The sequence below is a fragment of the Actinokineospora globicatena genome (genome assembly GCF_024171945.1).
Taxonomy (GTDB): Bacteria; Actinomycetota; Actinomycetes; order Mycobacteriales; family Pseudonocardiaceae; genus Actinokineospora; species Actinokineospora globicatena.
Window position 1 is genome coordinate 2687630 of the sequence record NZ_JAMTCR010000002.1, and the last position, 230686, is coordinate 2918315.

General features: G+C 70.6%; 159 protein-coding genes and 1 pseudogene (2 of these 160 cut by a window edge). 90 read left to right on the forward strand and 70 right to left on the reverse strand.

The window, feature by feature from the left end; genetic code table 11:
- Positions 1-232, forward strand: the end of a protein-coding gene (locus LV79_RS12165) for an alpha/beta fold hydrolase (RefSeq protein WP_253835109.1). It extends 1304 nt beyond the left edge of the window; the window shows 232 of its 1536 coding nt (coding positions 1305-1536); its start codon lies off the left edge, out of view; it ends in the stop codon at positions 230-232.
- A 946-nt stretch (positions 233-1178) separates the two neighbouring features.
- On the opposite strand, the gene LV79_RS12170 is transcribed toward LV79_RS12165, so the two are convergent.
- Entirely contained in the window at positions 1179-2264 is a 1086-nt protein-coding gene (locus tag LV79_RS12170; RefSeq protein WP_253835111.1) for an ATP-dependent DNA ligase, read from the reverse strand.
- A gap of 16 nt (positions 2265-2280) precedes the next feature.
- Positions 2281-3087 carry a pyrimidine reductase family protein gene (locus tag LV79_RS12175; protein ID WP_301320439.1) on the reverse strand — a complete coding sequence of 269 codons (807 nt, stop codon included), beginning with the start codon at positions 3085-3087 and terminating at the stop codon, positions 2281-2283.
- Between LV79_RS12175 and zapE the strand changes: the two genes are divergently transcribed.
- Entirely contained in the window at positions 3086-4111 is a 1026-nt protein-coding gene (gene zapE, locus LV79_RS12180; protein WP_253835114.1) for a cell division protein ZapE, read from the forward strand. The genes LV79_RS12175 and zapE overlap by 2 nt on opposite strands.
- Positions 4112-4244: 133 nt before the next feature.
- On the opposite strand, the gene LV79_RS12185 is transcribed toward zapE, so the two are convergent.
- Together LV79_RS12185 and LV79_RS12190 are read right to left on the reverse strand one after the other, a co-directional pair.
- On the reverse strand, positions 4245-4433 hold the full coding sequence (locus LV79_RS12185; protein WP_253835115.1) for a hypothetical protein: 189 nt from the start codon (positions 4431-4433) through the stop codon (positions 4245-4247).
- A 36-nt stretch (positions 4434-4469) separates the two neighbouring features.
- A complete protein-coding gene (locus LV79_RS12190) occupies positions 4470-5138 on the reverse strand; it encodes a phosphatase PAP2 family protein (RefSeq protein ID WP_253835116.1) in 669 nt (222 codons plus the stop codon).
- 100 nt (positions 5139-5238) lie between these two features.
- On the opposite strand from LV79_RS12190, the gene LV79_RS12195 reads away from it, so the two are divergent.
- Positions 5239-6888: an ABC-F family ATP-binding cassette domain-containing protein gene (locus tag LV79_RS12195; RefSeq protein ID WP_253835117.1), complete on the forward strand. Its 1650-nt coding sequence runs from the start codon at positions 5239-5241 to the stop codon at positions 6886-6888.
- Positions 6889-7073: 185 nt separating this feature from the next.
- Here LV79_RS12195 and LV79_RS12200 read toward each other — a convergent pair whose 3' ends face one another.
- Positions 7074-8072: a S1 family peptidase gene (locus LV79_RS12200; RefSeq protein ID WP_308208934.1), complete on the reverse strand. Its 999-nt coding sequence runs from the start codon at positions 8070-8072 to the stop codon at positions 7074-7076.
- 127 nt (positions 8073-8199) lie between these two features.
- Between LV79_RS12200 and LV79_RS12205 the strand changes: the two genes are divergently transcribed.
- On the forward strand, positions 8200-9174 hold the full coding sequence (locus LV79_RS12205) for a LysR family transcriptional regulator (protein ID WP_253835118.1): 975 nt from the start codon (positions 8200-8202) through the stop codon (positions 9172-9174).
- 4 nt (positions 9175-9178) lie between these two features.
- Here LV79_RS12205 and LV79_RS12210 read toward each other — a convergent pair whose 3' ends face one another.
- The 6 genes from LV79_RS12210 to LV79_RS12235 all read right to left on the reverse strand — a co-directional run bounded on the left by LV79_RS12210 (position 9179) and on the right by LV79_RS12235 (position 16037).
- Complete coding sequence (locus LV79_RS12210) at positions 9179-10141, reverse strand: LysR family transcriptional regulator (RefSeq protein ID WP_253835119.1); 963 nt, start codon at positions 10139-10141, stop codon at positions 9179-9181.
- 26 nt (positions 10142-10167) lie between these two features.
- A complete protein-coding gene (locus LV79_RS12215) occupies positions 10168-10815 on the reverse strand; it encodes a class I SAM-dependent methyltransferase (RefSeq protein ID WP_253835121.1) in 648 nt (215 codons plus the stop codon).
- A 131-nt stretch (positions 10816-10946) separates the two neighbouring features.
- The gene (rocD, locus tag LV79_RS12220) at positions 10947-12164 is read right to left on the reverse strand and encodes an ornithine--oxo-acid transaminase (RefSeq protein WP_253835123.1); all 1218 of its coding nucleotides are present in this window, start codon (positions 12162-12164) and stop codon (positions 10947-10949) included.
- 125 nt (positions 12165-12289) lie between these two features.
- Entirely contained in the window at positions 12290-13279 is a 990-nt protein-coding gene (locus tag LV79_RS12225; RefSeq protein WP_253835125.1) for a TolB family protein, read from the reverse strand.
- Complete coding sequence (locus LV79_RS12230; RefSeq protein ID WP_285469191.1) at positions 13279-14523, reverse strand: MFS transporter; 1245 nt, start codon at positions 14521-14523, stop codon at positions 13279-13281. The genes LV79_RS12225 and LV79_RS12230 overlap by 1 nt, the downstream gene beginning before the upstream one ends.
- Positions 14524-14621: 98 nt before the next feature.
- Positions 14622-16037 (reverse strand): CBM96 family carbohydrate-binding protein, encoded by a 1416-nt coding sequence (locus LV79_RS12235; RefSeq protein ID WP_253835130.1) that lies wholly within the window; start codon positions 16035-16037, stop codon positions 14622-14624.
- 276 nt (positions 16038-16313) lie between these two features.
- On the opposite strand from LV79_RS12235, the gene trpB reads away from it, so the two are divergent.
- The 3 genes from trpB to LV79_RS12250 all read left to right on the forward strand — a co-directional run bounded on the left by trpB (position 16314) and on the right by LV79_RS12250 (position 19087).
- The gene (trpB, locus tag LV79_RS12240) at positions 16314-17504 is read left to right on the forward strand and encodes a tryptophan synthase subunit beta (protein WP_253835133.1); all 1191 of its coding nucleotides are present in this window, start codon (positions 16314-16316) and stop codon (positions 17502-17504) included.
- On the forward strand, positions 17501-18253 hold the full coding sequence (gene trpA, locus LV79_RS12245; RefSeq protein WP_253835135.1) for a tryptophan synthase subunit alpha: 753 nt from the start codon (positions 17501-17503) through the stop codon (positions 18251-18253). The genes trpB and trpA overlap by 4 nt, the downstream gene beginning before the upstream one ends.
- A gap of 90 nt (positions 18254-18343) precedes the next feature.
- A complete protein-coding gene (locus LV79_RS12250; protein ID WP_253835140.1) occupies positions 18344-19087 on the forward strand; it encodes a GntR family transcriptional regulator in 744 nt (247 codons plus the stop codon).
- Positions 19088-19188: 101 nt separating this feature from the next.
- Here the strand turns inward: LV79_RS12250 and LV79_RS12255 are convergent, their stop codons facing one another.
- Complete coding sequence (locus LV79_RS12255; protein WP_372495338.1) at positions 19189-20097, reverse strand: S1C family serine protease; 909 nt, start codon at positions 20095-20097, stop codon at positions 19189-19191.
- A 291-nt stretch (positions 20098-20388) separates the two neighbouring features.
- Here LV79_RS12255 and LV79_RS12260 point away from each other — a divergent pair, with 291 nt between their 5' ends.
- From LV79_RS12260 to LV79_RS12285, 6 genes are all read left to right on the forward strand, one after another.
- The gene (locus LV79_RS12260) at positions 20389-22461 is read left to right on the forward strand and encodes a S9 family peptidase (protein WP_253835144.1); all 2073 of its coding nucleotides are present in this window, start codon (positions 20389-20391) and stop codon (positions 22459-22461) included.
- A 568-nt stretch (positions 22462-23029) separates the two neighbouring features.
- The gene (locus LV79_RS12265; protein ID WP_253835146.1) at positions 23030-23986 is read left to right on the forward strand and encodes an LLM class F420-dependent oxidoreductase; all 957 of its coding nucleotides are present in this window, start codon (positions 23030-23032) and stop codon (positions 23984-23986) included.
- An 88-nt stretch (positions 23987-24074) separates the two neighbouring features.
- Entirely contained in the window at positions 24075-25529 is a 1455-nt protein-coding gene (locus LV79_RS12270; RefSeq protein WP_253835148.1) for a pyridoxal phosphate-dependent decarboxylase family protein, read from the forward strand.
- Positions 25520-26788: a lysine N(6)-hydroxylase/L-ornithine N(5)-oxygenase family protein gene (locus LV79_RS12275; protein WP_253835150.1), complete on the forward strand. Its 1269-nt coding sequence runs from the start codon at positions 25520-25522 to the stop codon at positions 26786-26788. Before LV79_RS12270 ends, LV79_RS12275 begins: the two co-directional genes overlap by 10 nt.
- A gap of 41 nt (positions 26789-26829) precedes the next feature.
- Positions 26830-28530, forward strand: a complete 1701-nt coding sequence (locus tag LV79_RS12280; RefSeq protein ID WP_253836033.1) for an IucA/IucC family protein — start codon at positions 26830-26832, stop codon at positions 28528-28530.
- On the forward strand, positions 28527-29879 hold the full coding sequence (locus tag LV79_RS12285; protein WP_253835152.1) for a type I glutamate--ammonia ligase: 1353 nt from the start codon (positions 28527-28529) through the stop codon (positions 29877-29879). The genes LV79_RS12280 and LV79_RS12285 overlap by 4 nt, the downstream gene beginning before the upstream one ends.
- On the opposite strand, the gene LV79_RS12290 is transcribed toward LV79_RS12285, so the two are convergent.
- The 3 genes from LV79_RS12290 to LV79_RS12300 all read right to left on the reverse strand — a co-directional run bounded on the left by LV79_RS12290 (position 29876) and on the right by LV79_RS12300 (position 32657).
- Positions 29876-30439: a GtrA family protein gene (locus LV79_RS12290; RefSeq protein ID WP_253835154.1), complete on the reverse strand. Its 564-nt coding sequence runs from the start codon at positions 30437-30439 to the stop codon at positions 29876-29878. The two genes, LV79_RS12285 and LV79_RS12290, sit on opposite strands and share 4 nt — an antisense overlap.
- 96 nt (positions 30440-30535) lie before the next feature.
- Entirely contained in the window at positions 30536-31810 is a 1275-nt protein-coding gene (locus tag LV79_RS12295; RefSeq protein ID WP_253835156.1) for a hypothetical protein, read from the reverse strand.
- On the reverse strand, positions 31803-32657 hold the full coding sequence (locus tag LV79_RS12300; protein WP_253835158.1) for an alpha/beta fold hydrolase: 855 nt from the start codon (positions 32655-32657) through the stop codon (positions 31803-31805). Before LV79_RS12300 ends, LV79_RS12295 begins: the two co-directional genes overlap by 8 nt.
- A 150-nt stretch (positions 32658-32807) precedes the next feature.
- On the opposite strand from LV79_RS12300, the gene LV79_RS12305 reads away from it, so the two are divergent.
- The 13 genes from LV79_RS12305 to LV79_RS12365 all read left to right on the forward strand — a co-directional run bounded on the left by LV79_RS12305 (position 32808) and on the right by LV79_RS12365 (position 50569).
- Complete coding sequence (locus LV79_RS12305) at positions 32808-33572, forward strand: TIGR03084 family metal-binding protein (protein ID WP_253835161.1); 765 nt, start codon at positions 32808-32810, stop codon at positions 33570-33572.
- Positions 33569-35209 carry an acyclic terpene utilization AtuA family protein gene (locus tag LV79_RS12310; protein ID WP_253835164.1) on the forward strand — a complete coding sequence of 547 codons (1641 nt, stop codon included), beginning with the start codon at positions 33569-33571 and terminating at the stop codon, positions 35207-35209. The genes LV79_RS12305 and LV79_RS12310 overlap by 4 nt, the downstream gene beginning before the upstream one ends.
- Positions 35164-36345, forward strand: coding sequence for an acyl-CoA dehydrogenase family protein (locus LV79_RS12315; RefSeq protein WP_372495313.1), 1182 nt, complete (start codon positions 35164-35166; stop codon positions 36343-36345). The genes LV79_RS12310 and LV79_RS12315 overlap by 46 nt, the downstream gene beginning before the upstream one ends.
- 657 nt (positions 36346-37002) lie before the next feature.
- A complete protein-coding gene (locus LV79_RS12320) occupies positions 37003-40890 on the forward strand; it encodes a phage tail protein (protein ID WP_253835166.1) in 3888 nt (1295 codons plus the stop codon).
- A gap of 35 nt (positions 40891-40925) precedes the next feature.
- Positions 40926-41546, forward strand: a complete 621-nt coding sequence (locus LV79_RS12325; protein ID WP_253835168.1) for a leucine-rich repeat domain-containing protein — start codon at positions 40926-40928, stop codon at positions 41544-41546.
- A 449-nt stretch (positions 41547-41995) separates the two neighbouring features.
- On the forward strand, positions 41996-42871 hold the full coding sequence (locus LV79_RS12330; protein WP_253835170.1) for a polyprenyl synthetase family protein: 876 nt from the start codon (positions 41996-41998) through the stop codon (positions 42869-42871).
- A gap of 31 nt (positions 42872-42902) precedes the next feature.
- Positions 42903-44501 carry an acyl-CoA carboxylase subunit beta gene (locus LV79_RS12335; RefSeq protein ID WP_253835172.1) on the forward strand — a complete coding sequence of 533 codons (1599 nt, stop codon included), beginning with the start codon at positions 42903-42905 and terminating at the stop codon, positions 44499-44501.
- A gap of 5 nt (positions 44502-44506) precedes the next feature.
- The gene (locus LV79_RS12340; protein ID WP_253835174.1) at positions 44507-46438 is read left to right on the forward strand and encodes an acetyl/propionyl/methylcrotonyl-CoA carboxylase subunit alpha; all 1932 of its coding nucleotides are present in this window, start codon (positions 44507-44509) and stop codon (positions 46436-46438) included.
- A complete protein-coding gene (locus tag LV79_RS12345; RefSeq protein WP_253835176.1) occupies positions 46435-47592 on the forward strand; it encodes an acyl-CoA dehydrogenase family protein in 1158 nt (385 codons plus the stop codon). Before LV79_RS12340 ends, LV79_RS12345 begins: the two co-directional genes overlap by 4 nt.
- 13 nt (positions 47593-47605) lie before the next feature.
- Positions 47606-48205 carry a TetR/AcrR family transcriptional regulator gene (locus LV79_RS12350; RefSeq protein WP_253835178.1) on the forward strand — a complete coding sequence of 200 codons (600 nt, stop codon included), beginning with the start codon at positions 47606-47608 and terminating at the stop codon, positions 48203-48205.
- Between the two features lie 337 nt (positions 48206-48542).
- Positions 48543-49058 (forward strand): ATP-binding protein, encoded by a 516-nt coding sequence (locus LV79_RS12355; protein WP_253835180.1) that lies wholly within the window; start codon positions 48543-48545, stop codon positions 49056-49058.
- A gap of 32 nt (positions 49059-49090) precedes the next feature.
- Positions 49091-50092, forward strand: coding sequence for a LacI family DNA-binding transcriptional regulator (locus LV79_RS12360; protein WP_253835182.1), 1002 nt, complete (start codon positions 49091-49093; stop codon positions 50090-50092).
- Positions 50093-50308: 216 nt separating this feature from the next.
- A complete protein-coding gene (locus LV79_RS12365; protein WP_253835184.1) occupies positions 50309-50569 on the forward strand; it encodes a hypothetical protein in 261 nt (86 codons plus the stop codon).
- 176 nt (positions 50570-50745) lie between these two features.
- Here LV79_RS12365 and LV79_RS12370 read toward each other — a convergent pair whose 3' ends face one another.
- Entirely contained in the window at positions 50746-52692 is a 1947-nt protein-coding gene (locus LV79_RS12370) for an EAL domain-containing protein (protein WP_253835186.1), read from the reverse strand.
- A gap of 419 nt (positions 52693-53111) precedes the next feature.
- Positions 53112-53609: a 2-oxo-4-hydroxy-4-carboxy-5-ureidoimidazoline decarboxylase gene (locus LV79_RS12375; RefSeq protein ID WP_285469163.1), complete on the reverse strand. Its 498-nt coding sequence runs from the start codon at positions 53607-53609 to the stop codon at positions 53112-53114.
- Between the two features lie 416 nt (positions 53610-54025).
- On the opposite strand from LV79_RS12375, the gene LV79_RS12380 reads away from it, so the two are divergent.
- A complete protein-coding gene (locus LV79_RS12380) occupies positions 54026-54583 on the forward strand; it encodes a lipoprotein (protein WP_253835189.1) in 558 nt (185 codons plus the stop codon).
- The gene (locus LV79_RS12385; protein WP_253835191.1) at positions 54583-57243 is read left to right on the forward strand and encodes a hypothetical protein; all 2661 of its coding nucleotides are present in this window, start codon (positions 54583-54585) and stop codon (positions 57241-57243) included. Before LV79_RS12380 ends, LV79_RS12385 begins: the two co-directional genes overlap by 1 nt.
- Here the strand turns inward: LV79_RS12385 and LV79_RS12390 are convergent.
- The gene (locus LV79_RS12390; RefSeq protein WP_372495339.1) at positions 57234-59384 is read right to left on the reverse strand and encodes a 3-hydroxyacyl-CoA dehydrogenase NAD-binding domain-containing protein; all 2151 of its coding nucleotides are present in this window, start codon (positions 59382-59384) and stop codon (positions 57234-57236) included. The two genes, LV79_RS12385 and LV79_RS12390, sit on opposite strands and share 10 nt — an antisense overlap.
- Before the next feature lie 12 nt (positions 59385-59396).
- Complete coding sequence (locus LV79_RS12395; RefSeq protein ID WP_253835194.1) at positions 59397-60611, reverse strand: acetyl-CoA C-acetyltransferase; 1215 nt, start codon at positions 60609-60611, stop codon at positions 59397-59399.
- Between the two features lie 128 nt (positions 60612-60739).
- On the opposite strand from LV79_RS12395, the gene LV79_RS12400 reads away from it, so the two are divergent.
- Entirely contained in the window at positions 60740-61936 is a 1197-nt protein-coding gene (locus LV79_RS12400; RefSeq protein WP_253835197.1) for a TetR/AcrR family transcriptional regulator, read from the forward strand.
- A gap of 45 nt (positions 61937-61981) precedes the next feature.
- Positions 61982-62755: a class I SAM-dependent methyltransferase gene (locus tag LV79_RS12405; protein ID WP_253835199.1), complete on the forward strand. Its 774-nt coding sequence runs from the start codon at positions 61982-61984 to the stop codon at positions 62753-62755.
- 45 nt (positions 62756-62800) lie between these two features.
- On the opposite strand, the gene LV79_RS12410 is transcribed toward LV79_RS12405, so the two are convergent.
- Positions 62801-63001, reverse strand: a complete 201-nt coding sequence (locus LV79_RS12410) for a hypothetical protein (RefSeq protein WP_253835201.1) — start codon at positions 62999-63001, stop codon at positions 62801-62803.
- A 105-nt stretch (positions 63002-63106) separates the two neighbouring features.
- Here LV79_RS12410 and LV79_RS12415 point away from each other — a divergent pair, with 105 nt between their 5' ends.
- Genes LV79_RS12415 through LV79_RS12430 form a run of 4 tightly spaced genes read left to right on the forward strand, consistent with a single transcriptional unit; the run spans position 63107 to position 64439 of the window.
- The gene (locus LV79_RS12415) at positions 63107-63952 is read left to right on the forward strand and encodes a helix-turn-helix domain-containing protein (protein ID WP_253835203.1); all 846 of its coding nucleotides are present in this window, start codon (positions 63107-63109) and stop codon (positions 63950-63952) included.
- 1 nt (position 63953) lies between these two features.
- Positions 63954-64121, forward strand: coding sequence for a DUF397 domain-containing protein (locus LV79_RS12420; protein WP_253835205.1), 168 nt, complete (start codon positions 63954-63956; stop codon positions 64119-64121).
- A 9-nt stretch (positions 64122-64130) separates the two neighbouring features.
- On the forward strand, positions 64131-64283 hold the full coding sequence (locus LV79_RS12425; RefSeq protein WP_253835207.1) for a DUF397 domain-containing protein: 153 nt from the start codon (positions 64131-64133) through the stop codon (positions 64281-64283).
- Between the two features lie 9 nt (positions 64284-64292).
- Complete coding sequence (locus LV79_RS12430) at positions 64293-64439, forward strand: DUF397 domain-containing protein (protein WP_253835210.1); 147 nt, start codon at positions 64293-64295, stop codon at positions 64437-64439.
- A gap of 49 nt (positions 64440-64488) precedes the next feature.
- Here LV79_RS12430 and LV79_RS12435 read toward each other — a convergent pair whose 3' ends face one another.
- The 3 genes from LV79_RS12435 to LV79_RS12445 all read right to left on the reverse strand — a co-directional run bounded on the left by LV79_RS12435 (position 64489) and on the right by LV79_RS12445 (position 67966).
- Positions 64489-66747 carry a glycosyl hydrolase family 18 protein gene (locus LV79_RS12435; RefSeq protein WP_253835212.1) on the reverse strand — a complete coding sequence of 753 codons (2259 nt, stop codon included), beginning with the start codon at positions 66745-66747 and terminating at the stop codon, positions 64489-64491.
- A 542-nt stretch (positions 66748-67289) separates the two neighbouring features.
- Complete coding sequence (locus tag LV79_RS12440) at positions 67290-67715, reverse strand: hypothetical protein (protein ID WP_253835214.1); 426 nt, start codon at positions 67713-67715, stop codon at positions 67290-67292.
- Positions 67712-67966 carry a hypothetical protein gene (locus LV79_RS12445; RefSeq protein ID WP_253835217.1) on the reverse strand — a complete coding sequence of 85 codons (255 nt, stop codon included), beginning with the start codon at positions 67964-67966 and terminating at the stop codon, positions 67712-67714. The genes LV79_RS12440 and LV79_RS12445 overlap by 4 nt, the downstream gene beginning before the upstream one ends.
- A gap of 186 nt (positions 67967-68152) precedes the next feature.
- Here LV79_RS12445 and LV79_RS12450 point away from each other — a divergent pair, with 186 nt between their 5' ends.
- The 4 genes from LV79_RS12450 (at position 68153) to LV79_RS34415 (ending at position 74867) form a co-directional block, all read left to right on the forward strand.
- Positions 68153-68902 carry a hypothetical protein gene (locus tag LV79_RS12450; protein ID WP_253835219.1) on the forward strand — a complete coding sequence of 250 codons (750 nt, stop codon included), beginning with the start codon at positions 68153-68155 and terminating at the stop codon, positions 68900-68902.
- 436 nt (positions 68903-69338) lie between these two features.
- A complete protein-coding gene (locus LV79_RS12455; RefSeq protein WP_253835221.1) occupies positions 69339-72680 on the forward strand; it encodes a galactose oxidase-like domain-containing protein in 3342 nt (1113 codons plus the stop codon).
- Positions 72680-73129 (forward strand): MTB12 C-terminal domain-containing protein, encoded by a 450-nt coding sequence (locus tag LV79_RS12460; protein ID WP_253835223.1) that lies wholly within the window; start codon positions 72680-72682, stop codon positions 73127-73129. The genes LV79_RS12455 and LV79_RS12460 overlap by 1 nt, the downstream gene beginning before the upstream one ends.
- A 28-nt stretch (positions 73130-73157) precedes the next feature.
- Positions 73158-74867: a bifunctional copper resistance protein CopD/cytochrome c oxidase assembly protein gene (locus tag LV79_RS34415; RefSeq protein WP_253835225.1), complete on the forward strand. Its 1710-nt coding sequence runs from the start codon at positions 73158-73160 to the stop codon at positions 74865-74867.
- Here LV79_RS34415 and LV79_RS12470 read toward each other — a convergent pair.
- Positions 74845-75711, reverse strand: coding sequence for a hypothetical protein (locus tag LV79_RS12470; protein ID WP_253835227.1), 867 nt, complete (start codon positions 75709-75711; stop codon positions 74845-74847). The genes LV79_RS34415 and LV79_RS12470 overlap by 23 nt on opposite strands.
- 129 nt (positions 75712-75840) lie before the next feature.
- On the opposite strand from LV79_RS12470, the gene LV79_RS12475 reads away from it, so the two are divergent.
- On the forward strand, positions 75841-79053 hold the full coding sequence (locus tag LV79_RS12475) for a S8 family peptidase (protein WP_253835229.1): 3213 nt from the start codon (positions 75841-75843) through the stop codon (positions 79051-79053).
- A gap of 159 nt (positions 79054-79212) precedes the next feature.
- Complete coding sequence (locus LV79_RS12480; RefSeq protein WP_253835231.1) at positions 79213-80463, forward strand: S8 family peptidase; 1251 nt, start codon at positions 79213-79215, stop codon at positions 80461-80463.
- Positions 80464-80518: 55 nt separating this feature from the next.
- On the opposite strand, the gene LV79_RS12485 is transcribed toward LV79_RS12480, so the two are convergent.
- The 8 genes from LV79_RS12485 to LV79_RS12520 form a co-directional block, all read right to left on the reverse strand.
- Entirely contained in the window at positions 80519-84781 is a 4263-nt protein-coding gene (locus LV79_RS12485; RefSeq protein WP_253835233.1) for an SAV_2336 N-terminal domain-related protein, read from the reverse strand.
- On the reverse strand, positions 84774-85694 hold the full coding sequence (locus LV79_RS12490; protein WP_253835235.1) for an AAA family ATPase: 921 nt from the start codon (positions 85692-85694) through the stop codon (positions 84774-84776). Before LV79_RS12490 ends, LV79_RS12485 begins: the two co-directional genes overlap by 8 nt.
- A 10-nt stretch (positions 85695-85704) precedes the next feature.
- The gene (locus LV79_RS12495; RefSeq protein ID WP_253835237.1) at positions 85705-87531 is read right to left on the reverse strand and encodes a vWA-MoxR associated conflict system protein; all 1827 of its coding nucleotides are present in this window, start codon (positions 87529-87531) and stop codon (positions 85705-85707) included.
- A 76-nt stretch (positions 87532-87607) separates the two neighbouring features.
- The gene (locus LV79_RS12500) at positions 87608-89173 is read right to left on the reverse strand and encodes an MFS transporter (protein WP_372495315.1); all 1566 of its coding nucleotides are present in this window, start codon (positions 89171-89173) and stop codon (positions 87608-87610) included.
- The gene (locus tag LV79_RS12505; protein ID WP_253835247.1) at positions 89163-89606 is read right to left on the reverse strand and encodes a MarR family winged helix-turn-helix transcriptional regulator; all 444 of its coding nucleotides are present in this window, start codon (positions 89604-89606) and stop codon (positions 89163-89165) included. The genes LV79_RS12500 and LV79_RS12505 overlap by 11 nt, the downstream gene beginning before the upstream one ends.
- A 76-nt stretch (positions 89607-89682) precedes the next feature.
- On the reverse strand, positions 89683-90684 hold the full coding sequence (locus tag LV79_RS12510) for a hypothetical protein (RefSeq protein WP_253835249.1): 1002 nt from the start codon (positions 90682-90684) through the stop codon (positions 89683-89685).
- Positions 90681-91196, reverse strand: a complete 516-nt coding sequence (locus LV79_RS12515; protein ID WP_253835251.1) for an RNA polymerase sigma factor — start codon at positions 91194-91196, stop codon at positions 90681-90683. Before LV79_RS12515 ends, LV79_RS12510 begins: the two co-directional genes overlap by 4 nt.
- Positions 91193-91390: a hypothetical protein gene (locus LV79_RS12520; protein ID WP_253835253.1), complete on the reverse strand. Its 198-nt coding sequence runs from the start codon at positions 91388-91390 to the stop codon at positions 91193-91195. The genes LV79_RS12515 and LV79_RS12520 overlap by 4 nt, the downstream gene beginning before the upstream one ends.
- A gap of 224 nt (positions 91391-91614) precedes the next feature.
- On the opposite strand from LV79_RS12520, the gene LV79_RS12525 reads away from it, so the two are divergent.
- Positions 91615-92319, forward strand: a complete 705-nt coding sequence (locus LV79_RS12525; protein ID WP_253835255.1) for a Crp/Fnr family transcriptional regulator — start codon at positions 91615-91617, stop codon at positions 92317-92319.
- A 13-nt stretch (positions 92320-92332) separates the two neighbouring features.
- Here LV79_RS12525 and LV79_RS12530 read toward each other — a convergent pair whose 3' ends face one another.
- Positions 92333-93514 (reverse strand): GTPase domain-containing protein, encoded by a 1182-nt coding sequence (locus LV79_RS12530; protein WP_253835257.1) that lies wholly within the window; start codon positions 93512-93514, stop codon positions 92333-92335.
- A gap of 395 nt (positions 93515-93909) precedes the next feature.
- On the opposite strand from LV79_RS12530, the gene LV79_RS12535 reads away from it, so the two are divergent.
- Positions 93910-95226 carry a hypothetical protein gene (locus LV79_RS12535; protein WP_253836067.1) on the forward strand — a complete coding sequence of 439 codons (1317 nt, stop codon included), beginning with the start codon at positions 93910-93912 and terminating at the stop codon, positions 95224-95226.
- A 753-nt stretch (positions 95227-95979) separates the two neighbouring features.
- On the opposite strand, the gene LV79_RS12540 is transcribed toward LV79_RS12535, so the two are convergent.
- Complete coding sequence (locus LV79_RS12540; RefSeq protein ID WP_253835259.1) at positions 95980-96288, reverse strand: ArsR/SmtB family transcription factor; 309 nt, start codon at positions 96286-96288, stop codon at positions 95980-95982.
- 87 nt (positions 96289-96375) lie between these two features.
- Here LV79_RS12540 and LV79_RS12545 point away from each other — a divergent pair, with 87 nt between their 5' ends.
- A complete protein-coding gene (locus tag LV79_RS12545; protein ID WP_253835261.1) occupies positions 96376-97551 on the forward strand; it encodes an MFS transporter in 1176 nt (391 codons plus the stop codon).
- Between the two features lie 70 nt (positions 97552-97621).
- On the opposite strand, the gene LV79_RS12550 is transcribed toward LV79_RS12545, so the two are convergent.
- Positions 97622-97903 carry an early set domain-containing protein gene (locus LV79_RS12550; protein WP_253835263.1) on the reverse strand — a complete coding sequence of 94 codons (282 nt, stop codon included), beginning with the start codon at positions 97901-97903 and terminating at the stop codon, positions 97622-97624.
- 858 nt (positions 97904-98761) lie between these two features.
- Between LV79_RS12550 and LV79_RS12555 the strand changes: the two genes are divergently transcribed.
- The 5 genes and pseudogenes from LV79_RS12555 to LV79_RS12575 all read left to right on the forward strand — a co-directional run bounded on the left by LV79_RS12555 (position 98762) and on the right by LV79_RS12575 (position 128676).
- A complete protein-coding gene (locus tag LV79_RS12555; protein ID WP_253835265.1) occupies positions 98762-100102 on the forward strand; it encodes a serine hydrolase domain-containing protein in 1341 nt (446 codons plus the stop codon).
- 100 nt (positions 100103-100202) lie between these two features.
- Positions 100203-107723 (forward strand): annotated as a pseudogene (locus tag LV79_RS12560) (amino acid adenylation domain-containing protein); the annotation flags it as partial.
- Between the two features lie 19 nt (positions 107724-107742).
- The gene (locus LV79_RS12565; RefSeq protein ID WP_372495316.1) at positions 107743-126711 is read left to right on the forward strand and encodes a non-ribosomal peptide synthase/polyketide synthase; all 18969 of its coding nucleotides are present in this window, start codon (positions 107743-107745) and stop codon (positions 126709-126711) included.
- Positions 126712-127237: 526 nt separating this feature from the next.
- The gene (locus LV79_RS12570) at positions 127238-128482 is read left to right on the forward strand and encodes an MFS transporter (RefSeq protein WP_253835269.1); all 1245 of its coding nucleotides are present in this window, start codon (positions 127238-127240) and stop codon (positions 128480-128482) included.
- Positions 128479-128676, forward strand: a complete 198-nt coding sequence (locus LV79_RS12575) for an MbtH family protein (protein ID WP_253835271.1) — start codon at positions 128479-128481, stop codon at positions 128674-128676. Before LV79_RS12570 ends, LV79_RS12575 begins: the two co-directional genes overlap by 4 nt.
- A 44-nt stretch (positions 128677-128720) precedes the next feature.
- On the opposite strand, the gene LV79_RS12580 is transcribed toward LV79_RS12575, so the two are convergent.
- The 4 genes from LV79_RS12580 to LV79_RS12595 are packed head-to-tail and all read right to left on the reverse strand — an operon-like array spanning position 128721 to position 132617.
- The gene (locus LV79_RS12580) at positions 128721-129656 is read right to left on the reverse strand and encodes a LacI family DNA-binding transcriptional regulator (protein ID WP_253835273.1); all 936 of its coding nucleotides are present in this window, start codon (positions 129654-129656) and stop codon (positions 128721-128723) included.
- Positions 129653-130444 (reverse strand): carbohydrate ABC transporter permease, encoded by a 792-nt coding sequence (locus tag LV79_RS12585; protein ID WP_253835275.1) that lies wholly within the window; start codon positions 130442-130444, stop codon positions 129653-129655. The genes LV79_RS12580 and LV79_RS12585 overlap by 4 nt, the downstream gene beginning before the upstream one ends.
- The gene (locus LV79_RS12590; RefSeq protein WP_253835277.1) at positions 130441-131328 is read right to left on the reverse strand and encodes a carbohydrate ABC transporter permease; all 888 of its coding nucleotides are present in this window, start codon (positions 131326-131328) and stop codon (positions 130441-130443) included. Before LV79_RS12590 ends, LV79_RS12585 begins: the two co-directional genes overlap by 4 nt.
- Complete coding sequence (locus tag LV79_RS12595) at positions 131325-132617, reverse strand: ABC transporter substrate-binding protein (protein WP_253835279.1); 1293 nt, start codon at positions 132615-132617, stop codon at positions 131325-131327. Before LV79_RS12595 ends, LV79_RS12590 begins: the two co-directional genes overlap by 4 nt.
- Positions 132618-132889: 272 nt before the next feature.
- Here LV79_RS12595 and LV79_RS12600 point away from each other — a divergent pair, with 272 nt between their 5' ends.
- From LV79_RS12600 to LV79_RS12615, 4 genes are all read left to right on the forward strand, one after another.
- On the forward strand, positions 132890-134377 hold the full coding sequence (locus LV79_RS12600) for a hypothetical protein (protein WP_253835280.1): 1488 nt from the start codon (positions 132890-132892) through the stop codon (positions 134375-134377).
- Between the two features lie 65 nt (positions 134378-134442).
- Entirely contained in the window at positions 134443-135534 is a 1092-nt protein-coding gene (locus LV79_RS12605; protein ID WP_285469125.1) for a carboxylate-amine ligase, read from the forward strand.
- Positions 135535-136391: 857 nt separating this feature from the next.
- A complete protein-coding gene (locus LV79_RS12610; protein ID WP_253835281.1) occupies positions 136392-136772 on the forward strand; it encodes a YchJ family protein in 381 nt (126 codons plus the stop codon).
- Positions 136773-136838: 66 nt separating this feature from the next.
- Entirely contained in the window at positions 136839-138797 is a 1959-nt protein-coding gene (locus LV79_RS12615) for a toll/interleukin-1 receptor domain-containing protein (protein ID WP_253835282.1), read from the forward strand.
- Between the two features lie 101 nt (positions 138798-138898).
- Here the strand turns inward: LV79_RS12615 and LV79_RS12620 are convergent, their stop codons facing one another.
- A complete protein-coding gene (locus LV79_RS12620) occupies positions 138899-139855 on the reverse strand; it encodes a hypothetical protein (protein ID WP_253835283.1) in 957 nt (318 codons plus the stop codon).
- A 366-nt stretch (positions 139856-140221) separates the two neighbouring features.
- On the opposite strand from LV79_RS12620, the gene LV79_RS12625 reads away from it, so the two are divergent.
- Positions 140222-142393, forward strand: coding sequence for a helix-turn-helix domain-containing protein (locus tag LV79_RS12625; protein ID WP_253835284.1), 2172 nt, complete (start codon positions 140222-140224; stop codon positions 142391-142393).
- Between the two features lie 176 nt (positions 142394-142569).
- On the opposite strand, the gene LV79_RS12630 is transcribed toward LV79_RS12625, so the two are convergent.
- The gene (locus tag LV79_RS12630; RefSeq protein ID WP_253835285.1) at positions 142570-143223 is read right to left on the reverse strand and encodes a toll/interleukin-1 receptor domain-containing protein; all 654 of its coding nucleotides are present in this window, start codon (positions 143221-143223) and stop codon (positions 142570-142572) included.
- A 26-nt stretch (positions 143224-143249) separates the two neighbouring features.
- Positions 143250-144122 carry a hypothetical protein gene (locus LV79_RS12635; RefSeq protein ID WP_253835286.1) on the reverse strand — a complete coding sequence of 291 codons (873 nt, stop codon included), beginning with the start codon at positions 144120-144122 and terminating at the stop codon, positions 143250-143252.
- A 419-nt stretch (positions 144123-144541) separates the two neighbouring features.
- Here LV79_RS12635 and LV79_RS12640 point away from each other — a divergent pair, with 419 nt between their 5' ends.
- Together LV79_RS12640 and LV79_RS12645 are read left to right on the forward strand one after the other, a co-directional pair.
- Complete coding sequence (locus LV79_RS12640; RefSeq protein WP_253835287.1) at positions 144542-145990, forward strand: GMC family oxidoreductase; 1449 nt, start codon at positions 144542-144544, stop codon at positions 145988-145990.
- Between the two features lie 43 nt (positions 145991-146033).
- Positions 146034-147590 (forward strand): ABC-F family ATP-binding cassette domain-containing protein, encoded by a 1557-nt coding sequence (locus LV79_RS12645; RefSeq protein ID WP_253835289.1) that lies wholly within the window; start codon positions 146034-146036, stop codon positions 147588-147590.
- On the opposite strand, the gene LV79_RS12650 is transcribed toward LV79_RS12645, so the two are convergent.
- Both LV79_RS12650 and LV79_RS12655 read right to left on the reverse strand, forming a co-directional pair.
- Positions 147587-147790 (reverse strand): hypothetical protein, encoded by a 204-nt coding sequence (locus LV79_RS12650; RefSeq protein ID WP_253835290.1) that lies wholly within the window; start codon positions 147788-147790, stop codon positions 147587-147589. The genes LV79_RS12645 and LV79_RS12650 overlap by 4 nt on opposite strands.
- A 156-nt stretch (positions 147791-147946) precedes the next feature.
- Positions 147947-148834, reverse strand: coding sequence for a LysR family transcriptional regulator (locus LV79_RS12655; RefSeq protein WP_253835291.1), 888 nt, complete (start codon positions 148832-148834; stop codon positions 147947-147949).
- Between the two features lie 127 nt (positions 148835-148961).
- On the opposite strand from LV79_RS12655, the gene LV79_RS12660 reads away from it, so the two are divergent.
- Both LV79_RS12660 and LV79_RS12665 read left to right on the forward strand, forming a co-directional pair.
- Complete coding sequence (locus LV79_RS12660) at positions 148962-150716, forward strand: FAD-dependent oxidoreductase (RefSeq protein ID WP_253835295.1); 1755 nt, start codon at positions 148962-148964, stop codon at positions 150714-150716.
- Positions 150717-150734: 18 nt separating this feature from the next.
- Positions 150735-152645: a maleylacetate reductase and hydroxyquinol 1,2-dioxygenase domain-containing protein gene (locus LV79_RS12665; RefSeq protein WP_253835296.1), complete on the forward strand. Its 1911-nt coding sequence runs from the start codon at positions 150735-150737 to the stop codon at positions 152643-152645.
- Positions 152646-152652: 7 nt separating this feature from the next.
- Here LV79_RS12665 and LV79_RS12670 read toward each other — a convergent pair whose 3' ends face one another.
- Positions 152653-153435, reverse strand: a complete 783-nt coding sequence (locus tag LV79_RS12670; protein WP_253835298.1) for a molybdenum cofactor biosynthesis F family protein — start codon at positions 153433-153435, stop codon at positions 152653-152655.
- Positions 153436-153578: 143 nt separating this feature from the next.
- On the opposite strand from LV79_RS12670, the gene LV79_RS12675 reads away from it, so the two are divergent.
- The 4 genes from LV79_RS12675 to LV79_RS12690 all read left to right on the forward strand — a co-directional run bounded on the left by LV79_RS12675 (position 153579) and on the right by LV79_RS12690 (position 157654).
- On the forward strand, positions 153579-154277 hold the full coding sequence (locus tag LV79_RS12675) for an SDR family NAD(P)-dependent oxidoreductase (protein ID WP_253835306.1): 699 nt from the start codon (positions 153579-153581) through the stop codon (positions 154275-154277).
- Between the two features lie 87 nt (positions 154278-154364).
- Positions 154365-154661 (forward strand): hypothetical protein, encoded by a 297-nt coding sequence (locus tag LV79_RS12680; RefSeq protein WP_253835308.1) that lies wholly within the window; start codon positions 154365-154367, stop codon positions 154659-154661.
- Entirely contained in the window at positions 154654-155283 is a 630-nt protein-coding gene (locus tag LV79_RS12685) for a DUF6879 family protein (protein WP_253835311.1), read from the forward strand. Before LV79_RS12680 ends, LV79_RS12685 begins: the two co-directional genes overlap by 8 nt.
- Positions 155276-157654: an ATP-binding protein gene (locus tag LV79_RS12690; protein WP_253835313.1), complete on the forward strand. Its 2379-nt coding sequence runs from the start codon at positions 155276-155278 to the stop codon at positions 157652-157654. Before LV79_RS12685 ends, LV79_RS12690 begins: the two co-directional genes overlap by 8 nt.
- 265 nt (positions 157655-157919) lie before the next feature.
- Here LV79_RS12690 and LV79_RS12695 read toward each other — a convergent pair whose 3' ends face one another.
- From LV79_RS12695 to LV79_RS12725, 7 genes are all read right to left on the reverse strand, one after another.
- Entirely contained in the window at positions 157920-158612 is a 693-nt protein-coding gene (locus LV79_RS12695; RefSeq protein ID WP_253835315.1) for an ABC transporter ATP-binding protein, read from the reverse strand.
- Positions 158609-160330, reverse strand: a complete 1722-nt coding sequence (locus LV79_RS12700; RefSeq protein ID WP_253835318.1) for a branched-chain amino acid ABC transporter ATP-binding protein/permease — start codon at positions 160328-160330, stop codon at positions 158609-158611. Before LV79_RS12700 ends, LV79_RS12695 begins: the two co-directional genes overlap by 4 nt.
- A complete protein-coding gene (locus tag LV79_RS12705) occupies positions 160317-161177 on the reverse strand; it encodes a branched-chain amino acid ABC transporter permease (RefSeq protein ID WP_253835320.1) in 861 nt (286 codons plus the stop codon). The genes LV79_RS12700 and LV79_RS12705 overlap by 14 nt, the downstream gene beginning before the upstream one ends.
- Positions 161178-161261: 84 nt before the next feature.
- Complete coding sequence (locus LV79_RS12710) at positions 161262-162437, reverse strand: ABC transporter substrate-binding protein (protein ID WP_253835322.1); 1176 nt, start codon at positions 162435-162437, stop codon at positions 161262-161264.
- Positions 162438-162803: 366 nt separating this feature from the next.
- Entirely contained in the window at positions 162804-163181 is a 378-nt protein-coding gene (locus LV79_RS12715) for a nuclear transport factor 2 family protein (protein WP_372495340.1), read from the reverse strand.
- Positions 163182-163221: 40 nt separating this feature from the next.
- Positions 163222-163986 carry a MoaF C-terminal domain-containing protein gene (locus LV79_RS12720; protein WP_253835327.1) on the reverse strand — a complete coding sequence of 255 codons (765 nt, stop codon included), beginning with the start codon at positions 163984-163986 and terminating at the stop codon, positions 163222-163224.
- 211 nt (positions 163987-164197) lie between these two features.
- Complete coding sequence (locus tag LV79_RS12725; protein WP_253835329.1) at positions 164198-166282, reverse strand: M4 family metallopeptidase; 2085 nt, start codon at positions 166280-166282, stop codon at positions 164198-164200.
- A 376-nt stretch (positions 166283-166658) separates the two neighbouring features.
- Here LV79_RS12725 and LV79_RS12730 point away from each other — a divergent pair, with 376 nt between their 5' ends.
- Positions 166659-168941 (forward strand): SpoIIE family protein phosphatase, encoded by a 2283-nt coding sequence (locus LV79_RS12730; RefSeq protein WP_253835331.1) that lies wholly within the window; start codon positions 166659-166661, stop codon positions 168939-168941.
- 65 nt (positions 168942-169006) lie between these two features.
- Here LV79_RS12730 and LV79_RS12735 read toward each other — a convergent pair whose 3' ends face one another.
- The gene (locus LV79_RS12735; RefSeq protein WP_253835333.1) at positions 169007-170098 is read right to left on the reverse strand and encodes an MFS transporter; all 1092 of its coding nucleotides are present in this window, start codon (positions 170096-170098) and stop codon (positions 169007-169009) included.
- Between the two features lie 73 nt (positions 170099-170171).
- Here LV79_RS12735 and LV79_RS12740 point away from each other — a divergent pair, with 73 nt between their 5' ends.
- On the forward strand, positions 170172-171287 hold the full coding sequence (locus LV79_RS12740) for an ROK family protein (RefSeq protein WP_253835335.1): 1116 nt from the start codon (positions 170172-170174) through the stop codon (positions 171285-171287).
- 117 nt (positions 171288-171404) lie between these two features.
- Positions 171405-171548 (forward strand): hypothetical protein, encoded by a 144-nt coding sequence (locus tag LV79_RS12745; RefSeq protein WP_253835337.1) that lies wholly within the window; start codon positions 171405-171407, stop codon positions 171546-171548.
- A 1223-nt stretch (positions 171549-172771) separates the two neighbouring features.
- Here LV79_RS12745 and LV79_RS12750 read toward each other — a convergent pair.
- Genes LV79_RS12750 through LV79_RS12760 form a run of 3 tightly spaced genes read right to left on the reverse strand, consistent with a single transcriptional unit; the run spans position 172772 to position 176092 of the window.
- Positions 172772-173527 carry a sulfite exporter TauE/SafE family protein gene (locus LV79_RS12750; protein WP_253835339.1) on the reverse strand — a complete coding sequence of 252 codons (756 nt, stop codon included), beginning with the start codon at positions 173525-173527 and terminating at the stop codon, positions 172772-172774.
- A gap of 58 nt (positions 173528-173585) precedes the next feature.
- The gene (locus tag LV79_RS12755; protein WP_253835341.1) at positions 173586-174944 is read right to left on the reverse strand and encodes an MBL fold metallo-hydrolase; all 1359 of its coding nucleotides are present in this window, start codon (positions 174942-174944) and stop codon (positions 173586-173588) included.
- The gene (locus tag LV79_RS12760; protein ID WP_253835342.1) at positions 174944-176092 is read right to left on the reverse strand and encodes an NAD(P)/FAD-dependent oxidoreductase; all 1149 of its coding nucleotides are present in this window, start codon (positions 176090-176092) and stop codon (positions 174944-174946) included. The genes LV79_RS12755 and LV79_RS12760 overlap by 1 nt, the downstream gene beginning before the upstream one ends.
- A gap of 79 nt (positions 176093-176171) precedes the next feature.
- Between LV79_RS12760 and LV79_RS12765 the strand changes: the two genes are divergently transcribed.
- From LV79_RS12765 to LV79_RS12790, 6 genes are all read left to right on the forward strand, one after another.
- A complete protein-coding gene (locus tag LV79_RS12765; protein WP_253835343.1) occupies positions 176172-176858 on the forward strand; it encodes a GntR family transcriptional regulator in 687 nt (228 codons plus the stop codon).
- Between the two features lie 57 nt (positions 176859-176915).
- A complete protein-coding gene (locus tag LV79_RS12770; protein ID WP_253835344.1) occupies positions 176916-177344 on the forward strand; it encodes a hypothetical protein in 429 nt (142 codons plus the stop codon).
- A 477-nt stretch (positions 177345-177821) separates the two neighbouring features.
- Positions 177822-179282: a benzaldehyde dehydrogenase gene (locus LV79_RS12775; RefSeq protein ID WP_253835345.1), complete on the forward strand. Its 1461-nt coding sequence runs from the start codon at positions 177822-177824 to the stop codon at positions 179280-179282.
- 142 nt (positions 179283-179424) lie between these two features.
- Positions 179425-181797: a glycoside hydrolase domain-containing protein gene (locus tag LV79_RS12780; RefSeq protein WP_253835346.1), complete on the forward strand. Its 2373-nt coding sequence runs from the start codon at positions 179425-179427 to the stop codon at positions 181795-181797.
- Positions 181797-182207 (forward strand): hypothetical protein, encoded by a 411-nt coding sequence (locus LV79_RS33815; protein ID WP_285469946.1) that lies wholly within the window; start codon positions 181797-181799, stop codon positions 182205-182207. Before LV79_RS12780 ends, LV79_RS33815 begins: the two co-directional genes overlap by 1 nt.
- A 74-nt stretch (positions 182208-182281) precedes the next feature.
- On the forward strand, positions 182282-182908 hold the full coding sequence (locus LV79_RS12790; RefSeq protein ID WP_253835347.1) for a hypothetical protein: 627 nt from the start codon (positions 182282-182284) through the stop codon (positions 182906-182908).
- 1083 nt (positions 182909-183991) lie between these two features.
- On the opposite strand, the gene LV79_RS12795 is transcribed toward LV79_RS12790, so the two are convergent.
- Positions 183992-185161, reverse strand: a complete 1170-nt coding sequence (locus LV79_RS12795) for a Fic family protein (protein WP_253835349.1) — start codon at positions 185159-185161, stop codon at positions 183992-183994.
- Between the two features lie 410 nt (positions 185162-185571).
- Between LV79_RS12795 and LV79_RS12800 the strand changes: the two genes are divergently transcribed.
- The gene (locus tag LV79_RS12800) at positions 185572-188316 is read left to right on the forward strand and encodes a tetratricopeptide repeat protein (protein WP_253835351.1); all 2745 of its coding nucleotides are present in this window, start codon (positions 185572-185574) and stop codon (positions 188314-188316) included.
- 40 nt (positions 188317-188356) lie between these two features.
- Here the strand turns inward: LV79_RS12800 and LV79_RS12805 are convergent, their stop codons facing one another.
- The gene (locus tag LV79_RS12805) at positions 188357-189556 is read right to left on the reverse strand and encodes a vanadium-dependent haloperoxidase (protein ID WP_253835353.1); all 1200 of its coding nucleotides are present in this window, start codon (positions 189554-189556) and stop codon (positions 188357-188359) included.
- Positions 189557-189754: 198 nt separating this feature from the next.
- Between LV79_RS12805 and LV79_RS12810 the strand changes: the two genes are divergently transcribed.
- On the forward strand, positions 189755-190681 hold the full coding sequence (locus LV79_RS12810) for an ATP-binding protein (protein WP_253835355.1): 927 nt from the start codon (positions 189755-189757) through the stop codon (positions 190679-190681).
- Positions 190678-192891, forward strand: a complete 2214-nt coding sequence (locus LV79_RS12815) for a hypothetical protein (protein ID WP_253835357.1) — start codon at positions 190678-190680, stop codon at positions 192889-192891. Before LV79_RS12810 ends, LV79_RS12815 begins: the two co-directional genes overlap by 4 nt.
- A 433-nt stretch (positions 192892-193324) precedes the next feature.
- Here the strand turns inward: LV79_RS12815 and LV79_RS12820 are convergent, their stop codons facing one another.
- From LV79_RS12820 to fxsA, 3 genes are all read right to left on the reverse strand, one after another.
- Positions 193325-194257, reverse strand: a complete 933-nt coding sequence (locus tag LV79_RS12820) for a hypothetical protein (RefSeq protein ID WP_253835359.1) — start codon at positions 194255-194257, stop codon at positions 193325-193327.
- A 71-nt stretch (positions 194258-194328) separates the two neighbouring features.
- Positions 194329-198051 (reverse strand): FxSxx-COOH system tetratricopeptide repeat protein, encoded by a 3723-nt coding sequence (fxsT, locus tag LV79_RS12825; RefSeq protein ID WP_253835361.1) that lies wholly within the window; start codon positions 198049-198051, stop codon positions 194329-194331.
- Complete coding sequence (gene fxsA / locus LV79_RS12830) at positions 198048-198218, reverse strand: FxSxx-COOH cyclophane-containing RiPP peptide (RefSeq protein WP_253835363.1); 171 nt, start codon at positions 198216-198218, stop codon at positions 198048-198050. Before fxsA ends, fxsT begins: the two co-directional genes overlap by 4 nt.
- Positions 198219-198516: 298 nt before the next feature.
- On the opposite strand from fxsA, the gene LV79_RS12835 reads away from it, so the two are divergent.
- Positions 198517-199626, forward strand: coding sequence for an FxsB family cyclophane-forming radical SAM/SPASM peptide maturase (locus LV79_RS12835; protein WP_253835365.1), 1110 nt, complete (start codon positions 198517-198519; stop codon positions 199624-199626).
- A complete protein-coding gene (locus tag LV79_RS34420; RefSeq protein ID WP_253835367.1) occupies positions 199623-200795 on the forward strand; it encodes an aKG-HExxH-type peptide beta-hydroxylase in 1173 nt (390 codons plus the stop codon). The genes LV79_RS12835 and LV79_RS34420 overlap by 4 nt, the downstream gene beginning before the upstream one ends.
- On the opposite strand, the gene LV79_RS12845 is transcribed toward LV79_RS34420, so the two are convergent.
- Positions 200784-201905: a hypothetical protein gene (locus LV79_RS12845; RefSeq protein ID WP_253835370.1), complete on the reverse strand. Its 1122-nt coding sequence runs from the start codon at positions 201903-201905 to the stop codon at positions 200784-200786. The two genes, LV79_RS34420 and LV79_RS12845, sit on opposite strands and share 12 nt — an antisense overlap.
- A gap of 207 nt (positions 201906-202112) precedes the next feature.
- On the opposite strand from LV79_RS12845, the gene LV79_RS12850 reads away from it, so the two are divergent.
- A complete protein-coding gene (locus LV79_RS12850) occupies positions 202113-203480 on the forward strand; it encodes an SdrD B-like domain-containing protein (protein WP_253835371.1) in 1368 nt (455 codons plus the stop codon).
- Positions 203481-203542: 62 nt separating this feature from the next.
- Here the strand turns inward: LV79_RS12850 and LV79_RS12855 are convergent, their stop codons facing one another.
- The 3 genes from LV79_RS12855 to LV79_RS12865 all read right to left on the reverse strand — a co-directional run bounded on the left by LV79_RS12855 (position 203543) and on the right by LV79_RS12865 (position 205649).
- Entirely contained in the window at positions 203543-204343 is an 801-nt protein-coding gene (locus LV79_RS12855) for an ATP-binding protein (protein ID WP_253835373.1), read from the reverse strand.
- 104 nt (positions 204344-204447) lie between these two features.
- Positions 204448-205164 carry a DsbA family oxidoreductase gene (locus LV79_RS12860; RefSeq protein WP_253835375.1) on the reverse strand — a complete coding sequence of 239 codons (717 nt, stop codon included), beginning with the start codon at positions 205162-205164 and terminating at the stop codon, positions 204448-204450.
- On the reverse strand, positions 205161-205649 hold the full coding sequence (locus LV79_RS12865; protein ID WP_253835376.1) for a MarR family winged helix-turn-helix transcriptional regulator: 489 nt from the start codon (positions 205647-205649) through the stop codon (positions 205161-205163). Before LV79_RS12865 ends, LV79_RS12860 begins: the two co-directional genes overlap by 4 nt.
- Positions 205650-205779: 130 nt before the next feature.
- Here LV79_RS12865 and LV79_RS12870 point away from each other — a divergent pair, with 130 nt between their 5' ends.
- The 9 genes from LV79_RS12870 to LV79_RS12910 all read left to right on the forward strand — a co-directional run bounded on the left by LV79_RS12870 (position 205780) and on the right by LV79_RS12910 (position 215914).
- Positions 205780-206109 (forward strand): rhodanese-like domain-containing protein, encoded by a 330-nt coding sequence (locus LV79_RS12870; protein ID WP_253835377.1) that lies wholly within the window; start codon positions 205780-205782, stop codon positions 206107-206109.
- Between the two features lie 34 nt (positions 206110-206143).
- Positions 206144-206734: a YceI family protein gene (locus tag LV79_RS12875; RefSeq protein WP_253835378.1), complete on the forward strand. Its 591-nt coding sequence runs from the start codon at positions 206144-206146 to the stop codon at positions 206732-206734.
- A gap of 810 nt (positions 206735-207544) precedes the next feature.
- Positions 207545-208732, forward strand: a complete 1188-nt coding sequence (locus LV79_RS12880) for an aminotransferase class I/II-fold pyridoxal phosphate-dependent enzyme (RefSeq protein ID WP_253835379.1) — start codon at positions 207545-207547, stop codon at positions 208730-208732.
- Positions 208732-209250: a DUF6190 family protein gene (locus LV79_RS12885; RefSeq protein ID WP_253835380.1), complete on the forward strand. Its 519-nt coding sequence runs from the start codon at positions 208732-208734 to the stop codon at positions 209248-209250. The genes LV79_RS12880 and LV79_RS12885 overlap by 1 nt, the downstream gene beginning before the upstream one ends.
- Positions 209247-210047 (forward strand): dihydrodipicolinate synthase family protein, encoded by an 801-nt coding sequence (locus LV79_RS12890; protein ID WP_253835381.1) that lies wholly within the window; start codon positions 209247-209249, stop codon positions 210045-210047. The genes LV79_RS12885 and LV79_RS12890 overlap by 4 nt, the downstream gene beginning before the upstream one ends.
- The gene (locus tag LV79_RS12895; protein WP_253835383.1) at positions 210047-210910 is read left to right on the forward strand and encodes an iron-containing redox enzyme family protein; all 864 of its coding nucleotides are present in this window, start codon (positions 210047-210049) and stop codon (positions 210908-210910) included. Before LV79_RS12890 ends, LV79_RS12895 begins: the two co-directional genes overlap by 1 nt.
- A 17-nt stretch (positions 210911-210927) precedes the next feature.
- The gene (locus LV79_RS12900) at positions 210928-211188 is read left to right on the forward strand and encodes a Rieske (2Fe-2S) protein (RefSeq protein ID WP_253835385.1); all 261 of its coding nucleotides are present in this window, start codon (positions 210928-210930) and stop codon (positions 211186-211188) included.
- Complete coding sequence (locus tag LV79_RS12905) at positions 211185-212207, forward strand: methyltransferase domain-containing protein (protein ID WP_253835387.1); 1023 nt, start codon at positions 211185-211187, stop codon at positions 212205-212207. Before LV79_RS12900 ends, LV79_RS12905 begins: the two co-directional genes overlap by 4 nt.
- Positions 212204-215914, forward strand: coding sequence for a multicopper oxidase domain-containing protein (locus LV79_RS12910; protein WP_253835388.1), 3711 nt, complete (start codon positions 212204-212206; stop codon positions 215912-215914). The genes LV79_RS12905 and LV79_RS12910 overlap by 4 nt, the downstream gene beginning before the upstream one ends.
- A 408-nt stretch (positions 215915-216322) precedes the next feature.
- Here the strand turns inward: LV79_RS12910 and LV79_RS12915 are convergent, their stop codons facing one another.
- Positions 216323-220108: a response regulator gene (locus LV79_RS12915; protein ID WP_253835390.1), complete on the reverse strand. Its 3786-nt coding sequence runs from the start codon at positions 220106-220108 to the stop codon at positions 216323-216325.
- 301 nt (positions 220109-220409) lie between these two features.
- Positions 220410-221240, reverse strand: coding sequence for a hypothetical protein (locus tag LV79_RS12920; protein WP_253835392.1), 831 nt, complete (start codon positions 221238-221240; stop codon positions 220410-220412).
- A 336-nt stretch (positions 221241-221576) separates the two neighbouring features.
- Between LV79_RS12920 and LV79_RS12925 the strand changes: the two genes are divergently transcribed.
- The 3 genes from LV79_RS12925 to LV79_RS12935 all read left to right on the forward strand — a co-directional run bounded on the left by LV79_RS12925 (position 221577) and on the right by LV79_RS12935 (position 226172).
- Complete coding sequence (locus LV79_RS12925) at positions 221577-223796, forward strand: hypothetical protein (protein ID WP_253835394.1); 2220 nt, start codon at positions 221577-221579, stop codon at positions 223794-223796.
- Between the two features lie 140 nt (positions 223797-223936).
- Positions 223937-224254: a YciI family protein gene (locus tag LV79_RS12930; RefSeq protein ID WP_253835397.1), complete on the forward strand. Its 318-nt coding sequence runs from the start codon at positions 223937-223939 to the stop codon at positions 224252-224254.
- 4 nt (positions 224255-224258) lie between these two features.
- A complete protein-coding gene (locus LV79_RS12935; protein WP_253835399.1) occupies positions 224259-226172 on the forward strand; it encodes an RNA polymerase sigma factor in 1914 nt (637 codons plus the stop codon).
- 84 nt (positions 226173-226256) lie between these two features.
- Here the strand turns inward: LV79_RS12935 and LV79_RS12940 are convergent, their stop codons facing one another.
- Positions 226257-227066: a class II aldolase/adducin family protein gene (locus LV79_RS12940; protein ID WP_253835401.1), complete on the reverse strand. Its 810-nt coding sequence runs from the start codon at positions 227064-227066 to the stop codon at positions 226257-226259.
- Positions 227067-227097: 31 nt separating this feature from the next.
- On the reverse strand, positions 227098-228642 hold the full coding sequence (locus LV79_RS12945) for an FAD/NAD(P)-binding protein (protein WP_253835403.1): 1545 nt from the start codon (positions 228640-228642) through the stop codon (positions 227098-227100).
- 345 nt (positions 228643-228987) lie between these two features.
- Between LV79_RS12945 and LV79_RS12950 the strand changes: the two genes are divergently transcribed.
- Positions 228988-230004: an AraC-like ligand-binding domain-containing protein gene (locus tag LV79_RS12950; RefSeq protein WP_253835405.1), complete on the forward strand. Its 1017-nt coding sequence runs from the start codon at positions 228988-228990 to the stop codon at positions 230002-230004.
- Here the strand turns inward: LV79_RS12950 and LV79_RS12955 are convergent.
- Complete coding sequence (locus LV79_RS12955; RefSeq protein ID WP_253835407.1) at positions 229967-230455, reverse strand: pyridoxamine 5'-phosphate oxidase family protein; 489 nt, start codon at positions 230453-230455, stop codon at positions 229967-229969. The two genes, LV79_RS12950 and LV79_RS12955, sit on opposite strands and share 38 nt — an antisense overlap.
- 204 nt (positions 230456-230659) lie before the next feature.
- On the opposite strand from LV79_RS12955, the gene LV79_RS12960 reads away from it, so the two are divergent.
- Positions 230660-230686 carry the 5' portion of a flavin reductase family protein gene (locus tag LV79_RS12960; protein ID WP_253835408.1) on the forward strand. 501 nt of this gene lie beyond the right edge of the window, so only the first 27 of its 528 coding nucleotides appear in the window; it begins with the start codon at positions 230660-230662; its stop codon lies beyond the right edge, outside the window.

The window sequence follows — 230686 nt, forward strand, 5'->3', positions numbered from 1 at the left end:
CCCGACCGCGCCGACGGCCCCCCCGATCGTCGTCCTGGGTACCGCCACCGACCCCCTGACCCCGCTGTCGGGCACGGAACGCACCGCCCAACAACTCGCCACCGCCACCCTTATCACCTGGCAAGGCACCGGCCACGGCGCCCTGGGCAGCTCCCCCTGCGCCACCGAAGCCGCCCAAGCCTTCCTCCTGGCAGGCACCACCCCCCGTAACGGCACCGTCTGCCCACCCTGACCCGGACTTGGTGGCACGCTGAAGGTCGCCTCAGCGCCTCCGCAGCCCCTTAGCGCTACCACTGCCGCCCCAGGCCTTGGCGGCTACCACTACCTTCGCGACGCAGCCGCTGCCCTTGGCGCAACGGTTTCCTCCCACCACCCCCGGCTGAGCCGCCGCCGCTTAACCCCACCAACGCCTCTTAGCGCTACCGCCCTCCGCCCCACACCGCCGCGCTCGCCCCTCGCCGCGCCTCCACGCCTTGCCCCCGCACTGCGCCCCCGAGCCAAGCCCTCACGCTTCGCGCCCGCGCGCGGTCCCACCCCAGCCCGGCCCCCACCCTCTCCGGGGGGCGGCCCTGGTCCAGTCTACCGGGGGGCACCGACAGTCGATCTTGAAAGCACCCCTGCGGAGATCCACATGTGGATAACTTCTGTCACCCATCGGCATGATTATCGGGGTCGGATGCGCGGCATTTCGCCTGGTCGCGGACGCGGGGATCGCTGAAGTGGGTGTGGCGGCGGGCAAGTCGGTGCCGGAGTGATCGACTAGCGGCCATTCGCACGGTTAACCGTCCACAGTAGACGTCACCGGACGCTCGTTCGGGCTGGGCGAATCTGGCAAGTTCAACCACGGCGCGAACCTCTTAGCACCATTTGCTCGGAGGCCTCGCTTGCTGCCCCGCACCCGAAAGCCCCGCTTCGCGCGCGCACGCGGTCCCACCCCTGCCCAGCCCCCACCCTCTCCGGGGGGCGGCCCTGGTCCAGTCTACCGGTACCCCCCGACGGGGGATCTTGAAACGGGCCCCGCGAAGATCCAGATGTGGATAACTTCTGTCACCCAGCAGCGTGATTTCCGAAGGCGCGCCAAGCGAAAATCCCCTGGTCAACGCAAAACGATCACCCAACGAGGCCCAGCAAGCAGCCATCCGAACAAAGTCCACCAGAGGCGGTCCACAATGGACCGCTCACCGAGCCTTGACCTCACCCCGAAGCACCGCAGCGAGGTCATAGTTGGCAGGCTCCTCCAACTGGTCGTACGTACACGACCCCGGTTCGCGGTCCGGACGCCAGCGCACGAATTGGGCTGTGTGGCGGAAGCGGCTCGGATACCCGCCTTCCGTGTGCTCGTACGCGACCTCCACCACCCGCTCCAGTCGCAGCGGAACCCAAGGTTGCTCAGTGGTCCGCCACCGCGAGATCGCCCCCGGCACCCGGGCCTGGTCGGTCTGTTCGCCGCTGACCCAGGGGTGGTTCGTGGGCCCGCCGACCATCAGGTCCGCGAGTTCGACGGCGAGGGCGCGGCGGTTGGCGGCGGTGAAGGAGCCGACGACGCCGACGTGGTTGAGGTTGCCGGTGCGGTCGTAGATGCCGAGCATGAGGGAGCCGATGGCCTCGCCGGGGGTGGTGCCCTTGTGCCAGCGGACGCCCGCGACCACGCAGTCGGCGGTGCGGGAGTGCTTGAACTTGAGCATCGTGCGCTTGTTCGGCGTGTACGGGCCCCCGGCGGGCTTGCCCATCACGCCGTCGAGGCCCGCGCCCTCGAAGATGGTGAACCACTGGCGGGCCAGGTCGGCGTCCATGGTCGCGGGGGTCAGGTGGACGCGGTCGGTGGGGGTGATCGCGTTCTCCAGCAGGCGCCTGCGGTCGTAGCCAGCGGAGTCCATGAACACGTCGTCGTCGAGGGCGAGCAGGTCGAAGGCGATGAAGCGCGACGGGGTCTTCTCGGCGAGCATGGTGACCCGGCTCGCGGCGGGGTGGATGCGTTCGGCGAGGGCGTCGAAGTCGAGCCTGCCGTTGATGTCGACCACCAGCTCGCCGTCGACGACCACCCGTTCCGGCAGCGCGGCGCGCAAGGCGGTCACCGCCTCAGGGAAGTACCGGTTGAGCGGTTTGCCCGACCGCGACTGCAGGGTGACCTCGTCGCCGTCGCGGAACACCAGGCAGCGGAACCCGTCCCACTTGGGCTCGAACACGAGGCCCGCGCCGTCGGGGATCGACTTCGACGGCTTGGCCAGCATCGGTTGGACCGGTGGGGTCAGCGGTAGCGCCACGATGCCATCCTGCCTGCTAGGAGCGATCTCGGCGATACCGAAGCATCAGAAAGCCCTCGTCAGTTAGCGCCGACGCCAGAGTTAGAGCTACCGGCACCCCGTCAGTCCCCACGGCGGCGCGACCGGAAGAGCCACCGGCCAGCACGGGCGACACAGTCAGACACATCTGGTCCACGAGGTCGGCCGCGATCAGCGACCCGAGCAGCCGGGGCCCACCTTCGCAGTTGACCCTACGCAGCCCGCGCGCAGACAACTCCGATAGCGCTACCTGCAGATCGACCTCTGTCTCACCCGCGACGATCACGTCGACACCGGCGTCGACCAACGCGGACCTTCTATCCGCAGGAGCCTGCAACGTGGTGATCACCAGCGGCGGCGCGACCGTGTCCCGTACCAAGTGCGAGTCCGGAGTGACCGACCCGCGCGCGGTGACCACGGCGATCGGCGGTACCTCGCTCAACCCGAGGCGGGCCCGCCTGGCCACACGCACCTCGGTGGGCTTCACGCCCCGGTAGTGCTCCGCGCGCGCGGTGCCCCACCCGACGAGGATCACGTCGGCCAGGTCGCGGCCAAGAGCGAGGATGCGCTTGTCACCTGGACTCGATAGACCTGCCGAGCGCCCGTCGACCGACACCGCGCCGTCGGTGCTGGTGACGAAGTTGCTCTGCACCCACGCGCGGTCCAGGTCCGGCGGGTAGTCGTAGATCCGTTCCAGTTCGGTGTCGTCCACCACATCGGGGGAAGCCTGACCTGGCGAAACGGGGGAGGGGGGCCACAGCCTGTGCACGGCACCATCAGAGCACGCCGTTACGCTCGCCCGCATGTCCGCTCACCTGGTCGACCGGGAGCCCGCGGTCGGCGCCGAGGAACTGGTCGCCGAGCTGGTCCCGCCGCCGCGCTTCGGCGCGGTCCGGTTCGACACGTACCTGCCCAACCCGCAGGAGCCGTCGCAGGCGGCCGCCGTGACGGCCTGCTCGGCCTTCGCCGAGCGGGTGGCGGGCGCGGCCAAGGGCCAGTCCCTGCTCCGGCGCGTGTTCGGCGGCGGCAAGCCCGAGGGCAAGCCGGGCCTCTACCTCGACGGCGGGTTCGGCGTCGGCAAGACCCACCTGCTGGCCTCGGTGTGGCACGCGGTGCCCGGTCCGAAGGCGTACGGCACCTTCGTCGAGCTGACGAACCTGGTGGGGGCGTTGGGTTTCCGGGAGGCGGTGGCCAGGCTCAGCGGGCACCGGCTGCTGGCCATCGACGAGTTCGAGCTCGACGACCCCGGTGACACGATGCTGCTGACCCGGCTGCTCGCCGAGCTGACCGACGCGGGCGTCTCGGTCGCGGCCACCTCCAACACGCTGCCGGACAAGCTCGGCGAAGGCCGCTTCGCCGCCGACGAGTTCCTGCGCGAGATCCAGGCGCTGTCCGCCCGGTTCACCGTGGTCCGGGTCGACGGCCCCGACTACCGCCACCGCGGCCTGCCGGACGCGCCGCCCCCGGTGTCGGACGCCGAGCTGGCGGCCAGCGCGAGCGCCCTCCCGGAGTCCACTGTGGACGACTTCGACGCGCTGTGCGGGCACCTGGCCCGGTTGCACCCCTCGCGCTACGGCAAGCTCGTCGACGGGGTCAGCGCGGTGCACCTGCGGGGCGTGCGCGCGTTGTCCGGTCAGGACGTGGCGCTGCGCGTGGTGGCGCTGGCCGACCGGCTCTACGACCGCGCGATCCCGGTGGTGGTCTCCGGCGCGCCGGTCTCGGAGCTGTTCACCCCGGAGATGCTGCGCGGGGGCTACCGCAAGAAGTATCTGCGCGCGGTCAGCAGGCTGGTCGCGCTCTCCCGCGACGCGGCGACTCTGGCGGGCTAGCGGGCCAGGGCTCGGCAGGCAGGGCGAGGCGGTAAGGGGCTAGCGCGCACGGTAGTTCTCACGCTCGAGACAGTTCTCACGCATAAGGCGGGCTGGAGAACAGGAACGGCGACAGCTCAAGGGCGGAGGCAGCTCAAGAGCGGCGACGGCCGCCGCCACCGGTGGGCTTCTCCGGCGGGCGGTGTTCGTCTATCAACGCCCACACCGAGACGCCGGTGCCGGACTCCGGCTGGCCGCGCTTGCCGCCTTGGGGTGCTTGCGGCTCCTCGGCCTTGTCGCGCAGCTCCTGGCGTATCTGGTCGTAGATGGGTGTGTCGGTCACCGCCATCCTTTCCGTTCGCACGAGGGCACTGCCAGGTTACGCACGGTACGCCTGTTCGTGCCGCAGGCGAAGCGCCGGGTGTCGGCCCGGGAGCAGGTCGAGCACCGCGGCGACGGTGATCACCGCGCCGACGGCCCAGCAGAAACCACCGACCGTGTCAGTGAGGTAGTGGTAACGCAGGCCAACAATCGCGCTCACCGCGGTACCGGCCAATACCAGGCTGATCGCCGCCGTGCCGGTCGTCGCCCGCAGTCGTCTACCCCTCGGTGCGTTCGACGCCGTGACCAGCGTGAACACCGTCAAGATCGACACAAGGGTGGTGGTGTGGCCGCTGGGGTAGGCCAGGTAGCCGTCGAGTTCGCGGCCGACAACCGGCTTGAGCACCCAGGCGTTGAAACTCACCGCGGCGGCTGGACCCAACACGGCCAGTAACGCGATCCTCGGTCGCCTCACCCGATAGGCCACAATCGCCATGAGCATGATCACACCGACCAGCGCGAGCGGGTGCGTGGCGTAAGAGAGCGGTTCCGCGACCCCCGGCACGGCGGTGAACACCCGGTCCGCGGCCGCGAACCCGAGGTTGTCGATCTCGGGGACCGGGCCGCTCACCTCGCGCCCCACCAGGCCCACGACGCCGAAGCACGCGGTGGCCACGCCGACGGCGGGCAGCACCATGAACCGGGGCATGAGTCGGTGCGCTTCCACGCCCTCCACTATGCCCAAAGGAACCACGCCCAAAAGAACCATGCCCAAATGACACCCGTGCCCGAAAAGTCACTCGCCGTCGCGCCTGCCGTGAGCGACCATGCACGGTGTGGGTCATCTTGAGGCGAACGGACTGTCTTACACCTTGCCGGACGGGCGGGTGCTCTTCCGCGACGCAGGCCTCAAGGTCAACGCCAACCAGGTCGTGGCGGTCGTCGGTGAGAACGGCGCCGGTAAGACCACGATGCTGCGCATCATCGCCGGTGAACTAAGCGCGCCGGAGGGGTCCGTCTCCGTCCGTGGCGGTATGGCCGTCATGCCCCAGTTCGTGGGCTCCGTCCGCGATGACCGTTCTGTCCGCGACCTGCTCCTGTCCGTTGCCCCGGCCCCACTGCGGGCGGCAGCGCAAGAGTTGGACGACGTCGAGCTCGCGCTCATGGAGACCGACGACGAGCCCACCCAACTCCGCTACGCCTCCGCTCTAGTCGACTACGACGAGGCCGGGGGATACACCGCCGAGGTCCTCTGGGACACGGTCACCACCGCCGCGATGGGCGTCCCTTACGAGAAGGCCCGGTTCCGCGAGGTTCGTACTCTTTCCGGCGGTGAGCAGAAACGCCTAGTGCTGGAGACGTTGCTAAGAGGCCGTGAGCAGGTCCTCCTGCTCGACGAACCGGACAACTACCTAGACGTGCCCGGCAAACGCTGGCTAGAGGAGCGGTTGGCCGAGACCGACAAGGCAGTCCTACTCATCAGCCACGACCGTGAACTACTCAATGCCGTCGCCACGCACGTGGTCACGGTGGAGGCGGGTACCGCGTGGACGCACGCGGGCGGGTTCGCGACCTGGGCCGACGCCCGGGAGGCCCGGTGGGACCGTATCGCCGAGCAGCAGCGGCGGTGGGACGAGGAGCACGAGAAGCTCAAGGAACTCGTCCGCTCCCTGCAGCGCGCGGCGACCATGAGCGACGGGATGGCCAGCCGCTACCGCGCGGCGCAGACCCGGCTGCGCAAGTTCGAAGAGGCCGGCCCGCCGCCGGTGCCACCACGTCCGCAGCGGGTCACCCCACGGCTCACGGGTGGTCGTACCGGAGTCAGGGTCATCACTTGCGAGCAGCTAGAGCTAACCGGCCTGATGAAGCCCTTCGACATAGAGGTCTTCTATGGCGACCGGCTCGCGGTGCTGGGGTCTAACGGTTCCGGTAAGAGCCACTTCTTGCGCCTGCTGTCCGAGGGGCTCCAGTCTGAAGTGGACTCGGTAGCGCACACGGGGGTGTTCAGGCTGGGCGCTCGGGTCAACCCGGGGCTCTTCGCCCAGACCCACCAGCACCCGGAGTGGCTCGGTCGCACCCTCGTCGACATCCTGTGGCACGGCGACGACACCCGACCCGGGCTCGACCGGGGTGCCGCCGCGTCCGCGTTGAGCCGCTACGGCCTGGCCGCCGCCGGGGAGCAGCGGTTCGAGACGCTCTCGGGCGGGCAGCAGGCCAGGCTGCAGATCCTGCTGCTCGAGCTGTCCGGCGCCACCCTGCTGCTGCTCGACGAACCGACCGACAACCTCGACCTGCACTCCGCCGAAGCGCTGCAGGACGCGCTGACCGCCTACTCCGGCACCGTCGTCGCGGTCACCCACGACCGCTGGTTCGCCCGCTCGTTCGACCGGTTCCTGGTCTTCCGCGCGGACGGCCAGGTGTCCGAAGTGGACCGGCCGGTGTGGGACGAGCGCCGGGTGGTCCGGGAACGCGGATGACCGGGTGGGGCGTCTCCTGCGCCCGCCCCACCCGGTTCCCTATCCCCTGACCAGCGCGGGCCGACGCGCTGCCAGACCTTTCCGAACTCGCCCTGGGGAACCCGCGGGCTCCGCGGGTGAGGGCTCCCAGGTCGGCCTGGGTGAGCGAGCAGTGGGGTGCCTCCAGCGCTCGCTCACCCGGTCGTTCAGCGGCGGGCGCAGGTCCCGACGCGCTGCCAGTTGTAGCTGTACCCGGGGGTCTCCCGGTAGCTCCACGTGCTGTTGCGCCACTCGTAGCCCTGGTAGGACACGCTCGACTGCGGCGGGTACTGGGTGTACGGGCTCCACGCCGCCGCCGAGCAGGTCGGCGGCTCCGGGTCGGGGCCGGGACCGCTGCCCCCGACGTACTGGTTGACCCACGAGCGGTACGCGGTCACGTCGGTGTAGATCGTCGCGTTGCCGGTACCGCAGGTGCTGCCGTTGGCGCCCGCGCGGCTGGTAGCGCCAACGAGCCGCCACGCGCTACCGACCTTGACCACCGCGGGGCCACCGGAGTCGCCGTAGCACGCGGTCTGGCTGGTGGTGCTGTAGACGCACAGCTCGGTGGAGGCGTTGAAGCCCGCCGAACACATGTTGTCCGGGTTGATGCGGGTGTCGAGCTGCTTGAGCGTGGTCGACGACCCACCGCAGCCCTGTTGCGGGCAGGTCTGGCCGAAGCCGATCAGCCGGGTCGACGCCTGCGCCGCGGGCGAGGAGTCGTTGATGCTGATCGGGGCCTGCGACACGGCGCTGGAGAGCTTGAACAGCGCGATGTCACCCGGACCGACCTGGCCGCTGTAGGACGGGTGCCGCACGACCTGCGACACCGAGGCGAGGGTGCCGCCGCTGCCGGTGTTGGTCGAGCCGATCCGGATGCGGAACTGCGAGGCGGGCATGACCTGGCCGCCCTGCCCGGTGACGCAGTGCGCCGCGGTGACCATCCACTGCGAGGCCACCAGCGAGGCCCCGCAGCCGTGGCGGCCGTTGACCTGCATGGAGCCCATGAACGAGTAGGTCTCGGTTGCCTGGCTGCCACCGACGATGGCGGGCGACATCGTGGGCGGCTCGGACGACGGCGGTGCCGCCAGCGCGCTGGGCATGGCCACGGCCGCGGCGGCGAGAACCGCCGGGATGAGGGCAGCCCGCAGCAAGGTGCGGATTTTCATGAGGAGGTGTCCTTCGACGCAGGGGTGATATCTGCTCCACGCCCGGAGCCGGGTGGCCGGGCGTTGGATCAACTATGTGCGTCGCGTGAACTTCCGAAACAATCCCAACCTTGCATAGGGTCCGCCTATGGACATGGAACTGCGCCACCTGCGTGCCGTTCTCGCCATCGCCGAGGCGGGATCGCTGACCGCCGCGGCGAGCAGGCTCGGCCTCGCCCAACCCTCCGTCAGCGAATCGCTGCGCCGCGCGGAACGGGTCGCGGGCGGCCCTTTGTTCCAACGCGGTCCTAGCGGCGCTGTGCCTACCGCGCTGGGTGACGTCGTGCTCGCGCACGCGGTTTCCGTGCTAGAGGCGATGGATCGATTTACCGCTGCCGCAGAGCGCCACCACCCGGCCACGATGCCCGCCGCGGTCCGCTTCGCCTGCTCGCCGGGGATGCTGGTGGCCAGCCTTTCGGTGCTGGACCCCAGCGTCCTCGGCGCGCCGGTCTTGGTGCGCACCATGGCCGAGATCGGCGCGCAGCTGGAACTGCTGGCCGACCACCGGGTCGAGGCGGCCCTGGTGGTCGAACACCCCGACCCGCTGGCGCACCTCACCACCCGGGTCCGCCGCCGGGTCGTCGCGGTGGAACCCATGTTCATCGCCGTGAGCGCCGACCACCCCCTCGCCGACCGGTCAGAGGTACCGATCACCGCCCTGACCCGCGAAACCTGGTGCGTCGGAGACTCCGCCGACGACGGCCTGGCCGACCACCTCGCCGCCGCCCTAGGACCAACCACAGTGGACATCCGCGTCGGCGTCGACCACACCACAGCCCTGCAACTGGCCGAACTCGGCCAAGCCGTCCTGGTCGCCATGCCCGGCTCCCGCCCCCGCGCGGGCCTCGTCCAACTCGCCCTAACCGACAACCCGCTCCGCTCCACCACCAGTCTCCTGTGGAACACCGGCGGCCCACTGGCCCAAGCCCACATCGACCGCCTGTGGGTGGAGCTGGTGCGCGCCCAGCACGAGGTCGTGGAACAGACCCCGGCCTACCGGGACTGGCTGGCACGCCACCCGCAGTGGGTGACCACGCCCGCCGACCTCGGTCCACAGGGGTGATCGGTCAGGAGCCGAGCCAGCCGGGGTTGGTGGACCACCAGGGTGGGATGCGGCCGTGGTCGGGGATCATCGAGCGGTAGGTGTCGATGAGTTTGTCGCGGACCTGGTCCACGTGGCCCGCGACGACGCCGGTGGTCGGCCAGAGCAGGACGTGGCGGACGCGGAGGGGGTTGTCGCGCAGGGGGCGGACGACGCCGGGGAGGGTGACGCCGCTGCTGAGGGCTTGGAGGGGGAAGGCGACGGGGTCGCCGCGGCGGATGAGTTGGGCGGCGACGAGGTGGTCGAACTCGCGCACGGTCACCGCGCCCGCACCGGCCCGGTCGCACTCGGCGATCAGGTGCCGGTTCATCTCGTCGTCCCCGCTGGCCCACAGCAGCCAGGTGACCCCGGCCAGCTCCCGGAGGTCCACTTCGGACCGCGCGGCGGCCGGGTGCGACTCGGGCAGCAGCACGAAGATCGGCTCGGTCCCGACCACCGTCACCCGGGTGCCCGGCGGCGGCACCGTCTCCCGGCCGGGGAAGTCCACGTGCAGCACCAGGTCCACCAGCCCGGAGGACAGCGCGCTCAGGCACGACGCCCGCCGGTCGAGCACGGTCAGGTCGATCAGCCGGTCGCCGAAGACCTCGCCGACCACCTCGCAGAACCGCGACGCCAGCACCGTCGACCGGGTGCCGAGGCGCAGCGTCGGGGTGCGCGGCCCGTCGGCGGCGCCGCGCACGGCCTTGGTCAGGTCGTCGAGCGCGGCCAGCACCTCGCGGGCGTGCGGTAAGAGCACCCGGCCCAGGGTGGTCGGCCGCGCCCCGTACCGGCCCCGGTCGAACACCGGGCTGCCCAGGACCTGCTCGATGCGGCGCAGCTGCGCGGTCAGCGACGGCTGGGACAGCCCGAGCGCCACCGCGGCCTGCGTGACGCTGCCCGCCGTGCCCACCGCGTCGATGTAGCGCAGGTGCCGGACCTCGAGCTCCATCCGGACACTATGCCTCGGCGGTCGAGCTACCGGAAGCGCCGCAGCAGGAATCCGTGTTCGACGAGCGAGGTCAGGCCGAACTTCTCGACCATCCGGTGCTCGGGCCGCGGCTCGGCGAGCAGGTGGTCGACCTCGAACTCGGCGCCGAAGTAATTCGCGATCCGCTCCGGCCCCACCGAGAACGGCGGCGACGGCAGCGCGGGCTCGTACTCCAGCGTGTTGACGAAGTACCAGGTCCCCGGCGAGGTCAGCGCCGTCACCGCGGCGACGTAGTGCGGGCGCATGTCCTCGGGGAAGGCGATCAGCGCGGCCCGGTCGTAGACGAGGTCCACCTGGCCGACGTCGTCGCGGGTCAGCTCGAACAGGTCGCGGTGCAGGATCGTCAGGTTGCCGACGGTGAGCACGCCCGGTCGCGGCCGCTCCGGGGTCAGGCCGTTGTCGGCGACGAACTCCTCGATCGCCTGGTCCACGAGTTCCACCCCGACCACACTGCGCGCGTTGGCGGCGAAGAACAGCAGATCGGCGCTCTTACCGCAGAGCGGGACCAGGACGTTCGCGTCGTCGAGCAGGCCCTGCTCGGCGAGCAGCCGCGCGTGCGGGTGGACCGAGGGCAGGTGGAAGCTCGTCTTCGAGCCGCCCTCCTGCCAGGAGTCGATCCAGAACTGGGTTTCCACCCGGGGGATTGTGGACACGGCCGACCCCGACGGGCAGCCCCAGCCGGTTGGACTATCGGGTGACGGTTGCTCACCCGCTGTGATGGGACCTCGTGGCGGCCGAGGCCCTCGTGCCCGGCCGCCACGGGGGATCAGTGGCCCGCGACGACCTCGGCGATGACCTCCACGCCCCGGTCGATCTCGGCCGCGGTGATGACCAGCGGCGGCGCGACCCGCAGCGTGGTCTCGTGGGTCTCCTTGCACAGCACGCCGCGCGCCATCATCGCCTCGGAAGCCGCCCGGCCGTCCGGGCCGCCGGGGGCGATCTCCACGCCCGCCCACAGGCCGCGCCCGCGCACCTCGGCGACACCGCGCCCGACCAGCTCGTTGAGCGAGCGGTGCAGGTGCTCGCCGAGCACCCGCGAGCGCTCCTGGAACTCGCCGGTGGCCAGCAGCCGGACCACCGCGCGGCCGACCGCGCAGGCCAGCGGGTTGCCGCCGAAGGTGGACCCGTGCTCGCCCGGCTTGAGCACGCCGAGCACGTCACCGCGTCCGACGACCGCCGACACCGGCAGGATGCCGCCGCCGAGCGCCTTGCCCAGGGTGTAGATGTCGGCGCGGACGCCCTCGTGGTCGAGCGCGAACAGGGTGCCGGTGCGGGCCAGGCCGGACTGGATCTCGTCGGCGACCAGCAGCACGTTGTTCTCGTCGCACAGCCGCCGCAGCTCGCGCAGGTACCCGGCGGGCGGCACGACGACCCCGGCCTCACCCTGCACCGGCTCGACCAGGATGGCGGCGGTGCGGTCGGTGATGGCGGCGGCGACGGCCTCGACGTCGCCGTACTTGACCGCGGTGAAGCCCGGGGTGAACGGGCCGAAGTCGGCGCGGGCCACCTCGTCGGTGGAGAACGACACGATCGTGGTGGTGCGGCCGTGGAAGTTGGACCCGGCCACGATGATCTGCGCGGTGTCCTGCGGCACGCCCTTGACCCGGTAGGCCCACTTGCGGGCGATCTTGACCGCGGACTCGACGGCCTCGGCGCCGGAGTTCATCGGCAGCACCAGGTCGGTGCCGGTCAGCTCGGCGAGCTCCCGGCAGAACAGGCCGAGCTGGTCGTGGTGGAACGCGCGGCTGGTCAGCGTGACCTTGCCCAGCTGCTCGACGGCGGCCGCGACCAGCGCGGGGTGCCGGTGCCCGAAGTTGAGCGCCGAGTAGCCCGCGAGGAAGTCCAGGTAGCGCTGTCCGCGCACGTCGGTCACCCAGGCGCCCTCGGCCTCGGCGATCACCACCGGCAGCGGGTGGTAGTTGTGCGTGCTCCACCGCTCGTCGAGCTCGATGAAGTCGGCCGTGGTGGGTGAGACAGCAGTCATGCCCCCAGGCTAGGTCCCCCCGGTGTCGATTTCATCCGCTGGCCATTGCTTCTAGCGCCCGTTCGTTGCGCCATCACGCACAGCGGTGGTGAAACGTTGCGTCACACCACGATCTGGTGAACGACCTAGTGCGTCAGGGATGGCGAGTTCGCGCCTTCCGCCACCAGTTTGGGCTGTCCGGAGCCGTTAGCGGGAACGGACCACACGTCGTTGACCCCATCGTCACGCTGTAGCGCGTACGCGACGGTGGCGTCGTCGAGCCAGATGGACTGGTCGTCCACACTGCGGGTCTCACCCAAGGGGGTGCTGCGCAGCGTCGACAGGTCCATGACCGACAGCCGCCACCCCTTCTTCGGGTCTCCGTCGACAGCGGACTTGTAGGCGATGCGCGTTCCGTCCGGTGAGAGAGACGGGCACTCCACGTTGGTCGTCAGCGTTCGCACTGTCCGTGCCGTTAGATCTCCCTCGACCAGGTAGCGCTTACCGCCAGTGCCTAAGGTCGCGTAGAAGCGATTGTCGTCAGAGGTGAAGGTGACACCCCAGTAATTGAAGTCGACAGCCTGGTGGGGCTTACCCTCCACGGTCGCGGAGAACTCCTCTAGTGAGTGCACGACCGCGTCGGTCTTAGTGTCGAGAATGCCGGTCTGAGTCGAGAACCCGGTGGTGGCGTAAGAGTGACCGTCAAGGAAGACAGTCCATGACACCATGCGGCCGCTAGTGGACACCTTCAGCCGGTTGGGGAAGCCGGTCAGCGGCACCGACTTGGTCTCGTTGCCCTCAGCGTCCAGCAGGCTCAGTTTCGTGCCTACGAGCGCGTCCACCGGTCGTAGGCACGCGACAGTGCGCGCCGAGGTGTAGGCGCGGTCGCACTTGACGGTGGTCAGCCCGCGTGGGGACTGCGGGTCGGTCGCGGACGCCCAGCCCAGCACCCCGTTCGTGAGCACCTGCAGCGTTCGCCGGTCGACGCCGTCGGGGGGCACCACGGCTGCCATCCGCGGTGGTTGCGCGGACGACTGCGCTGATGGCGCTGTCGTCCGCGACACGTAGAACACCGTGGCACCGGCTAGCAAGGCGGCCGCGGCGAGGGCGATGAGGATCCTGGTCCTGACGGTCATCACGACTGCACACTCCGGTTCACCCGCGCGAAGATCAGCGCGGTCACGACGATGGTGACGACGACCGCGCCACCTGCCGCGGCACACGCCGCGGTCGGTCCCCACAACTGCCACGATAGGCCGAACAGCACCGAAGAACCCAGGTACGCCAACGCCTGACCCGTTTGCACCAGGGCCATTCCGGTGGCCCGCAACTCCTTCGGCAAGACCCGGCCCGCTAGCGCCATCAGCACGCCGTCTGTCGCGGCGTAGAAGAAGCCATAGAGCAACAAGACGGCAACGGTCAGCGCGATGCCGTCTATGGGCCCGATCAGCGCGAGATAGACCAAGGCAAGCGCGAAGTAGCCGCTGAGCATGACCTTGGCCCGGCCGATCTTGTCCGCTAGAACGCCGAGCGGCGTAGCCAGCAGCAGGTAGACCAGACTCGTGCCGACAGCAAGTAGAGGGAACCAGCCCATGGACAGGTCCCCGCGCTTCTGCAGCAAGAGGTAGACGAACCCGTCGCCGACCACTACGAGACCCAGCAACGACGCGGCCAACAACAGCGCACCGACGCCCTTATGCCGCACCAGTCCTAGAGCGGCACGGATGTCGACAGCCTTGGGTGGGGCCTTCTCGCGGTGGTCGCGCACGAACAGCACGAGGACCACCACACCGAACGCCGCGACGACGAAGCTGGTGAAGAAGACCGCGTCGAACTCCTGGGAACCCGCCCACATCAACACGCCCACCGCGGCGAGCGGACCGATGAACGCACCCAGCGCGTCCATCGAGCGGTGCACCCCGAACGCGCGGCCCAGCTGGTCCTGCGGGGTCGACAGGGTGATCAGTGCGTCCCGTGGACCGGTGCGCAAACCCTTGCCTGCCCGGTCGGCGGTGATCGCGGCCCCGATCCCCGCGACGGAGTTCCCGGCGGCGATGAGGCCCAGCTTGGCCAACGACGCGACACCGTAACCGACGCCCGCGACGGTCTTGTGCCGTCTGGTCCGGTCGGCGACAAATCCCCCGACTAGCCGCAAGAGCGCGGTCGCGCCGGTGTAGAGGCCGTCGATGGCCCCGTAGAGGACAGGGGTCATGCCCAACCCGACTACGAGGTATAGCGGTAAGACAGCGGTCACCATCTCCGAGGAGATGTCGGTGATAAGGCTAACCGCGCCGAGGGCGACAACATTGCTGCTGACTCTCCTCTTGCGACGGTCTGACACCTCGGCGACCTCCGGTCGGCTCACCGTGGACAGGTACACGCGCAACCTCCGTGGTGGTGTGCCGCCGGGCCACCACGGGTGACCCATGGTGGCCCGGCAGCACGGTGGTCGTCTAGCACCTAGAAGGGCCTAATTGCCTAATGGCAGGCGGTTGTGCCCTTGTCGTTGTAGGTCTTGCCTGCCTGGGGGACGAACTCCCAGTCGTAGCTGCTGGCGTGCAGGGTGAACTTGAGGACGCCGAAGGTGTTGTTGTTGCGCGCCTCGCTGTTGGGCTGGATGGTGCCGAAGTTGTAGAAGCCAGCACCGCCCATGCCCGCGACGAAGTGCCGGATGCCGCGCGACGAGTCCGCCGAGCCGCTGGGGTTCATCGGCGCGAACCGCTCGTAGTGGTGGTTGTGGCCGGTGACGATGACCTCGGCGTTGTAGTCGTAGAGCGCCTGCACGAGGGGGCCGGTCGCGGTGCTCGGGGCGTGGTCGGCGCCGGAGGTGAACCGCGGCTTGTGCCAGTACGCGAGGGTGCACGACTTGCCGCTGGCGGCCAGGTCGGAGCGCAGCCACTGCTCCTGCGCCGAGCCCGCCGACATGCTGATTTCGCTGTTGAGCGAGACGACGTGCCAGTTGCCCAGGTCGTAGGAGTAGTAACCACGACCGGACGGGCCTGCCTGCGCGCCGAAGTAGTTGTAGTAGCCAGAGGCGCCCGAGGTGTTGTAGTCGTGGTTGCCCGGGGACGGCTTGGTGCGGGCCTTGTGCCTACCCCACGTCGGGTTGTAGTAAGAGTTGAACTCCGATGCCGTGCCGTCGTTGTAGACGTTGTCACCGGTCGTGTAGACGGTGCCCGGGATGTTGTCCAGCAGCGCCGCGGTAGCGGTGTCACCGGAGCCGGAGTTGGAGATGTCACCCGCGCCTACGAGCACGGGGTCACCCGAGGGCTGCGACGTCGTAGTGGGCGGGGTGGTCGTGGTGGGAGAGTCAGTGCTGACGACCAGCTGCGGTGCGGTAGCCGAGCCCGACTCGCGCGAGTCGTAGTCAGCGCCATCGCTGTTGGTCGAGCTGATGGCGATGCTGTAGGTGCCGTTGCCGGTGACGACGGCGCCGACGTTGACCTCGTACCACGCGTTGCGGCTGACCGCGCCTAGGGTGCCGAGCGTGGTCCCGTCGATCGAGGGCTGGTTGGCCCACGTGGTGCCGGTCTCCGACCAGCTGGTGCTGCTCAGGGCCCGGAAGGTGCCACCAGCGGGGCTGTTGGACCCGCTGACGTCGTCGGTGTGCACGCGCAGCTTCGCGCCGGTGACCGGGGCGGACACGCCGCTGACGGTGAACCGCAGGAAGATCCGCTTGACCGGGGAGCCGTCCACCCCGAGCTGGCCGGTGGTGCCGTAGTTGGTGCTGGTGGCGCCGTTGTCGACGTAGGTGTCGGCGACCGGGGTGAACGTGGTGGTGGCCGCCGCTGCGGTGGGCGCGGAGGCGACGACGACCACCGTGGCCGCGGCGACGGCGACGGCGCCGAGCACCGCCCCGGCGGTCCTGGCCGTCCTGGCTTTGCGACTGGACATGTCCAAGCCTTTCCCTGCTTCGGTTGTCCGTTCGGGCCTGCCAACCTTTCTGCCGGCCGCCGAACGATCACCACTGCGTTCCGGGCCGTCGGATGGCCAGCGGGTGAACAGTCCGGTCCTGACCAGGCGGGTGGCCTGCCGCCGGGCGCGTCAGGGGGTCGCGAGGGCATGACCGGGGACGGTGTGTGATCGCGATATAGCTCTAGAACTCATATCTATACAGTTCTAGAACTAATAGCTTGACCGGGACGGGTCGGATGGGTGAGCATCTCCGCCATGACCAACGTGACCATGGGGCCGCCCTCGGCGAAGGGCTACTTCGGGCGCTTCGGCGGCCGATTCGTCCCGGAACCGATCGTCCCCGCCTGCCTGGAACTGGAAGCCGCCTTCGCCGACGCCTGGGCCGATCCCGGATTCCGCGCCGAACTCGACGCCCACCTGCGCCACTACGCCGGGCGGCCGTCGCCGGTGACCGAGTGCCACAACCTCGGCGACCTGCTGGGCCTGCGGGTGCTGGTCAAGCGCGAGGACCTCAACCACACCGGCTCGCACAAGATCAACAACGTGCTGGGCCAGGCGTTGCTGGCGCGGCGGATGGGCAAGCGGCGGATCGTCGCCGAGACCGGCGCGGGCCAGCACGGGGTGGCCACCGCGACCGCGTGCGCGCTGTTCGGGCTCGAGTGCGTCGTCTACATGGGCGAGGTCGACGTGGCCAGGCAACGGCTCAACGTCTTCCGGATGGAGCTGCTCGGCGCCACCGTGGTGCCGGTGACCTCGGGGAGCCGGACCCTGAAGGACGCGGTCAACGAGGCGTTGCGGCACTGGGTCGCCACCGTCGACGACACGCACTACTGCATCGGCTCGGTCATGGGGCCGCACCCGTACCCGTGGCTGGTCCGGGAGTTCCAGCGCGTTATCGGGGACGAGTCCCGCGCGCAGTGCGCCGAGCTGCTCGATGGCGGTGTTCCCACACACGTGCTCGCTTGCGTCGGAGGTGGCTCTAACGCTGCCGGGATCTTCGCGGGTTTCGCGGACACGGACGCCGAGTTGATCGGTGTGGAAGCCGCAGGTGGTGCTGCCATCGGGAGCGACCTCGTTGGCGTTGTCCACGGCTCTAAGAGCATGTTGCTGCAAGACGACGCTGGGCAGGTTCTTGAGGCGTACTCGGTGTCCGCAGGGTTGGACTATCCGGGAATCGGGCCGGAACACGCGCACTTGGCCGACATCGGCCGGGCGAAGTACCCGTCAGTGACCGACGACGAGGTCATCGAAGCCGTTCGCGTTGTCAGCCGGACAGAGGGCCTCATCCCGGCTCTCGAGTCCGCGCACGCGTTCGCCTACCTGCTGCGTGAGGCAGGTAGATCTATCCCGCGCGGATCGACCGTCTTGGTCAACCTCTCCGGTCGCGGCGACAAGGACATGGAACAGATCAGCGACCTGCTCGCACAGCGCAAGGAGACCTCATGACCGCCCTTATCGACAGTCTGCGTGCGACCGGTCGCCCCGTTCTCGTGCCTTACGTCACCGGTGGGGTTGCCGAGAACTGGATGGACCACGTCCACGCGGCGGTCGACGCGGGCGCGGACGCCGTCGAGATCGGAATCCCGTTCAGTGACCCGGTGATCGACGGGCCAGTGATCCAGGCCGCGTCGGTGCGGGCACTAGAGCGCGGTACCACTCCGGACACGGTGTTGCGCGACCTCGCCTCTTACCGTGGATCTGTCCCTCTGGTCGTGATGACCTACTACAACCTCGTTCATCGCTACGGCCATAGTGCCTTCGCTTCTCGACTCGCGGAGGTAGGCGTAAGAGGCGTCGTACTGGCTGATCTGCCTATGGAGGAGTCGGCTGAGTGGGCTGAAGCGGCGGATGCGGCCGGTGTCGCTACCGTGCAGATCGCCGCGCCGAGCACCCCCGACGATCGACTGGAAGAGGTTTGCGCGCGCAGCAAGGGGTTCGTCTACGCCATGGGGGTCATGGGCGTGACCGGTGAACGCGCCGTGCTCGCCGACTCCGCGTGCGCCATCGCCCGCCGGGTCCGGGCGGTCACCGACAAGCCGGTGCTGGTCGGGGTCGGCGTGTCCACCCCGGAGAACGCCGCCGCGGTGACCGAGCACGCCGACGGGGTCGTGATCGGCGCGCCGGTCATGCGCCGGATCGCCGAGGGCGGGTCGGTCGGGGAGCTGGTCGGCCGGTTCCGCTCGGCGCTGGGCTGAGGATCACCCGGTCGTGACCGGGTCCAGAGTGGATCACCCCGGGGTACGGTGTGCCACGCAGGTGGGACCGGCGAGCGGGAGGGTGCGGCCGTGGCACCGAAGTACGTGTCGATCCAGGACGACCTGGTGCGCCGCATCGCCGCCGCCGAGTTCCGCGCGGGCAGGCCGCTGCCGCCGCAGCGCGAGCTGAGCGAGGAGTACGGGGTCAGCCTGATGACCCTGCGGCAGGCGCTGCGCGCCCTGGAGGACGAGGGGGTCGTCGAGCAGGTCGCGGGCAAGGGCACCTTCGTCCGCGCGCACCGCGTCCCCTACCTGGCCGCGGGCCTGGGCAGCATCGTCGACGACCTGGCCGCCCAGGGCATCGTGATGACCACCGTCCAACTCCGCGCCGAGGTCGTCACCCCCACCCCGGACATCGCCGAACGGCTGCGCGCCGACCGGGTCCTCGAGGTCGAACGCCTGCGCCTGGTCGGCGCCCAACCGGTCGTCCACCAGCTCTCCCGCATCCCCGCCGCCCTGGGCAGCGCCCTGCTCGACGCCGACTTCCGCACCACATCGCTCTACCACCTGCTCACCGAGCGCTGCGGCCGCGTCCCGGCCCGCGCCACCGAGACCCTCACCCCCGTCGCCGTCACCGCCGACCTCGCCCACCTCCTCGCCGTCCCCCGCGGCACCCTCTGCCTGCGCAGCACCCGCCTCACCCTGGAACGCGACGCCACCCCCCTGGTCGCCGACGAGGCCACCCTCGTCAGCGCCCGCATGGAAGTCCGCATCGAACGCCACACCACCACCCAACAACTCCGCTACCACGTCGGAGCCTCCACACAGGACTAGTCCGCGCCCGGGGCGTGTCACACCTGGTTCAGGGTGGTCCGGACGCGCGGAAGGGCCGTGCGGGTGGGGTCCCGCACGGCCCTGGTGTCCCCGGGTGTGTGTCAGCTGATCTTGGCGACCACCTCCTTGGCGGTGTCGATCGGGATGCTGAAGCCGATGCCGACGCTGCCCGCGGCACCGTCCACGCTGGACACCGGTGAGTAGATGGCGGAGTTGATGCCGATGACGCGGCCGAGGGTGTCGAAGAGGGGGCCGCCGGAGTTGCCCTGGTTGATCGAGGCGTCTGTCTGGATGGCCTTGTAGGAGACCGCGGTGCTGGTGCTGCCGCGCATGCCGCGGGAGCCGGTCTCCGAGGGGATGGAGACGTCGCGGTCGAGTGCGCTGACGATGCCGGTGGTGACGGTGCCCTGCAGGCCCGCGGGGGAGCCGATGGCGATGACCTCGTCGCCGACGCGGACCTGGGACGAGTCGCCGAGCACGGCGGCGGTGAGGCCGCTCACACCCGTGGCCTGGATTACCGCGAGGTCGGCGCTGGTGTCGGTCCCGACCACCTCGGCGCTGGCGGTCCTGCCGTCGGAGAAGCTGACGGTGATCTCCTTGGCGCCCGCGATGACGTGGTTGTTCGTCAGGATCCGGCCGTCGGCGCTCAGGACCACGCCCGACCCGATGCCCTCCGCGTTCGCCGTGCGGGTGGTGATCTCCACGACGGTCGGCATGACCTTCGCGACCACCGCGCTGACGTCGGTCGGCGTGGTCGCGGCCACGGTCTGCGCGCTGGTGGCGACCGATGCGACCGGGGCGGACGCGCCGTCCGAGCCGAAGAAGGCCCCCGCCGCGCCGCCGAGCACACCCGCGCCCAGCACCGCCGCCGCGACGAGCCCGACCGCACCCCGGCGGATCTTGCTGCGCGGTTCGGGGAGCCCTGGCGTGAGGTAGGGGTGCTGCCCGGCCGGGAACCGCTGCTGCGCGTACGGCGACGGCTGGCCGAACGGCGCCCCCGAGCCCGACATCCCCGGCGACGGCGCGTACTGCGCGGACGGCGGTGTCTGGAGGGGCTGCGGCGACTGGTGGGACTCGGGGGACCGCTGCGCCTGCGGGGACTGTGACATCTGCGGGGACTGCGACACCTGAGGGGACTGCGGCGCCTGCTCGGGGTATTCGTTCATGCCACCTACTCTCGGGTCGGCGCATGTGAGGAACCTGTGGAACACCAAGGGTTTTGCCAAGAACCCCGGCGGAGTTGTCCACAGGCCGAGAGCACGTAGTGCCACGCGGGCGCCGGGCCGGATAAGTTGTCCGGCGTGACCAGTGAGAACTCGTTCCTGCGCCTACAGGCCAGGACCCAACGCTTCACCCTCGGCTCCCCGAGGGAGTTCCGGATCGCCGCGGACGGCACCCACCTGCTGTTCCTGCGCTCCGGCTCCGGCGAGGACCGCACCCACGCGCTGTGGCAGCAGGACCTCGCCACCGGGCAGGAGACCCGACTGGGGGACCCGGGCGTGCTGCTCGGTGGCGCGGAGCAGCTCTCACCGGAGGAGTTGGCCCGCCGCGAGCGCACCCGTGAGCAGGGGGGCGGCGTTGTCGGCTACGCCACAGACAGCGCTGCCAGGCTCGCCGCGTTCGCGCTGTCGGGCAGGCTCTTCACGGCCGACGCGCTCACCGGTGACACGCGTGAACTGCCCGTGGCGACCCCCGTGGCCGACCCCCGGCCCAACCCCACCGGCACCCACGTCGCGTACGTGGCCGACAACGCGCTGCGGGTCGTGGCCGTCGACGGCTCCGACGACCGCGCGCTGGCCACCCCGGAGGGCGAGGACCGGGCCTGGGGCCTGGCCGAGTTCGTCGCCGCCGAGGAGATGAACCGCACCCGCGGCTACTGGTGGTCGCCGGACGGCACCCGGCTGCTGGTCGCGCACACCGACAAGCGCGAGGTCCAGCGCTGGTACATCGCCGACCCGGCGAACCCGGGCGCCGAACCCGCCGTCGTGGCCTACCCGGCCGCGGGCACCCCGAACGTCAAGGTCCGGCTGGCCGTCATCGGGCTGGACGGGACCACCGTCGACGTCGACTGGGACGGCGTCGACCAGCCCTACCTGGTCACCGCGCACTGGTCGGCCGGGGGCGCGCCGCTGATCGCGGTCCAGTCCCGCGACCAGCGCACCGTGCAGATCCGCGCCGTCGACCCCGACACCGGCGCCACCGAGGTCCTGCACACCGAGACCGACCCGCACTGGGTCGAGATCACCACCGGCGTCCCCGCGTGGACGCCCGCGGGCGAGCTGGTCCGGGTCACCGCCCGCGACGGCGCCAACCGCCTGGTCGTCGGCGACACCGAGATCAGCGGCGACCTGCAGGTCCGTGCCGTGCTCGACGTCGCCGACGACGTGCTGTTCACCGCCTCGGCCGAGGACCCGACCCAGGTGCACGTGTACGCGGGCGACCGCAGGCTGTCCACTGTGGACGGCGTGCACGCCGCGGCCCGCGCCGGTGGTGTGACGGTGCTGACGTCGTGGTCGCTGGAGTGGTCCGGCCCGCGCGTCCAGGTCCTGCGCGACGGCGCGGCGGTAGGTGAGGTCGCCAGCCTGACGGTGGACCCCGGCGTGGTGCCGAACGTGCGGCTGCTCACCGTCGGTGAGCGCGACCTGCGGGTGGCGCTGCTGTACCCGACCGGGCACGTCCCGGGCAGCCGCAAGCTCCCGGTCCTGATGGACCCGTACGGCGGCCCGCACGCCCAGCGCGTGCTCTCGACCCGCAACGCGTACCTGAACCCGCAGTGGCTCGCCGACCAGGGCTTCGCGGTCGTGGTCGCCGACGGCCGCGGCACCCCCGGCCGCGGCCCGGTCTGGGAGCGGGAACTGGCCTTCGAGCCCGCCGAGATCACCCTCACCGACCAGGTCGACGCCCTGCACGCGGTCGCCGCCACCGGTGCCGACCTCGACCTCACCAAGGTCGCCATCCGCGGCTGGTCCTACGGCGGCTACCTCTCGGCCCTGGCCGTCCTGCGCGCCCCCGACGTGTTCCACGCCGCCATCGCAGGCGCCCCAGTCACCGACTGGACCCTCTACGACACCCACTACACCGAGCGCTACCTCGGCCACCCCGCCGAAAACCCCGACGCCTACACCCGCAACTCCCTCATCGACGACGCCCCCAAACTCGACCGACCGCTACTCATCATCCACGGCCTAGCCGACGACAACGTCGTGGTCGCCCACGCCATCCGCCTCTCCAGCGCCCTGGTAGCAGCAGGCCGCCCCCACGCCCTCCTCCCCCTCCCCGGCGTCACCCACATGACCCCCCAAGAGGACGACGTAGCCGAGAACTTCCTCTTCCTCCAGGTCCGCTGGCTCAAGACCTCCCTAGGCATCGCCTAACCCCCCGGGTGCGGCTCTCCCCCCGAGAGCCGCACCCGACCTAACCTCACCCCCACGACTGGCAACGACCCCAACGACGTTGGCCTAAGACGCCCGTCGACGATGTTGGCCGCTCACCGCTCCACGAAGTCGCTGGTGCCAACTGCTTGATGGGGCGGACTTGTTGTGTGTGTGTGTGGGCACCCGTAGCGTCGTCAGGGGCAGGGGAGGGCCGCTCTTTGGCCCCCTGCTTTTAGCCCTTCCCCGGGTGTCGTAGGGGCCCCGCGCAAAACAAGTTCGCCCCATCGAGCTCTTCGCATTCTCGCGCCTGTTCGATGGCGCAGCCGAGGCGTCTCCCGCAGCGCAGGGAAGGCACGAGACCTGGACTTCCCCCAGCCCACCACCCAGCCGAACCGCCCCCGGTCCAACTAGCTACCAAATCAAGGCGAGACGCGAGCAGTAGGCACGACCCCGTCCCGGCGGTGGTTTGTCCAAGTTTCCCACGTCGTCCGTGTGTCGTCCCGCCTCCACCCCGGGTGCCCGCCGGTAGCCTGCGCGGTTAGGTTCGCGCTGGTTGGGGAGGGGTGGCATGTCGTCGAGGTGGGGGCTTTCACTGCCGTTGACCGGGATTCCGCTCCCCGCGCACCGCGACCTGGTCCGGGAGCTGCCGGACCTGGGCTACACCGACGCGTGGTCGGCGGAGACGGCCGGGTGTGACGCGTTCACCCCGCTGGTGCTCGCCGCCGAGTGGGCGCCCCGGTTGCGGCTCGGGACGGCGATCGCGCCGGTGTTCACCCGGGGGCCGGGGGTGTTGGCGATGAGCGCGGCGAGCGTCGCGGAGGTGGCGCCCGGGCAGTTCACGCTGGGGATCGGGTCGTCGTCCTCGGTGATCGTGGAGGGGTGGAACGGGGGTGTGTTCCACCGGCCCTACCAGCGGGTGCGCGACACCGTGACGTTCCTGCGGTCGGCGTTGGCGGGGGAGAAGGTCAGCGCGGACTACGACACGTTCTCCATCTCGCGGTTCCGGCTGGAGCGGCCGCCCGCCGTCCCGCCGGAGATCATGGTGGCGGCGCTAAGACCCGGGATGCTGCGGTTAGCGTCAAGGCTCGCCGATGGCGCTATCACCAACTGGTTGGCCCCTACGGACGTCCCCAAGGTCAAGGCCGAACTACGCCCCGACACGGAGCTGGTCGCGCGCATCTTGGTCTGTCCGACGGCGGACAAGGACGCGGCTCGCGCCTTGGGCAGGTTGCTCATCAGCTCTTATCTCACCGTGCCGGTCTATGCCGCGTTTCACGAGTGGCTCGGACGCGGCGAGGTGCTCCGGCCGATGCAAGAGGCCTGGGCGCGTGGTGACCGGGCGGCCGCGAACGCCGCGATCCCGGACCACGTGGTCGACGACCTGATCGTCCACGGCCACCCCGACGCGTGCCGGGAGCGGGTGGCCTCCTATGTGGACGCCGGGGTGACCGTGCCGATCATGTCCGTCTTGCCCACCGGGGACGACCCGGCCGGGCTGGTGCGGGCCCTAGCGCCCGCGCGGTGAGCCAAGCAAGATCCCAAGGAGGGCTCGAAGGCCGGAGGTGACCGCCGACTATCTTGGTAAGGGTAGGCAAACCTAAGAAAGGCGCGGGATGGTCCGGGTGCACGCGAACGGGCTCGACTGGGTGCCGGGTGGGGTGAGCGGCGGGGATCCCACCGGTGCCGCCGCGCTGGCCGGTGCGGAGACAGTGGGTGGACTGGTGTCGGTGGCCCTCGCGGCCCTCGGCGCCGGGGTGCGGCAACGCGGGGGTCCGCTCCCGGCGGGCGGTCCGGCGGCGGTGGCGCGGGCGATCGCGCCGCTCGACCCGCTGCCGGTGGCCGGGGTGGGGGCCGAGGTGGCCATCGCCGAGCTGTCCGCCCTGCTCGCGGCCGGGTCGGCGGATCCCGTCGACCCCTGGTGCGCCGCGCACCTGCACTGCCCGCCGCTGGCCGTGGCCGCCGCCGCGGACCTCGTCGCCAGCGTGCTCAACCCGTCGATGGACTCGTGGGACCAGGCGCCCGCCGCGAGCGCGCTGGAACGGGCGTTGACCGACCGCGTGGCCCGGTTGTGCTACCCGAGCGCCGAACGACCGGACGCGTTGGTCACCAGTGGCGGTACCGAGTCGAACATCACCGCGCTGTTGCTGGCCAGGGAGACCCTGGGGCCCGACATCGTGCCGGTCTGCGGCGCTAACGCGCACCACAGCGTCGCCCGCGCGGCCTGGCTCCTCGGCCTCCCGCGCCCGGTAGTCGTACGCGCGCACTTGGACCGAGTCGACCCGCGCGCACTTGCCGAGGCTCTTAGCGAGCTCGATCGTCCTGCCGTTGTCACTGCCACGGCAGGTACCACTAATTCCGGCGCTATCGACCCGATCACCGATATCGCCGATATCGCGCAGGCGGCCGGGGCTTGGCTACACGTCGACGCGGCCTACGGTGGCGCGCTGCTGTTCAGCGATCGTCGCCACATGCTCGCGGGCATCGATCGCGCCGACTCCATCGCGCTCGACCTGCACAAGCTGGGGTGGCAGCCCATCGCCGCCGGAGTCCTCGTCTGCCGCGACACAGCCCTCACGGCCAGGCTTTCCACCAACGCCGACTACCTCAACGCAGACGACGACACCGAGGCAGGACTACCGGACCTGCTGGGCCGTTCACTGCGCACCTCCCGTAGGCCTGACGCGTTCAAGATCGCCGTCACCACCCGCGCGCTCGGTACAGCGGGCCTCGGTGAACTGGTCGACCGCTGTTGTGACACCGCCACAGAGGTCGCGCGCGCCGTCGCCTCTCACAGCCGTCTGCGCCTGTGGGGGGAACCGACGTTGTCCACGATCCTGCTCCGCCCGCGCGTGGCTGACCTGTCCGACGACGGCGACGCCCTGGTCGCGGCTGTCCGAAGGGGACTGCTCGACGACGGTGCCGCTGTCCTGGGCCGTGCCACCATGCCCGACATCGACGGAACACCGCGGCTCTGGTTGAAGCTGACGCTGCTGCACCCGCACGCGACCCCCGAGCACTACCTGCCGCTGCTGGACCTGGTGGCGGACAAGGCGGAACGGTGCCGCTAGACCTCGTCGGAGTCGGCATCGGGCCGGCGAACCTCTCCCTGGCCGCACTCGCGTCCGGGGTCGGCGGCCTGAGCGCGCGATTCCTCGACCGGTCTCCCGAGTTCCGCTGGCATCCCGGTCTGCTCATCGACGGCACCACGTTGCAGGTGCCGTTCCTGGCAGACCTCGTCTCTCTCGTTGACCCAACGCACCCGTTGTCGTTCTTGGCCTACCTGCGCGACAAGGGCAGACTCTTCCCGTTCTACTTCGCCGAGCGCTTCCACATCCCGCGCGCGGAGTACGACGACTACTGCCGTTGGGCAGTCAAACGTTTGCCCTCCTGTTCCTTCGACCGCGACGTCACCAAAGTCCGCTGGTCGACAGCACAAGAGGCGTTCGAGGTCGTCACCAAGGACGAGACCCTCTTAGCTCGCAACGTCGTCCTCGGCGTCGGTACCGAACCGGTCATTCCCGGCGCGCTGTCTGGCTTAGCCCACCACTCGGCGGACTACTTAGCCGTCAGGGACAGCCTCTTAGCCCTAAACGACGTCACGGTCGTCGGCTCCGGCCAATCAGGCGCGGAGGTCTTCCTCGACCTCTTACGCAGACGCGGTGGCGGCCTCCGCTGGCTCACCCGCACACCTGCCTTCGCGCCCATGGAGTACTCGAAACTCGGGCTAGAGCAGTTCACACCCGACTACACCCGTTACTTCCACGGTCTCCCCGAACCCACCCGCGATGCCCTCGTCCCCGCGCAATGGCAGCTCTATAAGGCGATCAGCGCCGACACCATCGCCGAAATCCAGGACGAGTTGTACCGCAGCACTGTCGGCGGCGGTTGGCCCGACGTGACCCTTGCCCCCGGCGTTGAGGTAACCGCCGCCCGTGGCGAGGACACGGCCATAGAGCTGACCGTCCGCCATATCCACCAAGACGCCACCGCGACCGTGAAGACCAACGCCGTCGTCTGCGCTACCGGCTACGCCGAGCGCGACATCATCGGTCTCCTCGGTCCGCTGCTAGGTGCAAGGGACGCGGCAGGCAGGTTCACCGTGGACGCGGAGTTCCGGGTGGGTCTAGCGCCGGGCGTCACCGGGTCGGTGTTCGCGCAGAACGCCGAACGGCACACCCACGGGGTCGGCGCGCCCGACCTCGGCCTGACCGCCTGGCGGTCGGCCACGATCCTCAACGCCGTGTCCGGGCGAGCGGTCCACCCGCTGCCCCAGCGCACCGCGTTCACGACGTTCGGACTGGTGCGCGAGACAGGGAGGGCGATGTGACGGCCGCTTGGCGGGACGCGGGGGCGCTGGTGACGCACAAGATGCTGGGGGAACTCAGCTACGAGGGCCTGCTGCGGCCAGAACCGGACGGGCCGGGTGCCTGGCGGCTCGACCTCGGCAGCGACGTCGGATACCGGTTCCGGGCGCGCCGGGGCGCCTTCGAGTCTTGGGCGGTCGAACCGGGTAGCGCTACCCGCGACGGCCAGCCGGTCGACGACCCGCGGACCCTGGTCGTCGACGCCCGCGCCGAACTCGGTCTCACCGGCCTGCGGTTGGCCGACGTGCTCGCCGAGCTGACCGCGACGGTCACCAACGAAGCGGCCCGGCTCGGCCACGCGCCCACCGCCGCCGAGCTGTCCACGATGGACTACGACGAGGCCGACGGGCACCTCACCGGCCACCCCCGGCTGGTGCTCAACAAGGGCCGCGTCGGGTTCTCCGCACACGACCGCAACAAGTACGCCCCCGAGTCCGGCGCCGGGTTCGCCCTGCCCTGGCTCGCCGTGCACCGCGACCACGCCACCTTCGCGTGCGTGGCGACGCTGACCGAGGAGAAGCTGCTCACCGCCGAGCTGGGCGCCGACAAGCTCGCCGCGTTCCGCGCCAAGCTCGACAACCCCACCAACTACGTCCTGGTGCCGGTGCACCCCTGGCAGCTCGACGAGGTCGTCGGCACCCTCTACGCGAAGGAGCTGGCCACCGGCGTCATCGTCCACGTCGGCGAGAGCACTGACCGCTACCGCCCGCACCAGACAGTGCGGACGCTGGCCAACGCCTCGCACCCGACCAGGCTGGACGTCAAGACCGCCGTGTCGGTGCGCAACACCCTGGTCTACCGGGGTCTGGCGTCGGCGGCGACGCTGGCCGCGCCCGAGGTCACGACCTGGCTGCGCGGCGTGCACGACAGCGACGAGCTGCTCCGCGACCACTACCGGTTCGACCTGCTCGGCGAGATCGCCAGCGTCTCCGTGCGGCACCCGCTCTTCGGTGCGGTCGACGAACTGCCCTACCGCTTCCACGAGACCCTCGGCGCGCTGTGGCGGGAGCCGATCCGCACCCGCCTCGCCGACGGAGAGCGGGCCATCTCCTTCGCCGCCCTGCCCTACCGGGGTCCTGACGGCGTGTCGGTCATCGCGCACCTGGTCACCAGCTCCGGCCTGTCCACCGAGGACTGGACCCGCGGCCTGCTGGACATCTTGCTGACGCCGCTGCTGCACTGGCTGCTCGCGCACGGCGTCGGGTTCTGCCCGCACGGCCAGAACCTCATCCTCGTCACCAGCGCCATCGGCAAGCCCAAGCACGTGGCCATCAAGGACTTCGCCCAAGGCGTCGACCTGCTCGACGAGCCGCTGCCCGGCTACGACCAGCTCGGCGCCTCCGCGAGCGCCGACATGCTGCGCTGGCCCGCGCACCTGCTGGCCCAGTCGCTGTTCAGCTCGGTGTTCGCCGGGCAGCTGCGGTTCCTGGCCGAGGTGCTCGACGAGGAACTGGGTTTCGCCAGGCCGCGGCTGTGGGCGCTGGTCCGCGACATCGTGTCGGCCTACCGCGACACCCACCCGGAGACCGCCGCCCGGTTCGACGCGTGCAGGCTGTTCGCGCCGGACGTGGAGCGGGTGTGCCTCAACCGCGAGCACCTGGCCGGTCAGGGCTTCGACAAGGTCGACCGGGACGACGAGTTCGACGTCCGGTTCGGGCGGGCCCTCAACCCACTGGCCGGACCTGATCCGGAGGGCGCTTGGTGAGCATCGACCACATCAGACCGGTAGGCCCACGCACGCTCGCCGCGCGCGCCCAGGCAGCGTCAGCGCTGTCTGGTGCGTTGCGCGGCGCGGTGGCCGCGGGGGCGGTGCGCCGTGTGGTCTGTCTGGTGCCCGACCCGCACGCCCGGTTCGCGGCGGTCGAGCTGTCGGCCGAGTACTTCGTCGACACTGCCCTCACCAGTGGGTACGGCATGTGCGCGTACGTGTTCGGCTGGAACCCGGCGCGGCAGGCGGTCAACGCCTCGGCGGTCGACCAGTTCCTCGGTGGCTACGGCGACCTGCGCATCCGGCCCGACCTGGCCACGTTGACGCCAGACGGGCCCGACACGTGGCTGGTCGTGTGCGATGTGGAGTGGCCGGACGGCCGGTCGGTGCCAGAGGCGCCCCGGACCACGCTGCGCGAGCAGGTGGTGATGGCGGAGAAGCTCGGGCTCGTGCCGTCCGTCGGCATCGAGCACGAGGTGACCTTCACGTCCCCCGACGGCGTGCCGCTGACCGGTGGCGGGCTCGACTACGCCGTCGGCGGGCTGTCGCCGATGTCCGGGCTGCTCGGCGACGTGCGGACCGCGCTCGACGGGCTCAAGCTGGGCGTGGAGTCGGCGCGCGGGGAGTGCCACCCCGGTCAGTTCGAGATCGTCCAGCGGCACCGGGACGCGCTCGCGGCCTGCGACGACGCCATGCTGCACCAGCTCGTCATCCGTCGGGTCGCCGCGGAACACGGCGTGCGGGCCGGGTACCTCGCGGCGGAGTCCTCGGGGGCCGGTGGGTCCTGCCACGTGCACCTGTCACTGTCGGACCCGTCCGGGGTGTCGCTGGTGGCCGGTGCGCGGCCTGAGCAGATGTCGACGTTGTTCGGGCACTTTCTCGCCGGGGTGTTGCGGGCGGCTCCGGACCTAACCGCGTTCTGGGCGCCTACCTGGAACTCTTACGTCCGACTCCGCACGTCACCGTTCTCGCCGCGTTCGCTGCGGTGGGGGAACGACGACCGCACTGCGGCCGTTCGGCTTGCCGGGCGCGGACCGTCGTTGCGCATGGAGGCCAGGTTCGCGGGTGCGGACGCCCAGGTGCATACCGTCGTCGCCGCACTGATCGCGGCAGGCCTATCTGGCGTCGAGGAGCGGTTGGACCCACCTGCGGAGAACAAGCTCGTCGGCGATCTAGCGCGAACGCCGTGGGAGGCCTTGCAGAGGCTGAGCGGGTCGAAGCTGGCGGTAGCGCTGTTGGGTCAGGCCGTTGTGGACCACCGCGTGGCGATGATGGCCGAGGAGCTGGACGCGGGACTAGAGGCGACCAACTCGTGGCACCGCGAGCGAGGTGACCTGCGCGCTTAGCCCTTGTCGTGCGCGCCCGTGTCACGGAAGACGACCCAGCGCATGCAGACGTACATGTAGACGCCCTCGCACGCTCCCGCGATGAGCCGGGAGAGGTGGTAGTCGACGCCCAGGGCCGCCAGACCGCTGCCCACGCCCAGGATCCAGGCGAGGTAGTTGATCGTCACCACCACGACGTACTTGCCGACCTGCGGGCCCACGTCGGCGTGCGACCGGAAGTTGAACGCCCGGTTCAGCACGAAGCTCAACCCGAACGCGATGACGTAGCCGATGGTGATGCTGACCGGCAGCGGCCAGCCCAACCCGCTGCGCATCACCGTCAGCAGGCCCATGTCCACCGCGAAGGTGAACCCGTTGATCACCCCGAACCCCAGCAGGCTGGGCGGCACGATCCGCGCGAGCCCGAACGGCAACCGGCTGGTCACCGCCGCCATCGCCGCGGCGAACCGCTCACCGCGGTCCGCTCGCTTGGCTTCTCGCGCTTGCCTGGTCTCGTGCGCTCGCGTGGTTTCGGGCGCTCGTCCGGTTTCGGGCACTCGCCTGGATTCGGGCAACGGCATGCCGCCCATCCTGGCCACAGCGGGTGTCCGGTTGCCATCGCCTAGGCGAACGGCAGGCGTGTCCGCGTCACCTGATCGGTGGGCAGCGGTGACCGGCTACTGCAACCAGATCTGTGCCCCCGCCAACACGATCGGCAGGAAGACCAGGGTGAACTGGGTGAACTGGGTGAACAGCGAGATCGTGCCCATCCGCAGCGGCCGGATGTCGGCGGTCCGGCAGCGGTCGATCTCCGCCAGGTAGGGACCCATCCGCTCGATGTCCTCGGCGATCCGCACGCCGTTGGCCAGCGCCAGCGCCTTGATCTGGGCGACCCGCGTGTCGACCGCCCTCCGGCCCGCGTGCCGGAACAACACCCACGGCGCGACCGTGAAGACCGGCATCAGCAGCACATAGAGCGCGACCAGCACACCGATCCAAGCGACGTTGGTTACGCCTAACGACGCCAACACGGTCGTCAGGCTTGTCCCGAGGATCGCGTTGGCCCACATCACCGTGCGGTAGAACCGGGCAAGCGGCGCCCACCCGTACCGTCCGTCGCTGTTGAGCCAGTCCGCGCTCGGATCGACCAGGTAGTGCATCGCGATGGTCACATAGATGGCGCACACGCCGACCACTTGGAACGCGAGGATGACGAAGATGGCGTACCAAGCCAGCAGAAGGTAGAGCAACCGAGCGAAGTGGTGCTTACCGCCCGCCCACCAGTGTTGGTAAGCGGTCTCTAGCCACACCTGTCGCTCGTAGTCGCTCAACCCCGGCGGCGCGACCGTCTGGAAGAGGCTGTTTTCCATCCCTAGCCACAACAACACCGCTAGGACTAACGACAAGATCCCCATCGGCACCACTAAGTGAGCCCGGTGCTCCCGGAGGGTCTGGTTCACGCGGGCGATGAAGTGCCCGAAGGCCTCTTGCGGGTCCTTACCCGCCACGATCGCGTCGATGCGTAGCGCCCGCGAGACCCGCGTCGAGCGCACCGCGGGCTTGGCGATGATCGCCCCGTTCTCGGCGAGCTTCGACAGGCAGGTGGACAGGTAGGACCAGTGCCGGTGCAGCAGGACGGTGCCCGCGATGACGCTACCGCACAGCAGCCAGGTCGTGACGTCGCGGATCAACGGGAACGACGGCTGGCTCACCTCGGTCACCGGGAGCTGCAGGATCCGCTTGACGTCGTCGACCACCTGGAAGTCCTCGACCGTGCCGATCGCGCCAGCCGACGCGGCGCCGACAAGGACCGCGCCGATGTAGCCGACCCCGACCAGCAGCAGCCAGGCCGAGTGCCAGTCCTTGAACCACCGGTAGATGCCGGTGAACGCGAACGGGTCCAGGTCGCCGGTGCTGATCCGCCGGTCGGCCACCTGCCGCTGGTCAGTCATCGGCGCCCGACCCGCTGGCGATCAACAGGTCCGCGAGTTCGGCGGGTTGCTCGAGCCACGGCCAGTGCCCGCAGTCGTCGATGACCACGTCGCGCTCCACCCGCACCAGCGCGCGCACCAGTTGGCGGTCCTCGTCCGCGATCAGCCGGTCAGCGTCGCCGGTGATGAGGTCTACCGGCTGTTGGACCGAGCGCAGCATGGTGTCGTAAGCGATGGCCTTTGCGGTAAACAGGATGCGCAGCACGGCAGGACTACCTGTGCCGGTTAGCGTTTCCACCAACAGGGTCGCGTCGAGTGAGCGCGGGTCGGCGACGAAGGGGCGCAGTAGCGCGGACCGTAGTAGGGCGGACCGGGCCATCGCGGTCAGCAACTGTCGGGGTATCGGGAGTAGGCCCGCCAGGAACTGGGTGGCGACCGTAAGCCCGAGCAGTGGCTCGCGCAAGGCCCGGCCCGGGTGCTGGGTCAGCTCGGAGGCACGGACCAAGGCACCGCTGACGAACACCAGCCTGCGGAACCGCTCCGGTGCTAGAGCCGCGACCCGCGCTGCCATCACGCACCCGACCGAGTGCGACACGAGCACGCTGTCGTGCACCTGCTTGGCCGCGCAGAACCGGGCGATCGTGGCCGCCGCGGCCTCCACGTCGAAGGCGCCGGTCGCGGTGCGGCTGCGGCCGAAGCCGGGCACGTCGATGGCCAGCACCCGCGCCGAGTGCCCCAGCCGCCGCACGATCTCGCTCCACTGCTCGAGCGACCCGCCCAGACCGTGCACCAGGACGTACGTCCCACCGGTGACCGGACCGTGCTCGACGTAGCGGACACCGTCCTCCGTCTGCGACCAGCGATCCATGCCGGACTCCCACCGTTGCCTGGTCCAGACGTCGAGCGCGGGGCGGGCCGCGTTAGGGGCGTGCGGACGCCGGTCCGGAAACCGCCATCCCGGTGAAACAATCAAGCATGAATGCTTGAAAACTGGTTCGGGCCGTGCCACGGTGGGGTGGTGATCGAGCTGGCCGCACTGCTCGCCGACCTGCGGGACGAGGGTGCCGAGGTGGACGCGCTGGTCGCCGACCTGCCCGCGGGCGGGTGGCGGACGCCGACGCCCGCGCCGGGGTGGACGGTGGCCCACCAGGTGGCGCACCTGGCGTGGACCGATGAGCGCGCCCTGCTGGCCGCGACCGACCCGACCGCTTTCGCGGCTGAGCTGGCGGGGATCACTGAGCGGTTCGTGGACCACGGTGCCGAGGAGGGTGCCCGGCTGGAGCCCGCTGAGCTGCTGCGGAGGTGGCGGGCTTCTCGCGCCCGGCTCGCCGAGGTGTTGGCGGCGGCCGAGGGGAAGGTCCCTTGGTACGGGCCGCCGATGAGCCCGGCGTCGATGGCGACCGCGCGGATCATGGAGACGTGGGCGCACGGCGGGGACATCGCCGACGCGCTCGGGGTGCGCAGGGTACCGACGCGGCGGCTGCGGCACGTCGCCCACATCGGTGTTCGTACGAGGGATTTCGCGTATCTCGTGCGTGGGCTTCCGGTGCCGGTTGAGGCGTTCCGGGTCGAGCTGGCCGGGCCGGACGGCGAGGTGTGGACTTGGGGCCCGGCTGAGGCTGATCAACGGGTTGTCGGGTCCGCTGTGGACTTCTGCCGCGTGGTGACGCAGCGGGTGCACCGCTCGGGCGCGGATCTCGTGGCGGTGGGAGCGGAGGCCGAGCGCTGGTTGGGGATCGCGCAGGCGTTCGCTGGCCCACCGGGAGCGGGGCGGGCGCCGTGATCCGGATCGGGAACGCGTCCGGGTTCTACGGGGACCGGTTCGACGCGGTGCACGAGATGCTGACCGGGGGCGCGCTCGACGTGCTCACGGGCGACTACCTGGCCGAGTTGACCATGCTCATCCTGGGGCGGCAGCGGCTCAAGGACCCCGGCGGCGGGTATGCCAAGACCTTCCTCCGCCAGCTTGAGCGGTCGCTGGGCGTGGCCAAGGAGGGCGGCGTCAAGATCGTCACCAACGCCGGGGGGCTCAACCCGGCGGGGCTCGCGGCCGCGATCCGGGCATTGGCGCAAGACCAGGGGATCGATGTCAACGTTGCTCATGTCGAGGGTGACGATGTCCGCGCGTTGGGCTTCGACGGGGCGTTGACGGCCAACGCGTACCTGGGTGCGTGGGGGATCGCGGAATGCCTCGCGGCTGGGGCGGACATCGTTGTCACCGGGCGGGTCACGGACGCATCGCTTGTGGTCGGGCCCGCGGCGGCGCACTTCGGGTGGGGCCGGACGGACTACGACCGGCTCGCTGGCGCAACGGTGGCCGGGCACGTCCTGGAATGCGGCACGCAGGCGACCGGCGGCAACTACGCCTTCTTCACCGAGTTCGATGCGACTCGGCCGGGGTTCCCGATCGCGGAGGTTCACGCGGACGGCAGTTCGGTGATCACCAAGCATCCGGGTACTGGCGGTGCGGTCACCACGGAAACCATTACGGCGCAACTGCTCTACGAGATCCAGGGCGCTGACTACCTCGGGCCTGACGTCACTACACGGTTCGACACCATCGCTCTCGATGGTGATGGTCCTGATCGAGTGCGGATCAGTGGTGTGCGCGGGGGTCCGCCGCCGGAGACGGTCAAGGTTTGCGTCAACACGCTTGCCGGGTTCCGCAACAGTGCCACTTTTATCCTCTGTGGACTTGATGTCGACGCCAAGGCCGCGTTGGTGAAGCAGCAACTTCAATTCGAGGATGTCACCTGGACGCTGGCGCGTACCGATCATGTTGACGCTGACACCGAGGAGACGGCTAGCGCGCTCCTGCATGCGACTATCCGGACTCCGGATCCTGCTGTTGCCAAGGCGTTTTCGCGCGCTACGGTTGAACTGGCTCTCGCTAGCTATCCCGGGTTCACGCTCACCGCTCCGCCTGCTGATGGCACTCCGATGGGCGTTTATCGGCCTGAGTTCGTTGCGCCTACTTCGGTTGAGCATGTTGCCGTTCTGTCCGATGGAACTCGCCGTCATATTCCGTGGACTCCTGGTGCGCCGGGCCGCCCGCGTCCGGTTGCTGTTCCGGGTGCTGCGTTCGGGTCGACTCGGCGTGTGCCGTTGGGGACCATTCTGGGGGCGCGCTCGGGGGATAAGGGTGGAGACGCCAATCTGGGTGTTTGGGCGCGTCATCCGGCTGCTTATCCTTGGCTGGCAAAGGAAATGACTACTGATCGTCTCCGCTTGCTGTTGCCGGAAGCGGCTGACTTGGTGATCGATCGGCATCTGCTTCCTAATCTGAACGCGGTCAACTTCGTCCTCCACGGCTTGCTTGATTCGGGAGTGGCCACGGCGACCCGTTTTGACCCCCAAGTCAAGGCCTTGGGCGAATGGTTCCGTTCCCGGCACGCCGACATCCCCGAGGAACTGCTGTGACGCCGTTCGAGACGCCTGAGCGGCGGGAGTTGCGGGCCACCGTGCGTCGGTTCATGGCCGCGGAGGTGTTGCCGCACTTGGATTCCTGGGAGCGGGCGGGTGAACTTCCTCGTTCGCTGCACCGTGCGGCCGCCAAGGTGGGCCTGCTCGGCGTCGCCTTCCCAGAGGAGGCGGGTGGCGAGGGCGGCGACTTGATCGACGCGATGGTGGTCGTGGAGGAGATGCACTACGCGGGCGCGTCCGGCGGGCTGATCGCGGGGTTGCTGACCTGCGGTATCGCTTTGCCGCACCTGGTTGCCGCTGGGCAGGTCGACCGTTGGGTCCGCCCGACATTGGCCGGGGACATGATCGGCGCCCTGGCCATCACCGAACCCGACGGCGGCTCGGACGTCGCGGGCATCCGCACCACCGCGGTTCGTGACGGTGACGACTACATTGTCAACGGTGCCAAGACTTTCATCACCTCTGGCGTCCGCGCGGACTTCGTGACCACGGCGGTCCGGACCGGTGGTCCCGGCGCGCACGGGATCTCGCTGCTCGTCATCGAGAAGGGCACGCCGGGGTTCACTGTGGACCGCCAGCTGGAGAAGATGGGTTGGCACTGCTCGGACACGGCTTCATTATCCTTTGTGGACTGTCGAGTGCCTGCGTCGAACCTGGTCGGCGCCGAGAACACCGGCTTCATCCAGATCGCCCTCAACTTCGTCGCCGAACGCCTCACCCTCGCCGTCCAGGCCTACGCGACCGCCCAACGCGCCTACGACCTCACCGTCGAGTGGTGCCGCGCCCGCGAGACCTTCGGCCGCCCCCTGATCTCCCGCCAATCGGTGCAGATGACCCTCACCGACATGGCCCGCCGCATCGACGTCGCCCGCACCTACACCCGCGCCATCGCCACCCGCCACCTCGCAGGCGAGGACGTCATCGCCGAGGTCTGCTTCGCCAAGAACACCGCCACCAAAACCGGCGAATGGGTAGCCCGAGAAGCCGTCCAACTCCACGGCGGCACCGGCTACCTCCGCGACACCGAGGTAGAACGCCACTACCGAGACCTCCGCCTACTCTCCATCGGCGGCGGCACCACAGAAATCCTCACCCTCCTAGCCGCCAAACGCCTTGGCCTCACCTCTCAATAGTTCCGTCTTCCGGGTGACAGAAGTTATCCACATGTGGATCTCTGCGGGGGTCGGTTCAAGATCGACTGTCGGGGGGTCCTTGTAGACTGGACCTGGGCCGCCCCCCGGAGAGGGTGGGGGCTGGGCGGGGGAGGGACCTCGCGCGTGCGCGATCCGCGGCCGCTGTGGTTGGGTCCGCCGTCGGTGGGGAAGAGCGGTTGGGTCGTGGGCACGTGGCCGCACTTGTCGCAGCCGCGTGCGGGGCGCTCGGGTGGGCCAACTGGTGCCCGTCCGCCCTGTCCTGCAACGGATCGATCGCGTCATCTCATGGTCAGCGCGGAAGACGGACAACTCCAAGCCCGGGTCGCAGGAACATGGTCCACGTCGAGGGAAGCAGGCCCTCCCGACAGTACGGGGACGCTGCTCGCTGCCGACAACCTGGCTGGCACGCACAAGACCTGCGTCTGGTCGGTGATTCACCCATTGGGGCAGCGGTGGCTGCCCTTGATCATGGCTGTGCGCACCGTCCGGAGGGTGGGTGCGTGGTCCAAGACTGGGGTGGTGAAGGCACCTGGGGAGGACCGGACTGCTGGGCATGGGGGCGACCGGACGGCTGTGCCCCTCATCGAGCAGCCACGGGAGGTGGCGCGTCCTGGTCGGCCGTTGTCGGTGGTGGGTGTGCAGCGGTTGCAGCGGGTGGCGGGGAACCGTGCTGCGGCGCGGTTGTTGGCGCGTCCGCGAACGCCGGTGCAGCGGGTGCCCGCAGGTGGTGCACCACCTGCGGAGGCGAGTCGGGCCCCGGCGGAGGCGGACCCGAAGTTCGTGGCGGTCGAGTCGGAGGTGGCGGGCAAGGCGCGGGTGGTGAAGGCGCACCCGGCCGCGGTGGCGGAGGTGTCGGCTGCGCAGGGGGCGGCGAGGGCGCCGCAGGATGACAAGGAGGCGCAGGGCAAGGCTGCTAACGCGGAGAAGATGAACGCCGCGAAGCCGGGTGAGTTCGACAAGGCCGCGTTCGTGCGGGCGGTGAACGAGGCGATCGCCGCGCAGGCCCCGAAGAACCTCGACGAGGCCGACAAGTTCGGTGACTCGGGCAAGGCTGACGCGGTCAAGGGGCAGGTGCAGGGGCAGGTCTCGGCGGGCAAGGACGCGTCCGCGGGACCGGTGGAGACCACCACCAAGGCGCCACCGGATACGTCGCAGGCCAAGGAGAAACCGGTTACGCCGCTCACGCCGGATCAGGCGCCGCAGGCACCTGAGGCCCCGAACGCGGCCAACGCCGTGCCGGACAAGGCGCCCGCGGCGGCGACGGACTTCTCCGCCGGTCCGAAGCAGGTCGACCAGCAGATGGCAGCCGCGGAGGTGACCGAGGAGCAGTTGGCGAGGTCGAACGAGCCGGAGTTCACCGGTGCGCTCGCCGAGAAGAAGCAGGGTGAGCAGCACGCGGCGACCGCGCCCGGGCAGGTCCGGGCGGCCGAGGCGACGACGCTGGCGCAGACCAAGGGCGAGGCGGCCGCGGTCGGGGCGAGGGCGATGACCGGGTTGGCCGCCGACCGCAAGCAGGCCGGTGCGGTGGTGTCGGCGGGCAAGGAAGGCACGAAGGGCAAGGACGAGACGCACCGTGTCCAGGTCACCGCGAAGCTGCAGAAGGTGTTCGACGCCACCAAGTCCGATGTCGATGGCATTCTCGCCGGCTTGGACAAGAAGGTGGACGAGCGGTTCACCGCGGGCGAGAAGGCCGTGCGGGACGCGTTCACCGCCGAGCACAAGCGGCGGATGAACGCCTACAAGGACAAGCGCTACTCGGGGCCTGCCGGCGGGTTCCGGTGGATCAAGGACAAGTTCGCCGGGCTGCCCAAGGAAGCCGACCAGATCTTCGTCGTGGCCCGCCAGGGCTATGTGAGCGGGATGCAGCGCGTCATCTCCGACGTCGCGGACGTGGTGGGTGGTGAGCTGACCCGCGCCAAGGCGCGGATCGCCACCGGGCGCGCCGAGTTGAAGGCCGCGGTCGACTCGCTGTCCCCGGAACTGCGCGCGATCGGCCAGCAGGCGGCCGGTGAGTTCACCGAGAAGTTCGATGAGCTGACAGAGTCGGTGGACGCCAAGGGAAAGGAACTGGTCTCCACCCTGGCGTCGAAGTACAACGAGGCGCTCAAGAGCGTGGACGCCGAGATCGCCGCGGAGAAGGAGAAGAACAAGGGCCTCGTCGCCAAAGCGGTCGACGCCGTCAAGGGCGTCATCGACACCATCCTCAAGCTTAAGGACCTGCTCCTCGGAATCCTCGCCAAAGCCGCCGCCGCGGTCATGGCCATCATCAAGGACCCCATCGGCTTCCTCGGCACACTCGTCTCCGCCGTCGGGGCAGGCCTGCGCACCTTCATGGCCAACATCGGCGAACACCTCAAAAAGGGCCTCGTCGGCTGGCTCATGGGCGCCGCCGCGGGCGCCGGACTGCAACTCCCGGCCAAACTCGACCTTCGCGGCATCATCGTGATGATCGGCTCCCTGCTCGGCCTCACCTGGGCCGCCATCCGCGGCCGCATCATCCAACGCGGAGTTCCCGAACAAGCGGTGGGCGCCGTCGAATCCTCCGTGCCCGTCGTGCGCAAGCTGCAAGCCGAGGGCGTCGGCGGCATCTGGGAAACCGTCCGCGACAAGGTCGGCGACCTCAAGTCGAAGCTGTTCGGCAAGATCGTCGAGTACCTGGTTCCCACGGTGCTGATCGCCGGGATCACCTGGATCATCAGCCTGCTCAACCCCGCCTCGGCGTTCATCAAGGCCGTCAAGATGATCATCGACATCGTGACCTTCATCGTCACCCAAGGCGCCCAGATCATCGCCTTCGTCAACGCCGTCCTCGACGCCGTCATCGCGATCGCGGGTGGCGGAGCGGGCGGCGTACCCGCCCTCATCGAGAACGCCCTCGCCCTCTCCATCCCCGTCCTCATCGGTGCCCTCGCCGCCATCCTCGGCATCAGCGGTATCGCCAACAAGGTCAAGTCCTTCGTCCAGTCCCTGTCCAAGCCCGTCATGAAAGCCGTCGACTGGGTCGTCGACAAGATCGCCGTAATCGCCAAGAAGCTCTGGGCCAAGGCCAAGGCCAAGGCCAAGGCCAAGGCCAAGGGCCGGGGCGGTCGGTTGGCTGCCGGAGACGGCAGTGCCACGCGGGAGCGGGCCGCGCTTCGGGACGCGGAGAGGCTGCTCACGCCCAGCGCGACGCACGAGCAGGTGACCGGCCGGATCCCGGCGATCGAACGCAGGCACCGGATCCCGCTGCGACTGGTCGTCGAGTCGAGAACGACCGCCGGTGAGGTGGTGCACGTGCAGACGGCGCAGACCGGCAGTCGTCGGATCGCGGGCGACGGCGCGGCGCCGACCACGCGGGACGCCAGGTACCTCGCTTTGATCAAGCACGCGCTGCCGCAGCACGGAGAGAGGTTCGCCAGGGAGGCGCAAAGCGCGTGGAACAAGGTGCTCGACGAGACCGAAGTGGACGAGACGAGCGTGTGGGAGCACCCAGCGGTCGACCTCAACCCCTTGCCCGCCGTCACCACCCAGATGTTGACCAGCACGGACACGCACCGCTCGCTCTTGGACTACTTCACGAGCAAAGTGCGCCGGAGCAGCGTCAATGGCACGGCAGCGCAGACCGACGAGTTCTACGGGCACGTCCTGGGCCCCAAGGGCGTTCTGCGCAAGCCGCTGTTGGTGATGCTCGGCGAGGCGGCGTTGGCGGATCTCAAGAAGCCGCTCGCCCGGCGCTCCGCCAGTGCCGAGAAACAGGTCCAGTTGATGCAGTACAACCCCAACACGGGGACGTGGGGTGCGTTCAAGCCATTGCCCGGGTCTGGGTCCGAGGCGAATAAAGAACTGGAAGCCACTGTCGCGGCGAAGGGCGGGATCATCGGGTTCCTGCACTACGCCGCCACTGAGAGTTCCGAGTGGAACACCAGGGTGTTCGAGCTGTGGACGCGTCACAAACCGTCGAAAGAGTTCCTCATGGATCTCTTCCGGCGTGCCGACTCGGGTAAGCACGAGTGGATTCCCACGGACTTCATCCCGGACGTGCTGCTGCGTGCCGTGAGCAACCTGTCACGCGGGGACAAACTGGAGGCTGCCCGGTGGGTCGCGTTGCACCACGCCCTGCGCTCGAGGACCGAATACGTCCTTTGGCGAATCGAGGGCGCCACACCTTATGGCCATTCGGGTGCCTTGTGGGAGTCCTACAAAAAGAACGGGAAGATCAAGTTCAAGTTCACGCTGACGAACGGCCAAGAGGACTTCCACAATCGACTCCGCCGTCTCTTCTACGCCCACACCGGGAAGGCTGTCGACTACGTCTCCGCGTTGCGGGCGGAGATGCGCAGATCCGACGACCCGCTCGTCTGGAACGGCGAGCATGAGAGTTCTGACGAGGCGTTCTTGGGAACCACGGTCGCGGCTCTGGTGAAGACCGGTGCGGGCATCGGCCAGATGACGGTCCTCCAACTGATGGCGGAACAGGCCGTGCGCTTCGATATCATCCAGAACGACCTCGACGAGGCCGAGAAAGCCGTGAAGGGACTGAGCTGAACATGCCTGCGCTTGATCCCGAAGTCGAACGTGGCGTGACCCTGGCGCTCCAGCGGCCTGGACCGTTCACCCAGGCTGATATCGGCGAAGTGGAGTCCCTGGCGCTGATCTCCCCTCGTGACATCAGCGGCCTCGACCAGTTCACGCGGTTGCTCGCGCTGCGGCTCGACGGTTACCCAGGGCGTGACCTTGCGCCGCTGGCGGGACACCGGGCGCTCGCCGCGATCACCGTCAAGCACAGCGCGGTCGCCACCATCGACGCATTGGCGACCGTGCCGACCTTGAAACGGGTTCGGCTGCCCAACAACGTGGTAGGTGACGTTTCCGCGCTACGCGCGCTGCCCCTGCTGCGTGAGGTGGTCGTCACCGGTAACCCCCTCGGTGACGACAGCTACCACACCATCGTCCCGGAACTGAAGGAGCGGGTAGAGGCCGTCACGGTGTCCGATGAGCGGGCGTGGCGGATAACCCGCCGCCTGCACGCCGCTGGCATCCCGTTCGCCTACTTCCGAACGTCCACCGATTATCGACTGTGCCGTCCAGGTCTCGACTACACGCCGACACCCTACGCCAATCACCCCGTGATCGGGCCGGACGAGCTGGAAGCACTACTCGATCGGGATCCCGCGGAGGTCCACACCCTGTTCGCTGGGTAGCGCCCATGTGCGGTGCGTGGCGGCCACCTGCTTGACCAGAGGGTTGTGGTCCTGCCTGAACGAGACCTTGCCGCGATCGGGGGTCTGCGGGTCGGCCCACATCCGCCGCGCGATCGGCACCACGAGTTCGGCAGGCTGATCGGGCTCAGTCTCGGTGGTGATGCCTTCCGCCAGCGCACGTGCTGACGTGCGAGCACCTCGTCGGCGGAGTAGCAGCTCCGCGGTTCCGTTCCGCGGGCGATGGAGCAGAGGGTGACTGGGCGCAGCTTCCTCGATCCGATGTACACCCTCGATCGTGATGGCGAGCAGCTGCGCCAGCTAGGCGTGCCGGAGAGGTGGGGTGTTGGTGGCTGGGGCCGGGTGGGGCGGAGAGGGGGTGGGAAAGAGAGGGGCAGCCGATCGGGTGGTGGGGGTCGACGTGGGGGGTGGGGGGTTTGAGCATTTGGGGTATGGATTCTTGGGTTGGTGGCGATGGGGTGTTGGTCGAGAGGGTGCGGGAGGCGATCGCCGGGCGATGGGGTGGGGGTGATGTGGTTTCGGGGGTTGCCAGGTATGCGTTGGGGGCTGGTGGGGTGTTGTTGCGGCCCTTGTTACTGGTGCGGAGCGCGCTCGCGGTGGGTGGGCGGCTTGAGGATGTGTTGCCCGCGGCGGTGGGGGTGGAGTGTGCGCATGTGGGAGGGGCTATCCATGACGACCTCATCAGTCGGCGGGAAGGGCGCGAAGCGGTGCACAGCCGGTTTGGGGAAGGCGCGGCGATCATCGCTGGGGATGCGTTGTGCTTCACCTGGTTCGAGGCCCTCGCGGATGTTGAAGCGAGGGCTGAGGTCGTTGTCGAGGTGATGCGGGTTCAGGCGAGCGCGGGGCGGTTGGCCTGCAAGGGGGCCGCGCTGGAGTTGGCGTTGGGGGTGGACGCGCCGGTGTCGGCGTATCTGGAGATGGCGCACTACAAGACCGCCGCGATGACCTCCGCCGCCTGCCGGATCGGGGCCCTGCTCGCCGGGGCCGCGCCGGAGCACACCGTCGCCCTCGCCGGGTTCGGGGAGGCCCTCGGCATGGCCCTGCACCTCCGCGGCGACCTCACGCGCGACCTGGCCCAGGACCCCGGCGAGAACCGCCCCACCCTCACCGACCTGCTGGCCCGTCACGCCCACCCCAACCCCGGTCAGCAGGCCAACGACCTCGCCGAGCACTACACCGACCGCGCCCTCGCCCAGCTCGCCCAGGTCCCCGACGGCCCACACCGCCGCGCCCTGGAGGCCTGGACGCACCCCGGTGACCTGCCCAGCCCGCGCGCCGCCACGAAACAATCAAGCATGCATGCTTGAAAAGCGACCGCGCCCGTGCCACGGTGGTGCGGTGACCCCGCTGCGCTCCTCGGTCGACCCCGGCGCCGCCGACTTCCGGGCCAACCGGGACGGCATGCTGGCCAAGCTCGCCGAACTGGCGGCCGAGCACGCCAAGGCGGTGGCCGGGGGCGGCGAGAAGTACGTCGCCCGCCACCGCGACCGGGACAAGCTGCTGGCCAGGGAGCGCGTCGAACTGCTGCTCGACCCCGACTCCCCGTTCCTGGAGCTCTCCCCGCTGGCCGCCTGGGGCACCGACTTCCAGGTCGGCGGCAGCCTGGTCACCGGGATCGGCGTGGTGGCGGGCGTCGAGTGCCTGGTCAACGCCAGTGACCCGACGGTCAAGGGCGGCGCGATCAACCCGTGGGGCATGCGCAAGGGCTTCCGGGCGGCGGACATCGCGGCGCAGAACCGGTTGCCGACCGTCAACCTCGTCGAGTCCGGCGGCGCGGATCTGCCCACCCAGAAGGAGATCTTCATCCCCGGCGGCCGCACCTTCCGCGACCTGACACGCTCCTCCGCCGCCGGAGTCCCCACCATCGCCCTGGTCTTCGGCAACTCCACCGCGGGCGGCGCGTACCTGCCCGGCATGTCCGACCACGTCGTCATGGTCCGCGAGCGCGCCAAGGTGTTCCTCGGTGGCCCGCCGCTGGTCAAGATGGCGACCGGGGAGGACGCCGACGACGAATCCCTTGGCGGAGCGGAGATGCACGCCCGCGTCTCCGGCCTGGCCGACCACCTCGCCGAGGATGAACGCGACGCGATCCGCATCGGCCGCCGCATCGTCGCCCGCCTCAACTGGCGCAAGCAGGGCCCGGAACCGGCCACTGACTACACCGATCCCTTGTATGACCAGGAAGACCTGCTCGGCATCGTGCCCGCCGACCTCAAGGTCCCGTTCGACCCGCGCGAGGTCATCGCCCGCGTGGTCGACGGTTCCGACTTCGACGAGGTCAAACCCCTCTACGGCACCAGTCTCGTCACCGGCTGGGCCCAGCTGCACGGCTACCCCATCGGCATCCTCGCCAACGCCCAGGGCGTGCTGTTCAGCGAGGAGGCGCAGAAGGCCACCCAGTTCATCCAGCTGGCGAACCAGACCGCGACCCCGTTGTTGTTCCTGCACAACACGACCGGCTACATGGTCGGCAAGGAGTACGAGCAGGGCGGCATCATCAAGCACGGCGCGATGATGATCAACGCGGTGTCCAACTCCCGGGTCCCGCACCTGTCCGTCCTCATCGGAGCGTCCTACGGCGCGGGCCACTACGGCATGTGCGGCCGCGCCTACGACCCCAGGTTCCTGTTCGCCTGGCCCAGCGCGAAGTCCGCGGTGATGGGACCGGCCCAGCTCGCGGGCGTGCTCTCGATCGTCATGCGGCAAGGCGCTGAGCGCCGAGGGCAGCCCTACAACGAGGACCACGACGCGGCCATGCGGGCGATGGTCGAGGGTCAGGTCGAGGCGGAGTCGCTGCCGATGTTCCTGTCCGGCATGCTCTACGACGACGGCATCATCGACCCCCGCGACACCCGCACGGTGCTGGGTCTAGCCCTATCCGCAATCCATTCCGGACCGGTGGAGGGCGCCACCGGCTACGGCGTCTTCCGGATGTGAGTGCGATGACCATCCACAGTGTCCTGGTCGCCAACCGCGGTGAGATCGCCCGCCGGGTGTTCCGCACCGCTCGCGCGCTGGGTCTGTCCACAGTGGCCGTGTACTCCGACGCTGACGCGGACTCCCCGCACGTCACCGAGGCCGACACCGCCGTCCGCCTACCTGGCGCCGCTCCCGCCGACACCTACCTCCGAGCCGACCTCCTGGTCCAAGCCGCGCTCGACGCGGGTGCCGACGCCATCCACCCCGGCTATGGCTTCCTTTCCGAGAACGCCGACTTCGCCCGCGCCGTTCTGGCCGCTGGCCTCACCTGGATCGGCCCCGCTCCCGAGGTCATCGCCCAGATGGGCTCCAAGTTCGAGTCCAAGCGCCTCCTAGCTGCGGTAGGCGTTCCAGTTCTGTCCGAAGTGGATAACGTCACCGAGCAAGACCTCCCCGTGCTGATCAAGGCCTCGGCCGGTGGTGGTGGACGCGGCATGCGGGTGGTCCGCGACCTCGCCGACCTGGACGCCGAACTCCAAGCGGCCCGGTCGGAAGCGCTCTCCGCCTTCGGTGACGCCACGGTGTTCTGCGAGCCCTACCTGGAGACCGGTCACCACATCGAAGTCCAGATCATGGCCGACCAGCACGGCACGGTCTGGGCTGTCGGCGAGCGCGAGTGCTCCATCCAGCGACGCCACCAGAAGGTCGTGGAGGAAGCCCCGTCGCCGCTGGTCGAGCGCACGGATGGCATGCGCGACAAGCTGTTCGCCGCCGCCAAGGCCGCCGCCGAAGCGGTCGGGTACACCGGCGCGGGCACGGTCGAGTTCCTGGCCGACGAGTCCGGCCGGTTCTACTTCCTGGAGATGAACACCCGCCTCCAGGTCGAGCACCCCGTCACCGAGCTGACCACCGGGCTCGACCTGGTCGCCCTGCAAATCGCCGTAGCCGAGGGCGCCCGCCTCCCCGCCGAGCCGCCCCCGTCGCAAGGCCACGCCATCGAGGTCCGCCTCTATGCCGAGGACCCGGCCAACGACTGGCGACCGCAGATCGGCACCCTGCACCGCTTCGAGATCCCCACCGACGGCATCCGCGTCGACTCCGGCGTCGAGACCGGCTCGGTCGTCGGCGTCCACTACGACCCGATGCTCGCCAAGGTCATCGCCTGGGCACCGGACCGCGCCACCGCCGCCAGGGTCCTCGCGGGCGCCCTCACCCGCTCCCGCCTGCACGGCGTCAAGACCAACCGCGACCTGCTCGTCCAGGTCCTGCGCCACGAGGCCTTCCGCGACGGCGCCACCGACACCGCCTTCCTCACCCGCCACGACCTGACCGCCCCGCTGCTGGACAAGGACACCGAGGCCTTGGCCGCCCTCGCCGCCGCGCTGGCTGACGCCGAGGCCAACCGAGCCGCCGCGCGAGTGCTCGGCCGCCTGCCGAGCGGATGGCGCAACGTCGTCTCCCAGCCGCAGGTCAAGGTCATCGGCGACCACGAGGTCCGCTACCGGATCGGCCGCGACGGGCTCGCCACCGACGGTCTCACCACTGACGGCGTCGATCTGGTTGAAGCTACCCCGCACCTGGTCCGCCTGGCCGTGAACGGTGTGGTGCGCCGGTTCGACGTCGCCCGCGCCCCCGGTTGGTCCTTTGTGGATACACCAACCGGCTCGGTCGCCTTCGAGGTGCCCGACCGGTTCCCGGACCCGGCGGCGAGGACCCCGGCCGGGTCCCTGCTGGCCCAGATGCCCGGCACCGTCGTCCGGGTCGCCGCTGCTGCGGGGGACCGGGTGGCGGCCGGGCAGGTGCTGCTGTGGTTGGAAGCGATGAAGATGGAACACCGGGTGGTGGCGCCGGTGACCGGGGTGGTCGCGGAGCTGCCGGTCGGGGCCGGTGACCAGGTCGAGGTGGGCCGGGTGCTGGCCGTCGTGCGTGCGGACGAACCTGTGGAGGGGACATGAGCTTCGTCGAGTCCGAGGAACGCCAGGCTCTGCGCAAGGCGGTGGGGGAGCTGGGGCGCAAGTACGGCCACGAGTACGTCCTCAAGGCCGCCCGGTCCGGCGGCCACACCACCGAGCTGTGGGACGAGGCGGGCAGGCTGGGCTACCTGGGCGTCAACGTCCCCGAGGAGTACGGCGGCGGGGGCGGCGGCATCGGTGACCTCGCCGCGGTGTGCGAGGAGTTGGCCGCCGCCGGGGCGTCCCTGCTCCAGATGGTCGTCTCCCCGGCCATCTGCGCCACGATCATCGCCCGGTACGGCACCGAGGAGCAGAGGCGCCGGTGGTTACCGGGATTCGCCGACGGCACGGTCCGGATGGCGTTCGCGATCACCGAGCCGGACGCGGGCTCCAACTCGCACCGGATCACCACGACCGCCCGCCGCGACGGCGACGGGTGGCTGCTGACCGGCCGCAAGGTCTACATCTCGTGCGTCGACGAGTCGCAGGCCGTGCTGGTGGTCAGCCGCACCGAGGACGCCAGGACCGGCAAGCTCAAGCCGGTCCTGTTCATCGTCCCGACCGACGCGCCCGGTTTCACCTACCAGCGCATCGAGATGGACATCGTCTCCCCCGACTACCAGTTCTCGCTGTTCCTCGACGACGTCCGGCTCCCGCTCGACGCCCTGGTCGGGTCCGAGGACGCGGCGCTCATGCAGCTGTTCGCTGGCCTGAACCCCGAGCGGATCATGGCCTCGTCCTTCGCCATCGGCATGGGCCGGTTCGCGCTGGCCAAGGCCGTCGACTACGCCAAGACCCGGCAGGTGTGGAAGGAGCCGATCGGCGCGCACCAGGCCGTCGCGCACCCGCTCGCCCAGGCCAGGATCGAGCTGGACCTGGCCAAGCTGATGACCCAGAAGGCCGCCTGGCTCTACGACGCCGGCGACGACATGGCCGCGGGCGAGGCCGCCAACATGGCCAAGTACGCCGCCGGGGAGGCCGTGGTCCGCGCGGTCGACGCGGCCGTGCAAACCCACGGCGGCAACGGTCTGGCCAGCGAGTACGGTCTCGGTGCGCTCGTCGCGGCGTCCCGGCTGACCAGGATCGCCCCGGTGAGCCGCGAGATGGTCCTGAACTTCGTGGCGCAGTTCACCCTCGGGCTGCCCAAGTCCTACTGAGTGGGGGCACCGCATGGGTGAGGCAGTCCGCGAACCGCGCCAGGACCGCAGCCGGGCCACCCGGGGTCGGCTGCTGGCCGCGGCGGTGGACTGCCTCGCCGAGGTCGGCTGGAGCGGCAGCACGGTCTCGGTCGTCGCCGAGCGCGCGGGCGTGTCCAGGGGCGCCGCCCAGCACCACTTCCCGACCAGGGAGGACCTGTTCACCGCCGCCATCGGCTACGTGACCGACGAGCGGGTGCAGTTCCTGCGCTCGGCGCTGCCCAGCCTGCCGCCCGGCCCGGACCGGACCCGGTTCGTGGTCGAGGCGATCGGCGAGATGTACGCGGGCAAGTTGTTCGCCGCGGCGCTGCAGCTGTGGGTGGCCGCCGCCTCGGACGAGCAGCTGCGCGTGCAGGTGGTGCCGCTGGAGGCCAGGGTCGGCCGCGAGGCGCACCGGTTGACCGTGGACGCGCTCGGTGTGGACGAGGCGCGGCCCGGGGTGCGCGAGGCGGTGCAGGCCACCCTGGACCTCGCCCGCGGCCTCGGCCTGGCCAACCTGCTCACCGACGACACCCGGCGCAGGCAGCGGGTCCTGGCGGAGTGGACGACCGTCCTCGCCGCGAAGCTGGCGTGAGCGCCGCCGTCGAGTCCTCTGTGGACATACCGTGGAGATTCGCTGAAGTGCGCCCGTGCGCACCCGTTGTGCACGACCGCTCACCTTCGCCGCGCACGGCCGTTCGGGGTGTCGCGCCCGGACTCCGTGGAGTCCGGGCGATCAACTCGGTACGGTCGTCGGAAGAACGTGACGCGCGGCGCCCGGTTCCCACCGCCGCGGTGGGTGGTCGGCGGCGGTGGGTCACCACGTGGCCGGTTGTGTGCACTCTCCGTAAAGGAGACGACCTGGGGTGCCGCTACTAACGGGTGACGTGGCACCATCTGCGCACGCGCGGGGACCGGGAAGGACGCACGCGATGAACGACCGGACCGAACAGATGGACGACCTGCAACTGGTCGCCCTACCCACCGCTGTCGGGTGCACGGAGATGTTCGTGCGGTTCTCGGCGACCGAGTGGAACCTCCGCCCGATGCGCGACGCCGCAGCTCAAGCCGGTCGAGCACTGGCACAGGCGGTGGTCGGCGCGGCGAACCCGGCCAACCCGGGGATGCTCACCGCGCGGATCAGGGTCGCCGGACCCGATCTCGTCATCGAGATCGAGACGCCGAGGGTGGCGCGGACCCCGGCCATTCCGGACGGTCCCCGAGTGGGCGTCACTGATTTGGGTGACGGCCGTTATCTCCTGTGGGCGAGCCTCCCGCTGCCCGGCGGGATGAACGCGTCCGCGGTGCCGCTGCCCCGGCGGCAACGCAGGCCATCGCCCGCGGCGGCGATCGAGGCGGCACGCGAGCCGCTGCACGACGACGGAGACGACGTGATGCAGCGGATCCTGTTCGGCCTGTCCAACACCCAGGACCGGCACCGCCGCTGACCAGACGGCCGGGGCACGGGATCGGAGTGAGGATGCGAGGATCGCAGGCCCCCACCTTGGAGGCGGTCGCGCGAGTGGCCGGGGTCTCCAGGTCGACGGTGTCGCGGGTGATCAACAACCTGCCCGGGGTCAGCAAGCGGGCCAAGCTGGCGGTGGACACCGCCATCGCCGAGCTGCGCTACGTGCCCAACCAGGCCGCCCGCAACCTGGTCACCCGCCGGACCAACTCCATCGCGCTGGTCGTCTCCGAGCGCGGCGACCGCGTCTTCAGCGACCCGTTCTTCGCCAAGATCCTGCGCGGCGTCTACGCCGGGATGACCGGCAGCCGCAGGCAGTTGGTGCTGCTGATGGACCAGGAGGACCGCGAGGACGGTGCCCTCGAGTCCTACCTGTGCGGTGGGCACGTCGACGGTGCGGTCGTGGTGAGCCTGCACCGCGGCGACCCGCTGCCCGCGCGCCTGGTCGAGGCCGGGCTGCCGGTCGTGCTCGTGGGCAGGCCGCTGTCGGGGATCAAGGTCCCCTACGTCGACTCCGACAACTTCACCGGCGCCGCCGCGGCGGCCAGGCACCTCATCACGACCGGCCGCCGCGTCCTGGCGACCATCGCCGGACCGCAGGACATGGCCGCCGGGGTCGACCGGCTCGCGGGCTGGCAGGCCTGTGTGCCCGAGCCCGCCGAACGCGTCGCGTACTCCGACTTCAGCGTCGAGGGCGGCGCGCGGGCGATGGCGGAACTGCTCGCGAAATTCCCGGACATCGACGCGGTGTTCGCCGCCGCGGACATTATCGCGGTCGGCGCGTTAAGGACCCTCGCCGAACACGGTAAGCGCGTGCCCGATGACATCGCGCTAGTGGGCTTCGACGACTCGGTGCTCGCGACTACAACGGCGCCACAACTGACCACGGTCCGTCAGGACGTGGAAGAGTTGGGGCGCACCACCACATGGCACCTGCTCGCGCAGCTCGCGGGCGACGAGCCGCTGCCGCCCTCGGTGTTGTTGCCAACGGAGCTGGTGGAGCGCTCGTCAACCTGATCGCACCCGTGCCGCGTACCCAGTTACCACTCATTCACACACCGGAAATCGACGGTCACCGGTAAGAGTGGTATCTGTGCGCCACGCCGCTGCCTCTTATCTCACAATGAGGTCACGTTCATAACATCGGTGGGGGTCGAAACCGATGCAACCCCGTGCAGGGGTCAAGCATCCAAGGTGTTGACCGACACTCCACCCCGAGGGGGATGACCGACCATGAGTGAGCCAGCCGATCAGCTGAGCCACCGGGCCCGCGCCATGCTGCGCGCCGTCGCCGAGGGCAGGGCGCACCTGGCCAGCGGCACCGAGCCCGACCTCTACATCGACGGTGTGCCGTGCTGCGACCAGTTCACCGCGCACCTGCTCACCCACGACGGGCTGATCACCGCGACGCACGGCCGCTTCGGCGAGCTGGTGCCCGCGACCATCACCGAGGCAGGCGCCACCGCGTTGGGCGCCGCCGTCCTGGCTGCCTGACCTGCCACGAGCCTGAACCGCGGCAGGATTGGCCCACCACTGGGCTGAACCGCCGCGGGCCTGGCCCTCCACTGGGCTAGAACGAGCACTGGGCTTGAACCAACCGCGGGCCTCGGGTCGACGCGGCTCCAGGGGCCGGTGTGCGCGAGTCGGTGTCGTCCCCGGGCGGCGCGGACTCAGCCGAACAGCGGCCCGGACGCCAGGTCGGCGCCCGCCGCGGCCCACCACGCGGCCTGCGCCGGATCGGTCAGCCCGGTCACCAGCACCGAGATGCCGACCTCGCGCACCATCGGCACCAGCCCCAGCGTCGCGCGGGTGAACAGCGCCGCCTGGTCCGGCTTGGCCAACCGGCGCACCACGTGCTCGGACATCCGCACGGTCTGGATCGGCAGGTCCTCCAGGCAGGCCAGGTCGCCGCGGCTGCGGCCGAACCCGGTCAGCACCGAGCGCACGCCGATGTCGACCAGCACGGTCAGGTTCTCCTCGGCGGGCTGCTCCGGCGAGCACAGCGCCTGCACCGGCATGCCCAGCTCCAGCCGGTCGGCCTCCAGCCCGGTCTCGGCCAGCACCCGCCGCACCACCATGACCAGGTCCGGGTCCGCCGCCTGCTCCGGGGTCAGCTCCAGGTACAGCGCGGACCCGGCGGCCGCGGCGAGCTGGGCGGCGTGGCGCAGCACCCAGTGTCCCAAGGGGACACCCAGGCCGGTGTCGCGCAGGATCTGCTCGAGCCGCTCGCTGCCCAGCGTGCCGAAGCGCGGGTGCTCCCAGCGCAGCAGCGCCTGGGTCGCGACCACGGCGTGGTCGGCCAGGGTCACCAGCGGCCACAGGTCCAGGTCGAGCTCGCCGTTCTCCCAGGCGCCGGGGATGCCCGCGGCCAACCGGTAGTGCTCGCGGTAGCGCAGGTTCTGCTCCGGGTCGACCATGCACCACTGCCTGCGCCCCTGCAGCCGCAACCGGCGCCTGGCGATGTCGGTGGCCCGCAGCAGCTCACCGGGGTCGCTGGTCGGGGAGGGCAGGTTCATCACCGCGATGGTGGCCGACGCGGCGATCCCCTCACCGTCCACATAGGTCGCCTCGGCCAGCACCTCGTTGATCTCCGCCGCGATCGACCCGACGTCGAGCTCGCCGGGCTCGTGCACCAGCATGATCCCGAACTCGTCGCCGGTGAGCCTGGCGATCACGCCCGGGTGGTCGCCGACGACCTCGCGTAATCGCTGCGCCACCGCGCGCAGCAGGTGGTCGCCCGCCTCGCGGCTGATCCCGTCGTTGACCACCGCGAAGTCGTCGAGCCCGAGGTGGAACACCGACACGTCCGCGCCCGCGCCGAGCGCCTCCTCCAACCGGCCGAGGAACGCCTGCCGGTTGGGCAGCCCGGTGAGCGGGTCGTGCGTGCCCTGGTAGCTGAGCCGGTTCTCCAGCAGGTAGAGGTCGGAGATGTCCTCGACCATGGTCACGTGGTGCGCGGGCAGGTCGTCGCGGTCGCGCAGCAGGGACACGCCGATGCGCACCCAGGTCGTCTCGCCGTCGGAGCGGACGAACTGGGTCCGCTCGTGCAGCTGGTCGCACAGCCCGGCCGCGAGCTCGTCGTAGCGCTCCCGCAGGTACTCGCGCTCCTGCGGGTGGAACAGCTCGTCGACCGCGCCGACCACCAGGGTGCCCTCGCGGTAGCCGAGCATGGTCTCGAGCGCCTCGTTGGCCCGCACCGAGCCGCCGTCGAGGTCGGAGATCACCATGCCCAGCGCCGAGGTGGTGAACAGCTCGCGGAAGCGGGCCTCGCTGGCGCGCAGGTCGCGCTCGAAGTCGGCGACCACCAGCGCGTCCGACGGCCGGGAACTGGCCGCCTCGGCGAAACCCGCTGCCAGCGCCGCGAGCGCGGCCGCCGTCTCGTCCACTGTGGTCAGTCGGAGCAGCCCGGCGGCGAGCACCGACATGCTGACCCGCAGGCAGTCCGGGTCCCGGTACCCGGCCTCGACCAGGCGGGCACCGGCCCGCGCCGCGCGCGACGGGTCGGCGATCACCGAGGCGATCAGCTCGTCGAGCTCGCGCGCGGGCAACGGGTGGGCCGCGTCGACCATCCCGGTCAACGCGGTCGCCCACTCGGTGGCCAACTCAAGCCGGTCCACGCTGGAGAAGTCCTCGCCGCTTTCGTTTCCGACAGGGGAGTGGCGGCTCCGGATGTGCTGCCGGGCCATGCCGCCGGGTGCTGCCTGAGAGATGCCCTGAGATGTACCACTGTGCACCCGAACGTGGACTCAGCGCCACCCCATCGGTGCAAGTTGGCCGGGAGTCGCCTAGTCCGAACGGGTGGCATTCGCTGTACCGGTGGGGTTCAGCGCCCGAGTGTCGCCACGCACGGTGGCTCTGGGGGTCGTCCCGGCGCGCGCTGCCGTCGCCCATGCGGCGGTGCGGGATGGGCAATCGCGTCAAGGGCAACCCATCTGGCGGATTCGACCACGGAGCGCACCTCTGATTCGGCGTTGGTGCCGCTCAGATTACTGACAAACCCCCACGTCCGTTCGGGTCATCCTTGACTGAGTGTGATCTACCGAGAGTGATCATTATCTGCCACGTGGCAGATCGCCACCTGGCCCGGCGACGCCACTGTGGACACTCCACCCAGTACGAGACCGCGCACCCGCGCCGCCACGACCCTGGCCAACTCCGCGGTCGCCACCGCCCGCTCGGTCCACCGGTCGTGCCCGGACCGGTGCCGCAGCGCCGCCAGCGCCTCGGCCCGCCCCAACCCCGCCGGGCACAGCACGAACCGGTGGCCGAAGCGCTGCTCGTAGATCAGCTCCCCGCGCCCGAGGTCCGGCCACCGCTCCCGCACCCTGGCCACCCCGTCCAACAGCGGCACCACCTCCGCCCAGTCCAGAGTGGCCAACACCGCCGCCGACACCTCCTCCACATCCCCGATCCCCCCGAACGGCCGCTGCGCCACCACCTCCCGCGCCCACCGCCCCGACCCGCAACACCGCAGCAACGCCGCGACCGCGTCCACCTCTTCAGCACCGTTGAGCAGGTTCAGCAGCGAGGACATCCCCCCAGTAGACACCCGCCGCACACCCCCGTGCGACGCCCGAACGACGGGCACCCGATCGCCGATGCGCCCTGCCCGACTCCGCCAATTTCTGTCTTCTGGGGGACGGGAGTTATCCACATGTGGATCTCTGTCGAGGCCTTCTCAAGATCAACTGTCGGTGGGTCCCGGTAGACTGGCCCAGGGACGCCCCCCGGAGAGGGTGGGGGCTGGGCAGGGGTTGCCTGCGCGCGCGGGCGCGATCCAGGGGCGGTAGGGCTGGGACAGCGGTGGCCGGTGGGGATGGCAGCCGCGTGGGCGATTCCGCGGGTATCCGCGAGGCCCTCGGCGAGCTGCTGGTCGTCTTGCGGGGCCAGCAGGGGGACTGCCGCCGCGGTGATTGACAGGGGGCGGCGGGGGTGCGCGAGGATTGATCAATGCGGATGCGGGCGGCTGCGGTCGCGGGGGTCTTGGTGCTGGCGGGGTGCGGCAGTAGGGACTCCGATCCCTGGCGGGAGGTCGCGATTCCCGCCGCGGCGGGGGACACGACCGGGGCGTGCGGGTCGGTCGGGGTCATGGACGTGCCCGCGGGGTGGCGGGTCGAGCCGCCGAATCGGACCTACTTCTCGGGGAAGGAGTACCGGCTCACGATCGACTGCGTGATCACCACCGGGGACTCCGCCGACGGGACGCTGGAGGTGTACGAGCGCACCGAGCCCGACCCGGGAACCACCCCCACCCCGCGCCAGTTCCTGCAGGACACCGTCGACCCGGCGAACGACCCCACCGACGTCGACATCCGGGACGCCCTCGTCGGCGGTCTCGCCAGCGCCGAGGTCACCTGGCACACGCGCTACCAGAACCGGGCCTTCACCCACCGCGTCGAGTCGATCGACCTCACCATGGTCGTCATCGCCACCGGTGCCAAGGACGCCGAGTACGACGAGGTCCTGCTCCCCGCGTACCTGTTGGCCAAGAAGAGCATCCGGGACTGATGGGCCGGGAACGGGCGGTCGCGGTCCGGGGGCAGGCGGGGGAGCGGGGCTCGGGGTGCGTGGTCGCGCCCGGGTTGGTGCTGGCGTCGGCGCGGGTGTGCGGTGCGGTGGGGAGCGCGGTCAAGGTCGGTGGCATGGATGCGCTTGACGGGTCCGTGGTGTGGGCGGGCACCCCCGGCGGGCGCAACGATGCGGCGCTGGTCTCCGTCGATGGCTTCGTTGACATCGAACCGGTGAAGTGGGGTCGGTTTGCGACGCACCGGCCGGGACAGGCGTGCGAGGTCTGGGGTGGTTGTGGCTCTGGGGTTCGCCAGGCCACCGGTCAGGTGAGGCAAACCGAGGACCGGTACACGGTGCGCGGCCGCTCGCTCGCAACGTTGCAGGGGAGTACCGGTGCGGGCGTTTTCGTTGGCGATGTCCTGGTCGGTGTTGTCGCCGCGCACCCCCAAGGCCCCAAACTTGTCGCCGTACCAACGGATGTGCTGTGGGACGACGGCGCGTTCCTGGCCGCGCTGGGCGCCTCCGGCAGGCTGGTCGCGGCGGAGTTCGAGCCCTTGGCGGTCGGCACCGGTCGGATGGCCTGCCCGTCCGCGCTGGTGCTCGCCCGGCACGAGATCGCGCCGTGGCAACCCCGGCCTGAGATCATGGCGTCGCTGCACGCCTGGTTGGCCCGACCGGGCTACCCCGTGTGGCTGCTGCACGGACCGGCAGGCCAGGGCAAGACGCGCCTGGCGTTGCGACTGGGCCAGGAACTGCCCGCGTCGTGGCTGGTGTTCTGGCCCGATCCCGACGCTGATCCGGACGCACTGCGGGTCGTCGCCGATTCCCGGCACCCGACCCTGGTCGTGCTCGACCACGCCGAGACCCGACTGGAGCAACTGAGCGTCCTGGCGACCGCGAACGTGAAGGTCTTGCTGTTGGCCCGCACCCACGGCGAATGGTGGGAGCACGTCCCTGGGGTGGGCAATGCCTTGGTCGGCGCCACCATCCAGCGCTTAGACCCACTGACCCCGACTGCCGACCGCCGGAAGGTTCTCGCCTCTTACGCCAACGCGCTACCCCGAGTCGACGGCCGCACGGCCAAGCTTCCCGCTCGCGATAAGAATGACCATCCCCTCACGTGGCACCTCACTGCCCTGGCTGACCTCTTAGACGCTGCAGCGCCCCCACAGCACACTGCGGATCACACCGCCGAAGGCCGAGTCCTCTTCCACGAACGCCGCCACTGGGAAAAGACTGCCAAACAGATCCCCGCTCTAGCCACTCTTGACCGAGCAACCCTGCACAACGCCGTCGCCCTCCTAGCCCTCGCGGGCCTCTCCACACCCGCGGACGCTGAACCAGTTCTCCAGACCCTCCCCGGCCTTTCCGCCGGAACGGTCCACGCCCTCATTACCTGGTTCGGCACCCTCTACCCGCCCACCAGCCCGCGCCGCGCCTTCGACGCTCCCGAACCCCACCGCCTCGCCGAACACCACGTGGCCCGCCAAGTCCACGCCACCCCCGACCTGACGACCCGGCTGGTCGCTGTGGCCACCCCGCCGCAGGTGACCACCCTCCTCACGGTCCTCACCCGAGCCTTAGCGCACGGTCCCCACCACGACCACCTCGCGGCGCACATCACCGCACTTATCACCGCGAACCCAGACACCCTTGCAGTGCCCGCGCTTGTGCTCATGCTGACGACCGAGTTCCCCGACCCGCTGCTCGCGGCCCTACACACCGTCGTGGCCAGTTCCGACACCACCGCGACCACCCTCATCGCTCTCGGTGCCGCGCTTCCCCGCGACAGCAAGCGTTTGGCCTACCTAGCGGCGGACATCACCGGTGGCGTGGCTCGACACCGCCGCAGTGGCTCTACCGAACTCGCACAGGCACTGAGCGACCACGCCGGGCGGCTGTCGAAGGTAGGTCGACATGAGGACGCCGTGGTCGCGCTCGAGGAGGCCGCCGCGACCTGGCGTGAACTCGAGCTCCGCGACGAGGATGTCTCGCGTCTCGCGGAGTGCCTGACCAGCCTCAAGATCAGCCTCGCGCGGGTGGGTCGCGCCGGTGACGGCGTGGTCGCCGCCACGGAGGCCTTGCGCCTGTTCCGGGCCTTGGCCGCGAGCGATTCCGAAAGGGTTCCGCGCCTCGTGCGCGCGGTGGAGGGTCTGGCATCCGCGTTGCACGCGGACGACCGGTACGAGGACGCCTTGGCGGTGGTCGAGGAAGCCGTGGTGCTGGCACGCGCGTTGGCGCGCCGCGATCCCGACGTTCACCTGCACACGTTCTCCCTCGTTCTGAGCACGTTGTCCTTCCACCTGCTCATGCTCCACCGTGACCAACCGATGGCCCTGGTCGAGGAGGGGCTGGCGATCAGGCGCGAACTGGCGAACCGGAACCCCATTTACCTGGATGGGCTCGGCCTCGCCCTCAGCCACTACGCCCTGGACCTGGTGAAGGCCGGGCGGGCGCGAGAGGGGATGGTCGCGATCGACGAGGCGCTGGAGATCCAGCGTGCACTGGCGGCCAGTGATCCGCTTGCCAATTCGGAGGACCTGGCCCGATCGGTGGGGTACCGGCGCACGGTGGTCCAGGCGGTCGTGAAGGCGGAAAAGGCCTCTGCCCGCCACTGGTGGAGCCGAGTGGCGGGCAGAGGGAAGCGCGGTCAGGCGTAGGTCTCGCCGTTCTCGGCCTTGGTCACGAGGGAGGCGGGCGGGAGGAACCGGTCCCCGTATGCCGCTGCTAGCTCACGGGCGCGGGCGACGAAACCGGCGGGTCCGCCCGGGTAGCCGTTGATGTACTGGATGATGCCGCCGGTCCAGGCTGGGAAGCCGATGCCGAAGATGGAGCCGATGTTGGCGTCTGGCACGGTCCGCAGGACGCCCTCGTCGAAGCACTTCACGGTTTCCAGGGCTTCCGCGAACAGCATGCGTTCCTGCATGTCCGCGAAGGGGATCTCCGTGCTGCCGGAATCGAAGGCGGCGGTGAGACCGGACCACAGGCCGGTGCGCTTCCCGTCGGCGTAGTCGTAGAACCCGGCCCCCGAGGAGCGGCCCTTGCGGTCGAACTCCACGACCATCCGGTCCAGGACCTCGTTCGCGGGGTGCGCGGGCCAGGTGCCGCCCGCGGCCTCGATTGCCGCGCGGGCCTCGTCGCGGATCTTGCGCGGTAGCGTAAGAGTCAGCTCGTCCAGCAGTTGCAGTGGCGGCGCGGGGTACCCGGCCTGGGCGCCTGCCTGCTCGATCGACGGGATCGCGATGCCCTCGCCGACCATCGCCAGGGCCTCGTTCATGAAGGTCCCGATCACCCGGCTGGTGAAGAAGCCCCGGCTGTCGTTGACGACGATCGGCGTCTTCTTGATCTGCTGCGCGTAGTCGAAGGCCTTGGCCAGCGCGACGTCCGAGGTCTTCGCGCCGACCACGATCTCCAGCAGCGGCATCTTGTCCACCGGCGAGAAGAAGTGCAGGCCGATGAAGTCCTCCTGCCGCCTCACCCCGTCGGCCAGCCCGGTGATCGGCAGCGTCGAGGTGTTGGAGCCGAGCAGCGCGTCCGGTGCCACCAGGTCCTCGACCTCGGCGAACACCTTCTTCTTCAGGTCGGGGCTCTCGAACACGGCCTCCACGACCAGGTCCGCGCCCGCGACGTCGGCCGGGTCGGCCGTCGGCGTGATCCGCGCCAGCACCTCGTCGGCCTTCTCCTGGGTGATCTTGCCCCGGGACACGGCCTTGGCGAGGATGCCCGCCGAGTACGCCTTGCCCTTCTCCGCCGCCTCCAGGGTGACGTCCTTGAGCACGACGTCGATCCCGGCCCGCGCGCTGGAGTACGCGATCCCCGCGCCCATCATGCCCGCGCCGAGCACCGCGACCTTGCGGGCGGTGTAGCGCGGCTGGCCGTCCGGGCGGCTGTTGCCCTTGGTGATCGCCTGCAGGTCGAAGAAGAACGCCTGCGTCATGTTCTTCGCGACCTGGCCGACCGCCAGGTCCACGAAGTACTGGGTCTCGATCCGGGTCGCGGTGTCGATGTCGACCTGGGCGCCCTCGATGGCGGCGGACAGGATGTTGCGCGGCGCGGGCATCGGCGCGCCCTTGATCTGCTTGCGCAGGTTCGCCGGGAACGCGGGCAGGTTCGCCGCGAACTTCGGGTTCGACGGGGTGCCACCGGGGATCTTGTACCCCTCGACGTCCCACGGCTGCCGCGCCTCCGGGTTCGCCTTCACCCAGGCCTTCGCGGACGCCACGAGCTCCTCGGGCGTCGACACCAGCTCGTCGACCAGCCCGAGTTCCTTCGCCTTGCCCGGCTTGTGCCGCTGCCCCTGCAGGAGAACGTTCAGCAGCGCGTTCTGGATCCCGAGCAGCCGCACCGTTCGGGTGATCCCGCCGCCACCCGGCAGCAGGCCCAGCGACACCTCGGGCAGGCCGATCTCGCTGCCCCGCACGTCCAACGCGATCCGGTGGTGCGTGGCCAGCGCGATCTCGTACCCGCCGCCCAGCGCCGCGCCGTTGATCGCCGCGACCACCGGCTTGCCGAGCAGCTCCAGCCGCCGCATCGCGGACTTCATGTCGTTGACCCGCTTGGTGATCTCGGCGGCGTCCTCCGGGCGGGCCTGGATGAGCTGGTTGAGGTCACCGCCCGCGAAGAAAGTCTTCTTGCCCGAGGTGATGACGACGCCGGTGATGCTGTCGCGCTCGGCCTCGAGCCGGTCCACCACCTCGGCGAACGAGGTGCGGAACAGGTCGTTCATGGTGTTGGCGCCCTGGTTCGGGTCGTCCATCGTCAGCGTGACGATGCCGTCGCCGTCGACGTCCCAGCCGATCATGCTCATGGCTCCTCAGACTCGCTCGATGATGGTCGCGACGCCCATACCGCCGCCGATGCACAGGGTGACCAGGCCGCGCCGGGCGCCGCGCCGCTCCAGCTCGTCGACCACGGTGCCGGTGATCATCGCGCCGGTCGCGCCGAGCGGGTGGCCCATGGCGATCGCGCCGCCGTTGACGTTGATCTTGTCGTGCGGGATGTCCAGGTCGCGCATGAACTTCAGCACCACGGCGGCGAACGCCTCGTTGAGCTCCCAGACGTCGATGTCGTCCGGGGTCAGGCCCGCCAGGCGCAGCGCCTTCTGAGCGGCCGGGGTGGGGCCGGTGAGCATGATGGTCGGCTCGGCGCCGGTTACCGCTGCCGAGACGATCCGCGCGCGCGGGGTAAGACCGGCGGCGGAGCCCGCGGCCTCGTTGCCGATAAGAACCAGGGCGGAACCGTCGACGATGCCGGACGAGTTCGCGGCCGTGTGGACGTGGTTGATGCGCTCTACATGGTGGTAGCGCTGCAACGCGACGGCGTCGAAACCGCCGAAGTCACCGATACCGGCGAATGACGGCTTCAGCTTGCCGAGGCTCTCTACCGTCGACTCCGGGCGCATGTGCTCGTCGTGGTCGAGCAGCACGACGCCGTTGCGGTCGCGGACCGGTACGACTGACTTGGCGAAGTACCCGGCGGACCACGCGGCCGCTGCCCGGCGCTGCGACTCGACAGCGTAAGAGTCGATGTCGTCGCGGGTGAAGCCCTCGGTGGTCGCGATGAGGTCAGCGCTAACACCCTGCGGGACGAAGTAGGTGTCGTAGTTGGTCTCGGGGTCGTTGAACCAGGCGCCGCCGTCGGAGCCCATCGGCACCCGCGACATGGACTCGACGCCACCCGCGACGATCAGCTGGTTCCAGCCGGAGCGGACCTTCTCGGCGGCGATGTTGACCGCCTCCAGACCCGACGCGCAGAACCGGTCGATCTGCAGGCCCGCGACGCTGTCGGGCAGGCCCGCGGCCAGGGCGGCGCTGCGGGCGATGACCGAGCCCTGGTCGCCGACCGGGGAGACCACGCCGAGGATGACGTCGTCGATGGTGGCCGGGTCGAGCTCGGGGTGGCGGGCCGTGAGCTCGTGCAGGAGGCCGACGACCAGTGAGATGGGCTTGACCCCGTGCAAGGAGCCGTTCTGCTTGCCGCGACCACGCGGGGTGCGGATCGCCTCGTAGATGAAGGCTTCGGTACTCACTCGGCCGATCCTCTCTCGAGCTGACTGGCGCTAATGCCCATTAACATACTCGCGAGTATCAACTGGTTGTCAACGTGCTGGGTTCCGCATACGGTTGTAACTCCGCTCTCACCCCAGGAGGCTCCCGAGTGACTCGCGGTGCCCAGACCGGGCGAGCAGGCGACCGGCCGAGCGGGCGGCGCAACCGCAAGGCCGAGCTGGCCGTGGCCGCCGCCGAGCTGTTCGGCCGTCACGGCTACCACGCCGTCGGGGTCAACGACATCGCCGCGGCCGCCGGGGTGACCGGGCCCGCGCTGTACCGGCACTTCCAGAACAAGCAGGACGTGCTCGGGTTCGTGCTGCTCAACGGCATCGACGGACTGGCGGAGCGGCTCGCCGGACCGGTCGAGCTGGCCGAGGCCGACCCAGCGGCCGCCCTGCGCCCCCTGCTGGTGACCGCCGCCGAGGTCTCGATCGAGCAACGCGCACTCACCGCACTGTGGCGTTGGCAGGGCAGGCACCTGCACCAAGCCGACCAGAAGGAGATCCGTCGCCGGGTCGGCGCTCTGCTCGGCCAGTGGATGACCGGCCTCCGACGGTTGCGCCCCTCACTGGACCCGGGCGAGGCGGACCTGCTGTGCTTCGCCGCCCTGAGCGTGTTCGGCAGCGTCGGCGACCACCGGGTAGAGCTACCTGGCCCGGAGTTCGCTTCGTTGCTGGCCTCACTGGCCGAGGCAATCGTGCGCGCCCCCATCGCGGCAGGCCTACCTACCCCAGTGTGGCGCGGGAGCCCAGCCCCAACCCGACGTGAAGAGCTACTGACATCCGCGACCCGCCTCTTCCGCGAACGCGGCTTCCCGTCCGTCAGCATGGAAGACATCGGCGCCGCAACCGGCATCGCCGGCCCTAGCGTCTACCGCCACTTCGCCTCAAAGTCCGACATCTTGCTGGCTGCAAGCCGCCGCATGGCCGACCGGCTTCGGTGGGGACTAGAGGAGTCGCTGACATCAGCCACTGATCCGTCTGACGCCCTAAGAAGACTCGCCCGCTCCTACGTCGACACGGTTATGCGGTCGGATGATCTTATCGCCGTCTACACAACGGAACTGGCGAACCTGCCGGAGCGCGACGCCAAGGAACTCCGCGCCCTACAACGGGGTTACGTCGCCGAGTGGGTCCGACTACTACGGGAAGCGCGCCCTGACCTGTCAGAGGCGGCTGCACGGGTGACGGTCCACGCAGCCCTCACGGTCGTGAACGACCTACCTCGCACCGGCCGCATCGCCTCCCGCCCAGCTCTAGCGCCGGAGTTGGCAGGTCTCGCCGGAGCAGTACTAGGCGTCTAGCGAAAGGCAGTTGACCGCCTGCGGTGGTGCTATCCACCATGCGTTATGAACCCCGACGTTGTCCGGCTCTACGCCACCTACACCGAAGTCATTCGACTGGACAGGACGCCCCACGGCCGACTGGAGTTCTTACGCACGCAAGAACTCCTCCGCCGGTTCCTGACAATGCCGGCCACCGTGCTGGATGTGGGAGGCGGAACCGGGGTCCACGCCGAATGGCTCGCGCGCGACGGGCACACGGTGCATCTTCTCGACCTGGTGCCTGCACATGTCGAGGCCGCGTCGGTGCTGTCTGGCGTTACAGCGCAGATCGGCGATGCCCGCGACTTGCCCGTCCCGGACGCCAGCAGCGACGTCGTGCTGATGCTGGGGCCGCTCTACCACCTCACCGACCCCGATGACCGTGCGCGAGCCTTGACCGAAGCGCGGCGAGTGCTGCGGCCGGGGGGTTTGCTGGCCGCGGCGGGGATCAGCCGCTACCTCTCCGCCATGGAGACAGGCACCGACGGCAGGCTTGACGAAGACCTGCTTCCCTCGGTGGAGGCGGTCATCGCGACGGGCCGGTACGACGGTCATGTCGGCTTCACCACCACCCACTGGCACACCGCCGACGAACTGCGCGCCGAAATCCGCGCCGCTGGCTATGCCGACGTAGAGGTCTACGGCGTCGAAGGCCCGACCTGGCCCGCTCTAGACGTCGCAGGCTTGGCCGAGTTCCCCACGCGCGTACCTGCCGCCCTTCACTGCGCACGCCTTGTCGAACAAGACCCTCTACTCATCAACGCCAGCGCCCATCTCCTGGCAATTGCCAAGTCCTAGGCGGGACCCGGTAGCGCTAACCACCGGGCCCCCGCCGAAATCGGCTCAGGCGGCGTTCTGGAGGGAGTCGAGCGCGCCCTGCATGCTGTCGACAAAGCGTGACAGGGCGCCTGCTTCGATGATCAGGTGGAAGCCGTCGGCGTGGCCACCGAAGCGGAGTTGGACCTCGGACTTGGTGACGTCACAGGTGATCTCCGTGCCGGGGCGGATGGTGGCGTACACATCGATGTCCGGATTGCGCGTCATGGGCGGCACCCTTCACTATTTGCCACGAGCGCGGGTCGTTCCCGCACCGCTGAGGCGAAGCTAGGGCGTTGCCCACCTTGGCAGAAACACCGAAGGAGGACCGCCGTGCTGAGCGGCAACCGCAAACCCGCGTCCCCCAAAGACCGCGCGCTCGGCGCGGAACTCCGCAAGCTCCGCAACGCCGCAGGCATGAGCCTCGCCGCGGTGTGCGAGGTGCTCAACTGGAAGGAGTCCACCCTCAGCCGGGTGGAACGCGGCCAGCGCAGTTTTTCACCCGAAACGGTGATGGCGCTCGCGTTGATCTACAAGATCCCGCACGACCTCCGCGAGAAGTTGATCGCCTGGGCCAAGGAGACCCCCAGCCTCGGTTGGTGGGATCGCCAACCTGCGGGCATCCCCACCGAACTCGGCGCACTCGCTGCCTACGAGCAGGATGTGACCCGCGCGGTCGATTGGAGCCCCGGCATCGTTCCTGGGCTGTTGCAGACCCCGGCGTACGCCGAAGCGGTCATGCGGGAATGGGGTGTGCCGCAAGACGACATCGGTGCCCGCTTGCGAGCGCGCCGACGCAGGCAGGACTTGCTCGACCGCCCGAACGTCGAGTACGTCGCACTGCTCGGCACCTCCGCTCTCCGCAACCAGTTGTGCGACCGAGAGGAGTTCGTGCAGCAGCTCCAGCACATCCATCGCATGTCGCTCAGAGACAGCCTGACCATCCGGATCGTGGAGAAGCCGACCGCTTTGGCGATCGGAAGCTGGTACCTGATGTACTTCGACCAAGCGGGCCCTGCTGTCCTCATCGAACACCACGAGTCCTCGACGTTCCTCTTCGACGAGGAGACCAAGGCCTACGTCGATGCCCGCCGCCGACTGAGCAACGGCGCGCTCTCTGAACAGGAGACGCGGGATAGGCTCGAGGTCGAGATCGATCGAGTGCGCACCGGAGGATGAGATGCGTCAGACCAGTCCGAGGTTCAAGAAGTCCAGCAAGTCCGGGGGCAACTCGAACTGCGTCGAGGTAGGCAGCACCCTCGCCCACTTGAGGGACAGCAAGAACCCACAGGGTCCCTGTCTCGCGGCTGATGCCGCCGCGTTGATCAGGTTCGCCAAGGCTCGCTAGGAGGCCGCCATGCGGTTCAAGAAGTCCACCCGATCCGCAGCCAACTCGGACTGTGTCGAGGTCGCCCACACCCTGTCCCACCTGAGGGACAGCAAGAACCCGAACGGGCCATCGCTGGCGGCCGATGCCGCGGCGCTGATCAGGTTCGCCAAGATCTGCTAGGAGGCCGCCATGCGGTTCAAGAAGTCCAGCCAATCCGCAGCCAACTCGAACTGCGTCGAGGTAGGCAGCACCCTCGCCCACCTGCGGGACAGCAAGAACCCCCACGGTCCCGTCCTCAGCGCCGACGTCGCCGCGCTGATCCGTCACGTCAGGTGACAACAGATGGGGCTCCCCGCGTGCGAGGAGCCCCATCCGGTGGTGGTGCTTACTTGAGGCCGTTGTCGACCGCGGTCATGAGGGCGCCGGGGTCGCCGGACATCTCCCAGGCCATGACGCCCAGCAGCTTCTTCTGCTTGAGCCAGGTGATCTTCTGCTGGATGGACCAGGCGTCGTCGAAGGTCCACCACTGGCCGTTGGTGCCGCCGGTGTGGCAGGCGGTCGCGATGGAGGCCGTGTCGTGGTAGATGGTGCAGTTGGGGACGCTCGCGAGCAGGTTGCTGTACCCGCGGGTGCCCGCCTCTTCGGCGAACTGGCCGGGAGCGGCGCCTGTCGCTGACTGCCACTCGCCCTTCTTGCCGTTATCGGGGACGCCCTGCCAACCTCGGCCGTAGAACGCTAGACCCAGCGTCAGCTTGCGTGGGTTCGCGCCCTTGTCGGTGTAGGCCTTGATCGCGCCCTCTACGCTGAACTTGTTGTTGTACGGGTCCTCCGCGTCCGGGTAGAGGTTGCCCTGGTGGCCGGTGCGGTTGGGCTCCCACGAGTTGTCGCTGCCCGAGCCGTGGAAGTCGTAGCCCTGCACGTTCGCGACGTCCAGGTAGTCGAAGATCTTCGGGACGTCCCAACCGGCCTGGACCTTGGCCGGGTCGGCGGGGGTGAACGCCTGGAGCTCGTACCTCTTACCCGTGGTCTTGCTCTTGGCGTCGAGCTGCTCGCGGAACTCCTTGAGCAGGGCGGTCAGGTTGTCCTTGTCGTTGGGCGACCAGTGGTTGCCCGGGTGACCGTCAGCGCTAGCGGGCCACTCCCAGTCGATGTCGATGCCGTCGAAGATGCCCGCCGCGGTGCCGGGGCCGCCCGCGCCGCCGTAGGCCTTGATGTTGCCGTTGATGTAGGTGTCGATGCAGGAGGACACGAACTTCTTGCGCGACGCGTCCGTGGCGGCCACGTCGGAGAAGTACTTCGAGTAGGTCCACCCGCCCAGCGAGATCAGGATCTTGATGTTCGGGTACTTCACCTTGAGCTTCTTGAGCTGGTTGAAGTTGCCGCGCAGCGTCTCCCAGCCGGTGTCGCCGACGCCGTCGACGGACTGGCCCGCGGAGAACGGGCGCGAGTAGTCGGCCTCGGCGTCGCCCGCGCCGTCACCCTGGTTCGGGTCCTGCGGGTTGGCCGTGGTGCCCTTGGTGACCCCGGTGAGGCAGGTCAGGTTGACCGGGTCGATGTTGCCGAACGCGTAGAGCAGGTGCGTCAGCTTCGCCGCGGCCCCGTTGGTGACCAGGTTCTTGACGAAGAACTGCCTGCCGTAGATGCCCCACTGCACGAAGTAGCCGATGCGGGCGTACCCGTCGACGATGTCCTTCGTGGTAGCGGAAACGGCCGCGCTCTGGGCCGACGCGTTGTCGTAACCGTCGCGCGCCCGCACGGTGAAGCTGTAGGCGGTAGAGGGCGACAGGCCGGTCACCTTGGCCGTGGTGGTGGTGACGGTGGGGCCGGCGGCGCCGTTGACGTAGATGTCGTACGCCACAACGCCGGTGTTGTCCGTAGAGGCGTTCCAGGCGAGGGTGACGCTGCCGGAGTCGGTCGCGGTGGAGCGCAGACCGCCAGGCACGGTAGGAGCCTGGGTGTCGTCAGACGGGTTGTTGGTCGTCACGGTCAACGGCGCGCTCGCCGCCGACGAGAGACCGTTGGTGTCCTTGGCCTTCACGGTGAACGTGTAGGCCGTGGCGGGCGTGAGGTCCTTGACGCTCGCCGTCAGATCGGGCGTGGTCGCCACCAGGCTGGTGCCCTGGTAGAGCTCGTAGTTCGCGACCGGCAGCGAGCCGATCGTCGAGGCGTCCCAGGCAAGGGTGATGGTCTTGGTCGTCTTCACCGTCGCGCGCAGGTTGGCCGGGGGTGCGGGCGGTGTGTCAGGGGAACCATCGCAGTTGCCGTTGTCGACCCGGCACTTGCTCGGCGTGGCCGCCGCGCTGAGCCGGAACGACGGGCTGTACGGGTACGTGGTGCGACCCGGCTGGATCGTGTTGATGTAGTAGGCGGGCGTGAGCGTGACCCGGGTACCGGTCTGGCTCACGGTTGCGTTGGCGTTCGCGGTCGCGGTGACACCCGCGGGCAGCTCGAACTGGATGGACCAACCGGTGACGGCAGCACTACCGGAGTTGGTGACGGTGTACTCGCCACTGGTCCCGGTCAGCACTAGCGCAGCGCGCAGCGAGCCCGCCGCCGATGCCGGTTGGTTCACGACGATCAGTGCGGAGGCGGCCAGCAGGAGGCTCACCGCCGCGGTGGACAAACGACGAAGGGTGCGTCTCATGGGGATGGCTCCAGGGGATGACGGAGTAGGCCCTGTGTGGTCTAGACCACACTCGAATCTAGCGCCTGCACCGGTTTAGGTCTAGACCAATAACCCGGCGGAATTCACCAGTTGGCCCTGGTCGCGCTCCCTTTGCCGCCGCGCGCCCCGGAATTTCGCCCACCGGGGTCGGTATCGCCGCGCGGAAGGCGGCACGCCCCGAGTCGTCCACATCCCCGGAAGTTGTCCACAGGCGCTGGCAACCGGTTGTTCCCGCAGGTCAGGGCCCGATAGCGTCGTTGTGTGGCCGGCGACAGGGAGGTAGACATGGGAATGGACCAGCAAAATGGGAACGCGGCGTCTTGGTGCGAAAGTGACGTATCGGACCGCCCGCTCGCGGAATTCGGCCTGCGAGAACTTCGACGGCGCGGGGTAGTGGACCTCTTACCGGGGTAGTGGTCATCCCGGCTCTTGTGGTCCACCCGCGGCGCTCTGTCGAGTCGGGCTGCGGTGCTGAGGCCCGGCGGCGGCTCGTGGGGACGAGCCGCCGCCGGGGGAGTGGATCAGCTGTGTTGTGGTGCGCGGGTTCTGACCTGCGGGCAGACCGCGCACGCGGTGGGGCCTTCTTGCGACCACCAGCGGCAGGTGTCGCGGATGCCGCATTCGGGCAGCGAGGTGTTTGTCGGTGAGGTGTTTGTCAGTGACGTGGTGGCCGGAGGAGCTCCGGTCGGAGAGGAGGGGTAGTCGTCGTGGGCGGCGTCCAGGGCTCGGCAAGCGCCGTCCCAGAACGCGCAACCCTTGGTGGCGCACGGCGTGGCGAAGCGGTACCGGGTCTCCAGTGGGCCGTCGACCCGGGATTGGAGGTCGTCGCGCAGCGCTGGGGTGAGGGTGGGGCCGTGCGGGGTGAACACGACCCGGCCGCCGGGTCCCATGATGCCGAGCAGGGTGGCGCCCGCGGTGGCCTGCCCGCTCGGGCAGGTGTGCGTCACTGTTCCCGCTTGCCCAGGTAACCCTGGACCTGCTCGGCCAGTTCGAGCGCGCGCGGACCGGCGAGCAGGTAGCGGCCGATCAGCTCCCACTTGCGCAGCCGGGTACCGCCGAACTCGAAGTAGGGCACGTCGCGGCCGATGACCCGGTCGACCGCCGCCGTGCCCGCCTCGGCCACCGCCTGGGCGATGAGGGCTTGCTGGGACTCGGACAGCTCCAGGCCGTCCACCACGAACTTGAACTCGGTCGCCATCGCAGTGGCTCCTTCCCGAACGGGGTTTTCCCGGTTCCTCGCCGGGGTCGGAGCCGGTGTGATGGGGTCGGCGGCAGGCTTGCCCCTTCGGGCAAGGCGGGAAAGCGACCAGCTTCTGTCCACTGTGCCGGTCGCGGTGAGCAGTACGGTGGACGGGCATGCGCGACAACGACCGGGGAGGGTCTTGTGAGCGAGGAACTGCCGCCGTACCTGGGTGTGCTCGTGGTCGACGCCGAGCGGTACGGGTCCAACACCGATCCGGGGCAGCAGAAGCTCGCCGAGGCCATCCCCGAGGTGCTCGCGGTCGCCTTCGCCGAGAGCGGGCTCGAGCAGGTCTGGGAGCAGCGGCTGTTCCCCCAGGACACCGGCGACGGGCTCGGCCTCGGGTTCGACCCCCGGTACCTGCCCGTGGTCGCCGAGCAGGTCCTCGGCGCGCTCCAGGAGGCACTGGTCGCCAGGGACGTGTGGATGCGCAAGGTCCACCGCGGCCTGCGGCTGCGGCTGCGGGCGGCGCTGCACGTCGGCCCGATCCGGCACCCCGGCGGCGGCCAGGCCCTGGTCACCGCGCACCGCCTGGTCGACGCCGCCCCGCTGCGCGACGCCCTCAAGCGCTCCGACGCGGACCGCACCTTCCTCGCCGCCCTCATCTCCGACCGCGTCCACGACGACGTCATCGCCACCGGCTACGCCACCGTCCCCACGACCCCGGTCCCGGTCGAGATCAAGGAACACCGCTCCACCGCCCACCTCCACGTCCCCACCCCCACCGGCGACCTCCTCAACTCCGGCCTAGTCCCCGCCCCAACCGCGGACCCCGCCGACACCCCCCACCTCGACCCCCTCACCCCCGGCGCCGTCCACAACGTCATGACCGGCCACCACACCGGCACCGCCATCCAGGTAGGCCACCTCCACGGCGGCTTCACCAACCACTGACACCACCCGACCCGCGATCGCTGCCCACCGGGTTCGCGCTCCACCGGGGCCGGTCCTGCCGGGGCGCTCGTCGAGGCTCGCTTGGTCGTCAACCCAGCCTCACGCCACCGACCGCTGATCCCGGCCCGTCGCCATGAACCGCGATCACCGGGCATCTCCGATGCCGGGCTCCTGGGTCGCCGGGGCCGCGCCCGGGTATCGATCGCCGGAAGCCCGCCTGGAATGCGATTTGCGGATAATTGTCCGAATTTCGGTGACCTGGCGTGTGCGGGTGGTCGCGGCTCGAAAATCCCCACCACGCAACGGGTTTCGTCGCTAAACCCGCTGGTTGGAGTAATTTTCGTGACTTGGGCTCGTGGGCGAAACGTTGTTCGGGGGGTAGCGATGTAAGCGACGCCGGCGTGGTCGGCCTTGGAACTGCGGTCGAGGACGTGACATGGGATTCCTTCGCCCCCGTCGGGCGCGTGTGCTGGTTGCCGCGCTCTTGTCGCTGGTGTTGGTCGGGCTGGGGTTGCCCGGGTTCGCGGCCGCGGTGGCGCCCGCGTTCGTGCAGAAGGCCAGTGCCAGGGCGATCGCGGCGAGCAAGGCCGTGTCGTTGCCGGGCAACGTGACCACCGGTAACCGGATCGTCGTGCAGGTGGGCGTCTGGAGCAGCGGGAACGCGACCGCGAAGACCGTCAAGGACGCCGCGAACAACACCTACACGAAGCTCACCGCCGTCACCGCGTCCGACGGCACCGAGTTGAGCGTGTGGAGCGCGCCGGTCGTCAACGGCGGTGGCACCAAGCCCGCCATCACGGTGACCGCGACCGCGAAGGCCGATCTGGGGATCGCCGTCGCCGAGTACTCCGGGCTCTCGCAGGTGGCCGACGCGACCGTGGTCGACCAGAAGTCGCAGGCGACCGGGACCAGCACCGTGGCCGGTGTCGTCACCTCCGGCCCGACCCCCGTCACCACCGGTGACGGCCTGGCGCTCGGCTTCTACACCGACTCCGGGTTCGGCAAGACCCTCGCCGCGGGTGCCGGGTTCACCGAGCGGGTCAACGTGTCGCCAACCTCGGACATGGAGTTCGTGCTCGAAGACAGGCCTGTCGGCATCGGTGAGCAGCCGAGCGCGGGTGTGTCGACCGGTGCGGGAGTGCCGTGGTCGGTCGCGACGATCGTGTTCAAGGCAGCGCAAGGTGGCGGCAACGGCCCCACCGCGCCCGGTTCCCCTACCTCCGTCACCGCGCAGGCAGGCAACGCGAGCGCGACCGTGAACTGGACTGTCCCGCCCAACGGCGGTAGCCCCATCACGTCCCTCACCGTCACCCCTTACGCGAACGGCACCGCGCAGACCCCGATCGTCATCAGCGGTGCGGTCGCCACGCTCGCCGTGCCGAACCTGACCAACGGGACCTCTTACACGTTCACCGTCGCGGCCACGAACACCATCGGCACCAGCGCGCCTTCCGCGCAGTCCAACGCCGTTACGCCTACCGCGTCCCCCCAGGGCCAGTGGGCGCCCGCGATGAACTGGCCGTTCGTCGCCGTGCACATGGTCGCGCTCAACAACGGCAAGTACCTGCTGTGGGACGGCTGGCACCAGCCCGAGCCGACCTACCTGTGGGACCCTGCGACCAACAACTTCACCACGATCATGGCGCCGGACAGCATCTTCTGCGCCGCCAACGCCCACCTGCCCGACGGCCGCGTGCTCGTCGTGGGCGGCTACGGCGTCGTGTCCACCGGCGAGCTCGGCATCAAGGACACCACCATCTTCGACCCGACCTCCAACACCTGGAGCCGGGCCGCGGACATGCACTACCCGCGGTGGTACCCGAGCGTGACAGAGCTACCGGACGGCCGTTACGTCACCATCAGCGGTAACACCTCCGACGCCTACACCTGGGCCGAGCACCCCGAGGTCTACGACCCCGCGAACAACACCTGGACCGTCCTGTCCAATGTGAACACCTCGCAGATCCACGAGGTCGAGTACCCCTTCGCCTACCTGGCCCCCAACGGCAAGGTGTTCACGATGGGCCCCTCGGAGGACGTCTCCTACTGGCTCGACGTCAACAACCAGACCTGGACCCCGGTCGGCGCCAGCGGCGTCATCAACGGCTCGTCCACCATGTACCGGCCGGGCAAGATCCTCTACAGCGGCGGCTCGACCACCGTGTCCGACGGCGCGCCCGCGATGGCCAACACCTCGGTGATCGACCTGACCGCGCCCACCGCGGCCTGGCGGCAGACCGCGCCGATGAAGACCGCGCGCGACTTCCACACGCTGACCACCATGGCCGACGGCAAGGTCCTCGCCGTCGGCGGTGCCCCGAGCAGCGACCAGAGCAAGCTCAACACCAACATCCTGGCCACCGAGATCTGGGACCCGGCCACCGAGCAGTGGTCGACCGGGGCGTCGATGTCGGTGCCGCGCCAGTACCACCAGACCGCGCTGCTGATGGCCGACGGCCGGGTGCTCGTCGCCGGCGGCGGCCACCACATCAGCGCCACCGTGCCCGGCCAGTTCTCCGCCGAGATCTACTCCCCGCCGTACCTGTTCAACGGCGCCCGCCCGACGATCACCGCCGCGCCCGCGAGCACCGCGTACGCGCAGACCATCGCGGTGGCCACCCCGGACGCGGCCGACATCAGCGCGGTCAACCTGGTGTCGATGGGCGCCAACACCCACCAGAGCGACATGGACCAGCGGTTCGTGCCGCTGCAGTTCACCAAGGGTGTCGGCAAGCTCGATGTGCAGACCCCCGCCGGGGCGACCCTCGCGCCGCCCGGTGACTACATGCTGTTCGTGCTGAACTCCGCCGGTGTGCCGTCGGTCGCCAAGACCGTGCGGATCCTGCCGTCGATCTCCGCGCCGTCGGCCCCGTCCGCGGTCGCCGCCGTGGCGGGCAACGCCTCGGCCACGGTCACCTGGTCGGCCCCCGGCGACGGCGGCAACGCCATCACCGGCTACACCGTGACCCCGTACATCGGCGCCACCCCGCAGACCCCGGTGGCGGTGACCGGCACGACCGCGCAGGTCACCGGCCTGACCAACAGCACCGCCTACACCTTCCGGGTGACCGCGACCAACGCGATCGGCACCAGCGCCGCGTCGACCCCGTCGAACTCGGTCACCCCGTCGGCGACCCCGATCCCCGGCTACGTCCAGCAGGTCACCGGCCGCGGTCCCGGCGCCGAGCGGGCGGTGACGACGCCGTCGGCCGTGCAGGTCGGCGACCGGCTCGTGGTCCAGGTCGGCGTGTGGAACACCGTGGGCTCCCGGGCGACCGGCGTGCGCGACTCGGCCGGGAACGTCTACACCAAGGTGTCGAGCATCGTGGGCACGGACAACACCGAGCAGAGCGTCTGGACCGCGCCCATCACCTCCGGTGGTGGCCAGAAGCTGACGGTGACCGCGTCGGTGTCCTCGTCGGCCGACGTCGGTGTCGGGGTCGTCGAGTACTCCGGCCTGTCGTTGGCCACCGGGCTCGGCGCGGTGGACTCGGTGCTGTCGAACAAGGGCACCACGGCCGTCGCCTCCTCCGGGCAGACCACCGCCAGCACCGACAACAACCACCTGGCGGTCGGCTTCTATGTCGACTCCGGCTTCTCCCGCAACCTCACCCCGGGCGCTGGTTTCACCCAGCGGCTCAACTCCTCGCCCGCCGGGGACATGGAGATGCTGATTGAGGACCAGCTCGCGGTGCTCGGTGCCCGACCCAACGCGACGGTGAACACGGTGGCCAACACGCCGTGGATGGTCACCACCGTCGTGTTCAAGCACGCCTGATGACCGCCACCGCCACACCGGACACCCGGCCGCCGCTCACCCGGCGGCCGGGGGTCCTGCTCGGGGTGGGCGCGGCCGTCGCGGCCGTGGTCGGGGCCCAGTTCTGGCTCTTCGGCACCGCCGAGGACACCCCGGCGGCCGCGGTCTCCGGGTACTTCCGGGCCGCCATCGACGAGGACTGCCCGAGGGCCTTCGACCTGCTGACCGACCCGGTGCGCGGCAGCTACGGCACGGTCGAGCGGTTGTGCGAGCGGGCCAAGGCGGACACGATGGTCTCGTTCCAGGTGGGCGACACGGTCACCACGCCGGAGGGCGCCAAGGTCACCGTGACCCTGGTGCGGCCCAATCTCACCCTGGTCGACGCGGTGACGATGGTCCAGGTCGACGGCAAGTGGAAGATCGCGTCGTTCGAGGTGCTCTCCTCGGACCGGGGCCACGGCCAGCCCTGACCCGGGTTCGGTGGCCAGGAGGATCGTCGTGAACGAACGGACCAGGCTCGCGCCGCTGGTCGGCATCGGTGCTGTCACCGGCGCCGTGGTGGCCGCCGGGATCGCCGCGCTGGCCCCCGTGCCGGTGCTCGGCCTGCCCAACCCCGGTGCGGTCGTCCGGTACGGGCTGCCGTCGGTTCGTGTGCTCGCCGAGGTCGTGGCCGTGCTGGTGGTCGGCGCGCTGTTGGCCGCCGCTGTGCTCATCCCGCAGCGGGAGTCCGGTAGGGCTGTCCGGCTCGCGGGCACGTTTGCTGGTTGGTGGGCTCTATTGGCCGCCGCGATGGTCGTGTTGACGGTCGCGGACGCTCTAGGGCAGACGGTGACTGGTGTGTTCCCGCTGCTAGGGCCTGCGGTGGGGCGGCTGTCGGTCGCGCTGGCCTGGCTCGTAGTGGCTAACTTGGCCGCGTTGGTCTGGGTAGGCGTGCGGCTCCAGGTACCGCCGCTCGCACTGTTGGCTCTGTCGTTGGTCGGTGTGGCGCCGGTAGCGCTGACCGGGCACTCGTCGGCCGGTGGTGACCACGACATCGCCAGCGACAGCCTCATGCTGCACGTCGTCGCGATGTCGGTGTGGGTCGGTGGGCTCGTCGCGCTTCTAGTCCTGCTCAACCGCCCTTACGCTGCCGCCGCCGCCCGGATGTACTCGGCCGTGGCGTTGGGGTGCTGGTTCACGGTCGTCGTAACGGGCGTCGTGAACGCATCGCTTCGACTCTCCCTAGGCGACCTGGACACCCAGTACGGCGTGCTGGTGCTCGCCAAGACCGCCGCCGCGCTGCTGCTCGGGTTCTTCGGCTACCTGCATCGCACACGGACCCTGCGCCTAGTCGATGCTGGCCGTCCGCGTGCGCTCTTGCAGCTAGGCGCGGTCGAGATTCTTCTTATGCTGGCCACCATCGGCCTCGCGGTAGGGCTAAGTCGCACGCCTGGCCCTATCGGCGAGCGGCGGAAGTTGTCGGCCACGGAGGTCCTGATCGGGTTCCCTCTGCCGGAGCCGCTCAGCATCGTCAGGGTTATCACCGACTGGCGCTTCGACTTGGTCTTCGGCACGGCAGCCGTCATCGCCGCTATCTGGTACCTGGACCGCCTGCGCCGCCGGACCGATCCCTGGCCGGTAGAGCGCACGGTGGCTTGGCTGTCGGGCTGCGCGCTGCTGTTGGTGGCCACGAGTTCCGGTCTGGGCAAGTACGAACCGGTCCTGTTCTCCGCGCACGTCGGCGTCCAGGCGATCGTGGGACTGGTCGTCCCAGCGCTGTTGGCCCGGGGCAAGCCCATGGCACTGATCGGCCCGGTCGCGGTGTGGTTGCCCCGCCCGATCGTCGCCGCCCAACTCGCTGCCGCCGTCCCGCTGATCACCTACGCGCTCGGCCTCTATGACGCGGCGGCTGGCCAGCACTGGGCGCGTCTAGTCATCCTCGGCGCCTCTATCTCGACCGGGCTCGTCCTCTTCGCGCGTGTCAGCCGGGGGCCGGTGCTGCTCGTTGCCGCTACCTACGCCGTGACCGGAATCGTGTTGCTGTGGCGGGACACTGCCCTCGGCGCGAGCTTCTACAGTCGCCTCGCGTTGGACTGGCAAAACGACGTCTTGGCCAACCAGACCACCGCGGCGTGGGTTGTGCTCGCGGTCGCCGTCGCTCTTGCCGCCTACGCCTTCCTCAGCACGCGCGTAGTGCGCCCCAAGGTCACCGAACTCGCCGCCGTCTAACGCCTTCGAACAGAGCGAACGCGCCTACCGCCACTAGAACCACGGCAGCCACCACGGACGCGATCGCAGCAGCGATCGGTGGCGCCAACGGGGACACCCCGGTGATGGACTCCACTGCCACGAGCGCGATGAGAGTCGCGTAGGCCACGACAGTCGACCACACCAGCCGCAAGCCGACATCGGCCCGCACGGCTGACCGGTCCAGCAGCCACGCCACCACGGGCACGACCAAGATCGCGTGCATCGCCACCGCGTGCAGCGGCTTCAACGCCCCGGCCGTCGTGTAGGCGAGTTGGGGATCCCCACCGCGACTGGCGATGACACCGCGCGCGATCATGGCGGCACCCGCGCCCAAGGCCGTCAATAAAGCGAAGAGGCCGAATCGGATCGCGATCCGCATCGCCGGTGTGGACCGCCTGGTTCCCGCGATCGCGGCGACCGTGAACGCCACCGTCGTCAGGATCAACACCCCGCCACCGGCCGCGAGCGTCATCGACACAGCGGTGTCGAACCCGGTCTCGAAGTTGAAATGCGACGGAACACCCCGCCACGCCTGCATGCTGACCAGCACGAACTCCATCACGCTGGCACCCGCGAACAGGCCTAACAGCAACTTCCGCGCGCGGACCACGATGAACGAGGTAGCCCAAGCGACGGTGGCCAGCGTAAGACCGAAAGACAGCCCAAACGTCGCCGCCTTCCGTAAGGACAAAGGCCCCATCCACGTCCACCCGGTCACCAACAGGACCGCGACGTGCACCAAACCGCTCGCGAACAACGCGGTCCCCACCGCGTAGGACAACCGCTCCACCGGACGGGCATCACGCCAAATTCCCAGAAGCACGCCGGTAGTGTTACCCACCGCCCCTTAGAGCCCTGTCAGGCTTGGGCTGGGAATTCCGGACAGGGGTTGGGAATAGCTGCCTACGATCGGACCTAGACGCTCTCGTCGGCCGTCGAGTTGGTTTGACGGATGCGCCCAGCCCTGGTCCTCCTAGCCGTCACCGCCACAGCGGTGCTCGGTCTCGCCGTCCCCAGCGCGCACGCGAGCACGAACGCGCAGCGGCCCACCTACCTCGGTTCGCTCACCCTCATCACCGGGGACCACGTGACCCTGCACAGGGTGGGCCGGCGGCTGGTCCCCGCCGTCGACCCGGCACCCGGCCGCGACGGCATCCAGTTCGCCACCGCCGGAACCGGTGACAGCCTGTCGGTCGTCCCGGCCGACGCGTGGGCCCCGGTGCAGGCGGGCAGGCTGGACCGGCGGCTGTTCGACGTCGCCACCCTGCTGCGCGACGGCTACGGCGACGAGGACCGCAGCGATCTCCCGCTGATCGCGCCCGCCGCCGCGCCAGGCACCGGCATGGCACTGTCCAGTGTGGACGCCAAGGCGGTGCGGGTGCCCAAGGCGGACGCGGCGGCGTACTGGACCCAGCTGACCCAGAGCCGAGCTGCCGGACGCGTCTGGCTCGATGGGCTGCGCAAACCGAGCCTGGACGTCAGCGTGCCGTTGATCGGTGCTCCCGGCGCGTGGTCGGCAGGGTGGACCGGCAAGGGCGTACCGGTCGCCGTGCTCGACACCGGCGTCGACGCCACCCACGCCGACGTGCGCAAGAGCATCCAGGCGAGCCGCGACTTCACCGGCGAGGGTGGCGAGCTGGCGGACGCGGACGGCCACGGCACGCACGTCGCCTCCACCCTCGCGGGCACCGGATCGGTGTCGGCGGGCAAGTACGTCGGTGTCGCTCCCGAGGCGAAACTGTTGATCGGCAAGGTATGTGGCGGCTGGGGCTGCGCGGAGTCGTCGATCCTCGCGGGCATGCAGTGGGCCGTCGACTCCGGCGCCAAGGTCGTGAACCTGAGCTTGGGCGGCACCGACACGGCAGATGTGGACCCGCTGGAGGCCGCCATCAACCGGCTCAGCGACAAGGCGTTGTTCGTGGTGGCAGCGGGCAACGACGGCGGCTACGGCGCGGAGACCGTCGCGTCCCCAGCCAGTGCGGACGCCGCTCTCGCCGTCGCCGCGACGGACAAGTCCGACCAGTTCGCCGGGTACTCCTCCCGTGGGCCACGCGTCGGCGACTCGGCGCTGAAGCCGGAGATCTCCGCCCCGGGTACCAACATCGTTGCCGCGCGGTCGAAGTACTCCAACCTCGGCACGAAGAAGGACCGCTACACCTCGCTCAGCGGCACCTCCATGGCCACCCCGCACGTCGCCGGGTCGGCCGCGATCATGGTCCAGCGGCACCCGGACTGGACGCCGCGCCAGATCAAGGCCGCGCTCATGGGATCGGCGAAGCGGCTCGACAACGCCACCGCGTTCGACCAAGGCGCTGGCCGCGTCGACGTTGCCAGGGCGGTCAACCAGGTCGGCGTCACGGACCCGCCCGCTGTGTCGATCGGGCGGCAGGCCTGGCCGCACAACGACGACCAGCCGGTGACCAAGAAGGTGTCCTATGTGAACACAGCCGCTGTCCCGCTCGTGCTGCGCCTGTCGCTGACCGGTGGCGCACCCGCGGGCATGTTCCGGCTGTCGGCCAACGAGGTGACCGTGCCCGCTCGGGGACGCGCCGATGTCGAGATCACCGTCGACACCAAGGTCGAGGCGTCGGACACCGTTCACAGCGCCTGGATCGTCGCCGAGGGCGGGGTCGAGCGGATCACGACGCCGGTCGCCGTCGACCGTGAACCGGAGAGCTACGACCTCACCGTGCACACCGTCAACGCCAGCGGCGACCGCTCCGACAGCAACTTCACCCTGCTGTTCGGCGTGAGCGCGAACCGGTACCGTCCGATCTGGACAGTCGGCGGCGAGGGCAAGGTCCGCGTCCGCAAGGGCACCTACCACGTCGACACGGTGATCTCCCAGCCCACCGGCGACGGGCGGGTGACTTCGCGGAAGGTCGTGCGGCCGACCGTGCAGGTGGCGGCGGACACGACCATCGACCTCAACGCCGCCGACGCGAAACCGATCGTGATCGACTTCGACCGGCCCGACGTCCGGTCCAAGGCCGTCGGCACCGGCTACGGCCGCCGCCTGCCCTGGGGCACCCTGTACGCGGGCATCCTCGGCGACACCTTCGAACGGATCTTCACCACCCAGCTCGGCGGCCCGATCCCCGACGTCGTGGCCGATGTCGGCGGAGCCTTCTACGTCCCGGACGCCGAGGGCAGGGTCGAGGGTGCCCCGGTGACCTACAACCTGGCGTGGTTCCAGGGCGGCGAACTGCCCACCGGGTTCACCAGGCACGTCGCCGACGGCTCGCTGGCCCGCGTGGAGACCACCTTCCGGCAGGTCCAGACCAAGCGCAGTGGCACCAAGCTGTGGCTGGTCTCCGAGCCCGAGTTCCAGACCGGGTCCGGCTACGGGCTGCCGATCACGCTCCCGTTGACCCGAACGGAGTTCCACGGCGCGAACGGCGAGGACTGGTCGGCGGAGTTCCAGCAGTGGCGCGTGGTCAAGGGGCAGGTCGTCACCGAGTCCGTGTCCTCGGGTGACGTCGTCAAGCACGCGCCGGGCCAGACCTACCGCGAGGAGTGGAACACCGCCGCGTTCGGCCCAGCGCTGCCCAAGGACGGCTTGGCCGTTCGGGTGAACGACACCATCTCCATCGGGGTGCCGATGCTGGTCGACTCGGCCGATCGGATGGGTGCGTCCCTTGTGGACTCGGCGGAGACGTCCCTGTACCGCGAGGGCGAACTCGTCGGCACGTCCACCGAACCGGGCCAGGGCACCTGGGAAGTGCCGGAAGCGGCCGCCAAGTACCGCATCGACGCGAAGGTCGAGCGCACCGCGACGCTGTCGCCGCGCGTGCTGACGTCGTGGACGTTCTCCTCGGTGCGACCGCCGCCCCCGCAGACGCGCAAGGGTGGCGCGCTGCTCCCGTTGATGGCGGTCCGGTTGTCGCCGATCGGGCTGGATCCGCGCAACCACGCCCCAACGCGCACCACCAAGGTCGCCGTAACGGTAGGACGACAGCCTCAATTGCCGCAGGTGCCGCTGTCCCAGCTGACTCTCTCGGCCTCGTTCAACGACGGCGTCACCTGGGTGGACGTACCGGTTGTCGATGGTATGGCCACGGTTGTGCAACCGGCGGGTACTGCGTTCGTGTCGTTGCGGGCCAAGGCGATCGACCGAGAGGGCACCGGCGTTGAGCAGACAGTGATCCGCGCCTACGGCGGATGACGCGAAGTGTGACGGGACACCGGTAAGTGGGTGAGCCGCGCCGGGGTTGGCGGTGGTTGCGCCGAATGTCGGCTACGCACCAGTCGCAACCGAACCACAACCCCGGTGCGGTGTGCTCGGCCTCCCTGTAAGTCCCTGTTCCAGTGGAGGCCTCACGCAATGAACGCCAGGTTCAAGAAGGTGTCCCGACGCGCGGCGTTGTTGACCGGCACCGTGTTGCTGGTCGCCGGGTTCGGCGGCGCGGTGCCGGTGGCGGCCGCCCCCGCCCCGGCGACCAAGCCCGCCCAGATCCTGTTCGCCGACACCCCCAAGGCGGTGCCCGACACCTACATCGCGGTGCTCGCCGACCAGCAGGCGTCGCCGGACGTGGTCAAGCGGCGCGCGACCGAGGCGAGTCAGAAGTACGGCGTCACCGTGCAGTCGTCGTACTACACGGCGCTGCGCGGGTTCCAGGTCAAGGCGAGCGTCGAGCAGGCGCGGCAGCTGTCCACCGACCTCGCCTACGAGTACATCGCGCAGGACCAGGAGTTCAGCACCCAGGCGCTGGGCGTGCAGACCGCGCCGCCGTCGTGGGGTCTGAACCGGATCGACCAGCGCTCCCTGCCGCTGGACACCAAGTACCACTACCCGCAGACCGCGCCGAACGTCTACGCCTACATCATCGACACCGGGATCCGGTACACGCACCAGGAGTTCGGCGGCCGGGCGATCTACGGCATCGACACCGTCGGCGGCACCTTCCCGCCCGGCAACGACTGCCACGGCCACGGCACCCACGTCGCGGGCACGGTCGGCGGCAAGACTGTCGGCGTCGCCAAGCAGGTGCAGTTGGTCTCCGTGCGTGTGCTCAACTGCGCGGGCTCGGGCACCGGCGGCGGCGTCATCGCGGGCGTCGACTGGGTCACCAACGACGCCATCCTGACCGGCCGCAAGGGTGTCGCGAACATGAGCCTCGGCGGCCTGAACTTCCCGCCGCTCAACACCGCCGTCACCAACTCGATCTCCGCGGGCAACGTCCACTACTCGGTGGCCGCGGGCAACTCCAACGCCAACGCCTGCGGGTACTCCCCCGCCAGCGCCCCGGCCGCCACCACCGTCGGCTCCACCGACCCCAACGACACCCGCTCGTCCTTCTCCAACTTCGGCCCCTGCGTCGACCTGTTCGCCCCCGGCCGCAACATCTACTCCGCCCACCACACCGCCGACAACGCCTACACCACGATGAGCGGCACCTCCATGGCCGCCCCGCACGTCACCGGCACCGCCGCCATGTGGCGCCAACGCTTCCCCGGCGACTCCGCCTGGCAGACCGCGACCTCGCTCACCGCCAACGCCACCCCCGGCGTGGTCCTGAGCCCGGGAGTCGGCTCGCCGAACCTGCTCCTGTTCGCCAACCACATCCCCGTCTAGTCCGATGAGGACGGTCAGGCCCCGGTGAACCGCCACCGGGGCCTGGCTGCCGTGCTCAGCCGTCTCCGTGGACGTGGTCGCGGATGCGCTGGGTCCGCTGGAGGGCCTTCTCGTGGCCGGGATCGTTGTGGGCGAGGTCTTGGAAGATCGCCAGGGCCTCGTCCGCTGTGGCACGGGCGTCGGGGGAGGGGTGCTGGGCCAGCGCGAGATTGGCCAGACACGTGGCCAGCTCGACCCGATAGGCACCAGTGTTAACGGCGACAAGGCTGCGGAAGATCTGGACAGCCTCGGCATGGGCATTGATGGCGCCTTGTGCGTCGCCCATGAGGTCGCGGGTGATACCCAGGTTGTTGACGCAGATGGCAAGGTCCAGCCGCAACTCCGGCCTGCTGGGCACCAGGTCCCGGTAGATGGCGATCGCCGTCCGATGACAGTCATCGGCACTGTGGAGCCTGCCCATCTCCCGCTGCACAGCCGCCCGCGCCTCAAACGCATCGGCGATGGTGGTGGCCCGTTTCTGACGGGTAGCGAGTGCCACCGCTTCCTCGGCTGAATTAAGTGCGGAATCTAGGTCGCCAGTGGCGCACTGTGCCATGGCGAGGATTGACAAGGCGCGGGCCAGAGTCGCTGGTGGTCGTCTAGAATTGCGAAAAGTCGCCACAGCTCGCAATGCCAACTCAGTGGCGGATGAGTCGGGAATGGACAGACGAGCGTACGTGATCTGAACATCGGCTAGATGTGTTGCATGTCCGTCTGGATTCACTGCCGCCTGTTGGGTGGCGCCGTCCAGCGCCGCTCGCGCATTGCTCTGAACTGCCTTTCGACTGCTAGTCGCATGCTCAATAATCGCAGCATTGATAAGTGTGGTCGAGAGGTTTCGCTCGTCGTGTCGTTCGCCGTCGATCGCGAGGCTTTCTTTGATGACTTGGAGCGCGCGATCAGGGTTGCCCAAAGCAGCTAACGCAACGGCCTGATTGCTCAGTGTAATCGAATAATTGTGCCAAGACAGGACGCTTTGTTCGCGATATGCGAAGTAGCCAGTGGCGGCAAGCTCTGCTTGGTGGAAAGATTGCCTGTAATTCTCCAGTGCGTAGTTGGCGACAGCAATTTCGTTTGTCATGTCGATGCTATCATGGCGGATCGAGCCGATTTCGAGCACTTCTGAAGATCGATTTGCTCGATTCAGCCAGGTTGCCAATCTAGGTCTCTGACTTGGGATCCACCGTGTGATGGCGACTGCGAACTCTGCTAGTGAGTCGCTGTGGTCGGGTAGTAGCGAAGCAATGCGTTGTCGGGTAGCAAGGGCGGATGTTTGTGCTAGCGCGTCCAGTACGACGCCTTGGTTGGTCAGGGTTGGCGCCAAATTGACGAGAATCTCCATGGCCCTGGGATGGGCGGCAGCTGCTAAGGCGAGGCTCTCGAGTCTCCGCCCCGACTGGGCCTTGTCCAGTCGGTCTAGAAATAGAACCTTCTCGTAGTCGGCCATCTCATGCATAGCCAGGTCGAGAGTCCGAGGATTGAGCAACTCAAAGCACCCGTGCTGGACAGATTTTGGCGCGGAGATGTAGCGACTCTTTGAGGGGTAGATTCTTGCCAATTTTTCGGCAACTCCCCGATGTTCATCTCCGGCTATTTCGGTCGCCCTTTTTTGATCGGCAGGGCTAAGTAGAACGAGCATCGAGACCGCGTGAAGTGAAGAGGGATCGAAGAGATGAAGCCAAGCCGCCACTTCGTGATGGAAGGTCGATTGTGCTTCAGTCGGGGATGCTCGATGGTCTACTTCAAGATCGTAGGCCAGTCCATCGGTCGCTCGTAGTTGAAGTCCGGCGATAATTCGCTTGCTCCGACGCAGAGGAATCTCGGCTGGATTTCTGATTCCGGTCGGAGTGGTCACTATCTTGCCGTTGATCGGGAGCGGCATGTCCGATAGTAGCAAGATGTAGACTTTCCCGATTAGATGTTTAGGCAGGCCGAACGCGTCGGCGGGTGGGTCGTGACAGATCACGAGGACAGGTCCTCGGCGCACCCAGACGTCGCTGAGGTGCGTGCTCAAAACCCGCCAGTTGAGCCAGACGACCGACCAGTCCGATGGAAGACCGATCGCCACCCGTGAGGTGAGCGAGGCAGAGGCTGGGAGTTGGCTGCTTGCGAAGTTCAAGACTGGTGTCGCGCTGAGTAGATCATAGGTGTCGAGCCAAGGTTGTTCGGTGGGGGTGGGGAAGGCGCCGAGGGTGGGGTTGAGTAGCGGGGCTGGGGTGCGGATGTGGCCGAAGGTGGGGAGGGTGGGGGGTGGGGAGGAGAACTCGGCTAGTTCCAGGGGTTCGGGGAAGCAGGCGCCTGCGTGGGCGGCTACTACTTCGCGGAAGTTGTTGCGGGAGAGGAGGTTCTGGGTGGTGATGACGGGGTGGTTGTCATGGCTGCGGGGGGTGAGGGTGGGGACGACGCCCGCGACCAAGCCGTGGTGGAAGACGACCGCGCCGCCGGAGAAGGTGTAGCCGTTGGCGTCGCGGATGTGGCGGGGATATTCGACGGTGACGTTGTCGCTGAGGGGGAGGGTGGTGGTCAGGATCAGCCTGGTGGAGGCGAGGGAGGCGCCGATGACCGTGTGCTCCGCGGTGTCGCCGACCGTGATCGGGGTGCCCCAGCGGACCGGGGGGAGATCGGGTACCACGTCCTCGGTGGTGGTGATCAACGCGAGACCCTCGTGGCGCCAGATGACCGTGCCCGCGACGGGTTTCGGGTTCTTGAGGACGCTCAGCTCCACCTGGTCCGGCAGTTCGTTGCGCGGGCAGAGGGCCAAGGCCAGGCGCGAGGTGATGAGCAGTGCCGTGCGGTCGCGGGACGAGAGCACCTTGACGATCCGGGTGTGGAACTCGGGAACCTCGCGGACAACCGCTGGCGCGGGGGTGGCGACGGGGTCGGCGGCGTCGAGGGTGTCTAGGAGGTCTGCGGCGGCGTTGGCGAATTCTTGGGTCTCGGCGGGGAGGGTGGCGCGGGCGGCCGGGTCCAGGATGAGGGCGGAGACGCCGTCGGGGCCGTGGTGGGTGGCGATGTGGGCGGTGAGGGCTTCGACGAGGTCCCAGGCGTCCTGGTGGGTCAGGTGGTCCTGGATGAGCGGGGCGGCGTCGGGGCGGTACGCGAGGACGGGGTAGCGGGGGTCCGGGGTGACGACGGTGAGCAGGCCGCTGGCCAGGAACTCGGCGACGTCGGTGAGGCCGGCCTCGGGGACCATGGTCTGGCGCACCAGGTGCAGCAGCGGCAGGCCGAAGCGGGCGAAGTGCGAGCACAGGACACCGAGGCGCACGGCGGCCGGGGTCGCGGTGTGCAGGAATGACTCGGTGGCCTCCGCGGTGGTGGACCGGCCACCCGGGCGGGGCGTGCCCACGACGGCGTCGCACCCGGCCGTGCCGCCGCGCATCAAGGCGTGCGACCAGCGGGCGACCGACGACGGCGTGAGCGACACCGCCGGAAGAGCACCAGAGGCGAGTCGACCGGGTGCGTGGGCGTGGACCCGGACCCGGCGCTGGTTGAGTGCGGAGTGGCGCCACAACCGTTGCGGCAGCGGGTCGATGATGACCGTGGGTGTCGTGGCGGCCGCTTCGTGCACGAGATTCCACAGTGGACCCGAACGCCATCCGGCTGCCGTGAAGTCGGACAAGAACATCACCAGGCGGCGAGAGCCGGGGGTGCGCAGCCGTCGGGGCAGCGCGGTGATCGGGCCGTTCTCGTCGAGCACCGTTGCGCTGTCCGGCGCGATTTGCCACACCCGGACCTGCCGGAACGCACCCATGCGCCGCAACAGGGTCACGAAGGCAGCGACGTCGTCGTGCCACAGCGACATCGTCGTGCTCCGGTCGACGACCACCACCACGTCGAACCAGCGTTCCGGCTCCGGCGCGGTGATCGGCACCAGCACCCCGTCCGCCGCGTAGCGCTCGACCGTCGCGTCCACGTCCAGCCTGCTCCGCACACCGTTGCGCCACGGCAGCAGCAGTGGTCGCAACGCGCGTCCCATCGCCAGCACGTCGACCGAGGCGCGGGTCACCGGGACCGTCGTCGGCTTACCGGGCCTGCGCTGCGGGCTCGACGGCGTCCGCTCCACCACTGGCCGGGGCGTCAAGGGCAACGTCTCCGCAACAGGCGCAACGGGCACGGTCGGCGGCTCGACAGCGGGCAACGTTGCCGGCACGGCGACCGGCTCGACCGGTGGCAGCGGGACATGGCCAGCCAGCCACACCGCGTCCGCCACGGCCCAGATGTCCAGGTCGGGCGCGGCCGCCACCAGCGCGGCGACCACCCGGGGCAGGGCATCAGCCATGGCTCAACGACCGCAGCAACAGCTGTCTCAAGCCCTCCGTGTCCGCACCGTCGGCCACCAGGTGGATGACGTTGAGCAACTGGTCGACCGCGAGGACATCGTTGTCCGCCAGCCGCTGCGCGAACGCCTCGACCAGCTCGCCGACCGGCCCCGCTGTCGGGTCGACGTCCAGGTGCGCCGCCACGATCTCGCGCAGCTCCGCCACTCCCGGTCTCGGCATCGTGAACCGCACGCACCGGCGCAGGAACGCGGGCGGGAAGTCGCGTTCGTCGTTGCTCGTCAGCACGATGAACGGGAACTCCGTGCAGGTGACGCGCCCGGACGACACCACGGCGGTCTCCTGGCTGTCCCAGTGCCGCACGGCGACGTCCGCCACCGCGTGCCTGGCCAGCTCCGGGATCTCGAACTCGCCGCGCTCCAACACGTCCAGCAGGTCGCTCGGCAGGTCCAGGTCGCTCTTGTCGATCTCGTCGATCAACAGCGCGCGTGGCCGTTCCGAGGGCAGCAAAGCAGTCCCAAGTGGACCCAACCGCAGGAAGTCGGCGATGTCGTCCTGGTCGTGGCCGATGCCCTCCCGCCGCAGGTTCTGCGCGTGCACCCGGCCCAGCGCGTCGTAGCGGTAGAGCGCCTCGCGCAACGTGCTGCGGGAGGTGATGTGCCAGCGCAACACCTGCCCCAGGTCGAGCTCGTGTGCGACCTGCTCGATGATCGTCGACTTGCCCGACCCCGCCGCCCCGGCCACCAGCAGCGGCCTGCGCAGCAGCACCGCCGCGTTCACCGCGTCCACCAGCCCCGGCGGCGGCTGGAACCGCGCGTGCAGCGACCGGCGCGGGAAGGTGCGCCACGGCGGCGGGTCCGGCAGCACCTCGCGCCGCCGCTCCCCGTCGCCCCGGTAGTACCGCGCCCAGGTCATGTTCTCCCTCTCAGTTCGGCGAGTTCATCTCGCGCCTGGCCAGCCGTCGACCGAACACCAGCCAGTCCTCGTCGTGCCACACCGACCGCAGGCACTGCAGCGGGGACCCCTCGCGGTAGGCCGACGCCAGCCCCTCCGGCAGCGACCCCCACCGCTCCCGCAGCGCGGCCAACCACCCGTCGCTCTCCTCCCTCGGCCACAGCAGGATCGGGCAGTACGGCAGCAGCAACTCCAGCACCGCGGTCAGGTCAGCGGGCCGGTGGTCGAGCGCGATGGCCTGGACGAACTCGCCGTTGGCCAGCCGTTCGTCGAGCACCGCCAGGTCGCCGAGCGCGTGCGCGTCCAACGGGTCGAGCGGCACCCCAGCCGCGACCCCCACCCGGCGCACGACTTCGGCGGCGTTGGCGTGCAGGTCCGCGCTGTAGGTCGCCGGATCGAGCCAACCGGTCCACTGCGTCAGCACCTGGTGGCGCGCACCGAGGAAGAACCGCCCCGGCTTGCCGCGCTCCGGGTACCAGGTCGCCAGCAGGTGCGCGGGTGCGGCCAGATCGAGGTAGCGCAGCCGTTCCCCGGGCGCGAGCCGGTCGGTCGCCCACTCCACCGCCTCCCCGATCGCGGCCTCCGCGCCCACCTGCGTCCGGTCGGAGTCGAACACCGTCTGCGGCGTCGGACTTTGCCCCGGCCGCACCAGATACGCCTCTACGACGTCCGGCCACCACGGCGCGTCGGCGGCCAGGCTCACCACCAGCCGTAGCTCCTTGCGCCCCGACGGCCGGTCGAGCACCTCGGCCGACGCGTCCCGCACCTCGGGTTCCGCGTCCACCTCAGCCGCCCACGCCCGGACCGCCGGGTGCTCGCCGTCCGCACCGACCGCCCTGGCCAGCGCCACCAACAACCGGGCGACGGCGGCCTTCGGCTTCCCCCGCGCTGATCCGTTGAGCGCCGCGTCCTCCAGCACCCGCACCAGCAGGTCCGTCCCAGTCGCGTCGCCCGCCAACCCGACCGATGTCGCCGCCGCCCGGATCGCCTCGGTCGACAGCCGCTTGCCCAAGTGGTGTTTCCGCACGCATTCCGCCGCGTGGACGGCGTAGAACAGCGCGGAGTGGGTGTGCAGGAGCCGCCGGGTGGTGAGTGTGTCCTGCGCCGACTCGACCACGCCGCGCAGGTCGTCGAACCGCGCCCGCGTCCAGGTCGGCGGTACCGGGAACCCGCCCCAGGCCTCGAGCAACCGGTCCAACGTCGCCCGCCCCAACGGCCCGACCACGTCGCCGACCACCTGCGGGGCCCAGACCCGGTTCGGCACCAAGGCGATCGACTCGCCGGTGACGGTGGCGCCGACGGTCGTGGCCAACGCGGTGTCCAGCGCGATGTGCTCGTCACCCGCCGGGTCGCCCGCGCGGATCACAGCGCTGAGTGCGAGGGAAGCCTGGAATCGGCCAACAACCGAGGTCAGGACCGTGACGCCCGCGACGGTGATCGGGTGCGTGGCGCCGTGGACGTCCAGCAGCACGATCGACGGGGTCAGCTCGGCGATCAGCTCCGGCAGGTCGACCTCGGCGCCATTCGCGGCGAGATACCCGTTGGCCCCAGCGGAACCCAGCACCGCCAGCACCAACTCCGCACCCGCCCCGCGCGCCGCCGAAGCCGCGTTCAGCAGGTGCGTCCGAGCGTCATCCGGGTCCGCGGCCGACACCACGGACCCGGACATCGCGCCCAGCTCCGTGTCGGTCAGCGCCGCGTGCAGGGCGACGGCGGCGCGCTCCAGGTCGTCCGGCTGCGCCGCCCCCGCGCACCGGGTGGCGAGGACGAGCAGGTGCCGGGGCCGCGTCCTGGTCATCCGCTCGCTCGCCGCTCCTCGTCACCGGGTAGTGATCACAAGGCTAGATCGGTGCCGGGAGCGGCGGCGTTTCGGTTCACACCGCGGCGGGCGCGGCCTCCTGCTCGGCGGCCTGGCGCTGCGCCCCGGACTGGGTGCGCAACGGGACCTCCTTGATCGCAACGATGCAGGCCACCGTCACGACCGACAGCACGGCCGCCACCAGCAGGATCGTCGCCGTCGCGTCCCCGTAGGCGGCCCGCACGATGTCGCCGACGAACGGCGGCAACTGATCCAGCGACCCGATCCCCGCGCCCCCGGATCCCGTGACGCCCGCGTCCGCCAGGCCCTGCGTGGTCAGGGTGGTCACCCGGCTGGCCAGGATCGCGCCGAGCACCGACACCCCGACCGTGCCGCCGAGGGAGCGGAAGAACGCGACGGTCGAACTGGCCGCGCCCAGGTCCGACGGGGCCACCGTGTTCTGCACCGCCAGCACCAGGTTCTGCATGGTCATCCCCATGCCGACACCCAGGACGAACAGGAACCCGCCTAGCAGCACCATGTTCGTGGTGTGGTCGATCGTGCCCAGCAGTCCGAAGCCCGCCACCATCAGCGCCGAACCGGCCACCAGGAACACCTTCCACCGGCCGAGGCGGGTGATCAGGATCCCGGACAGGGTCGCCGAGAGCGCGGAGCCGATGATCATCGGCAGGGTCAGCAGACCGGCGGCCGTCGGCGAGTAGCCCCTGGCGATCTGGAAGTACTGGCCGAGGAACACCGCGCCGCCGAACAGCGCCGTGCCGACCGCGATGCTGGCGACGGTGGCCAACGCGGTGGTCCGGTCGGCGAACAGCCGCAGCGGGATGATCGGCTCGGCCGCGCGCGACTCCACCCAGACCGCCAGCGTCAGCAGCACGACGCCACCACCAGCGAGCGCGAGCGACGTGCCCGAACCCCACGCGAACTCGCCGCCCGCCAACGTCACCCAGATCAGCAGGACGCTCACACCGGCGGTGATCAGGGTCGCGCCCAGGTAGTCGATCCGGACCTTGCGCCGCACCACCGGCAGGTTCAGGGTCCGCTGCACGACCAGCAGCGACACGATCGCCAGTGGCACGCAGACGAAGAAGCACCAGCGCCAGCCCAACCAGCTCGTGTCCACGATGACCCCGCCGAGCAGCGGACCGGCCACCGTCGCGACGGACATGACGGCGGCGATCGGCCCGGAGTACCGGCCGCGCTCGCGGGGGCTGATCATCGCCGCGATCACGATGACCACCAGGGACTGCAGGCCGCCGAGGCCGAGGCCCTGCACGACCCGCCAGGCGATCAGGACGTCCATCGAGTGCGCGAAGCCCGCCAGGACCGACCCCAGGGTGAACACACCGATGGCCAGCTGCACCAGCAGCTTCTTGCTCACCAGGTCGGAGAGCTTGCCCCAGATCGGGGTGCTCGCGGTCGACGCCAGCAGCGCGGCGGTGATGACCCAGGTGTACTGCCGCTGCGAGCCGTGCAGGTCCCGGATGATCGTCGGCAGCGCGTTGGAGACGATCGTGGACGACAGGAACGCGGTCAGCATCGCCAGCAGCAGACCGGTCAGGGCCTCGATCACCCGGCGGTGGTCCATCCGGCCGCTCTCTTCGGCGGACAGCTTAGGGGACACGGGGGGACTCCTTGGTGGTGAGGTGGCGCACGTCGTCTTCCAACCTGCGCAGGAGGGTCAGGAGGTGGGTGGCGTCTTCCTCCGACCACCCGGCGAGCGCGGCGACCAGCCGTTCGGCCTGCTTGCGCCGGTGGACGGCCAGCCAGTGGGCGCCCTGCTCGGTGACGGTGAGCAGCCCGGCCCGACCGTCCTCGGGGTCCGGCCTGCGGGAGACGAGCCCGGCCCTGGTCAACGCCGCGACCTGCCTGCTCACCACCGACGGGTCGACCGCCAGCCCGCAGGCCAGCTGCCCGAGCCGCTGCTCCCCGGCGCCCTCGAGGAACCCGAGCAGGGCCGCCGCCGACTGCCGGTCCTCCTGCTTGAGCGCCCGCCCCACCCGCATGACCGACCGGAACGCCTCGATCACCCCGGTCGCGGTCTCCCCGGCGATCATGGCCGCCTCCTGTGTTGGTTGGGTTAGCCAACTATAAGGAGGTTGGTTGTCGAACGCAACTACCAGGTGGCTGGGGTCACCACACCGGGAGCCGGGTGGCGACACCCCCACTTCGGACGCGGAACAGATCGGGGCCGATGCGCTCGGAGTTGGCGGCCACGTAGTCGGTCAGGTGCGCGGGCCACCTCGTGCGAGAGGACCAGAGGACGCCGTCGAGCCGGACTCCACGCAGGTCGGCGTCGGTGAGGTCGGCTGCGGTCGCATCCACCAGGGCGCGCTCGATGATGGCCAGCGCCTCGGCTTCGACGGCCAAGGCGGCGACGGACATCGCCGCGGTGAACACACGGCCGGCCGGGTCGGCCATGGACGCTGTCGCCGCTTCAGCAGCGAGGAGCAGTGTCACGGTCAGGGCGGATTCGAGCATGTCGCCGACCACGCCGGTGGGGATCGCCTCCGGGGAGTGCGGTAGCCCGCGCGCCACCTCCACCACCCGGTCCAACACCCGCTTCGCCCGCCCGAGTTCGGCGCCGAGCCGGGAGGAGTCCGACGTGTCCCAGTAGGCGAGTTGGGCTTGGTGCAGATCGCGCTCGAGATCCCGGCGGAGAATGATCGCGTCCGCCCGCGTCCCCCAGCGGAGCTCGTTGTCCCGGCGCTTCGCGGTCTCGAACGCTCGCCCGAGGTGGTCGCACAGCTCGACCGCGAGGTCGATGGTGGCGCCGCTGCTGCCCGGCGGGACGCTAGCCCCGATCTCCGAGTCGGGGGTGGTTGTGTTGCGCTGGACCAAGACGCGGCGGACTGTCATCACGATGGCCAGCTCCCGGAGTGGGAACCAGGCGCGCGCGGCCAAGCGGTCCGCGGCGGGGCGCTCGGCGAACTGGGCGGCGTATTCCAGCGCCGTCATCGGGCCACCGTCGGATTCGATCTTGGTGGACAAGATGGCGGCGAGGCCTGCGTCCACGTCGAGCACCCGGTCCAGGGCCGGGGTGACGGTGTCGCGCAACCGGATGTCGGCGAGGCCCGCTTCGACGTCCAGCACGTCATCCAGCGCTGCGGTGAAGGAGTCCAGCCACTCGGTCATGGCCGTCCCTCCAGCCGGGTGCTGATCGTCCGCCGGGCCAGGTAGACCTGCTGGCGGACGGCGCCGTCGGTGAGGCCCAGTTCCTGGGCGATCTCGGCGGGGGTGTGGCCGGTGAGCATCCAGGCCATGACCTGGCGTTGCCGAGGGGTGAGCGTGGCGAGGGCCCGGACCAGGTCCTGTGTGAGCTCCCAGCCCTCGATGTCGCCGGTCCGCAGCAAGGGGGAGTGCGGGAGCGGGTCGGTCGGGGTCTCTGGCTGGTTCACCCGCTGCCGGATGAACTCCCGGGAGGCGACCCGGCGGGTCCACGCGTGCGGGTGGTCCAGGGTCTCCCACCGTTGGTACGCCTTGGTCATCGTCTCCTGGGCGACGTCCGCGGCCTCGGCGAGGGTGGCGCCCTGCAGGATCAGGAAGGCCACCAGGGGCTTGACCGACGCGCGGTAGAACTCGGTGAACTCCGCGTCGGTGGCGCTGGTGGCCTTGGCGGTCCGCGTGTGCGGATCGGGGGTGGTCACCGCGGCGTCACGCGGACGTGCAGGCGGCTGCCGTCGTCGCGGATGTCGTGGATCTCGACAGTCGCCGCGTGGGGGAGGCGTTCGGCCAACGCGCGCAACGTTGTTTGCCTGCGGTGGTCGCGTCTGGCCTGCCACCACAGCCGCAGTCCGGTCGCGGCAAGACCGCCCGCCGCTAGCGCTAACACCTGGGTCATCATCCTCACTCCGTTCAGCCGACACGGGTAAGAGGCGGGGATCGGCGGCGGCGTCACGATGATCCACTCGAATGGCCTAGCGCGAGGTCCAATTCCGCACCGGTGCTGGATCGCGCTTGTGGACCGTGCGCCGTTCAGGGGACTCGGCCCCGTTTGGCGCCGGGCGGCCGGACCCGGTGGGACAGTGGGTCCGCACTGGTGTCCGACCAGGGAACGGTGGGCTGATGACCACTGCGAGCCGGTGGCCCCCGGCGAGTCTGCTCGGCGGCCTCGACGACCGGGTCCGGCGCGAGCTGCTCGGCCTGGGGCAGTCCATCCGGGTGCGCGACGGCGACCGGTTGCTGCGCGCGGGCGACCCGGCGACCCACGTGTACCTGCTGCTGCTGGGCTGGTTCAAGGTCCACGCCAACCGGCCAAGCGGCGACGAGGCCTTGATCGCGGTCCGCTCCGGTGGGGACCTCGTCGGCGAGCTGGCGGCGTTCGAGGGCCATCCCCGCACCGTGTCCGTCCGCGCGTGCGGTCCCGGGGTGGTCCGGCGCATCGACCGTGAGGACTTCCTTGCCTTCCTGACCCAGCACGGTCCCGCTCTCCGTGCCGTTTTGCGTGCTATCTCGGCGAAGCACCGCTGGGTCACCCGAAGACTCACCGAGTTCGCCGGGTACGCCGTGCGCCGTCGTGTCGCGTGCGTCCTCGCCGAACTCCTCGAGAAGGATCTCCGCCAGCACTCCGGCTCCGCCATCCCGGTCCAGCTGAGCCAAGCCGAACTCGCTGCCCTCGCAGGCACCTCCGTCCCCTCGGTGCAACGCGTGCTCCGCCAATTCCGGACCGAGGGTCTTGTCGAAACCCGCTACCGGCGCGTGGTCGTCACCGATGTCCCTGGTGTCACCCGCTTGGCGGGTACCGAACCGACCACCGAATGTGTTTGGTAGCAGGGATTCTGGGTCAGAACGGGGCGCGCAGTGCGGCGTTGATGGTCCCGGCGAGGGCGGTCGCGGACTTGGCGAGGGTGTGCCAGTCGGTGGTCGGCTGGTCCGGGGTGGCGGCTTGTTCGGCCTCCCAGCGGGATTGGCGTTCGGCCAGGTGGGTGAAGAGGGGTTCGTAGGCCGAGGCCAGCAGACGCCAGATCTGGTTGACGAGGATGGCTGTGGTGCCCTCCACCGCCCTCGGCAGGCCCCGGGCTGGGTCGGGGAGGGGGACCGTGATCTCCTCGGTCGGGGTGGTGACCGTGGCCAGGGTGCCGGGGGTCGGCGGCGGGTCGACCCGCAGCAGCAAGGCGTTCGACGGGCGCCAGGGGGTGCGGTCGGCCAGCTGGCCCGCCAGCCAGTCCGCGTCGGTGGCGATGCCGGTGAGGATGTGGTGCTCGGCGCGCATCGCCTGGTCCATCAGCTCCGCGCGCAACCGGTTCGGCAGGTGCGTGTGCCACCACGCCCGGTCCTCGCCCACCCGCGACAGGTCGGCGGTGAGGCGCTTGAGGACGGCGGCGCGGTCGGTGCGCAGGTGCTCGCCGATCCGGCCGATCAGGGCCAGTTGCCGGTCGGAAAGCTGAACCCGCAGCAGTTCCCACGCCCGCGCCCGGGTGGACCGCTGGTCGATCGACTGTCCACTGTGCACACGACGGGCGTCGGCGATGGTCTCGCCCGCGCTGGTCGCCATCGCTGTGCACTGGTCGGCCAACCGGGCGGCGATGCGGCGGGCGCGCAACTCGGCCCGACCCGGCGGCGGCGCGGAGTCGACCAGGAAGGCGCGCACCGCGGCCGTCGCGGGGTCCTCGGGGCCCGCACCGGGACCGGAGAGCACGGTGATGCGGCCGACCCGCGCGGAGATGTAGGTCAGCACCCGGCCGCGTTCGGCCGCGCCCAACCGGTCCAACATGGTGACCACGACGCCGATGGACGTCACGTGCGCGGCGACCGCGTCCTCCAGCAACCGCGAGTGGCCCGCGCCCCAGACCCCGGTGGCGGGCACGGCCAGCAGCACCCCGTCGGTGTCGGTGACCGCGGCCAGCGGCGCCCCACCGGGCTGCCACGGCGCCTCCGCCAGCTCCACCCCGGACAGCGCGTTCTGCCCGAGCACCCGGCTGACCAGCGTCGACTTGCCCACCCCCGGCTCGCCGACGACGGTCACCCGCCACGACGGCCGGTCCCGGCCCGCCGCGAGCCGCTCGATCGCGGCCGAGGTCCTCGCCCTGCCGTGCTCCGCGGCCAGGCGCGCGACCTCGCGCAGCCACCGCGGCGTCGACGTGATGATCTCGCGGCTCTCGATGGTGCCTGCTCCCTCGCGATCGCGGCCACTGCGCGGTCATCATGGGCCGCGCCGCGCGCGCAGATGCCATCAGCGGAGGGGATTGCCCGAACTGCTCGACATCTGGGCGCCCACGCGGGTCCACATCGGACGTGGGCGCGGCGATCGGCGGGAATCGGTCACGGTGCGGGCCCGCGGCGGCCGTCCGGCGGCGGTGTGGCATTGTTGAAGATCGCGAACCGGTGAACAGGGCTGCTGGTAAGGGGTTCGGCACTGCTATGATCATGGGTCGACCGCACGCCCCGTCCGTCTTGGTCGCCGTCGGGGGTCTCGCCGAGTTCGGCAGGCTCCGCGATGTCGTGTTCGCCGTTGGGGCTGACGCGGATGTCACTGTCCGGTGGAGCGCTGTCGGCGGGGCGCCCGCTGTGGAGCAGGCGTTGCGCGCGGCTGGGGTCGCCACTGTGCCTTGGTCGCGGGCCGATGGGTTCGACTTGGTGCTTGCCTGCCACACCACCGGGGAGGTGCCGGGGTTGGTGGTGACCATCACGGACGCTGATGACATCCCGGTCGCGGTGGGGGTGTCGACCGAGGACGACCGGGCGGCCGCTGAGGCGTCCATTCCGGGGGCGGCCGGTCGCACGTTTGTGATGGGTGATCCGACGTGGGCTCGGGTGCTCGCCGTTGCTGATCGGCGCGCGGAGTTCCGGCAGGTGTTGGGGGTGCCGGACAATGTTGCGCTGGTGGCGCTGGGGTGTGCCCGCCCGGATGCCGTTGCGCTTGTGTTGTCCCGGTTGCCTTATGACGAGTACCGGGTGGCAACGTTGGTGCCTGGTGGGGACGTCGGGGTGGGCGGGTTGATCGCCGTCTCGCCGGAGTCGGACTGGATCGCGGCCCTGGTCGCGGCGGATGTGGTCATCGGGGATCCCGGGCCGGTTCTCCGGTATGCCAGGGGACTGGGGCGGGCTGTGCTTCCGTCCACTGTGGTCGATGGGGATGTTCGTGCCGCGGTGCTCGCTGCTGAGTCCACTGTAGAATCTGCGCCTGCCGTGTCGCCGGGTTCAGCACGCGATCGCATCCGAGGCCTCCTGGACTTGCCCGTTGCGACGTCGCCCGTCGCGTTGCGCCCCTTCGGTCCGCTGCTCTCGGTAGCCCGACCCGCGACCGCATTTTTGCTGTCCACTGTGGAATCTTCCGGCGTCATCTCGGTCACCCGGGTACCCCACGCCCCCGGCCGCCGCACCCACGACGACATCCTGGTCGTCGACCAGTCCGACCCCGACCCGGCCCTGCTGGCCAACGCCGAGATCGTCACCCATCCCCGCACCGACTCCCCAGCCGCGTGGGTCGAGTCCACCATCACCCAATCCCACAGCGCCCTAGCCGCCGCCCGCTCCCCCGAAGGCCACGCCCACTACACCTGGTACACCGGCGAAACCTGGACCACCGACCCCCACCCCTTCCCCCTGGTCCCCATCGCCGCCGCCCTCTACCACCACCTCGTAGAACACGACACAACTCCCCACCCCATCACCCTCCCCCTCCGCCTGGGCCCCCGCGTCGAGCAGTTGACCTTCACCCCTGTCGCTCCACAGTAGACACTCTGCCCGGCCTTGGTGCTGAAGTGGATCTCTGCAACCCCCACCTGCTCTCGCTCCCTTGCCTTCGCCGCCCCGCCTGTGGCCGGACCAGGCAATCCTTTGCTCGGACTCCCCGAATTTTCCGTCTTCCGGGTGACAGAAGTTATTCACATGTGGATCTCCGCGGGGGCCGTTTCAAGATCCACTGTCGGTGGGTGCCGGTGGACTGGTCCAGGGACGCCCCCCGGAGAGGGTGGGGGCCGGGCCAGGCTTGGGGTGGGCCCCCGGGGGCGTCAAGGGGGATCGCCCGAAGGTGTGGTGGCTGGTGGCTGGCCGGGGCACGGTTGCGGGTGGGTGGTGCTGGGGGTTGGCCAGCGGGGCTGTGAGGGCTGCGCGGGGGCTTTGGGTGGACGGGGTTGGAACTCGGGGGCGCGTGGGTGGGTTGGGCGGCGTTGGTGGAGTGCAGGGGGCGCTGGCCGTGTGGGAGTGGGCGGTGGCGTCGAGGTGCGCGTGGGCAGGGCGGGGCGCGCGGGTGGGTTGGGACCGCTGGTGGATGGGAATGCGGTTGTGGGACGAGGGCGGGGCAGGCGCTTGGGTGGGGTTGGGGAAGTGCGGAGTGAAGCCTGTGGGGGGATTGGGTAGGTGCTGTGGGAGCGCGGAGGGGTGTGCTGGTCGTGTGGGAGTCCGCGGGTAGGTGCGGCGTTGGGGGAGGGCCGAGGGTGCGCTGGCTGTGCGGAGGGAGTGGGTCAAGCCTGCGGGGGGTTGGGAGGGCTAGTGGGGGGCGTTGAGGATGCCGTCCAGGAGGCCGGGGTAGAGGGTGTTGAGGTCGGCTCTGCGGAGGGTTGTTATGCGGGAGGTGCCGCTGGGGCGGACGGTGACCACGCCTGCTTCGCGGAGGGTTCGGAGGTGGTGGGTGCGGGTGGACTTGCTGATGGGCAGGTCGATGGCGCCGCAGGCCACGCCTTCGGGGAGGGTGGCCAGTTGGCGGACCATGGTCAGGCGGACGGGGTCGGCCAGGGCGTGGAGGACTCGGTCGATGCGGATGTCGGCGAGGGCGGGGTGGGGGAGGTCTTCCGGCACCGGTCCATAGTACGAGAGGTTTCGTAGTTCGACATAGGTCGTACTACGATGGCTGTCGTACCTGTGGATCGAAGGGGGAACAAGCGCATGTCGCCTCGTACGTACCTGCTTGCCGCGGGCGCGTTCACGGTGGGAACCAGCGGTTACGTCATCTCCGGGCTCTTACCCGAGGTGAGCCGCGAGCTGCACGTCTCGGCCTCCGCCGCGGGGCAGTTGGTCACCGCGTTCGCCATCGCCTACGCCGTCGCGTCGCCTCTGTTGGCCGCGGTGACCGGACGCTGGGAGCGTAAGAAGCTGGTCATCGCCGCTCTTATCACTAGTGCCGTGGGCAACGCCCTGTCTGCGGTAGCGCCAACGTTCGAACTGCTGCTCGTGTCCAGGGTCGTCGCGGCGCTCGGGGCGGCTGTGTTCACGCCGGTGGCCACCGGGATGGCGACGAGCATCAACCCGCCGGAGCGGCGGGGGCGGGCGGTCGCGGTCGTCTTCGGCGGCTTGACCACGGCGCTGGTCGTCGGGGTTCCGGCGGGCAGCCTGCTCGGCGGCCCGATCGGCTACCACGGTGTCTTCGCGCTCGTGGCCGCCGCCTCCGCGCTGGCCGCCGTGATCAGCGCGGTCTGGCTGCCCACCGTCGACGCGCCGCCCGCCGTCGGGGTGCGGGAGCGGTTCGCGGTGCTCGCCGACAGCCGGGTGCGGATGGTGCTCGGCATGACCGTGCTCGGCTGCCTGTCCGCGTTCGCCGTGTTCACCTTCGTCGCACCGTTGCTCGCGACCACCGCCGGGTTGCACGGCGGGGCCATCAGCGTGCTGCTGCTCTGCTACGGCGTCGGCGGTGCGATCGGCAACACCGTCGGCGGCAGGCTCGCGGACCGCTACGGCAGCAGGCGCCCACTGCTGTGGTCGTTCACGCCGTTCGTGCTCATCCTGGCCACGTTGCCGCTGACCGCCGTCACCGCGGTCTCGGCCGGGATCGTGTTCTTCCTCTGGGGCCTGTGCACCTGGTCGGTGAACCCGCCGATCCAGAACTGGTTGATCGAACTCGCGCCGCGCGCCAGCGGCCTGCTGCTGTCGATCAACGCCTCGGCGATCTACCTCGGCGTCGGCCTGTCCGGGGTCGTCGGCGGGTTCGTGATCGACTCCTGGGGCGTGGTCGCGCTCCCACCGGTGGCCGCCGCCGTCGCCTCGCTGTCCTTTGTGCTCCTCGTGCTGGCCGGTCGCCGCGACGCCGCCGTCGCCGAGCGGGAGCCGGAGCTCGCCGCCGTGTGACCCCGAGCGAGGACGAACACAGGCCCGCGCCGGTACTCGGCGCGGGCCTGTTCGTCGTAAAACGGTGGAATCACACGCTGATGCGCGGGTTGCCCTGCTTGTCGCGGGTCGGCACGGCCGGGTCGTCGGACCACACGCCGCCCTCGGTGAGGTAGCGGAAGGACAGTTCCGTCCCCGCGGGCACCACCACGGAGGTGGACCGCTTGCCGTTGGAGCGGCCGCGCAGCACGTTGCGGCCCGGGGTCCAGCCGTTGAAGCAGCCGACCACGCTCGTCGGGCCGGGCGGGGTGTCGCGGTCGAGGGTGAAGGTCACCCTGACCTTGGCGAAGGGCAGCGTCTTGGTGTTGATCATCGGAGAACGGGTTCCTCGGTGCTCGGGTGCGCTGGTCGAGCACGCAGCCTGCCCGGCCTGCCGCGCCGATGCCAGGACCCTCACCCGGACGTGGCGCGTCCGGCGTTCGGCGGTAATTGTGCCGCCCGTTGCCGCGTTGTCCGGTTCGGCGAAACGAGGGAACTCGGCATCGGTTGTTGAGACCTCGGCCACATTCGGCTTCCGGTCATTCCCAGATGATGGTCCGATCGGCGGGACTTGTGGCGCGAATCTCTCCGCGTGCCGAACTGGGTGTTACTCCGAGTCCGGTGTTCCCATTATTGCCTTCACAGTGTTACTCGACGATCAAACCGGCTTGATGCTATTTCAAATGCACGTGCAAGTTACTCACGGGTATCGGCAAGAAGAAACGCGAGAGACGTTCACACTGGCGGTGTGAGGTGCGAAATCGTTCGTACCAAAGGGAATCACATCCGGCCACTGTGGACAACGCAATCGCTCCCGAATTGCTGTGATCGGGGTCACAGAAACGGCCGTGGGATTGCGTCGTTGGGTTGCGAAACCGTTTTACGAATGCGTCGTCTGATCGTTCAAACAAGTTTGTCGGGATTTCGCCGAGCGCCTGATCGCAATGCGGTGACCTCAATGGATAGGGGTCCGATTGCTCCGTTCGGCGGTAGCTGGTCTTGGCCGCGGCTAGCCAACATTGATTGCGTTCGAGGATTGAATCCGGTGTACGCGGGGAACTCAGAACCCAGGTGTCGCCGGAGTCGGCGGACTTGTTTTCCCGGTCGCAGACACCGCACCCACCACGCCCGGTCCCACCCGATTTCCGTGCGTGGTCCCCCCGTGCCCACCGGCACCTACCAGTGAGGACCCATGGACGCATCCGCAGGCACCCACGTCGCGGCCAGACTCGGCGAGTTGGCCGCGGTCCACGCCGTCCCCGGCGCTCAGTTGGCCGTGCACCACGACGACCGCACCTGGACCTGGTGCACCGGCGAGGTCCGGCACGGCTCCGGCGAGCCGATGACCGAGGCGCACGCCGTCCCAGTTGGATCGATCACCAAGGTGGTGACCGCGGCCACCGTGCTCGCGCTCGCCGTCGACGGCGACATCGACCTCGACGAACCGCTCGCCGAGCAGGTGCCCGGTCTGGCTGTGCTGCCCGGTTTCGCCGACACCACCCCGCGCCACCTGCTCAGCCACACCTCCGGTCTCCCTTCGGACACCAGGGAAAGCGCGCTGGTCTCCGCTACCACACTGCGCAGGCTCCTGCACGACTCGGCGCCGGGGCTGACCCCGATCGCCGCGCCGGGCACCGCGTTCTCCTACTCCAATGTGGGCTACCTGCTGCTCGGCCACGCCATCGAGTCGGTGACCGGCATGGACTGGGCGGAGGCCGTCCAGGCGATCGTGCTCGGTCCGCTCGGCGTGGACACCAGGTTCGTGGTGGGCCGCCAGGCGGCGACGGACGAGTTCGTGACCGGGCACACGGTCAACCGCTCGCGCGGCGTGGTCCGCCCGGTGGCCCAGTCGCTCACCGCGCTGGAGGCCCCGGCGGGCGCGCTGGCCGCGAGCGCGGCGCAGCTGGTCCGGTTGGGACGCGCGCTGGCGGGCGCGGAGGGCAACGACCTGCTCGACCCCGGTTCGCTCAAGGAGATGCGCGGCGCGGTGCCCGCGGCCGAACCGTTCGGCATGGCCGACGGCTGGGGGCTGGGGCTGGCGGTCTACGGCGGTGCCGAGCGCGCCGTGGTCGGCCACGACGGCACCGGCGACGGCACCTCCGCGCACCTGCGGATGCACCCCTCCAGCGGCACCGTGGTGGCGTTCACCGCCAACTCCGGCTCGGGCTTCGCGATGTGGCGCGAGCTGGCGGACGAGCTCGCCGACCTCGGCATCCCGGTCGCGGGCTTCGACCCCGTGCCGCGCGTTGTGGAGCCGGTTCCGGTGCCCGCGGGCATCGCGGGCGACTACGCCAACGGCGACACCGTGTACTCCGTGATCCCCGGCGTCGACCTGCCGCGGCTGACCGTCGACGGCGAGCCCTTCGCCGACCTGACCCCGCTCTCGGGCCTGCGCTTCGCGATGCGCGACTGCGACACCGGCGAGACCGACCAGGTCGGCCGCTTCCTCGCCGACGACTCCGGCGCCCCCGCCTGGCTGCAGGTCGGCGGCAGGCTCGCCCGCAAGACCTCCGCCGCGTTCGCGGCCGCCTGAGCGCAACCCCCGTCCTCCCAGGCGCGTGGCCGTCTCCACGCGCCTACCCGTCGTGCTCATGAAAGGTCAGACCAGGATGTCCGCCCGGTTAGCGAATCCGACGCTGTTGGACCTCTTCGCCGCCCAGGTCGCCCGCGATCCCGAAGCGCCCGCGTCGCGCTCGGGGGCCCGGGTGGTCGGCTACCGGGAGCTGGACGAGTGGTCCGACCGGGTGGCCAGGTCGCTGGTCGCGCGCGGGGCCGGGCCGGAGCGGCTGGTGGCGCTGCGGATGCCCCGGTCGGTGGACATCGTGGTGGCGCAGTTGGCGGTGCTCAAGGCGGGCGCGGCGTACCTGCCGATCGACCCGGCGTACCCGGCGGAGCGCATCGCCGACATGATCGCCGACGCCAAGCCGCTGCTGGTGCTGACCGACCTGTCCGAACTGGACACCGCGGGCGATGCGGGCGGCGAGCTGCCGGGTCGGCCGCACGAGGACCAGCCCGCCTACGTCATCTACACCTCCGGGTCGACCGGGCGCCCCAAGGGCGTCGTGGTCACCCACCGCGGCCTGGCCACCTTCGCGTTGGCCGAGGTCGAGCGGTTCGACGTGCGCCCGGGTGACCGGGTGCTGCAGTTCTCCTCGCCGAGCTTCGACGCCTCGGTGCTGGAGCTGTGCATGGCCTACGCCGGTGGCGCGGCGATGGTCGTCCCACCGCCCGGTCCGCTGCTGGGCGAGCAGCTGGCGGAGGTGCTGCGCGCGGAGCGGGTGACGCACGCGCTGATCCCGCCGGTCGCGCTCTCCACCGTGCCCGAGGGCACCGAGCTGCCCGACTTCCGGACCCTCATCGTCGGGGGCGACGCCTCCTCGGCCGACCTGGTGCGCCGCTGGGCGCCGGGCCGGAACATGATCAACGCCTACGGGCCGACCGAGTCCACCGTGGTCACCACCTGGAGCGACCCGCTGGTCCCCGGGCCGGACTCGCCGACCATCGGCCGCCCGATCACCGGCACCCGGGTCCACGTCCTCGGCGACGACCTGCGCCCGGTCCCCGAGGGCACCCCCGGCGAGCTGTACGTCACCGGCGTCGGCGTCGCCCGCGGCTACCTCGACCGCCCCGGCCTGACCGCCCAGCGCTTCCTCGCCGCCCCCGACGGCGAGCGCATGTACCGCACCGGTGACGTCGTGCGCGTCGGCGCGGGCGGGAACCTGGAGTTCGTCGGCCGCGCCGACCACCAGGTGAAGATCCGCGGTTTCCGCATCGAGCCCGGCGAGATCGAGGCCGAGCTGGCGAAGGACCCGACCGTGGGCCGCGCGGTCGTCGTGCCCCGCACCGAGACCGGCATCAAGCGGCTGGTCGCCTACGTCGTGCCGGGCGAGGGCCACCCCGAGCCGCACGCCCTGCGCGCCCTGCTCGTCGACCGGCTGCCCGCCCACATGGTGCCAGCCGCGATCGTCGTGCTCGACGCGTTCCCGTTGACCCCCAACGGAAAGCTCGACCGCGACGCGCTCCCCGCCCCCACCGTGGGGGTCGCGGAGGAGGACCACGTGGCGCCGCGCGACGAGCGCGAGAAGCTGGTCGCCGACATCTGGGCGCAGGTCCTGGGCGTCGACTCGGTCGGCGCGTCCGACGACTTCTTCGCCCTCGGCGGCGACTCGATCCTGGCCGTGCGCGCCCAGACCCGGATCGCCTCCGCGTTCGGCGCCACCCTGTCTGGTCGCGCGATCTTCGACGCCCGGACCGTCTCCGCGCTCGCCGCGCTGCTGCCCGAGCACGCCGCGACCGCCGCCGTCATCCCGCCGGTGTCGCGCACCGAGCCGCTGCCGCTCTCGCCCGCGCAGCGCCGGTTGTGGCTGGAGGAGCAGACCTCGGTCGGACCGGTGAACAACACCGGCTTCGCCCTGCGCGTCACCGGTGAGGTCGACCGCCCCGCCCTGCGCCGCGCGCTGGACCGCCTCGCCGCCAGGCACGACGCCCTGCGGACCACTGTGGACGGTGAGTACCAGGTCGTCGCCGAGCAGGCCACCCTGCCGCTCGCCGAGAGCGCCAGCACCGACGTCGACGCGACCCTCACCGAGTTGGTCGCCGCGCCGTACGACCTCGCCACCGGCCCGCTCACCCGCGTCACCCTGGTGGCCGACGGCGCCGAGCACGTCCTCGTCGTGGCCCAGCACCACATCGTCACCGACGGCTGGTCCGCCGCCCTGCTGGTCACCGAGCTGACCGCGCTCTACGCCGAGGAGACCGGCGGTCCCGCCGCGGACCTCCCCGAGCGGACCACGCAGTACCCCGACTACGCCGCTTGGCAGTTGCAGCGCCCGGAGCCCGACCTCGCGCACTGGCGCAACCGGCTCGACGGCCTCCTGCCGCTGGACCTGCCCACCGACCGCCCCCGCCCGCCGGTCCGCGTCGGGTCCGGTGGCGTGCACCGCCAGGACCTGCCCGCGGACCTCGCCGCCGCGCTCGCGACCCTCGGCACCGCCCACGAGGCGACGCTGTTCATGACCCTCACCGCCGCCGTGCAGGTGCTGCTCGCCGAGCACGGCCGCACCCGCGACGTCGCCGTCGGCGCTGTCCGCGCGGGTAGGCCGGTCGCCGAACTCGACGCCGTGGCCGGGTTCTTCGTCAACACCCTGGTGCTGCGGTCCCGGATCGACCCGACCCAGCCGTTCAGCGACTTCCTGACCGCCGTGCGCGAGACCGTGCTCGACGCGTTCGACCACGACGAGGTCCCCTTCGACCGGCTCGCCGACCAGCTCGGCACCGTCCGCGACCCCAGCCGCACGCCGCTGGTGCAGGCGGTGGTGGCGCTGCAGCAGCCGCTGGTCACCCGCCACGACGTCGCGGGCCTGCGCTGGACCGACGAGCCGTTGCCGCGCCCGGCCGCCCGCTTCGACCTGGTCGTCGAGTTCTGGCCGTCGACCGACGGGCTGCGGATGGTGCTGGAGTACGACACCGCCCTGTTCGACGCCGGTCGGATCGCCGCGCTGGCCAAGGAACTCACCGCGCTGCTGCGCATCGTCACCGCCCGCCCGGACACCCCGCTCGGCACCCTGGCCGACCTGCCGGAGGGCCCCGTCGCCACCGTGCCCGCGCCCCGGCCCGCCGAGCCGAACCGCTACCTGGCGCCGCGCACCCCCGTCGAGGCGACCCTGGCCACGGTGTTCGCCCAGGTCCTTGGCGCGCCCAGGGTGGGCGTGCGGGACAACTTCTTCGCCCTCGGCGGCGACTCGATCCTCAGCATCCAGGTCGTCACCGCCGCGCGGGCCGCCGGTCTGCTGCTGACCGCGCGGGACGTGTTCGTCCACCAAACCGTCGCAGACCTCGCGCCGCACGTCACCGAGGTCGGTGCCGACACCCGGCCCGAGACGGGCCCGGAGTCGGGTGCGGTGCCGCTGACCCCGATCCAGCGCTGGTTCTTCGACCACTACACCGCCCACCCGCACCTGTTCGACCAGACCTGCGTCGTCGACCTCGGCGCACCGGTGCACCCGGATGCCTTGGCAACGGCCATGTTCGCCGTGCTCGAGCACCACGACGCGCTGCGCATGCGGTTCACCCGCGCTGCTGACTGGCACCAGGACAATGCGCCGGTAGGGGAGTCGGGCGCTGTCGGTGACCACGGGCCGATCTTCCTGGTCGAACTGCACGGCGACACCACCGTCAAGCTGCGCGCCCACCACCTCGTGGTCGACGGCGTGTCGTGGCGGGTGATCGCGGAAGACCTGCGGACCGCGCACCGGCAGGCGGTCGCGGGGGAGCCCATCGTGTTCCCGCGCCGCACCACGTCGTTCCGGGAGTGGGCGACGACGCTCGCCGAGCACGCCGTCGCGGGTGGGTTCGCCGACGAACTCCAGCACTGGACCGACCTGAGCGCCGAGACCCGGGTCCCGCGCGACCACACCGGCGCCAACACCGCCGCGTCCGAGCGGTCGGTCACCGTCACGCTGTCCCAGGACGAGACGGCCGCGCTGCTGCGCGAGGTCCCCGAGGCGTACCGCACCCAGGTCAACGACGTGCTGCTGACCGCGTTCGGCGCCGCGCTCGCCCAGTGGACCGGGCGGCCGGAGACCTTGGTGCACCTGGAGGGCCACGGCCGGGAAGACCTGTTCCACGACGTCGACCTGTCCCGCACCGTCGGCTGGTTCACCACGATGTTCCCGGTCGTCCTCGGCAGCGCTGAGGACTGGGGCACCGCACTGAAGTCGGTCAAGGAGACGCTGCGCGCGACCCCCCGGCGCGGCATCGGCTACGGCGCCCTGCGGTACCTGGTCGGGGCCGACCTGCGGGGCGACGCCGAGGTGGCGTTCAACTACCTGGGCCGGTTCGACGGCACCGCGGATCTCGCGCTCGACGCGCACCCCGACTCCCGGCGCCCGCACGTGCTCGACGTGGTGGGCCAGGTCGAGCGGGACCGGCTCGCGATCACCGTGTACTACAGCGAGAACCTGCACCGCGAGACCACCGCGACCTCGTTCGCCGAGTCGATCGCCGACGCGCTGCGGCTGATCGTGCGGCACTGCGCGGAAGGGGGCCGGGGCCGCACGCCGTCGGACTTCCCGCTGGTGCGCATCGACCAGTCCACTGTGGATCGCCTGGTCACCCCCGAGGTGGCGGACGTCCTGCCGCTGACGCCGATGCAGGCGGGCATGATCTTCCACGGCCTGTCGCAGGGCCGGACCGGGAGCGGGCAGGGGGCCTACTTCCAGCAGACCGCGTTCGTGCTCGAGGACATCGACGACCTGGACCGCCTCGCCGCCGCGTGGCGCGAGGTCGTCGACCGCGCGGCCATCCTGCGGTCCTCCGTGGTCTGGGAGGGCGTCGCCGAGCCGGTGTCGCTGGTCCACCAGCACGTCGACCTGCCCATCGCCCAGCTGGACTGGACCGGCCGGGACCGCGCGACCCTGCTCGACGCGCTGCTGGAGCAGGACCAGCGGACCGGGTTCGACCTGGCCACCCCGCCGCTGATGCGCCTGACGTTGGCCGCGCTCGGTGGTGGCCGGGTGCAGGTGCTGTGGACGTTCCACCACGTGCTGCTCGACGGCTGGAGCATCTTCGGCGTCCTGTCCGACGTCGCGCAGGCCTACGCCGGTCGCGCCCTGCCGGACCGCCCGGACTTCGCCGAGTACCACCGGTGGCTGGCCCGCCAGGACGCCTCCGCCGCCGAGTTGCACTGGCGCTCCGTGCTCGGTGACCTGGAGGCCCCGACCCCGCTGCCGTTCGACCGACCGCGCGCGTCGGTGCCGCAGCCGACCACCTCCGCCCGGCTCGACGTCACCCTCACCGACGCCGAGACCGAGCGGCTCACCCGGTTCGCCAAGGACCACCGGCTCACCCTCGGCACCGTCGTGCAGGGCGCGTGGGCGTTGCTGCTGGCCCAGTACAGCGGGCACCGGACCGGCGGCCAGGTGTGCTTCGGCGCCACGGTCTCCGGCCGCCCCGCCGACCTGCCCCGGGTCGAGTCGATCACCGGCATGTTCGTCAACACGCTGCCGGTCGTGACCACTGTGGACGGGAAGGTCGCCCAGTGGCTGGCCGGGGTGCAGCGCGCCCAGGTCGAGTCCCGCGCCTACGAGCACACCCCGCTGACCAGGCTGCACGGGTTCAGCGCGGTGCCGGGCGGGGTCGACCTGTTCGACAGCGCGATCATCTTCGAGAACTACCCCGCCGACGGCCCCCGGCTCAGCGAGCTGACGGCCGTCGAGAGCACCACGTTCCCGCTCAGCGTCACCGTCTACCCGGGGGAGCGGCTGCGGCTGCTGTTCGGCTACGAGCCCGGTCTGTTCGACGCCGAGACCATCGACACCCTGGCCGCCCACCTGGGCAGGCTCCTGGCTGAACTGGTCGCCGACCCCAACCGCGCCGTCACCGACATCCCCGCGCTGACCGGTGCCGACCGCGCGCGGGTCCTCGTCGAGTGGAACGACACCGCCGTCGACGTCCCCAACACCACGCTCACCGCGCTGCTGATCGAGCAGGCTGCCAGGACCCCCGACGCGCAAGCGCTGGCGTACGAGGGTCGCGAGTGGACCTACGCCGAGTTCGACGCCGAGGTCAACCGGTTGGCGCACTGGCTCATCGGCCAGGGTGCCGGGCCGGAGCGGATCGTCGCCGTCTCGCTGCCGCGCTCGGCGGACCTGGTGATCGCCCTGCACGCCGTGCTGCGGTCGGGCGCCGCCTACCTGCCGGTCGACCCGGAACTCCCGCGTGACCGGGCCGCGTTCCTGGTGTCCGACACCGACGCCGTGGTGTTGCTCGATGCCGTTCCGGACACCCACGGCCAGCCCGACACCGCGCCCGAGGTGACGATCAAGCCCGGCACCAGCGCGTACGTCATCTACACCTCCGGGTCCACCGGGCGCCCCAAGGGCGTCGTGGTCTCGCACGCGGCGATCGTCAACCGTCTGCTGTGGACGCAGGCCCAGTTCGACCTCGGCGCGGACGACCGGGTGCTGCAGAAGACCCCGGCGAGCTTCGACGTGTCGGTCTGGGAGTTCTTCTGGCCGCTGGTCGTCGGCTCGACCCTGGTCGTGGCCCGGCCCGACGGCCACCGCGACCCGGCCTACCTGGCCGAGCTGATCCGCGCCGAGCGGATCACGACCGTCCACTTCGTCCCGTCGATGCTGCGCGCGTTCCTCACTCACGCCGACGTGACCGGTCTCGACAGCCTGTGCCGGGTCTTGTGCAGCGGCGAGGCGCTGCCGGTCGACCTGGCCGAGCGGTTCCACGAGTCGCTCGGTGCCCAGCTGCACAACCTCTACGGTCCCACCGAGGCGGCCGTCGACGTGACCCACTGGGCGTGCCTGCCCGGCGAGTCGGCGGTGCCCATCGGGCGAGCGGTGTGGAACACCCGGCTGTACGTCCTCGACGCCGACCTGAACCCTGTGCCGGTCGGTGCGCCCGGGGAGCTGTACCTGGCCGGGGTCCAGCTCGCTCGGGGCTACCTCGACCGCCCCGGTCTGACCGCGGACCGGTTCGTCGCCGACCCGCACGGCCCGCGCGGCAGCCGGATGTACCGCACCGGTGACCTCGTGCGCTGGAACCGGGCCGGGGCGGTGGAGTACCTGGGCCGCACCGACCAGCAGGTGAAGATCCGCGGCATGCGGATCGAGCCGGGCGAGGTCGAGGCCGCGCTCACGGCCCTGCCCGAGGTGTCGGACGCCGCCGTGATCGCCAAGGACGGCAAGCTGGTCGGCTACGTGACACCGTCCGATCTGGACACCAAGGCGCTGCGCGCCAAGCTCGGCGCCGACCTGCCCGAGCACATGGTGCCCGCCGCGCTCGTCGCCATGGCCGCGCTGCCGCTGACCCCGTCCGGCAAGCTCGACCGCCGCTCGCTGCCCGACCCGGACTTCGGCCCGGCGACCGGGTTCGTGGCCCCCGAGACCGGTACCGAAGAGGCCCTGGCCGAGATCTGGGCCGAGGTCCTCGGCGTGACCCAGGTCGGCGTCGAGGACAGCTTCTTCGACCTCGGCGGCGACTCCATCCTCAGCCTCCACGTGACCGCCCGCGCCAACGCGGCGTTCGCGGTGGAGCTCACCCCGCGCGACGTGCTGACCGCCCGCACCGTGCGCGCCCTCGCGGACGTGGTCGAGGACCACATCCTGCGCGAACTCGAAGCCCTCGCGGGCGAGTCACTCTAAGCCCCGGGAGGCACTCAAAATGACCACATCGGATTCCCGCAGAAGCCGCCTCGACGCCCTCCCGGCCCACCTCCGCGCGCAGATGGAAAAGCGCCTCGCGGGCAAAGCCGGTGGCGCCCCCAAGCCTTCGACCATCCCGATCACGCCCCGCGACGGCGCGCTGCCGCTCTCGTCCGCCCAGCAGCGCCTGTGGTTCCTCAGCGAGTTCAACCCCGGCGGCAACGACTACAACTCCGGCGCCGCACTGCGGTTCACCGGCGACCTGGACGTCCCCGCGCTCACCGCCGCCATCGGTGCGCTCGCGAACCGGCATGAGTCGCTGCGCACGACGTTCCGCGAGGACGACGGCAGGCCCGTGCAGGTCGTGCACGAGTCGGTCGACATCGCCGTGCGCCAGGCCGACTGCACGGAGCAAGCGCTTGCGGACACGTTGCAGGAGGAGTTCTCCGGCGCGTTCGACCTGCGCGAGGGCCCGCTGCTGCGGGCGCTGCTGCTGCGGTTGAGTCAGCAGGAGCACGTGCTCCTGCTGACCGTGCACCACATTGCGGTCGACGGCTGGTCACTCTCGGTGCTCACCGAGGAACTGGCCGAGCTGTACGCCGGGCGCGACCTGCCCGCGCCGCGGCTGCACTACGCGGACTTCGCCGCCTGGCAGCAGGAACGGTTGACTGGTCCGTCGATGGACAAGCACCTCGCGTACTGGCGGGAAGCGCTGTCCGGGGTCGAGCCGCTGGCCCTGCCCACCGACCGCCCGCGCCCGCCCGTGCGCACCCCGGCGGGCGCCGCGCACCAGTTCACCGTGCCCGCCGCCATCACCGCCCGGCTGACGAACCTGGCGCGCGCCAACGACACCACGCTGTTCACCACCCTCATGGCGGCCTGCAAGCTGCTCGTCGCCCGCTACGGCGGCGTCGACGACGTCGCGCTGGGCACGGTCACCGCCGGGCGCGGCCTCGCCGAGCTGAACAAGGTCGTCGGGTTCTTCGTCAACACCGTCGTGCTGCGCTCCACTGTGGACCAGAAGACCAGCTTCGTCGACTTCCTGCGCGCTGTCAACGGCACCGCCCTCGACGCGTTCAGCCACGACGAGGTGCCGTTCGACCGGCTGGTGGAGGCCGTCGGCGCGCCGCGCGACCCCAGCCGCAACCCGCTGTTCGACGTCCTCGTGCTGCTGCAGAACGCCTCGCGCGGTCTGCCGAAGTTCCCCGGTCTCACCGTGCGAGAGGTGGACCTGCGCCGGTGGGCGGCCAACTTCGACCTCAGCGTCGAGTTCAGCGAGCGCGCCGACCAGCTCGACTGCGTCCTGGAGTACAGCACCGACCTGTTCGACCCGGCCACCGTCGAGCGCTTCGCCGGGCACCTGCTGACCCTGCTCGCCGGGATCGCCGCCGCCCCGGACCGGCCGATGACCGAGCTGCCCTGGCTGACCGGCACCGAACTGCGCACCGTCACCGAGGGCTGGAACGACACCGCCCTCCCCGTCGCGGCGACCACCTTCCCCGCCGTGTTCGAGGCGCAGACCCGGAGCACGCCGGACGCGACCGCGTTGGTCTACGCGGGTGAGCGCCTGACCTACGCCGAACTCAACGCCCGCGCGAACCGCGTCGCGCACCACCTCGTTGGACAGGGTGTGCGCCGTGAACAGGTAGTGGCTGTGTCGCTGCCGCGTTCGATCGATGCCGTGGTCGCCCAACTCGGTGTGTTCAAGGCGGGTGCGGTGTACCTGCCGGTCGACCCGTCGCTGCCCGCCGAGCGCCGCGCACACCTCGTCACCGACTCCGGTGCGGTCCTGGTTATCGACACAGCGCTGGACACCGCGGCGTTCGTCGACGGGCCCGACACCGACCCCGAGGTCGGGCTGCGGCCGGACAACACCGCGTACGTCATCTACACCTCCGGGTCGACCGGCAAGCCCAAGGGCGTCGCGGTCGAGCACCGGGCGCTGGTGAACCTGCTGCACAGCCACCTCGCCGACTTCGCCGGTGGCGACCGGTTGCGGGTCGCGCTGTCGGCCGTGTTCTCCTTCGACACCTCGCTCGAAGGTCCCGTCCTGATGGCGGGCGGCCACGAGCTGCACCTGCTCGGCGACGACGTGCGCCTGGACCCCGACGCGCTGGTCGCCTACGTGGTCGGCGAGCGCGTCGACTTCCTGGACCTCACCCCGTCGTACCTGCGCAAGCTGCTGCCCGCCGGGCTCCTCGCGCACCCCGACCACCAGCCCGCCGTGCTGATGCTCGGCGGTGAGGCCCTGGGTGACGACCTGTGGCGTGAGCTTGGTTCGTTGCCGGGCACCGCCGTGCACAACTTCTACGGCCCCACCGAGACCACCGTCGACGCACTGTCCACTGTGGTGTCCGGGGACCGGCCGACGATCGGCCGCCCGCTGCGCAACCTGCGGGCGTACGTGCTCGACGAGGACTTCCGCCCCGTGCCCGCCGGTGTCCCCGGTGAGCTGCACATCGCGGGCGCCCAGCTCGCGCGCGGTTACCTCGACCGCGCGGGCTTGACCGCCGACCGGTTCGTCGCGGACCCGTTCGGCGCGCCCGGTTCCCGCATGTACCGCACCGGTGACCTGGCCCGCTGGACCGCCGAGGGCACCGTGGAGTACCTGGGTCGCACCGACGACCAGGTCAAGATCCGCGGCTTCCGCATCGAGCCGGGGGAGATCGAGGCCGCGCTGCTGGCCCGCCCCGGCATCCGCGAGGCCGCCGTCGTCGCCAGGGAGGACGGTGGGCACCGCAGGCTGGTCGCCTACATCGTCGCCGGTCAGGTCGACACCACCGAACTCCGCGCTGCGTTGAAGGCGACGTTGCCGGACTACATGGTGCCCGCCGCGTTCGTCGAGCTCGACAAGCTCCCGATGACGCGCAACGGCAAGCTCGACAAGGCATCGCTGCCCGCGCCGGAGTTCAGCGCCGCCGCCGAGGCCGAGTACGTGGCCCCGCGCGACGAGACCGAGGACCTGCTGGCCCGGCTGTGGGCCGACGCGCTGGGCACCGAGCGGGTCGGGGTCACCGACAACTTCTTCGCCCTGGGCGGGGACTCGATCCTCAGCATCCAGATCGTGTCCCGGGCCCGCCAGGCCGGACTGCGGCTGACCTCCCGCGACGTGTTCGTCAACCAGACGATCGCGGAGTTGGCGCTGGTCGTCACCCGCGACACCGCGCCGGTCGAGCGGGCCGTGCCGGAGGGTCCCGCGCCGCTGACGCCGATCCAGCGCTGGTTCTTCCAGACCCACGGCCCCCGCGCGCACTTCACCATGTCCGTGCTGTTCGACCTCGCCGAGGACACCGACCTCACCGCGCTCGAGGCCGCGCTGCGGGCCGTCGTGCGCCACCACGCCGCGCTGCGCACCCGGTTCCGCCAGGTCGACGGCCAGTGGCGGCAGGAACCGGCCGACGTCCAGGTCGACCTGGCCAGGGGCGGCGGCATCGAGGCGGCCCGCGCGGAGATCGACCTCGCCGACGGCCCACTGCTGCGCGCGCTGCTGCTCGACGACGGCAGGCTGTTCCTCACCGTGCACCACCTCGTCATGGACGGCGTCTCGTGGCGCGTCCTGCTCGACGACCTGGTCACCGCCTACACCCAGCTGCGCGACCAGAAGCCGGTCGACCTGCCCGCCGTCGGCACGACCTTCGCCGAGTGGTCCCACCGGCTCGGTGACCTCGTGGCCGGTGGTGGTCTCGACTCCGCGCTGGAGCACTGGACCTCGGTTCCCGACCCGAACCCGCTGCCGGTCGACATGACCTCGGCGGGGGAGAACACCTCGGGGACCACGGCGACCGTCACCGTGCGGCTGGAGTCGGCCGTGACCGACGCCGTGCTCCGCACCGTGCCCGAGCGCTACCGCACCCGCGTCAACGACGTCCTGCTCAGCGCGCTCGGCCGGGTCCTGACCCGGTGGACCGGCGAGAACACCGCCGCGATCACCCTGGAGGGCCACGGTCGCGAGGAGGTCGTGGACGGCGCCGACCTGACCCGCACCGTCGGCTGGTTCACCACCCAGTTCCCGGTTGTGCTCGACCTGCCCGGCGGCGACTGGGACGCCGTGCTCAAGTCGGTCAAGGAGCAGCTGCGGGCGGTCCCGCACAACGGCCTGAGCTACGAGGCGCTGCGGTACCTGACCCCCGACAGCCCACTGGCCGGGCGGCCGCTGCCGCGCATCAGCTTCAACTACCACGGCCGGTTCGAGACCGACGACGAGAACGGCCCGTTCGGCGCCCGCTACGACGCGGGCCCCGAGGTCGACCCGAACGCCGAGCGCGACTTCGAGCTCGAGGTCATCGGCCTGGTCGAGTCCGACGAACTGGTGCTGAGCTGGGAGTACTCGACCGCGCTGCACCACCCGGCGACCGTGCGCAGGCTGGCGGAGGCGATGCTGGCCGAGCTGCGCGGGATCGCCGCGCACTGCGCCGCCCCCGGCTCCGGTGGCCGCACCCCGTCGGACTTCCCGCTGGCGCGCCTCACCCAGTCCCAAGTGGACACCATCGCGGGCGACGGCTCCGACATCGAGGACATCTACCCGCTGACCCCGCTGCAGGCGGGCATGGTCTTCCACAGCCTGGTCGACCCGGACAACGGCGCCTACGTCGACCAAGTCCGCCTGGTGCTCGACGGCGTCACCGAGCCCACCGCGCTGGTCGCCGCGTTCCAGACCGTCGTCGACCGCACCCCGGTGCTGCGCACGGCCGTGGTCTGGGCCGACGTCGCCGAGCCGGTGCAGGTGGTGCGCCGCGCGGTGCGGCTCGACGCCGACGTCCGCGACTGGCGCGACCTCTCCGCGCGCGACCAGGACAAGGCCCTGTCCCACCTGCTCGCCGAGGACCGCGCCCGAGAGTTCACTTTGGACACCGCGCCGCTAATGCGCATCTCCGTGCTTCGGCTGACCGAGGACCGGGTGCTGCTGGTCTGGGCGTCGCACCACGTGCTGCTCGACGGGTGGAGCACCGCGCAGGTCTTCGGTGAGGTCGTCGAGCGCTACACCGCGCTGGTCGAGGGAACCACGCCCGCCGCGCCGGTGCGCAGGCCGTTCCGCGACCACGTGCGCTGGCTGTCCGAACAGGACAACGCGGCCGCTGACGCGCACTGGGCCGGGGTGCTGGCCGGGTTCGCCGAGCCCGTGGCAGTGCCGTGGGACCACGCTCCCGCGCAGGCACACCGCACCGAGTCGAGCGCGTCGGTCAAGACCGTGATCGACCCGGCCGAGTCCGAGCGGCTGCGCGCCGCCGCGCAGCGGGCCGGACTGACCGTCAACACCGTCGTCCAGGGCGCGTGGGCGCTGCTGCTGGCGCGGTGGGCGGGCACGACCGACGTCGTGTTCGGCACCACAGTGTCCGGCCGCCCCGCCGAGCTGTCCGGCGTCGAGTCCATGGTCGGCATGTTCATCAACACCGTCCCGACCCGGGTTCTCGCCGACCCCTCTCGTCCGGCCGGGGCGTGGCTGCGCGACATCCAGGCCGCGCAGAGCGAGTCCCGCCGGTTCGACTACCTCGCGCTGTCCCGCATCCAGTCCCACAGCGCGGTCGAGCCGGGCGCGGCGCTGTTCGACAGCGTCGTCGTGTTCGAGAACTACCCGTTCGAGGACGCCTCTCGTGAAGGCGGTGTGCGGGTCGCCGAGGTCACGGCGGTCGACACGACGAACCTCCCGCTCACGCTGTCCGCGCACGTCGACGACCGGGTGCACCTCGACCTGGGCTACGACCCCGCGCTGCTCGACCCCGCGACCGCCGAGCGGGTCGCGAGCTGGCTGCGCACGCTGGTGACCGCGTTGGTGCAGGACCAGGACCGGGCCATCGGCGCGCTGCCCTGGGTGTCCACTGAGGACCACGAGCGGGTGCTCCGCGCGTTCAACGACACCGACCACCCGCTGCCGTACGAGCCGCTGACCGAGGTGTTCGAGCGGCAGGCCGCCCGCACCCCGGACGCGACCGCGCTGGTGTTCGGCAACCGCGCGCTGAGCTTCGCCGAGGTCGAGTCCGCCGCGAACCGGTTGGCGCACAAGCTGATCGCCGATGGTGCCGGTCCGGAGACCGTCGTCGCGCTGACCATGCCCCGGTCGGCCGACACGGTCATCGCGATCCTCGCCGTCGGCAAGGCGGGCGCGGCGTTCCTGCCCGTCGACCCGACCCTGCCCGCCGAGCGGGTCGCGTACCTGCTCGACGACGCCAAGCCGGTGCTGGTGCTCGACGGCACGACCGACACCAGCGGTTTCCCCGAGACCAGCCCCGGTCGGGAGATCCGGCCGGAGCAGGCCGCGTACGTCATCTACACCTCGGGCTCCACCGGCCGCCCCAAGGGCGTCGTGATCAGCCAGGGCAACCTGTCCGCGCTGCACCAGGACCACCGGGTCGACATCACCAGCGTCGACCGCACCCGGTTCGCGCTGACCGCGACCTTCTCCTTCGACACCTCGCTGGAAGGCCTGCTGTTCCTCGTCGACGGGCACGAGGTGCACGTCATCGACTCGGACCTGCGGATCGACCCGGCCGCGTTCGTCGACTACATCAGCACCCGCGGCATCGAGTACGTCGACCTCACCCCCACCCACGCCACGCACCTGGCCGCCGCCGGGCTGCTGGACAGCGGGCTCAAGGTGCTCATGCTCGGCGGCGAGGCGCTGTCGGAGAAGCTGTGGCGCGACGCCCAGGCCAAGGGGCTGCGGGTCGTGAACTACTACGGCCCCACCGAGACCACGGTGGACGCCACCGTCCTGTTCTCCGGTGAGGCCGAGCGGCCGCTGATCGGTCGACCGCTGCGCAACACCCAGGCGTACGTGCTCGACGAGAACCTGGACCCGCTGCCGCCGGGTGTCCCCGGCGAGCTCTACCTCGCGGGCGTCCAGGTCGCGCGCGGCTACCTGGACCGCGCCGGGCTGACGGCGGACCGGTTCATCGCCGACCCGTTCGGCGCGTCCGGCACCCGCATGTACCGCACCGGCGACCGCGTGCGGTGGACCGAGAACGGCCTGCTGGACTACCTGGGCCGCGCCGACGACCAGGTCAAGATCCGCGGCTTCCGCATCGAGCCCGGCGAGATCGCGGCGGTGCTGCGGGAGCAGGCCGGGATCAGCGACGCTGCCGTGGTCCCGTTCAGCGACGCCACCGGCACCCGCCTGGTCGCCTACGTCGTCGGGACGGCCGAGGGTGACCTGCGCGCCGAGTTGGCCAAGCAGCTGCCGGACTACATGGTGCCCGCCGCCGTCGTGGCGCTGCCCGCGTTGCCGGTCAACGCCAGCGGCAAGCTCGACCGCCGCGCCCTGCCCGCGCCCGAGTTCGCCGCGACGGCCACGCACGTCGAGCCCCGCACCGAGGCTGAGCGCGTTGTCGCCGCCGCGTGGGCCGAGGTTCTCCGCGTGTCCGAGGTCGGCGCCGAGGACAACTTCTTCGCCCTCGGTGGCGACTCGATCCTCAGCATCCAGGTCGTGTCCCGGCTGCGCACCGCGTTCGGCACTCAGATCTCCCCGCGCGCGGTGTTCGACCACCCGACCGTCGCGGCGCTCGCCAGGGCCGTCCCGGTGGAGCGAACCGACGCGATCCCCGTGGTCGACCACAGTGGACCGGTCCCGCAATCGTTTGCGCAGCGCAGGCTCTGGTTCTTGGACCAGTTCGAGCCGGGTGACACCGAGTACGTCAGCCCGACCGCGCTGCGCCTGACCGGCCCGCTCGACGTGACCGCCCTGACCGCCGCGCTGACCGGCCTCATCGCCCGGCACGAGTCGCTGCGCACCACGTTCGACGAGGTCGGCGGCGAGGCCGTGCAGATCGTGCGCGAGCCGTACCTGGCCGACCTGGTCGTGGTGGACGGCGACCCCGAGAAGGCCTTGACGCGGGAAGCGGCCCAGCCGTTCGACCTGCGTCAAGGGCCGTTGCTGCGCACCACGTTGGTGCGGGTCGCGCCGCAGGAGCACGTGCTCGTGCTGACGCTGCACCACATCATCACCGACGGCTGGTCGACCGCCGTCCTCACCGACGACCTCGCCGCGCTCTACCGCGCCGAACTGTCCGGTGTGGAGGCCGAACTCCCCGCCATCCCCGTCCGCTACACCGACTTCACCGTGTGGCAGCGCGACCAGGGCAGCGACGTCGACTTCTGGCAGGCCGCGCTGGCCGGGATCGAGCCGCTGGAGCTGCCGACCGACCGACCGCGCCCCGCCGTGCGCACCACCTCGGGCGCCAAGCACGAGTTCACCCTGCCCGCAGCCACCAGCGACGCGCTGCGCCAGGTCGGCCGCCGGGTCGACGGCACCCTGTTCACCACCCTGCTCGCCGCCTGCCAGGTCCTGTTCGCCCGCTACAGCGGCCAGTCCGACATCACCCTGGGCACCGTCGCCTCCGGCCGGGACCGCGCCGAGCTGGAGCGGGTCGTCGGGTTCTTCGTCAACACCGTCGTGCTCCGCTCCACTGTGGACTTGCGGGCGCCGTTCGCCCAGATCCTCGCCGGGGCCCGGGCCACCGCCCTGGAGGCCTTCGCCCACCAGGACGTGCCGTTCGAGCGCGTCGTGGACGCGGTCGCCCCGGTGCGCGACACCAGCCGCAGCCCGCTGTTCGACGTGATGGTGCTGCTGCAGAACACCCCCGACGAGGTGCCCGCCATCGCCGGGCTCACCGTCGCCGAGGTCGACCTCCCGGTCACCACCTCCACCCACGACCTGACCGTCGAGTTCCAGGAGTCGGCCGACGGGCTGCGCGGCGCGGTCGAGTTCAACCCGGACCTGTTCGACCCCGCGACCGTCGAGCGCCTCACCGGGCACCTCACGGCGCTGCTCACCGCGATCGCGGCCGACCCGGACCAGGTCGCCGGTGACATCGACCTGCTCGACGCCGCCGAGCGGCAGCGCGTCGAGGCCTGGCAGGGCACCCGCGAGGGCGAGTTCCCGCCGCTGACCAGGCTGTTCGCCGAGCAGGCCGCCCGCGTCCCGGACGCCGACGCCGTCGTGTTCGGCACCGACCGGCGCACCTTCGCGCAGGTGGAGTCCGCCGCGAACCAGCTCGCCCGCTACCTCGTCGCCCGCGGCGCCGGACCGGAGCGCCTCGTCGCGCTCGCCCTGCCCCGCTCGGCCGACGTGGTCGTCGCGATCCTGGCCACGCTCAAGTCCGGCGCCGCCTACCTGCCGATCGACACGACCCTCCCGACGGAGCGGGTCGAGTTCCTGCTCGCCGACGCCGCGCCCACCGTCGTGCTCGACACCATCCCGGACCTGACCGGCTGGGACGACACGGACCTCGGTGTCGACCCGCACCCGCGCGGCGCCGCCTACGTGATCCACACCTCCGGCTCCACCGGCACCCCCAAGGGCGTCGTGGTCGACCACGGCAACCTGGCCGCGCTCGCCGCCCACCAGCGCGCCGACCTGATCGACCCGCTCGGCCCAGGCCTGCGCTACGGCCAGACCTCGGTGTTCTCCTTCGACACCGCCGTGGAGGGCCTGCTGTTCCTGGCGGCCGGGCACACCCTGCACGTCATCGACGACGACACCCGGCTCGACCCGCACGCCCTGGTCGGCTACGCGACCGAGCACCTCGACGTGCTGGACGTGACCCCCGCGCACGCCCGCCGACTCGTCGAGGCCGGGCTGCTCGACGCCGGTCTCCGCGTGCTGACCCTCGGTGGCGAGGCCATCGACCCGGCGCTGTGGCGCGACCTGGCGGCCGCCGACCTCACCGCGGTCAACCTCTACGGGCCGACCGAGGTCACCGTGGACGCCACCCGGGCCAAGATCACCGGTGAGCGCGCCACGATCGGCAGTCCGCTGTCCACCACCCGCGCCTACGTGCTCGACCAGGACGGCCACCAGCAGCCGATCGGCGTGCCCGGCGAGCTGTTCCTGGCGGGTCCGCAGGTCACGCGCGGCTACCTCGGGCGACCGGGCCTCACCGCGGACCGGTTCGCCGCCGACCCGTTCGGCGCCCCCGGCACCCGCATGTACCGCACCGGCGACCGGGCGCGGTGGCTGGCGGACGGGACCCTGGAGTTCCTCGGCCGCGCCGACGACCAGGTCAAGATCCGCGGCCACCGGGTCGAGCCGGGCGAGGTCACCGCCGCGCTGCTGCGGCACGAGGACGTCCGCGACGCCGCTGTCGTCGCCCGACCGCACGGCGGCCACCTGCGGCTCGTCGGCTACGTCGTGGGGTCGGACGCCGACTTCGGCGCGTTCCTGCGGCTGGCGCTGCCGGACTACATGGTGCCGTCGGCGTTCGTGCTGCTCGACCGGCTCCCGGTCACCCACAACGGCAAGCTCGACCACCGCGCCCTCCCGGAGCCGGTGGCGGTGGCCACCACGCACGTGCCGCCGCGACCGGGCACGGAGACCACGCTCGCCGACATCTGGGCCGAGGTCCTCGGCGTGCCCCAGGTCGGCGCGGCGGACAACTTCTTCGCCCTCGGCGGCGACTCGATCCTGAGCATGCAGGTCGTGTCCCAGGCCAGGGCGGCGGGGCTGGCCATCACCTCCAAGGACGTGTTCGTCCGGCAGACCGTCGCCGAACTCGCCACCGTCGCCACCGCGACCACCACCGCCGTCGCGCGGCCGGTCATCACCGGTCCCGCGCCGCTGACCCCGATCCAGCACTGGTTCTTCGCCACCCACGCCCCGGACCAGCGCGACCACTTCACCATGGCGATGACCTTCGCCCTGGCCCCCGACGTCGACCACGCCCGGCTGCTCGCCGCCGTCGGCCGCGTCGTCGACCACCACCCGGCCCTGCGCACCCGGTTCTTTCAGACCGACGCCGGGTGGGTGCAGGAGCCGACCGACTCGGGTGTCACCGACCGGATCGACATCGCCTCGGGCCGGGTGGTGCGGGCGGCCGTCGAGCACGACCAGTTGCGGCTGGAGGTCCACCACCTGGTGATCGACGCCGTGTCGTGGCGCGTCGTGCTCGCCGACCTGGAACGCGCGTACCGGGGCGAGTTCCTGGCCCCGGCTGTCCCGTTCGGACAGTGGGCGCACCAGTTGGCCGACCTGACCGTCGGCGGCGGGTTCGACGCCGACCTGGCGCACTGGCAGACGATCCCGGAGACGCCTGCCCTCCCGGTGGACGGCACCGGTGACAAGGACGTGGCCGCCGGGTTCAGCGTGTCGCTGCCCGCGCCGGTCACCGACGCGCTGCTGCACCAGGTCCCGGACGTGTACCGCACCCAGGTCAACGACGTGCTGCTCGCCGCGCTCGCCAAGGCCGTCACCGACTGGACCGGTCAGCCGCACGCGCTGATCACCCTGGAGGGCCACGGCCGCGAGGAGGTCGTCGACGGCCTCGACATCGGCGGCACGGTCGGCTGGTTCACCAGCCAGTTCCCGGTGGCGCTGCCCGTCGCCGAGCAGTGGGCCGACACCCTCAAGACCGTCAAGGAGTCGCTGCGCGCGATCCCGAACCGGGGTCTGGGCTACGAGGCGCTGCGCTACCTCAAGGGCACCCTGGACCACACGCCCGAGCCGGAGATCGCGTTCAACTACCTCGGCCGCTGGGACGCCGGTGACGCCTCCGGTGACCTGCTGCGCGAGCAGGTCGCCGACCCCGAGCGCCAAGGCCCGGTCATGCCGCGCAGCCACCTGCTCGACGTCACGGCCGCTGTCACCGATGGTGTGCTGACCCTGGACTGGGAGTACGCGCCCGCCATCCACGACGAGACCACGGTCCGCGCCGTGGCCGACCGGGTGCTGGCCGCGCTGCGGGAGATCGTCGCGCACTGCGCCGAGCCGGGCGCCGGTGGTCGCACCCCGTCGGACTTCCCGCTGGCCCGCCTCAGCCAGTCCGAAGTGGACTCGCTGGTCGGCGACGGCTCGGACGTCGTCGACATCTACCCGCTCACCCCGCTGCAGGCCGGGATGCTTTTCCACGGGCTGCTCGACGCCGAGTCCTACGTCAACCGCACCCATGTGCGGCTGCGCGGGGTCACCGACGTGCGGCGCCTCGGCCAGGCCTGGCACGACGTCGCCGACCGGAACCCGGTGCTGCGCAGCCGCGTCGTGTGGCAGGGCGTGGCGGAGCCGGTGCAGGTCGTGCACGCGGGCTCCCAGGTCTCGGTGGAGCACGGGCCGATCGGCGAGGTCGGCATCGACCTGGTCACCGGGCCGCTCACCCGGGTCGTGCTGCACGAGGTCGAGCCCGGTGTGGTCGACCTGCTGTGGGTCTCGCACCACCTGCTGCTCGACGGCTGGAGCACCGCCCAGGTGTTCTCCGACGTCCTCGCCGCCTACGCCGGGGCGACCCTGCCCGCGCGCAGGCCGTTCCGCGACTACCTGGCCTGGCTCGCCGAGCAGGACTCGAGGGCGGCCGAGCGGCACTGGCGGGCCGTGCTCGACGGCGTGGAGGGACCGACGGCGCTGCCGTACGACCGCCCGCCGGTCGACGCGCACCGGTCCCAGTCCAGCGCCCACGTCCGCGCCGCGTTCCCGGTCGGCGACGTCGGATCGCACGGCCTGACGCTGAACACGGTCGTGCAGGCCGCGTGGGCGTTGCTGCTGTCGCGCTACAGCGGCGACCGCGAGGTCGTCTTCGGCACCACGGTGTCCGGTCGGCCCGCCGACCTGCCCGGGGTCGAGGACATGGTCGGCATGTTCATCAACACCGTCGCCAGCCGCGTGCTGGTCGAGACCCGGGGCAGCGCCCTGCCCTGGCTGCGCGGGGTGCAGGCCGCCCAGGCCGAGTCCCGCCGGTTCGACCACGTCTCGCTGGCGCAGGTCCAGGCGTGGAGCGGCGTCGGGTCCCTGTTCGACAGCGTCGTCGCGTTCGAGAACTTCCCCGACGGCGCCGAGACCGACGGCGCGCCGGACGTGGAGACCGTCGACGGCGCGGAGGCGACCACCCTCGCGCTGAGCCTGTCCGCGCACCTGGACGGCGACCGGCTGCGGGTGGAACTCGGCTACGACCCGGCGCTGTTCGCCGACACCACGGCGCGGACCCTCGTCGACCGGTTGGTCGCCCTGGTGTCCGCGCTGACCGACGACCCCACGCGTGAGCTGGGCCAGTTGCCGTGGCTCACCGACACCGAGCACGCGCTCGTCGTCGACGTGTGGAACGAGACCGCCGCCGACGTCGAGCCGGTGACCTTCCCGCGGCTCGTCCGCGGTGAGGCGGGAGTGGTCGCGGTCGAGCAAGGGGACCGGGCGCTCACCTACGCCGAGCTGGACGCCGCCGCGAACCGCGTCGCGCACCTGCTGCACTCGTTGGGCGCACGACCCGAGCAGGTCGTCGCGCTGCTGATGCCCCGGTCGATCGACCTCGTGGTCGCGCAGCTGGCCGTGCTCAAAGCGGGCGCCGCGTACCTGCCGATCGACCCGAACTACCCGGCCGAGCGGATCGCGTTCATGCTCGACGACGCCCAGCCGGTGATCACGCTGGACGCGCTGCCGGACGCCGGGAGCTTCCCGGACACCGCGCCCGAGGTGGCCACCGCGGTCGACTCGCCCGCGTACGTCATCTACACCTCCGGGTCGACCGGGCGGCCCAAGGGCGTCGTGGTCACCCACCGGGGGCTGGCGAACTTCGCCGCCGCCGAGGCCGCGCGGTTCGACGTGCGGGCCGGGGACCGGGTGCTGGCGTTCTCCTCGCCGAGCTTCGACGCCTCGGTGCTGGAGCTGTGCATGGCGCTGCCCGCCGGGGCGACGCTGGTCGTCCCGCCCGCCGGGCCGCTGGTGGGGGAACCGCTGGGGGCCGCGCTGCGGGACCTGCGGATCACCCACACGCTGATCCCGCCGGTCGCGCTGGCGACCGTGCCGGACGTCGAGCTGCCGGACCTGCGGACCCTGGTCGTCGGTGGTGACGCGTCGTCGGCGGACCTGGTCCGCCGCTGGGCGCCGCGCACCGGGCTGATCAACGCCTACGGCCCGACCGAGGTGACCGTGGTCGCCACGTGGACCGCGCCGCTGTCGGCTTCCGCCGGGGCGCCGCCGATCGGGCGACCGCTGCCGAACACCCGCGCGTACGTGCTCGACGACGACCTCCGGCCGGTGCCGCCTGGTGTCCCGGGAGAGCTGTACGTCGCAGGCGTCGGCTTGGCCCGTGGGTATCTGGGTCGCCCCGGGATGACGGCGTCGCGATTCCTGGCGAACCCGTTCGACGGTGGACGGATGTACCGGACCGGCGACGTCGTGCGCTGGACGGCCGATGGCGAGCTGGTGTTCGTCGGTCGAGCCGATGACCAGGTCAAGGTGCGCGGGTTCCGGATCGAACTCGGCGAGATCGAGTCCGTGATCGGCGCCCAGGCCGGGGTGTCGGCGGTGGCCGTGGTCGTCCGGGAGGACGAGCCGGGGGTCAAGCGGCTGGTCGCGTACGTGGTCGGGTCCTCGGCCGGGCTGCGCGAGGCGCTGTCGACCTCGCTGCCCGAGCACATGGTCCCGGCGGCGTTCGTCGAACTGGGCGCGCTTCCGTTGACCACCAACGGCAAGCTCGACCGGCGTGCGCTACCCGTTCCGGAGTGGACGGACAACGGCGACTTCGTGGCGCCGCGCACCGAGGCCGAGCGGGTCGTGGCCGGTGCGTGGGCCGAGGTGCTCGGGGTCGCCCAGGTTGGCGCGACGGACAACTTCTTCGCCCTCGGTGGCGACTCGATCCTGAGCATCCGCGTCGTGGCTCGACTGCGCGACGCGCTCGGCACCGATGTCTCGCCCCGGCTCCTGTTCGACAACCCGACGGTCGCCGGACTGGCCACCGCACTCGGGGGCGCGCCCGCCGCCGAGATCATTCCGGCGCTGCCCGACGCGGCCTCCTCGCCGCTGTCGTTCGCGCAGCAGCGGTTGTGGTTCCTGCAGGAGTTCGAGCCGAACAGCACCGAGTACGTGACGCCACTCGCGGTGCGCCTGCGCGGGCCGCTGGACCTGGGCGCGCTCGAAGCGGCCATGACGGCGCTCTCAGCGCGGCACGAGTCGCTGCGGACCACGTTCCACGGCGAGGACGGGCAGGGCACGCAGGTCGTGCACCCGGCCACCACCGTGGCCGTGCCGGTCGTGGACATCACCGAGTCCGGGCTGGCCGCCGCGCTGGACCGGGTGGCCGCGGAGCCGTTCGACCTGGTCACCGGGCCGCTGGTGCGCCCGGTCGTGTTCCGGGTCGACCCGCGCGACCACGTGCTGGCGCTGACCATGCACCACATCGTCACCGACGGGTGGTCCGCGGGCGTGCTGATGGCCGACCTGGCCGAGCTGTACCGGGCCGAGGTCGAGGGCGGCGAGCCCGACCTGCCCGTGCTTCCCGTGCGGTACCGGGACTTCGCGGCCTGGCAGCGCGGGCGCACCGACGTGCTGGCCACGCAGCTCGACCACTGGAAGTCGCAGTTGGCCGGGGTTCCCGCGCTGGAACTGCCGACAGACCGACCGCGCCCGGCCGTGCACACGACCTCTGGCGCGCAGGTGCCGTTCACGGTGCCCGCCGAGGTCGCGGACCGGCTGCGGGCGGTGGCGCGGGAGCAGGACGCCACGCTGTTCATGGTGCTGGTCGCGGCGACGCAGACCTTGCTGCACCGCTTCACCGGCCAGGACGACATCGCCGTCGGCACGGTCGCGGCGGGTCGGGACCACCCCGATCTGCACAACCTGATCGGCTTCTTCGTCAACACCCTCGTGCTGCGCTCCACTGTGGACTCCTCGGAGCCGTTCGCCGGGTTCGTCGGGCGGGTGCGGTCGACGGTGCTCGACGCGTTCGCCAACCAGGACGTGCCGTTCGAGCGGGTCGTGGACGCGGTGGCGCCGGAGCGCGACACCAGCAGGACGCCGCTGTTCCAGGCGATGGTCGTGCTGCAGAACGCCGTGGGGCGCGCGTCGGGGCTCACCGGGCTTGAGGCATCCGACGTGTCGTTCCCTGTGGTCACGGCGGCCTACGACGTGACCGTCGAGTTCCACGAGGTCGAGGACGGCGGGCTGCACGCGACGCTGGACTACAACACCGACCTGTTCGACTCGGCGACCGCTGACCGACTTGTCGCCGGGCTGGACGTGTTGCTGGCGGCCGCTTCGGCGGAGCCGACGACTCGCCTCGGGTCGTTGCCGGTGCTGACCGAGCAGGACCGCGAGCGCGTGCTGGTCAGCTGGAACGACACGGCTGTCGCGACCGAGCCGAAGACCGTGCCCGAGTTGGTGCGCGGCCAGGCCACCGCGCGACCGGATGCCCCGGCGATCATCAGTGGTGACACGGTGATCACGTGGGGCGAGCTGGACGCGCGCACCGACCGGGTCGCGCGGGCACTCGTCGCCGCTGGTGCTGGGCCGGAGGAGGTCGTCGCTGTCCGATTGGGACGGTCGCCGGAGCTGATCATCGCGGAACTCGCGGTGACCAAGGCCGGGGCGGCGTTCCTGCCGATCGACCCGAACTACCCGGACGACCGCATCGCGTACATGCTCGACGACGCGCGACCGGTGCTGGTGCTCGATTCCACGCTGCCGGAGTCGGACGAGGGCGACCTGCCGGTGCCCGCGCTCACCAACCCGGCGTACGTGATCTACACCTCCGGGTCGACCGGGCGGCCGAAGGGCGTCGTCGTCACCCACGCCGGTCTGGCGAGCTTCGCCGCCGCGGAGGTCTCGCGGTTCGACGTGCGGCCGGATGACCGGGTGCTGGCGTTCTCGTCGCCGAGCTTCGACGCGTCGGTGCTGGAGCTGTGCATGGCGCTGGGGGCAGGGGCCGCTGTGGTGGTCCCGCCGCCGGGGCCGCTGCTGGGTGAGCAGCTCGGGTCCGTCCTGGTCGAGCAGCGCATCTCGCACACGCTGATCCCACCGGTCGCGCTGGCCACGGTTCCCGAGGTCGATCTGCCCGCGCTGCGGACGCTCGTCGTCGGCGGTGACGCGTGCTCGGCCGAGCTGGTGACCAGGTGGGCGCCGGGCCGCCGGATGATCAACGCGTACGGGCCGACCGAGTCCACTGTGGTCGCGACGTGGAGTTCGCCGCTGTCGCCCGGCGGCGTGCCGCCGATCGGTCGACCGATCGACAACACGCGCGCCTACGTGCTGGACGCGGACCTCTCACCGGTGCCGGTTGGCGTGCCGGGTGAGCTGTACGTCGCCGGTGTGGGCTTGGCTCGTGGGTATCTGGGTCGCCCCGGGTTGACGGCGTCGCGGTTCTTGGCGAACCCGTTCGACGGTGGGCGGATGTACCGCACGGGCGACGTGGTGCGCTGGACGGTCGACGGGGAGTTGGTGTTCGTCGGTCGGGCTGATGACCAGGTGAAGGTGCGCGGGTTCCGGATCGAGCTCGGCGAGGTCGAGTCGGCGCTTCGGGCACACCCCGACGTCGTCGACGCTGCTGCCGCCGTGCACACCGACCCGGCCGGGCACAAGCGCCTCGTCGGCTACGTCGCCGGACCGTCGCTCCCGGACAGTGCCGCGTTGCGCGAGTTCCTGACCGCGACGCAACCGGACCACCTGGTGCCGACGGCGTTCGTCCCGCTCGCGACGTTGCCGGTGTCGCCGAACGGCAAGGTCGACCGCAAGGCGTTGCCCGCGCCGGACCTGACCGTCAGCACCGTCGCCTACGTCGCACCGTCGACGCCGGTGGAGGAGGCGCTGGCCAAGGTCTGGGCCGATGTCCTCGGCGTGGGCCGGGTCGGGCTGGCGGACAACTTCTTCGCCCTCGGCGGTGACTCGATCCTGAGCATCCAGGTGGCGGCCCGGGCTCGTCAGGCGGGCCTGAAGGTCGCCACGAAGGACCTGTTCCTGCACCAGACGATCGCCGACCTGGCGCCGGTGGTGACCTTTGTGGACGTCAACGCCGACCGCGAGGTGGTCACCGGGCCGGTTCCGCTGACCCCGATCCAGCGCTGGTTCTTCGAGTCGCCGCGGGCCGCGCACCACCACTTCAACCAGGCCCACTACGTCGAGTTGGCAGTGGAGCCCGACATCGCCGCGCTGCGCGACGCCCTGTCGGCGCTGACCACCCACCACGACGGGCTGCGCCTGCGCTACGCCAGGGACGAGGACGGCTGGCGGCAGTGGAACGCCGACGTCGCCGACGAATCCTTTGTGGATCTGGTGTCGGTTGCCTCCGAGGCGGAGGCCGAGCAGGTCGCCGACGCGGTGCACGCCGGGTTCGACCTGGAGACCGGGCCGCTGCTGCGCGCCGTGCTGTTCCGCTTCCCGGACCGGTTCCGGCTCCTGCTCGTCGCCCACCACCTGGTCGTCGACGGCGTGTCCTGGCGGATCCTGCTCGACGACCTGGACACCGCCTACCACCAGATCCGCCGCGGCGAGCCGATCGACCTGGGCGCCAAGACGACCTCGTTCCAGGAGTGGTCGCGCAAGCTCACCGAGCACGTCACCACCGGCGGCCTCGACGACGAACTCCCGTACTGGCGCTCGGTGTCGGCCATCGCGCCGCTGCCCGTCGACAGCCCGGCAGGCGTCCCCTCGGTGGACGCGGTGTCGGTGTCGCTGAGCACCGAGGCGACCGACGCCCTGTTGCGCGGCGCGCCGACCGCGTACCGCACCCGGGTGAACGACGTCCTGCTCGCCGCCCTGGCCTGGTCCCTCGGCCGCTGGACCGGCGAGTCCCGGGTCGCCGTCCACCTGGAGGGCCACGGCCGCGAGGACGTCCTCCCCGACACCGACCTCTCCCGCACCGTCGGCTGGTTCACCACGATGTTCCCGGTCGGCCTCGACGTCCCCCAGGGCCCGTGGCGCACCGTGGTCAAGGACATCCGCAAGCAACTGCGCAAACTGCCCGGCAACGGCTTCGGCTACAGCGCCCTGCGCTACCTGGGCACCCTCGAAGACGCCCCCGAACCCGAGGTCTCCTTCAACTACCTCGGCCAATTCGACTCCCGCTCCGCCGAGGAATCCACCACCCTCTTCGCCGAAACCCTCGGCGCCCTCGGCGCCGACCACCACCCCACCGACCGCACCGGCCACCTCATCGACATCGTCGGCGAATCCACCAACGGCCGCCTCGAGTTCGCCTGGTACTACGCCGCCGACCGTTATTCCCGGTCGACGATCGAAGCGGTGGCAGCGGAGTTCGAGGCAGCGCTGCTGGCCATCGCGGAAGACTGCGCGGGTGGGCGATGAGTTGTCCACAAGGGGTGGAGTTGTCCACGGACTCGACTCTCAGCCTCACTGTGCTTGCGTGCCGCTCGGTAGGAACTTGTTTTGCGCGGGGCCTCTACGACACCCGTGGCAGGACCGCAAAGCAGGGGCCGAAAAGCATGGCCCTGTCCGCTACCGACGCTACGGGTACCGTCCCCCCACACAAAACAAGTCCGCCCCATCGAGCAGTTGGCACCAGCGACTTGGGTGGAGCGCGTGTGGGCCGACGTCGTCGGCGGGCGGTCTTGGGCCAACGTTGTCAGCGGGCGGTGGTGGGCCAACGTCGTCGGCGCTTGCTTGAGGGCCAACGTCGTCTAGGGGCGTCTGGGGGCAGTGCGGTCGGGGGCTTGGCCAGTCGTCGGTGGTGGGCCGGGTTTGGTCGTGGGGGGTTGGTGGAGCGCGGAGGGACTGAGGTAGCTCGGGTTACCACTCGGCGTGGGGCCGCTTGCGGGCGGCGGGGGGTTGAGCTGGGTGCGTTGGGGGAACAGTGCGGGCTGAGGGGTGGGCTATGACGGCTGAGGTGGAGCGGGTGGCGGTTCCGCTGTCGCGGAATCGGAACTACACGTTGCTGTGGGTGGGGCAGGCTTGCGCTGAGGTTGGGTTCAGCGCGTCGATGATCGCGTTTCCGCTGCTGGTGTTGGCGCTCACCGGGTCGGCGGCGGCGTCTGGGCTTGTGCTCGCGGCGGATGCGGTGGCGCAGTTGGTGGTCGGGTTGCCTGCCGGGGCGCTGGTCGACCGGTGGGATCGCAGGCGGGTGATGCTTGCTTGCGAAGCGGCGAATGTTGTTGCGCTCGGGTCGTTGGTGGCGGCCATCATTGCGGGGGCGGCGACGATCCCGCACATGGTGGCGGTGGCCGTTGTGCTCGGGGTCTGCCGGGCGCTGTTCGAGCCCGCCGAGGACGCAAGTTTGCCGTCGCTCGTGCCCGATGAGCAGTTGGCCACGGCGATCTCGCTCAACGCCGCCCGGTCGTCCATCGGGCAGATGGCGGGCAACGCGCTCGGGGGTGTGCTGTTCGCGGTCGGGCGGTGGGTGCCGTTCCTGCTCGACTTGGTCACGCACTTCATCTCGCTGCTCGCCCTGGTGTTCCTGCGGATGCCGCGCCGCGCGCCGAAGGTCGAGGAGAGCCACCTCGGGCGGGAGATCGTCGAGGGCATGCGGTGGGTGCTCGCCCACCGCGAGGTGCGGGTGACGGCCGTGTGTGCGCTGGCGCTGAACTTCTTCTTCAGCGCGTACTACCTGGTCGTCATCGTGCTCGCCGAGCGCGGTGGGGTGTCGTCGGCCGAGATCGGGGTCATGGCGGCGATGTTGGGTGTCGGCGGCATCATCGGCTCGCTCCTCGCGCCGTACCTGCACCGGGTGCTGACCCCGTACCTGTCCATCGCGGGGGTGTTCTGGGTGCTCACCGCCCTCGCGCCGCTCGCGGTCCTCACCGACCGGGGCCTGGTGCTCGGCGCGCTGTTCGCCGGGATGGCCCTGCTCGCCCCGACCGCCAACACGACCATCTCCACCCACCAGCTCCTGCTCACCCCCGACGCACTGCGCGGACGGCTCAGCGGCGTGATGAGCGTCGTCGTCGGCGGCGCGGCGGCGCTGGGACCCGCGTTGGGCGGTGTGCTGGTCGAGGCCGTCTCGCCGGACACCGCCGTGCTGGTGGCCGCCGCGGGCATGGCGGTGGTCACGCTGCTGGTGACGATCAACCCGACCCTGCGTCGGTACCCCGGAAAGTCCGAGAGAGAGGAAGCAACACCGTGAGGGACGACATCGCTTTCCAGGTCCTGGTCAACGACGAGGACCAGTACTCGCTGTGGCCCGCCGACCGGGAGATCCCCGCGGGCTGGCGCGCGGACGGCTTCACCGGGACCAAGGACGAGTGCTCCGCCCACGTCGACGAGGTGTGGACCGACATGCGCCCCCGCTCCCTGCGCGAGGCCATGGACACCGTCTGACCGGGCGCGGGCGGCGGCCACCCCAGGCCGCCGCCCGGAAGCGCTCAGCTGGACCCGCGCACCACCAGCTCCGTCGGCAGCACGATCGACTGCGGCAGGTCCGGCTCCCCGGCCAGCTCCGCCACCAGCCGCCACGCCGCCGTGTTGCCCAGGTCGTCGGGGGACTGCCGCACCGTCGTCAACGCGGGTGTGCACACCGTTGCGACCAACGAGTCGTCGAACCCCACCACCGACACCTCCTCCGGCACCCGTGCGCCCACTGAGGCCAGGTACCGCAACGCCCCGATCGCGATCGCATCGGTTGCGCAGAACACCCCGTCGACATCCGGCACCGACGCCAGCAGGCTCGCCATCGCCGCCGCTCCGGAGTCCGGGGTCAGCGCGCACGTGATCACCCCGGCGGGCGGTGAACTCGACAACGCCCGCCGCAACCCGGCCACCCGGTCCACGCACGCGGCGACATCCGATGGCCCCGCTAACACGCCGATACGACGCCGCTCGCGCGCGATCAGGTGCCGCCCAGCGAGAACGCCGCCGCCCAGGTTGTCGGAGTCCACATAGGCCAGACCGCAGCTGAGCGGTCTGCCGACCAGCACCACTGGCACCCGCAGCTCCCGCGGCAGCGGGTCGTGCCCGCTCATGCTCACCACCAACGCGCCGTCCACATCGGACACCTCGCGCGGGTTCACCGCCACGACCGCCCGCCTGCCCGCCAACCCGGACGTCGCCCCGCGCAACACGCCGGTCAGGAACGCGTCGTCGAACACGCGGTCCCGCTCCTCCGACACGACGATCGCCACCGTGTCCGTTCGCGTCCCGGCCAGTGATCTTGCGGCCTGGTTCGGCAAGTACCGCAACGATGCGACAGCGGCCTCCACCGCCGCGCGGGTGGCCGGGCTCACCCCGGTGGAGCCGTTGAGCACGCGCGAGACCGTCGACCGGGACACCCCGGCGCGCCGGGCGACCTCTTCCAGGTTCACCCCAGTGCGACCCCGTCGACCGACCGGCGACCGAACACCGCGAACACCGCCAGCACCGGCACGGTCGCCAGGGTGGTGCCCGCGAGCACGAGGGGGTAGTCCACGTAGTGTCCGGACTGCAACCGTTCCAGTGCAAGTTGCACGGTGGGGTGGTCGGCGTCCAACGCGACCAGCGGCCACAGGAAGTCGTTCCAGCTAGCCATGAACGTGAACATACCCAGTGCCGCCATCGCGGGCCGAACGGACGGCAGGCAGACGTGCCAGTAGGTGCGCGCCAGCGAGCAGCCGTCCACCCGCGCCGCGTCCACCAGCTCCGGCGGCACGGCCGAGACGGTGTACTGGCGCATCCAGAACACCCCGAGCGCGGTCACCAGGTTCGGCACGATCACGGCCTGCAGCCCTCCAGCCCAGCCCAGTTCCGCCATCGCCAGGTACAGCGGGATGATCCCCAACTGCGTCGGCACCGCCATCGTCGCCACCACGAACCGGAACAGCCCGTCGCGGCCGGGGAAGCGCGTCCGCGCGAAGGCGAACCCGGCCAGGCTGGCGAACACCACCGTCGAGGCGGTGACGGTGCCCGCGACCACCACGCTATTGCCCAGTGCCCGCCAGAAGGGCACCGTGTCGAAAACCCGCTCGGCGTTGGCCAGGAAGTGCCCGCCGGGCACCAGCGTCGCGCCGGTCAGCGACACCGCGTCCTGGCTGCCGACCAGGAACGCCCAGTAGTAGGGGAACAGCGACCCGGCCACGAACGCCAGCAGCAGCAGCCCCCCGCTGCGCCTCCTCACCCGTCGACGCCCGCCATCCGCTTGGTCAGCCGGTAGTTGACCCAGGCCAGCACCGCGACCAGCAGCACCAGCACCCAGGCCACCGCCGAGGCGTAGCCGAGCCGCCTGGTCTCGAACGCCGACTGGTACACGTAGAGCGCGACCGTCTGGAACTGCCCGGACGCGCCGCCGTTGGCCGAACCCGGCTGCGCGTCGAGCAACTTCGGCTCGGTGAACACCTGCAGCCCGCCGATGGTGGAGGTGACCACCACGAACAGCAGCGTCGGGCGCAGCAGCGGCAGCGTGACGTGCCGGAACCGGCGCCACCGGCCCGCACCATCCACAGTGGCCGCCTCGTGCAGCGACGGCGGGATGGCCCGCATCGCCGCCAGCACGACCAGCGCGTTGTAGCCGGTCCACCGCCAGTTGACCATGACCGCGATGGCGACGTGGCTGGCCAGCCGGTCGGCCTGCCAGTCGACCGCGCCGATCCCGAGCGCCTCGAGCCCGGCGTTCACCAACCCGTACTTGGGGCCGAACAGGTTGGCGAACACGATGCCGACGGCCACCACGCTCATCGCCGTCGGCGCGAGCACCGCCACCCGCCAGCCGGTCGTGGGGCGCGGCGCCGCGTCGAGCAGCGCCGCGATCCCCACGGCCACCAGCAACTGCGGGCCGGTGGCGAGCAGGAAGATGCTGGCGGTGTTCACCAGCGCCGTGCCGAACCGGTCGTCGCCGAGCAGCTCGGCGTAGTTGGCAAGCCCCACGAAGGTGGGGGCGTCACCGACCAGGTCCCAGGAGAACAGCGAGACGTAGCCGGTGTAGAGCAACGGGAACAGGCCGGTGACGGTGAACAGGACGAAGAACGGCGCGACGCACAGGTAGGGCGTGAGCCTGGCTCTCACCGGGCGATCTTCTCGGCGCCCTCGACCAGTTGCCGCCACCCCACCTCCGGCGGGGTCCCCTGTTCGACCGCGCGCAACGCGGGCGTCGCGACGGCCTCCTGGATCCGGCCGTCACCCGGCCCCTTGTACTGCGGCGCCGACACCTTCCTGGCCTGCGCGGCGAACAGCGCGCCGGTGTGCGCGCCGCCGAAGTACTCGTCGACGGTGCCCAGCAGCCGCGGCGAGGTGAGCGCCTCCACCTGGCTCGGGAAGTTCCCGGTCCTGGCGAACGCGCGGATCTGCTGCTCCGGTGCGGTCAACCAGGCGGCCAGCGCCGCGGCCTCCTTGGGGTGCGCGCTCTGCTTGGGCACGGCCAGGTACGAGCCGCCCCAGTTGCCGCCGCCACCGGGGAAGGCGTCGGTCACCGCCCAGCGGCCCGCGTTCGCCGGACCGGCCTGCGCCTTGATGACGCCCAACATCCAGGACGGGCAGGTCTTGGTGGCGAACGCGCCCGCGCGGAACCCGGCTTCCCACTCGGCGGAGAACGCGGTCAGCCCGGCGGACTGGCCCCGGCGGGCGGCGGTGGTCACCGCGTCCCAGTTCTGCTTGACGGCCGGGTTCGACGCCACCACCAGGGTGTCGTCGGTGTCGAAGTACCCGGTGGCCAACTGGTTGTGCATGGCGTTGAAGATCTGCCCGGCCGAGTCGAACCACGGCCTGCCGGTGCGGGCGACGTAGTCGTCACCCGCGGCGAAGTACGTGTCCCACGAGGTGAACAGCGGCTTGACCAGCTCGGGGTCGGTCGGCAACCCGGCGGCGGCGAACAGGTCGACCCGGTAGCACATGGCGAGCGGGCCGATGTCGGTCCCGTAGCCGATGAGCGAGCCGTCCTTGGCCTTGGCCGCGGCGTACTTCCAGTCCAGCCAGCGGTTCCCGGTGACCTCGCGCGGCCCGATCACCGCCAGGTCGTGGAACAGCCGCGAGGCGGCGAGGGCGTCGGACAGGTGCCCCTCCTCGACCGCGACCACGTCGGTGAGCCCGGAGCCAGCCCCCAGGCGGGTGAACAGCTGTTGGTGGTAGGTGCCGCCCTGGCCGGTCCGCTGGTGCCGGACCTTGATCCCGGGGTGGTTCTCCTGGTACTCGATGAGCAGGTCCTCGTAACCGAACTCGGTGAACGTGGCGATGCTCAGCTCGATCGGGGCACCGGGTTCGCGCGCGGCGACCCCGGTCCCGCAGGCGGACGGTGTGGCGATGAGGGCGGTTGCGGTGGTGATGGCGAGGGCGCGGACCCTCCACGGTTGACGGCGCACGGGACCCCTCAGCAATCGAGTCGGGGGTTGGGAGCGCTCCCACGGCGGAGCTGATGATCAGTGTGGCCTGGATTACACAGTGGTGTCAAGATCCCGCAGAAATGGGGTCTCACAAGGGAAATCGGCTGGGAACGCTCCCGACTACGCGGGGTGGGTGCTCTAGACCACCCGGTTGCAGTTCGCCCGCCGGAGGTTGCTCGCTGTCGCGGCGGCACCCACCATGGGACCCCTCTCGCCCATGCGCGGCGTCGCCGCGGTCGAAGGGGGACCCGGTGGACGACACCGCCGAACGCGCCGCTTTCCACCGGACCCAGCGGCGGGTGGCGGACCTGTTCGCCCCGACCGGCGGTCCGCGCACCGTGATCGTGGTGCCCAGCCTGAGCATGGACAGCACCAGCCTGGGCAAGATCCCCGGTATCGGCCACTACGAGGAACGGCTGCTGTTCTTGCTGCAACTGCTGCGAGATCCGCACACGCGCGTGGTGTACGTGACCAGTTCCGCGATAGCGCCGGAGGTGCTCGACTACGCGCTGGACCTGGTGCCGTCGATGCCCCGTTCGCACGCCAGGGCCCGGCTCACCATGCTCGACTGCGGAAACACCGACCCGATCCCGCTCACCGCGAAGATCCTGCAGCGCCCGGGTTTGCTGGCCCGGCTGCGCGGGTTCGCCGGCCAGGACGGGGTGTTGGTGCCCTTCACCAGCTCCGCTCTCGAACGAACCCTGGCTGTGCGGCTGGGAGTGCCGCTGTACGCGCCGGACCCGGACCTGGCGGAACTGGGGTCGAAAACCGGGTCCCGGAGCCTGTTCCGCGCCGCGGGCGTCCCGATCGCCGAAGGCGTTGAAGGTCTGCGCGACTTCGGCGACCTCGTCGGTGCGCTAGCCCATCTGCGCGAGCGCGACCCGACGACCGCGCGAGCGATCATCAAGCTCAACTACAGCTTCGGCGCGGGCGGCAACGTCCTGTTCTCGTTCGCGGGCGCGCCCCTCACGGGCCTGGAGTCGTGGCTGCGCAAGGAACTACCGCGCCGCGCGGTGTTCGCGACACCGCCGGACGAGTGGGACCGGTACGTCGGCCAGGTGGAGGCGATGGGCGCGGTCGTCGAGCGGCTGATGGAGGGCGACGAGGTCACCTCGCCGTCAGCGCAGATGCTGATGAGCACGACGGGCGAGGTCCGGGTGCTGACGACCCACGACCAGGTGCTGGACGGCCAGATCTTCGCGGGGTGCGCGTTCCCGGCGCGGACGGAGTACCGGCTGGAGATCCAGGAGTTGGCGTTGCGGGCCGCTCACGCCTTGGCCGCGCGTTCGGTGGTCGGGATCTCCAGCATCGACTTCGTGTCAGTGCGCACGGGCGCTACTTGGCGGCACTACGCGCTGGAACTGAACCTGCGGATGGGCGGTGGTACGGCGCCCTACTTCCTGTTGCACGGGTTGGTGGAAGGCGCGTACGACCCTGAGACTGGCCGGTACCTCACGCAGGACGGCTCGCCTCGTGCTTACTTCGCGACGGATCGGCTCTATCGCACTGAGTACAGTGCACTGTCGCCTTCGGACGTTCTGGATACCCTTGTGCGGGAACGGTTCCATTACCACTCGGGGTCGCGTACCGGAACTGTGGGGTACATGTTGGGTGCCTTGGAGATCGGCCGGTTCGGCGTGGTGAGCATTGATCGGGATGTGGCGGCGGCTGAACGGCGGCACGACGACCTGGTCCGGGCGTTCGACGCCCGGGTCAGCAGGATCGCGCAGACTGGGTGACCCTGGGTTGGGGTACGGGGCTGGTGGGTACCCGCTGTCCACACTCGCACCTCGGGGAGATCGACATGGGTCTGACGCTGGGCGTTGAGGAGGAGTTCCTCCTGGTCGACCCCCGATCGGGGGTCCCGTGCCCGGCGGCGCCTAGGGTGTTGGCGGATCTTCCGGCGGCCGACTGGGTGGGGCAGGCTGAGCTGTTCCCCACTCAGCTGGAGACGGCGACTGGTGTGTGCACGGATCTCGCTGACCTCGCGGCGCAGATCCAGGATGCCAGGCAGGCCGTTCGGGCGGCCGCGGCGGGACACGGTGTGGTGCCGATGGCCTCTGGGGTGCCGGTTTTCGCCGGTCCGCTGCTGGAACGGCCTGCGGGGGAACGGTTCGCGGCGATCCACGACCGGTTCAGCGCGGTGGTGGAGGACTACCAGGCTTGCGGGTGCCACGTGCACGTCGGCGTCGCCGATCCGGACCTGGCCGTGGCGGTGATCAACCACATCAACCCGTGGGTGCCCACCCTGGCGGCGCTGGCGGTGAACTCGCCGGTGCGGGACGGGCGGGATCGGGGGCACGCCAGTCTGCGGCAGCTCGACCAGGCTCGATTCCCCGGTTGCGGTCTGCCGCCGTGGTTCGCGTCTGCCGCTGACCACGCGGAGCAGATCGCGCGGCTGGTCGACTGCGGGGTGATCTTGGACGACCGGATGACGTTCTGGCTGGTCCGCCGCTCGCCACACCTGCCGACGATCGAGGTCCGGGCGGCGGACACGGTGCTGGAGCCTTGGGAAGCCGTGCTGCAGGCGGCGCTGGTAAGGGGGCTGGTGCGGACGGCGCTGGGGGAGCTTGAGCTTGGGCGGGAGGGGGTTCGGCTCGATCCGCAGTTGGCCGCCGCGAGTGTGTGGGCCGCGGCGCGGTATGGGGTTGGACCCGCGATCGACCCGGTGGCTGGGGTCGCGACCACGGCGGAGGCTCGGGTGAAGGCGCTGCTGGACTGGACCCGGCCCGCGCTGGAGTCGGCTGGGGATTGGGAGTTCGTGGATGCTGCTGTGGGGAGGCTTCTTGCTTGTGGCCCGGGGGCTTCTCGCCAGCGTGCTGCGCTTGGCCGGGGGGATCTTGTGGCCGCTGTGACGGGGGTTGGGCTGCCTGTCTCGGATCCCCTGATCGGCTGATCCTGCCCTGGTCGGGGTGGCGTGGTGGCTTCTCGACCTGCGGGGAGTTTGTCCACAAGGGGGCGAGTTATCCACAGGTTTTCGCCGTCACCCCTTCGGGGGAGGGGGTCCCTGTAGACTGGGCCTGGGGACGCCCCCCGGGACAGGGTGGGGGCTGGGGTTCGCGGGGAGGGCCTCCGCTGGTGGCGGAGTGGCCGTTGGGTCGGCGGAGCCGGGGGCGCGGCCGGGGTGCGCTGCCGGGGTCCTGGTCCTGGTCCTGGTCCTGGTCTGAAGCGGGAGCGGGGGCGGGGCTAGGAGAAGAGTGGGGTGTCAGCCTGGCAGGTGCCCGAGGGCAGGATGCCCTGAGTAGGTACGCCTGATAGGCCTTGTCCACGCAGGAGATGCCTACCGTGCCGTGGCCGTAGTTGACTACGGGCAAGCGGGTCGCCGTCCGGTGTGGGCAGTGCTTGGCGCGTTCGACGATGGTGGTCCACTTCCGCAGAGCGGAACCCGCCCCTGGGGTAGTCGTCGTGCGCCAGCTGTGCCCGTGCTTCCTTTGCGGGTAAGGGAATGGCTCCTCAGGTTTGACGACCTCGGCTGGTCCGCCTGGGGTGCGGGTGAGTGGTTCGCTGCCGCAGCCGCTGGTCACGCAGTTGTGGGTCCCGCCGATCCCGCGCGGGTCCACGCCCACGATGTCGTAGCGGGTCCTGATCCGCTCGCCCAGGATGTCGCCCGCGGCCAGGGTGAAGCGCCGCGGGGCGCCGGGTAACGCCACTTCCCCTCTGTTGGGCCTGCCCCACTTCTACGGAAGGCCCGGGTAGCCCGGACTCACGCCGTGGGCTTGTCCCGCTGTCATCCCGTGGATGGATACTTGGGCCATGTCCGAACGCTGCCCCTGCGGAACTGGCCTGCCCTACGACGAGTGCTGCGGCCGCGCGCACAGCGGTACCCCGGCCCCCACCGCCGAGGCCCTCATGCGCTCCCGCTACACCGCCTTCACCCTCGGCGACGTCGACTACCTCACCCGGACCTGGCACCCCGACACGCGCCCGGTCGACCTCACCCTCGACCCCGACCAGCGCTGGACCCGCCTCGACATCCTGTCCACAGAGGCCGGTACCCCCTTCCACACCGCTGGCACCGTCGAGTTCCGCGCCCACTACACCCGCGGCGGCCACCGCGACTCGCTCCACGAACGAAGCCGATTCACCCGCGAGAACGGAAAATGGCTCTACCTGGACGGCGATATCCGGGATTGACACTGTCGTCTTTTTGTCAGGTCTTCACCAATCCCTTTCCCGCGGCCGTCCGGCATCGTTGTCCGGGTGACCACTGCCCGGGTATTCCTCAGCCACGCCCTTGACGACGAACCCCAGGCCGATGTCGTCGAGGCGGCATTGCGCGCCCGCGGCATCCCCGTGGCGCGCGGCCGCGACCTGACGCTGTTCGACGGCATCACCGACAAACTCCGCCAGGCGGTCGACGAGACGACCGTGTTCGTGGCGGTGTGCTCGCCGCGGTACCTGGTGCGCCACGCGTGCCAGTGGGAGTTCACCCGCGCGCTGCTCGCGGCCCAGCGGCTCGGTGACCCGGCGGACCGGATCGTCGCCGTCGGGGGCCAGGACCCCACCGGGTTGGCCGACCACGTGCCCGTCGACGAGGTGGCCGACGCCGTGGCCGCGAAGATCGCCAAGGCTGGCCGCGTCCCGCTGTGCGGCGACCGCGAGCCGCGGCCGGAGCGGTTGGCCCGGCCCCGGCACTTCGTCGGCCGGTACTCGACGCTGTGGGACCTGCACCGCGCGACCGATCCCGTTGTGCTCACCGGGAAGGCGGCCAGCGGCAAGACGACCCTCGCCGAGCAGTACGGCGCCCTGTTCCGCACCGCGCACACCGGCGGTGTCGAGTGGACCGAGATCGATCAGTGCGACCCGCTCGCCTGGTACGCCGCCGACCTGCGCCGGATCGCCGCGGAGCGCTTCAGCGTCGACCTGGGCGGCCTCGGGTTCGACGCGGCCCGCGACACCCTCGCGGAGCTGCTGACTGTCGCGGGGACCGACGTGTGCTGGTTCATCGACGGGTTGCCACCGGAGTGCGACGCCCGCCGGTTCGTGCTCCCGTCGCCCCGGGTCCGGACGGTGCTGACCGCCCGCGCCGCTGACCCGGCGTGGGGTTTCACCGAGATCGTGGTGCCACCGTTCACCCCGGACGAGGCAGGCCAGCCGAACCGGTGCACCGGCGGTGAGCACGCTCGGGCCGTGCTGGCGTTCGCCTCGGTGCTCGACTCCGTGCCCTTCTCCGGCGACATGCTCGTCGACGGGGTCGCGCCGGTGTTCGGCACCGCAGCCCCGATGGTCGTCGCGCGCGTGCTCGACGAACTGGATGGCGTCCTGCAGCCGGTAGACCTACCGGACTGCGCTGGCCGACAGACCTGGCGGTTGCATCCTCTAGTTGCCGCGGAAGTGCGTCGCACGATGGCTGACGACGACGTCGTGGCACGTGCTGCCGTCGTACTCGGTAGGGCGCTCGCGGACTCTAGGACCGGGCTGCACACCCTCCGCCACGCCGTTCGGGTAGCGCAAGAGGAGGCGTTGCCGCCCGAGACGCGACAGTCGCTGCTGCGGTCGGTGGCTTCGAAGCTAGAGGCACGAGGAGACAGCGCCGCAGCTTACACCGTGCGGGTAGCTGTGGGCGATTACCTTGCCGCCGCGTGGCTCGCGGTCGAGGCGGGCGACGCGGACGCCATCCTCCGCAACGCGGCGCGACTCACGGGCGGCCCCAACACCGAGTACCGACGCCGCTTCCTCACCGCCACCGCCCACGACCTCCGCGGCGACCACGCCCGCGCTGACGCTGCCTGCGAGGGCTTGGCAACCGAACCCGTACCCGTGTGGGCCTCCGAACCAGAACGCGGGCGGATGGCGCTCATCCGAGTACGGGCGCTGCGAGTGCGGGGCCACCACCTCGCCGCGCGGGCCCTGCTCGCGGACCTCCAGCCTCGACTCGAACGCGCCACACCGTCCGACCGGGCTGTCGCCTCCATCGAACTCGCGCACTTGCTGGCATCGGAGGGGAACGCCGAGGCAGCCCGGGAGAAGGCGGAAGAGGTGACCACCGCGCTCACCGCGGCGGGCCAATCCCGCCACCGCCTGGCCCGCGAAGCCACCGCCATCATCGACGCCACGGTGGAGGAGGCTCCCGCCCCACACACCAACGTCGACCGGCGACCAACCGACAAACCCACGCGATCGTGGTTGTCCCGACTCCTGCGCTCCATATTCCACTGACCGCCCGGCCGCCGTGCTTCGAGCGGCTTGGGCCTCGTGGTGGGGCGAGCGCTGTGACCGGCTGTACCCCGGGGCCGACTCGGCCCCGGGGTCAGCTGGGGTTAGAGCGCCCAGCCGATGCCGTAGGAGCGGGCGGGGCGCAGGTTGGTGAAGTCAGTGCGGACCTCGCCGGTGTCGTCGACCTGGAGGGTTGCTCGGGTAGGGGTGGGGTCGGCGGCTTCCTTGGAGAACTCGCCGTTGATGCGCCAGACGCGGGTGGGGCGGCGGTGGGGCTCGAAGCGGATGTTGAGGGAGAAGCGCTCGCAGTCGAACTCAGGGGTGCAGCAGTAGAACGGGGCGATGTCGGTGGCCCGGATGCGGAAGAAGAAGTCGTGTTCGTCGCCGGGGCCGAGCGGGGCCGGGGGACGCAGGGTGAACGCCACCCGGTCGGCGGACACCATTCTGGGTGAGCGGACCTCGCCACCGGAGATCTCGTCGATGCCCAGTGCCGCCAGGTCCACCGGGCCCCTGGCCTGCCCCGACTGGCCGACCGAGATCGAGTGCGCCACGTCGACCAGGTCCGGTTCGTGGCTCACGACGCGCCGGGTCTCGAACACCTCGACGTCGTCGCCGCGCAGCACCAGCCGGACGTCCAACCGCTTCGTGTGCCAGGGGACGGTGTCGACGCTCGCGGCCGCGGCGGGGGTGTACACACAGGCCAGTTCCGCGAGCAGGTACACGACCTCGTTGGCCCGCCGCTGCATGGTCCGCAGGTCCCGGTCGGCTGTGCGCCCCTGCTCCACGAGCCGCTCCATGTACCCGGTGTTGCCCGGGTTGTCCAGGCCGAACACCGCCCGCGCGAGCTCCTGCCTGCCCTCGGGCAACCGGGTGATCAGGCCGCGCACGGTGGCGACCAGCTTGTCGCGGACGGTGCCGGGCGGATCCGTGGCGGTGGCGCCCGCGATGTCGAGCAGCACCGGTCCGGCCACCGCGGGCAGCGTGGTCTGGTACAGGCCGAGTCCCTTGCGCACGGCTCTGAGTTCCTCGCCGAGGACCGCGATCCGAGCGTCAGCGTCCACCCCAAACCCCTCTCACCGGCGGGCACCCGAGTCTACCCAGCACCGCGCCCACAACGAATTCCGCACCCCATTCATGTTCGCGCCACGCGAATGCTTTCGGTGGTGTTTCCCGGGACGAGGAAAGACCAGGAAACAGGAAACCCCTGTTGGACCCGCGCCGCCTCCGGTGACCATTGGTGGGTCGGATTCACCCGGCACGAGGAGCGAAGGATTCACCGAACGAAGGGGGACACCGGTGCACACCCACTACGTCATCACCATTGTGCTGTTGGCCGCGAGTCTGCTCGGATGACGCGTGATCACCCGGGGGCGGCCCAAGCCCCGTCCCCGGGTGGCCCCGCCCGCCCACGTCGAGAACCAGGAGCCATGACCGACTTCGGGAACGAGTTGCGCAGCCGGAGGGAGACCGTCGGCATGTCGCAGGCCGCATTGGCCGACAAGGCCTACATCAGCCCCGGCTACCTGAGCAAGATCGAGACAGGCAAGGCGACTGGCAGCCGCGAGATCATCGCCGCCTGCGACACAGCGCTGGGGGCCAACGGCGACCTGATCGCGGCGTTCGCCAAGTCGGAGGCCCGCCGGGCTGGGGGTGGGCTGCGGGGGCTGCCCGAGGTCACCAGCCACCTCGTCGGTCGGGACGCGGAGCTCGACGTGCTGGCGTCGGTGCTGCGCGGTGACTCGCGGCGCCAGTGCGTCGTGTTCGGCCTCGCCGGGGTCGGCAAGACAGCCGTCGCGATCGCCGCGGGCCGGGCTGCCGAGGACGCCTTCCCGGACGGGTCGTACTTCCTGGACCTGCGCGGCCACACACCCGGCGCCACCCCGGTCGAGCCGTTCGAGGCGCTGCGCAGCGTGCTGGGCGGGCTCGGGGTGGCGCCGGAGCACGTCCCACCCGATGTCAGCGGGCGGGAGAACATGCTGCGGACCCTGACGCGCGACCGGCGGATGCTGCTGGTCTACGACAACGCCGAGTCGGCCGCCCAGGTCCGGCCGCTGTTACCGACGGGAACGGGCAACCGGGTGCTGATCACCAGCCGGAGCCGGTTGCCCGCGCTCGACGAGGCGTGGTCGTTGTCGCTGGACATGCTCGACCGCCACGACGCCGTCGCGCTGCTGCGCTCGGTCGCCGGTGATCGGGCGCCCGCTGACCCGGAGGCGGGGGAGATCGTCTCGTTGTGCGGCGACCTGCCGTTGGCCATCCGCATCGCGGCCGCTCGGCTGGTCGCCGGTTCGGCTACCCGGTTGCGCGACCGGCTCGCCGACGAGCGCACCCGGTTGATGGTGCTCGACGACGGTGAGCGCGGTGTCGCCGCCGCGTTCGCCGTGTCCCACGAGGCCCTCAGCGACGCCGAGCGCGCGCTGTTCGGCCTGCTCGCCGTGCACCCCGGGCCGGTGTTGGAGATCCCCGCGGTGGAGGCGATGTCGGCGCTGCCGTTCGGTGAGGCGGAGGTCCTGCTCGACCGCCTGCACGACGCGAGCTTGATCACCCTGGACGCCGTCGGGCACATCGGGGTGCACGACCTGGTGCGCGCGTACGCCTTGCGCCACGCGCAGCCCGCCCCCGACGTCCGCGCGTCCGCCGTGCACCGGCTCGTCGACTACGCGTTGGCCAGGGCGACCGCCGCTGATGAGGTCGTCGAACCCGCGCGCTACCGGCCCGCGCTCGACCAGCCGCACCAGCATCCGTTCGCCGACTCCGACAGCGCCTTGGAGTGGCTGCGGGCGCAGTGGCCGACGCTGGAGCGGGTGGTGGACCTGGCGGCCGACCACGGATTGCACCGGCCCTGCTGGCAACTCGCGTACGTCCTGCGCGCGTTCTTCTTCCGCGACAAGCTCTACGAGCCCTGGCTCGCGACCCACACCCGAGCGCTGACGGCCACCGCCGCCCTCGGTGACCAGTCGGCGACCGGCATGATCCTCAACAACCTGGGCATGGCCTACATCGACGCCGGCCGCATCAGCGACGCCGTCGACGCCCACCAGCGCGCCCTGGAAGCCTTCACCGCCGCGAACGACGAACGCGGCCGCACCGACGCCCTCTCCAGCCTCGCCTGGGCCCGCCTCTACCACGGCGAAGCCGAGACCACCGCCCGCGACCTGACCACCGCCCTAGCGGCCTACGAGGCGGCGGGCCGGTTCCGCAACGTCGCCATCGCCCACCGCGGCATCGCCCTGGCACTGACCGCCCTGGGCCACCACGCCGAGGCCGTCGAACACGCCGACCTCGCCCGCAAGCAAGCCGAGGCGCAACTCCAACCGGTCGACACCCTGATGGCCATCAACTGCCTCGCCTGGATCCACTTCAACGCGGGCAACCACGACACCGCCGTCCAGCTCTACACCGAGGCAGGCACCCTCGCCGAACTGGCGGGCAGCGCCTATGAACGCGCCCGCGCCCTCACCGGCCTGGGCAACATCGCCGCCCTCCGCAACGACCGCCCCGCTGCCCGCCGCCACTGGTCCGAGGCGGACGACCAACAAACCCGCCTCCTCCCCGCAGTCCTGGGCGAAGCCCGCGTCCGCGCCGAACTAGGCCCATAAGAGCGCCGGGGCCAGCCCCTCTCCGGCGGGGCAGCGGATGGTCCACGCACGCGCCGATCCGCGACGGTGACCTGGACCTTCCCCTGGCAAAGCCCTGCGGGGCACAAGTGTGCCCGGGTGATTCTCTGGCGCGGGTGCATCCGAGCAGCACTGATGTGGCCACGTGCGTGCTGGGTCTAGTTCTGGGTGACGTTGCCGCCTGCCTGGATGATGTTGCCGTGGACCTCGCCGCCGGTGATGGTGTTGATGACGGTGGGGTGGGGGGTGGGCGGTACGACCGGGTGGGGGGTGGGCAGTTCGACAGCGTGGGGGGTGGGCAGTGTGACGGTGCGGGGTGGGAGGGGTGGGGGTGTGCCGGGCATGGGGCGCTCGTAGGCGGGTTTGCCGTGGATGACGCGGAGGAGGTCTTCCATGCCGTCGGTGGTGTAGTCGGCGATGGGGTAGTGGTTCCCGGAGTTGGGCTGGAAGACGAGCGGGATCTCGCCGATGCCGCGGCCGGGGAGGAGGACGGGCAGGATCTTGCGGGTCCAGAGTGGACGTTCGCCCTGCAGCTTCTCGCGCAGGATGGCGGCTTCGCACTGGAGGCCGAGGTTCTCCGTCGGGGTGCCGTACCCGTCGGTGACCGTGCGGTAGCGCGCGCTGGCGACGACGACCACGAAGTCGGCCGACTCGATCTCGCGGACCGCCCACGTGTACCAGTCCTGGCGTTCGAGGTGCCAGCGGTCCAGGCAGACGGAGACGCCGTTGGCGGACAGGGCGTGGGCGAGGTGCAGGACGGCGTCCTTGTGCTCCTCGGAGTCGTGCGTGTAGGAGACGAACACCCGGGGCATCGCTCCTCCTTCCTGGGTCGGGCGTCTCACCAGCGGATGCCGTAGGACAGGTGTGGGGTCAGGTTCGTGAAGGTCGTCGTCAGGTGGCCGGCGGCGTCGATGGACAGGGGGAGGTGGGGTGCGATGTCGTCCTCCACTTCCGAGGGTGGGACGCCGTCGAGCAGCAGGGCGTGTGGCGGGGTGGCGGTCGGGGGGAAGATGACCCGCAGGGTGAAGGTGGCGCACGGGGTGTGCGGGGTGCAGACGTAGAGCGGGTGCATGGGGTTGGGGCGCAGCCGGACCGCGATCGAGTGGGGTTGGCCCGCGCGCAGGGTGGTGGGGAGGCGGAGCGTCGCGGCCACCCGGTTGCGGGATTTGCGGGCCAGGTCGACGAGGGTTCCGCCGTGCACCACGGTGATCGCGAGGTCCTCCACGCCGGAGGTCGACCAGCCGAGGGTGATCTCGGTGAGGTCGGTGTCGGCGACGACGCGGCGCGACTCCAGGACCTCCGGGGCTCCGGCCAGCGACACCACCGCGTGCAGCTGCTCGGTGTGCCAGGACTGCCGCGCCCGGGCCAGCTGGATGACGGTCGTGATGCTCTCGTCGACCCGGCGGCGGATGGTGCGGCTCTCGCGGCGCAGTTCCGTGCCCGCCCAGACGAGGCGGTCGCTGTAGAACGGCTGGCGGGTCCGCTCGGTCAGCGCGAACGCGGCGGTGAAGCACAGCCGCAGGTCGTCGGGGAGCTGGTCGGCCAGTTCGGTGAGCCGGGCGATGACCTTGGTGCGCGCGGAGACGTCGTCGTCGGCGTCGGTGACCGCGCACAGCGCGCGCAGCGCGGGGCCCAGGCGGGGCGGTAGCGGCGTCGTGTGCACGGCCCGGCCCCGGCGCAGCGCCCTGAGGTCGGTGGTGAGCGGGTGCATGGGTGCACAGTGAAGCGGCCCGGCGGCGTCGTGTGCCCGGTTGACCCGGGGTTGTCCGGAGTTTGTCCGGTCTTTGTCAGGTACCGCGGGGGTTTCCCGTGCCTGCACGGTGCGGGCGGCGGGAAACCCCTCGGCACGGGCGTCAGGCGCCCCCACGATGGAGGAGGAGTCACCGTGGCGGAGGAGGACGAGATGGCGATGGTGTTGGCACCGGGGCACGCGGTCAAGCTCGGGCTGTGGTTGTTGGTCATCGGGTTCACCGTGGGGTGGGTGGTCGGTGTCCGCTCGTGAGCGGAGGGTGAGCGCGGGGTTGTCCGGCGCGGCACTGTCGTTGTCGCGCAGCGAAGCGATCCGGGTCGGGGGCAGCGCGACGGGGGCCGCCGGCGTCAAGCTGTGGCCAGGAGCACAGGGAGGCGCAGATGGACGTCATCGTGGTCGGGGCCGGGTCGGCGGGGTCGGTCGTGGCGCGCAGGCTGGTGGACGCGGGCGCCTCGGTGCTGCTGCTGGAGGCGGGGGGCCGCGACACCAACCCCGCGATCCACGACCCGGCGCGGGCGGGGGAGCTGTGGCACGGTCCCGAGGACTGGGGCCACCACACCGTTGCGCAACCGCACGCGGCCGGACGACGGCTGCACCTGCCGCGCGGCAAGGTGCTCGGCGGGTCGCACGCGCTCAACGCGATGATCTGGGTGCGCGGCGCGGCGTCCGACTACGACGGCTGGGGCCAACCCGGCTGGGCGTGGTCGGACGTGCGGCCGATCTTCGAGCGCGTCGAGCGCGACCTGCTGCCCATCACGGTCAACGAGCCGCTGCACCCGGTCCAGCGGTCCATTGTGGACGCTGCGGTGCAGATCGGGATCGAGTTCAACCCCGACTACAACGGCGACCAGCTCGACGGTGTGTCCATCGAGCGGATCACCGCGCGCGACGGCCGCCGGGTCAACACCTGGACCGCCTACGGTGAGCCGATCCTCGGCAAGCCCGGCTTCACCGTCCACACCGGAGCGCTCGTGCACCGGGTCCTGTTCGACGGCACCCGCGCGGTCGGTGTCCTCGCCGACATCGACGGTGTGGCAACGGAATTACGCGCCGACCGCGTCGTGCTCGCGGCGGGCGCCCTCGCGTCCCCGGCGCTCCTGTTGCGCAGCGGCGTCGGCCCGGCGGACGAGTTGCGCGCACTGGGCATCGACGTCGTCGCGGACCTGCCCGGCGTCGGCAAGAACCTGCACGACCACCTGCTCGCCCCGGTGATCTTCGCGACCGACCGGCGCGAGGTCGAGCCGCCGGTCAGCGGCCGGTCGGTGACCCAGACGCACCTGTTCTGGCGCAGCAAGCCGGGCCTGCCGGTGCCCGACACCCAGCCGATCCACTTCAGCGTCCCGATGTACGAGCCGTGGATGACCGGCCCGCCGACCGGGTTCTCGCTGATGGCGGGCATGGTCACGCCGCGCTCCCGGGGCTCGCTGCGGCTGTCGGGCCCGTCGGTCGACGACGAGCCGCTCATCGACCTCGCCGCGCTGGAGCACCCGGACGACCTCGCCAGCCTGGTCGCCTCCGTCGAGCAGTGCCGCCGCCTGGGGGCTGCCCCCGCGCTGGCCGGGGAGTGGGGCGCGCGCGAGCTCTACCCCGGACCCGTCGACGACGTCGTCGAGTACGTGCGGCGGACCGCGATCACCTACCACCACCAGGTCGGCACCTGCAAGATGGGCACCGACGAGCTCTCGGTCGTCGGCCCCGACCTGGCCGCGCACGCGCTGACCGGCCTCACCGTCGCCGACGCGTCGATCATGCCCACCGTGCCGACCGGGAACACCAACGCCCCGGCGGTCATGATCGGCGAACAGGCGGCCGCGTTCCTGCGCCGATAACCGGTTGGTGGAGGCCGCCGCCGGTGCTTACGGTGGTGGCCTGATGCCAATCTCGTGCACCGATCTCGCGTTCTCGTGGCCGGACGACACCCCCGTGTTCGACGGGCTGTCCTTCACCGTCGGCGCGGGCATAACCGGGCTCGTCGGGGTCAACGGCTCCGGCAAGAGCACCCTGCTGAAGCTGCTCGCGGGCGTGTACCGGCCGAGCGCGGGCAGCGTCGTCGTCGACGGGGTGGTCGGGTACCTGCCGCAGACCCTCCCGCTGGGCGACGACCTCAGCGTCGCCGAGGTCCTGGGCGTCGACCGGGTCCTCGCCGCCCTGCTCGCGGTCGAGTCCGGCGACGTCCGCGACGAGCACTTCACCACGATCGGCGTCGACTGGGACGTCGAGGAGCGGACCAGGGCGCAGCTGGCCCGGCTCGGCCTGGCCGAGGTCGAGTTCGACCGCCGGATCGGCACGCTCAGCGGTGGCCAGGTGGTGTCGCTGGGGTTGGCGGCGCAGCTGCTCAAGGAGCCGGACGTGCTGCTGCTCGACGAGCCGACCAACAACCTCGACGCCGACGCGCGGGCGCGGCTGTACTCGGTGCTGGCGGACTGGTCCGGCTGCCTGCTGGTGGTCAGCCACGACCGCGAGCTGCTCGACCGGGTGGACCGCGTCGCCGAGGTCGACCACGGCGAGGTCCGGGTCTTCGGCGGCAACTACACCGAATGGGAGGCCGCGTCCCGGGCCGCGCGGGAAGCGGCCGAGCGGACCGTGCGCGACGCCGAACAGGAGGTCAAGCGGGAGAAACGGGAGATGCAGCAGGCCAGGGAACGCGCGGCCCGGCGGGCCAGCAACGCGGCTCGCACCCTGGACAGCGCTGGTCTGCCCCGGATCTTCGCGGGCAACATGAAGCGCCGCGCCCAGGAGTCAGCGGGCCGGGCCGATGGGACGCACTCCGCGCGGGTCACCGGCGCCCAAGCCCGGCTCGACGAGGCCAGCCGCGCGGTCCGCGACGACGACAAGATCGTCCTGGAACTCCCCGAGACGACGGTCCCGGCCGGTCGGACCCTCTTCCACGGCGAACGCCTGCAAGCCCGCGGCCTGTTCGCCGACCCCGGCCTGACCCTGGACATCCGCGGCCCGGAGCGCATCGCCCTCGTCGGCCCGAACGGCGCGGGCAAGTCGACGCTGCTCCGCCTGATCAAGGACACCGTGCCCGCCGCGTACCTGTCGCAACGGCTCGACGTGCTCGACCCCGCGCTGTCCGTCGCCGACAGCCTCGCTGCCGCGGCCCCGAGCATGCCGCGCGCGGACCGGATGAACCTCTTGGCCCGCTTCCTCTTCCGCGGCGACCGCGCCCACCTGCCGGTGTCTGTGCTGTCCGGCGGCGAACTGCTCCGCGCCACCCTGGCGTGCGTCCTGTTCGCCGAGCCCGCCCCGCACCTGCTGCTCCTGGACGAACCCACCAACAACTTGGACCTGTCCAGCGTCTCGCAACTGGAGTCCGCGCTCACCGCCTACCGCGGCGCCTTCGTCGTCGTCAGCCACGACGAACGCTTCCTGGCCGCCCTGGGCATCACCCGCCGCCTCACCCTGGCGGACGGCACCCTGCGCTAGCCCTTGTCGCCCGCGTCGTCCTTGACCTTCTTGTCCAGCCACCCGCTCGACTGCGCGAACGAGAAGATGATGACCATGGATGTGACCGGCAGGCTCTTGGCCCAGAACGACCCGAACTCCAGGGAGATCGCCAGGGCCGCCACGCCGCCCGCGATGACGAGGGCCACCAACATGCACAGGGCGACACGCGACTTCGACACGTTGGCTCGCGCCACTGGGTACCCCAACCTTCTCAACGCCGGGTTCGCCGGCACGCCGCTGACCCCGCGAAGTTATCGACCGACTCCCACCCTGTCCGTCGATTCGCGGAGCCCACGGGCTCGAGCCGGGAAACGTGCCTGAGTGGAGTAACCGGGTCAGCTGTCCTCGGGGGCTGGGTGGCGGGCGAAGGGGTGGCCGAGGGCGTCGGGTTCGGGGGTGGACAGCGCGGCCCTGAGGAAGCGGCGCATGACCGGGGAGTGCTCGTCGGGGCGCCAGCAGACGGCGGACTCCGTTGTGGTGGTGTGCTGGCGGAGGGGGCGGGCGACCAGTCCGGGCCAGACCTGGGGGACGTGGTCGGTGGTGAGCAGGGCGACTCCCGCGCCGGATTCGACCAGGGCCAAGGCGTGCGGCACGGAGTCCGCGCGGTGCCGGGGTGCGACCGAGGACGGGGCGAAGTCGGTGTCGGACAAGGCCACGCGGTCGTCTGTGAGCTGAGTGAGGTCGACGCGTTCGGCGCTCGCGGCGGGGTGCGACTCGGGCAAGACGACCACCAGCGGCGCCCGGCTGATCACCGCGACCTCCAACCCGTTGGCCCGACGGGACGAGGTCCGGTGCAGCAGGCCCGCGTGCGCCTCCCGGTGGTGCACCCGGTCGAGCACCTCGGCGTCCGACACCTCGACCAGCGCCAAGTCCACATCGGACCCCAGCGACCGCAGCAGCCGGGCGAGAAGGCGCGGGGCGATGGAGTGCCCGACCGCCAGTGCCAGCTTCCCGTGCGTGCCCAGGCCGACAGCGCGAACGGTCTCGGTGGTCGCGGACAGGTCGGCCAACAACCGGCGCGCGTGCTCGGCCAGCAGCCGCCCCGCGGCGGTGACCGTCACCCCGCGCCCGTGGCGCACCAGCAACTCGACGCCCAGTTCCCGTTCCAGGGTCCGCAGCCGGACGGTCAGCGGCGGCTGGGTCATGTGCAGCCGTTCGGCGGCGCGGCTGATGGTGCCCTCCTCGGCCACCGCGAGGAAGCACTCCAGGTCCCGCACGTCCATACGCGCAGGCTATAGGAGAGGTGCGCAACACGTATTGGACGTATGGCCCCCTGCTTCGCACACTCATCGGACGTACGCCGGGCCAGCCCGGGCGAGTGCGACGGTCCCCACCGGAGAGCGAGGCGTTGTGAGCACCCTGACCACCGATGTGCTGGTGATCGGCAGCGGACCGGCCGGGGCGTCGGCCGCGCTGTTCCTGGCCACCCACGGCGTCGACCACATCGTCATCACCAAGTACCGCTGGACCGCGAACACCCCCCGCGCGCACATCACCAACCAGCGCACCGTGGAGATCCTGCGGGACCTGGGGATCGAGGACGACGTGCTCGCCCAGGGCACCCCGCAGGACCTGATGGGCGACACCGTCTTCTGCACCAGCCTCACCGGCGACGAGATCGGCCGGGTGCGCACCTGGGGCACGCACCCCGCGCGCCGCGCCGACTACACGCTGGCCAGCCCGTCGAGCAACTGCGACCTCCCGCAGACCCTGCTCGAGCCGATCCTGATCGGCCACGCCGCCGAGCGCGGCAGCCGGGTCCGGTTCGACACCGAGTACCTGGGCCTGGAGCAGGACGACGACGGCGTCACGGTCACCGTGCGGGACCGCCTCTCGGGGCACACCTACCCGATCCGGGCCAAGTACGTCATCGGCGCCGACGGCGGCCGCAGCCAGGTCGCCAAGGACGTCGGGCTCCCGTTCGAGGGCCAGATGGACCTCGCGGGCAGCATGAACATCGTCTTCCACGCCGACCTGTCGCGGCTGGTCGAGCACCGGCCCAGCGTCCTGTACTGGGTGCTGCAGCCCGGTTCCGACATCGGCGGCATCGGCATGGGCCTGGTGCGGATGGTGCGGCCGTGGGACGAGTGGCTGATCGTGTGGGGCTACGACATCTCCGGCCCGCCGCCCGCGGTGGACGACGCGATGGCCACCAAGATCGTGCACGACCTCGTCGGCGACGACACGATCCCGGTCACCATCCGGTCCACCTCGCTGTGGGGCAACAACAAGATGTACGCCACCCGCTACCGCGCCGGTCGGGTCTTCTGCGCGGGCGACGCCGTGCACCGGCACCCGCCGTCAAACGGGCTCGGCTCCAACACCTCGATCCAGGACTCGTACAACCTGGCCTGGAAGCTGGCCATGGTGCTCAAGGGCCAGGCCGGACCGGGGCTGCTCGACAGCTACGACGCCGAGCGCGCGCCGATCGGCAAGCAGATCGTGCTGCGCGCCAACAAGTCCATCGAGGAGTTCGGCCCGATCTTCGAGGCGCTCGGCTTCACCGAGTCCGACGACGCCGCCGAGAAGGTCGCCAACATGCGGGCCAGGGCGGAGAACACGCCGAAGGCCGCCGAACAGCGGATCGCGTTGCGCAAGGCGTTGGAGCTCAAGGATTACGAGTTCAACGCGCACGGCGTCGAACTCGGCCAGCGCTACGACTCCGGCGCTGTCGTCACCGACGGCACCCCCGAGCCCGAGTACACCCGCGACCCCGAGCTGTTCTACCACCCGACAACCTGGCCGGGCGCTCGGCTGCCGCACTGCTGGCTCGGCGCGGGCGACGCCAAGGTCAGCACCCACGACCTCGCGGGCAAGGGCCGGTTCGCGCTGCTGACCGGGATCTCCGGCGAGGACTGGGTCGCCGCCGCCGAGACCGCGGCCGCGAAGCTGGGCGTCGAGATCGCCACCTACGTCATCGGCGCTGGCCGCGACCACATCGACCTCTACGACGACTGGTCGCGGTTGCGCGAGGTCGACGAGTCGGGTTGTGTGCTGGTCCGACCGGACGCGCACGTGGGCTGGCGGGCTTGGTCGCTGCCCGCCGACCCCGCCGGTGACCTGACCTCGGCCCTCGCCCAGCTGCTCGACCGCACCGGGAACTGATCCGCCAGGAGGCACCTCGTGTCCGATTTCCGCTACTCCACCGGGCCGACGCGGGTCGTGTTCGGATCGCACACGCTGGCCGACGTGCGACCCGAGGTGGAGCGGCTCGGGCGCACGCGGGTCCTCGTGCTGGCCGACCCCGGTCTCGGCACGGTCGGCGACCGGGTGCGGGAGGCGCTCGGCGCGCTGGCGGTGGGCCGGTTCGACGGCGCCGTCATGCACACGCCGGTCGCGGTGACCGAGCAGGCACTGGCGCTGTTGCGCGAGGTTGGCGCTGACTGCGTCGTCGCGGTGGGCGGTGGCTCCACGACCGGACTGGCCAAGGCGCTGGCGGTCCGGACCGGCGTCGACCAGGTGATCCTGCCGACGACGTACGCCGGTTCCGAGGTCACGCCGGTGCTGGGGGAGACCGACGGCGGCACCAAGACGACCCGCTCGTCACCGGACATCCTCCCCGAGACGGTCATCTACGACGTCGAGCTGTCCAGGGGGCTGCCGCTGGGCATCACCGTGACCAGCGCGGTCAACGCCATGGCGCACGCCGTCGAGGCGCTCTACGCCCCGGACACCAACCCGGTGACCGACCGGCTCGCGCTGGAGGCGATCGAGCGGATCGCCCGCGCGCTGCGCCGGGTCAAGGCCGACCCGGCGGACGCCGACATCCGCGCCGACCTGCTGACCGGGGCGTGGCTGGCCGGGACCTGCCTCGGGTCCGTGGGCATGGGCCTGCACCACAAGCTCTGCCACACCCTCGGCGGCACCTACGGCCTCCCGCACTCGCCGACGCACGCCGTCGTCCTGCCGCACGCGCTCGCCTACAACGCGCCCTACGCCAAGGAAGCCGTGCGGCGCATCGGTGAGGCCCTCGGCAACCCGGACGCGCCCGCCGCGATCCACGACCTGCTCGTCGAGACCGGAGCGCCGACATCGTTGCGTGAACTCGGTCTGGCTGAAGGGGATCTGGCCCAGGCGGCCGAACTCGCCACCGCGAAGCCGTACCCGAACCCGGCGCCGCTGACCCAGGAAGGCCTGGCTGGGCTCCTGCGGGCGGCATGGGCGGGGGAGCGGCCGAGCCTCGGCGGTCCGCCCCGGCTCGACTGGCTCACCGACCAGGTTGTGTCCACGATCGCTGGACCACCGCGGCTGCGGCACCTGCTGGGCGACTTGGTCCGGCGGCTGCACGGGTTCGCCATCGACAACGACCTGACGCAGGCCGAGTGGCAAGCGGGTGTCGAGTTCCTGACCCGCACCGGGCAGCTGTGCGACGACAAGCGGCAGGAGTTCGTGCTGCTGTCGGACTCGCTCGGGGTGTCCAGTGTGGTCGACGCGCTGACCAACTCGCGCACGCCTGAGACGACGCCGTCCGCGGTGCTTGGACCGTTCTATGTGGAGGGTCCGCCGGAGCTTGAGCACGGTACGGACGTCGCTGATGGGTTGCCCGGTGTCCCGCTGTACGTCGAGGTCACCATCACCTCGACCGACGGGAGTCCGCTACCCGGGGCCGTTGTCGACATCTGGCAGTCCAATGAGGACGGCTTCTACGACGTGCAGCTCCCGGACCTCGAAGGGCCGGTGCTGCGCGGCCGGTTCCGCGCGGACGACGGCGGCCGGGTGCGGTTCTGGTCCATCCTGCCCTCGGAGTACCCGATCCCGGCCGACGGCACGGTGGGCGACATGCTCGCCGCCACCGGCCGCCACCCGTACCGCGCCCCGCACCTGCACTTCATGCTCGCCGCCGAGGGCCACCAGCGGCTGATCACCCAGCTGTTCGTGGCGGGCGGCAAGTACCTGGACTCCGACGCGGTCTTCGGCGTCAAGCAGGACCTCGTGGTCGACTTCCCGGCGGGGACGGGCACACCCCCGCCGGGGCGGCGGGTCACCGGCGAGTGGCGCGACCTGCGCTTCACCTTCCGGATCGCCCCGGCCTGATGAGGGGTCAGGCCAGGGCGGGGTCGTACTCCTCGGGGTGCACGGTGTTGCTGAGCAGCCTGCCGTGCGCGCCGAAGGTGAAGTGGGTCGGCCGCTCGCCGGTCTCGTCGAGTCCGAACAGGACGCCGTGGGACCGCAACCGGTGGGTGTCGCGGTGGTCGGCCACCGTCACCGAGGCGCACGGGATGACCTTCTCCCGCCAGGTGAACACGTAGATGCCGGGCCGCAGCTGGTACACCGAGTTCTGGTCGGTGTCGGCGAGGCCCTTCTCGGGGCCCGACAGGCACTGCCACGTGTACCAGTGCTCGCTGAGGTACACGTGCTCGTAGGCGTGCTGCTCGCTGTAGACCCACATGGTGCGCCTGCCGATGAGCGCGCGGGTCGGCGCGGGCGCCTCACCGGTGACGTCGGCGCCCTGGATGGTGGCCGGGGTGAACACCTGGGTGACCCGGGGGACGCCGCCGCCGTTGATGGTCGTGGTGACCACCAGCGCGCGCCCGGCCCGCAGGTCCAGGAACAGCGAGACCGCCTCGGTGGGGCGGCCCTGCGGGTGGAACTGGGTGTAGTAGAGGTCCTCGTCGACCAGGAAGGTCTCGCACTGGTCGACCCCGTGGTCCCACTCGACCCGGGACCCGGTGAAGCTCGCCACCAGCACCGGCCCGTCGGCGCCCTCCAGGACCACCGACCGCCCGTGCAGGTCGCCCACCGTCGGCGCCTTGTTCTCGTCGAACCCGGGCGCCAGCCCGTCGAGCGGCAGCCAGGTCGAGGTGTCGGACAACGTCTCGGTCATCGGTGTTCCTTTCCCGCGGGTTACGGCAGTCTTGGCCCTGCGCGAGCCGGGCGGAACCGCCCCCGACCGGCCCGTGCGGCACCGGACAAGGACGGTGCGCCGCAGACCAACCGCCCCCGCCCCGACGACCGCAGGATGTGGCCATGGACCTCGGCCTTGACGGCAGAAAAGCACTGGTCACCGGCGGTGCCTCCGGCATCGGCCAGGCCTGCGCGCGCGCACTGGAGGCCGAGGGCGCCACGGTCGCCGTGCTCGACCGCGCCCCGGGCGCCCGCTTCCGCGCCGACGTGACCGACTCGGACTCCCTCGCCGCCGCCGTCGCCTCGGCCGTCGACTGGCTCGGCGGCCTGGACATCGTCGTCGGCTGCGCGGGCATCTCCGGCCCGGTCGGCAACCTGCTGGTGGACACCTCGGCGGCCGACATCGCGGGCGTGCTGGCGGTGAACGTCCTGGGCCAACTCCTGCTCGCCAAGCACGTCTACCCGCACATGGGCTACGACGGCTCCATCGTCCTCATCGGCAGCGACTCCGCCTTCGTCTCCGTCCCCGGCATGGTCCCCTACAGCGCGTCGAAGGGGGCGGTGGTTTCCATGACGCGGGCGTTGGCGGTGGAATTCTCGCCGGTGCGGGTGAATTGCGTGTGTCCATCTATTGTGGACACGCCGATGGCTCGGGGGGATCTTGGAGATAGGGCCATCGATGAGGCCGAGTTCCCGGTGCAGGCGGCGGGAGATGTGGCCAACCAGGTGCTGTACCTGGCCTCGGAGCGGTCTCGAACGGTGAATGGGCAGGCGATCCTGACTGATTTCGGCTACTCCGCGCGGTCGGGATTCCCCGCCTGAACCCACTATTGGGGGACCTAAGGCCCCATTAGGTATCCTAGCGTACATGCTACGCTAGTCCTCTTGCCGCGCGCGAGAGGAGTCACAATGTCGGCACGGGTGTGGACGCCGGATCCGACCGCGATCTTCCACCGGCGACTCGGGATCGCACCCACCGCTCCCGGCAGCGGCCGGGACCCGGACACCACGGGAACCGGCGGTGAGAGTGGATGCCCTGATATCTGGGAACTCGACAACGGTGATGTGGCGGTGATCGGTCGTGACCTCACCGCGCATTACTCGGACCAACTCCCCGCAGGCGTTTCCGTCGGTCCGGGCGAAAGTCTCGTCATCATTCCCAAGGGAATGGCGCGCGCGGCGAAGAAAGACATCCCTGATGCGTGACTCGTCGGTCATCTCCCGTCTAGCGACCGCCGAAGGTACCCGGTTGCTCGGCGACGCCTACCTCGATGACTTCAATGAACGCTTCTGGCGCATAGGGCGATCGGGGTTCTGGAAGCTGGAGCGGCTCCAGGACTTCCGAGAACCCACCGACGACAGCTGGGTGGCGTTCGACCAGGGCCGGTGGCAGGACGCGGTAGCGGCTCTGCGCGAGCGCAGGGGAGCGCTGACCGAGCACTACCGCAAGATCTCCGAACACGGATTCGAGACGTGGCGGGTCAGGGTTGTCGAGTGGCCGCTCACCGACTACCTGCGTTGGGAGTCGGAGTTGCTGGCCCTGCGCGACGAACTGGGTGGGCACACCAGGTTCCTGGACGCGAGCAGGGTCGAGCACCTGGAGTCAGCGGGCGTGCTGCCTGAATTGATCACCCTCGGCGACGAGGCTCTGTACCACCTGCTCTATGACGAAACCGGGCTGCAGCAGGGTGGCGTCCGGTACGACGACGAGGGCCTCGTGGTCGCCGTGCGCGAGTTCATCCAGGGCCTGTACAGCGTGGGTGCGACTGCTGAGGGGTTCATGGAGCGCGCGGCCGCTGAACAGCGGTCAACCCTCCCCCATGGGTGAACGCGATCGGCGTGAGGACCCGGTGACCAGCAGCTCCTCCGAGGTGTCCGGCTCCGCGCACGATGTCGTGCAGGCCAATGCGGTCCACGGCGACATCCACTTCCACGGTGGGCACACCCGGCACCCCGTGCCCAGCCAGTTGCCGGGCGATGTCAGCGGGTTCGTCAACCGGGGGCACGAACGCCGGGTGCTCGACGCCGTGCTCGATGGTGGAGCGGCCGCAGGCGGGCTGTACGTGATCACTGGGACCGCTGGTGTCGGGAAGACCTCGTTGGCCCTGCATTGGGCGCACAGTGTGCGGCGGCATTTCCCGGACGGCCAGCTCTATGTCAACCTCCGTGGTTACGACCCCGGCGTGCCAGTCAGCGCGGCACAAGCTCTCGACAGGTTCCTTCGCGCGTTGGGATTGCCGCGAGAGCGGATTCCGAACGCGACGGACGACCGGTCAGCGCTGTTCCGGTCATTGCTGGCGGATCGACGGGTGTTGCTGGTACTCGACAACGCCGCCACGGTGAGCCAGGTGCGGCCGCTGCTCCCGGCAACGGAGCGCTGCCTCGTGCTCATCACCAGCCGCAGCAGACTCTCCGGACTGGTGGCCAGGGACGGTGCTCATCGTCTCTTGTTGGACATGCTCTCCGAGCGCGATGCGGTAGACCTGTTGCGTGCCGTGACCTCCGGCTACCGCAGCCCGGACAAGGACGAAGACCTCGTCGAGCTGGCGCGGTTGTGCGCCCGACTTCCCCTCGCACTGCGCATCGCGGCCGAGCGGGCCTCGAGCAGGCCGTTGATGCCCTTGCGCGAACTGATCGAGGACCTCAGGGACGAGTCGGCGCTGTGGGACGCGTTGACCGTGGCGGACGACGATGAGTCCGACGCGGTGCGGACCGTGTTCGCTTGGTCCTACCGCGCGCTTCCCGAGCAGCCCGCCCGGCTGTTCCGCCTGCTGGGACTGCACCCAGGCCCGGAGTTCGGGACCGGCGTGGCCGCCGCCCTCGCTGGGACGAGCGCGGCCAAGGTCCGGCGCCTGCTCGACTCCCTCGTCGGTGCTCACGTGCTCGAGCAGCACGCACAGGGACGCTTCCAGTTCCACGACCTGCTCCGGGTGTACGCGGCGCAGCAGGCGGTGCAGCAGGAAACCGAGCAGGACCGTGCGGCGGCTCTCGGCAGGGCGTTGGACCACTACCTGCACACGCTGGCAGGTGCCATCGCGCTCATCGCCCCGTTGGATCGACCTGTTCCGCTGGACTCCGCCCCACCGGACGCCGTTCCCGAGCAGTTCGGTGATCGGGACAGTGCTTTCGCCTGGTACGAGCGGGAGCAGACCAACCTCGTCTCCGCCGTGCGGTCCGCCGCAGCCGGGGGGAGGCACGATGTCGCCTGGCGGACAGCCGCGTTGTTGCGGAGCGTGTACGTCTCCCAGAACCCGTTCGACGAGTGGTTCGAGACCGCTCGAATCGGGCTTTCCTCCGCTCAGGCGCTCGGTGACCAGCGGGGAGTGGCTGAATTGTTGGACAGCCTGGGTAAGGCTTGCTTGCAGTCTCAGCGACTCGACGAGGCGGCCGCCACGCACACCGAGGCGCTGCGCGTGCGACGTGAGATCGGGGACCGCTACGGCGAAGGCGTCGCCACCAACGCGCTCGGGTTGATCGCATGGCGCCGTCGTGCGCTCGTCGAGGCGCGACGGCGGTTCGCCGAGAGCCTGGTCGTGTTCGACGAGCTCGCCGACACCCGTTGGCAAGCGCTCGTCCGCACGAACATCGGCATGGCCGACTACGACCGGCTCGACCTCGACGCGGCGGCGGAGGCGCTGCGCGAGGCCGTGCGGCTCTGCGAGCAGCGGGGCGATCGGGCGTACACCGGGAACGCGCTGTTCTACCTCGCGATGCCCCTGCGGGAACTGGGTGAGCTCGATGCCGCGCGGGCGGCGATCGATCGCGCGCTGGTGATCGCCGAGGAAGACGCGCTGGTGGCGTGGGGTGCGTTCTGGCTGCTGGAACTCGCCAGGATCAGACGCGCTCAGGGCGATCCGGGAGAGGCCTTGGCCGCGTGCCAACGGTCAGCGGTGGCGCAGCGGCAGATCGGGGACCGCAACCGTGAGGCGGCCGCCTTGGACGGTGCGGGTGAGGCCTACCGAGACCTGGGGCGGTTCGAGGACGCGGCGAAGTTCCACCGTCGAGCCATCGCGATCTACCGGGACACCGGGGATCGTTGGCTGCTTGCCAACGCACTGGCCAACTTGATCGAGGCGATGCGTGGTGCGGACGCACCGGACGCCACCGCGGCGCTTGTCGAGGAGGCATCCGTCGCCTTGCGGGATTTCGACGACCCGAGGGTCGCCAGGCTCCGGCTCCGCCTGGTCGGGGACAGCTAGTGGTCGACGACGCCCAGCGAGATGTGGCCGACCTGATACACGCTCACGTCCAGCGGATAGCGCGGATCGACCCAGCTGTGGCTGTCTCCCCGACGCCGCTATCGAGAGCTCCACGCAGTCCGTCCACATCGCCACGGTCGGCACCGATGTCGTGGGCTTCATCGGCCGGTTCTGACGACGTGGATCCGGCGCGTACCTCTGCCTGGTCCTGGGCCTGGCTGGTGACGCCCCCAGGACGTCACCAGCCAGGTGGGGGGCTGGGCCGCTATTCGCCCAGGTAGGCGGAGTGGAGGGTGTTGGGGGCGGCTAGGAGGGCTTCGGCGGTGCCTTGGTAGGTGACGCGGCCGGAGGAGACGACTATGGCGTCTTGGGAGACGCCCAGGGCGAGGTGGGTGAATTGCTCCACCAGGAGGATGGCGGCGCCCTCGGAGGCGAAGCGGGTGACCATGGGGAGCAGGCGGGTGAAGACGACGGGGGCCAGGCCGAGGGACATCTCGTCGATGAGGAGAAACTTGGGGCGGGCGGCGAAGGCCCGGGCCAGGACGACCATCTGCTGCTCGCCGCCGCTGAGCAGCGCGGTGGGGGAGTTGCGGCGCTTGTCGAGTTCGGGGAACAGGGCCAGGACCTCGTCCACCCGGGGCCACGTGCGGGCGGTCAGCTTCAGGTTCTCCAGGACCGTCAAGCCGGGGAACACCGCGCGGCCCTGTTCGATGTGGGCCAGGCCGAGCTTCGCGCGGGCGACCCGGGAGTGCTTGGTCACCTCGACGTCTCCGATGTGGACGGAGCCGCGGGCGGCGGGCAGGACGCCGGAGATGGCTTCCAGCAAGGACGTCTTGCCGGCGCCGTTGGGGCCGACCAGCGCGGTGATGCGGCCCGGTTCCAGGGTGAAGCCGACCTCGCGGATGACCGGGCCCGCGCCGCGGGTGACGGTGATGTCTCGCACCTGCAACGCGTTCACAGCAGCTCCGTTTCGCCCATGTAGGCCTTGAGGACGTCGGGGTTGGCCAGCACCTCGGCCTGCGGGCCGCTGGCCAGCACCTGCCCGAAGTCCAGCACGGTGATCGTGTCGCACACCGAGCGGACCAGGTCCAGGTCGTGCTCGATGAGCAGCACCGACACGCCGAAGCGGGCCGGGACCTGGCGCAGCCGCAGCCCGAGGGCGACGTGCTCCTCGTGCGGCAGACCGGCGGCCGGCTCGTCGAGCAGCAGGACCTTCGGCCTGGCCAGCAGGTGGCCGACGACCTCCACCAACCGGCGGGCACCGACGTCGACGCGGCGCAGCGGGGTCTTGGCCGGGGGGCAGCCGAAGAACTCCAGCGCCTCGTCGATCTCCGACGACGACAACCGCCGCCGGGCAACGAAACGGACGTAGGCACCCACGGTCAGCCCAGCGGGCACACGGTCCTGTTGGAACGTTCGGCGCAAGCCGGCCCGAGCGCGGCGCGTGGGCGACAGCCCATTGAGCGGTCGGCCGTCCAACTCCACCGACCCGGTCGCCTGTGGCAGGAACCCGCTGATGATGTCGACCAAAGTGGACTTACCAGCACCGTTGGGCCCGATCACGCCGAGCACCCCGTTCGACGGCACCGACAGGTTCACCCCCGCCAACGCCTTCACCTCGCCGAAGCTCACGCTCAGGTCCCGCACCACCAGCACGGGCTCACCCGGCGGCGGCATGTCCACCTCGGCGGGCGGCGCGCTCAACTCCACGCCTGCCGCGCCCTTGGACCGCCGTCGCCACAGCTCGCGGACCGCGGTGCCCAGGTTGCCACCGGTGGTCAGCGCGTGCGTGCCCAGCAGGCCGAACACCACGAAACCCCAGTCCTGCGGCACACCCCAGCGCTTGAGCAGCTCGGGGACCGCGACCCACAGGACCGCGCCGAACACCGCCATGTCGATCAGGTGCGCGCCGGACATGATCGCCAGCACGTAGAGCGCCAGCGACTGCATCGCGGTGAAGCTCGCCGGGAACGCCAACCCGACCTGCCCGGTCAGCAGTCCACCCGCGACACCGCCGAGCGCCGCGCTCACCGCGAACGCGCTCAGCTTGGACGTCCGCACGCTCGCGCCCGCCGCCGCCGTGCCGCGCTCGGAGAACGCCACCGCCTGCCAGCCGCTGCCCCACCGGGTCTTGCGCAGGAAGTGCACCAGCAGGCAGCACGCAGTCAGCACGATCGTGCCGAGCCAGAAGTAGTTCCGGTCGTCGGAGAAGGCCTCCGGGCGGTCGACCGACACACCGTCCACAGTGCCCGGGAACTGGATCTGCACCAGCGTCAGGTCAGCCGCCGCGGCGAGTCCGAGCGTCACCACGGCCAGGTTGATGCCGCGCAACCGCAACGCGGGCAGGCCGACCAGCACGCCGACCAACCCAGCCGCGACACCACCGCACACCAGCCACACCAGGAAGCCGCCGGGGGCGCCGATCCGGTTGAGCCCGGACACCACCCACGCGCCGACGGCGGCGAAAGTCAACTGGCACAACGAGACCATGCCCGCGCTGCCGGTGACCACCCCCAGCCCCAGCAGCGCGATGCCCGCCACTATCGCGCTCATGCCCAGGTACACGAAGTACCCGTCGAGCCCGACGCTGAACAGGTAGCCCACGACGATCGCCGCACCGGCGACCACCAACGGGACCCCCAGCCGGGTCAGCGGCCCGGTTTCAGCGCGCGACATCCCACACCTCCTTGCGCTGCGACCACAGCAAGAGCCCGACGATGACGAGGAACGGCAGGAAGTAGCGGACCACCGAGAGGCTGTCGACCTGCGCGACGGCGCCCTGGGCCATGCCGAGCACGAGCCCGCCGACCACCGCGAGGTCGAGCCTGCGGAACCCGCCGAGCAGCGCGGCCGCCGCGGCGGGCACCACCAGCATCGACAGCGACGTGGCGTCGTTGGACTGCGACGGCGCGACGATGGAGATGACCAGGGTGCTGAGCAACCCGGTCACCGCCCACACCGCGACCGCGAGCGGCTTGGCCGGGATGCCCATCAGCTCCGCGGTCGTCGGCCGCTCGGACAGCGCCCGCAGCTCCAGGCCGAACGAGGTCTTGCTCAGCAGCGCCCGGCACCCCACCGCGATGACCACCGAGAGCAGCACGGTCACCACCGTCACCTGGCTGACCACCACGCCGTTGACCGAGAACGCCGGGCCGTCGAGGATCGGGTGGAACGGCTGCGGCTTGTTGCCGAACAGGATGAACGACAACGAGATCAGCAGCAGCAGCACCGCCACGGTGACCGCGGAGCGGGTGCCGATGTCGGCCTCGGCCAGCCAGGTGGAGATGATCCAGCCCAGCAGCGCGCTGAGCGCGCCGCCGATCAGGATCCCGACCACCGTGCCCGCCCAGGTCGGGAGTCCGACCTGGATGGACAGGTGCACCGCGACGTAGCAGCCGAACATCCCGGTCGCGGACTGGGCGAAGTTGACCACCCGCACCAGTCGGGACATGAGCGTCAGGCACACCGCGAGCACGGCGTAGAGCCCACCCGCGGCGAGACCCGCCAGCGCCCCTTGCAGCATCGAGAACTCCCTTGCCGGTGGAACCCGCCGTGGCGATCCGGACTGGTACCGCCTCAGACCAACGTGGACAGTGCTAACTCTGGGCTAGTTCTTCGGGATGCGCAGCCAGTCGTCGGCCGCCAGCTCCCACTTGCCGGTGCCGCTGGTCAGCTTGATCGGCCAGCCCGCGGTGTTGTCGTGGTGGGTCTTGCCCTTGCCGAACACGTACGGGGTGCCCACCATCGGGTCGCTGATCGGCTGCATCTCCTGCAGCGCCTTGGTGACCGACTCCCGGGTGATGTCGCCCTGGATGCCCTTGACCACCTGCAGGAAGTACTTCGCCGCGAGGTAGCCGCCCTGGCTGAACGAGGTCAGCGGGATGTTGTTCTTCGTCATCAGCTCGCGCCACTCCTTGTTCTGCGAGCTGGCGGCGTCGGTGAACGGGTAGAACTCGGCCGGGACGTAGACACCCGCGCCCGCGTTGGTGACGGCCTTGGCGTAGTTCTCGCTGTAGACGCTGGTCAGCAGCAGCCAGGTGACGTCGTTCCAGCCCTGCGCCGCGGCGGCCTTGAGCTGGCCGATGGAGTCCGGCTCGACCGGGTTGACGGTGATCGCCTTGCAGCCCGCCGAACGCGCCTTGACGATGTAGGAGGTGTAGTCGGAGCCGCCGTAGGGCACGGTGGCGTCCATGTAGGTCAGCTTCTTGCCGGTGATCTTCGACCACTCGTCGATCGCCGCCTGGTAGGAGGGCAGCGTGTTGCCCGCGATCTCGAGCAGCGCGCAGATGTTGTCGAGCTTGAGCACCTCGGAGCCGTAGAGCAGGGTCAGCGTCATGTCGTGGTAGGGACCGACGTTGGCCGGGGAGATGTTGGGGCTGTTGAAGCAGGCCGGGTCCACGCCGATGCCGGAGATGGACAGGATCTTCTGCTGCTCGTAGTACTTGTTGTTGATCTCGCACTCGATCAGGCTCGACGAGCCGACCAGCGCGACGGCGTTGTCCGCGCCGACGACCTCGCGGGCGGCGGCCGCGGCGGCTGCCGGGTCGCCCTTGTCGTCGAGCGCCTTGTACTGGATCTGGCGCCCGTTCACCCCGCCGGAGGCGTTGGCGGCGTCGAAGACCGCCTTGGCGGCCGCGGAGGCCTCGGGGAAGGTCGCCGCACCGCTGAGCGCGTTGACCGAGCCGACGACGATCGGGCCGCTGCCCCCGCCGCTTCCGCTGTCCCCGCTGGCACACCCGGCGGCGACGAGCGCGACCGCGGCGGCGACGGCCACACTGCGCATGATCTTTCTCATAGCGGTCCCTGTCTGTGTTCTCGGCTGCGTTCGCTTGCGCTCGCAGGGGGCACGGGATCTCGGGTCTGGAGGTGGAACGGACCTTACGAGTGGCCCGGCCCACGTTCCTTGACTTTGCGGGCACGCGTGTTGTCGTGCGCGGCACGGGGTGCGACCCAGGTCACGAACCGCTCTCCTCGCGGAGACTTTCCCCAGCTCACACCCCGTGCCGCGCGCGGGCAGCACAACGACAGGAAGCCGCCTTCCGGGCACGAGTGTGCTCGGAAGGCGGCTTCCCGCCGTGCCGAGTCACCTCATCGAGTGATGAGGTGACCGGAATCCGCTGATCGGCGCGGCTGCCGATCAGGGGGCGCCTCAATCGATGGCCGCCGCCACGGGGACCGAGTCGACGATCTGCTCGAAGCTGGCCACGGTGTCGCCGTCGAACTTCCAGACGTGCGCCACGCGCGCGGTGAAGGACCGGCCGGATGCCTTGTTGGTGGCCTGGTAGTGCCCGAGGCCGATGACGGTCTGCCCGCCGTCGACCAGCTCGGCCAGGGTGAAGGTGTAGCCGTCCCAGTCCTTGCCGATGGCGAAGAACACGTTCTCCCGCACCTCGTCCGGCCCGGTGTAGGTGCCCGCGTACGGGAACCCGGCCGCCTCGGTCCAGGTGGTGTTCGCGGTGATCGGGGCGAGCATGCCGTCGAGGTCACCGCGGTCGCTTGCCGCGTAGTGCGCGGCGACGACATCCACAGTAGACAATGGAGTCTCCTTGGGGTTGAACGGGTTCGGACTAGACCGGTTGGATATCGGGGTAGACCACGGCGCCGAGCGGGTAGATGTGGCCGCCGCCGGTGGAGTGCTCGGAGCGGCCCTCGCCGTTGAGCCCGAGGAAGACACCGGTGGTGCGCAGCGCGATGCTCAGGTCGTGCAGCCACACGCTGGCCACGGCGATGCGGAACTCGCGGAAGCAGAACAGGTACAGGCCGTCGGCGAACTTCCAGACCGTGGACAGGTCGGTGTCGCCGTGCCCGCGCTGGATGCCCTCCAGGCACTGCCACGTGTAGCGCTGCGAGGACACGTAGACGTGCTCGTAGAGGTGGTTCGGGCTGTACCGGTAGAGGTTGCGCTTGCCGATGAGGTCGCGCGACGGGCCGGGGGCCTCGCCGGTCGGCTCGCCGCCGTTGGTGGTGCCGGTCCAGAAGGTCTGCTGGACCCGCGGCTGCCCCTCCACGTCCTCGGCGCCGATCACCGACAGCACGCCGAGCGCGCGGTGGCTGCTGGTGGAGAACACCAGGGTCAGCGACTCGCCCTCGACGCTGGTCAGCGGCAGGTTGACGAAGTAGACGTCGTCGCGCACCGCCACCGCGTCGTAGGGGTCGCGCACCCCGTTGCAGGTCACGTGCTCGGCGTCCTCGAACCTGAGGTCGAGCACCGGGCCGTCCTCCAGGGCGATGACGATCTCGCGCCCGGTCAGGTCGGCGTTGGGCAGGCGGTAGGTGGCGATACCGTCGGCGAACTCGTCGTAGGTGCGCCACTCGTCATCGGGAGTCGACATGGGCCCATCGTGCGAGCGGTCGCGGGGATCGGCCAGCGCGCGCGCCCCGGTCGAGCGCTGGCGGGCAAGATCTGGTCGCTCCCGGTCAACTCGCCCCGGTGGCCCACCCGGCCCCTTCGCGTGGCTGTAGCCCCGCGGACAGCCACCGGTTCTGCGGACAGCGGAAGGGGCGGGCACCTGCTACCGGTGCCCGCCCCTTCCTGACCGGGGATCAGCCCAGGGTGAGGGCCAGGTCGTCGAGCACGAAGGACGTCTGCAGCGAGGCGTCCTCGGTGCCGGTGAACTTCAGCGTGAAGGTCTGGCCCGCGAAGCTCGACAGGTCGACCGTGCGCTGGGTGTAGCCAGCGGCCTTGTTCACGTTGGAGTACGAGGCCACAGTGGACGAACCGGCCTGCACGGTCAGCTTGTCGTAGACCGTGGAACCGGTCTCCGCCGTGTCGATGTGCAGGTAGTACGTCAGCGTCGCCTTGCACCCGGCCGGGATGGTGACCGACTGGGCCACCGAGTCGGTGTGCGCCGCGCCGTAGCCGTTCAGCCACGCCGAGTAGGTGCCGCCGTGCGCGGGCTCGTTCTGGCTCGCGAACTGGCCGATGACGCCGGAGGTCTGGGTCCAGCCGGTGGCGCCGGACTCGAAGCCCGCGTTGGTCAGCTTCTGGCCGGAGCAGCCGCCGGTGGGCGGCGTGGTCGTGGTCGGCGGGGTGGTGGTGGTCGGGCTGGTGGGCGGCGTGGTGGTGCCGCCGGTGCAGGTCGGGTCAGCGGACTGCGCCGGGACGCTCACCGCGTCCCACGCGGCCTTGACGGTGTTGAACTCGGTGCAGCTGCCCGGGTACAGGTTCTTGGCCGCCTGCAGCGTCCAGGTCCGGTACTTGAGGTAGGAGCTGGACGAGGTCTTCATCAGCATCGCGTTGTACATGATCTTGATGGCGGCCTGGATGCCCAGCCCGGAGATCGAGCTGTTGTTGCAGGTCGGGCTGGTCGGCTTGCCGCCGCCGGGGTTGTTGCCCTCGGCGAGCAGGTAGAACCAGTGGTTGCCGGGACCGGCCGCGGCGTGCACCTCGCCACCGGGGACGCTGCTGGAGTAGCAGTTGGCGTTGTTGTTGACCAGCGACGGGTTGTACATGTTGCGGATCGGGCCGCTGCCGACCAGGTTGATCTCCTCGCCGACCAGGTAGTCCGGCGGGTCGTACTGGCTGGCCTCGTTGGCGAAGGCCTCGGTGGCCGCGCCGAAGGTGTCGGCGACGAACTCCTGGGTACCCGCCTGCGAGATGCCACCGGGGGTGTGGTCGTCGACGCCGTGGCCCATCTCGTGGCCGACCACGTCGAGCGAGCTGATCCAGCCGTTGGACTGGTTGTGCCCGATCTGGACCTGGCTGCCGTCGTAGAAGGCGTTGAGGTCGTCGAGGCCGACCTTGATCGGCCACGCGCCGCCGCTGCCGTCCATGCCGTTGCGGCCCAGCCACTGGGTGAGCATCTTGCGCTCGGTCTCGGCGGCGAACAGCGCGTCCACGCAGCCGGTCTCCCGGTTGGTGGCCTGGCCGTTGCCCCAGGAGTCCGAGGTCTTGCTGAACGGGCTGGAGGCGCTGATGTCCTGGCAGGACAGGTTGGTGGTGTTCGGGTCGCGCATGACGTAGTTGCTGCCCGAGTGCGTGGTGTCGATGGTGACCGGGCCGCTGTAGGCGGAGCTGCCGCTGCCGTTGGCGACGTGCTCCTGGGTGCGCAGGACCTTGCCGTCGGTGGCGTCGACGTAGACGCTCAACCGGCTCGGCTCGCCCTTGGCGGTGGTGCCGGTGACGGTCGACTCCCAGGCCAGCCTCGCGGTGCCGAGCGACACCACGACCAGCCTGCTCGCCTCGGTGCCGGTCACGGTCTTGAGCTGGGCGCGCGCGGTGGTCTCCGCCTGCTCCCTGGTGAGCTTCGCGGTGGTACCGAGGCCCTGGATGGTCTGCTCCTGGGCCACCGAGGTGTACTTCACCGACCCGGCGTTGTCGGTCACGACCACGAAGTCGCCGCCGACGACCGGCAGGCCCTTGTAGGTGCGGTCGTAGGAGACGTACTGGTTGCTGCCCGCGGAGTACACCTTGCGCTGGACGAACGTGTCGTCGGCCGAGGCGTGCAGTGCGGCAGGCCGGGACTCGACGAGCGAGGCGGCCGCGTGGGCGGCGGTGTCCTGGGCGACCTGCGCCGACTGGGCGGTGCTGGCCTGGGTGTTCGACGTCGCCGCTACGGCGCTGCCGATCACCACCAGACCGGACACCAGCGCCCCGCCGACGGCGAGCAGGCGATGACTGGGCTTCATGGGGGTGTGGCTCCTTTCCCGGCCGCTACCACGCGCACCGGAAAATGCAGGGAATGCGCTTGGCGAGCGCACCTGAATCCGGTCGGCACCTCGGTCGAGTGTGGCCCCTCGCCGCTCTCCCGCCGCCTTTCCGGACGAACTGACGTTAACTCCGGTTCACTTCACGCGGAACGCCAAGATATTCACACAGGGCAAGTGTTAACGCGTCAATCCGGACGCCGGTGCGCAGAAAGGGCGGAGCGCGTGCCCGATTTCTCCGAAAGACGCGGGAAATGGTGTTCATCGGAAATGGCGGGGAAAGGCGCTCTGCGGTGAAGGTGCCGCGCGGGGCGGTTCCGGTTGTGCGGGCGGCGCCGACCGGGAAGGCTCTGGCGCCATGGGCACCGGTGCAGCCAGCGGGTCGGACGCGGCGGAGCTGCTCGGCGCCCTCGAACCTGTGCTGCAGCCGCTCGACGCCGCCGAGGACGTGGTGGCCGCGGCGGTGCGGATGCTCGGCGAGTACCTCGGTGTCGACCGGTGCGCCTACGCCAGGGCGGAGGCCGACGAGGACCACTTCGTGATGAGCGGCGACCACTCGACGGGCCTGCCGCCGTTACCCGGGCGGTTCGCCATGTCGGCCTTCGGCGCGGGCGCGCTGACCGCCATGCGGGGCGGGGAGCCGTGGGTGGTGGTCGACAGCGCGACCGACGAGCGGTTGGTGCCCGCCGACCTCGACGCGTACCGGGTCACCGGAATCCGCGCGGTCATATGCTTCCCGTTGCACAAAGCGGGTCGATTCGTCGCGGCGATGGCGGTGCACCAGGCCGTTCCGAGGGTGTGGACGCGCGAAGAGATCGAGACCGTTGGCGTCGTGGTCGCGCGGTGTTGGGAATCGCTGCAACGCGTCCACGCGGGTCAAGCGTTAAGAGAAGGCGAACAGCGCTATCGGATGCTGTTCGAGCGGGCTACCGATGGCGTGTGGATCGTCGACCACCAGTTGCGGTACGTGGAGGTCAACCCCGCCGGGTGCGCGTTGTTCGGGGCTACGCGGGAGCAGATCCTCGGCCGGACGGTGCGCGATTTCCTCGCCGAGTACGAGTTGGACCGGCTGGCCGCGCTGCAGCACCGGCTCGCGCAGGGCGAGGTGACCACCGAGGTGTGGGACGTGCGCCGCGGCGACGGCGAGATGATCGCGCTGGAACTGGCCGCGCAGGTGACGCCGACCGGGATGCAGGCCATCGGCCGCGACGTCACGGCGCGCAGGCGGGCCGAGGCGGAACGCGAGCTGCTGCTGCGCCGCGAGCACGAGATCGCCGAGGCGCTGCAGCGCAGCCTGCTCCCGCGCGAACTCCCGCGCCTGGCCCGGCTGGCCACGGCCGCCCGCTACCTACCCGCCGCCAGGTACGCCCAGGCAGGCGGCGACTGGTACGAGGTGCTGCCGCTGACCGACACCGTGGTCGCCCTCTCCGTCGGTGACGTCGTCGGCAAGGGACCGACCGCCGCCGCCGTGATGGGCCAGCTGCGCAGCGCCCTCGCCGGGTACCTGCTCGACGGGCACACCCCCGCGGCGGCGCTGGAACGGCTCGACGCCTTCGTCGCCCGCACACCCGGCGCGATGGGGTCCACCTGCGCATGCCTGACGTTCGACTACGCGACGGGGCGGCTGTGCTGGTCGCTGGCCGGTCACCCGCCGCCGCTGGTCGTCGACGGGGAGCCGCGGTACCTGACTGGGGCCGCGGGGGCGGTGCTGGGGGTCGCGGGGCGGACGCCGTACCGGGAGGCGGAGGCGGTCCTCGCGCCGGGGACATCGGTGCTGCTCTACACCGACGGCCTGGTGGAACGACCGGGCGTGGTGATCGACGAGGGGCTCTCGCGGCTCGCGGACGTCGCTGGCGCGGCCGCTGACCTGGCACCGGACGACCTGGCCAGCCGGATCACGACAACGATGCTCGACGGCTGGCACGGCGACGACGTCGCCTTGGTCGTGGCCCGGTTCATCCCACCACCCCTGCGGGAGCGCGACGTGCCCGCGACGATCGCCCGCCTCGGGTGGCTGCGGGGCGCGGTGGACCGGTGGGCCCAGACGGCAGGGCTGTCGCTGGTGCTGCGCAACGACTTGCACCTAGCCCTGGGGGAGGCGGCGGCCAACGCGGTGGAACACGCGTACCCGTCAGGGGAGGGGACCTTCGACTTCGCCGTCACCCGCACCCCGGACGGCGCGGTGGAGGTGGAGGTCCGCGACCGAGGCCGCTGGCGTCCCGAGCCCGACAACAACGACCACCGAGGCCGCAGCGTCGACATGATCTACGAACTCGCCGAGGCCGTGTCCTACACACAGGGTCCTACTGGGACTACCGTCGGTTTCCGCATCACCGGCACGGCACCGTCCCCGGAACTACCGGTCGGCGTGCCGACTCTGTCCGCCATCCGCCTCACAGGCGCGATCGACCTGGCAGGCGCGGCATCCCTGCGTGAGTCGCTTCTCGCCGAGGCCGCCCACGGCCCCCTGACCCTCGACCTGTCCGCTGTGGACTACCTGAGCAGCTCCGGCGTGGCCCTGCTCCTGGAGATCGCCTCGGTGAGCCCGGTAACGGTGTTCGTCGCCCCAGCCAGCGCCCCCGCCCGCATCCTGGCCTTGTCCGGCCTGTCGACGGCCCTGACCATCCGAGCCATTCGCTAGCGGCGGGTTGGTTGGCGTTCCGGCCGTTCGTCGGAGGGCTCTAGTCGCGTAGCTGTCGGTCCCGGTCAGTGTGCGAGGGCGCGGTGGCGGGCGGTCCAGAGGGCGGTGATCAGGCCCAGGGCGGCGTAGGTGGCGATGGCGAGGGGGATGGTCGCCGGGTGGTCGCGGGTGGTGAGGGTGCCGACGAGGACCGGGTGGATGACGTTGCCGAGCATGCTGCTGGTGAGGAGGGCGGATCCGGCCAGGTGGGCGTGCGGGGTGAGGCGGGCGAGCCAGACCAGGGCCGTGGGGATGATCGGGGCCAGGCCGAGTCCCGCCAGGGCGTAGCCGACGGCGGCGAGCGCGGGGTTGGTCGCCACGAGCAGGCCCGCGGTGGCGACGGCGAACGACACGGGCACGATCACCTCGGGTCGGCGCGCGACCAGCGGCACCAGGACCCGCCCGACCGCCAAGCCCGCCCAGAACAGGGCCGTCATCCTGGCTGCGGTGTCCGGCGCGGTCCCGGTCCACGTCAGGTGCGTGCTCACCCACGCCCCCGCCGAGGTCTCGACGCCCGCGTACAGGAACCCGATCACCGCGAACGGCGCGATCAGCACCACCGTCGCCCGGTCCACCGGCGGCGTCGGCGCGTGCACGCCGAGTGGCCCCGCGACCACGGGCAGTGCCACCAGGGCCGTCCCGGCGATCGACAGCAGCACCACCGGCAGGTCGGTCGCCGCCACCAGCAACGGAGCCGCGATCGCGCCGACCCCGAACATGGCGTTGGCCAGGTTGACCAGGACCACACCGCGCGGACCGGAGGCGTACGCGGTGTTGAGCAGCAGCACCGCGCCACCGAAGCCCACCCCGGCCACCACCGCGCTGACCAGCAAAGATCCCCACGTCGGAGCCAGCGCTGCCGCGACCAAACCCCCGCACAGCGCGATCAACGACCCCGCCAGCACCGGGCGTGGTCGCAGCCGCCGCGACAGCAGCCCGCAGCCCAGGATCGCCACCAGCGCGCCCAGGTTGTAGGCGCTGATGACCTCCTCGCCGCCGATGGGCCCCAGGCCGTACTCGACGCGCAACCACGGCAGGGCCGCTCCCCACGCCGCGGCCGAGGCGCCGAGAGCGAGGAAGGCCGCGAACCCGGACGGCAGGGTCCACAGTGGTCGCACCGGGCTCACTTCCCTTTTTGTCTCAGCACTGGATAAAATCGGACACGCCCTACCGTAGGCGAAGGAGACGCCGGTGCCCAGACCCGATCGACCGGCCAGGCCCACCGCGGTGGTCCGGCTGGTGCGGCTGCTGCACGACGCCGGACCGATGAACCGCGCCGAGGCCACCACCCGGCTCGGCCTCACCCGCACCGCCGTCGGCGACGCCGCCGCCTGGCTCACCGAGATAGGCGTCATCGCGGCCACCGCCGCCGCGCCGTCCGGTCGCGGCCGCCCGTCACCGCTGCTCGGGTTCGACGACCGGGGCCCGGTGGTCGCCGCGGTGCACCTGCGACCCCGGCGCGCGGACATCGCCGTCGTCGGTCTCGGCGCGACGGTGGTCAGCCGCTCCAGCGTCGCGCTGCCCGGGACGACCCCGCAGGCGGTGCTCAAGGCCCTGGCGGCGCGGGTCAGCACGGCGGTCAAGAGGTGCGAGCGCCCGCTGGTCGGGGTGGGCGTCGGCATCGCGGGCATGGTCCGCCCGGGCGGGCTGGTGCGCAACGCGGTGCACTTCGGGTGGGACGACGTGCCCGCGCGGGAGCTGCTCGAGCAGTCACTGCCCGACGAGGTGGACGTGCGGGTCGAGACCGACTCCGGGCTCACCGCGCTGGCCGAACACCGGCGCGGCGCGGGTCGCGGCCCTGGTCCCGTCCTGGTGCTGGTGTCGGAGGGCACGGGCATCGGGGGAGCGCTGGTCGGCGACGAGGTGCGGGTGCTGGAGCCGGGGCACTTGTCCATCGACCGCAAGGGTTTGCGCTGTCCGTGCGGGCAGCGCGGGTGCCTGGAGCTCTACGCCGACGGCCGGGCGATCGCGCGCAACGCCGGGGTCCCGCTCGACCACCTGCCGCACCTGCTCGCGCGCGCCGAGGCCGGAGCCGCGCGGGAGAGCCGCGCCGTGCTGACCGCCGCCGACCACCTCGGCACCGGCCTGGCGAACCTGGTCAACGTGCTGGTCCCGACCGGGGTCGTCCTCACCGGCCTCCTCGCCGACCTGCACCGCGTCGGCGGCGCCCGGATCCACGCGCAACTGGGCCACTCGGTGGTCGCCAGAGCGGACGAGGTCGCGGTGGCGGTCGGCCAAGTGCCCCAACCGGTCCTGGTCGGCGCGGCGGAACTGGCCTTCGAGGGCTACCTGGACCGGCCGTTCTGACCCCGCGTCCACAGTGGACTTCTGCCGCGCTCGTGGCGGATTTCCCCGATTGAGTCCCCGCGGCTCGTGGTACGTCCCTGATACCTCTCACCACCCGCCAACTCCCCGGAGTTCGCCATGCCCACCCTCCGCACGGCCCCCACCGCCACCCCGACCCGCCCCGCCCGCCCCATCGACGAAGCCGAGTACAACGACCTCTGCGCCTGCCGCTGCCACCGCCTCCCCGGCACCCACACCGCAGGCCAATGCACCCCACGCTGACCCTTCCGCCCTACCCTCTCTAGCGCCTCCTCGCCCAAACCTTTTCTCCTGCCCCTCAACCCTGACTCCTCCGCCCCGACGCCCTACCCCCTCCCGCCCGTGCGCCTTTGCGTGCCCTCGTGCCCACGCCTCCCCTCCCCGCGTGCCCTGCTGATCACGCCCCTACGCCGCAGCCTGCTGCCATAGGTGCTCACGTCTCCCTGAGCCGCCGCTGCCACCGTTCCGAGTGCCCTGCGCGCTCACGCCCCACGCGCTCTCTCACACGTGTCCAACGTGCCCCGCGCTCGTGCATCGCTCCTCCGTGCTCATAGCCACCCTGCGTCACCGCTAACCGCGCAACTGCCTTCGAGCGCCCCGCGCTCACGCCCAGTTGTCCTGCGCGCTCAGGTCTCCCTGCGCCATCGCCCCACACGCTGCCGCCTTCGCGTGCCTGCGCACTCATGCTTTCAGGCGTGCTCCCACGCATACGCCCCTTCGCACGCCTCGTGCCCACGCTCGCCACCCCGTACGCTCGTGTCCCCGTATGCCACCGCAACCGCGCGCTCACCCCTCGCGCGCCTCGCGCGCATGTGTGCGCGCCTAGTGCTCGCGCCCCCACGCCCCGCCGCTGCTAAGCGCTCACGTCCCCCTGCGCCGCTGCCACGCGTTACCGCCTTCGAAGTGCCCCCGCGCGCTGCTTCCTTCGCGTGCCCTGTGCGCTCACGCTTTTTCGCGCGCACCGCGCGCCCTACGCCCCTTTGTCGATCACACCCGAAAGCCCTTGCCGATCACCCGTGCACCTTCCCCACCCCTTGTCGATCACCCCGGAACCCGATCCGTGCCACCCACCACCTCCGCGAACCCTGCCACCTCCGCGACCAGCAGTTTCGTCGCCTGACCCCGCCCATAATCCATTCGGACGGGTGACAGAAGTTATCCACATGTGGATCACCGCGCCTCTGCTTTCAAGATCGACTGTCGGTGTGCCCCGGTAGACTGGCCCAGGGACGCCCCCCGGAGAGGGTGGGGGCTGGGCGGGGGAGGGACCGCGCGCGGGCGCGAAGCGGGGCGGTGGCGTAAGAGACGAAGCCGGTCAGGTGAGTGAGACCGGTTGTGGGGCTGCGTGGCGGTGGGGTTGGCAGGTGACGTGAGCGAGCTGGGCTGGGCCAGCGGGGCCTCGTGGCGCAAGGAGCCAGTAGTCGCGATGTGGCCGGTTATGTCTGTCGGGCGGGAGCGTGAGGGGGCTAGCGGAGGGCGTGGAGGGTTAGGTCGGCGAGCATGGCGGTGGCTACTAGGGCTAGGGCGATGCCGAAGGCGCGGCGGAGGGTGGTGGGGGAGAGGGCTGCGGAGAGGCGGCGGCCGTCCCAGGCGGCCAAGATTGCGGCGGCGGCGAAGGGGGCTATGACGGGCCAGTTCATGGGGGTTGGGGCGGTGGCGAGGCGGGTGCCGAGGGCTACCAGGGAGTTCACCGCGATCACCAGGAGGCTGGTGCCGATCGCCACTCGCATGCGGAGGCTCAAGGCGGTCACCAGGGTTGGTACCGCGAGGAATCCGCCGCCGACGCCGAGTAGGCCGGTGACCGCGCCGAGGCCCGCGCCCGCCCCAACAGCTCGCGCCGCGCGCACCGGAGCATCCACTGTGGACTCCGTGGGCTCGGTCCCCAGCAGGACGACCGAGGCCACACCGGCCAACAACGCGAACGCGGCGGTCAGCAGCCACGCGGGTACGTGTCCGGACAACACGGCCGCACCAGCCGACACCGGGACGCCCGCCCCCGCGAACAACAAACCGGTGCGCCAGCAGATGTCGCCCCCGCGCGCGTGTCTGCTCAGCGCGACCACGGACGTCACGCTCACGATCAACAGGCTCGCGGTAGCCGCCACCGACGGGGTCATGCCCAGCAGGTAGATCAGCGCGGGCACCGCCAACACGCCCCCACCGCCGCCCAGCGCGCCCATCGCGAGCCCGACGACACCCCCGGCCACCAACGCCATCACCATCATGCGCACCCCAACCCGAAAGCCCCACGAACCCGCGGAAGCGCCGTGACAGAGCGGTTCACGTGTGACTCGCCTGGCGGACCGGAAGACCCGCCTCAACCCACGCCGTGAACCCGCCGATCAGGTCCGCGACATCACTGAAACCGTGTGCTCGCAATGTAGAAGCCGCCACGGACGAGCGGTAGCCGCCCGCGCAGAACACAACCGTGGGGCGGTCGGCAGACAGTTCGCACAAGCGGGACAGCAGCTCCGGCAGCGGGATCAGCAACGCGCCCTCGATCGTCCCAGCCGCTTCCACCTCGCCCGGACCGCGCACGTCAATCAGCTGACGTTCAGCGGCCACCAGAGATAGCTCCTCGGGCGTAAGCCGAGTGGCGGCAACCACCGAAACCGGGCGGGTGAAGCCGGTAACCCGGTCAAAACCGATGCGGGCCAACCTGTTCCGGGACTCCACGGCCTGTTCCGGTTCGCACACCAGCACGATGTCGTCGTCCGCGCTGAGGACGGTCCCGGCGATCTCGGCGTAGCGGCCTGCCAGGCTCACGTTGATCGAGTTCGGTAAGTGACCCCTGGCGAACGCCGAAGGGTCGCGGGTGTCCAGCAGCACCAATCCGTGCGCAATGGACACTTCGGGCACCGGGTCGTGCTCGTCGAAGATAGGTCGTGCGGCGCGGTTTCGGTTTGCGGCGTAAGCGAAGTAGTTCGGCGCCGTCGGCTGTCCAGCGCACACCGCACGCACGAACTCACGTTCGGTCATCGGTGCCAGCGCGTAGTTGGTCCGCCGCTGCTCGCCGAGCGTCCCGGTGGTGGCTGTCGACAAGTTCTTGCCGCAAGCCGATCCCGCGCCATGACCGGGGAACACGCGGGTCTCATCCGGCAACGAGAGCAACCGCCGCGTCGACCGGTACAGCGAGATCGCCAGTTCGCGCGCCGTCCACCCGTTGGCGGACAACAGATCCGGCCTGCCGACATCACCCAGGAACAACGTGTCGCCAGTCAGCACACCGTAGGGCACCTCGTCGTCGGCGTGCTCGCGCACGACGAGGCAGATCGACTCCGGGGTGTGCCCCGGCGTGTGCAGCACCTCCAGGTCGACATCACCCAGCGAGATCCGCCTGCGGTCGACGAGGCGGTGCACCGGGAAGTCGACCTCCGCGGCGCTGCCGTACCCGATCACCGCGCCGGTCGCCTCGGCCAGTTCCAGGTGCCCGGACAGGAAGTCGGCGTGGACGTGCGTCTCCAGCACCCACTCGATCCGCAGCCCGTGCGCCTCGGCGTCGGCCAGGTAGGTGCCGATGTCGCGGCGGGGGTCGATCACGGCGGCCACCCCGCTCGACCGGTCACCGACCAAATAGGACGCCTGCGACAGGCAGGCGGTGTAGTACTGGGCGAACACCAGGTTGCGTGCCCCGGCCATCACGCCCGCCCCCGCAGCATCAGGTTCCAGTACAGGAAGGGCAATCCGTGGCGTTTGAGGTACCACATGTCGGCGCGCTCGCGGATCGTGTTGATCACCGGGATCGACGGGGTCGGCCGCATGGTGTAGTCGAACTCGGCGAGCAGCATCCGGCGGCGAGCGGTGGTCAACGGGCAGGACGCATACCCGCCGTAGCGCGCGGTCGGCTCCTGTCCATTTCGGACCGATAAGAGGTTCGCGACAACAACCGGCGCCTGCTTACGGATCGCCGCCCCGGTCTTGGAGTTCGGTGTGGACCCAGCATCCCCGAGTGCGAAGACCTCGGGGTGCCGGACGTGCCGCATGGTGTGCTTGTCGACTTCCACATACCCGTTCTCGCCCGCTAGCGGTCCCCCCTTGATCCAGTCCGGCGCGCTCTGCGGCGGCACGAGGTGGGCCATCGTGTAAGGCACCGTGGTGGTGCCGTTGATGACCACCTCGTCACCGCGCACCTCGGTGACCTCGCTGGAGAAGTGCACCGTGATCCCGTACCGGCGGACCACCCCGGCCAGCACCTCGGCGAACTCCGGCACCCCGAACAGCGTCGGCGTCGGCAGTACCAAGTGGACGTCGATGTCGCGCAACACGCCCTGCTCGCGCCAGTAGTCCGCCGCGAGGTAGGCGATCTTCTGCGGTGCCCCCGCGCACTTGATCGGACCGGACGGCATCGCGAACACAGCCGAGCCGCGCCGGGTGTCGCGGATCAACTCCCAGGTCCTGGGTGCGAGGTCCGCGCTGTAGTTGCTCGACGCCGTGCCCGCGAAGGACTCGGTCATGCCGGGGACCGCGTCCCAGTTCAGCTGGATGCCCGGGCAGACGACGAGCTGGTCGTAGTGCAGGTCGGTGCCGTCGTCGAGGCGAACGCGACGGGCATCCGGGTCGACCGCGACGGCCGACCGGCGCACCCAGGTCACGCCCTTGGGCATGACGGACGCCTGCGGCCGCGCGCTCTCCCGCAGCGGCGCCCGGCCCCCGCCCACCAGTGTCCACAGTGGCTGGTAGTGGTGTGTGTCGGCGGGGTCGACCACGGTCACGTCGCGCACTCCGGCCCGTAACAACCGCGCCGCCACGGTGATCCCGGCGGTCCCACCGCCCACGATCACGACCATCGTGCCTCCTCGTTGTCCGGACAGCCACGTTAAGGCGGTAGGCCTGCCGGACGAGAACAAAAGTAGGTACATTTGCGTGGTGGACCTCAGGTGGCAGCGCGTGCAGGACGACCTCGTGCGTCGGATGCGCGCGGGCGAGTTCGCCGAGTCCTTCCCCAGTGAGGCCGAGCTTGTCGCGGAATACCAGGTCAGCCGCACCACGGTCCGGCGCGCGCTGCAGCGGCTGCGTGCGGAGGGGCTGGTGACCGCCGAGCGGGGGCGGCGGCCCCGGGTGCGCGCGGAGCACGGCGTCGAGCAGCCGCTCGGCACCCTGTACAGCCTCAACGCGTCGGTCAAGACCGCCGGGCTCAGCCAGCGCAGCGTCGTGCGGCGGCTGGAGGTCCACGCCGACGGGGTGGTTGCCGACCACCTCGGCCTGGACGGGTCGATCCCGCTGGTCCACCTGGAGCGGCTGCGCCTGGCCGGGGACGAGCCGCTGGCCATCGACCGGGTGTGGCTCCCGGCGGAGCACGGGCGGGGGCTGCTCTCGGCCGACCTGACCCAGATCGGGGTGTACGCCGTGCTCGAGCGCACCGGGCTGCGGCTGGACCGGGCGCGCGAGAGCATCCGCGCGGTCGCGTTCTCGCCGCTGGAGAGCACCCTGCTCGGCTGCGGCGTCGGCCTGTCCATCCACCGCCTCAGCCACGCGCAGGGCCAGCCCATGGAGTGGCGCCACACCCTGGTCCGCGGCGACCGCTTCACCCTGACCGCCGCGTTCGGCGGCTGACGGGCGCGGCCGCGGGCGCGCATCATGGGGAGTCGGTCGGGGAACGGAGCCGGTGCGGTGGACGATGACCTGCTGGCGGAGTCGCACCTGGTCCGCGCGCTGGCCGTCGCCGACGCCCGTGCGGTGCTGGCGGACCTCGTCGACCTGTTCAGCCGCGGCGCGCAGTGGCACCGCGCCTTGGACGCCGCCTTCGAACTGCTCTCCGAAGTCCGCCGCCGTGGGGAACCGGCGGGGGAGACCTTGCTGCTGATCGGCGAGATCATGCTCCGCGCCAGCCGCTTCCCGGCCGCCGTGATCTACCTGGACCGCGCTGAACAGGCGCTGGGGTCACGGCTGGACCTGGCGGTCGCGCTGGCTCGGGCCCACCAGGGGATGGGGTCAGCCGGGCCCGCCCGCAGGCACCTGCACCGAGCCCTGGCGATGGCGGTGGACGTGGACGACGACGCGGCCGCTCACGTCCGCGCCCTGCTGCGCTCGACCGGGTGATCGCGGCTTGGTTGTCCACAGGTCTTGGCGAGTCGGAACCGGCCGATTGTGGGCTTGACCTGCGGCACCGCGCTGAGCAGCCCCCGAATCGAGCCTAGGTCGGGGAGTGCGGGGTGAACCAGGGTCGCTTCGGGGCTGTGGAGGGATTCCGGGTGATGTGGATGGACGCCGCGGGTGCTGTGGACAGGTCGGGGCGTTGTGGACAGTTGAGGTGGTTACTGCTTGGTGAACTGCCGGCTGGACGCGAACCGCTGGCACCCGCGGCCCGCCTGCCCGCGCGGCTGGGTAGCTCATCGTCAGCGGCGGTGAGCACCGCGCCGAGGGGTCCGCTGTTCACTGTGGACTGACTCCCGGCCATCGTGTCGACCGCGCGCCGCCATCGCCCCGGCGACCGAGTCGCAGGCCAGGGGTGGGATCAAGTTGTCTCAGCTTCAACAATGCAGCAGGCTCGACAGGAACCTACGGATGGAGACGCGGATGGCACTGCTGGACGACGGCGCGTGGCAGGGCAAGGTCTGGACCGGGGACTGGACGGTGGCCAGCGGTGGCACCTACACCGCCGTCGAGCCCGCCACCGGTGAGTCGCTCGGCGAGGTCGGCAAGGCCACGCCCGCCGACGTGCGCGAGGCGGCCGTCCGCGCGGTCTCGGCGCAACGGGCCTGGGCCGCCGCGCCGTACGAGTTGCGGGCCGCCGTGCTGCGCGGGGCCGGTGACCTGCTCACCCTGCACGCCGAGGAGATCAAGGACTGGCTCTCGCGCGAGTCCGGCGCCATCCGCCCGTTCGGCGAGTTCCAGGTCCACACCAGCGCCCAGGAGTGCTACGAGTCCGCCGCGCTGCCCTCGCACCCGTACGGCGAGCTCCTGCGCACCGGCGCGCCGCGGCTCTCGTTCGCCCGCAGGCTGCCCGCCGGGGTCGTCGGCGTGATCGCCCCGTTCAACGTGCCCACCATCCTGGCCATCCGCGCGGTCGCCCCCGCGCTGGCGCTGGGCAACGCCGTCATCCTCAAGCCCGACCCGCGCACCGCGATCTCCGGCGGCGCGATCTTCGCCAAGGTGTTCGCCGAGGCTGGGCTGCCCGAGGGCCTGCTCCAAGTGCTCCCCGGCGGTGCGGACGTCGGCGAGGCGCTGGTCACCGACCCCGCCGTGCGGGTCATCGCGTTCACCGGCTCGACCAGGGCGGGCCGCGCGGTCGGTGCCCTCGCCGGTCAGCACCTCAAGCGCGCGCACCTGGAGCTGGGCGGCAACTCCGCGCTCATCGTGCTGCCGGACGTCGACGTCACCGCTGCCGCGTCGGTCGGCGCTTGGGGCACCTTCACCCACTCCGGGCAGATCTGCATGGCCACCAGCAGGCACCTCGTGCACGAGTCGATCGCCGAGGAGTACACCGCCGTACTCGCGGAGAAGGTCGCTGGCCTGCCCGTCGGCGACCCGTTCCGCGAGCAGGTGGCGCTCGGGCCGCTGATCGACGCTGGTCAGCGCGACCGGGTGCACGGCTTGGTCACCGCCAGCACCGAGGGCGGCGCCACGGTTCGCACCGGCGGCACCTTCGACGGCCTGTTCTACCGCCCGACCGTGCTCGGTGACGTGCCGGTCGACGTGCCCGCCTACCAGGAGGAGATCTTCGGCCCGGTCGCGCCGGTCACCGCGTTCTCCTCCGTCGACGAGGTCGCCGCGCTGGCCGCCGACTCCAGCTACGGGCTGTCGCTGGGCATCCTGACCCGCGACGTCACCGCCGGGCTCGACCTCGCGGGCCGCATCCCCTCCGGTCTGGTCCACATCAACGACCAGACGGTGAACGACGAGGCCACGGCACCCTTCGGCGGGGTCGGCGCGTCCGGCACCGGCTCCCGGCACGGTGGCGCGCAGGCCAACATCGAGGCGTTCACCGAGACCCAGTGGGTCACCCTGCGCGGCGATCTCCCGCGGTACCCGTTCTGACCCCGCCCGCCGCCGGTGACCGGAAGCCAGTTGTGGAGGAATGGTGATGGCGTGCGGAGGGTCTGTGCCGACCCGCCCGCACGCCGGATCCCGCGCCGTATCCTCCGATCGCTGATTTCCGAGTCACGGGGGGCACCGGTCCATGGCCGACATCAAGGTTCTCGAGGCGCAGCAGTGGGTCAACGCGACCTATGGAGCCGTACCGGGGTACGTCCGCTGCCCCGAGGACGGCCGCTCGGCGTGGAGCACGATGTTCTCCCTCACCCGTGCGCTGCAACGGGAACTCGGCATCACCGCGCTCTCCGACAGCTTCGGCCCGACCACGCTGTCGCTGCTGGGGCAACGCGGCAACGTCGGCCCCGGTTACACCAACGCGAACATCGTGCGGATCGTGCAGCACGCCTTGTACTGCAAGGGGTACTGGGGCGGTACCACCAACGGTGTGTACGGTCAGCAGACCATCGCCGCCGTCACGCAGCTCAAGTCGGACATGGGCCTGGGCGGCGACGGGACCGTGCCGCCCAAGGTGTTCAAGGCGCTGCTCACCATGGACGCCTACGTGCTGCTCTCCGGCGGCGACGAGCAGGTGCGGTCGATCCAGAAGTGGCTCAACAGCCGGTACCTGGCCAAGTCGACGTTCTTCGTCATCCCCTGCGACGGGCACTTCTCGCGCGACGTGCAGAAGGCGCTGATGCGGGCGCTGCAGTACGAGTTCGGCATCCCAGAGGACCAGGCGACCGGCAACTTCGGGCCCGCCACACAGGACGGTCTGCGCGCGCACCCGGTGTCGCTGGGCAAGTCCGGGGTGTTCGTCCAGCTCTTCAGCGCCGCCTGCGTGTTCAACGGCCCGGTGCCCGACGACACCATCCCCGGCAACAACTCGCTGCCGGTGCGGGCGGTGTTCAAGTCCACCTTCGACGCCGACCTGAAGCGGTTCGTCGAGTTCTTCCAACGCTTCTCGGCCCTGCCCGCCACCGGGTACGGCGACTACCCGACCTGGGCGCAGCTGCTGGTCTCCAGCGGTGACCCCGACCGGCCCGCCACCGCGTGCGACACCCGGTTCCACATCAGCGTGACCCGCGCCCAGGCGCTGCGGGCCGCCGGGTACACCGTCGTCGGCCGCTACCTCGACGAGGACGCGACCAGCACGCTGGACAAGGAGTTGCAGCCGGGCGAGCTCGACGCGATCTTCGCCGGTGGGCTGCGGGTCTTCCCGATCTCGCAGTACAACTCCCGGCTGCTCGGCGACTTCACCTACGACCAGGGGTACCAGCACGCGTTGCGCGCGCACACCAGGGCGGCGGGGTACGGCTTCAACCGCGGCGCGGTGATCTACTTCGCGGTCGACTACGACGCCACCGACGAGCAGATCGACAGCAACATCCTGCCGTACTTCCGCGGTGTGCAGGCGGGTCTGGCCAGCCAGGGCAAGTGGTACATCGCCGGGGTGTACGGGTCGCGCAACGTGTGCTCGCGGGTCACCGACGAGGCGTACGCGCGGTTCTCCTTCGTCTCCGGCATGTCCTGGGGATTCTCGGGAAACCTGGGGTTCCCGCTGCCCGCGAACTGGTCGTTCAACCAGATCAAGGAGTTCTCGTTCGTCTCCGGGTCCGACCGGTTCGACCTGGACCGCGTCGTGCACCGCGCGGGGAGCGACCCGGGTGTTGGGCCGGAGGGGGTTGGCGGGCAGCAGTCCCCTGTGGATGCTTACCTCAAGTACGTCGACGACCTCTATGCGACGGCGGTCCGGTACGGCAAGGGTGATCCGAACTTGCGGGTCGCGGAGTACCTGCGGTATCCCACCTATGTGGACCTCTACTCCGGTTGGCAGAACCTGATTGGGGACGTCGATCGCGACTGGATCGCTTACGCGGCAGCCAATGGCCCGGCGCGGGTGGTCCGCTATGCCGATCCTGGGTATGGAGTGGACATCGGCGCTGACCACTTTGGAGCGACGGTCAACGCCGTTCTGCTTCGGGGGGCGGGAACCGGCGAGGTCGCGGACCGGGGCGATTTCGGTGGGTGGGGCGGGGATCTGGCCACGTTCTACGGCGAGTGGCGGGCCAACGGCACCGAGTACGCCTCCGGGTACGCCTTCTGCTCGGAGCGGCTCGCCAAGATCAACGTGTGCTCGTCGTTCCCGTTCGGCGACCTGATCGAGGACGTCGACGGCTACCTGGTCGGCCGGGCGGTGCTGGCCGGGACGCCGATCAACACGGCCGTGCGCCAACACCTGACCGTTGGTTGCCTGACCCGGTTCCGCCGCTTCCTTGACCTGCGCCACGGCGGCCGCGCCGAGCACGTCGTCGCCACCGCCCGCAACCTGCTCGGCAACGCGGGCGACACCGAACTCGCCGCCCTGCGCACCGCCGCGATCAAGAAGACCGGCGGCTGGGACGCGCTGCTGCCCGGCCACATGCCCGACAGCAAGCTCACCCCGTTCCTCCAGGGCTACGCCGACACCCTGCTCGGCCTGGTCAACCAGGAGCGGTCGCGCTTGGCCCGGCTCGGCTGATGGACCTGCCCGGCGCCATCATCACCGCCGTCCCGCTCCTCACCTTCGTCGCCCTGTTCGGGATCGCGGTCCACCGGGCGATCCGCCGCATGCCCCGGTCGGTCCGGCCGTGGGTGGCGGCGTGCGTGATCACCACGTCCCTGACCGTGGCGACGTACGGCTGGGGGGCGGTCCACCTCTACACGCCGGACATCGCCGAGACCTGCGCCACGACGTACCGCATCGCTTGGGACGCCCGGTTCGGGGCGACCAGCCTGCTGCCGTTGAGCAGGCGGTGCGCGGCTGGGGTGGACCTGGTGCCCGCGTACGTGAACCCGGCGCTGGGGGGACTCGCGGTGGCGGTGGTGGCCTCGGTCGGGATGGTGGTGTGGGCGTGGGCTCGGCTGCCCGGACGTGCTGTGCGGGTGTGAGCCGGCTTGGATGCTTGGGCGTGGCCGGTCGGGTGCCGGTCGCGTGGACGGATGGGATTGGGAGGGGTAGGGGCATGGCTCAGTTGGGGCGGCGGGGTTTCCTCGCCGGGGTGGGTGCGGCCGCGTTGGTCGTCGGGGTGGGCACCGTCCCCGCGGCGGCGTCGACGGACCGGTGGGGTGCGCGGAACTCGGCCAACGGCTGGCCGATCCGGTCGAAGGGCATCACGGAGGTGCGGGTCGAGGGCTCGGCCGCGGTCATGACCGTGCTCGGCGGTGACGTCGCCGCCCTGCTGGGCCACGTGGCGCGCCGCTTCCACTACGAGATCGCCGAACTCGGCCCCGGCGACATCCAGGGCCACACCGCCGACCGCCGCGTCGCCGCCCCGCTGGAGTCCAACTACCTGTCCGGCACCGCCATAGCCCTCCTCCCCACCCGCTTCCCCCTAGGCGCCACCGGCGGCCTCTTCCCCCACGAGATCGCCGTCCTCCGCGACATCCTCGCCGACTGCTCCGCCACAATCCGCTGGGGCGGCGACGACCCGGTCACCCCCAAGGAAGGCCACTTCGAACTGGACGCCACCCCAGCGGCCGCCGCCAAAGCCGCCCGCACCTTGGCCGCCGCCGGAGCCATCCCGGACCCGTTCGTCCCAACCCGCCGCTCCCGCGCCCTAGCGCTGGAACGTCACCAACGCCGCCGGTAGCTCCTTCTGTCCATTATGGACTTGATTCGGACATCTACTTCCTGGATGATCACCCTCGCCGGCGATTTGGCCTCGCTGGTTCCCTTTGTCCCGCTCTTGTGCGTCTGACCTGCGGATCTCTTGTTGTCCGGCTCCATTTTTCCCTCTTATGGGGTACAGAAGTTATCCACATGTGGATCTCTGCGGGGGTGCTTTCAAGATCGCCCGTCGGGGGGTCCCGGTAGACTGGACCAGGGCCGCCCCCCGGAGAGGGTGGGGGCCGGGCCGGGGGTTGCCTGCGCGCGCGGGCGCGAAGCGAGGTGCTCCGGCGAGGGGTGTTTCCGGGTGCTCCGGCGGCTTCCGGCGCACCTGCGGGCTTTCGGCGATCCTGCGCTAAGAGGCGCGCGCCGCGCCCTGGTTGAACTCGCTGGGCTCGCGCGGCCCTGACCGCGCCAAGCCCGTGTTGTCCACTGTGGACGTCCCGGCTAGTTGACGGCCGCAAGTCGATCACCCCGGCGACGACTTGCCCACCGCCACACCCACTCCAGCGACCCCCACGCCCGTGGCCAGGCGATTCGCCACCCACCCCGCGCCGATATTCATGCCGACGGGTGACAGAAGTTATCCACATGTGGATCACCGCGCCCCCATTTTCAAGATCGACTGTCGGTGGGTCCCGGTAGACTGGCCCAGGGACGCCCCCCGGAGAGGGTGGGGGCTGGGCGGGGGAGGGACCGCGCGCGGGCGCGAAGCGAGGGGCGGCGGCGCGGTAGCGCTACGAGGTCGTGGTTGGGCTTAGTGCAGGGGTTGTGTGGCAGTGGTTGGGGGTAGGCGTAGCTGTCGGGTTAGGCGGGCGGGGTGGGAGACGTGGGCTGGGGGCGGCGGTAAGGGTTCGAGGTAGCGGTAGGGCTGAGAGGTTGGGGTTAGAGGGGGCGTGTGCGGCGGCAGTGTGCGCTGGGGGGCGCGCGGGGCTGGCGGGCCGAAGTCGGGGCCAGTAGCGCGAAGTCGGGGCTAGGGGCCGTCTGAGCGGGGCCGGGGCCGCAAGCGAGAGAGGCCAGTGCGGGGACCCGGTGAGTCGGGTCCCCGCACCGTCCTGCGGAGGGGCTATGGGCGGGTGGGCATGGGGTCGGTGAGGCTGAGGAGCCGCAGGAGGTCGGGGGCGTAGTAGGCCTTGGCGTAGGGCTTTTCGTCGAGGCGGTGCAGGACGCCCGCGTCTACCAGGCGGGCGCAGACGTCGCCCGCGTTCTTGGTGGTGATGCCGTGGAGTTCGGCTACCTGGCGGTGGTTGGTGACGGGGGTGGCGATCAGGGCAGTCAGGACCTTGCGGATGTTGCCGGTGCGCCTGCCCGACAGCTTGCGGTGCAGGGCCTCGTGCGCGGCCTCGAGCTTGGTGATCAGCAGCAGCTCGTCGCGAGAGACCGCGCGGATGCCCTCGGCGAAGAACGCGATCCACTGCTCGTAGTCGCCCTCGTCGGCGAGGCGGCGGATGCGGGCGCGGTACTCGGTGAGGTTGCGGTCTATCCACGTCGACAGCGGCAGCACCTGGCCGCGCAGCACCCCCGACCGCGCCAGCTCCAGGCCGACGTAGAGCCGGGCGATGTGGCCGTTGCCGTGCCGGAACGGGCGGACGACCTCGTGGAAGAAGTGCCCGAGCGCGACCTTGGCCAGCACCGGGATCTCCGTCTCACCCGAGGACCACGCGGCGAACTGCTCGAACGCGGCCCGACTCGCCGCGCCCGGGGGACTGGCCAGCAGGAACGGGTCCGTGCCGCCGAGCCAGGAGTGGTCCGTGCGCCAGATGTCGGTGCCCGCCGTGTCGACGCCCGCGAACGCCGCCGCCACCGAGGACATCAGCGCGACGTGGTCGGTGACGCCCGCGTCGAGTGCGGCGAACCCGGTGTCGCCCGCGCGCAAGTAGCTGCTGATCGCCGGTTCCACCGCCGTCTCCGGTCGCACGCCGGGCAGCTGCGACACCAGCACCTCCAGCAGCGCCGTGCTGATCCCGTCCAACCGCGCCGACCGCTGCACCTCGCGGACCTGGGTGGCCCGCACCAACGCCGACGGGTCGAGCAGCCGCACGGTCGCCTCGTCCAAGCGCCCCAACGCCTCCTGCGCGTCGGCGAGGGCGCGGTGGGTGCGCGAGGACAGCACGACGTCCGACGGCAGGGGTTTGGGCAGGAACGCTCCCTCGGTCAGCAGCCGTCCCGGTACCCCGTCCCACTCGTCGCGCACCGGGATCCACATACCCGCGGGAGATGACCGCGTCGTCGCCATGGCCGGGAAGCCTCGGGGACGCGACGCGATATCCACAAACGGTGTGATCTCCACTTCGTTGATCGACATCCTCGGCCTGCCCGCCGGATTGGTCCACTCCCGGCGGGCGTCATCACGCAGATCAACTCACACGTCACCCCCGAGCCCCGCGTGGCGAAGGCCGGTAGTGGTCCACTCCCGCGAGCCGATCACGGCCCCAGCGCGCCGCAGGTGCGCGTGCGCCTTCCCGTGCAAACTGCGAAGTTCACCCGAAGGACGCAATTGTCCCGGCGGTCGCGGGCGACCCCGGAGAAACGGCGCAACCCATTCGGCTTATCGCAGCACCACCCCTTGCGCCGCGATCCGACCTGCCCGGCCCGCCTCGTACGCGATACTGGCCACAGGTGCCGGTGGTCCAGGGGAGGTGCGTCGTGGCCGAACGCGTCCCGACGTTGCAGGAGTTGATCCGCCGCCGTCAGTCCGGTGGCTTCGTCGGTCGGCGGGAGCAGCTCGCGGAGTTCGAGGCGAACCTGGCGCTGCCGCTCGACGACCCGAGGCGGCGGTTCCTGTTCACGCTCCACGGTTCCGCGGGCGTGGGGAAGACGTTCCTGATGCGGCAGTTCACCCGCATCGCCCGCGAGGCCAAGGTGCTGACGGCGTCGGTGGACGAATCGGTCTTCGACGTGCTCACCGCGATCGAGGCGATCGTCGCCGACCTCGACCAGCAGGGCGCGCGCTGCCGCGACTTCCCCAAGCTGCTCGCCGACTACCGCACCCGCAGGCACGAACTGGAGACCGACCCGGGCACACCGGAGGAGATCTCGTCCGCCCTCACCCGCACCGTCGTCCGCGTGGGTCTGCGGGCCGCGAGCGACATCCCGTTCGTCGGCGCGGTCGCCGAGGAGGTCGACGGGGACGCCGTCGCAGGCCGGGTCGACCGGATGCGCACCTTCCTCGGCCGCAAGTTCCGCAACCACGACGACATGCGGCTGATCCTGTCCCCGGTCGAGGTCCTCACCGCCGCGTTCCTGCGCGACCTGGACGCCATCGCCGCCAGCCGACCCGTGGCGCTGTTCTTCGACACCTACGAGCGCACCGGCGCGTTCCTCGACCCGTGGCTGCTCGACGTGCTCGCTGGTCACCACGGGTCGCTGCCCGGCACGCTGCTGCTCACGATCGCGGGCCAGAGCCCGCTCGACGCCAACCGCTGGGGCGAGTTCCTGCCGGTCCGCGCGGACTACCCGCTGGAGGTCTTCACCGAGGAGGAGGCCCGCCAACTCCTCGCGGACCGGGGTGTCACCAAGCCCGCTGTCGTCAACACCATCCTGGAACTGTCCGGCCGCCTCCCGGTCTGGGTCGCGACCCTCGCCAGCACCCACCCCGACGAGGCCGACGCTGTCGGTGACCCCAGCGGGAGCGCGGTCGAACGCTTCCTCAAGTGGGAACCGGACCCCGACCGCCGCACCGCCGCCCTCCACGGCGCCTTACCCCGCCGCCTCGACCACGACGTCTTCGCCGCCGCCTGCGCCCCCACCCCCGCCGAAGACCACTTCACCTGGCTCGGCCGCCTCCCCTTCGTCGTGGAACACGCCACCGGCTACCGCTACCACGACGTCGTCCGGTCAGCCATGCTCCGCGTCCTCCGCCGAAAGTCCACACTGGACTGGCAGCACCGGCACCAGGCCCTCGCCACGCACTACGCGTCCGCCAAGGAGGGCCTCGGCCTGTCCGGCCGCGACGCCTGGAAGAGCGAGGCATGGCAGGACTTGGCGCTGGAGGAGCACTACCACCGCCTGTGCGCCCAAGGGCAGGCCGCACTCCCTGCCGCTCTGGGCGGCCTGATCGACGCGATCGCCTGGCGTTCGAGCGCGGTCGGCTACTGGCTGCGAATGATCCGGCAAGCGGGTACCGACTCCGCCAACCCGGCTGTCATCTCCCGCGCCAAGGCACTTCCGGCGGTCTCAAAAACCGGCGAGAACACCCTCGAACTCCTCACCGACCTCATCAACGACCGAACTGTAAGAGACCAGGACCGGGCCACAGCCCTAGGCGAGCGCGGTGCCCTCCAAGACGCGAACCATCAAGAATCCGCCCTCGCCGACTTTAACGCCGCGATCAACATCCGGACGGATCAGTACTGGACCATCGCCTGGCGCGGGGACGCCTACCGCCTACTCGGCCGATACGACGAGGCGATCGTTGATCTCGACCGCGCGATCGAGATGAACCCGGAGTACTCCTGGGCGCTTGCCAGCAAGGGCTGGGCCAACTGGCAGCTGAAGAACCGCGACAAGGCATTGATCGATCTCGGCCGTGCCATTGAGATTGATTCTGGCTACGGATGGGCGATTGGGGTTCGGGGTCAAATCTACACGGAACTGGTTCGGTACGAGGACGCTCTGGCGGAATTCGATCGAATCGTCCAACTCAGTGCCGGATCGCGGGCGAGTATCGCGCGACGTGCCGAACTTCTCTTGCTGATGGGCCGCTATGATGACGCGATAGCTGATTGTGAGCGCTGCATATCCTTGGAACCGGACCGGGCTCAAGGTTATCTCGCTAGGGGGTCTATTTACTCTGACATCGGGAGAAATGAGGACGCTCTGAGAGACTTCGACCGCGCGCTCGAACTCTCTCCTGAGAGTTCCTGGGGGCTGAGCTTGCGAGCGGATTCGCTGCGGATAGCAGGACGGTTCAACGAAGCGCTCCTCGGCTTCGATCGGGCAATCGAGATCGATTCGAACAGCAGCTTTTCGCTCGGTGGCCGCGGAGAGGTTCTCCGTATCCTGGGTAGGTATGATGACGCAGTCGCGGACTTCGACGGTGCGACGGAGATCGATGACCTCAATGAGGGTTGGTATCATTACCAGTCCGCGCTGGCCTTGATCGGGGCCGGACGTGTCGAGGTCGCCCGGGAGAGGCTGTCGCGCGCCGTGGCCACGGAAGAGGTCAATGCTCGGGTTGCTCCCCAGGATCTCAGGATCGCCTTCAATATCGCCGTCTACCGGCTGGCACTCGGCGAGTCAGAAGAAGCGCACAGGATCGTCCGGGATGCGATGGGTAAGTCGCCGACGACTGTGCAGGTCCGGGTTGCCATCAGGGACTTCCGTGAGTTGCACGAAGTCCTCGGCTGCGATGTCGAGGGCATCTTGGCGTTGCTCGACGGAATGCCCTGAGGTCCTGGTGCGGGACCGTCGGCCCCGCACCAGGACTCGGTCAGCCCAGCAGGCGGTCGAAGGTCGCCAAGGTGTGGCGGCCGACCGTGCGGCCCAGGTCGGTGCCTACCTCGTCGGCGATGCGGGTGTGGATGCCGGACCAGACGCGGGCGTTGATGTTGTCGCGGCTCAGGTCGCGCCAAGTCTGGTACTGGATCACCACGCCCGGGGCCGTCGGGCTGGTCAGGTCGAACGGCTGCCGGGTGCGTGGGCCCGTGAGCGAGGTCAGCACCTGCTCCGACACCCCCGCGTACGTCGCGTGGCCGCTCGGGTAGTCCGGGTGCGCGGGCGTCACGTGCAGCGGCGTCCACGAAGGCAGGCCGCCCGTGCGGAGGGCGGTGACCGGGCGCCAGAGTTGGTAGGCGTACTTGGCGTCGGACGTGGCGATCTGGGTGTCGACGGCGGCGACGTTGTAGACCGCCACGAGTCGGACCCGGTCGGCCAGCGAAGCGCGCGACTCGGTCAAGGCGACCCGCACCGGGGTCACGAACGCCGGTTGTGAGCCCTGGTACCAGAACGACGCGATCCGGGTCTGGGCCTCCGTGCGCACGGTGCTGTCGACCGAGCCGTAGTCCCGCACCTCGGCCAGATCCCGTTGGTAGCGCGTGGAATCCAGCGCGGGCGGTGGGGACGGGCGGAACTGGTCGGCCCGGCGCAACGTGAACGGCTTGGCCGAGCGGTTGCCGTACTGGATCGCCGGGGCGTACGCGGGTGGGGTCGGTTGCCACACCCCGGGGGCGGCGGGCGGCACCGTGAACGGCGCGTTGACCGACGCCGGGTCCAGACCATCGCCCTCGCGTTCGGCCAGCGTCCGCCGGGCCTGCGCCGAACCTGCCGCGACGCCCCGGGACTTGGCCGCACCGCTGGGGATCCGCGCCAGGGTCGTGGCCAGCGCCGAGTCCACCTCCGCCGCGCGGCTGGGGACCAGGCGCACCAGCGAGTCGTGCACCGCCGAGGCCACGGCCGCCTCGGTGAACGCCCGGTCGTGGCCGTGCCGGACCGCGCGGGCCGCCGCCAGCCAGCTGATCGCCCAGGTCCGGTTGTTCGTCACCTGGGTCGGCGCGGGCGCGGCGGCCAGCACCCCGGCGGTCACGTCGTACCACTCCACCACCGCGTCCACCCGCTGCGCCTGGGCCTGCGGCACGGCCACCACCGCGCCCAGCAGCACGGCCGCCGCCAACCCCACGAGTCGATGTCGCATGCGTTCTCCCCGTTCCACCCCGAAAACCGTCGTGACCGTTCAACCACGTGCCGCCGCGGGTCGTCCAGCGAGCCCACTGGGTGGATGCCCTTGCTTTCCCCGACTGGGCGACGACCGGCGGGTGCGCTCGGTAGCATCGGGCTTCCCCGGTGTGACGATCACGCGCGGGTGCCGACCGGAGGGGAGCGGGGTGCGGCGATGACCGATCGGCCGCCCTTCAACCCGTTCGTCCCACCGCAGCGCCACGTGAGCAGGGCCATGGTCAGCCTGCGTCCCGTCGACGACCCCGAACACGAAGAGCACTACGTGGACGTCTGCGGCAGCGCCAGGGCATATGAACGGCTCACCACGTGGCCGGACGTGGTCGAGGACATCCTGACCACCGGCGGGTACGTGCTGGCGTTCGGCGAGTCGGGCTGCGGCAAGACCGCGCTGGTCAACCGGTGCGCCAACTGGGTGCGCGACGCGCTGCGGGAGGCGTTGGGCGCCAAGGTGATCGTGGTCGACCTGCGCAGGCACGCGCTGGCGCTGGAGTCCTCCAGCGTGGCCAAGCGCATCGGGTGGGCCTGCGCGAAGCTGGTCAAGGTGTTGCGCGACGAGGACGCGTTGGTCGACCCGGACGCCCCCGAGCTCAAGTCGGGCGACCCGGACCTGATCCTGCCCGAGCTCGACTCGCTGCTCGACCCCAGCCTCGCGCTGGTCGTGCTGTTGCCCGACCACCTCGACCTCGTGCGCGAGGTCCACGTCTACGCCAGCGGGATGCTCAGCCCGCGCGTGCTCTACCTCGCGGAGTCGGCGCTGCTCACCGACGCGCACGTGCGCAAGATCGAACTGGAGCTCGAGGACACCAGGCCGCCGATCGTGCTGCGATTACGGACCCTGACCAGGGCGGACGTGGCCCGGTTCGTCGGCGACCGGCTCGACCGGCACCGCGCGGCGGGGCCGTACCCGGGGATTGATGACACCGCGGTGGCCGAGTTGGTGGCCACCAAGTCGGTGAAGACCCTGCAGCGGACCCTGCTCGGCACGTTCGAGATGTTGCGCCGGGAAGCCGTGAACTACAGTGAGGCCTACGCGGTGACCGTCGACGATCTGAATCGATACACCAGGGGAATCCAGTCATGAGCGGCGTCGATCCGACCCCGGAGCGGGAGCGCAGGCGCAACCCCTACACGGCGATGGCGGTCGCCACCACGTCGCTGATCGACGGGGACGCCGCGACCGCTGACGTCACCGTGGTGACCGACGCGATGCGCCGGGCGTACCGCACGCTCGACGACTATTTGGAAGCCGAGCCCGAGAACGCCGCGTCCGCCGGTGTGGTGATGGCGCTGCTCGGCAACTACGGGATGGGCAAGACCCACCTCGCGGTCCGGTTGGTGCGCCGCGCCCGCGCCGCGCTCGGCGGGTCGACGAAGGCCATCTACCTCGACGCCAACGCCGAGGACTTCCTGTCGCTGTACCTGCGGTTCATGCGGGAGGTGACCAAGGAGGCGCTGGTCACCCAGGTTCGGGACTACTACGCGGATGTGGTCGCTGCGTCGTTGCAGGAGACCGGCTTGTCCGGCGATGCGCTACAGGCGTTGACAGCTGGACAGGTGACGCCGCAACGGGTCATCCGCGAGCTGGGCATGCTGGAGAGCGCGCTGCTGCGCCGGGTCCAGGAGACGCTGGTCGGGGTGACCGGCGACCACGACTTCAGCACGGTGCTGACCCTGTTGCTGCGCAACGGTTTCGACGACGCGGTGTGGCTCTGGCTGACCGGGGGGGAACCGGACGAGATACTGGTCGACCGGGGGATCACGCGTCGGATCGACAACGAGCTCGCTGCCCTGGAGGCGCTGCGGGTCATCGCGCTGCTGTTCTCCGGGCTGCGCAACCGGTTCGTGCTCGTGATCGACGAACTCGACAAGATCTTCTCCGCGCACCACCGTCCTAATGACACGTTGATGGCCCGGTTCCAAGACCTGCTGGCCGTTAGTGCGCGCACGGGGGCTTGTTTGGTCCTGTGTGGACTTCCTGATGTGTGGGAAGTGTTGACTCCGGCCGTGCGGGCGCGGATTCCGGTGCGGGTCGACCTCGCGGGGCTGACCGAGGCCGAGATCACCGAGTTCTTGCTGGAGTCGCACCGGTCCGTGCTCGATCAGGACGGTATCGAGCCGTTCACCCAGGTCGCTGTGCGCACTATCGGGCGGCTGACCCGCGGGTATGCCCGTGACGTGATCAGGTTGTGCCGCAAGGCTTTCCGGCTGGCGGACAACGCGTCGGTCGTGGCGGGTCGGGACGTGCTCGTCGACGAGGTGGTCCTGCAGGCTGCCGCCGCTGACGAGTTCGGCGCGCCCAACCTCGACGACGTCGTTGGGCAGATCTGGCGGCTGGCCGAGCGCCAGGGCTGGAACCCGCACCGTGACCACATGTTGGGTGCGTCGGTGCTGGCCAGGGCCGACTTCTGGATCACCTTCCCGGAGTTCGACAGCGGATGCGCGTTGCTGCTCGCGCCGTCGCTGCTCGCGGACGGGGAGGTGGCCAGGCTGCTCGACCGGGTCGCTGCGCTGCGGGCCGCCGCGCCGGGGATCGAGGTGGTGGTGGTCGTGGTGGGGGTGCCGACCGACACCGCCGTGCTGCGCGTGCGCGACGTGCTCGACCGCGACCCGCTGGTCGTCCGCCCGCACAGCCTCGCCGACGACGTCACCGCCGCGCTGGAGTCCGCCCGCACCCGGCTCCCGCGCCGCGACGACACCGACGAACTCGGCGGGCTGCGCAGGCAGATCGACACCTGGCTCGCCCGCATCGCCAACGGCCAACGGGAACTGGCCGACGTCCTGGTCCGCCGCGTGGATGACCTCGCCGCGACCGTGCACCCCGCCGAAGCCCCGTCGGACGGCGTGCTGCCCCCGACGCTGGCGGACCTGTTCGACGAGGCGACCGCCGCGCTCACGGATCTTGCGTCGATCCGCGTGACCCCGGAATCCTTCGCGCACGACGTCATCACGGCGTCGGACCCGCTGGTGGTCGAGCTGCGCGACCAACGGATCGTCGCCGCCACGGGCTCAGCCGTCCTTTTGCGACAGGTCATCGAAACCTTCCGCCTGGTGCTCTCGCAGTGGTACCGCACCAACAGCTCCCGTGTGGACACCCGCGCCCGCGACCTGCTCGACCGCATGTGCGACACCTACGACAACATCACCGACTCCCTCCCCTCCCGAGGCGCCCTAGCCGACCTGGTCCGCGCAGGCCTCCTCGCAGGCCCCACCCGCCAACGCGCCGAACGCGCCCTCCTCGACTTCAGCTTCCGCGTCCGCGAAGCCGCCCTGGACGCGGTCACCAACCGCTGACAACCCCCACTTTGTCCGCTCGGCCCCTCACCCTCTGGCCTGCGCGCCCGCATCTCGTTGTCTACCAGCGGATCTGCGCTTTGGGCCGCCTCTCAACTTCCGTCTTCTGGGTGACAGAAGTTATCCACATGTGGATCTCTGCGGGGGTCGGTTCAAGATCGACTGTCGGTGGGTCCCGGTAGACTGGCCCAGGGACGCCCCCCGGAGAGGGTGGGGGCCGGGCTCGGGGCTTTCGCGCGCGCGAGGCGGTGTGGGCGGGGCGCGGTGTGGGCGGAGTGTGGGGGCTTGTGAGGCGGTTGGGGCGGTCTGGGGTGGGGTGATGTGGCCGGGCCAGCCGTGGATGGGAGGACTGGTTGGGGCGGGCGGGCGTTGTGGGGTTTGAGACGAGTTGTGGAACTGGGCGGGGAGAGCGGGCCTGGGGTGGCCGTGAGGGCTAGGCGGGGGTGGTGGAGAGGTGGTGGGCCAGGGCGTGCATCTGATGGTCGGCTTGGCGGACTTGGGTTTGGTCGAGGGTGAGGCCTACCAGGTAGTGCTGGCGGGGGAGGCGGCGGTAGTAGATGGCGCCTTGTTGGACGTCGAGGACTATGCGGTGGAGGGGGCCGCCCAGGGCTTCTGCGGTGGCTTGGTTGAGGTGGGTGGCGAGGGCGGCCAGGTCGTGGCCGAGGGTGGTGTAGAGGGCGCGGCGGTCGGTGGGGGTGGCCAGGTGGTGGAACTGGGCCAGGTGGGGGGAGTCGAAGCAGTCGGCGGTGGCCAGTTGGGTGCCTCGGGTGTAGTAGGCGATGGCGTGGAGGCCGTCGAGGCGGATGGCGGGGAGTAGCGGCGCCAGGAGGTCCGAGGGGCCGGTGGTGTGGAGGACGCGCTCGGCGGTCGAGGGGATTTCGGGGCCCTCGTCGGTGAACGCGCCGGGGTTCTGGGTGGGGAGGCGGTCGGCGGTGCGGAGGTGGTCGACGACGGTGGTGAGGGCCGCGTCGGCTCGTTCCCGGTCGGCCGCGGAGGTCGCGCTCGCGACGGTGCCGATCACGTGCCTGCCGGGCCGGACGGTCTCGCAGAACACCGCGCCCGCCTCGGCGTCGAGCACGGTGCGGATCAGCCTGCCGGTGCGCAGCGGTTGCAGGTCCCGGTCCAGCCCACGCCACGCCACGGCCAGGTGGACACCCAGGCGCAGCAACGCTTCCCACCGACCCGCGCCCGACAGCCGGTTGAGGCCGTAGACGAAGTCGTCCTGGTCGAAGAAGCCGACGCAGTCCAACCCGGGGGCCGCGGTGACGGCGTCGCGCAGCCGCGCGGGCAGTGCGGCGGGGACCTCCGCGTGCTCGTCGGCAGTCTCGACCCGCCAGGTCAGGTCAGATCCGGGAGACGTCGACATCGCTCACCTTTTCGGATGGCTGCCTTCCGCGATGCCGTGCTGTCGTGGCGAGTCCGGCTGGCCACGGCTGGTCAGATCTGGGGGATGTCGACATCGAGTACCTGCCAGGTTCCGGTGGTGCCCTCGGCTGTGTGTGCGTTGGTGGACGCGGTTTGGGTGATGGGGTGGTCCAGGGGGAGGTATTCCTCGCAGGTGTTGAGGGCGGCGGTGGCGATGGTTGCGGCGCCGGGGCGGTTGCCGGAAGAGGCGGTGACGGCGGCTAGGTTCACCGTTGCGCTAAGAGTCCACGGGTGGGCGCGGCCTAGGGTGGATTCTAGTGCCGTGCAAGCGGTTTGGGTTTCGAATAGGGCGTTGTCGAACGCGCCGCGGGCTCGGAGGGCGAGGGCTAGGCCTAGGCGTCCTAGGGCGACGAACGGGTGGGTGTCAACCAAGCCGATAGTGTCGACCAAGCCTGTTAGTGCTGACCGGGCTAGGCGTTCGGTTTCGGCGGGTTCCCAGCCGTAGACGCGCTGGGTTGCGGCGAGGGACAGCATGCAGGCGAAGCGGTCCGGGTGGGTGTCGCGGCGGACGGAAGTCAGGTGGCGCAAGGCGTTGGTGATGTCTGCGCGGGCGGACCTGGGGTCGCGGGAGCGTTTGGCGATGCCTAGGTGCCACTCCATGCTGCCGCGTAGTTGGAGGTCACCCCAGTGCGTGTGTCTGGCCTGCCTGCTGGCCTCTTCCAGGTACGCCTCGGCCTCCGGTAGACCTAACTGGCTCGCGTAAATCCCGGCCTTACCCAGCGCCCACACGGTGTCCTTATGGGCGTCGCCATAGAGGCGGGCCAGACGTTCCAGGTGGGAGCGTTGGGTGCGTAGCGCTGCTTCCGCGTCACCCGCGAGGAACTGGGACACCGCGAGGTTGTTGGTGGCCCACTGGGTCTCCGGGTGGTCCGGGCCGAGCACCTCGCCGTGGTGCTGTCGGGTCACCGTGTCCTGGACCAGCGCGTCGGCGAAGCGGCCGAGGCCGCGCAGGTTGCCGCCCCGGTCGCGGGCGGTGGCCAGGGTTCGGGGATCGGCGACGCCGTGGACCCGCTTCTGCACCCGCAGCACGGACTCGTCCAGCGCCAGCGCGCCGTCGCGGTCACCCAGCTCGCGGCGCAGGTTGGCCAGCTGGGTACCCATCCGCAGGCGCAGTTCGTCCTGCTCGCCGAAGCGCGTCGTCCACGACTCGAACACCTCCTGGCCCGAGGCGAGCGCCGCCCGCCGGACCCCGACCCCGCCGAAGGCGAAGAAGAACCGGGCCTGGTTCACCAGCCACCGGCGCACCGCCGGGTCGTCGCTCTCGGTCGCCCCTGACGGCCCGATGTGGGTGCCCAGCTCCACGAACCGGGCACGGTGTGCGGCCGTCACCTCGAACGGCGCGTAACCGGCCAACGCCCGCAGCACCGCCGACCGCCGCGCCTGCCTGGTCGACGGGTCGATCAGCTCGGCGATGGTGGACCGCAGCACGTCACCGACGCGCACCCGCTCGCGGCCCCAGTCGACCTCGAAGAGCCCATACCGCTCACCCAGCCACAGCGCCCGGTCGATCACCGGCGGGAACACCAGCAGCTCATCGGTGTCGCCGTCGACCCCCGCGCCCAGCTCGGCCCGCCACGGCAGCGACCGCACCAGGTCGAGCGCGGCCCCCAGCGGCGACAGGAACGCGCCGAACTCGGCCACCAGCGCCGCCACCGCGCCCAACCGCCGGTCGACCGGAGCCCGCCCCGCCGGGTCGTGCTCGCGGGCCGTGGCCAGCGTCAGCCGGGCCATCCGGTGGATAGCAGTCGGACCAGCGGTGTCGGCGCGCAGCCGGGCCAAGAGGTCCGCGCCCGCCCGCTCGGCAGCTTCATAGATGTCCAGGTAGCTCTCACGCGTGCCGTCGGTCAGCACCCTGACCCGCTCACCGAGCCAGCACGCGGCCAGGTTCAGCGCCAGCGGCCAGTGGTCGAGTTCGGCGGCGATCTCTACGGCAAGCTCGACGGTCAGCCCTGACGCGCCCCGGCGGACCAGCGCTGCCCCTTGCTCCGAGGACAGCCCGGTCACCGGTAGCTCTGTGTCCACCAGGTCGCGCTCATCGACGGCCGCGACGGTGACGATCACGTGGCCCCGGCCGCCCTTGGGGAGCAGGTCCGCGATTGCCGAGACGCCAGGAACGCCGTCATAGACCAGCAGGAACCGCATAGAGGTGTCCGTGGCTAGTCGGTCGAGCGCGGCCATGCTGCCGTAGTGTTCCGGCTCGGCTCGTAGTCGACTCGCCAGCTCCGCGAGCTGCACCAAGGCCGCTTGCGGTTCATGGGCCGGTAGCCACCACACCACGTCGTACGCGAACGCGTTGCGGTGCGCGTAGGCGAGCGCGAGTTCGGACTTACCAACGCCGTGCGCGCCTGTTAGCGCTACCGTCGTGACCCCGTCGGACGGCGGAAGAGCAGCCCGAAGTCGGTCCAACTCCGCGTCACGGTGGCCGAAACGAGCACTGGACGCCGGTAGGCCAAACACGACAGACGGCAGGCCGGGCACCTTCGGCGGGACATCCGGTGGCAGCGGCGGCGTCGGATAGCCCAGACCGGAGAACAACCGCTCCCGCACCGAGTCGACCCTGTCGCGCACGGTCTTGAGCATCGCCTCGCTGATCCGCCCGCCTGGCACGCTAACCGGATGCAGCACGATGTCAGCCCTGTCACCGTCGACGACCTCGGCACCCAAGGCCACGATCCGCACCAGAGGCAGGTCGCCCGCATCGGCCGCATCCGCGGCGCACACGGACACATTGACCTCGGCCAACTCTGCCGCCACCCAGTCGACCCACGGGCGCAGCGCCGGTTCCGCCGTGACTACGACGCGTTGCTCGTCACCGACGTCGATCCCAGCCACTCGGCGGTACCGCCCGCGCACCAGATCGCTTACCCGCTCCGGCGCCACACCACGGTCAGCGTCAACCATCGTCGCCAGCCGCACATACCGCGACCACAGGTCGTCGGCCTCTTCCGCGACGACCGCGAGCAAGGGTGCTGAAGTCACGTAAGACAACTCGGGCAGCTCTACGTACGGGTCAGTCAGCCGCGAACGAGGTGGCAACACCGGGCCGAACGCCTGTCGGATCGCCGTGCGCAGCCCGTTGACCCGGTGCTCGGCATCGTCGACGCGGAACCGCGTGGCCGCGACAACGATGTCGACCCGCAGCGGCGCCGACCGACGCACCACGTCCACCGTGTCGACGGCAGCACCCAGCGTCGGAACTAGAGGCTCGAAACACACCACAACCGTGTCGCCCAGAACGCTTGCCGCGCGCAGGGTGGCGCTGTGACCACCAGAGGGCAGCGCTACCAACACGTCGTCGTAGTCGGCTGCGGTTAGCGTCTGCCGCAGATCCGTAAGGGCGTGCTCATCGACGGTCGTATGCCTAAGAGACGGCAGCCCGTCAACAAGAGAGAGCACGTCTATCGACCCGGACAGGCTCGGCACCACGTGGGATGCCAGTTCGCGCTGATCACGCACCCGCCCGCTAGCCGTACCGCCGACCGCTTGCGCTGCCGCCCACACCTGGTCCGGACACGCCTGCCGACCCGTGTGGAAGACCCGCAGGTAGTCGCGCACCGAGGTCAACTCATCGGACCAGTCGAGCACCAGAACCCGCCGACCGGCTCCGGCAAGCACACCGCACAGGTTGGCGACCGCGTCCACGCGACCCGCGTTGTCCACCACGGACACGAACACGGTCACGACGGCCTGACCGCTGCTCCCCGGTAGGCCCATCGCGTCCCCCTCCGCCCTCACCCGGTCGGTCCGCCCGACAGTGAGCTCTGGTGTGCCTGGTACCGGGTGGGCGCCGCGGCGAGTTGACCGAGCACGCCTGCCAGCGATTCCCGCAGCACGCACTCCGGTAGTGCTGCCAGCTTCGCGAAATCGATAGCGGAAACGTCGAGCAGGTGGGAACGCAACACCCCTGATTCCCCGGGGAAAGGGGTCGGCGGGGCCGCTGTGCCGTCCATCCGCACCCCCTTTGGCGAACCCTGGCGCACCAGCGCGCTGCCCGATCCGGTCGAACCGCCGATCGGGCGCCTCCTTCGCCGACCCTATCGGCCGGTGCGTCGCGGAGTGGTCACGCGGGGCGAAGATACACCGATCAGCCGACACCCCGACCCGCCCCGGCCGTGTTACATGGGGGGCGAACCCGGGCCGCCGCGCGCCGCCCGGGGGTTCGGTGCGCGGGGACACACGGACGACGGACGGGGAGCGCAGATGCGGGCACGACCGCCGACGCGCCAGTTCGTCGTGAAGCTGCACAGCCGCTGCGACCTGGCCTGCGACTACTGCTACGTCTACGAGATGGCCGACCGGCGGTGGCGCGCGCAGCCCGCGGTGATGTCCGAGTCCACCGCGCACGACCTGGTCAGCCGCGTCGCCGAGCACGTGCGCGCGCACGATCTCGACCAGGTCGACATCGTGCTGCACGGCGGGGAACCGTTGCTGGCCGGGCACGCGCGGATCGAGTCGTTGTTGCGGGCCGCGACGGACCGGGTTCCGGCGCGCGTCGCATTCACCGTGCAGACCAATGGGATGCGGTTGGACGAGCGATTCCTGGGTCTGTTCGCCGAGTGGGGCGTCCGGGTCGGGGTGAGCCTCGACGGGACAAAAGCCGGACATGACCGACATCGCACCCGACGTGATGGCCGCGGAAGTCATGACGCGGTCACGGCGGCGCTGGGGACACTGACCGGCCCTGATTTCCGGCACCTGTTCGCCGGGCTGCTGTGCGTGGTCGACCTGGCCGTCGATCCGCTGGCGACCTACCGGGAACTGCTCCGGTTCGACCCGCCGGTGGTCGACTTCCTGCTCCCGCACGGCAGTTGGAGCGCCCCGCCGCCCGGTCGGCACCCCGGTGACCCGGCGGCCCCGTACGCCGACTGGCTGATCCCGGTGTTCGACCAGTGGTACGGGGAGTCGCCGCCGCGCACGGTGGTGCGGCAGTTCGCCGAGGTGATCACCCTGTGGCTGGGCGGGACCTCCGGGGTCGAGGGGCTGGGTGAGCAGGCCTCACCGCCGCTGGTGGTGGCCACGGACGGCGCGATCGAGCTGTCGGACATCGTCGCGGCAGTGCAACCGGACGCCGTTGATACCGGGCTCAACGTCGCCACCGACCCATTCGACGCGGTAGTCCTACCGACGCCGAGACTCGCTTCGGAGTGCTTAGCCTGTCCGGTCGTCGCGGCCTGCGGTGGTGGACATCCCGCGCACCGCTACCGGGCAGGCGAGGGCTTCGAGAACCCGTCGGTCTACTGCCAAGACCTGTTCCGGTTGACCAGCCATGTACGGGCGCGCCTCGCCCACGACCTCGCGGCCTTGACGTGACCGCCGACCTGGCCTGGCACACCGTGACCGAGGCGGTGTTCGACGACCTGGCCGGGGGAGGTGGTGGGCGGGAGGTCGCACGGGCGCTGGTGTCGGCGCGGCGCAGTCGGACGTTGGCGTTCCTGCGGTTGCTCGCGACCGACCGGGACCCCGCGGCCGCGCAAGCGTTCGCGGTGCTCGGTGACCTGCGCGCACACGATCCGGGCGCGGTGACCCGGGTGCTGGACGATCCAGCCGTGGGGCTGTGGGCGACGGCGGCTCTGCTGCGCGGTGATCGTGGGGAGTCGACCCCCGGATGCCTCGCGCAGATCGCCGCGGCGGCCGCGATCCGGGCTGGAGTCGTGGTCGAGTTGTTGTTCACCGCGCCCACGACAGTGTTGCCTTCGTTGGGTACCGTCGAACCGATCGTCGGACGTGCGAGGACGGATCGGTTGCGTTGGACGCCATTCCCGGCGGTGCGCATGGCCCCGGGAGTGCGATGGACCTTCGGTGGATGGCCGCGAGGGTTGCTCCCCGACGGGCTAGGGCTTGCCGTTAGACCTGACTTTGCGTTGTGGCAGGAGCGGCTGGAGGCGGCGTGGGAGCTACTAGCGACTGACCATCCGGTTGTGGCTGCGGAGTTGGCTGAGCTTGTCTCGGCTGTGACGCCGCTAGAGCCGTCAGACGTTGGTGAGGCCAGCGCGACCGTTGGGGACGCGTTGGGGTGTGTGTTCCTGTCCCTTAGCGCTGACGCCGAGATGATGGCGGTGACGCTCGCGCACGAAGTGCACCACGCGAAGCTGACCGTGCTGATGGACCTCTTCCCGCTGTTCGACACCGCAGACGACAGACTGTTCTACGCCCCATGGCGCACCGATCCCCGCCCGGTCGCGGGTCTGCTGCACGGCGCCTACGCACATCTCGCCATCGCCGGGTTCTGGCGCGAACGGAGGCAGTTAGCCGAATCAGCGCGGGCGCACCAAGAGTTCGCTCGGTGGCGCGAGGCGACATGGACGGTGAGTCAGATGTTGCTCGACAGCGGCGCTCTTACACCGCTCGGCCATCGGTTCGTCTGCGGGATAAGAGATCGCGTGCAGGTTTGGCTGAGTGAAGCCGTTCCGGCCTCGGATCTGCGCACTGCCACTCGGCTGTTGGCCGAGCACCGGCAGCGGTGGGCGTCAGGCGGCTGACTTGCCCACCGATGGGATGGTGGGGAACGGGAGCGTCTGCGGTGTCCGATCCAGCGGAATCCGGTCCAGGACGTGCCCACCGGCGGTGAACAGCAGGTACGTGACGACGATCGCCGGACCGACCACGGCGACCGTGCCCGGGAAACTCGGCTCCAGCAGCAGTGCCAGCACGATCGCGGTCAGCCCGTTCTGCTGGCTGAGCGCCAGGCACCACCGGTCGTAGCGGCTCATCCGGATGGCGATGAGCGATCCCACCACGACCTGCGCCCCGAACGCGGCCACACCGAGCAGCAGGCCCTTGAGCAGCAACCCCATCGACCCCGGTCCGACCGTGCCCGCCAGCACCACGCCCAGCGCCACCCCGGCCAGCAGCAACGCGCCGGTCAGGGCCTTCTCGAGAACCCGCTCGGCCCTGGGGTGACCCGCGAACGGCCGCACCACCAGGCCCGCGAGCGCGACACCGAGCATCAGGCCCTGCGTCACCGCGACCACGGCGAAGGCGAGCACCAGGACTGTGCCCATCGGGACCATGCCCACCGGGACCAGCCGGGACCGGAACACGAACCACAGCTCGATCGCGGCGACGGCGAACGCGGCGTTGAGCAGCAGGCTGGTGCCGAGGTCGGCCAGCCCGGACGACAGCACACCGGGGGTGCCCAGCGCGAACGCGGAGAGGTACACGACCATCAGCACGGTCACCGGGTCGTCGAACGCGGCCCACGCGGACAGGATCGACTTGGCGCGCCCGGACATCCGCCGGTTCAACGTCGCGGCCACCGACAGCGGATCGATCTGCGCGACCGCCACCCCGAGCACCAGGCTGACCGGCCGCGAATCGACCAGGTACATCACCCCGGCGATGAGCGCGGTCTTGGCCAGCACACCGACCGTCACCGCGAGCACCACCACACCGATGTTGCCGCGCAGCTCGTCCAACGCGATCCCGCGCGTGCTGCCATAGAGGCCGACAGCGAGCAGGGCCATGACGAACAGGTGGTACGCCGCGCCCGTGTGCACACCGCTTATCCCGGTCAGCCCCGCGACCGCCCAGCACACCACGGTGACACCCAGAACCGCCAACGGCAGGCGATTCCCACTCGACTGCGACATCGCATCCCCTTGGGCGAGACCGCCACCGGCCGATTCGAGGTCGGCGGACACCTGATGATATCGCGGCCCACCACCCTCCCGGTGCCCCAACAGCGCAACCCGTCCGGCCGAACAGGTGAACGCCTTCCCTGGCCCGGCAGAACACCTGACGCCCCGTCGCGGTCACGGCACCCTGTACCCCAAGAGCACCAACCACTTGGGGAGAACATGGCCAGATCCACGTCCCGACTGATCGCCGTCCTGGCGGCGATCCCGATAGCCCTGACCCTCGCACCAGCCACCGCGACCGCCGCCGTGGACCCGGAGGATGTAGCCGTCGTCGCCACGCTCGACAAAGCGGCCTACGACACCGGCGACCGGGTAACCCTGACTGTCACCGTTACCAACAACGGGGCCGAACCCACTCCGGCGCTCCGCGCGTGGGCGTCTGGTGACACCTACTTCAACGGCCCGTGGGCGAGGGAGATGGACCGCTGGGGGCCGGGCAAGGTCTTGGCGCCAGGTGAGTCCTACCGGATCAGCGGCGCGGACTACCTAGAAGACACCTCAGACGGTGTGGCCAATATCGATGTCCAGGTTGAGGGGGCACCCGTCTTCAAGAGGGTGCGTCTATCCGCGCCAGTCGCGGCCACGACCGGCGACTTGACCGGCAGGATTGGCTACGACAGCAACGCCGACGGCGTCCTAGCACCTGAAGAGGGCCGCGCGGGCGTCACGGTCACTATCGACAACTACCGCGCGGGCGTTCGGCACACCACGTCGACCAATGCCAGTGGGTACTACGAGTTCCGCGGCATCACCACAGGCGAGTACCACATGCGTCTCGAAGGGCTGATCGAGTTCGTCGCGCAGCCCGAGCCCCAGTTCGTCGGCCGGGCAGGTAAGGACTACCAGATCTTCGTGGAGCGCCCGCTCTCGGAGAGCCTTACCGCAACGCTGCGTTTCGACCGGAAGACCTACCAGCCGGGGGAGCGCGCGACCATCACGATCACCTTGTTCAACCGGAGTGCCCGCCCGCTGACAGGTGTCACCGCGTGGTGCAACCGCGTCGGTCACGAGTGGGGGCTGCGCGCGACCGCCGAGGGCTGGGGCGCGCTCTACAGTGGAGCGACGATCCCGGCGGGCACCAAGCGCACGTACAAGGTCTGGTCGATCATCCCGCCCGAGGGTCGCAAGGCCGGGTTCGTCTTCGCCGAGTGCGGCTTCATCCAACGGATCTCCGACGGCACCCCCGAGGCGGAGGACACCGCGAAGGTCCCGGGCGCCGTGGGCACCGTCGAAGGCGTGGTCTACGAGGACCGCGACGGCGACCTCACCGCGAGTCCGGGTGAGGGTGTGCAGGGGGCTCGCGTGACTCTGGTCGACTCCCAGTCGGGCAAGGCCATCGTCAACGGCCTCACCGGCCCGGACGGCCGCCTCGACATCCGCAACGTGCCCACCGGCACCTACGTCCTGCGCCTCGACAAGCCGTGGCAGTTCGCCGAGGCCAGGAACCCGTGGCACCAGGTCTACGAGGGCTGGCCCAACCCGATCTCCGAACGCGTCACCCGTGTCCCCAGGCCCGCGACCGCCTGACCCTGACTCCGTTCGACGGCGGCTTGGCCCTCTGGGTCAAGCCGCCGAGTCCACGAAGGACGTCATAGCGGGTCTAAGAGGCGGCGGAGGCGGGTGGTCATGATGGCGTCTAGGTCGACTTCCGTGGTGCCTCGCTGGCGGACGTCTTCGTAGGCCTCGTACAAGAGGCGGCGGAGCGCGTCGGCGGAAAGGCCTACAGGGGACCAGCGGTGTTCGATCCACTCGATGGCGGATGGAGCAAGAGGCGGGATTGTGGGGTGTGCCGCGTTGAGGCGGGCGGTGACGAAGCGGTCGACGTCTCCCGGTGTGAGAGGCCCAAGAGGCAACGTGGTGACGTCGTCCGGGGCCTCGCGGAGGTGGGATGACTCGGTGAACAGGATCATCCGCTCTCGTGCGGCGCCCGCGTACCAGCGAAGTTCGGCAGGTAGCTCTACCGGAGGCAACAGCACGACCAAGAGCGCGTCGTCGGGGAGCACGGCATCGATCTCGTCGAGGACCTGTCGGGGATCGTCCGAAGAGACGTCGAACCGTGCGGCCAACTGGCGGCAGACAGCGTCGATCCGTTCCCGCACCGTCAGCGCTACCGGCTCATGTGACAGGTCGACGCACACCACCCCGTCGGCGTTGTCGAGCAGCCACCGGGCGCACCGCTGCGCGAGAGTCGACTTCCCGCAGCCGGACGGGCCGGTGACCAGCACCAACCGGGCCGGGTCACGGGTGTAGGAGCGGGCGAACGAGTCGGTGAAGCGGGTGAACCCGGCGGCGAAGTGGTCGATCTCGGCGACCAGCCCGAGCAGGTCGGGCCGCTCGACCAGGGGCAGCGCCGCGGCGGTGAACGGGTTGGTCCACCGCGCGTGGGTCATGTGCCCGTCCCTGGTCCGCGTGCCGAGCGAGCCTGCACGCCGATCCAATACCACCGGCGGTCGGTGATCAAGAGATCCCGCCGCACCTCCACAGTGGACCGGGGCTAGGCGGCCGAGGCGTCGAGCAGGTCCGCCGCCCGGGTGAGCAGCCGGTCGTACGCGGCCGGGTCGTCGGTGTCGATCACCGGGAAGCCGACGCCGAAGTCGCCGTTCACCCACCTGGCGGTCACCCCGGGGTTGGCCTCGTTGGTCCCGTCGTGCAGGAACACGTGCGGGCTGCAGTTGACCCTGCCGGAGCCCGCCGCCGCGAACTGGTCCATCACCGCGCGCCTGGCCCGGCCGTCGTCGAGCGCCTCGGCCAGCGCCGAGACGTCCACCGCGCCCGTCTCCCGCGCGACCTCCAGGATGACGTGGCGCATCGAGATGGTCCGGCCCTCGGCCCAGAACGCGACGCGCAGCGCCAGGTCCAGGGCCTCGCTGGCGGGCAGCCCCTGCGCCTTCGCCGCCTGCACGGCCTCCAGCGCGGGCAGCGTGGTCACCGGGTAGGTCCAGTCCGGGCCTTGCCACAGCCGCCAGCCCGCCTCGGGTTCCAGGGCCCCGACCACGGCGATCTCCGAGTCCACGCCGGGCCGCTCGTTGACCGAGTGGTTGAACAGCTCCAGCGGGAACGCGCGGTGGTCGAACCGCAGCCGCCCCACCAGGCCCAACCGGCGCCTGGCCGCGTGCAGCCGGAACACCCCCAGGTGGGCGAACGAGCAGTTGAGGTCGCTGAACACCACGACCGTGTCGGGGGTGGCGGGCAGGCGCGGGTCGGTGCTCACGGTGCGTCCTCTCTGGCTGGTTCGCAGGCCCCCGTGCGGTGGGCGTGCGCGACCTTGAGCAGGCCGGTGGCGATGATCTGCTTCTCCTCGTCGGTCAGGTGCGCGGCGAAGTGCTTCTCGATGCCGCCGAGGTACACCGGGACGGCCCGGCGGAACGCGGTGCGGCCCGCGTCGGTGAGCACCGCCCAGACCACCCGGCGGTCGTTGCCGTCGGTCTCCTTGCGGACCAGGCCGTCGGCGGCCATCTCGTCGACCAGCCTGCTCACCCGGGTGCGGCTGAGCACCACCCGGTCGGCCAGGTCGCGCATCCGCAGCCCGGGCGCCTCGGCGGCCTGCAGCTCGAGCAGCACGTCGTACCAGGTCAGCGGGACGGTGCCCGCCCTGTCCAGCTCGGCCTCGATCGCGCGCAGGGCCGCGTTGGAGGCCAGCAGCACGGACCGCCACGCCTCGATGCCGAGGTCGTCGGTGCGCAGGGGGAGTCGCATGGGAGGAGTGTAGGCGATTGCGTGCGTCCGCACATATCTGTTACGGTGCGTGCAGACGCACATTTATCCGCGTCCGACCGACCCGGCTCGCCGCACCCGGCGGCGCCGAACGCACCAGAAGGGGGTCGTCATGGCTCGCGTCATCAGCACCGACGAGGTCAAGCAGCGCATCGATGCCGGTTCCGCGGTCGTGCTCGAGGCACTGCCGCAGTCCTACTACGACGAGGCGCACCTGCCCGGCGCGCTGAACCTGCCGCTCGACGAGGTGGACGACCGCGCCGCCGCGCTCATCCCGGACAAGGACGCCGAGGTCATCGTGTACTGCACCGACACCTCCTGCTCCAACTCCGGCATCGCCTCGGACCGGCTCGTCGAGCTGGGCTACACGAACGTGTTCACCTACACGGCGGGCAAGCGGGACTGGGTGGGCAACGGCCTGCCCACCGAGTCCGCCCAGTAGCCCCGTCGAGCACCCAGAACCAGATCGGAGAGCCATGACCAACACCGAATCGACCGGCACCGCGGCCACCAGGGTGCTCGGCGGCGTGGAACTGCCCGCCGCGGGCACCTGGAAGGTCGACCCCGGCCACGCCGAGGTGGGTTTCGTCGGCAGGCACTTCATGCTCACCAAGGTCCGCGGCCGGTTCACCGGCGTCGAGGGCGTGGTGACCGTCGCCGAGCGGCCCGAGGACAGCTCCGTCGAGGTCACCATCGACATGGCCTCGGTGAACAGCGGCGACCAGACCCGCGACGACCACCTGCGCTCCGACGACTTCTTCGACGTCACCGCGCACCCCACCGCCACCTTCCGCTCCACCTCCGTGTCGTGGATCGGGGCCGGTGGTGTCCTGGAGGGTGAGCTCGCCATCAAGGGGGTCGCCCGCCCGGTGACGCTCAAGGTCGAGCACCTCGGCGTCGTGCGCGACCCGTGGGGCAACGACCGCGCGGTGTTCTCGGCCAAGGGCCGGATCAACCGGGAGGACTGGGGCCTGAGCTGGAACATGGTGCTCGAGGCGGGCGGCATCCTGGTCTCCAAGGAGATCGAGCTCGAACTCGAGGTGGAGCTCATCCACGACAACGGCTGAGCCACACCCGGCCACCCGGGGGCGCCGCACCGATCGGGGTGCGGCGCCCCCGGTGTCCGCCGACGTGCGCTCCCCGCGGCTGAGGGGCCCGCGGGGGGCGTTTGTCGTATCCGGACCCGGGAGTGTGAGGGGGTGCGACCGGATGCGATCAGATCGGTTGACGGAATCAGCCCGCTGACCACGAACTGTCCATCGAACGGTGTTGTTCGCCGTTTGTCGGACGCGCGGAGTTGCCATCGCGGAAAGCGACAGGGGGCGTTCGAAGCGTGATTTATGAAGCCTCCTGCCTTGTCTGACGCGTCCGAACCGGGCAGTACAACCCGGAGGTTCTCGCTCCTTATCGAGTGAATTCCAGACAGCCGGTTGCCCGTCGAGGTGGCGTGTGGCATCGTCTGCGACATCGGGTTCGACTCGATTAAATGGGGGTCTCCGGTTCGTTGTCGCACGAACGGAACCCGGTGCGGTCGCGGTGCGGCGGGTGAGGACGACAACGCCCTGACCAGCTGAGACCGCACCGAACCGGCCGTGCGGACCGGACGGGGATACGCACAGCTAGGCACACCATCGCGTTAGTCCGCGCGCTCAGCGCGAACGCACAGACGTGGTGAGGTGGGGCACGAGGGGGTTTGGGCGCCGTTCGGCGGGGTGCGGGAGGGAATGCGCCGCCTGCGTGCGCGGACCGGGGCGGTCGGTTCTACCACGGCCGTCCTGATTTCGCGCGCCGGGCCGCGGCGAGGTCATTTCCGCGCGCCCGGCCGAGGTGCCGACGCGCCCCCGAGTGCGGCCACCGGCCACAGGGGGAGGAAACTTGTGAACACCGTGCCGACCACCACCGAGGTGTTCTCGACCGGGTTGGTCGATCTGACCCAGCACGAGATCCAGGCACTCAAGACCCAGTTCAACCTGGCCGACGCGCACACCCACCAGCGGCAGTCGCCGAGTCAGCGCGCGATCGTGTCGCGGTTGCCGCAGCTGTGGTACCAGGCGGAGGAGAGCCTGCAGGCCGACTGCGAGCGCCGGTTCATCGACGCGTTCTTCCGGCTCCACGGCCAGCACACCGCGCCGCGGCTGGAGCGCACGCTGCTGTCCTACGCGGCGTCGATCTCCACGCTCGTGGCGGCCATGTACCTCAAGCGGCACCGGATGTCGGTCTCGCTGATCGAACCGTGCTTCGACAACCTGCACGACGTCCTGAGCAACGTGGGCGTGCCGCTGTACCCGGTCGCCGAGTCGCTGTTCGAGGACGTCGGGTCCATCTACGCCAACCTCGCCGAGCACGTGCGCACCGACGCGCTGTTCCTGGTGGACCCGAACAACCCGACCGGCGCCACGCTGCTGCGGCACGGTCGGCGCGGCTTCGAGGAGGTGCTGCGGTTCTGCCGCGACCACGACAAGCTGCTGCTGATCGACTTCTGCTTCGCCTCGTTCACCCTGTTCGACGACACCCTGGAGCGGTTCGACGTCTACGAGCTGCTGGAGGACTCCGGGGTCGGCTACCTCGCGCTGGAGGACACCGGCAAGACCTGGCCGGTGCAGGACGCCAAGTGCGCGCTGCTGACCAGCAGCCGCGACATCTGGCTCGACGTCTACAACATCCACACCAGCGTGCTGCTCAACGTCTCGCCGTTCGTGCTGACCATGCTCACCGAGTACATCGAGGACTCCGCCGCCGACCGGATGGCCTCGGTGCGGTCGGTGCTCGACGCCAACCGGGAGGCCGCGATCCGCGCGCTGGCCGGGTCGCCGCTGCGCTACCAGGAACCGGTGGCCAAGGTCAGCGTCGCGTGGTTCCGCGTGCTGCCACCGCTGTCCACGGCGAGCAGGCTGCAGGGCGTCCTGGCCGACGACGACCTGTACGTGCTGCCCGGCCGGTACTTCCACTGGAGCGAACCGAGCCGGGGTGAGGACTTCGTGCGGGTCGCGCTGGCCAGGGACCCGCGGATGTTCGCCAAGGCGATGACCCGGCTGCGGGCCGCGGTCGACGCGCAGGTCCGCTGATGGCGCCCGGGGCGGGTGCCGCGCCCGAGTTCGTCGACGCGGCGCTGTTCATGGGCATGCACAGCGCGGACGAGCGGGTTCGGCTGGCCTGCAAGGGGTTCTTCATCGACCGGCTGGCCACCGGGGTGTCGATCAGCCTGGAGCAGGTGGGCCGGTGCGACGACATCGTGTGGTCGCACCCGCGCGAGGTCCAGGACGCGTACTACCCGTTCATGGACAACCTGCACACCGACATGGCGGTGGCCCGGGTGAGCTACGACCTGGCCGACATCACCGCCGCCCTGGAGTCCCTGGTCCTCCCGGACCTGCCGATCACCGAGCGGCTCACGCTGGGCCAGGTGGTGGCGCGGGGTGCCATCCTGTACACAGTGGACAGCCGGTTCCCGGTGAGCTCCGGGTTGCCCGTGCTGGTGCCGAGCCCGGTCGACACCGAGCCCGAGTTCCCGGACAAGCTCGAACAGCTCTACCAGGAATCGCTGGTGCTGCGGGTCGACCCCTCCGGTGGGGGGTGGCGGTGATCGACATCCGTTCCGGGGTGATCGTCCCGCTGGTCACGCCGCTGGCCGCCGACGGGTCGGTGTCCGAATCGGACGTGGCCAGGCTGGTGGCGACGGTGGCCGAGCACGTGGTCGCGCTGGTCCCCGGGTTGAGCACCGGGGAGGGGTGGGCGCTCGACGACGACCGCTGGGCGGCGGTCGTCGGCCACACCCTCACCCACAGCGCGGGACTCCCGGTCCTCGCGGGGATCCAACGGCGGACCACGGCCGAAGTCGTTGCCAGGGCGGCCAAGGCGGTCGCGCTGGGGGCGGGTGGGGTCGTTGTGCCGACCCCGACCGGGCCGGGTGTGACCCAGCGGGAGATGTACCAGCACTACGTCGCCGTCACCGCGACCGTGGGCGTGCCGGTCGTCGTCTACCACGAGTCGACCGTGACCGGGAACCTGCTCGACCCGGCCACTCTGCTGCGGGTGTGCGAGCTGGAGGGAGTCGTCGCGGTCAAGGACTCCGGGGGCGACCCGGCCGCCACGCGCAGGCTGCTCGCGGCAGCACCGCCGGTCGCGGTGTGGCAGGGCTACGAGGACCTGGTCGGCGATACCCCTGGCGTGGACGGCTATGTCCTCGCCTTGGCCAACCTGGAGCCCGAACTGTGCGCGCGGTACGCCAGCGGGCACGTCGGTCCGGCCGACCTGGACGCGGCGTGCGAGCGCTACCGGCTGGCCGCGCCGGATTGGTACCGCCACGTGAAAGAACACCTGTGCCGCTGGGGGACCATCTCGACCCCGGCGACCGTGACCCGGGTGGGTGAGCGAGTGTGATGACCACGGAGATCGACCTGTCCCGGTTGCGCACCGGCGACCGGTTGCAGCGGGACCTGTTCCTGGACAACAGGAGTGTGCCGGACGCGGCCCGTTACGCGCGCATCGAGGCGGCCGAGGCGGAGTGGATCGTGCCGCTGGTCGCCGACATCGAGGCCGACCTCCCGGTGCTGACCAGCAGGGCGGAGTGGCTCGCCGCGCTGGAGCGGGTGCTGGCCGAGGAACGCGACGGGGCGCCGAGCAGCCGGTACCTGGCTGATGAGTCCACAAGGGAGCAGTTCGCCATCGTCGTGGAGGAGTTCGCGCCGGACGGGCTCACCGAGGCGCAGAACTTCTTCCCCGCGGTGGCCAGGTTGCCGATCCGGGCGCAGATGGCGGTCATGCGAGTGATGATCGACGAGTTCGGCTGCGGCAACCTCGCTCAGGCGCACTCGCAGCTCTACCGGGACCTGCTCGCCGAGTTGGACCTGCCCAGCGAGCTGCGCGAGGTGTTGCGCGACACCAACGACGAGACGTACGCGTTCCTCAACTCCTTCTACTGGATGGCTTCTCGGGCGGTCGACGTGGAGTACTTCCTCGGCGCGCTGGCCTATCTGGAGGCGGCGATTCCGGACGCGTTCGCGTTCCAGGCCCGCGCGTGCGAGCGGCTGGGCATCGCGCACGGCCGGTACTACACCGAGCACATCCACATCGACGACTTCCACATGAAGGAGATGCAGACCGCCATCAAGGAGTGCGAGGCGGCGCGCGGGATCGACCCGACCAAGTTGTTGGCGGGCGCGATCCTGCTGTCGTCGTTGCTCGGCGCGGCGATGGACGCCGCCGTCGAGAAGGCGGTCGCCAAGACCGCGGGTGGGCGGTGATCGTGGCCGGGGAGCCCGTGAGCCGCCAGGTGTCCGAGCACGAGGTGGCGATCACGGTGGGGGAGCGCGAGTTCCGGATCGCCGCGGAGTGCCCGCACCGCAAGGGCCGACTGGTGCACGCGCAGGTCAACCCGCGCACGTTGCGGTTGACCTGCCCGCTGCACAAGTCGGTGTTCGACCTGGCCACCGGGTGCCGGGTCGCGGGACCGGTCAGCGGCGACCTGCCGGTGACCGAGGTGGCCCCCGGGGACGGGGCCCGTGGAGGGGGACAGGGATGAGTCACACGTACGCCGCCGAGGAGGTCTGGTTGCCCGCCTCGGAACTGGTCGCGGACTGGGACAGCGGGTTCCACGACCTGCTGCTCGGCGACCGGCTGCGGATGAGCGCCTACGCCGAGGCGATCGCCGAGGTGGTGCGACCGGGCGCGGTGGTGCTCGATCTTGGGACTGGGACTGGAATTCTGGCCAACTGGGCGCTGGAGGCGGGCGCGGCGCGGGTCTACGGGCTGGACTTCGCCGAGTCGGTGCTGGCCACCGCGGCGCAGCGGTTGGGCGACGCCGGGTTCGCCGACCGGTTCGTGCCGGTCGCCGGGATGTCGTTCGACGTGGCGTTGCCCGAGCGGGTCGACGTGATCGTCTCCGAGACGCTGGGCAACCTGGTCGACAACGAGGGGTGCGTGGCGATCCTGGCCGACGCGCGGCACCGGTTCCTCGCCGAGGGCGGGACCATGCTGCCGATCTCGGCGCAGTGCTACCTCGTGCCTGTCTCCGCGACCACCGCGCACCAGCGGGTCGCCACCGGTGAGGTCCATGGGGCGCAAGCGATTGCGGGAAGTGACGGCGGGCTGGGCGCGCGGGATCCGTTCTCGCTCTACTACGACACGATCGTCCCGATCGCGACGCACCTGGCGTCTCCCCGGGCGATCACGTCGCACACCTTCGGCGAGGACGCGATCGCCGCCGCCACGGTGTCCACTCCGTACACGGTTCGCCGGGACGGGGTGTTCACCGGGTTCAAGGGCTACTTCGTCTCGACGCTGTCGCCGTCGGTGGCGCTGGACCTCTCGGGCGACGACATCGCCTCGGGATCTACTTCGGACAGTTGGAAGCACGCTTACCTGCCGGTCCGTCAGCCGGTGGCCGTTCGGCAAGGGGATCGGTTGGTGCTGGACTTCGCTTGGATCCCGCGCGGGTCGCTGGGCAACGACTACCGGTGGAGCGGCCGGGTCGTGCGGCGCGGCGAGGTGGTCGCCGAGTTCGACCACGGGACCGCGGCTGTCGTCGGGGGTGCGGCATGACCACTGTGGACCGACGCCCCCGGGTCCGCGAGTACGACGTCGTCGCGCTCCAAGTCCCCATCGCCTACAACGCCTTCGGCGACCACGACCGCAGGGGCGCGCTGTACGTGCTGGCCGAGGACGCCCCGACGCTGCGCGCGGTCGCGGCGGACTGGCCGGACCCGTTCCCCAGCTACCTCACCGACCCGGACCTGGTGCCCAAGCCACACCCGCTGGCCGTGCCGCTGGTGCTGCGCGCCCGTGAGGGTGAGCTGGTGCGGGTGCGGCTGACCAACGAACTGCCCCGGCCGGTCGGCATCACGGCCCAGGGCGTGCGCTACGACGCCCGTCGCCACGACGGGTTGGCCGCGGGTGCCAACCCGGACACCTCGGTCAAACCCGGTGCGTCCCGGGTGTTCGAGTGGCTGTGCGAGCACGAGGGCGTGTTCCACTTCGGCGACATGGCCGATGTGCGCGGTGAGGGCACGCAGAGCCACGGCCTCAACGGCGTGCTGGTGGTCGAGCCGCGCGACGCGACCTGGACCGATCCACGCACCGGCGCGCCGCTGCGCAGTGGTATCTCCGCCGATGTGCACACCCCGGGGCGCAGCTTCCGCGAGCACGTCATCGTCATGATGGAGTACCCGAGCAACGACAACCCGGTCATGCCGCCCGCCGGTCACGACCACGGTGGCGGCCACGATCACGGTGCGGGGCATGGCGCGCCCGCCTTGGCTGGTATGGCCGCCTTCGCGGAGCCCACGGCCGAGCGCCCGGACGACATCGGCGACCTGGAACCGGTCAGCAACGCGATGCTGCCGGTGAACCTGCGCATCGAACCGCTGGGGTGGCGGCAGTACGTCTACAACCAGCTGCTCGAGCAACACCGGATCGACCCGGTGCGCGACGCGCAGACCGGCGAGGAGTTGCACCACAGCTCCTGGGTGTTCGGCGACCCGGCCACGCCGGTGTTCTTCGGCTACCGGGGCGACGACGTGGTGCTGCGGTTGATGCACGGCGGCATGCGGGACACGCACGTCTTCCACACCCACCTGCACCAGTGGCGGGTCGACCCGACCGACGCCGGGTCACCGCTGATCGACTCGGTCAGCTTCGGCCCGCAGCAGGGCTTGACGCTCGACCTGGTCGGTGGCGCGGGATCGACGCAGCACGCCGTGGGCGACGCGGTGTGGCACTGCCACCTGTACCCGCACTTCCACATGGGGATGTGGGGTCTGCTGCGGGCTTTCGACACGCTGCAGGACGGATCCGGCCACTACCCGGACGGCACGGTCATCGAGCCGCTGGTTCCCCTGCCGGGCAAGCAACCTCCCGCGCCGACCGCGCAGCGCCCGGGGTGGCCCGCGTTCATGGGGGAGGCGGCGACCTTCCCGCAGAAGTCGCCCCGACCGCCGCGCACGCCGGGGATGCCCGCTGGGATGGGGCGCGCGCCCACGCCGTTGGAGACGGCCGCGTTCGTGCCGGACGCCCAACCGGGCGAGGCGTTCACCAAGATCGGGCCTGCGGGCGCGCCGGTGCGCCGGTACCACTTGGTGGTCACCACGGCGACGTTGGTGCAGACCGGTGACGTCCACGACCACCACGAGCCGCTGTGGCACGACCACAATGGACACTTCTTCGCGCTGCACGACGACGTCGAGGCCGCCGGTGGGATCGAGGAGTTCCGGCGCCAGGTCAACGCGGGGGAGCGCAGGGTCGAGCCGCTGGTCATCCGGGCGCGCAAGGGCGAGGTCCTGGAGATGACGCTCACCAACCACCTGCCGGTGGGCAAGCAGGAGGCGAACGCGTTCGACCCAGAACTGCCGTACCAGCCGGAATGCGGGCTGCACTCGCACCTGGTCAAGTACGACCCGCTGGTCTCCGACGGCGCGTGCATCGGCTGGAACTACCTGTCCGCCACGACGACGTCCGACCTGCACGACGAGCACGCCGACGGCTACCGGTCGTGGGTGTTCCGGTGGTACGTCGACGATGATTTCGGCACGGTGTTGTTCCACGACCACCTGTTGCCGAACTACCGTCAGCGGCACGGTCTTTATGGCGTGTTGGTCGCCGAACCCGAGGGTGCCACCTGGGTCGATCCTGCTGACCACAGCCGGGAACTGCCATCGGGTAGCCAGGCTGTGGTGCGCTTGCCGGACGGGTCGGCGTTCCGCGAGGCGGTGTTGGCGGTCGCGGACTACGTGCCCTCGTTCGAGCACTCGGAGCACGGCCACGGCGGAGCGATCAACCCGCCGCTGGCGCCGGGCGGGATGGACGAGCAGGGCGTCATGACCGTCAACTACCGCAGCGAACCGCTCGACCTGCGCGGCGGCGACCCGGCCGACTGGTTCTCCAGCGAGGTGCACGGCGACCCGACGACCCCGCTGCTGCGCGGGTACCCGGGCGAGTCCATCCGGCTGCGGATCGTCGACGGGTCGTTCGACAAGCAGCACAGCTTCATCGCGCACGGCCTGCGGTGGCGCGACTGGCCCGACCGGGCGGACACGCCGTGGCGCTCACAGCTGACGCTCGGTGTTTCCAATGCGGCCGACCTGCACCTGGAACCACCTGCGGCGCCTGGTGATCACCTGTGGTCGTTCGCGGCGGCCGACGACTTGTGGCTGGGCTGCTGGGGTCTTGTTCGTCTCCATGAGACAGTGCAGGACGATCTACCGCCGTTGTCGAACCAGCCGGTTGGCGGACTGCCCGCGCGCGGGTCGGTTCGCCGGTACACGGTTCGGGCGCGGGCGCGAACACTGCAGTACAGCGAGGAGCGGTTCGACCCGTTCGGCCTGGTGTACGAAGTGGATGGTGAGCCGTTCGACGGTCCGTTGGTGCTGCGGGCCAGGGCGGGCGAATGGGTCGCGGTGACGCTGGTCAACGAGCTCGACGGCCCGCCACCCGCCAGTGAGTTCGACCCGGTCCTGCTGGCCCGCGACAACCCGGCGCGGCGCGTGTTGTCCGAGCGCGTGTCGCTGCACCCGGTGGGGCTGCGCTACGACACCGCCGAGCACGACGGCACCCGGGTGGGCGTCAACCCGGACAGCACGGTGAAGCCGGGCAGCTCGCACACGTACTGGTGGCACGCGGACGAGCCGGGCGTCATCCCGCTGCGCGACCACGCCGACCCGATCACCCACCTGCGGCGCGGCCTCATCGGCGCCCTGGTGGTCGAGGCCGCCGACGCCACCGCGTACGACCCGCGCGGCCGCCGCGAGTCCTGGACCGGCGCCTCCGCCGTGATCCGCCGCCCCGGCAGGCCCGCCGCGGTCTCGCACGTGATCATCGCCCAGGACGGCCTCCGCCTCTTCCACGACGGCGACCTCACCCAACCGGTCCGCGACCTGGTGTCGGAGGCCAAGGACGACCTCGGCCAGAAGGCGTACAACTACCGGTCCGCGCACCTGCACCCGGTCAGCCCATCGTTGGCCGGAACCCCGCCGACGCCGATGGTGCGGGCCGCGGTGGGCGATGAGGTGGTGCTGCACCTGGTGGTCGCGGGCTCGCGCATCCGCAACCAGGGGTTCTCGGTCCACGGCCAGGTGTGGGACCTGTCCGAACGCGGCCGAGGCCCTTACGTGTCGACCCTCGGCGCCTTGGCGACCGGCTCGGCGCGGACGATCCGGTTCACGCCGCGCTACCCGGGTGATTACGTGTACCGCACCCCGAACCTCCACTGGGGCGTCAGTGAGGGGTGGTGGGGTCTGATCCGGGTCACCGGCTGACCCCCTGCGGCTGGCCTCCCTGTGCGGTGGGGAGGCCGGCCGCTTGCCGTTTGTCCACAAGGGCTGACGTTGTCCACAGGGCCGATTTCGCTTGCCCGCCCTGCCGATGCCGCTCGGTAAGCTGCATATCGGGGGGGTATGCGGGCTGACCTGGTCATCTTCGATTGCGACGGGGTGCTGGTGGACAGTGAACCGATCGCGGTTCGGGTGGGTGCGGAGCGGGTGGGCGCGGCGCCAGTCTGGGGGCGTTCCGCGCGGGCCAAGGTGCTGTTGGTTGGGAGCCTGGAAGTCCGACGTTGTGATCCCGCCAGACGGTCGGTGGTGGTCGATGGACATGGCTCCGGTGATGGAATCTTGGTCGGGTACTCGTCGCATGCCTAGAGGAGTCTTCTGTGGACAGAGTGGGGACTAGAGCTGGTCGGCTTCCTTGCGGGGGTGGGGGGCTGAGGGGGTGGCGTTGCGGCGGAGGACGGCTTCGAGTTGTTCTCGGCGCAGGGGTTTGGTGAGGAAGTCGTCCATGCCTACGTCGCGGCAGCGTTTCTCGTCGGAGGCCAGGGCGGAGGCGGTGAGGGCTATGACGGGGACCTGGTTGCGGGGGGCGGGGAGTTGGCGGATCTGGGTGGTGGCCTGGTAGCCGTCGAGGACGGGCATCTGGCAGTCCATCAGGACGACGTCGTAGTCGCCGGTGCGGAGCATGGTGAGGGCTTGTTCGCCGTTCTCGGCGATGTCGGCGCTGTAGCCGAGGGTGCTGAGCATCTGGACGACGACCTGCTGGTTGATGTCGTTGTCCTCGGCCACCAGGACCCGGCCCGCGGTGGGGCGGCGGTCGGCGGGCGCCTCGGCGGCGGGGATGACGGGGGCTTGCTGCGGTGGGACGACCGGGCCGTCGTCGGCGAGGAGCCTGCCGAGGGCGTCGCGCAGGGCGGCGGCGCGGATGGGCTTGGACAGGTAGACCGGGACACCCATGCGGCGGACGCGGCGGGACTCCTCGGCCTCGTTGGTGGAGCTGAGGATGCCCAGCCGCGGCGCGCCGGTGCTGGGGTCGGCCTGGATGCGGGCGACCAGCTGGATGCCGTCCAGGTCGGGCATGCGCATGTCCAGCAGGGCCGCGTCGAAGGGCTGGCCCGCCTCCGCGGCCGCGCGCAGGATCGCGATCGCCTCGGCGCCGGTGGACGCGGTCGCGACCTCGGCGCCCCAGGTGCGCAGCAGCTGCGACACGACTTGCAGGTTGGTGGCGTTGTCGTCCACCACCAGCACCGCGGCACCGGTCACCGAGCCGCTGGTGCGGGTCGCGGGCAGCGGGGCGGTGGCGGGCGCCAGCGGCAACGTGAAGTGGAAGGCGCTGCCCTCCTCCGGCTTGCTGCGCATGCCGATGGTGCCGCCCATCAGCTCCACCAGCTGCCTGCAGATGGCCAACCCCAGCCCGGTGCCGCCGTAGCGGCGGGTGGTGGACACGTCGACCTGGGTGAACGCGTCGAACAGGTGCTCCTGGCGGTCCTCGGGGATGCCGATGCCGGTGTCGGTCACCGTGAACGTCACCCGGTGCCGCCCGTCCGACGGGTCAGCGGGCGGGATCGACACCCACACCACGACCTCGCCGCCCGGGGTGAACTTGATCGCGTTGGACACCAGGTTGATCAGCACCTGGCGGATCCGGTGCGCGTCGCCGTGCAGCGCGGGCGGGATGGCCGGGTGCACCACCGCGGCGATCTCCACCCCGGGGGTGCGCGCGGTCGGCGCCAGCAGGCTGACCACGTCCTCGACCACCGACCTCGGGTCGAAGTCGATCGGGTCGATCTCCAGCTTGCCCGCCTCCATCTTGGAGAAGTCCAGGATGTCGCTGATCACCTCCAGCAGCGCGTCCGCCGAGCGGCGCAGGGTGGCCACGTAGTCGCGCTGGCGCTGGTCGAGGTCGGTGTCGAGCAGCAGCGTGGCCAGGCCGAGCACGCCGTTCATCGGGGTGCGGATCTCGTGGCTCATGTTCGCCACGAACGCCGACTTCATCCGCGAGGCGGTCAGCGCCTGGTCGCGGGCGTCGGCCAGGTCGCTCTCGTGCTGCTTGCGCTCGGTGATGTCGCGGACGAACGCGCTGAACACCAGCTCCGCGCCGTCGCCCGAGCGCCACACGGTCAGCTCGGCGGGGAACGTCCAGCCGTCCTTGTGCTGGGCGACGACCTCGCTGGTCGTGCCGAGCAGGTGCGGCTCCCCGCCCGCCACCACCCGCGCGACGCCCGTGGTGTGCGCGTCGCGCTGCCCGGGCGGCACCACCAGCTCCACCAGCGGCACCCCCAGCGCCTCGGCCGCGGTCCACCCGAAGATCACCTCGGCCCTGGCGTTCCACGACGACACCCGACCGTCGGGGCGCATAGCGACGAACGCGTCGCCCGCGGCCTGCAGGATCTCCCGCACCTGCTCCCCGCGCGCGGCCAACCGGACCTCGGCCAGCCGCCTGCGCCGCTCACCCCGCGCGGCCAGCACCAGCGCGCCGAGCAGCACCTGCACGATGAGCGTGGTGATCGCGACGATCCGGCCGGTCAGCAGCGCCGTGCCCGCGTACGCCTGGGCCGCGTCCACCCGCGCCACCACCGCCCACCCCAGCGCCGGGATCGGCCGGTAGGCGGCCTGGAACTCGGTGTCGCCCTCCGCCGTGGTCGCCGACCCGGTCCGCCCGCTCAACGCCGCCTCGACGCCCGCCGTGCTCAGCGCCGACACCAGCCCCGGGCCGGGGTCCTCGCCCACCGCCGTGCCCCGGGTGTCGGCGACCACCACGGACACGTCCTGCGCCGCGGCCACCCGGTCGACCAGGTTCGTCAGCGGGCCGACCGGGTAGCTGACCGCGATGACGCCCAGCACCTTCCCGGCCGGGTCGGTGATCGGCGCGGCGATGGCGATGACGTCCGGGTTGCCGAGCACGGCCGACTCGAACGCGCTGGAGACGTACGGGCCGCCGCGGCGGATCGCGCCCTGGAAGTAGTCCCGGTCGGCGAACCGGGTGCCCTGCACCACCACTGTCGGCGGCGCGATGGTGATCAACCGGCCGGTCGCGTCCAGCGCCCACGCGGCCAGGAACGGCGGCTGCTGGCCCTGCAGCGAGAGCACCGCGTCGAAGATCGCCGGATCCGGTGCGGCGGCGGCGAAGTTGGCGGTGCGCAGGGTCGGGCGCTGCGCGTAGGCGTTGACCAGCGACCCGACCCCGGTGAGCCGGTCCTCCAGCTCGGCGGCGACCACGTCGGCGCTGTGCGTGAGCCTGCGGTCGACCTCCCCGTTGACCATCCCGTTCGCGACGCTGATCGACAGGTACGCCAGCAGCACCACCGGGAGCAGCGCGAGCAGCACGAACAGGGCGCACTGGCGCACCAGCCGCCTGCGCAGCTCCGCGCGCAACGCCGGGTCGGTGCGCACGCCGCGGTGCGAGATCGGCAGCCGCACCAGCAGCAGAATGGTCACCACCAGCGACCCGGCCGCGATCACCACGACGTCGCGGGTCGTCGCGTGGGAGGCGCGCAGCAGCAGCACGACCGGCAGCAGGACGACGCAGAGGGTCAGGGTGACCTGGGTGGCCCACTCCGGGCGGGTCCTGGCCGAGGGCACCCGCACCGCGAATCGCGCGGCGACCAGCAGCGCCGAGGACACCAACACGCACGCGAACTCACCGCCGAGGTTGGCGCGCACCAGCACCGCGCTGAGCAACCACGCCGCGGCCCAGGCCAACAACCACGGCGCCGCCCGCCACCCGGAGTGCGCGAACCGGGCCGCCATCCCGGCGAACACCGGCACCCACAGCCACAACGGCAACGTCGTACCGGTACCGGGGATCGTCCACACCAGCACCCCGACCGCGACGACGACCACACAGGCGTCGAGGTAGGTGAGCACACCGTGGCGCGCGCGGTAGGCACTGCCGAGCACCAGGACCGCGCCCAACGCGGGCACGGCGGCGGGCGCGAGCCACACGTCACCGACCACCCACGCCCAGGTCGCCGCGACCTGGGCGAGCACCAACAACCCCCACGGCCCGCGCCAGTCCCGCCCCCGCCCCACCACCGCGACCAGGTCCACCGCGACCAACGCCACCACCAGCGCGACCCGCGCCCCGGTGGTCGGCACCAACGCCGCGACCACGACCGCGAGCCCGTGCAGCAGGACCCAGGTCCACTGCAGCCCACGCACCCGCTTGACCGGTGATGCTGTCACCAGCCGAGCGTGCGCCACCCCCGCCGCCCCGGCGGGCGGGGTTACCCGACCGGGTGAGACATTCACCCCGTGGTGCCATGCCTGGGTGACGGCCCGGCGACACCCGGGTCGATCCGCCTCCAGGGGACCACATCCCCCACCCCGGCGGTGGTCATCGCCAGGACACCACCCCAAAGGGGACCCACGGCCAGCGCCCTCGCTGAGTGTCTGCGGCCGGCGCCGAAGCCACAGTGGCACCGGTTAGGGACCAGGAGCCAGGCCTGCGGTGGGCCGAGGAGAGTCCGCTGGGGGCGGGCGGGGTTTACGCGGTGAGCCAGGCGAAGCGGGTGCGGGTGGTGCCGGGGGTGGCGGTCTTGACGGCCACGCGGAGGGTGGAGAGGGGGATGAGGCTGTGGGCGTCCGGGCCGGGTTGGGAGATGTAGGGGGTGTTGGCCCAGGCGTCGCCGGAGAGTTCGTAGCCGAGGGGGTCTTCGTGGTACTGCCAGGTGGTGGCGCGGTGGCGGCGGCCCACCTCGCCCAGGTACCAGGCGGCGCCCTGGACGAAGTCGGTGTTGGTGGGGGCGGTGAAGTCGGCCAGGGTCGGGGTCCGGCGGAGCACCAAGGCCTCCAGGGCGTCGAGCGAGTCGACGGAGAAGTCCCAGGTGTGGCCGGTGTCGGCGGCCCAGTCGGACCACTTGGCGGCGCGGTCGGCGAGCCAGTCGGCCAGCAACGGGTGCACCGAGCCCGGGCGTTCGGGGGCGGCGGGCTGGGAGGGCAGGGCGGGTAGGCGGTCGGCGACCTCGGTGAAGATGGTGCCCGCGCGGGTCTGGACCGCTTGGCCCATCAGCAGGGTCGGCACGATCACGCCCGGGCCGACGTGCGTTCCCGGCACCACGACCGGCACGTCCGCCTGCGTGTCCCACTCCCACTCGCCGCCGCTGAGCCTGCGCAGGGTCTCGCCGAGGTAGGCGACGACGGATTCGGTGAACGACGGGTCCGCGCCGGGCACGAAGCGGTCGACGAACGCCGATTCCAGGTGCCGCAACGACTCCGCTGAGTAATCGAGCGGAAAGCGGCCCGAGACGTAGAAATCGCGCAGGCGGTCGACGAACGGATCGACGTCGGCGCGCCACTCTTCCCCGGGGTCGGTCACACACCCGACCCTACCAATTCGCGGCCCGCCGGGACCCGCGCGCCGACTTCCGCTCCGGCAAACCCACATACCGGTTTTCCCCTTACCGCAACGTGTCCAGTGAATCGGACCCAGGTCCGCACAACTGCCGGTCCGGCTGTTCGGAATTCCCTGACAGGTCTCGATGCCGGGTGTACGGTGCTGGGATTCATCGAGGTGGCAGGGGGTGCCAGCTTCGACGGCGCCCTCCGCTGGAGGGGATCTGCAGTGCGCGTGACAACGGGGGGTTCGCTGTCCCAGCGAGCCGGGGGATCGAGGGAAGTCAAGGGGAGCAGGAGGTTCCGAGCGGTCGCGGTCGTGCTCGCGGTGCTGGCCACGGTCGTGACGTGGTCGCCGCAGGCCGCGGTCGCCCAGGCGGCGCAGCGGTGCGCCGACATGTTCAACGTCACCAAGCCGACGCCGGGGCGCGGTCAGCTGCCCGGGTTCGGCAACAACGTGCCCGCGCCGAAGAACGCGAGCCGGTACGACTACGACAACCCCGGTGAGGCGGCGCGCGGGCTCGGCCTGCCCAGCCCGGAGGACCTCGCCGACTACGGCGAGGACAGCTCGCCGTACAAGCCGGGCAGCAAGGAGCACGTCTACACGACCTGGAACGCCTACCAGAAGCGCAAGGCCAAGGAGCTCAAGGACTGGACCGACGGCGGGCAGGTCGGCAAGAAGCCCAGCGACGCGCTGCCGTACCAGAAGTGGCTCAACCGCTACGTGCCGAACATGGGCAACGACAACAAGGGCACCGCGTTCGAGGGCCACGCCACCCGCGAGATCGGGCTCGGCGGCGCCGACTGGATGTGCCAGGACCGCATCCGCGACGCCCAGGGCCGCCCGGTCAGCGGCCGGTTCTACGACGCGATCAACCACCGCGAGAAGCTGATCTACGAGTTCAAGGCGGGCAGCGGCGTCGACCGCGAGCAGGTCCGGCGCGACCAGGAGTTCGCGCGCCGCCACGGCTACCGGATCCAGTACGTGTTCGGCCGCAACCCGAGCCCGGCGGCGCGGCAGGCGTTGATCGACGCCGGTCTGGAGCCCGCCGAGACCCGCAGGGCGACCGGGCGGGTGCTCAAGCCCGGCACGCCGACGCCGAGTCCGTCCGCCGGTCTGCTGAACCCGACCCCCAACAACCCGGGCAAGGGCGCGGCGACCGACCTGTTCGACAGCGCGGGCCGCAACCGCGAGCAGGCGCGCTCGGTGCAGGACGTCGACGACGACTTCGCCCGCCGGTCCGGCCGGCCCGACGGCAAGGTCGACGGGCTGCCCAGGCGCCCCGGCGGCATCGACTTCTCCACCATGGAGTTGCGCTACCTGGCCGAGCAACCCGAGGGCGGCGCGGTCGAGTTCGCCTTCGAGGCCGACGAGAACGCCAACGAGGACGAGGAGCCGTCCTTCGGCGGCTTCGAGGTCGCGCAGCTGACCTCGGACTCGCTGTTCACCTGGCTGGCGCTGCCGGAGTCCTCGTTCTGGGTCAACCTCAACCCCGACCAGCCCGACAAGATCCTCGACGACAAGCTCGCCGGCACCGACGCGGGCCGGGTCCTGCTCGAGGCTGACCTGCGGATGAAGCGCGTGCTGGCGAAGGTGATGGTGCCGGACAACCCGGTGGGCAACCAGTTCTGGGACTCGCTGCACCACGTCAACGGCGCCCCGTGCTGGGTCACCTACCGCGTGTGGGCCGAGGCGGCACCGGCGTCGGTGCGCGAGGACGGCGGGCAGTTCTACATCCTCGACGCGCCGCTGAAGGTGCAGGCCGAGCCGCTGGCGATCACCGTGCCGCCGGGGCGGGAGTGCACCCAGCCGAAGGAGGTCCAGGAGTACAACTTCGGGCGCATCAAGGAGGTCCTGATCCCGGAGGTGGAGAAGGCGGTCAACACGGCACCGGACTTCCAGGACCTGCGCAGCGTCTACCACGCCCGGGTCGCGGCAGCCTGGTTGCGGCAGCGCAACGAGGTCAAGCCGAACGCCTACGACGCGATCATCGACAGCGGTGACGTGGCCAAGTGGCCCGCGCGCACCCAGTGGAGCAAGCAGAAGGTCTACGAGGACTACCTGAAGTCCTTCCGCGAAGGCGACTACACCTTCACCCGGGAGTACGAACAGGACGGTGAGGTGCTCACCTTCTCCTTCGCCACCGGTGGCGTCGACCTCGCCGAGTCGCCGCGCACGCCGATGCCCGCGGAGGCCTTCACCGCGCAGTACCCGACGTTGCCGGACACGGTGACCGACGCCCGCGCCGACGTCGTCGACTACGAGGACACCACGGCGTCCTGGCTCGGCGCCGACAACGCCCGCCACGTGGACCCGCCCACCCCCGGGCCGACGACCACCCAGCCACCCACCCCGCAGCCGACCCAGCCGCCGACGGTGAACCCGCCCGCGCCGACCCAGCCCGCGCCGCAGGGGAGCCCGTCGCCGCCGCTGGCCGAGACGGGGGCGGCACCGCTGGGGCTCATCGGCGTGGCGGCCCTGCTGCTGGTCGCGGGCACCGGGCTGCTGGTGTGGCAGCGCAGGCGCCGCAGGGGCTGACCGGCACGCACGAGACGCGAGAGGGCGGCCCACGGGTCGCCCTCTCGGCGTTTGCCCAGTTCACGGCTGCGTTCCCTGTCACATAGACGTGTGCGACGGAGGGGTGTAGGCAGAGAGCCACCCGAGGACTGGAGACAACGATGCGCTACCTGATGACGACGAAGGCAGGCGGCGAGGCCCCCGACGAGCGCCTCTACGAGGAGATGGGCAAGTTCGTCGCGGAGCTCACCGCGTCCGGGGTGCTGCTGGCGACCGGGGGACTGGCGCCCGCGCACCTCAAGGTCGCCTCGGTCGGTGGCGAGATCACCGTGACCGACGGGCCCTTCGCCGAGGCCAAGGAGGCGGTGGCCGGGTTCGCCCTGGTCGAGGTGCGCTCCGAGGAGGAGGTCATCGAGCTGGCCAAGCGGTTCCGGCGCATCGTCGGCGACGGCGAGGGCGTCATCCAGCAGGTGTTCTAGCCCGGTGGGCACGGTCGGGGCCGATGTCGGCCGCACGCTCGACGCCGTCTGGAAGCTGGAGGCGGCGCGGGTGGTCGGCGCGCTGACCAGGATGGTCGGCGATGTCGGCCTCGCCGAGGAACTCGCCCAGGACACCCTCGTCGCGGCACTGCGGCAGTGGCCGCGCGACGGTGTCCCGGACAATCCGGGCGCGTGGTTGACCACCGTGGCCAAGCGCCGCGCGGTCGACCACCTCCGGCGGGCCAAGCGGACCACGGCGCTGTCGGCGGCGGACGAGGACCAGCCGCACGAGCCTGACGCGGGCGCCGACAGCGCGGACGACGTGCTGCGGCTGGTCTTCCTGGCCTGCCACCCGGTCTTGCCCACCGCGCAGCGGGTCGCGCTCACCCTGAAACTGGTGTGCGGCCTGACAACCGAGGAGATCGCCAGGGCGTTCCTGGTCGACACCAGGACGATCGCCGACCGGGTCACCAGCGCGAAGCGGGCCCTGGCCGAACGCCCACCGCGCGCGGCCGGGCAGCTCGGCTCGGTCCGCGAGGTCATCTACCTGGTGTTCAACGAGGGCTACTCGGCGACCTCCGGTGACGACCTGCTGCGCCCCGGCCTGTGCCACGAGGCGTTGCGGCTGGGCCGGGTGCTGGCCGAGCTCGTCCCGGACGACGCCGAGGTGCACGGCCTGGTCGCGTTGATGGAGCTGCAGGCGTCCCGGTCGGCGGCGCGCACCGGGCCGGACGGCGAGCCGGTCCGGTTGCACGAGCAGGACCGGGGGCGTTGGGACCCGCTGCACATCCGCCGCGGGTTCACCGCACTGCTGCGGGCGCGCGGCAGCGGACCACCGGGCCCGTACGTGTTGCAAGCGGCCATCGCTGCCTGCCACGCGGGCGCGCGTTCGGCTGAAGACACCGACTGGGCGCAGATCGTGTCCCTCTACGACGCGTTGGCGCACTTGGTGCCGACGCCGGTCGTGCGGCTCAACCGCGCTGTCGCCGTCGGCATGGCGCACGGCCCCGAAGCGGGCCTGGCGCTGGTCGACGCGCTCGCCGATGACCTGCGGGACTACCACTTGCTCCCCAGCACCCGCGGCGACCTGTTGATGCGCCTGGGCCGTGCACGGGAAGCGGGGCGTGAGTTCGAACGTGCCGCCGCGCTCACCGACAACGCCGCCGAACGCGCCTTCCTGCGGCGTCGGGCGGACGAGGCTGTCACCCCCGTCGGGCGCCCGCTGGTCGACGCGGCGACGGAGTTCCTCGCCAGGCAGGACATCGACCGCGCGACCAGCCGGTCCTACGGCCAGACCCTGGGCAGACTGCGCAAGGCTGTTGGTGACCGGACCCCGATCACGGCGTTGACCGAGCACGACGTCCTCGCCATGTTCACCGCGACGTGGGTGCAGGCGTCGGCGAAGACCTGGAACCGGCACCGCGCGGCGATGCGGTCCTTCTGCTCGTGGGCCGGGCTGCCGGACCTGGCGGCCACTGTGGACAGACGCAAGGAAGTGAAGAGGTCCGCGCCGTCGGTCGATGTCGACCGGGTGTGGGAGCTGGTCGACGTCCCGGTGCGTGAGCGTCTGCTGTGGACGATGCTCCGCGAGTCCGGCGCCCAGGTCCGGGCGGTGCTCGACCTCGACGTCGAACAGCTCGACCTCGCGGGCCGCCGCGCCATCGGGCGATCCCGGGTGCGCTGGCGGGAAGACACCGCGCGGCTGCTGCCGGTGGTGCTCGACGGTCGAACCGCGGGCCCGGTCTTCCTGGCCGACCGCAGACCAGGACCGGGGCGACCGCCGCGCGAGGGTGACCTGTGCCCGGTCACCGGTCGGGGCCGGTTGTCCTACGAGCGCGCCGAATACCTGTTCAAGCGCGCCACCAAGGCGATCGACCCGACCGGAGCCGGTTTCACGTTGCGCCTGCTGCGCGGGTGACCCACCACCAGTAGGGGCGCGGGGAGTTGGGTTGACCGCACCCCTACCGGTGGGGCACCGCAGGCGGGCGGTGCCGGTGGGTGGCTACTCGTCGAGGAAGTCCGGCTGCTCGGCGACGATCTCGTCGTAGAGCAGCTGGAAGCTGAACCAGCCCAGCTGCCGGTCGCCGAAGCCGTCCTTGGCCGCGACCGCCTGCTCGTGCGCCATCGGCTTCGGGTCGCCCGCCGCCAGCGCCAGCAGCTGCACCTCGGCGCAGCTGTCGAAGGTGAAGAACCAGTGCACCGCCTCCTCCAGCGACCCGCCGACGGTGATCAGACCGTGGTGGCGCAGCAGGATGGCCCGCTTGTCGCCCAGCTTCTCGGCGATGTCGCGGCCCTGCTCGACCGCGACCGAGGGGCCCCGGTAGTCGTCGTAGAGGACCTGGTCCTGGTAGAACGCCGCCGACTCCTGGTCGTAGGGCTCCAGCAGCCGCCCCAGCGCGCCGAGCGCCCTGGAGTGCGCGGTGTGCGCGTGCGCGGCCGCCTCGGCGTGCGGGCCGAGGTCGTGGATCGCCGAGTGGATGACGAACGCGCTCGGGTTGACCGGGTGCTTGCCCTCGACCACCGTGCCGTCGCTGTCGACCAGGATCAGGTCGCTGACCTTGACCAGCTTGAACGACACGCCGAACGGGTTGACCCAGAACAGGTTGGGGTGCTCGGGGTCGCGCACCGAGATGTGCCCGGAGATGCCCTCGCCGAAGCCGTACTTGCCGAACAGCCGCAGTGCGGCGGTTAACCGCTGCTTGCGGTGTCTGCGTTCAGCGGCTGGGTCGTCGAACGCGGCGGCCGAGGGCATCGGCAGCCCGGTGTGCGTGTCGGCCAGGTAGCCGGGCTTGGCTTGCTCCACAGTGGACATGACGGGTACTCCTCTTTCGCTCGGGGGTGTCTCAGGCGAGCAGCAGTTCGTCGGCGCGGTCGGCGCCCGCACTGCTGTGCTCGCGGATCGCGGCGACGATGTCCACCGCGCGGTCGACGAGCGACTGCACGCCGAAGGTGAAGAACAGGCTGCCCAGCGTCGGGTCGCCGATGCCGTAGAGCCGCGGGTTGGCGACCCCGTCGACGGTCAACCGGCTGGTCGCCCGCTCGACGTGCACGCCGCCGCGCGGGTGCGGCTCGGCCGCCCCGTTGGCCACCAGCGAGCTGAACAGCGGGGTGGCCTTCTCCGAGAGCTTGCGCAGCCGGGCGTTGACCGCGTTGACCACGACGTCGGCCCGGTGCTCGGTGGTGTGCTCGCCGCGGGCGGTGGCGAGTCGGAAGCCGTGTCCGGTCGGCTCGATTCCCACCAGCCCGCTGACCAGTTCCACCTGGCCGGAGTCGATCAGCCGGAGCAGCGCGGCCGCGTTGCCCGGCGGCATCGGGCAGCACAGGCTCATCAGCGCCCGGTCGTGCTCGGCGAGCACGAGGTTCTTGTCCTGCTCGGTGAGCAGCGGCCAGATGTCGGGCCCCGCCTCGGGGACCGCCTGCTGCAGCACCCGCATCGCGATGCTCGGCGAGTCCACCTCGGCCAGTTGCCTGCGCAGCCGGTCGACCGCGTCCTCGGTGCGCACCGCGTCGATCTCGCGGCGCACCGTCGAGATGTCCTCGCCCACCTCGGCCAGTTCCGCGGCCATCACCCCGACCAGGTCGGCCAGGGTCAGCCGCTCACCGCGCGCGGCGAGCGCGCGGAACCGGGCGGGGGTGAAGTGGCGCAGCACGTGGTGCACCGGCCGCTGCCGCACACCAGGCAGCACGTTGCGCCGGGAGAACAACCGGATCCGGCCCTGGTGGCCGCGCGCGGCCAGGGCCAGCACCACGTCCACCGCGGTCAGCCCCGCGCCGATCAGCGCGATGTCCGCCTCGGGCGCGATACCGCTCAACGAGTCGCGAACCGGATACGGTTCCCCGATGAATCCAGCATGTCCGGAAAGCGCGTACAGGTCAGCGGGACGACCCGCTCCCACGCTGAAGACAGCGTAGTCCACTTCGTGCGGCACACCCTTGTCCGTCCACATGGTGAGCCCGTCCGGGTTGACCTGCGCGCGCTCCACCCGGTGCCGCACCAATTCCACCCGCCAGCCCCGGCGCACTAGTGCCAAAAGCGCAGCGCGTGCCGACTGTTCGAGGTAATCGCCGTAGACCGCGCGGGGGACGAACTGGGCCCCCGAGAGCGGATCGGCGTAGCCAGAACGTGAACCCTCGAACAGGTTGCGGCCCGCGAGCCACTCGAACATGTGGTGATCATCACCCGCCCGCACCGACATGTCCTGCGGGGTCGCGTTGACCCGCACGACATCGAGGTCGGGCTGGTAAGGCCTGCCCCGCCACAGGTGCTTCGACGGCTCGAACACGGTGATCGTGCCCGGCGCCAGGTCGGTCTCGGCCGCCAGCGCGTCGAGCAGGCTCACCGCTGACGCACCGCCGCCGACCACGCCAATTCTGGATAAGGACGACATGTCCCCCCTTTGTTATCCGAACCCCCGGTGGTGTCAAACGCCAGCCCGGCGTAATCAGTGCGCGCAAAAAGAGCATCCTTGTCGCACTGTTCGGCCTCACATTACCGCCGGGGTTGCGGCCGGGTTAGCGATCTCGCGCGCGGTCAGTTGCAAATAAGCGCAGCGGTACCCCTGTGAACGATAAGTTACCCCCTGTATACCTACAGTGATCGTATTGTGATGCATCTGGCTGTACGGTTTTGGGTGATTCTCAAAAACCAGTCACCTGGTTAGTCGGCTCCGGTACGCTAGTGGGCGGAGTTTGCCCGGCCATGGTCCACACGAAAGATCGACGGGGGTCGGCCAGTGACACTTGCGTCCGTCGCGGTTGCCGCGTCGCCGGTTGTCGAACCGGCGCGCGCGTTCGACCTGTGGGAGGACGAGGTCCGCCGGACCTGCGGCACGCTGCAGGTCATCGGCGACCGGGACCGCTTCGGCGCGGGCACCATCGCCACCCGGGTGTTCGGCAGCATGCGGGTATCGAGGATCACCGCTGACCCGCACGCCGTGGTGCGCCACGACCGGGTGGCCAGCAACGAGGGCGGCCACGTGTACGTGGTCACCCTGCTCAACGGCACCGCCCGGCTCTGCCAGGACGGCACCGACATCACCGTGCGCACCGGCGACCTGGTCGCCTTCGACAGCAGCAGGCCCTACACGCTGGCCATGCCGCAGCCGTTCACCATGGTCGGCGTGCGCGCGCCGCACCGCTCACTGGGGATGACCCCGCAGAAGACCAGCTCCATCACCGCGGCGCCGTGGAACGGCAAGACCGGGGTGGGCGCGCTGGCCAGCCACACCTTCGCCGCGCTGGGCTACCACCTGGCCGAACTCGACGACGCGGCCCGCGAACCGCTGGGCACCACCGTCGGCGGGATGATCACCACGCTGTTCGCCGAGCGGCTGTGCTCGGCGGTGGTCGACCCGGCCGCCGCCCGCCAGCTGCTGGTGCTGCGCATTTGCGGGTACGCGCAGGAGCACATGGGCGACAGCGCGCTGAGCCCGGCGATGCTGGCGCGCAGGCACAACATCTCGCTGCGCTACCTGCAGGTCCTCTTCGCCGAGCAGGGGTCGAGCCCGGCCCGCTGGATCCGCGACCAGCGGCTGGAGCGGCTGCGCACCGACCTGGTCAACCCGCGCTACGACCACCTGACCGTCTCGGCCATCGCCGAGCGCTGGGGTCTGGTGGACGCCTCGCAGGTCAGCAGGCTGTTCCGGATGAAGTACGGGGTCTCGCCGCGCGAGTACCGCAGGACGCGCGGCGAGACCGCGAACCTCAGCCCGCTCAGTCCTCTCGGTCGTGTGGCACCGGGTTGGCGCTGAACCGCTCGGGCCGCACGAACACCGCGGCCCTGCGGTCGGCGGCCATCTCCCGGTCGTAGACCTCGAAGTCGTCGTGCTGCCCGCCAGCCGAGGTGTAGATCTCCCGCAGCAACGACGGCAGCCGTTCGGCGGACACGCCCCCGTGCGCGTCGTCCGGTCCGGCGATCTCGACCCCTCCGGTGACCGCGATCCAGTCCCAACCCGCGCGGAACACCAGCGTGGCCTTCGGAGTCCGCCGCAGGTTGCGCAGTTTGGTGGTACCGCCGCGCGAGACCAGTGCTAGCACGCGCTCACCGGTGACCGGGTGGTCGACCAGCCCGACGTTGACCACCGAGGTGGCCGGTTCACCGTTGGCCCGCGTCGTCACCAGCACCGCCAGCCAGTCCTGTGTGGACGCCAGCGCGGCCACCCTGGCCAGCCCCGTCTCCGTGTCGAACCCCTTGCCCGCCATGCGGACCACACCCCTCGTCCTGTGCGTGAAATGAGCAGAGAGCGTGCGCGCAAGCACCACGGCGCGCGCACCGGCTGCGGATACTATCGGTTGCGACGGGGCGAGGCTCGCCGCCGGTGATGGGGATCGCCGGCCACTCGGATCGCCACAGGGCCCCCGTCTTGCGGCATCGACCGAACAAAGACTTCCGAGTAGGAGCCTGCGGTGGGCGTTGACTTGCGCGTAGCCATG

Coding starts and splice junctions, on each gene's coding strand:
- zapE (WP_253835114.1), top strand. CDS start 3,086: ATGTCCGCTCACCTGGTCGACCGGGAGCCCGCGGTCGGCGCCGAGGAA.
- LV79_RS12175 (WP_301320439.1), bottom strand. CDS start 3,087: ATGCGGGCGAGCGTAACGGCGTGCTCTGATGGTGCCGTGCACAGGCTG.
- LV79_RS12195 (WP_253835117.1), top strand. CDS start 5,239: ATGCACGGTGTGGGTCATCTTGAGGCGAACGGACTGTCTTACACCTTG.
- LV79_RS12200 (WP_308208934.1), bottom strand. CDS start 8,072: ATGAAAATCCGCACCTTGCTGCGGGCTGCCCTCATCCCGGCGGTTCTC.
- LV79_RS12205 (WP_253835118.1), top strand. CDS start 8,200: ATGGACATGGAACTGCGCCACCTGCGTGCCGTTCTCGCCATCGCCGAG.
- LV79_RS12210 (WP_253835119.1), bottom strand. CDS start 10,141: ATGGAGCTCGAGGTCCGGCACCTGCGCTACATCGACGCGGTGGGCACG.
- rocD (WP_253835123.1), bottom strand. CDS start 12,164: ATGACTGCTGTCTCACCCACCACGGCCGACTTCATCGAGCTCGACGAG.
- LV79_RS12225 (WP_253835125.1), bottom strand. CDS start 13,279: ATGACCGTCAGGACCAGGATCCTCATCGCCCTCGCCGCGGCCGCCTTG.
- LV79_RS12235 (WP_253835130.1), bottom strand. CDS start 16,037: ATGTCCAGTCGCAAAGCCAGGACGGCCAGGACCGCCGGGGCGGTGCTC.
- trpB (WP_253835133.1), top strand. CDS start 16,314: ATGACCAACGTGACCATGGGGCCGCCCTCGGCGAAGGGCTACTTCGGG.
- trpA (WP_253835135.1), top strand. CDS start 17,501: ATGACCGCCCTTATCGACAGTCTGCGTGCGACCGGTCGCCCCGTTCTC.
- LV79_RS12255 (WP_372495338.1), bottom strand. CDS start 20,097: ATGTCGGGCTCGGGGGCGCCGTTCGGCCAGCCGTCGCCGTACGCGCAG.
- LV79_RS12265 (WP_253835146.1), top strand. CDS start 23,030: ATGTCGTCGAGGTGGGGGCTTTCACTGCCGTTGACCGGGATTCCGCTC.
- LV79_RS12270 (WP_253835148.1), top strand. CDS start 24,075: ATGGTCCGGGTGCACGCGAACGGGCTCGACTGGGTGCCGGGTGGGGTG.
- LV79_RS12280 (WP_253836033.1), top strand. CDS start 26,830: ATGCTGGGGGAACTCAGCTACGAGGGCCTGCTGCGGCCAGAACCGGAC.
- LV79_RS12290 (WP_253835154.1), bottom strand. CDS start 30,439: ATGCCGTTGCCCGAATCCAGGCGAGTGCCCGAAACCGGACGAGCGCCC.
- LV79_RS12295 (WP_253835156.1), bottom strand. CDS start 31,810: ATGACTGACCAGCGGCAGGTGGCCGACCGGCGGATCAGCACCGGCGAC.
- LV79_RS12300 (WP_253835158.1), bottom strand. CDS start 32,657: ATGGATCGCTGGTCGCAGACGGAGGACGGTGTCCGCTACGTCGAGCAC.
- LV79_RS12315 (WP_372495313.1), top strand. CDS start 35,164: ATGGTTCCGTTCCCGGCACGCCGACATCCCCGAGGAACTGCTGTGACG.
- LV79_RS12330 (WP_253835170.1), top strand. CDS start 41,996: ATGGATTCTTGGGTTGGTGGCGATGGGGTGTTGGTCGAGAGGGTGCGG.
- LV79_RS12340 (WP_253835174.1), top strand. CDS start 44,507: ATGACCATCCACAGTGTCCTGGTCGCCAACCGCGGTGAGATCGCCCGC.
- LV79_RS12345 (WP_253835176.1), top strand. CDS start 46,435: ATGAGCTTCGTCGAGTCCGAGGAACGCCAGGCTCTGCGCAAGGCGGTG.
- LV79_RS12350 (WP_253835178.1), top strand. CDS start 47,606: ATGGGTGAGGCAGTCCGCGAACCGCGCCAGGACCGCAGCCGGGCCACC.
- LV79_RS12355 (WP_253835180.1), top strand. CDS start 48,543: ATGAACGACCGGACCGAACAGATGGACGACCTGCAACTGGTCGCCCTA.
- LV79_RS12360 (WP_253835182.1), top strand. CDS start 49,091: ATGCGAGGATCGCAGGCCCCCACCTTGGAGGCGGTCGCGCGAGTGGCC.
- LV79_RS12365 (WP_253835184.1), top strand. CDS start 50,309: ATGAGTGAGCCAGCCGATCAGCTGAGCCACCGGGCCCGCGCCATGCTG.
- LV79_RS12375 (WP_285469163.1), bottom strand. CDS start 53,609: ATGTCCTCGCTGCTGAACCTGCTCAACGGTGCTGAAGAGGTGGACGCG.
- LV79_RS12380 (WP_253835189.1), top strand. CDS start 54,026: ATGCGGATGCGGGCGGCTGCGGTCGCGGGGGTCTTGGTGCTGGCGGGG.
- LV79_RS12385 (WP_253835191.1), top strand. CDS start 54,583: ATGGGCCGGGAACGGGCGGTCGCGGTCCGGGGGCAGGCGGGGGAGCGG.
- LV79_RS12390 (WP_372495339.1), bottom strand. CDS start 59,384: ATGATCGGCTGGGACGTCGACGGCGACGGCATCGTCACGCTGACGATG.
- LV79_RS12405 (WP_253835199.1), top strand. CDS start 61,982: ATGAACCCCGACGTTGTCCGGCTCTACGCCACCTACACCGAAGTCATT.
- LV79_RS12410 (WP_253835201.1), bottom strand. CDS start 63,001: ATGACGCGCAATCCGGACATCGATGTGTACGCCACCATCCGCCCCGGC.
- LV79_RS12420 (WP_253835205.1), top strand. CDS start 63,954: ATGCGTCAGACCAGTCCGAGGTTCAAGAAGTCCAGCAAGTCCGGGGGC.
- LV79_RS12425 (WP_253835207.1), top strand. CDS start 64,131: ATGCGGTTCAAGAAGTCCACCCGATCCGCAGCCAACTCGGACTGTGTC.
- LV79_RS12430 (WP_253835210.1), top strand. CDS start 64,293: ATGCGGTTCAAGAAGTCCAGCCAATCCGCAGCCAACTCGAACTGCGTC.
- LV79_RS12435 (WP_253835212.1), bottom strand. CDS start 66,747: ATGAGACGCACCCTTCGTCGTTTGTCCACCGCGGCGGTGAGCCTCCTG.
- LV79_RS12445 (WP_253835217.1), bottom strand. CDS start 67,966: ATGGCGACCGAGTTCAAGTTCGTGGTGGACGGCCTGGAGCTGTCCGAG.
- LV79_RS12455 (WP_253835221.1), top strand. CDS start 69,339: ATGGGATTCCTTCGCCCCCGTCGGGCGCGTGTGCTGGTTGCCGCGCTC.
- LV79_RS12460 (WP_253835223.1), top strand. CDS start 72,680: ATGACCGCCACCGCCACACCGGACACCCGGCCGCCGCTCACCCGGCGG.
- LV79_RS12475 (WP_253835229.1), top strand. CDS start 75,841: ATGCGCCCAGCCCTGGTCCTCCTAGCCGTCACCGCCACAGCGGTGCTC.
- LV79_RS12480 (WP_253835231.1), top strand. CDS start 79,213: ATGAACGCCAGGTTCAAGAAGGTGTCCCGACGCGCGGCGTTGTTGACC.
- LV79_RS12485 (WP_253835233.1), bottom strand. CDS start 84,781: ATGGCTGATGCCCTGCCCCGGGTGGTCGCCGCGCTGGTGGCGGCCGCG.
- LV79_RS12490 (WP_253835235.1), bottom strand. CDS start 85,694: ATGACCTGGGCGCGGTACTACCGGGGCGACGGGGAGCGGCGGCGCGAG.
- LV79_RS12495 (WP_253835237.1), bottom strand. CDS start 87,531: ATGACCAGGACGCGGCCCCGGCACCTGCTCGTCCTCGCCACCCGGTGC.
- LV79_RS12505 (WP_253835247.1), bottom strand. CDS start 89,606: ATGATCGCCGGGGAGACCGCGACCGGGGTGATCGAGGCGTTCCGGTCG.
- LV79_RS12510 (WP_253835249.1), bottom strand. CDS start 90,684: ATGACCGAGTGGCTGGACTCCTTCACCGCAGCGCTGGATGACGTGCTG.
- LV79_RS12520 (WP_253835253.1), bottom strand. CDS start 91,390: ATGACCCAGGTGTTAGCGCTAGCGGCGGGCGGTCTTGCCGCGACCGGA.
- LV79_RS12525 (WP_253835255.1), top strand. CDS start 91,615: ATGACCACTGCGAGCCGGTGGCCCCCGGCGAGTCTGCTCGGCGGCCTC.
- LV79_RS12535 (WP_253836067.1), top strand. CDS start 93,910: ATGATCATGGGTCGACCGCACGCCCCGTCCGTCTTGGTCGCCGTCGGG.
- LV79_RS12545 (WP_253835261.1), top strand. CDS start 96,376: ATGTCGCCTCGTACGTACCTGCTTGCCGCGGGCGCGTTCACGGTGGGA.
- LV79_RS12550 (WP_253835263.1), bottom strand. CDS start 97,903: ATGATCAACACCAAGACGCTGCCCTTCGCCAAGGTCAGGGTGACCTTC.
- LV79_RS12555 (WP_253835265.1), top strand. CDS start 98,762: ATGGACGCATCCGCAGGCACCCACGTCGCGGCCAGACTCGGCGAGTTG.
- LV79_RS12565 (WP_372495316.1), top strand. CDS start 107,743: ATGACCACATCGGATTCCCGCAGAAGCCGCCTCGACGCCCTCCCGGCC.
- LV79_RS12570 (WP_253835269.1), top strand. CDS start 127,238: ATGACGGCTGAGGTGGAGCGGGTGGCGGTTCCGCTGTCGCGGAATCGG.
- LV79_RS12605 (WP_285469125.1), top strand. CDS start 134,443: ATGGGTCTGACGCTGGGCGTTGAGGAGGAGTTCCTCCTGGTCGACCCC.
- LV79_RS12610 (WP_253835281.1), top strand. CDS start 136,392: ATGTCCGAACGCTGCCCCTGCGGAACTGGCCTGCCCTACGACGAGTGC.
- LV79_RS12625 (WP_253835284.1), top strand. CDS start 140,222: ATGACCGACTTCGGGAACGAGTTGCGCAGCCGGAGGGAGACCGTCGGC.
- LV79_RS12630 (WP_253835285.1), bottom strand. CDS start 143,223: ATGCCCCGGGTGTTCGTCTCCTACACGCACGACTCCGAGGAGCACAAG.
- LV79_RS12635 (WP_253835286.1), bottom strand. CDS start 144,122: ATGCACCCGCTCACCACCGACCTCAGGGCGCTGCGCCGGGGCCGGGCC.
- LV79_RS12640 (WP_253835287.1), top strand. CDS start 144,542: ATGGACGTCATCGTGGTCGGGGCCGGGTCGGCGGGGTCGGTCGTGGCG.
- LV79_RS12645 (WP_253835289.1), top strand. CDS start 146,034: ATGCCAATCTCGTGCACCGATCTCGCGTTCTCGTGGCCGGACGACACC.
- LV79_RS12655 (WP_253835291.1), bottom strand. CDS start 148,834: ATGGACGTGCGGGACCTGGAGTGCTTCCTCGCGGTGGCCGAGGAGGGC.
- LV79_RS12670 (WP_253835298.1), bottom strand. CDS start 153,435: ATGACCGAGACGTTGTCCGACACCTCGACCTGGCTGCCGCTCGACGGG.
- LV79_RS12675 (WP_253835306.1), top strand. CDS start 153,579: ATGGACCTCGGCCTTGACGGCAGAAAAGCACTGGTCACCGGCGGTGCC.
- LV79_RS12680 (WP_253835308.1), top strand. CDS start 154,365: ATGTCGGCACGGGTGTGGACGCCGGATCCGACCGCGATCTTCCACCGG.
- LV79_RS12685 (WP_253835311.1), top strand. CDS start 154,654: ATGCGTGACTCGTCGGTCATCTCCCGTCTAGCGACCGCCGAAGGTACC.
- LV79_RS12690 (WP_253835313.1), top strand. CDS start 155,276: ATGGGTGAACGCGATCGGCGTGAGGACCCGGTGACCAGCAGCTCCTCC.
- LV79_RS12700 (WP_253835318.1), bottom strand. CDS start 160,330: ATGTCGCGCGCTGAAACCGGGCCGCTGACCCGGCTGGGGGTCCCGTTG.
- LV79_RS12705 (WP_253835320.1), bottom strand. CDS start 161,177: ATGCTGCAAGGGGCGCTGGCGGGTCTCGCCGCGGGTGGGCTCTACGCC.
- LV79_RS12710 (WP_253835322.1), bottom strand. CDS start 162,437: ATGCGCAGTGTGGCCGTCGCCGCCGCGGTCGCGCTCGTCGCCGCCGGG.
- LV79_RS12720 (WP_253835327.1), bottom strand. CDS start 163,986: ATGTCGACTCCCGATGACGAGTGGCGCACCTACGACGAGTTCGCCGAC.
- LV79_RS12725 (WP_253835329.1), bottom strand. CDS start 166,282: ATGAAGCCCAGTCATCGCCTGCTCGCCGTCGGCGGGGCGCTGGTGTCC.
- LV79_RS12730 (WP_253835331.1), top strand. CDS start 166,659: ATGGGCACCGGTGCAGCCAGCGGGTCGGACGCGGCGGAGCTGCTCGGC.
- LV79_RS12745 (WP_253835337.1), top strand. CDS start 171,405: ATGCCCACCCTCCGCACGGCCCCCACCGCCACCCCGACCCGCCCCGCC.
- LV79_RS12750 (WP_253835339.1), bottom strand. CDS start 173,527: ATGGTGATGGCGTTGGTGGCCGGGGGTGTCGTCGGGCTCGCGATGGGC.
- LV79_RS12755 (WP_253835341.1), bottom strand. CDS start 174,944: ATGGCCGGGGCACGCAACCTGGTGTTCGCCCAGTACTACACCGCCTGC.
- LV79_RS12760 (WP_253835342.1), bottom strand. CDS start 176,092: ATGGTCGTGATCGTGGGCGGTGGGACCGCCGGGATCACCGTGGCGGCG.
- LV79_RS12775 (WP_253835345.1), top strand. CDS start 177,822: ATGGCACTGCTGGACGACGGCGCGTGGCAGGGCAAGGTCTGGACCGGG.
- LV79_RS12780 (WP_253835346.1), top strand. CDS start 179,425: ATGGCCGACATCAAGGTTCTCGAGGCGCAGCAGTGGGTCAACGCGACC.
- LV79_RS33815 (WP_285469946.1), top strand. CDS start 181,797: ATGGACCTGCCCGGCGCCATCATCACCGCCGTCCCGCTCCTCACCTTC.
- LV79_RS12790 (WP_253835347.1), top strand. CDS start 182,282: ATGGCTCAGTTGGGGCGGCGGGGTTTCCTCGCCGGGGTGGGTGCGGCC.
- LV79_RS12795 (WP_253835349.1), bottom strand. CDS start 185,161: ATGGCGACGACGCGGTCATCTCCCGCGGGTATGTGGATCCCGGTGCGC.
- LV79_RS12805 (WP_253835353.1), bottom strand. CDS start 189,556: ATGCGACATCGACTCGTGGGGTTGGCGGCGGCCGTGCTGCTGGGCGCG.
- LV79_RS12810 (WP_253835355.1), top strand. CDS start 189,755: ATGACCGATCGGCCGCCCTTCAACCCGTTCGTCCCACCGCAGCGCCAC.
- LV79_RS12815 (WP_253835357.1), top strand. CDS start 190,678: ATGAGCGGCGTCGATCCGACCCCGGAGCGGGAGCGCAGGCGCAACCCC.
- LV79_RS12820 (WP_253835359.1), bottom strand. CDS start 194,257: ATGTCGACGTCTCCCGGATCTGACCTGACCTGGCGGGTCGAGACTGCC.
- LV79_RS12835 (WP_253835365.1), top strand. CDS start 198,517: ATGCGGGCACGACCGCCGACGCGCCAGTTCGTCGTGAAGCTGCACAGC.
- LV79_RS12845 (WP_253835370.1), bottom strand. CDS start 201,905: ATGTCGCAGTCGAGTGGGAATCGCCTGCCGTTGGCGGTTCTGGGTGTC.
- LV79_RS12850 (WP_253835371.1), top strand. CDS start 202,113: ATGGCCAGATCCACGTCCCGACTGATCGCCGTCCTGGCGGCGATCCCG.
- LV79_RS12855 (WP_253835373.1), bottom strand. CDS start 204,343: ATGACCCACGCGCGGTGGACCAACCCGTTCACCGCCGCGGCGCTGCCC.
- LV79_RS12865 (WP_253835376.1), bottom strand. CDS start 205,649: ATGCGACTCCCCCTGCGCACCGACGACCTCGGCATCGAGGCGTGGCGG.
- LV79_RS12870 (WP_253835377.1), top strand. CDS start 205,780: ATGGCTCGCGTCATCAGCACCGACGAGGTCAAGCAGCGCATCGATGCC.
- LV79_RS12875 (WP_253835378.1), top strand. CDS start 206,144: ATGACCAACACCGAATCGACCGGCACCGCGGCCACCAGGGTGCTCGGC.
- LV79_RS12885 (WP_253835380.1), top strand. CDS start 208,732: ATGGCGCCCGGGGCGGGTGCCGCGCCCGAGTTCGTCGACGCGGCGCTG.
- LV79_RS12895 (WP_253835383.1), top strand. CDS start 210,047: ATGACCACGGAGATCGACCTGTCCCGGTTGCGCACCGGCGACCGGTTG.
- LV79_RS12905 (WP_253835387.1), top strand. CDS start 211,185: ATGAGTCACACGTACGCCGCCGAGGAGGTCTGGTTGCCCGCCTCGGAA.
- LV79_RS12910 (WP_253835388.1), top strand. CDS start 212,204: ATGACCACTGTGGACCGACGCCCCCGGGTCCGCGAGTACGACGTCGTC.
- LV79_RS12930 (WP_253835397.1), top strand. CDS start 223,937: ATGCGCTACCTGATGACGACGAAGGCAGGCGGCGAGGCCCCCGACGAG.
- LV79_RS12940 (WP_253835401.1), bottom strand. CDS start 227,066: ATGTCCACTGTGGAGCAAGCCAAGCCCGGCTACCTGGCCGACACGCAC.
- LV79_RS12945 (WP_253835403.1), bottom strand. CDS start 228,642: ATGTCGTCCTTATCCAGAATTGGCGTGGTCGGCGGCGGTGCGTCAGCG.
- LV79_RS12955 (WP_253835407.1), bottom strand. CDS start 230,455: ATGGCGGGCAAGGGGTTCGACACGGAGACGGGGCTGGCCAGGGTGGCC.